Origin of the sequence: Neorhizobium sp. DAR64860/K0K1 (assembly GCF_050500205.1) — a bacterium.
Taxonomy (GTDB): domain Bacteria; phylum Pseudomonadota; class Alphaproteobacteria; order Rhizobiales; family Rhizobiaceae; genus Neorhizobium; species Neorhizobium soli.
Map to the genome: position 1 here is coordinate 681,981 of NZ_CP191459.1, position 220,369 is coordinate 902,349.

231 protein-coding genes, 1 tRNA gene, 1 other RNA gene and 1 riboswitch (1 of these 234 running past the window's edge) are annotated in these 220,369 nt (G+C 61.2%); of the genes, 128 read left to right on the plus strand and 105 right to left on the minus strand.

The features are described 5' to 3' along the window. Positions 1 to 17: 17 nt before the first annotated feature. Positions 18 to 578 (minus strand): histidine phosphatase family protein, encoded by a 561-nt coding sequence (locus ACQY1J_RS07820; RefSeq protein ID WP_174196150.1) that lies wholly within the window; start codon positions 576 to 578, stop codon positions 18 to 20. Between the two features lie 191 nt (positions 579 to 769). Between ACQY1J_RS07820 and ACQY1J_RS07825 the strand changes: the two genes are divergently transcribed. Then, positions 770 to 1,003 carry a hypothetical protein gene (locus ACQY1J_RS07825; RefSeq protein ID WP_430251112.1) on the plus strand — a complete coding sequence of 78 codons (234 nt, stop codon included), beginning with the start codon at positions 770 to 772 and terminating at the stop codon, positions 1,001 to 1,003. A gap of 125 nt (positions 1,004 to 1,128) precedes the next feature. On the opposite strand, the gene gap is transcribed toward ACQY1J_RS07825, so the two are convergent. Next, entirely contained in the window at positions 1,129 to 2,139 is a 1,011-nt protein-coding gene (gap, locus tag ACQY1J_RS07830) for a type I glyceraldehyde-3-phosphate dehydrogenase (RefSeq protein ID WP_430251113.1), read from the minus strand. Between the two features lie 74 nt (positions 2,140 to 2,213). Continuing rightward, complete coding sequence (tkt, locus tag ACQY1J_RS07835) at positions 2,214 to 4,190, minus strand: transketolase (protein WP_430251114.1); 1,977 nt, start codon at positions 4,188 to 4,190, stop codon at positions 2,214 to 2,216. A gap of 319 nt (positions 4,191 to 4,509) precedes the next feature. On the opposite strand from tkt, the gene ACQY1J_RS07840 reads away from it, so the two are divergent. The 3 genes from ACQY1J_RS07840 (at position 4,510) to ssrS (ending at position 5,422) form a co-directional block, all read left to right on the plus strand. Beyond that, positions 4,510 to 4,782, plus strand: a complete 273-nt coding sequence (locus ACQY1J_RS07840; RefSeq protein ID WP_062460818.1) for a DUF4164 domain-containing protein — start codon at positions 4,510 to 4,512, stop codon at positions 4,780 to 4,782. A 10-nt stretch (positions 4,783 to 4,792) separates the two neighbouring features. Continuing rightward, entirely contained in the window at positions 4,793 to 5,164 is a 372-nt protein-coding gene (locus ACQY1J_RS07845) for a cell division protein ZapA (protein WP_062460814.1), read from the plus strand. Positions 5,165 to 5,263: 99 nt separating this feature from the next. Beyond that, positions 5,264 to 5,422: non-coding RNA, 6S RNA (gene ssrS, locus ACQY1J_RS07850), on the plus strand. Positions 5,423 to 5,518: 96 nt separating this feature from the next. Here ssrS and ACQY1J_RS07855 read toward each other — a convergent pair. Continuing rightward, positions 5,519 to 5,797 carry a BON domain-containing protein gene (locus ACQY1J_RS07855; protein ID WP_062460811.1) on the minus strand — a complete coding sequence of 93 codons (279 nt, stop codon included), beginning with the start codon at positions 5,795 to 5,797 and terminating at the stop codon, positions 5,519 to 5,521. A gap of 223 nt (positions 5,798 to 6,020) precedes the next feature. On the opposite strand from ACQY1J_RS07855, the gene ACQY1J_RS07860 reads away from it, so the two are divergent. The 8 genes from ACQY1J_RS07860 (at position 6,021) to ACQY1J_RS07895 (ending at position 13,335) form a co-directional block, all read left to right on the plus strand. Beyond that, positions 6,021 to 7,520, plus strand: a complete 1,500-nt coding sequence (locus ACQY1J_RS07860) for a sensor histidine kinase (protein ID WP_174196153.1) — start codon at positions 6,021 to 6,023, stop codon at positions 7,518 to 7,520. Further along, positions 7,517 to 7,960: a response regulator gene (locus ACQY1J_RS07865; RefSeq protein ID WP_430251115.1), complete on the plus strand. Its 444-nt coding sequence runs from the start codon at positions 7,517 to 7,519 to the stop codon at positions 7,958 to 7,960. The genes ACQY1J_RS07860 and ACQY1J_RS07865 overlap by 4 nt, the downstream gene beginning before the upstream one ends. A 9-nt stretch (positions 7,961 to 7,969) precedes the next feature. Next, on the plus strand, positions 7,970 to 9,001 hold the full coding sequence (locus ACQY1J_RS07870) for a sensor histidine kinase (RefSeq protein WP_062460805.1): 1,032 nt from the start codon (positions 7,970 to 7,972) through the stop codon (positions 8,999 to 9,001). A gap of 255 nt (positions 9,002 to 9,256) precedes the next feature. Next, complete coding sequence (locus ACQY1J_RS07875; RefSeq protein WP_082476442.1) at positions 9,257 to 10,537, plus strand: hemolysin family protein; 1,281 nt, start codon at positions 9,257 to 9,259, stop codon at positions 10,535 to 10,537. A gap of 13 nt (positions 10,538 to 10,550) precedes the next feature. Then, complete coding sequence (locus ACQY1J_RS07880; RefSeq protein WP_430251116.1) at positions 10,551 to 11,153, plus strand: 5-formyltetrahydrofolate cyclo-ligase; 603 nt, start codon at positions 10,551 to 10,553, stop codon at positions 11,151 to 11,153. Positions 11,154 to 11,164: 11 nt separating this feature from the next. Further along, the gene (locus ACQY1J_RS07885; protein ID WP_062460799.1) at positions 11,165 to 11,989 is read left to right on the plus strand and encodes a TIGR00282 family metallophosphoesterase; all 825 of its coding nucleotides are present in this window, start codon (positions 11,165 to 11,167) and stop codon (positions 11,987 to 11,989) included. Position 11,990: 1 nt separating this feature from the next. Next, entirely contained in the window at positions 11,991 to 12,329 is a 339-nt protein-coding gene (locus ACQY1J_RS07890; protein WP_113165985.1) for a hypothetical protein, read from the plus strand. A 142-nt stretch (positions 12,330 to 12,471) separates the two neighbouring features. Continuing rightward, on the plus strand, positions 12,472 to 13,335 hold the full coding sequence (locus ACQY1J_RS07895; RefSeq protein WP_430251117.1) for an MBL fold metallo-hydrolase: 864 nt from the start codon (positions 12,472 to 12,474) through the stop codon (positions 13,333 to 13,335). A gap of 33 nt (positions 13,336 to 13,368) precedes the next feature. Here the strand turns inward: ACQY1J_RS07895 and ACQY1J_RS07900 are convergent, their stop codons facing one another. Beyond that, positions 13,369 to 13,881 carry a pyridoxamine 5'-phosphate oxidase family protein gene (locus ACQY1J_RS07900; protein WP_092659885.1) on the minus strand — a complete coding sequence of 171 codons (513 nt, stop codon included), beginning with the start codon at positions 13,879 to 13,881 and terminating at the stop codon, positions 13,369 to 13,371. Between the two features lie 141 nt (positions 13,882 to 14,022). Here ACQY1J_RS07900 and ACQY1J_RS07905 point away from each other — a divergent pair, with 141 nt between their 5' ends. After that, positions 14,023 to 14,769, plus strand: coding sequence for a YebC/PmpR family DNA-binding transcriptional regulator (locus ACQY1J_RS07905; RefSeq protein ID WP_062460788.1), 747 nt, complete (start codon positions 14,023 to 14,025; stop codon positions 14,767 to 14,769). 55 nt (positions 14,770 to 14,824) lie between these two features. Here the strand turns inward: ACQY1J_RS07905 and ACQY1J_RS07910 are convergent, their stop codons facing one another. Next, complete coding sequence (locus ACQY1J_RS07910; RefSeq protein ID WP_062461844.1) at positions 14,825 to 15,835, minus strand: LLM class flavin-dependent oxidoreductase; 1,011 nt, start codon at positions 15,833 to 15,835, stop codon at positions 14,825 to 14,827. Positions 15,836 to 15,964: 129 nt separating this feature from the next. Further along, entirely contained in the window at positions 15,965 to 16,816 is an 852-nt protein-coding gene (locus tag ACQY1J_RS07915; protein ID WP_430251118.1) for a hypothetical protein, read from the minus strand. 218 nt (positions 16,817 to 17,034) lie between these two features. Here ACQY1J_RS07915 and ruvC point away from each other — a divergent pair, with 218 nt between their 5' ends. The 6 genes from ruvC (at position 17,035) to ACQY1J_RS07945 (ending at position 20,814) form a co-directional block, all read left to right on the plus strand. Next, positions 17,035 to 17,544, plus strand: coding sequence for a crossover junction endodeoxyribonuclease RuvC (gene ruvC, locus ACQY1J_RS07920; protein ID WP_062460782.1), 510 nt, complete (start codon positions 17,035 to 17,037; stop codon positions 17,542 to 17,544). Positions 17,545 to 17,725: 181 nt separating this feature from the next. Continuing rightward, on the plus strand, positions 17,726 to 18,343 hold the full coding sequence (ruvA, locus tag ACQY1J_RS07925) for a Holliday junction branch migration protein RuvA (protein WP_062460779.1): 618 nt from the start codon (positions 17,726 to 17,728) through the stop codon (positions 18,341 to 18,343). 215 nt (positions 18,344 to 18,558) lie between these two features. Beyond that, entirely contained in the window at positions 18,559 to 19,599 is a 1,041-nt protein-coding gene (gene ruvB, locus ACQY1J_RS07930; RefSeq protein WP_430251119.1) for a Holliday junction branch migration DNA helicase RuvB, read from the plus strand. A gap of 31 nt (positions 19,600 to 19,630) precedes the next feature. Further along, positions 19,631 to 20,119: an NUDIX hydrolase gene (locus ACQY1J_RS07935; protein WP_430251888.1), complete on the plus strand. Its 489-nt coding sequence runs from the start codon at positions 19,631 to 19,633 to the stop codon at positions 20,117 to 20,119. A 55-nt stretch (positions 20,120 to 20,174) separates the two neighbouring features. Next, positions 20,175 to 20,396 carry a DUF2945 domain-containing protein gene (locus tag ACQY1J_RS07940; protein WP_062460771.1) on the plus strand — a complete coding sequence of 74 codons (222 nt, stop codon included), beginning with the start codon at positions 20,175 to 20,177 and terminating at the stop codon, positions 20,394 to 20,396. Continuing rightward, complete coding sequence (locus ACQY1J_RS07945; RefSeq protein ID WP_430251120.1) at positions 20,389 to 20,814, plus strand: hypothetical protein; 426 nt, start codon at positions 20,389 to 20,391, stop codon at positions 20,812 to 20,814. Before ACQY1J_RS07940 ends, ACQY1J_RS07945 begins: the two co-directional genes overlap by 8 nt. A 19-nt stretch (positions 20,815 to 20,833) precedes the next feature. Here ACQY1J_RS07945 and ACQY1J_RS07950 read toward each other — a convergent pair whose 3' ends face one another. Genes ACQY1J_RS07950 through ACQY1J_RS07960 form a run of 3 tightly spaced genes read right to left on the minus strand, consistent with a single transcriptional unit; the run spans position 20,834 to position 23,737 of the window. Further along, positions 20,834 to 21,703 (minus strand): NAD-dependent epimerase/dehydratase family protein, encoded by an 870-nt coding sequence (locus tag ACQY1J_RS07950; RefSeq protein WP_430251121.1) that lies wholly within the window; start codon positions 21,701 to 21,703, stop codon positions 20,834 to 20,836. After that, positions 21,700 to 22,509, minus strand: a complete 810-nt coding sequence (locus tag ACQY1J_RS07955; RefSeq protein WP_430251122.1) for a glycosyltransferase — start codon at positions 22,507 to 22,509, stop codon at positions 21,700 to 21,702. Before ACQY1J_RS07955 ends, ACQY1J_RS07950 begins: the two co-directional genes overlap by 4 nt. Positions 22,510 to 22,516: 7 nt before the next feature. Beyond that, complete coding sequence (locus tag ACQY1J_RS07960; RefSeq protein WP_113165977.1) at positions 22,517 to 23,737, minus strand: NAD-dependent epimerase/dehydratase family protein; 1,221 nt, start codon at positions 23,735 to 23,737, stop codon at positions 22,517 to 22,519. 122 nt (positions 23,738 to 23,859) lie between these two features. Between ACQY1J_RS07960 and ybgC the strand changes: the two genes are divergently transcribed. From ybgC to glmM, 10 genes are all read left to right on the plus strand, one after another. Next, positions 23,860 to 24,309: a tol-pal system-associated acyl-CoA thioesterase gene (gene ybgC, locus ACQY1J_RS07965; protein WP_062461839.1), complete on the plus strand. Its 450-nt coding sequence runs from the start codon at positions 23,860 to 23,862 to the stop codon at positions 24,307 to 24,309. 267 nt (positions 24,310 to 24,576) lie between these two features. Continuing rightward, positions 24,577 to 25,296, plus strand: a complete 720-nt coding sequence (gene tolQ / locus ACQY1J_RS07970; protein ID WP_062582426.1) for a protein TolQ — start codon at positions 24,577 to 24,579, stop codon at positions 25,294 to 25,296. 27 nt (positions 25,297 to 25,323) lie between these two features. Further along, the gene (tolR, locus tag ACQY1J_RS07975; protein WP_062460755.1) at positions 25,324 to 25,782 is read left to right on the plus strand and encodes a protein TolR; all 459 of its coding nucleotides are present in this window, start codon (positions 25,324 to 25,326) and stop codon (positions 25,780 to 25,782) included. Between the two features lie 9 nt (positions 25,783 to 25,791). Further along, on the plus strand, positions 25,792 to 26,973 hold the full coding sequence (locus ACQY1J_RS07980) for a hypothetical protein (RefSeq protein WP_430251123.1): 1,182 nt from the start codon (positions 25,792 to 25,794) through the stop codon (positions 26,971 to 26,973). Between the two features lie 11 nt (positions 26,974 to 26,984). Then, on the plus strand, positions 26,985 to 28,289 hold the full coding sequence (gene tolB / locus ACQY1J_RS07985; RefSeq protein WP_062460748.1) for a Tol-Pal system beta propeller repeat protein TolB: 1,305 nt from the start codon (positions 26,985 to 26,987) through the stop codon (positions 28,287 to 28,289). Positions 28,290 to 28,461: 172 nt separating this feature from the next. Then, positions 28,462 to 29,004, plus strand: coding sequence for a peptidoglycan-associated lipoprotein Pal (pal, locus tag ACQY1J_RS07990; protein WP_062460745.1), 543 nt, complete (start codon positions 28,462 to 28,464; stop codon positions 29,002 to 29,004). Positions 29,005 to 29,309: 305 nt separating this feature from the next. After that, a complete protein-coding gene (gene ybgF, locus ACQY1J_RS07995; RefSeq protein WP_430251124.1) occupies positions 29,310 to 30,332 on the plus strand; it encodes a tol-pal system protein YbgF in 1,023 nt (340 codons plus the stop codon). Positions 30,333 to 30,342: 10 nt separating this feature from the next. After that, a complete protein-coding gene (gene tilS, locus ACQY1J_RS08000) occupies positions 30,343 to 31,677 on the plus strand; it encodes a tRNA lysidine(34) synthetase TilS (protein WP_430251125.1) in 1,335 nt (444 codons plus the stop codon). 103 nt (positions 31,678 to 31,780) lie between these two features. Beyond that, a complete protein-coding gene (gene ftsH / locus ACQY1J_RS08005; protein WP_430251126.1) occupies positions 31,781 to 33,715 on the plus strand; it encodes an ATP-dependent zinc metalloprotease FtsH in 1,935 nt (644 codons plus the stop codon). A gap of 252 nt (positions 33,716 to 33,967) precedes the next feature. Beyond that, positions 33,968 to 35,323: a phosphoglucosamine mutase gene (glmM, locus tag ACQY1J_RS08010; protein WP_430251127.1), complete on the plus strand. Its 1,356-nt coding sequence runs from the start codon at positions 33,968 to 33,970 to the stop codon at positions 35,321 to 35,323. A 74-nt stretch (positions 35,324 to 35,397) separates the two neighbouring features. Here the strand turns inward: glmM and ACQY1J_RS08015 are convergent, their stop codons facing one another. Next, entirely contained in the window at positions 35,398 to 37,233 is a 1,836-nt protein-coding gene (locus ACQY1J_RS08015; RefSeq protein ID WP_430251128.1) for a glycoside hydrolase family 15 protein, read from the minus strand. Positions 37,234 to 37,386: 153 nt separating this feature from the next. Here ACQY1J_RS08015 and ACQY1J_RS08020 point away from each other — a divergent pair, with 153 nt between their 5' ends. After that, entirely contained in the window at positions 37,387 to 37,536 is a 150-nt protein-coding gene (locus ACQY1J_RS08020; RefSeq protein WP_162728259.1) for a hypothetical protein, read from the plus strand. A 246-nt stretch (positions 37,537 to 37,782) separates the two neighbouring features. Next, the gene (locus tag ACQY1J_RS08025) at positions 37,783 to 38,616 is read left to right on the plus strand and encodes an outer membrane protein (protein WP_062460728.1); all 834 of its coding nucleotides are present in this window, start codon (positions 37,783 to 37,785) and stop codon (positions 38,614 to 38,616) included. 202 nt (positions 38,617 to 38,818) lie between these two features. On the opposite strand, the gene ACQY1J_RS08030 is transcribed toward ACQY1J_RS08025, so the two are convergent. Next, a complete protein-coding gene (locus ACQY1J_RS08030) occupies positions 38,819 to 39,082 on the minus strand; it encodes a hypothetical protein (RefSeq protein ID WP_062583120.1) in 264 nt (87 codons plus the stop codon). A gap of 368 nt (positions 39,083 to 39,450) precedes the next feature. Between ACQY1J_RS08030 and ACQY1J_RS08035 the strand changes: the two genes are divergently transcribed. From ACQY1J_RS08035 to ACQY1J_RS08045, 3 genes are all read left to right on the plus strand, one after another. After that, a complete protein-coding gene (locus tag ACQY1J_RS08035) occupies positions 39,451 to 40,629 on the plus strand; it encodes a phosphoserine transaminase (RefSeq protein ID WP_430251129.1) in 1,179 nt (392 codons plus the stop codon). A 91-nt stretch (positions 40,630 to 40,720) separates the two neighbouring features. Next, positions 40,721 to 42,316 (plus strand): phosphoglycerate dehydrogenase, encoded by a 1,596-nt coding sequence (serA, locus tag ACQY1J_RS08040; protein ID WP_430251130.1) that lies wholly within the window; start codon positions 40,721 to 40,723, stop codon positions 42,314 to 42,316. A gap of 244 nt (positions 42,317 to 42,560) precedes the next feature. Next, positions 42,561 to 43,634, plus strand: coding sequence for a Tim44 domain-containing protein (locus ACQY1J_RS08045; RefSeq protein ID WP_062460715.1), 1,074 nt, complete (start codon positions 42,561 to 42,563; stop codon positions 43,632 to 43,634). Here ACQY1J_RS08045 and ACQY1J_RS08050 read toward each other — a convergent pair whose 3' ends face one another. Then, the gene (locus ACQY1J_RS08050; protein ID WP_062460710.1) at positions 43,635 to 44,075 is read right to left on the minus strand and encodes a DUF1810 domain-containing protein; all 441 of its coding nucleotides are present in this window, start codon (positions 44,073 to 44,075) and stop codon (positions 43,635 to 43,637) included. Between the two features lie 106 nt (positions 44,076 to 44,181). On the opposite strand from ACQY1J_RS08050, the gene ACQY1J_RS08055 reads away from it, so the two are divergent. From ACQY1J_RS08055 to ACQY1J_RS08065, 3 genes are all read left to right on the plus strand, one after another. After that, positions 44,182 to 45,315: a mechanosensitive ion channel family protein gene (locus tag ACQY1J_RS08055; protein WP_062582441.1), complete on the plus strand. Its 1,134-nt coding sequence runs from the start codon at positions 44,182 to 44,184 to the stop codon at positions 45,313 to 45,315. A 178-nt stretch (positions 45,316 to 45,493) separates the two neighbouring features. After that, complete coding sequence (gene mnmA / locus ACQY1J_RS08060) at positions 45,494 to 46,690, plus strand: tRNA 2-thiouridine(34) synthase MnmA (RefSeq protein ID WP_062460702.1); 1,197 nt, start codon at positions 45,494 to 45,496, stop codon at positions 46,688 to 46,690. Between the two features lie 156 nt (positions 46,691 to 46,846). Further along, a tRNA-Met gene (locus ACQY1J_RS08065) sits at positions 46,847 to 46,923 on the plus strand. Between the two features lie 141 nt (positions 46,924 to 47,064). Here ACQY1J_RS08065 and ACQY1J_RS08070 read toward each other — a convergent pair. The 6 genes from ACQY1J_RS08070 to ACQY1J_RS08095 all read right to left on the minus strand — a co-directional run bounded on the left by ACQY1J_RS08070 (position 47,065) and on the right by ACQY1J_RS08095 (position 52,910). Beyond that, a complete protein-coding gene (locus ACQY1J_RS08070) occupies positions 47,065 to 47,310 on the minus strand; it encodes a hypothetical protein (protein ID WP_430251131.1) in 246 nt (81 codons plus the stop codon). A gap of 130 nt (positions 47,311 to 47,440) precedes the next feature. Next, positions 47,441 to 48,490, minus strand: a complete 1,050-nt coding sequence (locus tag ACQY1J_RS08075; protein ID WP_209901748.1) for a sn-glycerol-3-phosphate import ATP-binding protein UgpC — start codon at positions 48,488 to 48,490, stop codon at positions 47,441 to 47,443. Continuing rightward, positions 48,490 to 49,338, minus strand: a complete 849-nt coding sequence (ugpE, locus tag ACQY1J_RS08080) for a sn-glycerol-3-phosphate ABC transporter permease UgpE (RefSeq protein WP_062460693.1) — start codon at positions 49,336 to 49,338, stop codon at positions 48,490 to 48,492. Before ugpE ends, ACQY1J_RS08075 begins: the two co-directional genes overlap by 1 nt. An 8-nt stretch (positions 49,339 to 49,346) precedes the next feature. Continuing rightward, positions 49,347 to 50,228, minus strand: coding sequence for a sn-glycerol-3-phosphate ABC transporter permease UgpA (ugpA, locus tag ACQY1J_RS08085; RefSeq protein WP_062460690.1), 882 nt, complete (start codon positions 50,226 to 50,228; stop codon positions 49,347 to 49,349). Between the two features lie 68 nt (positions 50,229 to 50,296). After that, complete coding sequence (gene ugpB / locus ACQY1J_RS08090) at positions 50,297 to 51,601, minus strand: sn-glycerol-3-phosphate ABC transporter substrate-binding protein UgpB (protein ID WP_062460687.1); 1,305 nt, start codon at positions 51,599 to 51,601, stop codon at positions 50,297 to 50,299. Positions 51,602 to 51,785: 184 nt separating this feature from the next. Beyond that, on the minus strand, positions 51,786 to 52,910 hold the full coding sequence (locus tag ACQY1J_RS08095) for a metallophosphoesterase (protein WP_430251132.1): 1,125 nt from the start codon (positions 52,908 to 52,910) through the stop codon (positions 51,786 to 51,788). Positions 52,911 to 53,318: 408 nt separating this feature from the next. Here ACQY1J_RS08095 and ACQY1J_RS08100 point away from each other — a divergent pair, with 408 nt between their 5' ends. Continuing rightward, complete coding sequence (locus ACQY1J_RS08100) at positions 53,319 to 54,764, plus strand: aldehyde dehydrogenase (protein ID WP_430251133.1); 1,446 nt, start codon at positions 53,319 to 53,321, stop codon at positions 54,762 to 54,764. A 50-nt stretch (positions 54,765 to 54,814) separates the two neighbouring features. Here ACQY1J_RS08100 and ACQY1J_RS08105 read toward each other — a convergent pair whose 3' ends face one another. From ACQY1J_RS08105 to ACQY1J_RS08115, 3 genes are all read right to left on the minus strand, one after another. After that, positions 54,815 to 55,810, minus strand: a complete 996-nt coding sequence (locus ACQY1J_RS08105) for an MDR family oxidoreductase (RefSeq protein WP_430251134.1) — start codon at positions 55,808 to 55,810, stop codon at positions 54,815 to 54,817. Positions 55,811 to 55,933: 123 nt separating this feature from the next. Beyond that, entirely contained in the window at positions 55,934 to 57,880 is a 1,947-nt protein-coding gene (locus ACQY1J_RS08110) for an AI-2E family transporter (RefSeq protein WP_430251135.1), read from the minus strand. Positions 57,881 to 58,075: 195 nt separating this feature from the next. Beyond that, entirely contained in the window at positions 58,076 to 58,540 is a 465-nt protein-coding gene (locus tag ACQY1J_RS08115; RefSeq protein WP_430251136.1) for a hypothetical protein, read from the minus strand. A gap of 407 nt (positions 58,541 to 58,947) precedes the next feature. Between ACQY1J_RS08115 and kdpF the strand changes: the two genes are divergently transcribed. The 10 genes from kdpF (at position 58,948) to ACQY1J_RS08165 (ending at position 69,390) form a co-directional block, all read left to right on the plus strand. Beyond that, entirely contained in the window at positions 58,948 to 59,037 is a 90-nt protein-coding gene (gene kdpF / locus ACQY1J_RS08120; protein WP_062460674.1) for a K(+)-transporting ATPase subunit F, read from the plus strand. 33 nt (positions 59,038 to 59,070) lie between these two features. Beyond that, positions 59,071 to 60,774, plus strand: a complete 1,704-nt coding sequence (gene kdpA / locus ACQY1J_RS08125; protein WP_325262978.1) for a potassium-transporting ATPase subunit KdpA — start codon at positions 59,071 to 59,073, stop codon at positions 60,772 to 60,774. 24 nt (positions 60,775 to 60,798) lie between these two features. After that, positions 60,799 to 60,939: a hypothetical protein gene (locus ACQY1J_RS08130; protein WP_430251137.1), complete on the plus strand. Its 141-nt coding sequence runs from the start codon at positions 60,799 to 60,801 to the stop codon at positions 60,937 to 60,939. Between the two features lie 41 nt (positions 60,940 to 60,980). Beyond that, positions 60,981 to 63,068, plus strand: a complete 2,088-nt coding sequence (gene kdpB, locus ACQY1J_RS08135; RefSeq protein ID WP_430251138.1) for a potassium-transporting ATPase subunit KdpB — start codon at positions 60,981 to 60,983, stop codon at positions 63,066 to 63,068. Between the two features lie 12 nt (positions 63,069 to 63,080). Further along, entirely contained in the window at positions 63,081 to 63,647 is a 567-nt protein-coding gene (gene kdpC, locus ACQY1J_RS08140) for a potassium-transporting ATPase subunit KdpC (RefSeq protein WP_430251139.1), read from the plus strand. Between the two features lie 55 nt (positions 63,648 to 63,702). Further along, on the plus strand, positions 63,703 to 66,405 hold the full coding sequence (locus ACQY1J_RS08145; RefSeq protein WP_430251140.1) for a DUF4118 domain-containing protein: 2,703 nt from the start codon (positions 63,703 to 63,705) through the stop codon (positions 66,403 to 66,405). Then, positions 66,402 to 67,091: a response regulator transcription factor gene (locus tag ACQY1J_RS08150; protein ID WP_430251141.1), complete on the plus strand. Its 690-nt coding sequence runs from the start codon at positions 66,402 to 66,404 to the stop codon at positions 67,089 to 67,091. The genes ACQY1J_RS08145 and ACQY1J_RS08150 overlap by 4 nt, the downstream gene beginning before the upstream one ends. A 75-nt stretch (positions 67,092 to 67,166) precedes the next feature. Next, entirely contained in the window at positions 67,167 to 67,838 is a 672-nt protein-coding gene (locus tag ACQY1J_RS08155) for a DUF2161 domain-containing phosphodiesterase (RefSeq protein WP_430251142.1), read from the plus strand. A gap of 207 nt (positions 67,839 to 68,045) precedes the next feature. Continuing rightward, complete coding sequence (locus ACQY1J_RS08160) at positions 68,046 to 68,864, plus strand: GGDEF domain-containing protein (RefSeq protein ID WP_430251143.1); 819 nt, start codon at positions 68,046 to 68,048, stop codon at positions 68,862 to 68,864. A gap of 100 nt (positions 68,865 to 68,964) precedes the next feature. Then, positions 68,965 to 69,390 (plus strand): plastocyanin/azurin family copper-binding protein, encoded by a 426-nt coding sequence (locus tag ACQY1J_RS08165; protein WP_062582465.1) that lies wholly within the window; start codon positions 68,965 to 68,967, stop codon positions 69,388 to 69,390. 108 nt (positions 69,391 to 69,498) lie between these two features. Here ACQY1J_RS08165 and hydA read toward each other — a convergent pair whose 3' ends face one another. The 5 genes from hydA to ACQY1J_RS08190 all read right to left on the minus strand — a co-directional run bounded on the left by hydA (position 69,499) and on the right by ACQY1J_RS08190 (position 74,523). Then, complete coding sequence (gene hydA / locus ACQY1J_RS08170; protein ID WP_430251144.1) at positions 69,499 to 70,917, minus strand: dihydropyrimidinase; 1,419 nt, start codon at positions 70,915 to 70,917, stop codon at positions 69,499 to 69,501. Between the two features lie 14 nt (positions 70,918 to 70,931). Further along, on the minus strand, positions 70,932 to 72,200 hold the full coding sequence (locus tag ACQY1J_RS08175; RefSeq protein WP_430251145.1) for a cysteine desulfurase-like protein: 1,269 nt from the start codon (positions 72,198 to 72,200) through the stop codon (positions 70,932 to 70,934). A gap of 26 nt (positions 72,201 to 72,226) precedes the next feature. Beyond that, positions 72,227 to 72,976, minus strand: a complete 750-nt coding sequence (locus tag ACQY1J_RS08180) for an amino acid ABC transporter ATP-binding protein (protein WP_430251146.1) — start codon at positions 72,974 to 72,976, stop codon at positions 72,227 to 72,229. Next, a complete protein-coding gene (locus ACQY1J_RS08185; protein WP_430251147.1) occupies positions 72,976 to 73,647 on the minus strand; it encodes an amino acid ABC transporter permease in 672 nt (223 codons plus the stop codon). The genes ACQY1J_RS08180 and ACQY1J_RS08185 overlap by 1 nt, the downstream gene beginning before the upstream one ends. 78 nt (positions 73,648 to 73,725) lie before the next feature. Further along, on the minus strand, positions 73,726 to 74,523 hold the full coding sequence (locus ACQY1J_RS08190; protein WP_062582473.1) for a transporter substrate-binding domain-containing protein: 798 nt from the start codon (positions 74,521 to 74,523) through the stop codon (positions 73,726 to 73,728). Between the two features lie 157 nt (positions 74,524 to 74,680). Here ACQY1J_RS08190 and ACQY1J_RS08195 point away from each other — a divergent pair, with 157 nt between their 5' ends. Both ACQY1J_RS08195 and ACQY1J_RS08200 read left to right on the plus strand, forming a co-directional pair. Next, the gene (locus ACQY1J_RS08195; protein ID WP_430251148.1) at positions 74,681 to 75,391 is read left to right on the plus strand and encodes a FadR/GntR family transcriptional regulator; all 711 of its coding nucleotides are present in this window, start codon (positions 74,681 to 74,683) and stop codon (positions 75,389 to 75,391) included. Between the two features lie 155 nt (positions 75,392 to 75,546). Further along, positions 75,547 to 76,848: a PQQ-dependent sugar dehydrogenase gene (locus ACQY1J_RS08200; RefSeq protein ID WP_430251149.1), complete on the plus strand. Its 1,302-nt coding sequence runs from the start codon at positions 75,547 to 75,549 to the stop codon at positions 76,846 to 76,848. A 99-nt stretch (positions 76,849 to 76,947) separates the two neighbouring features. Here the strand turns inward: ACQY1J_RS08200 and ACQY1J_RS08205 are convergent, their stop codons facing one another. Further along, positions 76,948 to 77,538 carry a TetR/AcrR family transcriptional regulator gene (locus ACQY1J_RS08205; RefSeq protein ID WP_430251150.1) on the minus strand — a complete coding sequence of 197 codons (591 nt, stop codon included), beginning with the start codon at positions 77,536 to 77,538 and terminating at the stop codon, positions 76,948 to 76,950. Positions 77,539 to 77,612: 74 nt separating this feature from the next. Between ACQY1J_RS08205 and bdcA the strand changes: the two genes are divergently transcribed. The 5 genes from bdcA (at position 77,613) to ACQY1J_RS08230 (ending at position 82,053) form a co-directional block, all read left to right on the plus strand. Beyond that, positions 77,613 to 78,326, plus strand: coding sequence for an SDR family oxidoreductase (gene bdcA / locus ACQY1J_RS08210; RefSeq protein ID WP_062460623.1), 714 nt, complete (start codon positions 77,613 to 77,615; stop codon positions 78,324 to 78,326). Between the two features lie 165 nt (positions 78,327 to 78,491). Continuing rightward, entirely contained in the window at positions 78,492 to 79,292 is an 801-nt protein-coding gene (locus tag ACQY1J_RS08215) for an alpha/beta hydrolase (RefSeq protein ID WP_062460619.1), read from the plus strand. A 9-nt stretch (positions 79,293 to 79,301) separates the two neighbouring features. Next, complete coding sequence (locus tag ACQY1J_RS08220) at positions 79,302 to 79,673, plus strand: hypothetical protein (protein ID WP_430251151.1); 372 nt, start codon at positions 79,302 to 79,304, stop codon at positions 79,671 to 79,673. 204 nt (positions 79,674 to 79,877) lie between these two features. Further along, entirely contained in the window at positions 79,878 to 80,834 is a 957-nt protein-coding gene (locus ACQY1J_RS08225; RefSeq protein WP_113109924.1) for an SDR family oxidoreductase, read from the plus strand. A gap of 55 nt (positions 80,835 to 80,889) precedes the next feature. Next, entirely contained in the window at positions 80,890 to 82,053 is a 1,164-nt protein-coding gene (locus ACQY1J_RS08230; RefSeq protein WP_062460610.1) for a zinc-dependent alcohol dehydrogenase, read from the plus strand. 121 nt (positions 82,054 to 82,174) lie between these two features. Here the strand turns inward: ACQY1J_RS08230 and ACQY1J_RS08235 are convergent, their stop codons facing one another. Together ACQY1J_RS08235 and ACQY1J_RS08240 are read right to left on the minus strand one after the other, a co-directional pair. Then, positions 82,175 to 82,552 (minus strand): PH domain-containing protein, encoded by a 378-nt coding sequence (locus ACQY1J_RS08235; RefSeq protein ID WP_062460606.1) that lies wholly within the window; start codon positions 82,550 to 82,552, stop codon positions 82,175 to 82,177. A gap of 32 nt (positions 82,553 to 82,584) precedes the next feature. Continuing rightward, entirely contained in the window at positions 82,585 to 83,028 is a 444-nt protein-coding gene (locus tag ACQY1J_RS08240) for a hypothetical protein (RefSeq protein ID WP_430251152.1), read from the minus strand. 160 nt (positions 83,029 to 83,188) lie between these two features. Between ACQY1J_RS08240 and msrA the strand changes: the two genes are divergently transcribed. Next, complete coding sequence (gene msrA, locus ACQY1J_RS08245) at positions 83,189 to 83,692, plus strand: peptide-methionine (S)-S-oxide reductase MsrA (protein WP_062460601.1); 504 nt, start codon at positions 83,189 to 83,191, stop codon at positions 83,690 to 83,692. Positions 83,693 to 83,787: 95 nt separating this feature from the next. Here msrA and ACQY1J_RS08250 read toward each other — a convergent pair whose 3' ends face one another. Continuing rightward, the gene (locus ACQY1J_RS08250; RefSeq protein ID WP_430251153.1) at positions 83,788 to 84,222 is read right to left on the minus strand and encodes a pyridoxamine 5'-phosphate oxidase family protein; all 435 of its coding nucleotides are present in this window, start codon (positions 84,220 to 84,222) and stop codon (positions 83,788 to 83,790) included. 199 nt (positions 84,223 to 84,421) lie between these two features. Between ACQY1J_RS08250 and ACQY1J_RS08255 the strand changes: the two genes are divergently transcribed. Further along, positions 84,422 to 84,931, plus strand: a complete 510-nt coding sequence (locus tag ACQY1J_RS08255; RefSeq protein ID WP_062460596.1) for a sigma-70 family RNA polymerase sigma factor — start codon at positions 84,422 to 84,424, stop codon at positions 84,929 to 84,931. 21 nt (positions 84,932 to 84,952) lie between these two features. Here ACQY1J_RS08255 and ACQY1J_RS08260 read toward each other — a convergent pair whose 3' ends face one another. From ACQY1J_RS08260 to coxB, 3 genes are read right to left on the minus strand one after another with little or no spacing between them, the layout of a single operon-like run. Beyond that, entirely contained in the window at positions 84,953 to 85,297 is a 345-nt protein-coding gene (locus ACQY1J_RS08260) for a hypothetical protein (RefSeq protein ID WP_062460593.1), read from the minus strand. After that, positions 85,298 to 87,805, minus strand: coding sequence for a cytochrome c oxidase subunit I (gene ctaD, locus ACQY1J_RS08265; RefSeq protein ID WP_430251154.1), 2,508 nt, complete (start codon positions 87,803 to 87,805; stop codon positions 85,298 to 85,300). Then, on the minus strand, positions 87,802 to 88,542 hold the full coding sequence (gene coxB / locus ACQY1J_RS08270) for a cytochrome c oxidase subunit II (RefSeq protein ID WP_430251890.1): 741 nt from the start codon (positions 88,540 to 88,542) through the stop codon (positions 87,802 to 87,804). The genes ctaD and coxB overlap by 4 nt, the downstream gene beginning before the upstream one ends. Here coxB and ACQY1J_RS08275 point away from each other — a divergent pair. Continuing rightward, positions 88,531 to 89,031 carry a DUF2231 domain-containing protein gene (locus ACQY1J_RS08275; RefSeq protein WP_174196264.1) on the plus strand — a complete coding sequence of 167 codons (501 nt, stop codon included), beginning with the start codon at positions 88,531 to 88,533 and terminating at the stop codon, positions 89,029 to 89,031. The two genes, coxB and ACQY1J_RS08275, sit on opposite strands and share 12 nt — an antisense overlap. On the opposite strand, the gene ACQY1J_RS08280 is transcribed toward ACQY1J_RS08275, so the two are convergent. Continuing rightward, positions 89,009 to 89,512 (minus strand): CopD family protein, encoded by a 504-nt coding sequence (locus ACQY1J_RS08280; RefSeq protein WP_180215467.1) that lies wholly within the window; start codon positions 89,510 to 89,512, stop codon positions 89,009 to 89,011. The genes ACQY1J_RS08275 and ACQY1J_RS08280 overlap by 23 nt on opposite strands. A gap of 131 nt (positions 89,513 to 89,643) precedes the next feature. Continuing rightward, on the minus strand, positions 89,644 to 90,279 hold the full coding sequence (locus ACQY1J_RS08285) for a hypothetical protein (protein ID WP_062582496.1): 636 nt from the start codon (positions 90,277 to 90,279) through the stop codon (positions 89,644 to 89,646). A 334-nt stretch (positions 90,280 to 90,613) separates the two neighbouring features. Here ACQY1J_RS08285 and ACQY1J_RS08290 point away from each other — a divergent pair, with 334 nt between their 5' ends. The 11 genes from ACQY1J_RS08290 to ACQY1J_RS08340 all read left to right on the plus strand — a co-directional run bounded on the left by ACQY1J_RS08290 (position 90,614) and on the right by ACQY1J_RS08340 (position 101,342). Then, positions 90,614 to 90,790 (plus strand): hypothetical protein, encoded by a 177-nt coding sequence (locus ACQY1J_RS08290; protein ID WP_165699875.1) that lies wholly within the window; start codon positions 90,614 to 90,616, stop codon positions 90,788 to 90,790. 206 nt (positions 90,791 to 90,996) lie between these two features. Beyond that, positions 90,997 to 91,776: a GntR family transcriptional regulator gene (locus tag ACQY1J_RS08295; RefSeq protein WP_430251155.1), complete on the plus strand. Its 780-nt coding sequence runs from the start codon at positions 90,997 to 90,999 to the stop codon at positions 91,774 to 91,776. Continuing rightward, complete coding sequence (locus ACQY1J_RS08300; protein WP_430251156.1) at positions 91,777 to 93,285, plus strand: ABC transporter substrate-binding protein; 1,509 nt, start codon at positions 91,777 to 91,779, stop codon at positions 93,283 to 93,285. Between the two features lie 67 nt (positions 93,286 to 93,352). Further along, on the plus strand, positions 93,353 to 94,279 hold the full coding sequence (locus ACQY1J_RS08305) for an ABC transporter permease (protein ID WP_430251157.1): 927 nt from the start codon (positions 93,353 to 93,355) through the stop codon (positions 94,277 to 94,279). Then, positions 94,279 to 95,142, plus strand: a complete 864-nt coding sequence (locus ACQY1J_RS08310) for an ABC transporter permease (RefSeq protein WP_430251158.1) — start codon at positions 94,279 to 94,281, stop codon at positions 95,140 to 95,142. The genes ACQY1J_RS08305 and ACQY1J_RS08310 overlap by 1 nt, the downstream gene beginning before the upstream one ends. A gap of 9 nt (positions 95,143 to 95,151) precedes the next feature. After that, positions 95,152 to 95,940, plus strand: coding sequence for an SDR family NAD(P)-dependent oxidoreductase (locus ACQY1J_RS08315; protein WP_113111316.1), 789 nt, complete (start codon positions 95,152 to 95,154; stop codon positions 95,938 to 95,940). A gap of 24 nt (positions 95,941 to 95,964) precedes the next feature. Beyond that, positions 95,965 to 96,888, plus strand: a complete 924-nt coding sequence (locus tag ACQY1J_RS08320) for a polysaccharide deacetylase family protein (RefSeq protein ID WP_430251159.1) — start codon at positions 95,965 to 95,967, stop codon at positions 96,886 to 96,888. Continuing rightward, a complete protein-coding gene (locus ACQY1J_RS08325; RefSeq protein WP_430251160.1) occupies positions 96,881 to 98,425 on the plus strand; it encodes a gamma-glutamyltransferase family protein in 1,545 nt (514 codons plus the stop codon). The genes ACQY1J_RS08320 and ACQY1J_RS08325 overlap by 8 nt, the downstream gene beginning before the upstream one ends. Further along, on the plus strand, positions 98,422 to 99,396 hold the full coding sequence (locus ACQY1J_RS08330; protein ID WP_430251161.1) for an ABC transporter ATP-binding protein: 975 nt from the start codon (positions 98,422 to 98,424) through the stop codon (positions 99,394 to 99,396). Before ACQY1J_RS08325 ends, ACQY1J_RS08330 begins: the two co-directional genes overlap by 4 nt. Further along, positions 99,393 to 100,385, plus strand: a complete 993-nt coding sequence (locus ACQY1J_RS08335) for an ABC transporter ATP-binding protein (RefSeq protein WP_192077507.1) — start codon at positions 99,393 to 99,395, stop codon at positions 100,383 to 100,385. The genes ACQY1J_RS08330 and ACQY1J_RS08335 overlap by 4 nt, the downstream gene beginning before the upstream one ends. Positions 100,386 to 100,544: 159 nt before the next feature. After that, positions 100,545 to 101,342 (plus strand): alpha/beta hydrolase, encoded by a 798-nt coding sequence (locus tag ACQY1J_RS08340; RefSeq protein ID WP_430251162.1) that lies wholly within the window; start codon positions 100,545 to 100,547, stop codon positions 101,340 to 101,342. 27 nt (positions 101,343 to 101,369) lie between these two features. Here ACQY1J_RS08340 and ACQY1J_RS08345 read toward each other — a convergent pair whose 3' ends face one another. After that, entirely contained in the window at positions 101,370 to 101,747 is a 378-nt protein-coding gene (locus tag ACQY1J_RS08345) for a GFA family protein (RefSeq protein WP_430251163.1), read from the minus strand. Between the two features lie 89 nt (positions 101,748 to 101,836). On the opposite strand from ACQY1J_RS08345, the gene ACQY1J_RS08350 reads away from it, so the two are divergent. Further along, positions 101,837 to 102,253: a nuclear transport factor 2 family protein gene (locus tag ACQY1J_RS08350; protein ID WP_430251164.1), complete on the plus strand. Its 417-nt coding sequence runs from the start codon at positions 101,837 to 101,839 to the stop codon at positions 102,251 to 102,253. Between the two features lie 50 nt (positions 102,254 to 102,303). On the opposite strand, the gene ACQY1J_RS08355 is transcribed toward ACQY1J_RS08350, so the two are convergent. The 7 genes from ACQY1J_RS08355 to ACQY1J_RS08385 all read right to left on the minus strand — a co-directional run bounded on the left by ACQY1J_RS08355 (position 102,304) and on the right by ACQY1J_RS08385 (position 107,965). After that, the gene (locus tag ACQY1J_RS08355; protein WP_244631414.1) at positions 102,304 to 103,395 is read right to left on the minus strand and encodes a sensor histidine kinase; all 1,092 of its coding nucleotides are present in this window, start codon (positions 103,393 to 103,395) and stop codon (positions 102,304 to 102,306) included. A 41-nt stretch (positions 103,396 to 103,436) separates the two neighbouring features. Next, the gene (locus tag ACQY1J_RS08360; protein WP_062455024.1) at positions 103,437 to 103,808 is read right to left on the minus strand and encodes a response regulator; all 372 of its coding nucleotides are present in this window, start codon (positions 103,806 to 103,808) and stop codon (positions 103,437 to 103,439) included. Further along, complete coding sequence (locus tag ACQY1J_RS08365) at positions 103,808 to 105,181, minus strand: PAS domain-containing sensor histidine kinase (RefSeq protein ID WP_162238002.1); 1,374 nt, start codon at positions 105,179 to 105,181, stop codon at positions 103,808 to 103,810. Before ACQY1J_RS08365 ends, ACQY1J_RS08360 begins: the two co-directional genes overlap by 1 nt. Positions 105,182 to 105,451: 270 nt before the next feature. Further along, positions 105,452 to 105,853, minus strand: coding sequence for a DUF2177 family protein (locus ACQY1J_RS08370; RefSeq protein WP_062455028.1), 402 nt, complete (start codon positions 105,851 to 105,853; stop codon positions 105,452 to 105,454). 111 nt (positions 105,854 to 105,964) lie between these two features. Beyond that, a complete protein-coding gene (locus ACQY1J_RS08375; RefSeq protein ID WP_062582513.1) occupies positions 105,965 to 106,489 on the minus strand; it encodes a GXWXG domain-containing protein in 525 nt (174 codons plus the stop codon). A 15-nt stretch (positions 106,490 to 106,504) separates the two neighbouring features. Beyond that, positions 106,505 to 106,687, minus strand: a complete 183-nt coding sequence (locus tag ACQY1J_RS08380; RefSeq protein ID WP_062582515.1) for a hypothetical protein — start codon at positions 106,685 to 106,687, stop codon at positions 106,505 to 106,507. A gap of 117 nt (positions 106,688 to 106,804) precedes the next feature. Beyond that, a complete protein-coding gene (locus ACQY1J_RS08385) occupies positions 106,805 to 107,965 on the minus strand; it encodes a flavin-containing monooxygenase (RefSeq protein WP_430251165.1) in 1,161 nt (386 codons plus the stop codon). A 142-nt stretch (positions 107,966 to 108,107) separates the two neighbouring features. Between ACQY1J_RS08385 and ACQY1J_RS08390 the strand changes: the two genes are divergently transcribed. Further along, positions 108,108 to 109,148 (plus strand): phosphatidylglycerol lysyltransferase domain-containing protein, encoded by a 1,041-nt coding sequence (locus ACQY1J_RS08390; protein ID WP_062582519.1) that lies wholly within the window; start codon positions 108,108 to 108,110, stop codon positions 109,146 to 109,148. 7 nt (positions 109,149 to 109,155) lie between these two features. Here the strand turns inward: ACQY1J_RS08390 and ACQY1J_RS08395 are convergent, their stop codons facing one another. Then, positions 109,156 to 109,965, minus strand: coding sequence for a formate/nitrite transporter family protein (locus ACQY1J_RS08395; protein ID WP_430251166.1), 810 nt, complete (start codon positions 109,963 to 109,965; stop codon positions 109,156 to 109,158). 113 nt (positions 109,966 to 110,078) lie between these two features. Beyond that, the gene (locus ACQY1J_RS08400; RefSeq protein ID WP_082476256.1) at positions 110,079 to 110,540 is read right to left on the minus strand and encodes a MarR family winged helix-turn-helix transcriptional regulator; all 462 of its coding nucleotides are present in this window, start codon (positions 110,538 to 110,540) and stop codon (positions 110,079 to 110,081) included. 127 nt (positions 110,541 to 110,667) lie between these two features. Here ACQY1J_RS08400 and ACQY1J_RS08405 point away from each other — a divergent pair, with 127 nt between their 5' ends. The 3 genes from ACQY1J_RS08405 to ACQY1J_RS08415 all read left to right on the plus strand — a co-directional run bounded on the left by ACQY1J_RS08405 (position 110,668) and on the right by ACQY1J_RS08415 (position 112,953). Beyond that, complete coding sequence (locus tag ACQY1J_RS08405) at positions 110,668 to 111,099, plus strand: organic hydroperoxide resistance protein (RefSeq protein WP_062582523.1); 432 nt, start codon at positions 110,668 to 110,670, stop codon at positions 111,097 to 111,099. 262 nt (positions 111,100 to 111,361) lie between these two features. Beyond that, entirely contained in the window at positions 111,362 to 112,414 is a 1,053-nt protein-coding gene (locus ACQY1J_RS08410) for an alpha/beta hydrolase (RefSeq protein WP_209901689.1), read from the plus strand. Between the two features lie 11 nt (positions 112,415 to 112,425). Then, a complete protein-coding gene (locus ACQY1J_RS08415; RefSeq protein ID WP_062455045.1) occupies positions 112,426 to 112,953 on the plus strand; it encodes a DUF4142 domain-containing protein in 528 nt (175 codons plus the stop codon). Positions 112,954 to 113,073: 120 nt separating this feature from the next. Here ACQY1J_RS08415 and ACQY1J_RS08420 read toward each other — a convergent pair whose 3' ends face one another. Then, positions 113,074 to 114,456: a sensor histidine kinase gene (locus ACQY1J_RS08420; protein ID WP_430251167.1), complete on the minus strand. Its 1,383-nt coding sequence runs from the start codon at positions 114,454 to 114,456 to the stop codon at positions 113,074 to 113,076. Next, positions 114,453 to 115,115, minus strand: coding sequence for a response regulator transcription factor (locus tag ACQY1J_RS08425; RefSeq protein WP_430251168.1), 663 nt, complete (start codon positions 115,113 to 115,115; stop codon positions 114,453 to 114,455). Before ACQY1J_RS08425 ends, ACQY1J_RS08420 begins: the two co-directional genes overlap by 4 nt. 136 nt (positions 115,116 to 115,251) lie before the next feature. On the opposite strand from ACQY1J_RS08425, the gene ACQY1J_RS08430 reads away from it, so the two are divergent. The 3 genes from ACQY1J_RS08430 (at position 115,252) to ACQY1J_RS08440 (ending at position 118,524) form a co-directional block, all read left to right on the plus strand. Next, entirely contained in the window at positions 115,252 to 115,830 is a 579-nt protein-coding gene (locus tag ACQY1J_RS08430; protein ID WP_430251169.1) for a hypothetical protein, read from the plus strand. Between the two features lie 157 nt (positions 115,831 to 115,987). Further along, positions 115,988 to 117,247 carry an MFS transporter gene (locus ACQY1J_RS08435; protein ID WP_430251170.1) on the plus strand — a complete coding sequence of 420 codons (1,260 nt, stop codon included), beginning with the start codon at positions 115,988 to 115,990 and terminating at the stop codon, positions 117,245 to 117,247. A 20-nt stretch (positions 117,248 to 117,267) separates the two neighbouring features. Beyond that, entirely contained in the window at positions 117,268 to 118,524 is a 1,257-nt protein-coding gene (locus tag ACQY1J_RS08440; protein ID WP_430251171.1) for an arsenic transporter, read from the plus strand. A gap of 29 nt (positions 118,525 to 118,553) precedes the next feature. On the opposite strand, the gene ACQY1J_RS08445 is transcribed toward ACQY1J_RS08440, so the two are convergent. Then, a complete protein-coding gene (locus ACQY1J_RS08445) occupies positions 118,554 to 119,438 on the minus strand; it encodes an SDR family oxidoreductase (RefSeq protein ID WP_430251172.1) in 885 nt (294 codons plus the stop codon). Between the two features lie 98 nt (positions 119,439 to 119,536). On the opposite strand from ACQY1J_RS08445, the gene ACQY1J_RS08450 reads away from it, so the two are divergent. Further along, positions 119,537 to 120,376, plus strand: a complete 840-nt coding sequence (locus tag ACQY1J_RS08450) for a helix-turn-helix transcriptional regulator (protein ID WP_430251173.1) — start codon at positions 119,537 to 119,539, stop codon at positions 120,374 to 120,376. 10 nt (positions 120,377 to 120,386) lie between these two features. Here ACQY1J_RS08450 and ACQY1J_RS08455 read toward each other — a convergent pair whose 3' ends face one another. Further along, positions 120,387 to 121,103 (minus strand): SDR family oxidoreductase, encoded by a 717-nt coding sequence (locus ACQY1J_RS08455; RefSeq protein ID WP_430251174.1) that lies wholly within the window; start codon positions 121,101 to 121,103, stop codon positions 120,387 to 120,389. A gap of 82 nt (positions 121,104 to 121,185) precedes the next feature. Continuing rightward, positions 121,186 to 121,404, minus strand: coding sequence for a hypothetical protein (locus ACQY1J_RS08460; protein ID WP_062455061.1), 219 nt, complete (start codon positions 121,402 to 121,404; stop codon positions 121,186 to 121,188). 216 nt (positions 121,405 to 121,620) lie between these two features. Between ACQY1J_RS08460 and ACQY1J_RS08465 the strand changes: the two genes are divergently transcribed. Beyond that, positions 121,621 to 122,103 (plus strand): pyridoxamine 5'-phosphate oxidase family protein, encoded by a 483-nt coding sequence (locus ACQY1J_RS08465; protein WP_062455064.1) that lies wholly within the window; start codon positions 121,621 to 121,623, stop codon positions 122,101 to 122,103. A 63-nt stretch (positions 122,104 to 122,166) separates the two neighbouring features. Here the strand turns inward: ACQY1J_RS08465 and ACQY1J_RS08470 are convergent, their stop codons facing one another. The 5 genes from ACQY1J_RS08470 to dinB form a co-directional block, all read right to left on the minus strand. Continuing rightward, the gene (locus ACQY1J_RS08470; RefSeq protein WP_430251175.1) at positions 122,167 to 122,409 is read right to left on the minus strand and encodes a hypothetical protein; all 243 of its coding nucleotides are present in this window, start codon (positions 122,407 to 122,409) and stop codon (positions 122,167 to 122,169) included. A 6-nt stretch (positions 122,410 to 122,415) separates the two neighbouring features. Continuing rightward, the gene (locus ACQY1J_RS08475) at positions 122,416 to 122,997 is read right to left on the minus strand and encodes a 2'-5' RNA ligase family protein (RefSeq protein ID WP_192086111.1); all 582 of its coding nucleotides are present in this window, start codon (positions 122,995 to 122,997) and stop codon (positions 122,416 to 122,418) included. Positions 122,998 to 123,069: 72 nt separating this feature from the next. Further along, positions 123,070 to 123,387, minus strand: coding sequence for a hypothetical protein (locus ACQY1J_RS08480; RefSeq protein ID WP_192086112.1), 318 nt, complete (start codon positions 123,385 to 123,387; stop codon positions 123,070 to 123,072). A gap of 28 nt (positions 123,388 to 123,415) precedes the next feature. Then, positions 123,416 to 124,165: a DNA polymerase III subunit epsilon gene (locus tag ACQY1J_RS08485; protein ID WP_430251176.1), complete on the minus strand. Its 750-nt coding sequence runs from the start codon at positions 124,163 to 124,165 to the stop codon at positions 123,416 to 123,418. 39 nt (positions 124,166 to 124,204) lie between these two features. Continuing rightward, positions 124,205 to 125,299 (minus strand): DNA polymerase IV, encoded by a 1,095-nt coding sequence (dinB, locus tag ACQY1J_RS08490; protein ID WP_113109842.1) that lies wholly within the window; start codon positions 125,297 to 125,299, stop codon positions 124,205 to 124,207. A gap of 150 nt (positions 125,300 to 125,449) precedes the next feature. Here dinB and ACQY1J_RS08495 point away from each other — a divergent pair, with 150 nt between their 5' ends. After that, positions 125,450 to 125,758, plus strand: a complete 309-nt coding sequence (locus tag ACQY1J_RS08495; RefSeq protein ID WP_062455075.1) for a hypothetical protein — start codon at positions 125,450 to 125,452, stop codon at positions 125,756 to 125,758. Between the two features lie 50 nt (positions 125,759 to 125,808). Here the strand turns inward: ACQY1J_RS08495 and ACQY1J_RS08500 are convergent, their stop codons facing one another. Continuing rightward, positions 125,809 to 127,218: an FAD/NAD(P)-binding protein gene (locus tag ACQY1J_RS08500; protein ID WP_430251177.1), complete on the minus strand. Its 1,410-nt coding sequence runs from the start codon at positions 127,216 to 127,218 to the stop codon at positions 125,809 to 125,811. A gap of 54 nt (positions 127,219 to 127,272) precedes the next feature. Here ACQY1J_RS08500 and ACQY1J_RS08505 point away from each other — a divergent pair, with 54 nt between their 5' ends. Beyond that, positions 127,273 to 127,650, plus strand: coding sequence for a hypothetical protein (locus ACQY1J_RS08505; protein WP_430251178.1), 378 nt, complete (start codon positions 127,273 to 127,275; stop codon positions 127,648 to 127,650). A gap of 124 nt (positions 127,651 to 127,774) precedes the next feature. On the opposite strand, the gene ACQY1J_RS08510 is transcribed toward ACQY1J_RS08505, so the two are convergent. Then, entirely contained in the window at positions 127,775 to 128,251 is a 477-nt protein-coding gene (locus ACQY1J_RS08510) for a DUF3597 domain-containing protein (protein ID WP_113109845.1), read from the minus strand. Positions 128,252 to 128,313: 62 nt separating this feature from the next. Next, on the minus strand, positions 128,314 to 128,718 hold the full coding sequence (locus ACQY1J_RS08515) for a hypothetical protein (protein WP_139283781.1): 405 nt from the start codon (positions 128,716 to 128,718) through the stop codon (positions 128,314 to 128,316). A gap of 174 nt (positions 128,719 to 128,892) precedes the next feature. Here ACQY1J_RS08515 and ACQY1J_RS08520 point away from each other — a divergent pair, with 174 nt between their 5' ends. Further along, a complete protein-coding gene (locus ACQY1J_RS08520) occupies positions 128,893 to 131,454 on the plus strand; it encodes a GcvT family protein (protein ID WP_430251179.1) in 2,562 nt (853 codons plus the stop codon). 75 nt (positions 131,455 to 131,529) lie between these two features. Here the strand turns inward: ACQY1J_RS08520 and ftsZ are convergent, their stop codons facing one another. Continuing rightward, entirely contained in the window at positions 131,530 to 132,525 is a 996-nt protein-coding gene (ftsZ, locus tag ACQY1J_RS08525; protein ID WP_062455086.1) for a cell division protein FtsZ, read from the minus strand. 293 nt (positions 132,526 to 132,818) lie between these two features. Further along, positions 132,819 to 133,013: riboswitch (cobalamin riboswitch) on the plus strand. Between the two features lie 130 nt (positions 133,014 to 133,143). On the opposite strand from ftsZ, the gene ACQY1J_RS08530 reads away from it, so the two are divergent. From ACQY1J_RS08530 to ACQY1J_RS08540, 3 genes are all read left to right on the plus strand, one after another. Continuing rightward, complete coding sequence (locus ACQY1J_RS08530; protein ID WP_184653847.1) at positions 133,144 to 134,151, plus strand: ABC transporter substrate-binding protein; 1,008 nt, start codon at positions 133,144 to 133,146, stop codon at positions 134,149 to 134,151. Positions 134,152 to 134,232: 81 nt separating this feature from the next. Next, the gene (locus ACQY1J_RS08535; protein WP_430251180.1) at positions 134,233 to 135,264 is read left to right on the plus strand and encodes a FecCD family ABC transporter permease; all 1,032 of its coding nucleotides are present in this window, start codon (positions 134,233 to 134,235) and stop codon (positions 135,262 to 135,264) included. Further along, the gene (locus ACQY1J_RS08540) at positions 135,261 to 136,046 is read left to right on the plus strand and encodes an ABC transporter ATP-binding protein (protein ID WP_430251181.1); all 786 of its coding nucleotides are present in this window, start codon (positions 135,261 to 135,263) and stop codon (positions 136,044 to 136,046) included. Before ACQY1J_RS08535 ends, ACQY1J_RS08540 begins: the two co-directional genes overlap by 4 nt. Before the next feature lie 6 nt (positions 136,047 to 136,052). Here the strand turns inward: ACQY1J_RS08540 and ACQY1J_RS08545 are convergent, their stop codons facing one another. The 8 genes from ACQY1J_RS08545 to ACQY1J_RS08580 are packed head-to-tail and all read right to left on the minus strand — an operon-like array spanning position 136,053 to position 143,925. After that, positions 136,053 to 136,919: a bifunctional 5,10-methylenetetrahydrofolate dehydrogenase/5,10-methenyltetrahydrofolate cyclohydrolase gene (locus tag ACQY1J_RS08545; RefSeq protein ID WP_430251182.1), complete on the minus strand. Its 867-nt coding sequence runs from the start codon at positions 136,917 to 136,919 to the stop codon at positions 136,053 to 136,055. Further along, the gene (locus ACQY1J_RS08550; protein ID WP_430251183.1) at positions 136,916 to 138,088 is read right to left on the minus strand and encodes a hypothetical protein; all 1,173 of its coding nucleotides are present in this window, start codon (positions 138,086 to 138,088) and stop codon (positions 136,916 to 136,918) included. Before ACQY1J_RS08550 ends, ACQY1J_RS08545 begins: the two co-directional genes overlap by 4 nt. A gap of 46 nt (positions 138,089 to 138,134) precedes the next feature. After that, on the minus strand, positions 138,135 to 139,019 hold the full coding sequence (locus tag ACQY1J_RS08555; RefSeq protein ID WP_430251184.1) for an ABC transporter permease: 885 nt from the start codon (positions 139,017 to 139,019) through the stop codon (positions 138,135 to 138,137). A gap of 5 nt (positions 139,020 to 139,024) precedes the next feature. Next, complete coding sequence (locus tag ACQY1J_RS08560; RefSeq protein WP_200933890.1) at positions 139,025 to 139,825, minus strand: ABC transporter ATP-binding protein; 801 nt, start codon at positions 139,823 to 139,825, stop codon at positions 139,025 to 139,027. A 21-nt stretch (positions 139,826 to 139,846) separates the two neighbouring features. Further along, positions 139,847 to 140,428, minus strand: coding sequence for an NAD(P)H-dependent oxidoreductase (locus tag ACQY1J_RS08565; protein WP_062582563.1), 582 nt, complete (start codon positions 140,426 to 140,428; stop codon positions 139,847 to 139,849). A gap of 16 nt (positions 140,429 to 140,444) precedes the next feature. Beyond that, on the minus strand, positions 140,445 to 141,836 hold the full coding sequence (locus tag ACQY1J_RS08570; protein WP_430251185.1) for an FAD-binding oxidoreductase: 1,392 nt from the start codon (positions 141,834 to 141,836) through the stop codon (positions 140,445 to 140,447). Further along, positions 141,833 to 143,128: an amidohydrolase family protein gene (locus tag ACQY1J_RS08575; RefSeq protein WP_430251186.1), complete on the minus strand. Its 1,296-nt coding sequence runs from the start codon at positions 143,126 to 143,128 to the stop codon at positions 141,833 to 141,835. The genes ACQY1J_RS08570 and ACQY1J_RS08575 overlap by 4 nt, the downstream gene beginning before the upstream one ends. Further along, positions 143,125 to 143,925, minus strand: coding sequence for a creatininase family protein (locus ACQY1J_RS08580; RefSeq protein ID WP_430251187.1), 801 nt, complete (start codon positions 143,923 to 143,925; stop codon positions 143,125 to 143,127). Before ACQY1J_RS08580 ends, ACQY1J_RS08575 begins: the two co-directional genes overlap by 4 nt. 131 nt (positions 143,926 to 144,056) lie before the next feature. Here ACQY1J_RS08580 and ACQY1J_RS08585 point away from each other — a divergent pair, with 131 nt between their 5' ends. The 3 genes from ACQY1J_RS08585 (at position 144,057) to ACQY1J_RS08595 (ending at position 146,396) form a co-directional block, all read left to right on the plus strand. Further along, positions 144,057 to 144,821, plus strand: a complete 765-nt coding sequence (locus ACQY1J_RS08585; RefSeq protein WP_430251188.1) for an IclR family transcriptional regulator — start codon at positions 144,057 to 144,059, stop codon at positions 144,819 to 144,821. Between the two features lie 9 nt (positions 144,822 to 144,830). Continuing rightward, positions 144,831 to 145,649: a bifunctional 5,10-methylenetetrahydrofolate dehydrogenase/5,10-methenyltetrahydrofolate cyclohydrolase gene (locus tag ACQY1J_RS08590; RefSeq protein ID WP_430251189.1), complete on the plus strand. Its 819-nt coding sequence runs from the start codon at positions 144,831 to 144,833 to the stop codon at positions 145,647 to 145,649. Between the two features lie 120 nt (positions 145,650 to 145,769). Further along, a complete protein-coding gene (locus ACQY1J_RS08595) occupies positions 145,770 to 146,396 on the plus strand; it encodes a nuclear transport factor 2 family protein (protein WP_430251190.1) in 627 nt (208 codons plus the stop codon). Between the two features lie 57 nt (positions 146,397 to 146,453). Here ACQY1J_RS08595 and ACQY1J_RS08600 read toward each other — a convergent pair whose 3' ends face one another. The 8 genes from ACQY1J_RS08600 to ACQY1J_RS08635 form a co-directional block, all read right to left on the minus strand. Then, on the minus strand, positions 146,454 to 147,221 hold the full coding sequence (locus ACQY1J_RS08600) for a 2-keto-4-pentenoate hydratase (protein ID WP_430251191.1): 768 nt from the start codon (positions 147,219 to 147,221) through the stop codon (positions 146,454 to 146,456). A gap of 206 nt (positions 147,222 to 147,427) precedes the next feature. Next, positions 147,428 to 147,757: a cupin domain-containing protein gene (locus ACQY1J_RS08605; protein WP_430251192.1), complete on the minus strand. Its 330-nt coding sequence runs from the start codon at positions 147,755 to 147,757 to the stop codon at positions 147,428 to 147,430. 9 nt (positions 147,758 to 147,766) lie between these two features. Beyond that, positions 147,767 to 148,474 carry a glycosyltransferase family 2 protein gene (locus ACQY1J_RS08610; RefSeq protein ID WP_430251193.1) on the minus strand — a complete coding sequence of 236 codons (708 nt, stop codon included), beginning with the start codon at positions 148,472 to 148,474 and terminating at the stop codon, positions 147,767 to 147,769. Next, positions 148,471 to 149,130 carry an HAD family hydrolase gene (locus tag ACQY1J_RS08615; RefSeq protein ID WP_430251194.1) on the minus strand — a complete coding sequence of 220 codons (660 nt, stop codon included), beginning with the start codon at positions 149,128 to 149,130 and terminating at the stop codon, positions 148,471 to 148,473. The genes ACQY1J_RS08610 and ACQY1J_RS08615 overlap by 4 nt, the downstream gene beginning before the upstream one ends. 25 nt (positions 149,131 to 149,155) lie before the next feature. Continuing rightward, the gene (locus ACQY1J_RS08620) at positions 149,156 to 149,812 is read right to left on the minus strand and encodes a hypothetical protein (protein ID WP_092660051.1); all 657 of its coding nucleotides are present in this window, start codon (positions 149,810 to 149,812) and stop codon (positions 149,156 to 149,158) included. After that, on the minus strand, positions 149,809 to 150,570 hold the full coding sequence (locus tag ACQY1J_RS08625; RefSeq protein WP_430251195.1) for a glycosyltransferase family 2 protein: 762 nt from the start codon (positions 150,568 to 150,570) through the stop codon (positions 149,809 to 149,811). The genes ACQY1J_RS08620 and ACQY1J_RS08625 overlap by 4 nt, the downstream gene beginning before the upstream one ends. A 133-nt stretch (positions 150,571 to 150,703) precedes the next feature. Then, positions 150,704 to 151,411: a hypothetical protein gene (locus ACQY1J_RS08630; RefSeq protein ID WP_062455117.1), complete on the minus strand. Its 708-nt coding sequence runs from the start codon at positions 151,409 to 151,411 to the stop codon at positions 150,704 to 150,706. Positions 151,412 to 151,524: 113 nt separating this feature from the next. Next, positions 151,525 to 151,914: a winged helix-turn-helix transcriptional regulator gene (locus tag ACQY1J_RS08635; RefSeq protein ID WP_062455119.1), complete on the minus strand. Its 390-nt coding sequence runs from the start codon at positions 151,912 to 151,914 to the stop codon at positions 151,525 to 151,527. A gap of 106 nt (positions 151,915 to 152,020) precedes the next feature. Between ACQY1J_RS08635 and ACQY1J_RS08640 the strand changes: the two genes are divergently transcribed. Further along, positions 152,021 to 153,034, plus strand: a complete 1,014-nt coding sequence (locus ACQY1J_RS08640; protein ID WP_430251196.1) for a zinc-binding alcohol dehydrogenase family protein — start codon at positions 152,021 to 152,023, stop codon at positions 153,032 to 153,034. A gap of 24 nt (positions 153,035 to 153,058) precedes the next feature. Here ACQY1J_RS08640 and ACQY1J_RS08645 read toward each other — a convergent pair whose 3' ends face one another. Together ACQY1J_RS08645 and ACQY1J_RS08650 are read right to left on the minus strand one after the other, a co-directional pair. After that, on the minus strand, positions 153,059 to 154,420 hold the full coding sequence (locus ACQY1J_RS08645) for an amidase (RefSeq protein WP_430251892.1): 1,362 nt from the start codon (positions 154,418 to 154,420) through the stop codon (positions 153,059 to 153,061). An 81-nt stretch (positions 154,421 to 154,501) separates the two neighbouring features. Beyond that, positions 154,502 to 154,684, minus strand: coding sequence for a DUF3008 family protein (locus ACQY1J_RS08650; protein WP_430251197.1), 183 nt, complete (start codon positions 154,682 to 154,684; stop codon positions 154,502 to 154,504). A gap of 134 nt (positions 154,685 to 154,818) precedes the next feature. Between ACQY1J_RS08650 and ACQY1J_RS08655 the strand changes: the two genes are divergently transcribed. From ACQY1J_RS08655 to treY, 5 genes are all read left to right on the plus strand, one after another. Then, on the plus strand, positions 154,819 to 155,055 hold the full coding sequence (locus ACQY1J_RS08655) for a hypothetical protein (RefSeq protein WP_162238003.1): 237 nt from the start codon (positions 154,819 to 154,821) through the stop codon (positions 155,053 to 155,055). A gap of 162 nt (positions 155,056 to 155,217) precedes the next feature. Then, positions 155,218 to 156,021, plus strand: a complete 804-nt coding sequence (locus ACQY1J_RS08660) for a nucleotidyltransferase family protein (protein ID WP_062457812.1) — start codon at positions 155,218 to 155,220, stop codon at positions 156,019 to 156,021. Between the two features lie 74 nt (positions 156,022 to 156,095). Next, positions 156,096 to 156,782: a metallophosphoesterase family protein gene (locus tag ACQY1J_RS08665; RefSeq protein WP_062457815.1), complete on the plus strand. Its 687-nt coding sequence runs from the start codon at positions 156,096 to 156,098 to the stop codon at positions 156,780 to 156,782. 129 nt (positions 156,783 to 156,911) lie between these two features. Continuing rightward, positions 156,912 to 158,723 carry a malto-oligosyltrehalose trehalohydrolase gene (treZ, locus tag ACQY1J_RS08670; RefSeq protein WP_430251198.1) on the plus strand — a complete coding sequence of 604 codons (1,812 nt, stop codon included), beginning with the start codon at positions 156,912 to 156,914 and terminating at the stop codon, positions 158,721 to 158,723. Further along, positions 158,720 to 161,257, plus strand: a complete 2,538-nt coding sequence (treY, locus tag ACQY1J_RS08675) for a malto-oligosyltrehalose synthase (RefSeq protein WP_430251199.1) — start codon at positions 158,720 to 158,722, stop codon at positions 161,255 to 161,257. The genes treZ and treY overlap by 4 nt, the downstream gene beginning before the upstream one ends. 329 nt (positions 161,258 to 161,586) lie before the next feature. On the opposite strand, the gene ACQY1J_RS08680 is transcribed toward treY, so the two are convergent. The 3 genes from ACQY1J_RS08680 to ACQY1J_RS08690 form a co-directional block, all read right to left on the minus strand. Further along, entirely contained in the window at positions 161,587 to 161,835 is a 249-nt protein-coding gene (locus ACQY1J_RS08680) for a hypothetical protein (protein ID WP_139283784.1), read from the minus strand. 99 nt (positions 161,836 to 161,934) lie between these two features. Beyond that, entirely contained in the window at positions 161,935 to 162,327 is a 393-nt protein-coding gene (locus ACQY1J_RS08685) for a DUF983 domain-containing protein (protein WP_062455132.1), read from the minus strand. A 128-nt stretch (positions 162,328 to 162,455) separates the two neighbouring features. Next, positions 162,456 to 162,746: a hypothetical protein gene (locus ACQY1J_RS08690; RefSeq protein ID WP_062455134.1), complete on the minus strand. Its 291-nt coding sequence runs from the start codon at positions 162,744 to 162,746 to the stop codon at positions 162,456 to 162,458. A gap of 245 nt (positions 162,747 to 162,991) precedes the next feature. Between ACQY1J_RS08690 and ACQY1J_RS08695 the strand changes: the two genes are divergently transcribed. Next, complete coding sequence (locus ACQY1J_RS08695; protein ID WP_062455136.1) at positions 162,992 to 163,234, plus strand: hypothetical protein; 243 nt, start codon at positions 162,992 to 162,994, stop codon at positions 163,232 to 163,234. Between the two features lie 78 nt (positions 163,235 to 163,312). On the opposite strand, the gene hutX is transcribed toward ACQY1J_RS08695, so the two are convergent. Together hutX and ACQY1J_RS08705 are read right to left on the minus strand one after the other, a co-directional pair. After that, positions 163,313 to 163,837, minus strand: a complete 525-nt coding sequence (gene hutX / locus ACQY1J_RS08700; RefSeq protein ID WP_062455138.1) for a heme utilization cystosolic carrier protein HutX — start codon at positions 163,835 to 163,837, stop codon at positions 163,313 to 163,315. Positions 163,838 to 163,845: 8 nt separating this feature from the next. Then, entirely contained in the window at positions 163,846 to 164,193 is a 348-nt protein-coding gene (locus ACQY1J_RS08705; protein ID WP_062582599.1) for an antibiotic biosynthesis monooxygenase family protein, read from the minus strand. Between the two features lie 161 nt (positions 164,194 to 164,354). On the opposite strand from ACQY1J_RS08705, the gene ACQY1J_RS08710 reads away from it, so the two are divergent. From ACQY1J_RS08710 to ACQY1J_RS08720, 3 genes are read left to right on the plus strand one after another with little or no spacing between them, the layout of a single operon-like run. Continuing rightward, positions 164,355 to 165,254 carry a heme/hemin ABC transporter substrate-binding protein gene (locus tag ACQY1J_RS08710; protein WP_430251200.1) on the plus strand — a complete coding sequence of 300 codons (900 nt, stop codon included), beginning with the start codon at positions 164,355 to 164,357 and terminating at the stop codon, positions 165,252 to 165,254. Next, a complete protein-coding gene (locus tag ACQY1J_RS08715; protein ID WP_082476258.1) occupies positions 165,254 to 166,342 on the plus strand; it encodes a FecCD family ABC transporter permease in 1,089 nt (362 codons plus the stop codon). The genes ACQY1J_RS08710 and ACQY1J_RS08715 overlap by 1 nt, the downstream gene beginning before the upstream one ends. 22 nt (positions 166,343 to 166,364) lie before the next feature. Next, entirely contained in the window at positions 166,365 to 167,147 is a 783-nt protein-coding gene (locus ACQY1J_RS08720) for a heme ABC transporter ATP-binding protein (RefSeq protein ID WP_430251201.1), read from the plus strand. A gap of 1 nt (position 167,148) precedes the next feature. Here the strand turns inward: ACQY1J_RS08720 and ACQY1J_RS08725 are convergent, their stop codons facing one another. After that, a complete protein-coding gene (locus ACQY1J_RS08725) occupies positions 167,149 to 167,505 on the minus strand; it encodes a YbaN family protein (protein WP_430251202.1) in 357 nt (118 codons plus the stop codon). Between the two features lie 194 nt (positions 167,506 to 167,699). Between ACQY1J_RS08725 and galE the strand changes: the two genes are divergently transcribed. From galE to ACQY1J_RS08750, 5 genes are all read left to right on the plus strand, one after another. After that, complete coding sequence (gene galE / locus ACQY1J_RS08730) at positions 167,700 to 168,689, plus strand: UDP-glucose 4-epimerase GalE (protein ID WP_174196307.1); 990 nt, start codon at positions 167,700 to 167,702, stop codon at positions 168,687 to 168,689. Between the two features lie 12 nt (positions 168,690 to 168,701). After that, entirely contained in the window at positions 168,702 to 169,097 is a 396-nt protein-coding gene (locus ACQY1J_RS08735) for a VOC family protein (RefSeq protein ID WP_430251203.1), read from the plus strand. An 11-nt stretch (positions 169,098 to 169,108) separates the two neighbouring features. Continuing rightward, positions 169,109 to 169,801 carry a uracil-DNA glycosylase gene (ung, locus tag ACQY1J_RS08740; protein ID WP_430251204.1) on the plus strand — a complete coding sequence of 231 codons (693 nt, stop codon included), beginning with the start codon at positions 169,109 to 169,111 and terminating at the stop codon, positions 169,799 to 169,801. A 143-nt stretch (positions 169,802 to 169,944) separates the two neighbouring features. Beyond that, positions 169,945 to 170,874 (plus strand): VOC family protein, encoded by a 930-nt coding sequence (locus ACQY1J_RS08745; protein WP_430251205.1) that lies wholly within the window; start codon positions 169,945 to 169,947, stop codon positions 170,872 to 170,874. Positions 170,875 to 170,885: 11 nt separating this feature from the next. Further along, the gene (locus tag ACQY1J_RS08750) at positions 170,886 to 171,509 is read left to right on the plus strand and encodes an alpha/beta hydrolase (protein WP_430251206.1); all 624 of its coding nucleotides are present in this window, start codon (positions 170,886 to 170,888) and stop codon (positions 171,507 to 171,509) included. 43 nt (positions 171,510 to 171,552) lie between these two features. Here ACQY1J_RS08750 and ACQY1J_RS08755 read toward each other — a convergent pair whose 3' ends face one another. Further along, positions 171,553 to 172,593, minus strand: a complete 1,041-nt coding sequence (locus tag ACQY1J_RS08755) for a phytanoyl-CoA dioxygenase family protein (RefSeq protein WP_430251207.1) — start codon at positions 172,591 to 172,593, stop codon at positions 171,553 to 171,555. A gap of 180 nt (positions 172,594 to 172,773) precedes the next feature. On the opposite strand from ACQY1J_RS08755, the gene ACQY1J_RS08760 reads away from it, so the two are divergent. Both ACQY1J_RS08760 and ACQY1J_RS08765 read left to right on the plus strand, forming a co-directional pair. Beyond that, positions 172,774 to 173,163, plus strand: a complete 390-nt coding sequence (locus tag ACQY1J_RS08760; RefSeq protein ID WP_430251208.1) for a RidA family protein — start codon at positions 172,774 to 172,776, stop codon at positions 173,161 to 173,163. 210 nt (positions 173,164 to 173,373) lie between these two features. Continuing rightward, complete coding sequence (locus tag ACQY1J_RS08765; protein ID WP_371816180.1) at positions 173,374 to 173,790, plus strand: L,D-transpeptidase; 417 nt, start codon at positions 173,374 to 173,376, stop codon at positions 173,788 to 173,790. A gap of 35 nt (positions 173,791 to 173,825) precedes the next feature. Here the strand turns inward: ACQY1J_RS08765 and ACQY1J_RS08770 are convergent, their stop codons facing one another. The 3 genes from ACQY1J_RS08770 to ACQY1J_RS08780 form a co-directional block, all read right to left on the minus strand. Continuing rightward, on the minus strand, positions 173,826 to 174,401 hold the full coding sequence (locus ACQY1J_RS08770) for a hypothetical protein (protein ID WP_062455153.1): 576 nt from the start codon (positions 174,399 to 174,401) through the stop codon (positions 173,826 to 173,828). A gap of 177 nt (positions 174,402 to 174,578) precedes the next feature. Then, positions 174,579 to 174,782 carry a hypothetical protein gene (locus tag ACQY1J_RS08775; protein ID WP_139283786.1) on the minus strand — a complete coding sequence of 68 codons (204 nt, stop codon included), beginning with the start codon at positions 174,780 to 174,782 and terminating at the stop codon, positions 174,579 to 174,581. 160 nt (positions 174,783 to 174,942) lie between these two features. Further along, on the minus strand, positions 174,943 to 175,290 hold the full coding sequence (locus tag ACQY1J_RS08780; RefSeq protein WP_092660075.1) for a hypothetical protein: 348 nt from the start codon (positions 175,288 to 175,290) through the stop codon (positions 174,943 to 174,945). Positions 175,291 to 175,510: 220 nt separating this feature from the next. Here ACQY1J_RS08780 and ACQY1J_RS08785 point away from each other — a divergent pair, with 220 nt between their 5' ends. Further along, positions 175,511 to 176,065, plus strand: coding sequence for a transglutaminase-like cysteine peptidase (locus tag ACQY1J_RS08785; protein ID WP_430251209.1), 555 nt, complete (start codon positions 175,511 to 175,513; stop codon positions 176,063 to 176,065). Positions 176,066 to 176,148: 83 nt separating this feature from the next. Here the strand turns inward: ACQY1J_RS08785 and ACQY1J_RS08790 are convergent, their stop codons facing one another. After that, positions 176,149 to 177,036: an EamA family transporter gene (locus ACQY1J_RS08790; RefSeq protein ID WP_192077459.1), complete on the minus strand. Its 888-nt coding sequence runs from the start codon at positions 177,034 to 177,036 to the stop codon at positions 176,149 to 176,151. A gap of 337 nt (positions 177,037 to 177,373) precedes the next feature. Here ACQY1J_RS08790 and ACQY1J_RS08795 point away from each other — a divergent pair, with 337 nt between their 5' ends. Both ACQY1J_RS08795 and ACQY1J_RS08800 read left to right on the plus strand, forming a co-directional pair. Further along, positions 177,374 to 178,669, plus strand: coding sequence for an adenylosuccinate synthase (locus ACQY1J_RS08795; protein WP_062455165.1), 1,296 nt, complete (start codon positions 177,374 to 177,376; stop codon positions 178,667 to 178,669). A 58-nt stretch (positions 178,670 to 178,727) separates the two neighbouring features. After that, positions 178,728 to 181,190 (plus strand): hypothetical protein, encoded by a 2,463-nt coding sequence (locus tag ACQY1J_RS08800; protein ID WP_430251210.1) that lies wholly within the window; start codon positions 178,728 to 178,730, stop codon positions 181,188 to 181,190. A gap of 150 nt (positions 181,191 to 181,340) precedes the next feature. On the opposite strand, the gene rpoH is transcribed toward ACQY1J_RS08800, so the two are convergent. Further along, positions 181,341 to 182,243: an RNA polymerase sigma factor RpoH gene (gene rpoH / locus ACQY1J_RS08805; protein WP_062455169.1), complete on the minus strand. Its 903-nt coding sequence runs from the start codon at positions 182,241 to 182,243 to the stop codon at positions 181,341 to 181,343. Positions 182,244 to 182,448: 205 nt separating this feature from the next. Then, positions 182,449 to 183,474 (minus strand): RluA family pseudouridine synthase, encoded by a 1,026-nt coding sequence (locus ACQY1J_RS08810; RefSeq protein WP_092660092.1) that lies wholly within the window; start codon positions 183,472 to 183,474, stop codon positions 182,449 to 182,451. A 45-nt stretch (positions 183,475 to 183,519) separates the two neighbouring features. Between ACQY1J_RS08810 and ACQY1J_RS08815 the strand changes: the two genes are divergently transcribed. Both ACQY1J_RS08815 and ACQY1J_RS08820 read left to right on the plus strand, forming a co-directional pair. Next, positions 183,520 to 183,909, plus strand: a complete 390-nt coding sequence (locus ACQY1J_RS08815) for a hypothetical protein (RefSeq protein WP_430251211.1) — start codon at positions 183,520 to 183,522, stop codon at positions 183,907 to 183,909. After that, positions 183,909 to 184,730 (plus strand): TrmH family RNA methyltransferase, encoded by an 822-nt coding sequence (locus ACQY1J_RS08820; protein ID WP_430251893.1) that lies wholly within the window; start codon positions 183,909 to 183,911, stop codon positions 184,728 to 184,730. The genes ACQY1J_RS08815 and ACQY1J_RS08820 overlap by 1 nt, the downstream gene beginning before the upstream one ends. A gap of 16 nt (positions 184,731 to 184,746) precedes the next feature. On the opposite strand, the gene ACQY1J_RS08825 is transcribed toward ACQY1J_RS08820, so the two are convergent. Beyond that, positions 184,747 to 185,997 (minus strand): hypothetical protein, encoded by a 1,251-nt coding sequence (locus tag ACQY1J_RS08825; protein ID WP_430251212.1) that lies wholly within the window; start codon positions 185,995 to 185,997, stop codon positions 184,747 to 184,749. Positions 185,998 to 186,097: 100 nt separating this feature from the next. After that, positions 186,098 to 186,634 (minus strand): DUF1134 domain-containing protein, encoded by a 537-nt coding sequence (locus tag ACQY1J_RS08830; protein WP_062457827.1) that lies wholly within the window; start codon positions 186,632 to 186,634, stop codon positions 186,098 to 186,100. Between the two features lie 255 nt (positions 186,635 to 186,889). Between ACQY1J_RS08830 and chpT the strand changes: the two genes are divergently transcribed. Next, positions 186,890 to 187,564 carry a histidine phosphotransferase ChpT gene (gene chpT / locus ACQY1J_RS08835; RefSeq protein ID WP_430251213.1) on the plus strand — a complete coding sequence of 225 codons (675 nt, stop codon included), beginning with the start codon at positions 186,890 to 186,892 and terminating at the stop codon, positions 187,562 to 187,564. A 153-nt stretch (positions 187,565 to 187,717) separates the two neighbouring features. Further along, complete coding sequence (locus ACQY1J_RS08840; protein ID WP_062455181.1) at positions 187,718 to 188,080, plus strand: response regulator; 363 nt, start codon at positions 187,718 to 187,720, stop codon at positions 188,078 to 188,080. A 418-nt stretch (positions 188,081 to 188,498) separates the two neighbouring features. Here the strand turns inward: ACQY1J_RS08840 and ctrA are convergent, their stop codons facing one another. After that, the gene (gene ctrA, locus ACQY1J_RS08845; RefSeq protein WP_062455185.1) at positions 188,499 to 189,200 is read right to left on the minus strand and encodes a response regulator transcription factor CtrA; all 702 of its coding nucleotides are present in this window, start codon (positions 189,198 to 189,200) and stop codon (positions 188,499 to 188,501) included. Positions 189,201 to 189,627: 427 nt separating this feature from the next. Here ctrA and ACQY1J_RS08850 point away from each other — a divergent pair, with 427 nt between their 5' ends. Together ACQY1J_RS08850 and ACQY1J_RS08855 are read left to right on the plus strand one after the other, a co-directional pair. After that, entirely contained in the window at positions 189,628 to 189,978 is a 351-nt protein-coding gene (locus tag ACQY1J_RS08850) for a hypothetical protein (protein WP_062455186.1), read from the plus strand. 154 nt (positions 189,979 to 190,132) lie between these two features. Further along, a complete protein-coding gene (locus ACQY1J_RS08855) occupies positions 190,133 to 190,591 on the plus strand; it encodes a paraquat-inducible protein A (RefSeq protein WP_430251214.1) in 459 nt (152 codons plus the stop codon). 88 nt (positions 190,592 to 190,679) lie between these two features. On the opposite strand, the gene ACQY1J_RS08860 is transcribed toward ACQY1J_RS08855, so the two are convergent. Continuing rightward, complete coding sequence (locus ACQY1J_RS08860) at positions 190,680 to 190,955, minus strand: DUF1153 domain-containing protein (RefSeq protein ID WP_062455190.1); 276 nt, start codon at positions 190,953 to 190,955, stop codon at positions 190,680 to 190,682. Positions 190,956 to 191,243: 288 nt separating this feature from the next. After that, positions 191,244 to 192,272 carry a DUF2793 domain-containing protein gene (locus ACQY1J_RS08865; RefSeq protein WP_430251215.1) on the minus strand — a complete coding sequence of 343 codons (1,029 nt, stop codon included), beginning with the start codon at positions 192,270 to 192,272 and terminating at the stop codon, positions 191,244 to 191,246. A 263-nt stretch (positions 192,273 to 192,535) separates the two neighbouring features. On the opposite strand from ACQY1J_RS08865, the gene ACQY1J_RS08870 reads away from it, so the two are divergent. The 4 genes from ACQY1J_RS08870 to ACQY1J_RS08885 are packed head-to-tail and all read left to right on the plus strand — an operon-like array spanning position 192,536 to position 197,628. After that, entirely contained in the window at positions 192,536 to 193,789 is a 1,254-nt protein-coding gene (locus ACQY1J_RS08870; RefSeq protein WP_062455194.1) for a sarcosine oxidase subunit beta family protein, read from the plus strand. 50 nt (positions 193,790 to 193,839) lie between these two features. Beyond that, positions 193,840 to 194,112: a sarcosine oxidase subunit delta gene (locus ACQY1J_RS08875; RefSeq protein WP_192077451.1), complete on the plus strand. Its 273-nt coding sequence runs from the start codon at positions 193,840 to 193,842 to the stop codon at positions 194,110 to 194,112. Then, entirely contained in the window at positions 194,109 to 197,066 is a 2,958-nt protein-coding gene (locus ACQY1J_RS08880; RefSeq protein ID WP_430251216.1) for a sarcosine oxidase subunit alpha family protein, read from the plus strand. The genes ACQY1J_RS08875 and ACQY1J_RS08880 overlap by 4 nt, the downstream gene beginning before the upstream one ends. A gap of 10 nt (positions 197,067 to 197,076) precedes the next feature. After that, positions 197,077 to 197,628, plus strand: a complete 552-nt coding sequence (locus ACQY1J_RS08885; protein ID WP_430251217.1) for a sarcosine oxidase subunit gamma — start codon at positions 197,077 to 197,079, stop codon at positions 197,626 to 197,628. A gap of 210 nt (positions 197,629 to 197,838) precedes the next feature. On the opposite strand, the gene ACQY1J_RS08890 is transcribed toward ACQY1J_RS08885, so the two are convergent. Continuing rightward, positions 197,839 to 198,105: a hypothetical protein gene (locus tag ACQY1J_RS08890; RefSeq protein WP_062582644.1), complete on the minus strand. Its 267-nt coding sequence runs from the start codon at positions 198,103 to 198,105 to the stop codon at positions 197,839 to 197,841. A gap of 206 nt (positions 198,106 to 198,311) precedes the next feature. On the opposite strand from ACQY1J_RS08890, the gene ACQY1J_RS08895 reads away from it, so the two are divergent. The 7 genes from ACQY1J_RS08895 (at position 198,312) to ACQY1J_RS08925 (ending at position 206,575) form a co-directional block, all read left to right on the plus strand. Beyond that, a complete protein-coding gene (locus ACQY1J_RS08895) occupies positions 198,312 to 200,738 on the plus strand; it encodes a GcvT family protein (RefSeq protein ID WP_430251218.1) in 2,427 nt (808 codons plus the stop codon). Positions 200,739 to 201,018: 280 nt separating this feature from the next. Further along, positions 201,019 to 201,921, plus strand: a complete 903-nt coding sequence (locus ACQY1J_RS08900; protein WP_062455207.1) for a branched-chain amino acid ABC transporter permease — start codon at positions 201,019 to 201,021, stop codon at positions 201,919 to 201,921. Between the two features lies 1 nt (position 201,922). Beyond that, on the plus strand, positions 201,923 to 203,311 hold the full coding sequence (gene livM / locus ACQY1J_RS08905; protein WP_113109884.1) for a high-affinity branched-chain amino acid ABC transporter permease LivM: 1,389 nt from the start codon (positions 201,923 to 201,925) through the stop codon (positions 203,309 to 203,311). Further along, positions 203,311 to 204,189, plus strand: coding sequence for an ABC transporter ATP-binding protein (locus ACQY1J_RS08910; protein WP_062455210.1), 879 nt, complete (start codon positions 203,311 to 203,313; stop codon positions 204,187 to 204,189). Before livM ends, ACQY1J_RS08910 begins: the two co-directional genes overlap by 1 nt. Next, positions 204,189 to 204,917 (plus strand): ABC transporter ATP-binding protein, encoded by a 729-nt coding sequence (locus ACQY1J_RS08915; protein ID WP_062455212.1) that lies wholly within the window; start codon positions 204,189 to 204,191, stop codon positions 204,915 to 204,917. The genes ACQY1J_RS08910 and ACQY1J_RS08915 overlap by 1 nt, the downstream gene beginning before the upstream one ends. Before the next feature lie 39 nt (positions 204,918 to 204,956). After that, positions 204,957 to 205,310, plus strand: coding sequence for a DUF6867 family protein (locus tag ACQY1J_RS08920; RefSeq protein ID WP_062455213.1), 354 nt, complete (start codon positions 204,957 to 204,959; stop codon positions 205,308 to 205,310). Positions 205,311 to 205,450: 140 nt separating this feature from the next. Beyond that, the gene (locus tag ACQY1J_RS08925) at positions 205,451 to 206,575 is read left to right on the plus strand and encodes a branched-chain amino acid ABC transporter substrate-binding protein (RefSeq protein ID WP_062455215.1); all 1,125 of its coding nucleotides are present in this window, start codon (positions 205,451 to 205,453) and stop codon (positions 206,573 to 206,575) included. A 124-nt stretch (positions 206,576 to 206,699) separates the two neighbouring features. Here ACQY1J_RS08925 and ACQY1J_RS08930 read toward each other — a convergent pair whose 3' ends face one another. The 4 genes from ACQY1J_RS08930 to ACQY1J_RS08945 form a co-directional block, all read right to left on the minus strand. Next, positions 206,700 to 207,929: a hypothetical protein gene (locus tag ACQY1J_RS08930; RefSeq protein WP_430251219.1), complete on the minus strand. Its 1,230-nt coding sequence runs from the start codon at positions 207,927 to 207,929 to the stop codon at positions 206,700 to 206,702. A gap of 108 nt (positions 207,930 to 208,037) precedes the next feature. Beyond that, entirely contained in the window at positions 208,038 to 208,973 is a 936-nt protein-coding gene (locus ACQY1J_RS08935; RefSeq protein WP_325265833.1) for a DNA-binding response regulator, read from the minus strand. Then, a complete protein-coding gene (locus ACQY1J_RS08940; RefSeq protein ID WP_430251220.1) occupies positions 208,966 to 212,370 on the minus strand; it encodes a hybrid sensor histidine kinase/response regulator in 3,405 nt (1,134 codons plus the stop codon). The genes ACQY1J_RS08935 and ACQY1J_RS08940 overlap by 8 nt, the downstream gene beginning before the upstream one ends. A 90-nt stretch (positions 212,371 to 212,460) precedes the next feature. Beyond that, a complete protein-coding gene (locus ACQY1J_RS08945) occupies positions 212,461 to 214,122 on the minus strand; it encodes an alpha-amylase family protein (RefSeq protein ID WP_092660124.1) in 1,662 nt (553 codons plus the stop codon). Between the two features lie 178 nt (positions 214,123 to 214,300). Here ACQY1J_RS08945 and ACQY1J_RS08950 point away from each other — a divergent pair, with 178 nt between their 5' ends. After that, complete coding sequence (locus ACQY1J_RS08950; RefSeq protein WP_256413792.1) at positions 214,301 to 214,429, plus strand: hypothetical protein; 129 nt, start codon at positions 214,301 to 214,303, stop codon at positions 214,427 to 214,429. A gap of 12 nt (positions 214,430 to 214,441) precedes the next feature. On the opposite strand, the gene ACQY1J_RS08955 is transcribed toward ACQY1J_RS08950, so the two are convergent. The 4 genes from ACQY1J_RS08955 to ACQY1J_RS08970 all read right to left on the minus strand — a co-directional run bounded on the left by ACQY1J_RS08955 (position 214,442) and on the right by ACQY1J_RS08970 (position 217,452). Next, positions 214,442 to 215,800: a sensor histidine kinase gene (locus ACQY1J_RS08955; RefSeq protein ID WP_430251221.1), complete on the minus strand. Its 1,359-nt coding sequence runs from the start codon at positions 215,798 to 215,800 to the stop codon at positions 214,442 to 214,444. Next, positions 215,797 to 216,462, minus strand: coding sequence for a response regulator transcription factor (locus tag ACQY1J_RS08960; protein WP_113164992.1), 666 nt, complete (start codon positions 216,460 to 216,462; stop codon positions 215,797 to 215,799). The genes ACQY1J_RS08955 and ACQY1J_RS08960 overlap by 4 nt, the downstream gene beginning before the upstream one ends. Before the next feature lie 4 nt (positions 216,463 to 216,466). Continuing rightward, complete coding sequence (locus tag ACQY1J_RS08965; protein ID WP_430251222.1) at positions 216,467 to 216,943, minus strand: PepSY domain-containing protein; 477 nt, start codon at positions 216,941 to 216,943, stop codon at positions 216,467 to 216,469. Between the two features lie 134 nt (positions 216,944 to 217,077). Beyond that, on the minus strand, positions 217,078 to 217,452 hold the full coding sequence (locus tag ACQY1J_RS08970; RefSeq protein ID WP_430251223.1) for a hypothetical protein: 375 nt from the start codon (positions 217,450 to 217,452) through the stop codon (positions 217,078 to 217,080). Between the two features lie 239 nt (positions 217,453 to 217,691). Between ACQY1J_RS08970 and urtA the strand changes: the two genes are divergently transcribed. After that, positions 217,692 to 218,984 (plus strand): urea ABC transporter substrate-binding protein, encoded by a 1,293-nt coding sequence (urtA, locus tag ACQY1J_RS08975; protein ID WP_113165718.1) that lies wholly within the window; start codon positions 217,692 to 217,694, stop codon positions 218,982 to 218,984. A 208-nt stretch (positions 218,985 to 219,192) separates the two neighbouring features. Next, positions 219,193 to 220,369, plus strand: partial view of an urea ABC transporter permease subunit UrtB gene (gene urtB / locus ACQY1J_RS08980; RefSeq protein WP_430251224.1) — the 5' portion only. It continues 431 nt past the right edge of the window; only the first 1,177 of its 1,608 coding nucleotides appear in the window; it begins with the start codon at positions 219,193 to 219,195; its stop codon lies beyond the right edge, outside the window.

The following is a 220,369-nucleotide window of genomic DNA, read 5'->3' on the forward strand; positions in this document are numbered from 1 at the left end:
ATTTCCCTTCGCTGCTATTACTCAGCGGCGACCCTGCCGATCACCGTCAGTGGATCGGCCGCACGTGCCGTGACGAACAGGAGTTCGCCGCTGGCAGGAACGATGTTGGTAAGCCCGGTTATGTTGACCTGGTGGGTGACCAGCACAACCGGCCGGCCGGGCGGCAAGCCCGTCATCCAGGCGCGCAGGGCCTGCGTCTGCGGCCTGCCATCTTCGGGACTGCCGAAAAACGAGTTGAGCAGCGGCTGCGGCTCGACCGGTCCAAGACCAAGACCTTTAGCGGTATCGAGGCAGCGGCACCACTGGCTGGAAAAGACCCGCGCCTGCGCCACGCCGTTCTCCCGGAAGAGCGTGCCGATACGGCCCGCCTGAGCGATGCCCTGCGCGGAGAGATTGCGCTGCGTGCTGCAGTCCCCGATCGCAAAATTCGCTGGATCGCCGGTTCCGGGTGCAATCGCGTGACGAAGCAGCACCAGAGCCGCGCCAGTGCGAAGCTCTGCCCAAGGATCGGATTGCGCCCTTGCATTGCTGGTCAGGGCAAGAGCGGAGGCGATCAGCAACTGGCGTCGCAGAAACATGGCGTATCTCCAGGTGGTGCTGGCGTTTGTCTGTCCAAAGCCAATACGTGCAATGATACTGCGTGGTTTCCACCCTCACGAAAAATAACATCCCTCGGATGGGGTATCTGCTGACGCCGGCAGTCATGATCGCAATTGGGTCGTGCCAGAAAGTGTGCTAAGCGCCGGCGAAACAATGACTGGAGCATACCATGAGCGAACCGACCGTAGCCGAAGCGACAAACCGCATTTATCAATCGCTTCAGGCCAACAATGCCGATCTCGACACGCATATCGCAACCCTCAAGGCAGCGCTGACCCAGGCTGGCCAGAAGGAAGCCGAGTTCGACCCGGCGCGGATCGTGCAGAACAATCGTCAGGGCCGCAAGCTGATGCAGGCCTATTTTCGCCAGCGCGGCGTGACGGTGAAGTTTACGGCGTCCTGAAGAATTGTTGCGCGGGCGACCTCTCCCGTCCACATCCTATAACGCAAAACCCCCTCCTTTAAGGGGAGGGGGTTAAAAGCCCGAGCATCAAGACCGGTCCTTGAGAAGCGGCATACGCGCTTTCTTTAGATCAGCTTGCCCATGGCAACAGCGGTATCCGACATGCGGTTGGAGAAGCCCCACTCGTTGTCGTACCAGGTCAGGATGCGCACGAACGTGCCTTCGAGAACCTTTGTCTGGTCGAGAGCGAAGATCGAGGAGTGGCTATCGTGGTTGAAGTCGCGGGAAACCAGCGGCTCGTCTGTGTAGCCGAGGATGCCCTTCAGCTTGCCGTCTGCGGCAGACTTGATGGCGTCGTTGATTTCGGCAACCGTTGTGGCGCGCTTGGCGACGAAGTTGAAGTCGACGACCGAGACGTTCGGGGTCGGAACGCGGATCGACGTGCCGTCGAGCTTGCCCTTCAGTTCCGGCAGAACGAGGCCAACGGCCTTGGCTGCACCGGTCGAAGTCGGGATCATCGACAGAGCCGCTGCACGGGCGCGGTAGAGGTCCTTGTGCATCGTGTCGAGGGTCGGCTGGTCGCCGGTGTAGGAATGGATCGTCGTCATGAAGCCGTGGTCGATGCCGACGGCGTCGTTCAGCACCTTCACGACCGGAACCAGGCAGTTCGTGGTGCAGGATGCGTTGGAGATGACCAGGTGGTCCTTGGTCAGCTGGTCGTCGTTGACGCCGAACACGACCGTGAGGTCAGCATTGTCGCCGGGAGCCGAGATGATGACGCGCTTGGCGCCGGCCGTCAGGTGGGCAGCGGCCTTGTCACGGGCGGTGAAGATGCCGGTGCATTCGAGCGCGATATCGACGCCCATTTCGGCGTGCGGCAGCTGGGCCGGGTCACGCACCGCGGTTACCTTGATCGGCTTGCCGCCGGCGACGATGATCGTGTCGCCTTCGACCTTGACGTCCGCCGGGAACTTGCCGTGGATCGAGTCGTAGCGCAGAAGGTGGGCATTGGTCTCGACCGGGCCGAGATCGTTGATCGCGACGACTTCGATGTCGGTGCGGCCGGATTCGACGATCGCGCGCAGGACGTTGCGGCCGATACGGCCAAAGCCGTTGATGGCAACCTTTACAGTCATAGAGTTCTCCCGAGAAATTAGTTTGGCAGTAGGACGGGGCGGGCGGTTTTACCGTCGCCCCGTCGTTTGAATGATCAGGCGAGCTTTGCATCGGCTGCGGCGACGATGGCGTCAGCCGTGATGCCGAAGTGCTTGAAGACATCCTTGGCAGGACCCGAAGCGCCAAAGCCATTCATGCCGACGAACGAGCCTTCAGGACCGATAAAGGCATCCCAGCCTTCGCGGACAGCTGCTTCAACCGCAATCTTGACCGGCGAGTTGCCGAGGATTTCGCGGCGATAGTCGTCCGGCTGTTCGAAGAACAGTTCGGTGCAGGGCACGGAAACGACGCGTGTGCTGATGCCCTTTTCCTCGAGTGTCTTTGCCGCCGCAATCGCCAGCTCGACTTCCGAACCGGAAGCAAAGATGGTGACCTTGGCATCAGCATTGCCCGAAAGCGTGTAGGCGCCGAGCGTGCAGAGGTTCTTTTCCGAATATTCGGTACGAGCCGGTGCAAGGTTCTGACGTGTGAGCGCGAGAGCCGACGGACGGTCCTTCGTTTCGAGCGCGATCTGCCAGCATTCGGCCGTTTCGGTCGCATCGGCCGGGCGGAACACCATCAGGTTCGGGATGGCGCGAAGGCTTGCCACCTGTTCGACCGGCTGGTGGGTCGGGCCATCTTCGCCAACGCCGATCGAGTCATGCGTCAGAACGTGGATGACGCGAATGCCCATCAGGGACGCGAGGCGGATCGGCGGACGGCAATAGTCCGAGAAGATCATGAAGCCGCCGCCGTAGGGGATCAGACCGCCATGCAGGGTGACGCCGTTCATGGCCGATGCCATGCCGTGTTCGCGGATGCCCCAGTGCATGTAGCGGCCGGAGAAGTCCGCCGGCGTGATCGAGACCATCTGGCTGGTCTTGGTGTTGTTCGACGGCGTCAGGTCGGCGGAGCCGCCGAGCGTTTCCGGCACGAAACCGTTGATGACTTCCAGAACGTCTTCCGACGCCTTGCGGGTCGCAACGGTCGGCTTGGTTTCAGCAAGCTTCTTCTTGAAGTCGTTGATGGCGGCATCGAAGCCTGCAGGCAGGTCACCGGCAAAGCGGCGGTCGAATTCGGCCTTGTGGGCAGACGCTGCAAGGCGGCCTTCCCAGGCCTTGACGGCTTCGACGGAGCGGATGCCGGCTGCGCGCCAGTCGGACAGCACGTCGTTCGGAATGACGAAGGGTTCGTATTCCCAGTTCAGTGCCTTGCGGGTGGCTGCAATTTCCTCGGCGCCGAGCGGCGAACCGTGAACCTTGTGGCTGCCGGCCTTGTTCGGCGAACCGAAGCCGATCGTGGTCTTGCAGGCGATAAAGGTCGGGCGGTCGGACTTGTGGGCCTGCTCGATCGCGTCTGCGATAGCGGCCTGATCGTGACCGTCGATCTCGATCGTGTTCCAGTGCACGGCCTTGAAGCGGGCGATCTGGTCTGTCGAGTCCGACAGCGACACGGCGCCGTCGATGGTGATCGAGTTGTTGTCCCAGAACAGGATCAGCTTGTTCAGCTTCAGGTGGCCGGCAAGCGCGATGGATTCATGGCTGATGCCTTCCATCAGGCAGCCGTCGCCGTTGATCACATAGGTGTAGTGATCCTGCAGGTCGGCGCCGAATTCTTCGCGCAGCTTGCGTTCGGCGATTGCCATGCCGACGGCGTTGCCGATGCCCTGGCCGAGAGGACCAGTGGTGGTCTCGATGCCGGTCGCATGGCCGTATTCCGGATGTCCGGCAGTCTTGGAGCCGAGCTGGCGGAACCCTTTCAGGTCGTCCACCGACATGTCAGGATAGCCGGTCAGATACAGGACCGAGTACAGCAGCATCGAGCCGTGGCCGGCCGACAGCACGAAGCGGTCGCGGTCGGGCCAATGCGGCTTGGTCGGGTCGAATTTCAGGTATTTGGTAAACAGGACCGTTGCGACGTCAGCCATGCCCATGGGCATGCCCGGGTGTCCGGAATTCGCCTTTTCGACGGCATCCATGGCAAGGAAACGGATCGCATTGGCCATCCGGTCGTGTTGTTCGCGAGAAATCATGGCTAATCCACTATCGTCCGAGTGTCGGTCAGGCCCTATGATCGGGCCTCGTCAGGAAGCGTCCGATCCATATCAGGTGGGGCGCGCAAGTCAACAAAAGGCGGGCCACCGGTGGCACATAATGATCGGGTTTAGCACAGTCTGCCTGCTATTTCGGCAGGGCCGCCGAGTGCCCTTGATCAGCGACGATCCACAGTTCGATGCGGTATCGTCTGCGTGTTTTATTGACCGGCTTTCAAGCGGTGAATAGTCTACGGCGCTTGTTGGCGAGGCGCTGCCGTACGATTCGGCGCCGATCGCGACCTCACGGGATATACGCATGCCGGCAGAAAAGACGGTGGATCTGGCGCTTTCGGAACTTCGGGCTGCGATAAGCGGGCTGGAGAATGCCGTCGATGTGCGCATCGAGCAGCAAAGAGACCAGGGCGAGATGGAAGGCGAGGTCAAGCGCGTGCATGCCGATCGATCGCGCCTGGCGCAGGAGCTGGATCAGTCGCAGTTTCGGGCCAATCGTCTCGAAGAGGTCAACCGCGAGGTTTCCCGCCGTCTGGTGACGGCGATGGAGACGATCCGCGCGGTTCTGGACCGGTAAGGAAAAAGAGATGGCCCAGGTAACGGTAACGATCGACGGCAAAGCCTATCGGATGGCTTGCGAAGAAGGTCAGGAACAGCACCTGACGGACCTCGCCGACCAATTCGACCGCTATGTCGGACATCTGAAGGGCCAGTTCGGCGAGATTGGTGATCTTCGCATCACGGTCATGGCCGGGATCATGATCATGGATGAGCTTTCCGAGCTGACCCGCAAGGTCGGTGCGCTCGAAGGCGAGGTGCAGTCGCTGAAATCCAACCGCGCCGGTGCCGCTGAAAACCAGAGCCGCAGCGACGAGCTTGTCGTCTCCGCCCTGAGCGAGCTTTCATCCAGACTGGAAGGCCTGACCGCGAAGCTCAACGGCCGTGTGCCGGCGAACTAAGACCGTCTCACGCCGGGGTTCAGCGTCGCTGAAAGCCTGCAGAAAAAAATGCCTCGCGATGCCACTGGCGCGCCATCGACTTCAGCCTTATATTGAAAATGCGTTCTGCGCTTCTCGACAGGAACCACAATCCCTGGGGCCATACTCGATCCAAAGGGAGCTGTCCCTGGCCAGGCCCGTGGGCTTGGACATATGGCGCCCACCTACGTTTGTAGGCACCCAGGATCGTAAAAATCCATCGGTCGCCGCGGATCGCACCTTACAGAATTCGGGCTCGATCATTCATAATGGTCGGGCCCAAAAACGAAAAACCCCGCTCAAGGCGGGGTTTTGCACGTCTAGTCGATGGGATGCTTACGAGCGCTTTTCGATCGAGCAGACCAGAACACGGGAGAGAACGCGCTCATAGCCAACGATTTCGCGAGCGATCCGCATAACGCGGGCATGGTCGCCACTGGAGCTGACAACGCCTTCAAGAACAATGAAGTCGCCGGTCACGTCGACAGTGAGGTTGCTGCTGTCGAAGTTGGGGAGGTAACTCAGTTCCGTTTCGATAGCGGTCTTTTCCATCATCATGCCGTGGTCATGGGCAAAGGCGAATGAAGCGGTAGGCTGAAGGCTGCTCAAGAACATTGTCGAAACTCCCAACATGAACGTCTGATGAATGAACTGTTGTCTTACGTTTATGTTCCGAATGTGTCCGCGCTTTTTCTAATTTCTTTTTCCAGTACACGAGTTCGTCAGATTGCCAGTCCGGTTTTCCCCTGATGTGGCATCAGGCGCCCCTGTCTGACGCTTGACAATGGCCGCGCCGTTTCCGAGTAAGTCTCCGTGTTTTCAATCGGCGGACTTCTTCATGCCCAACGCAAAAGCCACGTTCGCCCGCTCGTCGCTCCTGATGCTCGTCATCGGCGCGGCCATCTTGCTCGGCATCGTGATGTCTTCTTTCTTCCTGGCGCAGATGACCAGGACCTATTTCGATGACGTCACGAAGCTGAGAGCATTGCGGGCGACCACTGCCGATCTGCTTTTGCTTGTGCAAACCGCCGAGACCGGACAGCGCGGCTACCTGCTGGTGCAGGATCCGCTGTTCCTCGAGCCCTACCGGACATCCATCGGTGCGCTGCCGCTCCAGCTGCAGAAGGTGGAGCGGACGGCGGCCAATCAGGACATCGTCAGCGTTCCGCTGGACGAGATCCGCAGCCTGATCGCGCTAAAGACCAATGAGATGCAGGCGACGCTGTCGCTCGCAAGTTCGGGTCAGGTCGAGCAGGCAGTCGCCATCGTTCGCAACCAGTCGGGCCTCGAGGCCATGCAGAAATTGCGCGCCCTGCTTGGCGGCGTGATCGGCGAACTGGATGGACACCTGATTTCCGGCATTGGCGAGATTCGCGGAAGTTCCGAAAAGCTGCAGTGGTTTACCGTCGGCGGCGGTATCCTGATCATTCTCGTTCTCGGCGGCGCGATTGCCATCGTCTTCCAGCATGTCCGCCAGCTTCAGAAGGCCCGTGCCGAGGTGGAAACCTTGAATGCCGGGTTGGAGGAGCGGGTCAACGAGCGTACCGAAGACCTCATCCAGGCAAACCGCGAGATCCAGCGATACGCCTATATCGTCTCGCACGATCTGAGAGCGCCGCTTGTCAACATCATGGGCTTTACCAGCGAGCTGGATAGTTCGCTCAAATCGATCTCCGCCTACGTGCTGGCCGATGACGTCAAGCCGAGCGAACTTCAGGTGAGGGACGCCCGGCTTGCAGTCGAGGAAGATCTTCCAGAGGCAATCGGTTTTATCCGTTCGTCGACCAAGAAGATGGATGGCCTGATCAACGCCATCCTGAAGATCTCCCGCGACGGTCGGCGTGAGCTGAAGCCGGAGCGGATCGACCTGAGCGAACTCCTGGAGGCAACTGCCGCGAGTGTCTACCATCAGGTCAACGAGGGCGGCGGCGAAGTGGCGATTTCCACGTCGGCCGCAAAGACCCTCGTCACCGACCGGTTCTCGCTGGAGCAGGTTTTCGGTAACCTGTTCGACAATGCGGTCAAATACCAACATCCCGACCGGCCGCTGGCGCTGTCGATCACGTCAACGCCGCTCGGGCGAAGCTTCGTCCGGATCGAGGTTGCCGATAACGGGCGCGGCATTGCGCCGGAAGACCACGAACGGGTGTTCGAGCTGTTCCGCCGTTCCGGCGTGCAGAACCAGCCCGGCGAGGGCATCGGCCTTGCGCATGTGCGATCATTAGTCAGAAATTTAGGTGGCGAGATTACGATCACGTCAACCTTGGGCGGCGGTGCGACATTCATCATCCGTCTGCCCACCGATCTGTCCCAATATGTCAGGAGTCATGGGTCATGAATGCTGCCGGCAAAGAAGTTACCATCGTTATGGTCGAGGACGACGAGGGGCATGCGCGCCTCATCGAAAAGAATGTCCGTCGAGCAGGCGTCCACAACGAGATCGTCCCGTTCACAAACGGAAACGCGGCGCTCGATTATATTCTCGGCGCTGACCGCCTGGGAGCGGCCAATGCGGATCGGTATTTGCTGATCCTTCTCGACCTCAACCTCCCCGATATGTCGGGTATTGACATACTTGAGAAGGTGAAGTCCAACCCTCACTCGAAGCGACTGCCCGTGGTCATCCTGACCACGACCGACGACGAGCGAGAGATCCAGCGGTGCTACGATCTCGGTGCCAACGTTTATATAACGAAGCCAGTGGATTATGAGAGTTTCGCGCACGCCATCAGACAGCTCGGTCTGTTCTTTGCCGTGATGCAAATTCCCGGACAATGACGAGACGTGATGCAGCACACCATTCTCTACGTCGATGACGACCTTGCCCTTGCGCGGCTTGCCGTGCGCAATCTGGGTCGCTTCGGCTATCAGGTCGTCCATGCCGTGGATCTGTCCGCGGCAATGGAGACCGTTGAGAAGGGTGGCGTGCACGCAGTGGTTCTCGACCACTATCTCAGCACCGGTACCGGCCTCGAAATCCTTCACAGGCTGAACGAGATGGGGGCGGGGCTCCCGGTCATCTACGTCACCGGTTCGAGCGATGCGACGATCGCGATCGACGCATTGAAGAACGGTGCGTCCGACTATGTCATCAAGACGGTGGGCGACGAGTTCTGGCCGCTGATGCAGAGCGCGATCGGCCAGGGGATTGCGACCGCCGAGCTTCGCCGCGCCAAGGAGCGCGCCGATCAGGAGATCCGGCTTGGCAAGGAACGCGCCGAGGTGCTGTTGACGGAAGTCAACCACCGCGTCGCCAACAGCCTGGCGCTGGTCGCCGCGCTGATCCGTCTCCAGGTGTCGAGCAGCAAGAACGACGACGTCAAGGCGGCCCTGTCGGAGACGCAGGCGCGCATCTCCGCGATCGCCGGCATGCACCGCAGCCTCTACACGTCCGACGACGTGCGCCAGGTGGAGATGGACAAGTATCTCGGCACTCTGGTCAAGGAAGTGCAGGGTACGGTCAACGATCACCAGAGCGCGACGATCCTTTTGCAGGCCGACGAACTCTCGCTGAAGTCCGACCGGGCCGTCTCCGTCGGGATGATCGTGACCGAACTTCTCACCAATGCGCTGAAATATGCCTATCCGCCGGGCGCTGAGGGCGAGGTGCGTGTGCTTCTCAAGCGGCAGGATGATGACAAGGCGCTGCTTGCGGTTGAGGACGACGGCGTCGGCTGGAAGGAAGGCGACATGCCGAAGGGCACGGGTCTTGGCAGTCGAATCGTCAAGTCGATGGCGGCAACGCTTGGTGCTTCCATCCAATATGTGCCGCGCGAAAGCGGCACCCGCGCCGAACTGCTGATCGACCTGACGGCGTGATTTCTCCCTTTCCGACCGGACGCTCGCAAGTTCCACAGTGACGGCCATTGCATTGGACGCATGCTGACCCTATGATTTCCACCGCGAGCGAAGGTGCATAGCTCCGAGAACCCCCAAGGATTGCGGGCGGTTTTCCGAACTGTGCGCGAAGCAGCGCCGACGCGCCCATAGGGTGCGTTCGATAACGGTTCTCGTTGAAGTGGGCCGTGGCGTCAGTTTTGCAGGCAGGATATTGTTCCAGATTAAGAGCCCCTTTTGTTAACCGAAATATTCATCGTCGTTGCACTCACCATTCTCAATGGTGTCCTCGCAATGTCGGAACTTGCCGTCGTGTCATCGCGTCCCGTGCGCCTCCGGGTCATGGCAGAGCAGGGAAATCGTGGCGCAGCTGCCGCCATCAAGCTGGCTGAAGATCCAGGCCGCTTCCTTTCCTCCGTTCAGATCGGCATCACTCTTGTCGGCGTTCTCTCCGGTGCGTTTTCCGGTGCAACGCTCGGCACCCGTCTGACCAACTGGCTGTCCGAGCAGGGTATGCCGCAAAACTTCGCCGACTGGCTCGGCGTCGGCGGTGTCGTCGTGGTCATCACCTATATGTCGCTGATTGTCGGCGAACTCGTGCCGAAGCAGATCGCATTGCGGGCGCCTGAGCTCGTGGCCGCCAAAGTGGCGCCGGCGATGAAGATGGTTGCGACAATCGGTGCCCCGGTCGTGTGGTTTCTCGATATCTCGGGCCGGTTTCTTCTGGCCCTTCTCGGCCAGAGCGGGGAATCGAACGAGAAAGTCACCGACGAGGAAATCCGCACCGTGCTTGCCGAAGCGCATAGCGCGGGCGTGATCGAGACCGAGGAATCGGCGATGATCTCCGGCGTCATGCGACTGGCCGACCGTACCGCGCGCGGCCTCATGACGCCACGCCGCGATGTGGAGGTGCTCGATACCGAAGATGAGCCGGAAGAGCTTCGTGCGCAGCTGCGGGCGACGACACGCTCGCGTCTGCCTGTACGCAAGGGCTCGTCCGACGAGATCCAGGGCGTGCTCTTCGTCAAGGACGCCTATGAATTCATGGCCGGCGGCAGGGGCGGCGATCCCGCCTCGCTGATGCGTGAAGCGCCTGTCGTTTCCGACCTGACCGGCGCGCTCGACGTCATTCAGGCTTTGCGCAAGTCACCGGCACATATGGTTCTCGTCTATGACGAATACGGCCATTTTGAAGGTATCATCACCTCGGGCGACGTGCTCGAAGCCATCACCGGCGTGTTCCAGGAGGACGAGGTTGAAGAACCCGCCATCGTTGCGCGCGACGACGGATCCTACCTCGTTGCCGGCTGGATGGCGGTTGACGAGTTCTCCGCGCAGATGGGCGTGCCGATCGAGGATGACCCGGGTTACGAGACCGTTGCAGGCTTCGTTCTCGACGAGCTGAAGCATCTGCCGGAACTGGGCGAGAAGTTCACAACACGAGGCTGGACCTTCGAGGTGATCGATCTCGACGGACGTCGTATCGACAAGCTGCTGCTCAGCCGCGCACCAGACTGACGGCACGGGACCGATGAGCGAGGCTTTTTCCGACAATCGCATGCGCAAGACGGAACTGCGGCGCCAGAGCCTCGCCGCGAGAGACGCTCTGTCTGTTTCGGATAGGGTCGAAAAGAGCCAGGCGCTTGCCGTTCATGGCGCCGGGGCAATCGAGTTGCATGCCGGAGCGATCGTGTCGGGCTTTCTGCCGATCCGATCCGAGGTGGATCTCCATCCTCTGATGGCATTGCTGCGGGATCGCGGCGGGCGCATCTGCCTGCCCGTCGTCCTCGACAAGGAAACGATCGTGTTTCGCGAACTGACGCCTGAGACGGTGCTTGTACCCGGTACGTTCGGGACATCGGGTCCCGGGCCCGAGGCGGAAGAACTCGAGCCCGAGATCATGCTCGTGCCACTGGCCGCATTCGATGCGCGCGGCCACCGGATCGGCTATGGCGGCGGATATTATGACCGGGCCATTCACCGTTTGCGCGAAAAAGGCTTGAACCCGCGGTTGATCGGCATTGCATTCGACTGCCAGGAAGTGGCATCAGTGCCTGAAGAACCTCATGATATGAAGCTCGATGCCGTCTTGACCGAAAGCGGCTATCGGCCGTTCGCGGGTATGCCCGCGTAGATTGGACAAGCATGCGTCTTTTGTTTCTGGGTGACATGGTCGGCAAAACCGGCCGTACGGCGGTTTGGGACAAGTTGCCGGGGCTGGTGTCCGACCTGAAACTCGACTTCGTGATCGTCAACGGCGAGAATGCCGCTGGTGGCTTCGGCATTACCGAGGAGATCTTTCTCGAGACGATCAATGCCGGTGCCGACGTTGTCACCACCGGCAACCATGTCTGGGACCAGAAGGAAGCCGTCGGCTTTGCCGGTCGCCACGACCAGTTCCTGCGCCCGGCCAACTATCCGGCCGGCACGCCCGGCAAGGGATCTGGCATCTTCTACGGCCGCAACGGCGCGCGCATCCTCGTCGCCAACATCATGGGCCGGGTCTTCATGCATCCGGAACTCGACGATCCCTTCAAGTCCGCCGAGGCGATCCTTGCCGCGGCCCCGCTGAAGGAACAGGCGGATGCCATCATCTTCGACTTCCATGCGGAAGCCACCAGCGAAAAGCAGTGTTTCGGGCATTTCGTCGATGGTCGTGCGTCGCTCGTCGTCGGCACGCACACGCATGTGCCGACCGCCGACTGCCAGATCCTGAACGGCGGCACCGGCTACATGTCGGATGCCGGCATGTGCGGCGACTACGATTCGTCGCTCGGCATGGACAAGGAAGAGCCGCTCAACCGCTTCATCTCGAAAATGCCGAAGGGCCGTTTCGAGGCGGCAAACGGTCCCGCGACAATCTGCGGTCTCGGCATCGAGATTTCCGACACGACGGGACTGGCCGAGAAGATCGAGCCGCTCCGGATCGGGCCGCGGCTCGCGGAGACCATTCCGAGCTTCTGGCGGTAGAATGGTTCGGGCGCTGCTTCTGTTTGCGGTTATGATGCTTCCGGTTTTCGGGGCATCGGCACAGCAAAGCGTCCAGCCTTCAGCCGGAACGTGGGCTCAGAAGAAGTGCAGTTTCTACGCCAAGGCCTGGCACGACCTGCTTTCGATGTCCGCTGGCGGCGACGTTACTCGTGCTTTCATTGCGGGGAACGAGGGCTTCATTGCAGCCGGCTGCTCCAACGGTGCGGATGTGTGCCCGTCATCCAAGGGTGATATCGATCTTGCCAATCGCCTCACCATGGCCGCGATGAACTTCGGGACAGCGAGCTCGTTCCTGCCCTTCGTCTGCCGGACGCGTTGAGGCGGTAACCACTTAATGACATGATTGTGAGACGACCACGGCGCTTCGTCGCTGGACGCTTCGCCATGCTTGCCGCATCCTGAGCCCCGGAATGGCATGAACGCATCGGCTCGATTTTTCGCAACGCGGTTCGGGGTGTGGCATGAAGCTGCGAACGCTGGCATTCGGTTTTTCGGCTCTCATTCTATCCGCCATATCGGCGCTGGCGCAGGAGGGCGGGTTGCCGGTCAGCCAGTGCCAGGCGATTGCGCAGAACCTGCCGGGCGAGAAATTCCCCCATGTCCGCTATGCCAGCTTCAACCCTTCGGGTCCCGCGTTTGCGCCAGTCGTCAAACCGGTAAACCTGTCGGCGCGGGAAGAGGTGAAGATTACCTTCGTCGGCCACTCGACCTATTTCATCCAGAGCCCCGACGGTATCGGCATCGCCACCGATTACAGCGGCGTTCACCAGCCGTCACGGATGCCTGACGTAGTGACGATGAACAAGGCGCATTCCACCCACTATACGATGATGCCGGATCCTTCGATCGCCCACGTGATGCGCGGATGGAGCGATGTGCCGGGTGAAAAGGCCGAGCATCGGGAAATGGTCGGGGATGTCTATATCCGCAATGTCGTCTCGGATATCCGCAACTGGGGCGGTGGGATCGAGCCGGACGGCAATTCGATCTTCATCTTCGAGGTCGCCGGGCTCTGCATCGGGCATCTCGGCCATCTGCATTTCGAACTCAACGAGCAGCAGTACACGCAGATCGGCCGGCTCGATATTCTGATGGTGCCTGTTGATGGCGGTTTGACGATGGGGGCGGACAGTATGAGCCGCGTCGTTCAGCGGCTGCGGTCGTCACTGATCCTGCCGATGCACCGTTTCGGGCCGCCGCTCGAGCGGTTCCTGTCGATGTTCGACGGCAAGTTCGAGATCGCCTACGCGCCGAGCGAGACGATCACCGTGTCGATGCGCAGCCTTCCGAAGGAGCCGACGATCATGGTGCCGCAAGGGCTGTGACAGGGGCTGTTCAAGCCCCTGTCGGTCTTTTGATCAGGCGTGACGCGTGAAGGTCAGGCGCTTGTTGACGCCGACTTCCGGCATCTTCTCGTCATTCAGGTTCGCCTTGGCGATTTCCCAGCCGAACTTGAGCGTGCTGTCGGTCGACGCCCAGATTTCCGCATCATCGACACGGAAGGCCAGCATGGTGAGATGGGGATCGGACTTACCGTGTTCGTACCAGGCAGCCGTCACGGCGCTCCAGTATTCATCGATCTTGGCCTCGTCCTTGCGGACTTCCAGGATGCCCGACAGGCAGGCGTGGTAATCGTGATCCTTGCCGACCACGTTGAAGTGGGCGCGGGAGGCTGTGCCGAGCGCCTTCACCAGATCCGTATCGGTCCTGGTATAAAACCAGATCGTGTTGGCCTCGGAATCGACATTCGGCGCCATCGGCTGAAAATGCATGTGCGCACCTTCGATGCCGAGCATGCCCGCATGGATTCCGTTGATTTCGTCCCACATCTGACGTTCGGGGGCTTCGCGTGCTTCGGTAAGGCTCGCCATCTATAATTCTCCTTCTTTGTCGTGCGGTTGAAGAACGGAGGCGGGGCGGGGTTTGTTCCTCATCCGAAAGGCTCTTGAACGGCCTCCGCTTCGAAACTATAAGGCGGCACAATTCCAGATAATGATGCAGACAGGGGTGCCATGGCTGGCCATTCACAGTTCAAGAACATCATGCACCGCAAGGGCAAGCAGGACGGTATCCGTTCCAAGATGTTCTCCAAGCTTGCACGCGAAATCACCGTTGCGGCAAAATCCGGTCTACCCGACCCGGATATGAACGCGGCGCTGCGCCTTGCCGTTCAAAACGCCAAGGCTCAGTCGATGCCGAAGGACAATATCGACCGGGCCATCAAGAAGGCTTCGGGCGCCGACGCCGAGAACTACGACGCGGTGCGTTACGAGGGCTACGGTCCCGGCGGCACAGCCGTGATCGTCGAAGCGCTGACCGATAACCGCAATCGTACCGCCTCCAACGTTCGCTCGATCTTTACCAAGGCCGGCGGCGCTCTTGGCGAAACCGGTTCGGTGTCCTTCTCCTTCGACCATGTCGGCGAGATCACCTACAAGGCGTCGGTCGGAGATGCGGATACGGTCATGGAGGCTGCGATCGAAGCGGGTGCCGACGATGTGATTTCCGACGAGGAAGGCCACACGATCATCTGCGGGTTTGAGGCGCTCGGTGAAGTCTCAAAGGCGCTCGACGCCACGCTCGGTGGTGCCGAGACCGTCAAGTCGATCTGGAAGCCGCAGAACACGATCGAAGTCGACGAGGAACGTGCGCTGTCGCTGATGAAGCTGATCGGCAATCTCGAAGACGACGACGACGTGCAGAACGTCTATTCGAACTTCGAAGTCTCGGATGAGGTCATGGCCAAGCTGTCGGCCTGATCGCCTCTAGTCCTGAAATGAAGCGGGCCGGTCGTTGAGACCGGCCCGAATTCGTTTACGCAGCTCGCTGCAGCTGGCTATCCATCAGCGACAGCTGCGAAAACAATTCCACCGAGCGGAGACGCTTGTCGATATCGTGGATCGGCATCGAGATGATGAGCTCGTCGGCCTGGGTTTCGGCCAGGAACTCACCGAGCTTGCGTTCGATGGTTCGTGGCGAGCCGACCGCTGCGTAGCGCAACGTGTGCTCCACATTCATCTTCTCCATCGGCGTCCAGAAACCGTCCATCGTATCGAGCGGTTTCGGGAAAAGGCCGCGGACGTTCTTGCGCAGGTTGACAAACTGCTGCTGCGACGAGGTGAAGAGCCTGTTTGCTTCCTCATCCGTATCTGCTGCCACACCCATGACACCGGCCATCACATACGGTTTGTCGAGATCCGCCGAGGGCTGGAAGCGATCGCGGTAGATGGCGATCGCGTCGAGCAGCATATCTGGCGCAAAATGCGAGGCAAACGCGTAGGGGAGACCCAAAGCGGCCGCCACGTGGGCGCTGTAGGTCGAGGAGCCGAGCAGCCAGATCGGCACATTCGCCTCGGTTCCCGGCACGGCAAGGATTGCCTGGTTCGGGACGGGCGTTCCAAGCAGATGCTTGAGCTCGACGATATCCTGCGGGAAGTTTTCTGCGCCCGCATCGAGATTGCGTCTCAGCGCATTTGCCGTGCGCATGTCGGTTCCGGGCGCTCGGCCGAGGCCGAGATCGACACGGCCGGGGAGCAGCGCTTCTAGCGTGCCGAACTGTTCGGCAATCACAAGAGGAGAGTGGTTTGGCAGCATGATGCCGCCGGAGCCAACCCGGATGGTTTTGGTCGCGGCGCCGACATGGGCGATGACGAGCGCGGTGGCCGCGCTGGCAATGCCCGGCATGCCATGGTGTTCGGCAAGCCAGAGGCGGTTATAGCCATGCTGTTCGGCCTTGATCGCAAGCCTGCGGGACTGGTCGAGAGCCTGGCTGACGGAATACCCTTCGCCGATCAGCGAAAGGTCGAGAATGGAAAACGGGATCATCGGCATATCCTGAAATGGATAGGAAAACGTGTTCTCCCTATCTAGGCAGCCGGTCTTGCAAATACGACCCCGCCGGCGATGAAAGTCGCTAGGCGGGGTCGGTGGAGGTCCGACAGTGAGGTCGCTGCCTCAGGTCTTGATCAGGCGCAGGAAGGGCTTGCGACCTCCCGACGACGGGGGCGATCCTTCAGGCGGAAAGACTGGCGGCGCCGGCAAAATGGTCACGTCGGAGTAGCGTGCGGCAGCGCGATCGATCTCGCCGATGCTGCGGTTCAGGCTGTCGAGAACAAGCGGCGTGGTCAGGATTTCGGGGGCCTGGGCATCCTTTGCCTTGGCCATTTCGTCGAGTTCGCCACGGATAGCCTCGGCCTCGGCCGCCTGATTATCGGCGGATTCGGTCAGTTCCTCGACATTTTGGGCCAATGCATCGACGTAAAGGCCGATCGCACGCAGTTCGCGCTCGATCTCTTCGGTCTTGGCGCGGATTGCGCTCATGCCTGTAGCACTGGACGTGCCGGCCGACAGTTCCATCGTCTCGATCAGCTTCAACGCGGCAGCAACCGCTTCGCGCGGTCGGCGCATGTCGAGCTTGGTGTTGTGGGCGATCGTGCCGACATGACGGGTGATTGCCTGACGCTGCTTGGCGCTTCTCTCATGCGCGCTGGTCTTTGACTTCGCGCGGGTAATCCTGTCTGCCTGATCCTGGCGGGCCTGAGCCTGGCTGCGCAGGATGGCGGCCATGGCTTCGGTGTCGGCCCGCATCGTCTCGACACTCGAAACGACGGTGCCGATGGTCCGGTCGATTGTTGCGAGTCCACGATTGAAATCGCGGCGCATGCCCTCGAAACGCAGGGGCATGGGTTCATCAAGTGTGGTGCGGATATCACCGCTTGCAAAGCGGCGCAGACCGCCGTCCAGGATGTCGGCGGTTCTGCGAAGATCGCGCAGCTCGGTCTCATTCCGATCATAGTCCCGTATCATTCGGGCGCCTCCTCGTGATTCTTAAGAAACCCTTTGTGACGAACCAACGCCATTAGGAAAAGGTTGTTGCGGTTGGATCACCACTTCTGCCCAAAACGATGCGGTTATGGTTAACAAAATATGAACGCTTCCGACGGCTTCGGTCCGCATGTTGGCCTGCAGAGTCACTCCGCGTTTCGGCCTTGGCGCAGGATTCCCGGCGTGACACAACAGTTGCCATGACAAAACCGATTCGCATCATCGGCATCGATCCGGGGCTTCGCCGCACAGGGTGGGGTGTTATCGAGACACTGGGAAACTCGTTGCGCTTTGTGGCATCGGGGACGGTCGTGTCCGACGGTGACATCGACCTTGCCTCGCGCCTCTGCCAGCTGCACGATGGTCTGGCCGAAGTTGTGCATACCTACACGCCAGACGAGGCGGCGGTCGAGCAGACGTTCGTCAACAAGGATGCGGTGGCGACGTTGAAGCTTGGTCAGGCGCGTGGCGTCGTGATGCTGGTGCCGGCGCGTGCCGGGTTGCCTGTTTCCGAATATGCGCCAAACGCGGTCAAGAAAGCGGTCATCGGCGTTGGCCATGGCGAGAAGCAGCAGATCCACATGATGGTGAAGATCCTGATGCCGAAGGCGGAGTTCAAGGGTAACGATGCCGCCGACGCGCTGGCGATCGCCATCTGCCACGCCCATAACCGCGTTGCAAACCGCATGCGCCAAGCTTTGGCCGGCTGAAGCATCAGCCTCCTCTGTTCTTGACTTGTTCTGCCGCCCTCAGTAGGTATTTCGGCAGAGGCCGTACGCTCGCATCGGCTTCTGACGCGCGATGCAGCGCGCTATCGTGCCTGTTTCCCGATGCTCGGCATCATGATTTCCGGAACCCATTCTCCTTCATCCTCAGCGGCGGACCTAAAACATGATCGGCAAGCTCAAAGGCACTATCGACGAGATCGGCGAGGACTACGCGCTCGTTGACGTGCACGGCGTCTGCTACGAAGCCTTCTGTTCGGCCCGCACGCTGGCCCGCCTCAATGTGGGCGAAGCGGCAGTGCTGTTTATCGAGACCTATGTGCGCGAGGACCAGTTGAAACTGTTCGGCTTCCTGTCGGCACTGGAGCGCGAGTGGTTCAACCTCCTGCAGAGCGTGCAGGGCGTCGGCGCCAAGGTGGCGCTGGCCTTGCTTTCAACGCTGACACCGGGCGAACTGGCCAATGCGATTGCGCTGCAGGACAAGACCGCAGTTTCGCGGGCACCCGGCGTCGGCCCCAAGGTCGCCGTCCGCATTGTCACCGAACTCAAGAACAAGGCGCCCGCCTTTGCCGGCGAGGCATCCGCAAATATCGGCTTCAAGCAGGAACTGGGCGAGGGCGTGGCGTCTGCGCCCGTCAGCGATGCGGTCTCGGCGCTCACCAATCTTGGCTATTCCCGAGACCAGGCGGCCAATGCCGTCGCCGCAGCTTTGAAGGCAGCCGGTGAGGATGCCGACAGCGCCAAGCTGATCCGGCTGGGTCTGAAGGAACTGGCGAGGTCGTGATATCCGGGGTAAGCACTGGGATATCGATCGGGCCAGACGATTACGGGAAGTAACAGATTGGGTGCGTTCACGACCATGGCTCTTGAAGGTCAGATCACGATAGCGATCAAGGATCGCGACGTGGCGAGAGTTGCTGCTCCACATGGCCGGTGCCACTGCTCCATGACATCAGACACAAAGGCCGCATCCTGCGCGCCCGAGATGGAAATTCTTGCATGACCGACGAAAACCGCCTCATCTCGCCGGAAAAACGGGGCGAAGATTTCGATACGGCGCTGCGCCCGCAGTCGCTCGACGAGTTTACCGGGCAGGCAGAGGCTCGCGCCAACCTCAAGATCTTCATCGAGGCCGCCAAGAACCGGGGCGAGGCCCTGGATCACGTGCTGTTCGTCGGCCCGCCGGGTCTCGGCAAGACCACGCTTGCGCAGATCATGGCCAAGGAACTGGGCGTCAATTTCCGCTCGACCTCCGGTCCTGTGATTGCAAAGGCCGGCGATCTGGCGGCGCTTCTGACCAATCTCGAAGACCGAGACGTGCTGTTCATCGATGAAATCCACCGTCTCAACCCGGCGGTCGAGGAAATCCTCTATCCAGCGATGGAAGATTTTCAGCTCGATCTGATCATCGGCGAAGGGCCATCGGCACGGTCGGTGAAGATCGACCTGTCGAAATTCACGCTGGTTGCTGCCACCACCCGTATCGGGCTGTTGACGACGCCGCTGCGCGACCGGTTCGGCATTCCCGTGCGCTTGTCGTTCTACACGGTCGAGGAACTGGAAGGTATCGTCCGGCGTGGTGCGCGCCTGATGAACCTGCCGATGACCGATGGCGGCGCGCGCGAGATCGCACGGCGCGCCCGTGGCACGCCGCGTATCGCCGGACGGCTGTTGCGCCGTGTCCGCGATTTTGCCGAAGTGGCGCGTGCGGAAGCCGTGACCAAGGAGATCGCCGACGAGGCGCTGATCCGCCTCAATGTCGACCACGCCGGTTTCGACCAGCTCGACAAGCGCTATCTCAACATGATCGCCGTCAACTTCGGCGGCGGGCCCGTGGGTATCGAGACGATCGCGGCGGGACTTTCGGAGCCGCGCGACGCGATCGAGGACATTATCGAGCCCTACATGATCCAGCAGGGCTTTATCCAGCGCACGCCGCGGGGCAGGGTGCTGACGGCAGTCGCCTGGAAGCATCTCGGCCTGCAGCCGCCCAAGGATATGGACGCGGCCCAGTTCAGGATCAGTTTCGACGATGAGTAAAAGCGACGAACCCCAGGATTTGCGCATCCGGATGAAGTTCAAGCCGAAGCGCATTTTTCAGATGCGCATCGCGGGGCTTGGTTTCCGCGATGGCCATGTGCTGGTGCACCGCGCCGTGCATGAGACGTTCTGGACCTTTCCCGGCGGACGCGCGGAAGTGGGCGAAACCTCCGAGGAAACCCTGAAACGCGAGATGGTCGAGGAACTCGGGGTCGAGGTGAAGGTCGGACGGCTGCTGTGGGCGGTCGAGAACTTCTTCCGCTACGAAGACCGCGACTGGCACGAACTCGGCTTCTACTACCTGATGGAGCTGCCGGAGAGCTTTCCGTTTCATCCGACCGATATCGTCCACCGGATCGTCGACACGCACGAACTCGAGTTCAAGTGGGTGAAGGCGACGAGAGATTCGCTGAAGGCGCTGGATATCCCACCGTATTTCATCGCCGACGAAATCGAAGATCTGCCCACGAGCCCGAAACACGTGGTCTGGCGCGATGGCGATCTCGATCTGAAAGACTGATGTTGGAACATCCTTTGCTCGCTTGAGTTTTTTCAGGAGTAGAAGGAGATGATCCATGCAGAAGATCAGCGTCGGAAACGAAGTCGAATGGAAATGGGGAAAGTCGAAGGCCGAAGGTAAGGTCGCCGAGAAGTTCACCAAGGATGTCGAGCGCAAGATCAAGGGCAAGACGATCAAGCGCAAGGCAGATGCCGACAAGCCCGCCTTCCTCGTCAAGCAGGAAGACGGCGACAAGGTTTTGAAAAGCCAATCGGAGCTGAAGAAGACCGATGGCTGAAAGATCTTCGCACGACCATCAGCACGAGCAGTCTAAGACTCGCGCGCGCAGCCCGTCCAAACCATCGCAGCTTGACCACAAGCCGCCAGCCGACGTTGCGGCTGCGGCCGAGAAGGGCTTGAAGCTGCGCGCCGAATATCGCCGTGGCGGCACGACGGTCGGGATAGCACGCGCTCGCGATCTTCAGCATCGCAAGCATCTGTCGGAACAGACGGTGAAGCGGATGGTAAGCTACTTCAAGCGTCACAATGTCGACAAGCGCTCCGACAATTTCGGCGACGACGGCAACCCATCTGCTGGTTACATTGCCTGGCTTTTGTGGGGCGGCGACGCCGGCCAGAAATGGGCCGAAGAGCACATGAAGCAGATCGACAAGACGAAGCAAGAGGCCAAGACGCAACGCACCTCGTCCCACTAGGATCGTAGCGGGGATAAGATCAGGAGGAGGCGAGGCGGCGGATTGTTTGTGCAAGCAACGGTTTGCCACCGCCCCTCCAGCCAAGCGCCTCGATCTTTGCCGTCGGCATGACGCGCACTCGCGACAGATCAGCCTTCTCGGGCAAGCGGCGGCCATTGTCGACGTGACTGAGGATTTCGCTTCGATCGGTGAGTATGTCTGACACGTTGAAACTTTCGCCGGCGATCCTGGAGGCTTCGGCTTCCAGCATCAGACGAACGGCGGAGCCGACATCGCTGCCGTTTACTTCCGTTCCCGCACGCGGTTCAATGACGCCGCCGGAACGGTAGGTTTCAAACATCTGATCCCATTTGTTGGGTCTCAGATGTCCGTAGACACCGGTCAACCGCAGGCTTGCGGTCGAAAAGTGCGCGTCGCAAAGCCCGGCGACTGCCAATTCGCCTTTATGCTTGATTTCGCCGTAGAGACTTGTCGGTGACAGATCCGTGTCTTCGATCAGCGGCAACCCGTCAGGCAGGCCGTCATAGACAGCGCGGCTGGAGATGAGGACGGCGCGGCGGAGACCGGCTCGTTTGGCAGTCTCGAACAGTTTCATCGTGCCATTGAGGTTCATGCGGGCAAACCGCTTGGGATCGTCGCCTTCGCCGCCGCGATATTTGCCGGGGACATGGTCAAAGGCGGCGTGGACGAAGAAATCGGCACCGGTGAAGGCATCAATCTGGTCGAGATCGGGATCGAGCGAGAGGGGGACGAATTCGACGGGTTTTGAGAACAGGTCGGGTTTCGGTTGTGTCCGGCCGCCGACAATAACCTGATAGCCGGCGCCCAGCAGCGCCTCTACGACATAGCGGCCCACAAGCCCGGTCCCGCCCGAGACGAGAACCTTCATGGGAGGCGCGCCGGATTGGGCAGTGCGGATATGTCAGGTGAGCGGCCTTCGTAGAAGTCCCGCCAGAGATCGATCAGCGGCTTCAACTGCTGCGCCTTCGGGTGATCCTTCTCCCATGGCTTTTCATACTGGTAGTGGAGGATGCCGATGCTCTTCCAGTTCCAGAGATCGGGCATGGCGAACCACACATATTGCAGCATGTTCATGGTCACCGGCAGGCCGTGCCAGTCCGGAAAGAAGTGTTCCAGAAACGTCTGGTCGGTGCGGCGCCAGAAGACGTCGGGCACATCCAGCGCTGCCATCATGGCGTCGAAGGTCTGCAGCGAGGGTTTGGCTACGAAGACGCCGGAGTTCATCCGTTGGAAGTCGGCCATGCTCTCGTAGACGTTCGGTGCCGCGGAAAACTCCGGATAGGCGAACAGCTTGTCGATGTTCTTCAGCACCAGCGCGTCCGCATCGACGAAAACGACCTTGTCGTAGTCGGTCAGCTGCCACAGGCGCAGCTTGCAGAAATTGTCGAGCGGCGTGTGGAACTCCGGCTTGTTGCCTTTGGTAAAAGGCGCCGCGCCATGCAGGTTCTTTCGGGCGTGACGGTCGTTGAACGCGTCGGACAGCGGAAGGTGTGTGACTTCCACCATACGGCAGCCCAGGGCTTCGAGGGGGCCAAGGTCGGATGCTGAGACCGCCGCCGTATGCAGCACGACGATCTCGGCCGTGGTCCCGGTCAACCTGATCGACCGGGCCAATGCCGTCGCGCCCATCGCGTAATCGGCATTGGTGACGAGGGTGACGAAGGCGTTTTTCATTGCGCCATCACGAGACGGATTTCAGCCGCATGCCTTCCGGATCGTGCTCCACTTTGGCGGCGATATCGCGCGTCCAGGCGGAAACGGCGGGGACACGGCTGCGATCGACGCGGTAGGCGTATTTCTTCGCGACATCAACGATCTCGGCGAGCAGGCCTTCGCCGAGCGTGGTTGGCTGCAGGCCAAGGCTCAGGAACTTGTCGTTCTTCACGACGAGATCGTTTTCGGGGGCTTCCTTGCGCGGGTTGGGCAGCCAGGCAATCTGCGCGCCACTCATCTTGGAGATCATTTCGGCCAGATCGCGCACCCGGTGGGTTTCCGTCATCTGGTTAAAGATCTCGACCCGGTTGTTGCGGGCAGGCGGTGTGTTGAGCGCGATCTCGATGCAGCGCACCGAATCCTGAATATGGATGAAGGCGCGCGTCTGGCCGCCGGTTCCGTGTACCGTCAGCGGATAGCCGATCGCCGACTGGATCAGGAAGCGGTTGAGAACCGTGCCGTAATCGCCGTCGTAGTCGAACCGGTTGATCAGCTGCTCGTGGCGGCGGGTCTGCTCCGTGTGGGTTCCCCAGACGATGCCCTGGTGGAGATCGGTGATCCGCAGGCCGTCGTTCTTCGCGTAGAACGCAAACAGCTGCTGATCGAGGCATTTCGTCATGTGGTAGATCGAGCCGGGATTGCTTGGATAGAGGATCTCCTGGCTAACCGTGCGCCCATCCATCGTCTCGATGCCAACAGGAAGGTAGCCTTCCGGGATCGCCGCACCGACGGTCGAGTAGCCATAGACACCCATTGTGCCCAGGTGGATGAGATGCGCGTCGAGGTCGAGCTCGACCATGGCGTTCAACAGATTGTGCGTGGCGTTGACGTTGTTGTTGACAGTGTAGTTCTTGTGGCGGTCGCTCTTCATCGAATAGGGGGCTGCCCGCTGTTCGGCGAAGTGGATGATGGCGTCTGGACGGTTCGCCGCCAGCCAACCCTTCAGAAGCTCGTAATCCTTGGCAAGGTCGATCAGGTGAAAGTGGATGCGGCGGCCGGTCTCGGCGTGCCAGATGCGGGTCCGTTCCTGAATGCTGTCCATCGGCGTCAGCGACTGAACACCGAGTTCCGTATCGATCCAGCGGCGCGACAGGTTATCGAGAATATGCACCTCGTGGCCGGCATCGGACAGGTGAAGCGATGTCGGCCAGCCGACGAAACCATCGCCGCCAAGGACTGCAATCTTCATGAATGTTCTCTCCGTTCGCGGGTGCCCTATTTTATGCGGGCGGGAAGTATGACAGGACACCGAAAGTGGATCGGTATTCCGCCTTTATCCAGGGGATGAAGATGGAATTTCAAGGCAAGCTTATGACAGAGCAGAATTTTTTGTTATCCGGAGAACTGATCGAGGGCGGTCACAGCCTCGTCCAGCGGGTCTATTACGAGGACACGGACTTCTCCGGCCTCGTCTATCACGCCCGCTACCTGCACTTTCTCGAGCGCGGCCGAACCGATTATCTGCGTTGCCTCGGCTGCGAGCAGGGTGCGCTTCTGTCGGCGGATGAGGAGGGGCTGGTCTTCGTCGTGCACCGCATGGAGATCGATTTCAAGCAACCGGCCCGGATGGACGATATACTGACGATCCAGACGATCACCGAAAAGGCGGGTGGCGCCAAGATGGTTCTCACCCAGGAAATCCGCCGCGGCGAAACGCTGCTGATTGCGGCGAAGGTGGTTATCGCCGTCATCAACAGATACGGTCGTCCACGACGACTGCCGGAGGCGATCGCGGAGAAGTTTCTAACAGCGCCGATCTGAGCTTTAGACAATAGAGCCAAAGCGCTGATCAAGCTTGCGGCCGTAACACATTATTAACGATAATGTAGTCTTACTAACCCGTGAGGAATTTGTGCAACGCACGCCTTCCTTTGACCAAATTTGAAGGCGAGAAGCCAAGCTGAAAACTCAGGACATCTTGGGCGTTAGGCGGCGATCTCGGCGGACAGAAACATTCTCGCGAGAGCGCGCTTTGGAACCCGCCCGGTTGTGAAATGCCGGGCGTTTGGATTCGGGGATTGAAGACAGATGGAACAGGTAGCTCTGGAAGCTGCGACGCATGACGTGAGCCTTTGGGCGCTGTTCATGCAGGCCGGACTGATCGTCAAGATGGTGATGATCGGGCTGATGGGTGCCTCGGTCTGGACCTGGGCGATCGTCATCGACAAATATATGGCCTTTTCAAAGGCGCGGCGTCAGTTCGATCAGTTCGAACAGGTGTTCTGGTCGGGTCAGTCGCTCGAAGAACTCTACCGCACCCTTGGCGAGCGCCAGAATACAGGCCTTGCCGCCATCTTCGTCGCTGCCATGCGCGAGTGGAAAAAGAGCTTTGAACGCGGCGCCCGTTCGCCGATCGGTCTCCAGATGCGTATCGACCGCGCCATGGACGTGACGATGTCGCGTGAAGGCGAGGCCTACGAGGCACGTCTTGGGTCGCTCGCAACCATCGGTTCGGCCGGTCCGTTCATCGGTCTGTTCGGTACCGTCATCGGTATCATGACCTCCTTCCAGGCGATCGCCGGATCGAAGTCCACCAACCTTGCGGTCGTTGCACCGGGTATCGCCGAAGCGCTCTTGGCAACCGCCATCGGCCTTGTTGCCGCTATCCCGGCAGTTATCGCCTACAACCGTTTCATGGGCGAGGCTGGCAAGCTTTCATCGCGGATGGAAGGTTTTGCCGACGAATTCTCGGCCATCCTTTCGCGCCAGATCGACGAGAAGCTGCAGCCACGCCAGGCCGCTCAGTAATCAGGCACAACGCCAGGAGTAAGCACCATGGGCATGTCGGCCGGAGGAGCAAAGTCGGGAGGCGGTCGTCGCGGACGTCGCGGTGGGCGAAGCCGTAGCGGCGCGATCAGCGAAATCAACGTCACGCCGCTTGTCGACGTCATGCTCGTGCTTCTCATCATCTTCATGGTCGCCGCACCGATGATGACTGTCGGCGTGCCGATCGACCTGCCTGAAACCCAGGCCAAGGCGATGAATTCCGATACGCAGCCGATCACCGTTTCGGTCAATCCGGAAGGGCAGATCTTCCTGCAGGAAACCCCGATCACGATCGACGAAATCCTGCCGAAGCTGCAGGCAATCGCCACGACCGGCTATAACGAGCGCATCTATGTGCGTGGCGACACTGCCGCTGCCTATGGCGTGGTGATGAAGGTCATGGCCCGCATTTCGTCTGCCGGTTACAAGAACCTCGGCCTCGTTACCCTTCAGGAACAGGAGCAGTGATCCCACGCCATGAAGGGTAGTATCGGCACATCGCTGGTTCTCCATTCGGTGCTTCTCGGCTGGGCGCTTGTCTCGCTGAGTTCACCGATGCAGCTCAACGTCGCCGACGTCGAGGCGCTTCCGGTTGACATCGTCCCGGTGGAATCGATCACCCAGATGCAGCAGGGTGACAAGAAGGCGCCTCTCACCGAAAAGCCTTCGGTGAAGGAAACCAAGAACCAGAAGGTCGTCGAAAACGCCGAGAATGCCGGCGAGAGCGACATCGACCTGAAGTCCCCGCCGACACCGGCCAAGAAGCCCCTGAAGACCGAAGCCGCCGCCGCGCCAAAGCCGGTGGAGCGCCCGACGCCGACCCCGACGGACGAGGACAACCAGGTCAAGGATATCGTCAAGGAAGAGACGGCACCGAAGCCTCAGGACGTGGCAGCATTGCCGCAGCCGAAGCCGGAGCCGACCCCGCCGAAGCCCGAACCGACGCCGCCCAAGGCCGAGACACCGCCACCGACCCCAACTCCGACCGAAGCCAAGACCGAGGAAGCGCCGCTTCCCGACAGCGTTCCGCTGCCGGCCGCCAAGCCGAAGCAGGAACCGCCGAAGGAACAGGCAAAGCCCGTCGAAAAGCCGGTCGAGAAAAAGCCTGACCCGCCGAAGCCAACCGAGACCGCCAAGGCTGACACCAAGGCCACCGAAGCTTCCAAGCCGAACGACAAGAAGGAAGGCAAGAAGCAGGAGACTGCCAAGTCCTCGTCTTCCAAGGCCAGCGACTTCAATGCCGACCAGATTGCAGCGCTTCTCAACAAGCAGGACGCGTCGGGCGGCGGTGCCAAGCGTTCGACGTCGCCTGCCTCCACGGGCAGCACGAAGCCATCGACCGGTTCAAAGCTCAGCGTCAGCGAAATGGACGCGTTGCGCGGGCAGATCGGCAAGAACTGGTCCTATATCGCAGGCATCGAAGGTGCAGAAGGCGTGGTCATCCGCGTCCATATGCGGCTCGACCAGTCGGGCATGATCGTCGGCGAACCCGAAGTTTCCTCAAGCGGCGGTTCAGATACGGCCCGCCGGACGCTCGAATCCAGCGCGCGCCGCGCTGTCTTGCGTTCGTCGCCGTTCAAGAACCTGCCGGCAGACAAATACGATGCGTGGAGCGAAGTCATCGTGAACTTCAGCCCCAGCGATCTTGATATGCTTTGAAAGGCCAAACCATGATCAGACGTTCCTTCCTCGGGCTCATGATGGCGTCCGCCGGTGCCGCCGCGATCTCCAACCCCGCAAACGCGGTGGTCGAGATCAACATCAACAAGGGCAATGTTGAGCCGCTGCCGATCGCGATTACCGATTTCCTGTCCAACAACGAGCTTGGACCGCAGATTTCGCAGGTTATCGCCGCCGATCTTCAGCGTTCGGGATTGTTCGCGCCTGTCAACAAGCAGGCGTTCATCGAAAAAATCACCGATCCGGGCCGCGCGCCGCGTTTCGAAGACTGGAAGGCGATCAACGCCCAGGCGCTGGTCGTCGGTCGCGTCAGCCGTGAAGGCGACGGTCGTCTGCGCGCCGAATTCCGTCTCTGGGATACGTTTGCCGGCCAGCAGATGACCGGCCAGCAGTTCTTTACTCAGCCGGAAAACTGGCGTCGTCTGGCGCACATCATCGCCGACGCGATCTATAAGCAGATCACCGGCGAGCAGGGCTACTTTGACACCCGCGTCGTGTTCGTATCCGAAAGCGGTCCGAAGACTGCCCGTCAGCGTCAGTTGGCAATCATGGACCAGGACGGTTTCAACGTCCGCATGCTGACCGGCACCAAGGATCTCGTGCTGACGCCGCGCTTTTCGCCAAGCCGTCAGGAAGTCACCTACATGTCGTTCGAGGGCAACCAGCCGCGGGTCTACCTGCTGCAGCTGGAAACCGGACAGCGCGAAGTGGTGGGCAATTTCCCCGGCATGACGTTCTCGCCTCGCTTCTCGCCTGACGGTCAGAAGGTGATCATGAGCCTTCAGCAGGAAGGCAACGCGAATATTTACACGATGGACCTGCGTTCGCGCACGACGACGCGCCTGACGTCGACGGCTGCGATCGATACCGCGCCATCCTATTCGCCCGATGGTGCGCGCATCACGTTCGAAAGCGACCGCGGCGGCCGCCAGCAGATCTACGTGATGGGGGCCGACGGTTCGGGCCAGAGCCGCGTCTCGTTCGGCGATGGTTCCTATTCGACGCCGGTCTGGTCGCCGCGTGGCGATCTGATCGCGTTCACCAAGCAGTCGGGCGGAAAGTTCTCGATCGGCGTGATGCGTCCGGACGGTTCTGGCGAGCGCATTCTGACATCGGGCTTCCATAACGAGGGTCCGACCTGGGCACCGAACGGGCGTGTTCTGATGTTCTTCCGCCAGAACGCCGGCGCCGGTGGTCCGCAGTTGTATTCGATCGATCTCAGCGGCTATAACGAGCAGATGGTCAAGACACCGGCATTCGGGTCCGACCCGGCCTGGTCGCCGCTTCTTGAATAGGAGGCACGTTTGAGGCGCGGCAGATCTGCCGCGCTTGCGTTCCAACCGGCAGCGAACGACTGAAAAATAGGGCACCGGAAGGAATTCGTTAACCATAAGCGTTTGATCATGGTTAACCTAAATCCGTTAGAGTTCGGCAACTCTGAAATTAATTATCAAGGAGAGAACGGCCATGAGCCGCATTCATACCCCGGCGATGAGCCGTATGCAGACCCTCGCTCGCAACCCGGCCGTCATCGCTCTGACGCTGGCCCTCGCTCTCGCAGGCTGCGCCAACAAGAAGAACCTTCCGAACAACGCGGGTGACCTTGGCCTCAACGGCGGTGGTGCCGGCGGCTCGGCAACACCTGGCTCGAGCCAGGACTTCACGGTCAATGTCGGCGACCGGATCTTCTTCGATACGGACTCGACCTCGATCCGTGCAGATGCCCAGCAGACGCTCGATCGTCAGGCTCAGTGGCTGCAGCGTTACCCGAACTACGCGATCACCGTCGAAGGCCATGCCGACGAACGCGGTACACGCGAATACAACCTGGCACTCGGCGCCCGTCGCGCTTCGTCCACCAAGGAATATCTTGCTTCGCGCGGCATTCCTGCCAACCGCATCAAGACCATTTCCTTCGGCAAGGAACGTCCGGTCGCAGTTTGCGACGACATCTCCTGCTGGTCGCAGAACCGCCGCGCGGTTACCGTTCTCGGTGGCGCTGGCATGTAATGCCGGTGAGGGGCGGGGCCAGTCCCCGTTCCACACATGACATTTTGGTGAGAAAAGGTGGCCTTCGCGCCACCTTTTTTGTTTTTCCTTAGTTTGGCCCCGTTTCCCTTGATTTTGAACGTCGACTTGGTTGCTTTTTGACGGCAGTTCAGAAAAATCCGTATTGCGCCAATCCGGCGCAAGCTACAGCGCCGCGCACCGGGTTTCCGATGCGCACAGCGCGTTGTAGAACATAGGTTGCGCTTCGTTCTTTCCGAAAGCCATTCCGGCTTGAGGGCCGAAGCGCGGGAAGCAGGACGGACGACATGAAGAAAATTGTCTTGGCAGCGATGCTGGGGCTGGCGGCGATGGCGGGCCCTGCTGGGGCCTTCTCATTTCCGAAACTCTTCCAGGGCGAGCAAAGCGTTCCGCAACAGCCGCAGGCCGAACAACGGCCTGTGATCCTCGCGCAGGGCGGCGATGCCGTCCGGACGCAGCAGCTTCAGGAAGAGGTACGGCAGCTTAACGGCCGTATCGAGGAAATGAGTTATCAGCTCCTGCAGATGCAGGAACAACTGCGCAAAACGCAGGAAGATAACGAATTCCGTTTCCAGGACCTGGAAAAGAAGAAGAGAAGCGACTTGGGCGACACGGGCGGGCAACCGGCCGTGGCGTCCAACCGCCCTTCGTCTTCGGCTTCCTCCGGCGAAACCTCCCCGCCCGCCGCGCAAAGCGCCGACGACGTGGCTCGCATCATCGGTGAGCCATCCAGCCCATCCGCGACCACAGGCAACCGCGCCGCACCTGCGCCAACAACGCTTGGATCGATGAATCTCGACACGAGCGGAAATACTGTCGGTGCGTCCCGCAACGACAATGCCCGCAATTCGGCCGGTCTGCCCGGTGTCTCCTCCGGCTCGTCACGCAGCGGCACGTCCCAGGATCCGCAGCAGACGGCTTCGCTCGGCAGTGAGAGCGACAGCTACAAGATCGCCTACGACCACGTGCTTTCCGGCGACTATCCGCTCGCCGAAAAGGAATTCTCGGCCTACCTCACGAGCTACCCGAAGAGCGCGCGTGCCGCAGACGCCAATTTCTGGCTCGGCGAAGCGCAGTTCTCGCAGGCGAAATATGCCGATGCGGCAAAGACCTTTCTCAATGCGCATCAGACCTACGGCAAGTCCGCAAAGGCCCCTGAAATGCTGCTGAAGCTTGGCATGTCGCTTGCCGCTCTCGACAACAAGGATACGGCCTGCGCGACGCTTCGCGAGGTTCCCAAGCGCTATCCGAATGCGCAGCGCGCCGTGCTCGGCAAGGTGACGACCGAGCAGAAGCGGCTGTCCTGCTGATCCTGCGGCGGTGACAAAACCGGATCCATCCCCGCAGTCAGCGGTTCGTGAATTTCTCGCCGGTCTTTCAAGGCCGGCGAAACTGCTTGTGGGGATCTCCGGCGGCAGTGATTCGACCGGGCTTCTGCTCGCGCTTCAGGAGGCGCTGGCTACTGACCCGGAAGGCGGGATCGAACTTGCCGCTGCCACGATCGATCATGCGCTGCGAGCCGAATCAGGCGCGGAGGCCGGCGCGGTGGCATCTCTTTGCGCACGCAAGGGCATTCCCCACACGATCCGCCGCTGGGACGGCGACAAACCAACGACCGGCATTCCGGCTGCTGCACGAGAAGCTCGCTACCGGCTGCTGATGGAGATCGCTGACGAGATCGCAGCCACCGCCATCCTCACGGGCCATACGCTGGATGACCAGATCGAAACGGTGGCGATGCGCGCAGTGCGCAACGGCACGAAGGGCAAGCTGGGTCTGGCGGGCATGGCAGGTGCAGTCCTGCTCGACAGACGGCGCTGGCTGCTGCGACCGTTTCTGTCTGTGCGTCGCTCAGCGATCCGGGATTTTCTTGCAGCGGGAGGCGAGGGCTGGATCGACGACCCGAGCAACCTCGACAGCCATTACGAGAGGGTCAGAACTCGAAATGCTCTGACGGGCATCGAAACGGTGACGATGGACGAGATCGCTGCGGCCGGCGCTTCGCGAACGCGTCTGTCCCGCCATGCGGCGGAACTGGCCCGCGAGCAGCTGACCATCAGCCATGGGGTTCTGGCTTATCTTCCGGTCGAAGCATTGGGCGGCGATCCACTGGCTCGGGACCATCTGCTCGGACATCTCATCGCGCTCCTGGGCGGACGGGAACACGTTCCTTCGACCGAGACGATGACACGGGTCGCGGCATTTCTGGATGGCCGGCACCTCGGCCGAATGTCTGGAGGGCGGGTCATCCTCGATCTGCGTCGGGATGGGCTGTATCTTTACCGGGAAAGCCGCAATCTGAACCCTGTTCGCATCGCGGCGGGGGCGGTGAAGGTCTGCGATGGCCGATACCGCGTCCACAACCCAACCAATAGCGAAATCGTGATCGGGCCGACCATTCCCGATCGCACGCTGGCGGGCTGGCTTTTCCCGAATGCGCCCGGGTCGGTCGCGATGCGGGCCATGGCGGCAATGCCACAGGTGCAAACACTCGAAACTGGCCTGCTGCACGCGATTGACATGCACCCGGTCCTGGGGACGTTCGAACGCTTCCTGTCGCAGTTCGAGCTCGAGATTGCAGCCCAGTTCGCCGATTTGGTCGGATGCGACGATATACCCCCGCTTCCGGTTAAGCTTTCGCAGCGGAAAAGCTAGGCGTCCGTGCCGGTTCGCCTTGGCAATGCCAAAGCTCAACCCTATGTTAGGTTCCAAGAAGGGCGGTCGCCATGATGTGACCGTTGGCATACTGGGGAGTTCGATGAACCCAAATTTTCGCAATTTTGCCCTCTGGGCCATTATAGCCCTGCTGCTGATCGCTTTGTTCAGCATGTTCCAGACGGCGCCGTCGCAGACGTCCTCGCGCGAAATTCCGTATTCGCAGTTCCTGCGTGACGTGGATTCCGGCCGCGTTCGCGACGTCGTCGTGACCGGCAATCGTGTCCTCGGCACCTATACCGAGAACGGCACCAATTTCCAGACATACTCCCCGGTCATCGATGACAGCCTGATGGAGCGTCTTCAGTCGAAGAACGTCTCGATCATGGCTCGCCCCGAGACAGACGGATCGTCTGGCTTCCTGAGCTATATCGGCACGCTGTTGCCGATGCTGCTGATCCTCGGTGTCTGGCTGTTCTTCATGCGCCAGATGCAGGGTGGCTCACGCGGTGCGATGGGCTTCGGCAAGTCGAAGGCGAAGCTTTTGACCGAAGCGCATGGCCGCGTCACGTTTGAGGACGTTGCCGGCGTCGACGAAGCCAAGGCTGACCTCGAGGAAATCGTCGAATTCCTGCGCGATCCGCAGAAGTTCCAGCGTCTCGGCGGTCGTATCCCTCGCGGCGTGCTGCTTGTCGGCCCTCCGGGCACCGGTAAGACGCTGCTCGCCCGTTCGGTGGCAGGTGAAGCCAACGTGCCGTTCTTCACGATCTCCGGTTCGGACTTCGTGGAAATGTTCGTCGGCGTCGGTGCATCCCGTGTGCGCGACATGTTCGAGCAGGCCAAGAAAAATGCGCCCTGCATCATCTTCATCGACGAAATCGACGCCGTCGGCCGTCACCGTGGCGCAGGCCTCGGCGGTGGTAACGACGAACGCGAGCAGACGCTGAACCAGCTTCTGGTCGAGATGGACGGCTTTGAGGCGAACGAGGGTATCATCCTCATCGCCGCAACCAACCGTCCTGATGTTCTCGATCCCGCACTTCTGCGTCCAGGCCGTTTCGACCGTCAGGTCGTCGTGCCGAACCCTGACATCGTCGGTCGCGAACGCATCCTCAAGGTTCACGCGCGCAACGTGCCGCTTGCTCCCAACGTGGATCTCAAGGTTCTTGCCCGTGGTACGCCCGGTTTCTCCGGTGCCGACCTCATGAACCTTGTCAACGAATTTGCCCTGATGGCAGCGCGCCGCAACAAGCGTCTCGTCACCATGCAGGAATTCGAAGACGCCAAGGACAAGATCATGATGGGTGCCGAGCGTCGCTCGTCCGCCATGACCGAAGCCGAAAAGAAGCTTACCGCCTATCACGAAGCCGGTCATGCGATCACCGCCCTCAAGGTGGCCGTTGCCGATCCGCTGCACAAGGCGACCATTATTCCGCGCGGCCGTGCGCTCGGCATGGTCATGCAGTTGCCGGAAGGCGACCGCTATTCGATGAGCTACAAGTGGATGGTATCGCGCCTGACCATCATGATGGGTGGCCGCGTTGCTGAAGAACTGACGTTCGGCAAGGAAAACATCACGTCCGGTGCTTCCTCTGACATCGAGCAGGCGACCAAGCTTGCGCGTGCCATGGTCACCCAGTGGGGCTTTTCCGACATTCTCGGTCAGGTTGCCTATGGTGAAAACCAGCAGGAAGTCTTCCTCGGACATTCGGTTTCGCAGTCGAAGAACGTGTCCGAATCGACGGCCCAGAAGATCGATAGCGAAGTGCGCCGTCTGATCGACGAAGCCTATACGGAAGCGCGCCACATCCTGACTGAATACCACGATCAGTTCGTGGCCATCGCTGAGGGCCTTCTCGAGTACGAAACCCTTTCGGGTGACGAAATCAGAGCGCTGATTCTCGGCCAGAAGCCGTCGCGTGACCTTGGCGACGATTCGACGCCAAGCCGTGGTTCGGCTGTGCCGAGCGCCGGTGTAAAGAAGGACGAGCCGAAGGGCGATGCGCCCGAAGGCGGTCTTGAACCTCAGCCGCACTGATCTCTACTGCATCAAACCTATTAAAGCCGCTGCGGAAACTTCCGCGGCGGCTTTTGCTTATCGACCTTAGCGGGACTGGTTCGGTAACGGGATATAAGCGATTTTGACGGTAATTTAGGTGCCAACGCAGATGAACTGTGGCATGAGCCGATCTTGGACGGCAATGCCGCCGATCCGCTCGGGCATGTTGCACATATAGCCATAACCGGGCGAAGACCGCGCTTTTGAGAGCGCGTGTACCAGGGAGCTTACATGACACGCCGCTATTTTGGGACTGATGGCATCCGCGGGCATTCCAACGTCTATCCGATGACGCCAGATCTTGCGATGCGCGTCGGTATTGCCGTCGGAACGATTTTTCGCAACGGAACGCACCGCCACCGCGTGGTAATCGGCAAGGATACCCGTCTTTCCGGCTACATGCTGGAAAATGCCATGGTCGCGGGCTTTACCGCAGCCGGCCTCGACGTGTTTTTGCTTGGCCCGATCCCGACGCCCGCCGTCGCCATGCTGACGCGCTCGCTGCGTGCGGATGTCGGCGTGATGATTTCCGCTTCACACAACCCGTTCGAGGATAACGGCATCAAGCTGTTCGGCCCCGACGGCTACAAGCTTTCCGATGAGCTGGAAATGCGGATCGAGGATCTGCTCGACAGCGACCTCCATTCGCAGCTGGCAAAATCGGCCGATATCGGTCGCGCCAAGCGCGTCGAGGGCGATATCTACCGTTATATCGAACAGGCCAAGCGCACGCTCCCGCGTGACGTGACGCTGCACGGTCTTCGGGTCGCGATCGATTGCGCCAATGGTGCCGCCTACAAGGTCGCGCCGCTGGCTCTGTGGGAGCTCGGCGCCGAAGTGGTCACGATCGGCAACGAGCCGAACGGCACCAACATCAATCTCGATTGCGGCTCAACCAGCCCGGCGGCGCTGCAGCGCAAGGTCCACGAGACGCGCTCCGATATCGGCATTGCGCTCGACGGCGACGCGGACCGTGTCATCATCGTCGACGAGAATGGCGATATCATCGACGGCGACCAGCTGATGGCGGTTATCGGCGAAAGCTGGGCGGAAGACGACAAGCTGACCGGTGGCGGCATTGTCGCGACCGTCATGTCCAATCTCGGGCTCGAGCGCTTCATGGAGACCAAGGGCCTGACGCTTGCGCGCACCAAGGTCGGCGACCGGTATGTGGTCGAGCACATGCGCAATCACGATTTCAACGTGGGTGGCGAACAGTCCGGTCATATCGTGCTGTCGGATTTCGGCACCACCGGTGACGGTCTTGTCGCAGCCTTGCAGATCCTTGCCCGCGTAAAGCGGCTCGATCGACCGGTGAGCGAAGTCTGCCGCCGGTTTGAGCCGGTGCCGCAGCTGTTGAAAAACGTACGCTTCGCCGGTGGCAAGCCGCTGGAAAACGCCGTTGTGCGGCAGGCGATCGCGGATGCGGAAGCCGAGCTTGCCACCAAGGGCCAACTCGTCATCCGCCCATCGGGCACCGAGCCGCTGATCCGTGTCATGGCTGAAGGCGACGACCGGGCCCAGGTCGAGCGCATCGTCGGCGATCTCGTTACGGTGATTGCCAACGCCAGACCGGAAGCGGCCTGACGGATCGTTCGGATCTAGCCTCTCCCGGCTATGACGGGAGAGGGATGGGCCACGACCTTGTGGCCGTTCGCTGGTTACGGCCGCCACTGCCTGAACTTGCCGTCCAGTGCGCCGTCGAGGTAGAAGGCGGCGCTGATCAGGGCGAGGTGGGTGAAGGCCTGCGGGAAGTTGCCGAGGAACTCACCGCGCGGATCGAATTCTTCCGCATAGAGCTGCAGGTGATTGCCGAACAGGAGCAGCTTTTCCATGTTGATCTCGGCTTCCGCCAGGCGACCGGCGCGGGCGAGGCACTCCACATACCAGAATGAACAGGCGGCGAAGAAGCCTTCATCGCCGTCCAGGCCGTCCTTGCGCTTGTAGCGCATGACGAGCGCATCATCGGCAAGTTCGTTGCCGATTGCATCGAGCGTCGCCAGCCAGGCCGGGTCGGTGGCACTGATGAAGCGCACGAGCGGCATCATCAGCATGGACGCGTCGAGATCACTGCCGCCCTTGGCATGAACGAAGTGCCCGAGATCGGCATTCCAGAAGTTTGCCCAGATATCGTCGCTGATGGCATTGCGTGCCTCGACCCAGCGTCCGAACGGAGCTGTTAGCGACCGCTTCTGCGCGAGCCGGATGGCACGATCCACCGCGACCCAGCACATAAGCCGGGAATGCAGATGTTCCTGCGGCTCGCTGCGGATTTCCCAGATGCCGGCATCGGCGTCCTGCCAGATGTCGCATACGTGGTCGACGATACGCCGGACAGCATTCCAGTTGTCGTGGGAGATCGCCTCGCCGTATTTGTTGCTGATATAGACCGAATCGAGAAGCTCGCCGTAGATGTCGAGCTGGATTTGTTCGGCGGCATTGTTGCCGACGCGGATGGGTTTGGCGCCACCATAGCCCGAGAGGTGGTCGAGTTCCTGTTCGGTGTCGACGCGACTGCCATCGAGATTGTACATGATCTGTATTTGCCCACCTGGCGACCGGTCCGTCCTGTCGACGAGCCAATGGGAAAATGCGTTCGCTTCGTCCTGATAGCCAAGGCGCATCAGCGCGTAGATCGTGAAGGAGGCATCCCGGATCCAGGTCGCACGGTAATCCCAGTTTCGCGGGCCGCCCGGAGCTTCGGGCAAACCGAATGTGCCCGCTGCGGCGATGGAACCGTTCTTTTGCGAGGTCAAAAGCTTGAGCGCCAGTGCCGAGCGGGTGACGGAGGAGCGCCAGCGACCGGTATAGGTCGAGCGTTTTGCCCAGCCCTGCCAGTATTCTATGGCGTCCGCGATTGCAGCGCTGACAGCGTCCTTGTCCCAGACGTCGCTGTCGTTTCCGTCCAGAACAAAGTCGGCCGTCTCTCCGGCTTTCAATGAAAACGTGGCGCTGACACCGCCGTCTTCCTTTTCGAAGGTCACCGGGCCCGAGAGGCGAAGGGTGAAATCACCGCAGCGGAACGTTGACACGCCGCCGTCGACCGTGACCTCGGGCACCTTGCGCGCATAGTCGAAGCGCGGCCAGCAACGCAGCGAAAACGTCATCTCGCCGCGGGTGACTTCAACCCGGCGGATCAGGTTCTCCACCCCGTCCTCGGTTTTTGGCACCGGCATCAGATCGACCACTTCGGCGCTCTGGTGCTGTCCGAGCCAGCGGGTGAGGAGGACGTTGGTCTCGGGGATATACATCTGCAGACGACGGGCATCGTCGATGTCAGGCGAAAGCTCGAACGCGCCGCCCTTTTCCGGATCGAGGAGTGCGGCGAAGATGCTGGGACTGTCCAGATCCGGCCAGCAGAGAAAATCGATCGCACCATCGCGCGCAACCAGCGCCAGGGTTCTCAGATTGCCGACCGCACCATGTTCGGCGATCGGTCGCGGCACGTCGGCGTGGACCGCCAATGATTTCCCAGTATCGGTATTCAGTTGTGTCAAAACCTGACCCTTTCCTATGCAGAACGGACAACTCCGAAGCAGCAGATCGGTTCGCCGATAACGTCTTGGCTCGCCAAGAAGTTACCCCTGATTTTTTAGGGATCGAACTTCGAGATGGTGCGTTCTCTTTCCCGCAAGGACGGGATGGAAGAGATGCAGCACGTGAAAATCGAAGCTGTCCGCAGGGCAGCGGTCAAACTTGTCGCAAGGCATGAGCAGGAAAAACTGAGGACTGCGCTCGCCGACCATCTTCGATCCGTGGCCGAGCTGAAACGCAAAGCCAAAGCGGACCGGGAAGGCTGACCGACGCGAGTGGGCGGCGGGCGAGGGCGTCATTCACGAAAAATTCGCCGATAATTTTTTAGAATTCACTTATATAATGTGAACATGTCGTTAAGAGCAGTGTGCTGTTAACCGCAAATCTTCACGAATATAACCTTGCTGGGGTTATAGTTAATCAGCATTTAACCTTTTTTCTTCATTCTTCATTGTCAAAGAGGTGGCCGGGCGTCGTGCCTGCCATTGACGCGACAAGCTTGGAGATGAGCCATGAAGAAGTGCCTAGCAGCCACGATGGCGTTCTTGCTGACGACCACCGTTGCCTATTCCGCGGATGTCTATCAGCCGCAGCCGGAAGCCTTTCAGGATGCACCGGAAGTGACCGTTCAGGAGTCGACCGGGTGGTACCTGCGCGGCGACGTCGGTTATTCCTTCAACAAGCTGCGCGGCGCCAAGTTCTTTCAGGGCGGCAGCTCGGCAAGCGAAACGGATTTCCGGTCGACGGATATCGACGACAGCTTCACGTTCGGCGGTGGTGTCGGTTACCAGATCAACAACTACCTTCGCTCGGACGTGACTTTCGACTACCTGACGAAGAGCGATTTTGAAGGGTCGACGAGCGGCAGCTGCGGCGTGGCGGCGGACTGCATCTCCAAGGATCGTGCATCGATGAGGGCCTATAGCCTTCTCGCCAACGTTTATGTCGATCTCGGCACATACGCCTATTTCACGCCCTATGTCGGCGCCGGTATCGGTGCGACCTACGTGAAATGGGACAAGCTGCGCAACACGTCCTGCGCCACCGGAAACCCGGCGCTGTGCGATGATTCGGTTGAACACGGCGGCAAGGGCTCGTGGCGCGCGACCGGTGCCCTGATGGCTGGCGCGACCATCGACGTGACCTGCAACGTCAAGGCCGATGTCGGCTACCGCTTCCGCTATGTCGACGGCGGCGACATGTTCGGTTACGCCTCGAATGGTGGTCCGGGCCGCGACAAGGGCTTCTACAGCCACGAAGCACGCCTTGGCGCTCGCTACGTCTTCGGCGGCTGCGCGACACCCGTCGCCTACGAGCCGGAACCGGCTCCGCTGGTCTATAAGTAAGCTTTATCTCGACCTCGAGAAAAAAGGGTCGCCTTCCGGGCGGCCTTTTGTCGTTTGCCTGTCTCGGACGATGACCGGTTGCCTCTGCCCTTTCATCTCACTGGTACACTAAGAGCGTCACGAGGAGGCGCGCTAGAGCCAGATCGCGGCGTCAACTGTCTAGGCGACCAATCCAGGGCTTTCAGGGAAGTCTGATCGACGGTCAGTCATCGAACGGACCGTCGATCCTGTGTCTGTCGATTATGCGCAGGCTACGATCAGGTTCGATGACGTAAGTTTCGCTGATCCGTTCACCGAACTGGTTGCGAAATTCATGGGGTATCCTGCTTCCCACCGGTGCGTTTTTCAGCCGCGTGTGAGGCTGCCCTTTGTATGTGATGCTCCCGGGGATGGGGGAAAGGTCGACTTGTGATGTAGAGCAGGCCGTGAGGAGGCCTGCTGCAGCCAGTACAAAAAAGCGTTTCATGGTCTGCTCCTGGATTTGTAGGTAAGCTGTCAAACAGCCTGGGCGGAGAAAAGTTTCCCGATAGGCTGCGGGCTTCAGACTCATATTGCTGGAGACGCACTGACGTTGCAGGGCTGCAAGCCATATCGACACTATCGGCGCGATAGTCTTTTGGACTTTGCAAGGGTGATCAGTCGGGGAATCGGCATATCATACATATGCTAGCGGACCGATCCCGGTCTTGTGCTACTCCGGCTCCATCAGCGCGATCTTGCTAGCCGCACTCTCCAGAAACCCATTTCCACTTGCGCTTTTCTCATCTTTCCACTATCCACGGCGGCGGGACACTCCTCCCCAACGAGGAGCCAATTACCTGGAAGGGTATACATATGGCCACTGCCGCAAAGCCGGACCTGCGTCCGAATAACGCCCATTTTTCTTCTGGCCCTTGCTCGAAGCGCCCCGGTTGGTCGCTCGACGCTCTCTCCGATGCCCCGCTCGGTCGTTCGCACCGCGCCAAGGTTGGCAAGGACAAGCTCAAGCAGGCCATCGATCTCACCCGTGAAGTTCTGAACGTTCCGGCCGATTACCGTATCGGCATCGTTCCCGCATCCGACACCGGCGCCGTCGAAATGGCGATGTGGTCGCTGCTTGGCGAACGTGGCGTCGACATGGTCGCCTGGGAAAGCTTTGGCGCCGGCTGGGTCACCGACGTGGTCAAGCAGCTGAAGCTGAAGGATGTGCGCAAGATCGAGGCCGATTACGGCGTGCTTCCCGACCTTTCCACTATCGATTTCGACCGTGACGTGGTCTTTACCTGGAACGGCACGACGTCTGGCGTTCGCGTTCCCAATGCCGACTTCATCCCTGATGACCGCAAGGGCCTCACCATCTGCGACGCAACGTCGGCCGCATTTGCGCAGGACCTCGATTTCTCCAAGCTCGATGTCACCACCTTCTCCTGGCAGAAGGTGTTGGGCGGCGAGGGTGGCCACGGCATGATCATCCTGTCGCCGCGCGCTGTCGCCCGTCTTGAAAGCTACGTCCCGGCGTGGCCGCTTCCAAAAATCTTCCGCATGACCTCGGGCGGCAAGATTTCCGAGGGCATCTTCAAGGGTGAGACGATCAACACGCCGTCCATGCTCTGCGTCGAGGATTATATCGATGCGCTGCAATGGGCGAAGTCGCTCGGTGGCTTGAAGGCGCTGATTGCCCGTGCCGACGCGAATGCGAAGGTGATCTTCGATTTCGTGGCGGCCAACGACTGGATCGCCAATCTGGCGCAGGTCGATGAGACCCGCTCCAACACCTCGGTCTGCCTGAAGATCGCCGATGCCGATGTCGCCGCTCTCGACGCTGACGCACAGGCAGCCTTTGCCAAGGGCGTGACCTCAATCCTCGAAAAGGAAGGCGTCGCACTCGACGTCGGCGCTTACCGCGACGCACCGTCGGGCTTGCGCATCTGGGCTGGCGCTACCGTCGAAGAGGCGGACATGAAGGCGCTGATGCCGTGGCTCACCTATGCGTTCGAAACGCAGAAGGCCGCGCTGTCCAAGGCCGCTGCCTGATCGAATTCCGGTGCCGCCGCTCACCCGTCTAGGGACGCGGCACCGTTTCATCCGCATTTAGAGATTACACCCCTTATCAGGAGCCCAACCCATGGCACCTCGCGTTCTCGTATCCGACGAACTCTCCGAAACCGCCGTCCAGATCTTTCGCGATCGCGGCGTGGAAGTCGATTTTCAGCCGAAGCTCGGCAAGGACAAGGACAAGCTTGCCGAAATCATCGGCAACTACGATGGCCTCGCCATCCGTTCCGCCACAAAGGCGACCGAGAAGCTGATCGCTGCTGCGACCAATCTCAAGGTCATCGGCCGCGCCGGTATCGGCGTCGACAATGTCGACATTCCGGCTGCCTCCAAGCGCGGCATCATCGTCATGAACACGCCGTTCGGCAACTCGATCACGACGGCTGAACACGCGATCGCGCTGATGTTTGCCGTTGCCCGGCAGTTGCCGCAGGCCGATGCCTCGACGCAGGCCGGCAAGTGGGAAAAGTCGAAGTTCATGGGTGTCGAAATCACCGGCAAGACGCTTGGCGTCATCGGCGCCGGCAATATCGGCGGCATCGTCTGCAAGAAGGCAATCGGCATCGGTATGCACGTCATCGCCTATGACCCCTTCCTCTCGGCTGAGCGTGCGCTGGACATGGGCGTCGAGAAGGTCGAGCTGGATGATCTGCTGGCGCGCGCCGACTTCATCACCCTGCATGTTCCGATGACCGACAAAACCCGCGGCATTCTCGGCAAGGAAAACCTCGCCAAGACCAAGAAGGGCGTGCGGATCATCAACTGCGCCCGCGGCGGTCTGGTCGATGAAGCAGCGCTTGCTGAAGCCATCAAGTCCGGCCATGTCGCCGGTGCCGGTTTCGACGTGTTCGAAGTCGAGCCTGCGACGCAAAGCCCGCTGTTTGGCCTCGACAACGTCGTGTGCACGCCGCATCTGGGCGCCTCCACCACGGAAGCCCAGGAGAACGTTGCGCTGCAGGTGGCTGAACAGATGTCGGACTATCTGGTCAAGGGTGCCGTTTCCAACGCCATCAACATGCCCTCGATCACCGCTGAAGAAGCACCGATCCTGAAGCCGTTCATCCGTCTTGCCGATGTTCTCGGTGCCTTCGTTGGTCAGGTCACGGAAGATCCGATCAAGGAAATCGAGATCCTGTTTGATGGCGCAACGGCCGGAATGAACACCAAGGCGCTCACCTCCGCGCTTCTGGCTGGTTTGATCCGTAACCAGGTGGCAGACGCGAACATGGTTTCCGCGCCGATCATGATCAAGGAAAAAGGCATCGTCCTGTCCGAGGTCAAGCGCGACAAGACCGGTGTCTATGACGGCTACATCAAGCTGACGGTCACCACCGACAAGCAGAGCCGTTCCGTCGCCGGCACCGTGTTTTCCGACGGCAAGCCGCGGTTCATCCAGATCAAGGGCATCAACATGGACGCCGATGTCGGCGCCAACATGGTCTACATCTCCAATACCGACGTACCCGGCATGATCGGCTTCATGGGCACCACGCTCGGTGATGCCGGCGTCAACATCGCCAACTTCCATCTCGGCCGCGAGAAGGATGGCGGCGATGCGATCGCGCTGCTTTATGTCGATGGTCCTGTTTCGAACGACGTGCTCGCCCGCCTGACCGCCAACCCGGCGATCCGTCAGGCCCGCCAGCTGGTCTTCAACGTCGAATAAACCATCCTCCCGGATGACCAAGACAAAGCCCGGTGCCAGCGCGCCGGGCTTTTTCGTTGTGATCAAGCCGATGTGATCGGTCCATACGCTAAATCTCCCGCTGGTTGTATTTGCATCGCTTGGCTCCCGTTTCATCGTCCGATATCTACTTCGGCGGGAAAAGATGGTGGTGGCTCTAAAATTCGCGCCTGCCACTCTCTATATCTAGGATCACGACCGCATCGGGCGGCCAGAGGAGAAACCAATGTTATCCAAGCTTCGGCGTTTCCAGAAACTCTTCGCGATCTTCGCGGTCGGAATGGCAGTTTCGCTAACAGCCGTCGATATGGCGGAGGCGCGCCGCGCCGGCGGCGGTTCCAGCTTCGGCAGCCGCGGTACACGCACATTCGCACCGCCGCCGACCACGAACACGGCACCAGGCACGGCAACCGGCATCAATCGTTCGATGACGCCCAACACGCAGCAGAACGCAGCGTCTCCTGCTAACGGCGCAGGCGCCCAGGCGGCTCAGCCGCGTCGTGGCCTGTTCGGCGGCATGGCTGGTGGTCTTCTCGGCGGTCTGGCTCTCGGTGGCCTGTTCGGCATGATGATGGGCAACGGTTTTGGCGGTATGGCCGGCATGTTCGGCATGCTGTTGCAGATCGCGCTGATCGCGGGTCTTGCCATGCTGGCCTTCCGCTTCTTCGCCCGTCGTCGCCAGCAGCAGCACCCGGCGGGTCCTGCGGGCAACGCGCGCGATAACGGTTTCGGCGGTAACAGCCGTGACAACAATAACCATGCCTACCAGGCACCGCAGAACAACGGTGGCGGCTTCCAGATCCCTAAGATCGGTTCTGGCGGCGGTGCGATGGGTGGCTTCGGTGCCACGCAGGCTGCGTCTGCTCCGCGTCAGGCGGGTCCCGACACGGATGAAGTCGGTATCACCGGTCGCGATCTCGGCCTGTTTGAAAAGATGCTGACGGATGTCCAGGCTGCCTATGGCGCGGAAGACTACGCGAAGCTTCGCAATCTCACCACGCCGGAAGCCATGTCCTATCTGGCTGAAGAGCTTGGTGAAAACGCCACCAACGGCGTGAAGAACGAAGTCCGCGACGTGACCCTGTTGCAGGGCGACCTTTCGGAAGCCTGGCGCGAAAACGGCCAGGAATACGCAACGGTTGCGATGCGCTACTCGAGCGTCGACTTCCTGAGCGATCGCAACACCGGCGCTGTCGCCGAAGGGGATCCGAATGCCGTCACGGAAACGGTCGAGATCTGGACCTTCGTGCGCAAGCCGGCCAATGACTGGAAGGTCTCGGCCATCCAGTCGGCTGCCTGATCAGCCAATCCCCAGCAGCGCGATCGTCTTGTCGTCGCGCTGGCCGCCGAAGAACTTCTCAAGGGCTCGCTCGAAAGGCGAGCCCTTTTCTGTTGCGGCTTTATCGAACAGCGTCATCGAACTGCGAAACTTCATGTCGTCGGGGAACCCGAGGATGGTGCGCGCCGAAAGTCCTTCATGCGGAAGCATGGCGTGCGTGCATTCGAGGAGACGTGGTCCAAGCACCGGATGGTCGAGATAGGTCTGGGCTTCTTCCAGAGAGGTAAGTGCGAAGCGTTGTGACATGATTGAGGGACCAAGACCGGCGATCTGCGGGAAAATGTACCACATCCAGTGCGACTCTTTGCGGCCGTTTCGCAGTTCGCTCATGACCTGCGCGTAGACCGGATCTTGTGCATCCACGAATCGGGTCAGATCGGATTTTCCGTTATCGACAGTCATGCCGCGCTCCTCGCATCATCTCCCAACGGCCGCCATGAAGACACCGCAACTGTGAAATTTTTGCGGCAGGGGTGTTTCATGCTGCACTGCACCCTAAATCGGTTGGATGGATTTTTTGATTACAGAGTTTCGCCAATATACCGACTGGCTGCCGAACTGGATGGTGAGCGTCGGCCTTCTCGTGGGCGCGGTCCTGATTGGTCTGGCGATCCACCGTTTCGCGTTCGGTATCTTCAAGCGGCTGGTGGAAGACAAGGACCTGTTCTGGCGATCGCTGGTGTCGCGCGGGCGCCGGCCGATGCGTTTGACGGTTCTGACATTCACTGTATCGTTTGCATCATCTATCGCACCGCTTGCGGCTCGACCGGCCGAAATCATCCGGCATGTGCTGTTGCTGGGTTTCATCCTCGTGCTCGGCTGGGTCGCAAAGACGGCTTTGCATATTTGGATGACGGTCTATCTGCGCCGCTTCAAGCTGGATGCGGAAGACAACCTTCTTGCCCGCACCCACGTGACCCAGTCGCGGATTGCCGAGCGCATTGCCGGCGCGATGATCGTCATCGTCACGGTTGCCGCGATGCTGATGACCTTCCCGGCCGTCCAGCAATACGGCGTCAGCGTGCTCGCCTCCGCCGGTGTCGCCGGTATCGTGCTGGGTCTTGCCCTGCAGCCCATGCTTAAAAACATCTTTGCCGGCATCCAGCTTGCCATCACGCAGCCGATCCGCATCGACGATGCGCTGATCGTCGAAGGGGAGTGGGGCAATGTCGAGGAGATCACCTCGACTTATGTGGTGGTGAAGCTGTGGGACTGGCGGCGCATGATCCTGCCGCTCTCCTATTTCATCGAGAATCCGTTCCAGAACTGGACCCGCGAAGGCTCGGCCCTGATTGGCACCGTGATGATCTATCTCGACTATTCCGTTCCCGTCAGCGCCATCAGGCGCAGGGTCGAGGAAATCGCCAACGAGTCGAAGATCTGGGACAGGCGCGTGGTCAATGTTCAGGTGACGGATTTCAAGGAAAGCGTGATGGAGATCCGTATCCTGGTCTCCGCCAACAACGCGCCGAAGACGTTCGACATGCGTTGCGAGATGCGCGAGAAGATCATCGACTTCGTTCAGCGGGAATATCCGGCAGCGCTGCCTCGTCTAAGGGCCGAAGGTGCGAGCAACAGCAACGGGCACGCAAACGGCGCCGTCGCGGATACGGCCCTGCGTCACGCGAACTTCCAGTCCTGATGTTGCTGCTCTCTGACACTGAGGGCGCAGATGGGTTGAGTGCGCTTCTCTTGCGCGCCAGCTCATTCCTTTCTATATCCTCTTTCTGAAAGCCTTTGCGCGGACGATCCCGCACATCTGGTGCCACTCTGCCGGCGTGCTTGCTGCCGCGGCCTGAGAGACTTTAAGAGAGTACCCCGTGAATACGCTGGATTTTGACAAGAAGCCGGAAGATACGCGCGTCGTGGTCGCCATGTCGGGCGGCGTGGATTCGTCAGTCGTGGCAGGCCTTTTGAAGCGCGAAGGCTATGACGTGATCGGGATCACGCTTCAGCTCTATGATCACGGCGCGGCCGTGCACCGCGCAGGATCCTGCTGCGCCGGCCAGGACATCGATGACGCCCGCCGGGTCTGCGAAACGCTTGGCATTCCGCATTACGTTCTCGACTACGAGAAGCGTTTCCGCGAGACGGTGATCAATCCGTTTGCCGAAGCCTATGCGATGGGCGAAACGCCGGTGCCTTGCGTTGCCTGCAACCAGACGGTCAAATTTGCCGATCTTTTGGCGACCGCGCGCGAGCTTGGAGCCGATGCACTGGCAACCGGCCATTACATCCGTTCGGCGCCGAACCCCACGGCCGACAATCCGGGCCGGCGTGCGCTGTTCAGGCCGATCGATGCGGACCGCGACCAGAGCTGGTTCCTGTTTGCGACAACGCAGGAGCAGATCGACTATCTGCGCTTTCCGTTGGGTGGCATGGGCAAGGCGCAGGTGCGCGAGCTGGCCGAAGACATGGGGCTGGTGGTTGCCAAGAAGGCTGACAGCCAGGACATCTGTTTCGTTCCCGCCGGAAAATATGCCGATATCATCGCCAAGGTGAAGCCGAACTCGGCTTTGGTGGGCGATATCGTCCACATGGACGGCCGCGTGCTGGGCCGCCACGAGGGGATCGTCCATTACACGATCGGTCAGCGCAAGGGTCTGGGCGTTGCGACAGGCGAGCCGCTTTACGTGGTTTATCTGGACGCCCGCTCGCGCCGCGTCATCGTCGGGCCGAAGGAAGCGCTCGATACGCACCGGGTCTATCTGCGCGACGTCAACTGGATCGGTGACGGGACGCTGCAGGATGATGCGGGCAACGGCTTTGCGTGCTTTGCCAAGGTACGCTCGACGCGCCCGCCGTCACCTGCCACGCTGCATACGGATGAGCGCGGCGTCTATGTCGATCTGGCGATCGGCGAGCAGGGCGTGGCACCCGGTCAGGCCTGCGTTCTCTATTCCGCGGAAGGTGCCGATGCGCGCGTCCACGGCGGCGGCTTCGTCGAACGGTCCGAACGGGCGGCCGATGCCGAGGCATCGTTGCGGGCGCTTCTGGCGACCCCTGTAGCCGCTTGAAAGACCGGTTTTATTCGGCCTGGAGAATGAACGAGGGATCGGGAAAATAGCGGTTCAAATCTCGCCGTTTTTCTCCCATCCTGCGCTTGACACTTGAGTGACGCGGGTTCTATAAGCCGCACATCCAAACGGATCGAGACACTCGATCCACCCTGTGGCGGGGTAGCTCAGTTGGTGAGAGCGCAGGATTCATAACCCTGAGGTCGGCAGTTCAATTCTGCCCTCCGCTACCAAATTTCCCAGATTGTCCGATTGATATTCTGCTGCTTCAAGCTCGAGATATGCGAGCGTTCGCGCGGCTGAGTTCTTCAGCACGGTCTCGTGGTAAATCCTGCAGCTGGCCAGTTTTCACAGGTAGCGGCTGTTCTGCTCGATCACTTCGCGCGCGCGGCTAACGCCTTCGCCCGCTTCATCCTGGCGAGGCGTTTCTTTGCGAGGTTGCGGCGGTGCTTGCGAGCTCTGATCTTGAGCTTGGCCTCCCGGTTCTCCAGTCTTCGCTGCAGGCGGACCTGATCGCGGAAGTGCTTGTCGTACGCAAGCGCGCGCGCGCGAACTGCGAAGAACACGGCTGCAATCAGAAGGATCAGGAAACCCAGCAGTGTTACGAGAATGGTGACCATTATTGCGATGCGAACCTTTTTGCTCGCATGAGTAATAGCTCACTTTCCGATAGGGTCAATGTCGCGAAGTTGCAGGAGTGCGCAGGCGTCCGTCGAGAGCGCACTCCTGCGCATCTTTGCGCGTCCCGGATCAACCGGTACGTTCGATGCGCTTTCCGGCGCTGTCGAAAAGATGAAGGTGGTGGGGCGCTGTCGTCACGGGCAGTTTCTCGCCGATCGCGATGCGGGAGCGGCCGGGGACCCGGAAGACAAGAGGGCTTCCGTCCGACGTCGCACCATGGACGTAGCTTTCTGCTCCGACGAGTTCGACGGCGATGACCTCGACCTCGGCTCTGAAAGGCGAGGAAACCTCTCCCTCGGCAATCACGATGTCTTCCGGACGAATGCCGACGGTGGCGACAGTGGAGGGAAGGCCTTCGGCCACGCTCCAGCCGCCGGGCTTGCCAAGTGTCATCAGGTTCATCGAGGGCGATCCGATGAAGGTTGCGACGAAGGTGGTCGCGGGTTTCTCGTAGAGCTCGATCGGCGTTCCGACCTGCTCGATCCGGCCGGCGTTGAGGACGACGAGGCGGTCGGCGAGCGTCATCGCTTCCATCTGGTCGTGTGTCACGTAGATCGACGTCGTCGCGAGCGATCGCTGCAGCCGGCGGATCTCGACCCGCATCTGCACGCGCAGTTTCGCGTCGAGGTTCGACAGCGGCTCGTCGAACAGGAAGGCTGCGGGCTTGCGCACGATCGCGCGGCCCATGGCGACGCGCTGCCGCTGGCCGCCGGAAAGCTGCCGTGGCTTGCGGGCGAGGAACGGCTCGATTTCGAGTGCGCGCGCGGCCTCGGTGATGCGCCGTTCGATCTCGTCCTTCGAGGTTCCGCGGTTCTTCAGACCGTAGGCAAGGTTCTGCTTGACCGTCATGTGCGGATAGAGCGCGTAGTTCTGGAACACCATCGCGATATCGCGCTCGGCCGGTTCCATGTCATTGACGCGCTTGCCGTTGATGATGACGTCGCCACCGGTGATGCTTTCGAGCCCGGCGACCATGCGCAGCAGCGTGGACTTGCCGCAGCCGGATGGGCCGACCAGAACGATCATCTCGCCGTCTGCGATGTCCAGTGACACGCCCTTGATGGCGTCGATATTGCCGCCATAGACCTTGCGGACGTCTTTCAGTTCAATTGTTGCCATTACTTTTCGGTCTCCACCAAACCTTTGACGAACCAGCGCTGCATGAGCACCACGACGATGACGGGAGGGATGATTGCCAGGATCGCCGTGACCATGACGTAGTTCCAAGGAGTTGATGCATCAGTGAAATCGACCATGCGGCGCAGGCCGATGATGATCGTGTTCATCTCCGCACGGTCGGTGACGAGCAGCGGCCAGAGATACTGGGTCCAGCCGTAGATAAACAGGATGACGAACAGGGCCGCGATATTGGTCGTCGACAGCGGCAGCAGGATATCGCGCATGAAGCGGAACGGTCCTGCATTGTCGATCCGCGCCGCCTCGACCATTTCGCCGGGAATGGTGAGGAAGAACTGGCGAAACAGGAAGGTCGCCGTCGCCGATGCCATCAGCGGCAGGGTTAGGCCGGCATAGGTGTTGAGCAGGCCGAGATCGACGATCACCTTGTAGGTCGGCAGGATGCGCACTTCGACCGGCAGCATCAGGGTGATGAAGATCATCCAGAAGAAGCCCATTCGGAACGGAAAGCGAAAGAAGACGATCGCGAATGCCGACAGGAAGGAGATGATGATCTTGCCGACGGCAATTGCGACCGCCACCACGAAGCTGTTGAACAACAGCCGCTCCAGACTGACGCCGACGACGCGCTCGACACCGCCGGAAATGGACTCGCTGTAGTTCTCGACCATATGGCCGCCCGGCAGGAGCGACAGCGGTGGTCGGATGATCGCGCTCGACGTCGCCGTCGAGGCAATGAAAGTGTAGTAGATGGGGAAGGCGACGATGATGATCCCAAGGATCAGCATCAGATGCGCCATCAGGCGTGCGACAGGACGGTTCTCGATCATCTGATAATTTACCCGTAATGGACGCGTCGCTCGACGAAGCGGAACTGGAAGGCGGTCAGCGCGATGACGATGACCATCAGGATCACCGACTGGGCCGCAGACGAACCGAGGTTGAGGTTCACGAAGCCGTCGTTATAGACCTTGTAGACCAGCGTTTCGGTAGCCTTTGCCGGTCCGCCGCCGGTCACCGAATGGATGATGCCGAACGTGTCGAAGAAGGCGTAGACGGTGTTGACGACCAGAAGGAAGAAGGTGGTCGGGGCAAGCAGCGGGAAGACGATCGTCCAGAACCTGCGGCTGCCTCGCGCGCCATCGATCGCGGCGGCTTCGAGCAGGGATTTCGGGATTGCCTGCAGGCCGGCGACGAAGAACAGGAAATTGTAGCTGATCTGTTTCCAGGCGGCTGCCACCACGACGAGGGACATGGCTTGATCGCCGTTCAGCAGCGGGTCCCATGCAATGCCGTTGCGCCGCAGGATATAGGCAAACGTGCCCATGGCCGGGTTGAACATGAACAGCCACAGCATGCCGGCAACCGCCGGCGCCACCGCGTAAGGGATGATCATCATCGTGCGGTAGAAACCCTTGCCGCGCACGACGGTATCGGCAGCTGTCGCCAGCAGAAGCGCGACACCCATGGAAAGCAGCGCGGTTGCCACGCTGAAGACGACGGTGACGCGGAGCGCGTGAAGATAGCTCTCGTCGGCCAGGATGGCGGAAAAGTTGGCGAAGCCGACAAAGCTGCTCTGCAGCCCGAACGGATCTTCGCGCATGGCCGACTGGTAGAGCGCCTGGCTGGCCGGCCAGAAGAAGAACACGACGGTCAGGACAATCTGCGGCGCCACCAGAAAATAGGGCAGCACCTTGTTGGGAAATACGACGCTTTGCACGGGCAGGCTCCGTTGAAATGCTGCAGGCCGCCCGCGACAGTCGCCGGGGCGGCCCTAACGCTTACCGCTTACTTGCCGATGGCTTGCTGGATGGCGGCATTGCCCCGCTGGACAGCCTTGTCGAGAGCGGCCTTGGCATCCTGCTTACCGGCGAGCATCGATTCGAACTCTTCGTTCATGATGTCGCGGACCTGCGGCAGGTTGACGAGGCGAACGCCCTTGGAGTTCTCGGTCGGAGCCTTGCCCATCATCTGCAGCAAGGGCGTTTCGCGCGCCGGGTTCTTCTCGTAGAAGCCGGATTTCTTGGTATCCTCATAGGCTGCCATCGTGACCGGCATGTAGCCGGAGACCTGGTGCAGCCGCGACTGGATCTTGGTCTGCGACAGGAAGTTGAAGAAGGTCGCGACCCCCTTGTATTCGGCATCGCTCTTGCCGCCGAAGACCCAGAGGCTGGCGCCGCCGGGGATGGTGTTCTGCGGGCGTCCCGGACCTTCTGCATAGGGCAGCTGGCCGATGCCGTATTTCAGGCCGGACTTGACGATGTCGCCCAGACCGCCGGAGGATTCGGTCAGGATGGCGCATTCGCCTGATGTGAACAACTGCTTGGCTTCAGACGTGCGGCCGCCGTAACGGAACGTGCCGTCCTTGGCGAGATCAGCGATCGCCTGGAAATGCTTGACGAAGGGTTCGGCGTTGAAGGCAAGCTTGACGTCGGTGCCGCCAAGGCCGTTTTCATTGCTGCCATAGGAAAGGTTGTTCCAGGCCGCAAAGTTTTCCGTCTGGATCCATGTGAGCCATGTCGAGGTAAAGCCGCAGGGAGCAGCACCGCTGGTCTTGATCTTCTTGGCGGCGTCAAACACCTCGCCCCAGGTCTTCGGCGGGGTGTCGGGGTTGAGCCCGGCCTTCTCGAAGATATCCTTGTTATAATAGAGGATTGGCGAGGACGAATTGTAGGGGAAGGACAGCATCGTGCCGTCAGGCTTCGAATAGTAGGCAACGATCCCCGGCAGGTACTGGCTCTTGTCGAATTTGAAGCCGCCCTTTTCCAGAACGTCCGCAACCGGCACGATGGCACCCTGGGCGCCCATCATGACGCCGCTGCCGGCATCGAAGACCTGCATGATGGCCGGCGGCTGCTTGGCGCGGAAGGCGGCGATGCCGGCGTTCAGCGTTTCCGGGTAGGTGCCCTTGAAGACAGGCATGACCTTGAAGTCCGACTGGCTTTCGTTGAATTCCTTGGCGAGCTGGTCGACAACCTCATTGTTGGCGCCGGTCATGGCGTGCCACCACGAGATTTCCGTCGCGGCCATGGCGGTTGATCCCATCAGAAACGATGCGGTCGCCAGAATTGCCGAGCCTGTAATGACTTTCATGAAAATTCCTCCCTTGGCATGAATACCGGTCGAGATCCTCCAATCCCGATCGACGCACCGTGTCGATGACGGCGCATTGGCGGCGACTATGTGTTGGCGAGAGCGCCCGCGTCAACACCTGTCGTTCGCGGCGGGCCGATGGTTGTGGATAGAGAAAGCAGATGAAGCGGTGTCACTTCAGTCTTCAAAGCGGCTGACCGGCCCGAAGCGTGATCCGGGTCAGTTCGGAGGGAACACCGATCCGCAGCGCGAAACCGGGCCAAATGCCCGTGCCGTTGTTGACGTAGAGGGTCATCCCGCCGATCTGATAGCGGCCCGAAACAAAGCCGTTGTTGGCGCGTGCGACCACGCGATCAAGGCCGACAACCATGCCGCCATGGGTATGTCCCGACAGTTGGAGGGCGATCCCCGATGCGGCGGCTTTCTGTGCCAACCTGGGCTGATGGTCGAGAAGAATGATCGGCGCGTCGGCGGGGGCGCCCGCAATAGCCGTATCGAGGTCCGGGGCCGGCGCTCCGTGTCCGCGTGCCGAAAGGTCCGTGACACCGGCCAGCACGAGCCTGCCGTTCCCTCGCGTCAGCACAACGTGGGCATTCTGAAGCATCGTCATGTTCAAGGTTGCGAGGTGGCGCATCCAGTCCCGGTAATCGAAGAAGTATTCGTGGTTGCCAGGGATGGCATAGACCCCATCGCCCGCCCGCAGGTTTGCCAGCGAAGCGACGTCGCTGCGGCGGTGTGCGACGCTGCCGTCGATAAAGTCTCCCGTGATGACGATGAGGTCCGCATCGAGCGCGTTGGTTTTCGATACGACCGCCTCGGCCCATTTCGCTGGGAACAGCCGGCTGATGTGGAGATCGGTCAGCTGGACGAGGCGATAGCCCTCGAATTCCGGCGGCAGGTTTGCGATTTGAATCTCGATGTCGTTGAGTGGCGGCACACGGATTGCCTGGCTGACACCATAGGCGGAAAGGCAGAGCGCGACGCCACCCATGGCATAACGGAGCCCGGCGGGTACGGCGGGGAAGTGTCCGTTGAAGGGCATGATCAGGAGCGAGGCGACATCGAGCGCGATCTGGAAGACGGCCACGAAAACGATCGCGCCAAACAGGAGGTTGAACGCAATGATCAGCGGTCGCGGAAACTCCGGCGAAAAGACCGAGCCGGACGAGAGCCGGCTGAAGAAATGGTATTGCGAGGCGATCAGCAAAAGCACCGCCACTGCCACCTTCGCCGACCAGTGCCAGGGCAGCGGCTGAATGAAGCGGAGGACGACAATCAGCCAGGGCAGTCCAAAGATGAGATGAAACATTGGGTACTTTCAGTTGCGCATGTCGACCGCGGCGCCGGTTCCGCAATCCTACCTATCCCTCGTCGATAGGGTGCGAAAGAGCCGAGCGGGCCGTGTCTGCTCGAAGTAGCGCAGATCAGTCCCGTATCTTTCCGTTTGATGGCTTGAGGCAAGTGCCATGTTCGTGGCTGCGGCTGTTTGATCCTCCCTTGAGTCGCGGCTGGAGTTCGTTAACATGCCTGTTGGAGGAGGGGCTTCGCTTCTCGATGGAAACCGCGGAGACTGACGGTCAGACTGTGCGAAGTCATGCGCAGGCTGACTGTTTGTTCGCGCGATCGGTCGAGAAAGCGGACGTGTGATGCCGTTGTTTACGGCTGTGGCGCATCCCTCGAAGCTGGCTATCTGGTTTCTCGAAGAAAGGATGCGACCTTGGACATCAAACAGATCATCGGCGGCCAGTTGGCCGACGCCATTTCGGGCAAGACGTTCGAACGGATCAATCCCTATACGGGCAATGTCGCGAGCCAATCACCGGCGTCCGGCGTCGAGGACGCCAAGGCCGCGGTCGCGGCAGCCCAGGCCGCCTTTTCGGCATGGTCTACAACCGGTCCCGGTGCACGTCGCGCGCTTCTCAACAAGGCGGCCGATGTGCTTGCGTCCAAGGGTGGCGAGCTCACCGAGCTGATGACCGCCGAGACCGGCGCGACCGGCGGATGGGCCGGCTTCAACGCGCATCTTGCGGCAAACATGCTGCGCGAGGCGGCGGCCATGACGACCCAGATCCAGGGTGAGATCATCCCGTCGGACAAGCCCGGAAACCTGTCGATGGCGATGCGCCAACCGGTCGGCGTCTGCCTTGGCATCGCGCCGTGGAATGCACCGATCATTCTCGGCGTGCGGGCCATCGCCATGGCGCTTGCCTGCGGTAACACGGTCATCCTCAAGGCCTCCGAAGCATGCCCCGGACTGCATGTCGCGATCGGCAAGGTGTTTATCGAGGCCGGTTTCCCGGATGGAGTCGTCAACGTCATCACCAATGCACCCGAGGATGCCGCCGTCGTTGTCGAGGCGCTGGTTTCGGCACCCGAAGTCCGCCGCGTCAACTTTACCGGTTCCACCAAGGTCGGCCGCATCATCGGCGAACTCTGCGGCCGCCATCTGAAGCCGGCGCTTCTCGAACTGGGCGGCAAGGCACCGATGCTCGTGCTCGAGGACGCCGATATCGATGCGGCCGTCAACGGCGCGATCTTCGGCTCGTTCATCAATATGGGCCAGGTCTGCATGGCGACCGAAAAGCTGATCGTCCACGACAAGATCGCCGACGAATTCGTGGCTAAACTGTCCGAGCGCGCAGCCAAGCTTCCGGCGGGCGATCCCCGCGGTCACGTCGTGCTCGGTTCGCTGGTGACGATCGGTGCCGCGGAAAAGATGGAAGAGATCATTGCCGACGCGATCGCCAAGGGGGCCAGTCTCACCGCGGGCGGCAAGCGCACCGGCAGCGTCGTGGAGGCTACGGTGCTCGATCACGTCGAGCCCGGCATGCGCATCTATGACGAGGAGTGCTTCGGTCCGGTCAAGCCGATCATCCGGGTCAAGGACGAGGAGGAGGCGATCCGGATCGCCAACGATACGCAATACGGTCTCTCAGGTTCGGTCTACAGCCGCGATATCCAGCGCGCGCTCGCCGTCGCCGGAAGGGTCCAATCGGGGATCTGCCACATCAACGGCCCCTCCGTCGCGGATGAGGCGCAGATGCCGTTCGGCGGCGTCAAGGGCTCCGGCTATGGTCGCTTCGGCGGCAGGGCGGCAATCAACGAGTTCACGGATCTGCGCTGGATCACCATCGAGGATCCGCACCAGCACTATCCGTTCTAGCGCGAACGCGGCTGAAGAGGGAGGCCGGCCAATGCGGACGGCGCGCGGGGTTACCTCGTGACGTCGATCACGATCCGGCCGCGCACCTTGCCGGCGATGATCTCTTCTGCCAGTTGCGGCAGGTTGGACATCGGTTCCGTTCTGGTCATGGCGGCAAGCTTTCGGCTGTCGAGATCGCGGGCAAGGCGCGACCAGGCGGTGAGGCGCTGTTGGCGCGAGGCCATGACCGAATCGACCCCGATCAGGGTGACGGCGCGCAGGATATGGGGAAGGACCGTCGCTGGAAGGTCGGGTCCGCCGGCAAGGCCGCAGGCTGCGATTGCGCAGCCCCGCATGGTCTGCGACAGGGCGTTGGCAAGCGTCGTCGAGCCGACGCTGTCGATGCCGCCGGTCCAGCGCTCCGTTTGCAGCGGGCCGCCCTTTTCGGCAAGCGTCGCGCGATCGATGAAGCTTGTGGCACCGAGCGAGGCCAGATAGTCGTGGGTTTCGGGGCGACCGGTCGAGGCTGTGACGACGTAGCCGCGCGCCGCCAGAAGCGCGATCGCCACCGAGCCAACGCCACCGGCGGCGCCGGTCACGAGGACTTCGCCTGCGCCGGGTTTGATCGAGCCCCATTTTTCAAGCGCGTCAACGCAGAGTGCCGCGGTATAGCCCGCCGTGCCGATTGCCATCGCCTGTTCCATCGTGAAGGCGTCGGGCAGCGGGATCAGCCATTCCGGTTTGACCCGCTGGTAGCGGGCATAGGCGCCCCATTCCGTTTCTGACAGGCCCCAGCCGTTCACGACCACCTTGTCGCCCGGCTCCCAATCCGGGGAGCGTGATTCGACCACGGTTCCGGCAAGATCGATGCCGCCGACCATCGGCATCCGGCGGGCGATCCGGCCCTTGCCGGTGATGGCCAGACCGTCCTTGTAGTTGACCGTCGAATAGGCAATTTCGATGAGCACGTCGTTGTCAGGCAGATCGGCGAGGGAGATTTCCCGGAAGGCGCCTTTCGGCTTGCCGTCGACGGTATCGATCACCATGGCGGTAAATGTCTCGGTCATGTCCATGCCTCCCGGGCTCTTCAGGTCTTGACGAGTTGATCCTTGTCTATCCAGATCTCGATGCACTCAGGGGCGTCGGCATCGAGGACCCCACAGGTCAGGCCTGCCTGCGGGGTGCTCCGATCACGCGACGAGCGGCGTGGTCTTGCGCTCGCGAGGCCGGCCGATCCGCTTCGGCGCCTTGATCTCGACCGCTTGGGCGGTGGTCAGCGCGCCACGAACCGCATCGGAAATGGTGGTGACGACAAAGTCTGCATCGATGTCCTCTGTCGCAAGGGGGCTTTCCCGCTGACCGTCGACGCCGGTGATCATGATCCCCACCCGAACCGACGGCTTCTGTCGCTTGAACCGGCGCACGGCCTGGCGGGCGTGGGCTTTGGAGCCGCCATTGAGGAAAGCGATGAGGACCGTGTCGACGTCGGTCAGGTTCATCAGGCTTACCGTCTTGCCGCTCACGGCCGTGTGGTCGGCCTGAGACACGGTGGCGCCCTGAATGGCGAGAACCTGCGACAACATGGCGGCCGCGGCATCGTCGATCGCGCCTCTGCCGCCGAGGCAGAGAACGGATTTCCCTTCGCCGCTGGGCAGGTCGATTTCACCGGTGATCTGCTCTGTGACAGCGGCTTCCCCTTCGGCCGGATCGTCTTCCGCTTCTTCCTCGATCGCGATCTCCGCCAGATTGCCGATCAGCGTCTGGGTGGTTGAGGCAAACAGGGCGATCTGGGCCTCGCTCATCACGCCGCGCTGCCGGTCCAGTTCACCCAGCCTGAGTGCAGGCAATCCGACTTTTTCATAATAGTCGACGAGATACTCCTCCTCGAGAAAATCCTCCGCGTTGTCGGTCGCCTCGTTGGGATCGCCGGCAAGCAGTCTCTGGTAGAGTTTTTCCTGCGGTTGCAGAACCGGCTCGTTGCCGAGCAGCACGTCGAGAAAGCTGAACTGCGGAACGTAGCGACCGAGAACGACGAGACAGACGGTGAGGGGCGTCGACAGCATCAGTCCGACAGGCCCCCAGAGCCACGACCAGAAGATTGCCGAGACGATGATGGCGAGCGGCGAAAGGCCCGTATGGCTTCCATAGAGCCAGGGTTCGACGACGTTGTTGCTGACGAGTTCGGTGACGATAAACAGTGCGGCGACCCAGGCAACCAGCGACCATCCGGGGGCAATCGCCAGTGCCAGAAACAGCGGCAGGATCATGCCGATGACCGGACCGATGTAGGGGACAAAGCGCAGGACGAGCGTCAACAGTCCCCACAGGATGGCGTTCGGAATGCCGAGCAGCCAGAGGCCGATCGAGATCGGCAAGGCATACAGCGCGTTGACGACCAACTGCATCAGCAGATATTTGCCGACGCGTTTTCCCGCGTCCTGAAGAGCCGCCGTTGTCCTGTGGAGATCGCCGAGGCCGACAAGGCGTATGAACCGGTCGCGGAGTTCCTCCCGCTCAAGCAGCATGAAAATCACGAGGACGATAACCAGACCCGCGGTTGCAAAGGGACTGATGAGTGGCAGAATGAAATTGCCGAGCGTTTCGATCGGGTTGGCGCGGGTTACGATCTCGACAGGCATCGGATCGCGACGCTTGATCTGTGGCGGCGCGTCTTCCTTGCTCTCTTCCGCGTTGTCCTGCAGTTCCGAGCCGATGCGCTCGACGACCTTGCTAAGATGTTCGAACACGCCGTTGCCGGAGCCCGCCTGGCTGAGAGAGTGCACCTTAGCGACGATGTTGCGCTGATAGGTCGGAATATTGTCCGCCAGATTGGCGACCTGTCCGGCAACGATGAAACCGAAGGCTGCAATGACAAAAAACGCCGTGGCGACGGCGAGGAGGACGGCGGCGATCCTCGGGACGTAGCGCTTGCGCAGGAAACTGACGATGGGTGCGAGCGTGAAGGTGAGGAGGAGTGCGAGCGCAAGCGGCACAAACACTTCCTGGCCGACATAGAGGATCACCGCCACGCCGATGAGAATAAGGATCGTTCGGCCCGAAAGGGTCGGCGCGCTCAGCCCGACAGGCTTGTTCGCGATCCCCGCCGCTGCGATAGCCTCTTTACTCATGTCGCTCATAGCCGTCCCCGATTGAATGCGCTGCTGCCAGAAGCCAGGCATGACAGTGTAAATGCGCTTGGAACAAAACTTATCGAGCGGTGACGCAAAAATAATTCGCGACAGCCGCTTGCGGGTAACGCTGACGGGGAAAGTGGAAGCATTCAAGCCGAGCAAAACCGCAAGTCGTTGCGGCACGGTTTGTCCCAGAAACGATTAGCTGGACGCAAATCGCGAGAGCGAGACCTCGGCCGACCATTCGAGGTCGCTGGGGTTGTAGTGGACGTCCCGTTCGGAAAACGACAGCGGATTGAGGCCGTAGCACTCGGTCCAGCTGCCGCCCGGTTCGATGATCTTGTCGCTTCGAAGCGTTGCCCTGTAGATCAGGGAGCTATGGCCCGCCTGGCGCGCACTCAGCGTGAAAGATGTCGCGAGCAGCTGTCTGTCCGCGTTGTTGGTAAAGGTAACGGATACGGGCGCGCCGGGTGCCTTGCATGTCTCGCCGCCGGAGCTTGCGACCACGGCGACGGATTGATTGGTCGGCACTTTCGAGTTGATCTGTCCCGACATCAGCCAGAGGCCGATATAAAGCACAGCCAGAACGGCCACCGCCGCTAGCCCCGCCCGTCGCGAGTACAGGTAGAGAACCACGACGGCTGCTGCGCCTATTACCCAAATCATCGCGCACCTGTCTTTTCCGCAAGAGAAACTCAATCCCCCATAGATGTAAGGATTTGGAGGTGAAACCGCAACGTGAACGCCGCAACGGGCCGGCTCCAAGCGGCGGCCTGCACGCTCCCGGCACAGGGTCCCGCCCATAAATTCCTATGCGATTTATATTTCTTAGGCTTCCGAGCCATCTCGAATCCCTATGGGGATCGGCCGCATATAGGGTTGGAGACGGATCGTGATCGTCTCCAGCCAGAGAGAATGAGGCGTCAACAGACTGGCGCCTTTCCTGGCTTCATCCACGAACAACCAGGATTCCAGAACAATGATGGACCTTATTCTCGTCGCGGCGACTGTTGGCTTCTTCGGTCTCTGCTCGGTCTATACCCGTGCCTGCGACAGGCTTTGAGAGGGATGCCATGACCCTCGATTATATCCTCGGCGGCGGTGTGACCGTCTTCCTCGCCCTCTACCTCACCTATGCTCTCATTCGCCCCGAACGCTTCTGACCAAAGCTTCAGCTTGCCCGAAAGTCTCTTCCCATGACCTTCAACGGATGGCTACAGATCCTCGTCTATTGCGGGATCCTCCTTCTGCTCGTCAAACCGCTCGGGGCCTATATGACCCTTGTGTTTTCCGGCGGGCGCACCTTTCTCTCCCCCGTGTTCGGTCCGATCGAACGCGGGCTTTACGCGCTGGCCGGCACCAGCGAGCGTGAAGAGCAGCATTGGACCGCCTATGCGTTTTCCGTGCTGATGTTCAATCTCGCCGGTTTCCTGCTGCTCTACGGCATCCTGCGCCTCCAGGACGTTCTGCCGATGAACCCGGCAGGTCTCGCATCGCCCGGACCGGAATTGTCGTTCAACACCGCTGTCAGCTTTGTCGCCAACACCAACTGGCAGAGTTACGGCGGCGAAAGCACCATGTCCTATTTCAGCCAGATGACTGGGCTCGCGGTGCAGAACTTTGCCTCGGCTGCGACAGGCATGGCAATCGCCATCGGCCTCATTCGCGCGTTTTCGCGGGCATCGGGCAAGGCGATCGGCAATTTCTGGGTCGATACGACCCGTGCCACGCTCTACATCCTCCTGCCGCTCTGCGTCTTGCTGACGCTCATCTATGTCTCGCTCGGCGTTCCCCAGACGTTTTCGGCATACGTCAATGCCACGACGCTTGAAGGCGTCCAGCAGACGATCGCCGTCGGCCCTGTCGCGTCGCAGCTTGCCATCAAGATGCTCGGCACGAATGGCGGCGGTTTCTTCAACGCCAACTCGGCGCATCCTTTCGAAAACCCCGACAGCATTTCCAACATGATCCAGATGCTGTCGATCTTTGCGATCGGTGCCGCCTTTACCAACGTGTTCGGCCGGATGGTCGGCAATCAGCGCCAGGGCTGGGCGATCCTCGCCTCGATGGGCATCCTGTTTCTGGCAGGCGTCACCGTTGTCTACTGGGCAGAAGCGTCCGGAAACCCGATCATGCATACGCTCGGCCTTTCGGGCGGCAACATGGAGGGCAAGGAAGTCCGCTTCGGCGTTGTCATGTCGTCGCTGTTTGCGGTCATCACCACGGCGGCCTCCTGCGGCGCGGTCAATGCCATGCACGGCTCGTTCACGGCACTCGGCGGCCTTATCCCGCTCATCAACATGCAGCTCGGCGAAGTCATCGTCGGCGGTGTCGGCGCGGGCTTCTACGGCATCGTGCTGTTCATCATCGTCGCCGTGTTCGTGGCAGGCCTGATGGTTGGTCGTACGCCGGAATATCTGGGCAAGAAGATCGAGGGCAAGGACATGAAGATGGCGCTTCTGGCCATTCTCTGCCTGCCGCTCGCCATGCTGATCTTTACGGCTATCGCCAGCGTGCTGCCTTCGGCGGTCGCCTCTATCGGGACGGCTGGTCCGCACGGCTTCTCCGAGATCCTCTATGCCTATACCTCGGCCGCCGCCAATAACGGCTCCGCGTTCGGGGGACTGTCGGCCAACACGCCATGGTTCAACATCACGCTCGGCATCGGCATGCTGATGGGCCGCTTCCTGGTCATCATTCCGGCGCTGGCCATTGCAGGCTCGCTGGTCGCCAAGAAGACGGTTCCGGCATCGGCCGGCACGTTCCCCACCGACGGCCCGCTGTTTGTCGGTCTGCTTGTTGGCACGATCATGATCGTCGGTGGCCTGACCTTCCTGCCGTCACTGGCGCTCGGTCCTGTCGTCGAGCACCTGATGATGATCGCAGGCCAGACGTTCTGAGGTCACGCCATGGGTCACCGTCAGATGCACCCCAAAAAGTCTCCTCCCGTCACGCCAGAGCGTGGCGGGACGGTCCCCCGCTGGTGGTGCGGATCGAACGCCATTCTCGTGATGATGACGGCCCTTCTCGCCATCGTCGCAACACTAGAAATCCTTCGTGGCTGACCTTTTCCCGGTCGCCTCCCTTTCCAAGGCTGGAGCCTCATATGAGCCAGGCAAAATCCGATAGCGCACCAAGATCCGCAAGTATCCTGGACAAGCGCATCCTCGTTCCGGCACTCGGCGGTGCTTTCACCAAGCTGAACCCGAAAACCCTCGTTAAAAACCCGGTCATGTTCGTCGTGGCCACCGTGTCGGTGCTGACCACCGTTCTGTTCCTGCGCGATCTCGCCGCCGGCAGTGACGACCTGGGCTTCTCCCTGCAGCTCAACATCTGGCTCTGGTTCACCGTCCTGTTTGCCAATTTCGCGGAAGCCGTTGCCGAAGGACGTGGCAAGGCGCAGGCGGAATCGCTGCGCAAAGCCCGCACGGAAGTGCAGGCGAAACTCATCACCGGAAAAGAGCGGACCGACTACCAGATGGTTGCCGGCACCACCCTCAAGCTGAACGACATCGTTCTGGTTGAAGCCGGCGACATCATCCCCTCGGATGGGGAAGTGATCGAAGGCGTCGCCTCCGTCAACGAAGCCGCGATCACGGGTGAATCCGCTCCTGTCATCCGCGAATCCGGTGGCGACCGTTCGGCGGTGACCGGCGGCACGCAGGTCCTCTCCGACTGGATCCGCGTGCGCATCACGGCCGCCGCCGGCTCGACCTTTATCGACCGGATGATTTCGCTCGTCGAAGGCGCCGAACGCCAGAAGACCCCGAACGAGATCGCGCTCAACATCCTTCTCGCCGGCATGACGCTGATCTTCGTTCTGGCAACTGCGACCATTCCGGCGTTTGCCTCCTATGCGGGCGGCTCCATCCCCGTCATCGTGCTGGTCGCGCTGTTCGTGACACTGATCCCGACGACGATCGGCGCCCTGCTGTCTGCGATCGGCATTGCCGGCATGGACCGCCTGGTGCGCTTCAACGTGCTCGCCATGTCCGGCCGCGCAGTTGAGGCTGCCGGCGATGTGGATACGCTCCTCCTCGACAAGACCGGCACGATCACGCTCGGCAATCGCCAGGCCACGTCCTTCCGTCCGGTCAAAGGCGTATCGGAACAGGATCTTGCCGATGCAGCCCAGCTGGCCTCGCTGGCCGACGAAACGCCGGAAGGACGTTCCGTCGTGGTGCTTGCCAAGGAAAAATACGCGATCCGCAGTCGCGACATGGCGAGCCTGAAGGCAACCTTCGTCCCGTTCACCGCACAGACCCGCATGAGCGGTGTCGATCTGGACGGAGAGCAGATCCGCAAGGGTGCGGTCGATTCCATCCTTTCCTATATCCGCCAGAATGCCGTGGCCGGTGGGCCCGTCACGCAGGACGCCGTTCTGGTGGAATGCCAGGCGATCGCCGACGAGATCGCCAAGGCCGGCGGCACGCCGCTGGCCGTTGCCCGCGGCGGGAGGCTGCTCGGCGTCATCCAGCTCAAGGATATCGTCAAGGGCGGCATCCGCGAGCGGTTTGCCGAATTGCGCCGCATGGGCATCCGCACCGTGATGATCACCGGCGACAATCCGATGACTGCGGCAGCGATTGCGGCCGAGGCAGGGGTCGACGACTTCCTCGCCCAGGCAACGCCGGAAAACAAACTGTCGCTGATCCGCGAGGAGCAGGCCAAGGGCAAGCTGGTCGCCATGTGCGGCGACGGCACCAACGATGCGCCGGCGCTCGCCCAGGCCGATGTCGGCGTCGCCATGAACACCGGCACGGTTGCGGCGCGCGAAGCCGGCAACATGGTCGATCTCGACAGCGATCCGACCAAGCTCATCGAGATCGTCGAGATCGGCAAACAGTTGCTGATGACCCGGGGCGCGCTGACGACGTTTTCGATCGCAAACGACATCGCCAAGTACTTCGCGATCATCCCGGCCATGTTCCTGGCCTTCTATCCGCAGCTCGGCGTTCTCAACGTGATGGGACTGGCGACACCGCAAAGCGCGATCCTGTCGGCGATCATCTTCAACGCGCTGATCATCGTTGCCCTGATCCCGCTGTCGCTGCGCGGCGTCAAATACCGCTCCGTCGGTGCCGGTGCGCTGCTGTCGCGCAACCTTCTGATCTACGGCCTCGGCGGTATCATCCTTCCCTTCTTTGCCATCAAGGCGATCGACATGGTCATCACGACCATCGGTCTTGCCTAAGGAGCATTCATCATGTTGAAACAGATCCGTCCGGCAATCGTCATGATCGTTGCCGTCACCGTCTTCACCGGCCTCATCTATCCGTTTGCCATGACCGGCATCGCCCAGGCGATCTTCCCCGTCCAGGCGAATGGCAGCCTGATCGAACAGGATGGCAAGGTCGTCGGCTCCGCGCTGATCGGCCAGGCGTTCACCGGCGAGCAGTATTTCCATGGTCGCCCTTCGGCTGCAGGCGATGGCTATAACGCGGCCTCGTCGTCCGGTTCCAACCTCGGCCCGACCAGCCAGAAGCTGATCGACCGCGTGAAGGCCGACACGGAGGCTGCGAAAGCGACCAACCCGGGCGCGGATGTGCCGATCGACCTCGTCACCGCATCGGGCAGCGGTCTCGATCCGCATATCTCGCCGGAAGCGGCGCTGTTTCAGGTGCAGCGTGTTGCAAGGGCACGCAGCATGGATGAAGCCGCGGTTCGCGCCCTGGTCGAGCGTCATATCGAACAGCGAGAACTCGGCTTTCTGGGTGAGCCCGTGGTGAATGTGTTGGCGCTCAATATGGCGCTTGACGCCGAGAAGTCGTAGTTGAACGAGCGGCGGTCAGTTTGGCCGCCGCTCGTTTGCGGAACGAAAGACCTCCATGCCGGAAGCAAAACACGAAGGCGCTAGCAGACCATCTCCGGACGCTCTTCTCGAGTACGCCCGGCAGGAGGGGCGTGGCCGGCTGAAGATTTTTCTCGGGGCCGCACCCGGCGTCGGCAAGACCTATGAAATGTTGATGTCCGGCCGCAGCCGAAAGGCCGACGGCATCGATGTGGCGATCGGCGTGGTCGAAACCCATGGGCGCAAGGAAACCGAAGCTCTGGTCGAGGGCTTCGAAATGATCCCGCGCCGCGTGTTCGACTATCGCGGCCAGCAGCTCGACGAAATGGATCTCGATGCGATCCTTGCCAGGAAGCCCCGTCTGGTTCTGGTCGATGAACTGGCTCACACCAACGCCCCCGGCAGCCGCCATCCGAAGCGCTATCTCGACGTCCTCGAAATTCTCGCCAGCGGCATCGACGTCTTTTCGACGCTGAATATCCAGCATGTGGAGAGCCTGAACGACATCGTCGCGCAGATCACGCGTATCCGCGTCCGGGAAACGGTGCCGGACTCGGTGATCGACCGCGCCGACGATATCGAAATCATCGATATTACGCCGCAGGATCTGATCAAGCGTCTGCATGACGGCAAGGTCTATCTGCCGACGACCGCGCGCCGTGCGGTCGAGAATTATTTCTCTCCGGGCAACCTGACGGCGCTGCGCGAACTGGCGCTGCGTCGCACGGCGCAGCGGGTCGATGATCAGCTCCTCAATCACATGCAGGCGCATGCCATCGCGGGTCCCTGGGCTGCGGGCGAACGCATTCTCGTTTGCCTCGATCATGGCCGAAACGGTGCGGCACTGGTGCGCTACGCAAGACGGCAGGCAGACAGGCTGCGGGCACCCTTGACGGCGCTGCATCTGGAGACGCCCGGATCCGCCAATCTGGGCGAGGCCGACAAGGACCGGCTATCGGCTGCGATGCGGCTCGCCGAACAGCTCGGCGCCGAAACCGTGACACTGCCCGCCTCGCGGGTGTCGCGGGAGATCATCGCCTACGCCAATGCCAACAACTTCAATCACCTGATCATCGGCAAGTCCACCAAGCCGCGCTGGCGGGAGCTGTGGGATGGGTCGATCACGCATGATCTCATCCGCTATTCCGGTGCGATCAGCGTTCATGTGATGTCCGGCGGCAGCGAGGAGGCCGTCTCTCCAGGTGTGCGGACAGCGCTGCCGGCGAAGAAGCTCAATCCGAAACATTATATCCGCGCATCGCTGTTCATGACGGCGGCCGTTGCGATCGGCACGCTGCTCGACCAGGCGCTCGACGTGCAGAACCTGGCGCTTGTCTTTCTGATGGGCGTGCTCGCCTCGGCAATCCGGGGAGGGCTCGGGCCGGGTCTCTATGCGTCCTTCATCGGCGCTCTCGCCTTCAATTTCTTCTTTCTCGAGCCGCGCTTCACGTTCACGATCCGAGATCCGGAAAGCGTCGTTGCCCTTCTCTCGTTTCTCGGAACCGCCGTTGTGGCGAGCAATCTGGCCGCGTCGGTTCAAAGGCAGGCGATAGCCGCCCGGCAGAGAGCCCGCACGACCGAGGATCTCTACCTGTTCTCGAAAAAGCTCGCCGGCACGGGAACGCTTGACGACGTGCTCTGGGCCACCGCGTTCCAGATCGCCTCCATGCTGAAGGTTCGGGTCGTCATTCTGTTGCCCGAGAACGACACCCTTGCCGTCCGGGCCGGCTATCCGCCTGATGACACGCTTGTCGATGCCGACATCGCGGCGGCGAAGTGGACATGGGAACACAATCGTCCGGCCGGCCGCGCGGCCGATACGTTACCCGGCGCCAAGCGGTTGTACCTGCCGTTGCGCACCGGACGCGGGGCGATCGGCGTTGTCGGGCTCGACAACGACCGGCAGGGACCATTGCTCACCCCGGACCAGCAGCGTCTGTTCGATGCGCTGGCCGATCAGGCCGCACTCGCGATCGAGCGCATTCAACTCGTCGCTGACGTCGACAAGGCAAAGCTTGCCGCCGAGACGGACAAATTGCGCACCGCACTGCTGACCTCGCTTTCGCATGATCTGAAGACGCCGCTTTCAGCCGTGCTCGGATCGGCTAGCACGCTGAAGGATTTCGGGGCGAACCTGACCGATCACTCGCGAGACGAACTTCTGACCACCGTGATCGAGGAGTCGGAGCGTCTCAACCGGTTCATCGTCAACCTGCTCGACATGACGCGCATCGGATCAGGCGCCATGGAGCCAAACTTTGCGCTTCATTATGTCGGCGATATCGTCGGGACAGCCTTGAAGCGGGCACAGAAAATCACTGCGGATCACAAGCTGAAGGTAGCTATTCCATCCGAAATGCCGATGATCAGAAGCGATCCGGTCCTCCTGGAGCAGGCACTCTTCAATCTCATCGACAACGCGGCCAAATATGCGCCAGAGGGTACAACGATCGAGGTTCTGGGCTGGTCAGATGCGAAATACGTCACCCTTGCCGTTCTGGACGAGGGGCCGGGGATCCCCGATGCCGACCTGGAGCGGGTGTTCGACACGTTTTACCGGGTGCGCAAGATCGATCATGTCAAGGCCGGCACGGGCCTTGGACTGTCCATCAGCCGCGGTTTCATCGAAGCGATGGGTGGGCGTCTGACGGCGGGAAACAGACCAGCGGGTGAAGGAGCGATCTTTACGATCCGTATGCCAATTCCGGCCCAGCTGCAGATTGACGGAGACATGCGATGAACCAGGCCGCCACGAGAATTCTGGTTGTCGACGACGAGCCGCCGATCCGCAAGTTGTTGCGGGTCGGCCTTTCGACGCAGGATTTCGTCATCATCGAAGCACCGAACGCGAGGACCGCAATGGAACTCGTGGCCGCCGACCAGCCCGACCTCGTTCTCCTTGACCTCGGCTTGCCTGATATGGCCGGGCACGATCTTCTGGCGAAATGGCGCGCCGAGGGGCTAACGCTGCCGATCGTGATCCTGTCGAGCCGGACGGATGAGGAAGGGATCGTCAAGGCGCTGGAAATGGGGGCAGACGATTACCTTACCAAGCCGTTCAACATGAACGAACTGATTGCGCGGATCCGGGTTGCGTTGCGCCACCGGCTGCAGACCCAGGGCGAAAAGCCGATCTTCCAGACGGGTGACCTCAGTGTCGATCTCGTCCGGCGCGTGGTCAAGGTGAGGGGCGAGGAGGTAAAATTCTCGCGCAAGGAATACGACATCCTGCGTATTCTCGTGCAGCATGCGGGGCGCGTGCTGACCCACCGGTACCTGATCGATCAGGTCTGGGGGGAGGTCACCGACATCCAGTATCTGCGCATATACGTGCGCCAGATCCGCCAGAAGATCGAGGAAATGCCCGACCAGCCGAGGTATATCCTCACCGAAACGGGCGTCGGCTATCGGCTGGCGGAAAGCTGAAATCCGGCGGCGGGGTGATCTGGCGGGTTGATCGGTGTATGTCTGCAGCCTGATTCCCGACTGTGATGCGCATCCATGGAAACCTCCCTCTATCTACCCGTCAAAGCCTTCCTCGAAACTGCAGGCTATGTGGTGAAAGGCGAAGTCGGCGGCTGTGATCTCGTCGGCCTGAGCGAGGGCGATCCCACCGTCGTCGTCATCTGCGAGCTCAAGCTGAGCTTCAATCTGGAGCTTATTCTCCAGGCGGTCGACAGGGCGGCTATCGCGGACGAGGTCTGGATTGCGGCAAAGCTTTCGCTCAAGGGCAAGGGCCGCGAAACGGACAAGCGCTACCGCGACCTCTGCCGCCGGCTTGGCATCGGTATTCTCGGCGTTTCGGCCGCAGGAGATGTGAGCGTCATCGTCGGCTCCGTGTCGCCCATGCCGCGGACCAATCCGAAACGGCGTTCGAGGCTGATGCGCGAACACCAGAAGAGACGCGGCGATCCCGTGCTTGGCGGCAGTACGCGGGTTCCCGTCATGACTGCCTATCGCCAGCAGGCGCTTAGCTGCGCCGCCATGGTCTCCGACGGGCCGTCCCGCGTGCGCGATATCAGGGCGGTTGCCCCGGATGCCGGCAAGATCCTGCTTTCCAACGTGTATGGATGGTTCGAGCGGCTCGACAGAGGCGTCTACGGCCTCACCGACGCTGGCCGTGAAGCACTGCAGAGATGGCCTCAGACTGATCCCCGCCCTTCTGACGTTTGATTACGGGCAGGGGCTCCCACGACCACGCCAATGTTCCATGGCTGCATCAGTTTGATGAGGAAATGCGAGAATTATTTGCGACACTTAATCGCAAATTAACTTGTGTTCGGATTCACGAAGTCTCAATGCGTTTGTAGTTCAGTGTGGCGAGCTGAAAGCCGCCAGGCGCGTCCGCGTGGTCGCTTCGAACAGTATTGGAATTATCGCATGCTTGCTTTGATCGACCGCTACATCAAGCAGGCCTGTGCGTCGGACCGGTTCGAGACGCGACGCAAAGTCCTCGCATTCGCTTTGCTCATGACCGTTTGCGTCACCGTTGTTGCCGACATTCTCAACGTTGCGGCCCACTACACGCTTCATGGATTGGGATGGCTGCCGTATGACGTCGTGCCCGCCGCAACGGTTGGGGTTATCATCTCGACTGTCGTTGCATCGGCGCTGACATTTTCGATCGTCTATATCGTTGGTCTAGCAATTCATCACCTCACGATCTCCCGGGCGGCTTTCGAGCATTTGAGCCGAACGGACATGTTGTCGGGGCTGATGAATCGGCGAGCGTTCCTGGATGAGGTGACGCGCGCTCCCGCCGCATCTTCTCTCATCCTGTTCGATATCGATAAGTTCAAGGCGATCAACGACCGCTTTGGCCACGATATCGGGGACCAGGCCATCATTGCAGTTGCGCATCAGCTCGCCGAGATCTTTTCGCAAAGTCGTGCCGTTGCCCGGATCGGTGGTGAGGAGTTCGCAGTCCTCGTGTCAGCGCTTTCGCCGACGGAGCGTCTCTCGCTCGCGCACCGCTGCAGGGCCCTGATTGCTGCGCGGCCCATACAAGCGGGCAAAAGGCAGGTCGATATCACGGTGTCCGGTGGCGTTGCGGACCAGGAGGACTACCCTACGTTCGAGGCTCTCTACCAGGCCTCCGACAAGGCGCTGTTCGTTGCCAAGGCGTCCGGGCGCAATTGTGTCGTGCACAGCAAAGACATCGCGGTCATTCTCGACGCCCATAAGGTGGCCACGATGTAACGGCCTGCTCCGGTAGGCGGTGAGAACACGCTCCAATTCGTTCAGGCCGCTGTCAGCTTGCCGTCATACCCATCCGGTGATGACAACCGGAGGTAAACCCATGCTCACAATCCGAAACACCGCTATTGCACTTGCCCTTTTCGTTGCTGCAACGCCTGCACTGGCCGGCTCTATGGTCAAGGTTGTCGAGTCCGGCGAAGCGGGTGAGCCGATGACGTTGACAATGGATCAGACGACCGTTCCGGCAGGCGACACAACGTTTATGGTCCACAACGACGCGACGACCGAGGAGCACGAAATGGTGCTCGTCAAGTTGAAGTCGCCAGATCAGACACTCACCGTAGTCAAGGCCAAACATCGCGTCGATGAGAAGACGCTGAAAAGCCTTGGCGAAGTTGCCGATCTGAAGCCCGGTGCCGACGGCCAGTTGAAGGCCAAGCTCGTCCCCGGAACGTATATGCTCTTTTGCAACATCAAGGGCCATTACGAAGCCGGCATGCATGCGACCCTCACGGTGACGAAGTAATCACCGCTTGCTTGTGGGCTCCGCCGCCTCATAGCGGCGGCCAAGTCACGCTCGCATCGTCAGGCAGACGTGGTGGCCAGCGAAAGGCGTTGCAGCTTGTGCAACGCCTCAGGTTGAACCCCGGCTCGATGTCAGGGACGAGCGGTTTCGCGGGAGATAGCGGCCGCGGCTTCCGGGCCCGGTCAGCTCTCCGTCCTTGACGATGGTCCTGCCGCCCAGCAGCATCTGCACCGGCCAGCCGCGGATATCGAGCCCTTCATAGGGCGTATAATCAGCGCCGTGTTTCAGGAGATCGTTCGTCAAAGTGACGCGCTTGTCCGGATCCCACAGGGCGATGTCTGCATCGGCGCCGATCGCGATCGTACCCTTGCGGGGATAGAGACCGTAGAGTTTGGCGTGATTGGTCGAGGTCACCGCGACGAATGTGTTGATGTCGATGCGGCCCTTCATGACGCCTTCGGAAAACAGGATCGGCAGGCGGGTGGCGACGCCCGGTATGCCGTTCGGGATCCAGCGGAAGTTTCGCTTGCCCTTCTCGTTGAGCTTGCCTTCGGGATCGTCGAAGCGGAAAGGGCAGTGGTCGGAGGAGAACAGGTCGAAGACACCCTGTTCCAGTCCTTCCCAGCACGCATCCTGGCTGGCCTTGTCGCGCGGCGGCGGGGAGCAGACGAATTTGGCGCCCTCCATCTCCGTCTGGTCGAGATCATCGGCGGTCAGCATCAGATATTGCGGGCAGGTCTCGCCGGCGATCTTCTGGCCCCGCTGACGGGCGCGGCGGATCTCTTCCATCGCCTCGCGGTTGGAGACATGCACGATGACAACAGGCACATCGACGATTTCGGCCAGCGACAGCGCCCGGTGGGTGGCTTCCCGTTCGGCGGCGATCGGTCGGGTTGTGGCATGGAATTTCGGCGCGAACTTGCCTTCCTCCTCATGCCGTCCGACCAGGTAGCGGATCGCATCCTCGTTCTCGCAATGGACCATGACCAGCGCGCCGGTGCGCCGTGCGGTATCGAGCGTCGCCAGGATCTCGTCGTCGCGCAGCCGCAGACCCTCATAGGTCATGAACACCTTGAGCGAGGTGTAGCCGTCCTCGACGAGTGCCGGCAGTTCCTGGCCGAGGACTTCAGGGGTCGGATCGGTGATGACAAGATGGAAGGCGACGTCGACATGGCATTTGCCTTCGGCCTTGGCGTGATAGATCTTCAGCGCCTCGCGCAACGTCTGGCCCTTCTCCTGCATGCAGAAGGCCAGAACCGTGCTGTTGCCGCCGATCGCCGCCGACCGGGTGCCTGAATCGAAGTCGTCTGCCATGACGATGCCGTCGCCGGACGGCTGGTCGAGATGGACATGGCTGTCGATACCACCCGGCAGGACCAACAGTCCTGTCGCGTCGATCACCTCATCGGCTTCGGTAAGCTCTGCCGCAAGGGCAGCGATGCGGCCGTCCTTGATGCCCACATCGCTCACGAACGTGTCGCTCGCTGTGACCACCGTGCCGTGTCTGATGACCGTATCGAAGCGCATGATCCGTTCCTTCTTCAAGCGGCGGCGGCCGCGCGACCGGCGTCGGTTGCGAGGATCCGCTCGAGTGCTGCGGTAAAGCGATCGATCTCGTCCAGCGTGTTGTAATGGACCATCGACACGCGAACCATGCCGCCGTGGTCTGTCAGGTCGAGATATTCGGCAAGCCGGCGCGAGTGGAAATCGCCGAAGCGGATGGCGATCTTCTCGCTGTCCATTGCCTTGCAGACTTCGCCGGCGTCGCGGCCATCGAAGCGGAACGCGATCGTCGGGACCCTCGTGCTACCGCTGTTCGTCGTCTGGCCGACGATGCGGCAGTCGTTGCGCGAGCGGAGGTAAGCGAGAAGGCGTTCCGCCAAGAGGTTTTCCTGGGCCGTGATTGCCGCGAAAGCCGCTTCGATCTTCTGGCGCGCCGTGCCTGTCTCGCCGGCCTGTTCTCCAAGCGCCGTCAGGTAATCGACGATGCCGCAGGTGGAATAGGCAAGCTCGTAGTTCGGGTTGCCCGGCTCCAGCTTGCCCGGCACTTTGTCCTTGCCGTAAAAGTAATGATAGAGCGTGTCGAGCTCGGCCAGCAGATCGTATTTGCCATACATTAGCGCGTAGTGCGGCCCATAGGTCTTGTAGAGGCTGAAGACGTAGTAATCGACATCCAGCGCCTGCACGTCGACGGCGCGGTGCGGGGCATAGGCCACGGCATCGACGCAGATCTTTGCGCCGCGGGCATGCACAAAATCGGCGATCTCTCTGATCGGGTTGATCGATCCGAGGATGTTCGACACGTGCGTCACGCAGACCAGCTTGGTGCGATCGCTCATCAGCGGTGCAAGGTCGGCCAGATCGAGCGTCAGCGTGTCCTTGTTGAGCGGCCAGAACTTGAGCGTGATGCCGCGCTCCTGCAGCCGGTCCCAGGGGCCGATATTGGATTCGTGATCGCTGACCGTGACGATGATCTCGTCGCCGGGCGAGAGCTGGCTCTGCATGGCACGGGCAAGGTTTTGCAGCAGCTGAGTGGTGGAAGCGCCGAAGACGATTTCTTCCGGACGCGATGCGTTGACCAGATGCATGGCAGCAGTCCGCGACTCGTAGAGTGCGGCGGCCGCTGCCTGCGAGACCGCGTAGGAACCGCCGATCTGGACGTTCTTCTCGATCAGGAATGTGTTGATGCGCTCAACCGCACCTTTGAGGATCTGCGACCCTCCGGCGTTGTCGAACAGCGTCCAGCCGCGCGCGAGGCCGGGAAACTGGCTGCGCACGTAGTCGAGATCGAGTGGTGAAGTGGTGTTCATCCCTGTGGTCCTGCGTTTGTTGTTCTTCAATGATTGAGTACGGCGCGCAAGAAGCTGCGTGTCCGTTCTTCCCTAGGATTGTCGAAGATTTCGGCCGGCGTGCCCGCCTCGACAAGCCGTCCCGCATCCATGAAGATCACCCGGTCGGCGACCTGGCGGGCAAAGCCCATCTCATGGGTGACGATGATCATGGTGACGCCCGTGCCGGCGAGCTTGCGCATCACGTCCAGCACTTCGCCGACCATTTCGGGATCGAGCGAGGATGTCGGCTCGTCGAACAGCAGTACGCCGGGTTCCATGGCGAGCGCCCGGGCTATTGCTACGCGCTGCTGCTGGCCGCCGGAGAGCTGGCCGGGGAACTTTTCCGCCTGTTCGGAAATGCCGACCCGCGCCAGTAGTTCGCGGGCTTTGCGCTCGGCGTCTTCTGGCGATGCCTTCCTGACGCGCATCGGTGCCAGCATGACGTTTCTCAGCACCGTCATATGCGGGAAGAGATTGAACGACTGGAACACCATGCCCACCTCGGCGCGGACTTTCGCAAGCGCCGGTCCCGGCGCGACACGGATGCCGTCGACGGTGATCGTGCTGTTGGGCGAAAACGCTTCGAGGTGGTTGATGCAGCGGATCAGCGTCGATTTGCCCGAGCCGGAGGGGCCGATGATGCAGACGACTTCGCCTTCGGCCACATCGAGATCGATATCGTGCAGAACGGTGAATGTGCCATAGGCCTTGTTCAGGCGGCGGATCGAGATCAGGGGGCCGGTTGTCTTCGCCATCAGCGTTTCCCCCGGCTGTAATGCTTTTCAAGACGTCCGACGACGGCCACCATCGGCCAGAGCAGCGCGATATAGATGAGCGCGGCCCCGATCAGCGGCGTCGGGTTGGCGTTGAGCGCCTGTGCCTGGGTCGCCTGCTTGAGAAGATCCGGCATGGCGACGACGGAGGCAAGCGCCGTGTCCTTCATGACGTTGATGCAATTGTTGGTGAGCGGCGGAATGACGATGCGGATCGCCTGCGGCAGGATGATATCCATCATCGTGCTGCGGCCCGACAGGCCAAGGGCTGATGATGCCTCGAACTGTCCGCTCGGAATGGCCTCGATGCCGGCGCGAAAGATCTCGGCGGTATAGGCGGCGGAGACGAGCGACAGCGCGGTTACGGCCGACAGGAACGGCGACAGGCGGATGCCGACGAAGGGGAGGGCGTAGTAGACGACAATCAGCAGCACCAGCAGCGGTATCGAGCGGAAGATGTCGATATAGATGCGGATCAGGACCTGAAAGAATGACGGCGCATAGAGCCTTGCCACCGCCAGAAACAGTCCGCCTGCAAGGCCGACCAGAATGCTGGTAATGCCGATCTGCAGCGTCACGACCAAGCCCCAGAGCAGCTGCGGCAGACTGTTCAGGAAGACCGGTATGTTGAAGAATGTATTGAGAAGGTTCATGCCGGATCGGCTCCCTTGGCAAGCCGACGGAGCGTTTGGCGCTCCGCCGGATGCAATTCAAGCTTGCTCTGGTGAGCCTTACTTGGCCTTCGGCATGTCGAGGACGGCGACGGTCGAGGTCGTGTCTTCGGCCTTTGCACCGAACCATGTCTGGTGGAGCTTGGCGATAAAGCCTTCGCCCTTCAGTGTGGTGATGACGGCATTGACTTCGGTTGCCAGCGGATCGCCCTTGTTGAACATGATCGAGTATTTCTCGCCGGTCGGGATGCGCTCGACGACCTTCAGTTCCGGCTTGTCCTTGGCGTAGTAGAGCAGGGCCGGGATGTCGGAGATGTAGCCATCGACGCGGCCGGCAACGAGATCGAGCATGGCCGGCTGCAGGCCTTCGAAGCGGCGGATTTCGCCGAGCTTGTATTCGCCCTTGTGGCTGTCTGCCCACATGTCGCCGGTCGAGCCCGTATCGACGCCGACGACCTTGCCGCTCATGCCCTTGAGGCCGGTGATGCCGGAAGCGGCGGTGACTGTCAGCGACTGGTCGCTATCGTAATAGGGCTGAGCGAAGGACACCGACTGCAGGCGCTTCTCGGTGATGGTGATCGACGACACCGCCATGTTGATGCGGCCCGACTGTACCGCCGGGAACAGGCCGTTGAACGGCGTGTTGACGAATTCGACGGTCTTGCCGAGGCGCTTGGCGATTTCGTTGACGAGATCGATCTCGAAACCGGTCACCTTGCCGCTGGCGTCTTCGAATTCCCAGGGCACGTTGCCGATATTGGCGCCGACGGTAAGATCGGCAGCGTGAACGCCGATTGCGCCGAGCGCTGTAAACAGGCCGGCGAGAACTGTGGTTTTGATGCGTGACGCGTGTAGCATTGAGAGAACCCCTTGTTTTTATGATGAGACGCAATCTATGTTGGTCTAACTGGTCAGACCAGTCCGACCAAACAAGCACGGCACTTTGGGCTTTGCAAGATAGCTCGGGGAAAAATATATCTGACAGGCCGCAGGGGCCCAGCTGGAATAGGTTCGCATGCTCAACAAAACGCTCGTTCCGCAGTCGGTCGCCCGCGAAATCCAGACGATGATCCAGGCCGGCCAGCTGAAGGCGGGGGAAAAGATCCCGTCGCAACGGGAGTTCTCGCAGAAATTCGGGATCAGCCGGGCGTCGTTGCGCGAGGCGCTGCTGACCCTGGAAACGCTGGGCCTTTTGAAGACCGAAGCCGGTCGCGGCACGTTCGTGACGGCGGGTTCGAGCTCGGTCTCGGACGGCGCCATCAGCCAGTCCGGCCACATGGCGCCGTGGCGTTACTCGGACAGCTATTCGGTGTTCGACGTGTTCCAGACCCGCATCCTCTTAGAAGGGGAGATCGCGCGTCTGTCCGCGGGCCGCCTGTCGCAGGCGCAGCTCGAGAAGATGGAAATGGCAACGCAGACGATGGAGGATTGCTGGGCGCGCCAGGACCTGCTCGCAAACGTCGAGGCGGATCTCGATTTCCACGGCACCATCGTTTCGGCCTGCGCAAACACGATGCTGAAGGCACTCTACCAGACGGTGCGCGACCAGGTCACCGAGACCCAGCGGCAGCCGATCCCGATGACCGATCCCGAACGGATGCGACAATCGATCGCCGAGCACCGGCGCATCATTGCGGCCCTGAGATTGAACGACGCGGCGTTGGCGAGGAGCGAAATGGAAACGCATATCCGCAACACGGCACGCTGCGCGGGTCTTCAGCCATAGGCTGAAGGCGGCCGCATCCGGTGGCCGAAGGGTCACCCGGGCGGCAACCCGAGTGGTGGTGGATGCTCTGATAAATTGTGCCTTTGCCCTCTAGTGTCTGTTGCATAAAGGCTTTAGCGTTCTGCTTTTCGGATTCCTCAATGTCAGAGTTCCCCATGACTGAGCCTTCTCTGTTTGCCCGCGTCGTCGCCTTTATCGGCCAGGGCGCTGTTCTTATTCGTCATTCGGGGGATGGCCCGCGGCAGCCGGTGTTCGGCACGACGCCTGCCATTCCGGCCGCAAAGCCGCAGGGCAAGATCCCGACCTTGAAGATGCCGACAGCCAAGGGCTGGGAAGGCGATCACAAGCCGACGGCGGCGGCGGGCCTCAAGGTCAATGCCTTTGCGCGCGGGCTCGTGCATCCGCGCAACATGCATGTTCTGCCCAACGGCGATGTGCTTGTGGCGGAATCGATGGGCGAGCGTGGCAATCCGCGCAGTTTGTTCGACCATGCCATGTCGGCGACGATGCAGCGGGCGCGGGCTTCCGGCGACAGCCCTAACCGGGTGACGCTGCTGCGCGACGCCGATGGCGACGGGGTGGCCGAGCAAAGTTTCGCCTATATCGAAAACGTGCGCCAGCCCTACGGCATCGCGCTTGTCGGCGACACGCTCTATGTGGGCGCAAGTGACGCGCTTCTGGCCTATCCTTACGTGGCCGGCGCGACGAAGATTACCGCGCAGCCGAAGAAGCTGATGGATCTGGTGCCCGGCGGCCACTGGACGCGCAACCTGATCGTCAGCAAGGACGGCTCCAAGCTTTATGTCGCTGTGGGATCGCTCAGCAATATTGCCGACGAAGGCATGGGCGTGGAAGAAAACCGCGCCTGCATTCACGAATACGACCTTCAGACGGGCCAGTCGCGCATCTTTGCCGGTGGTCTTCGTAACCCTGTCGGCATGGCGTTCGAGCCTGAAGGCGGCATGCTGTGGACGGTTGTCAACGAACGCGACGGCCTGGGTGACGAGACGCCGCCGGATTATCTGACATCGGTTCGCGACGGCGGGTTCTACGGCTGGCCCTACTGCTACTGGAACCGGGTCGTGGACGACCGGGTTCCGCAGGACGCCGCCAAGGTGGCATCCGCGCAGCAGCCCGACTATGCGCTGGGCGGCCATACGGCGTCGCTCGGGCTCTGCTGGTTGCCGGCGGGCACGCTGCCCGGCTTTCCGGCGGGGATGGCCATCGGCCAGCACGGGTCGTGGAACCGGTCCAAGCTTTCCGGCTACAAGCTCGCCTTCGTCGCTTTTGAGAACGGCAAGCCCGTGGGAATGCCGCGCGAAATCCTCACCGACTTCCTGTCCAAGGACGAAAAGCACTCCTTCGGCCGCCCGGTCGGGGTGGCGCTCGCCGCCGACGGTGCCGTGCTGATGGCGGACGATGTGGGCGACGTCATCTGGCGCGTCACCGGCGCCTGATAGCGCGACATAGATCATTTGAGTTGATTGCTGCGTGCCACCCGATGGGTGCGCAGCAATCGCGTTCCGTCGCTGCAGGCCCGGCTGCAGCGGCGATGATCAATCCGCAAGCTCTTGCGCCAGGACCCGTCCGGCCAGGCGAGCAATGGCCAGGAGACGGTCCAGTTCCAATCCGTTGCGGGCCTTGGCGGAGAGGCCGGTCATTGTGGTCGAGACGAAATCGGTCACGCTTTCCGCCTTTTCCGGATGCCGCGCTGCGATAAAGCCGCGGATCACATCCTCCGCTGCTGCCTGCAATGCGCGGGTCGCCACACGTGCCTCCGGATCATCGCAATGGGTTCCCTCCAGAACGAGACAGCCAGCGGTAGCCGGGTCGGCCGCATAGCGCCGGCAGGCGTCTTCCAGCACGGCCGCAAGGCATTCGGCAACCGGGCGGTCGGGCCTCAGGATATCAGCAAGCGGAATCGCCGCCGTTAGCGAGTAGCGTTCAAGAACGCGCGCGTAGAGCCCGGCCTTGTTGCCGAAGGCGGCATAGAAGCTCGGCGGATTGATACCGAGTGCCTGCGTGACATCGGCAACCCCCACGGCATCATAGCCGCGCGCATGGAACAGCTTTTGCGCAATCTCCACACCTTGGTCGGCATCAAAACGACGTGGGCGACCGCGGGTACGCGGAATATCTGTAGTCATTATTACAAAATACCTTGACGATGAACCCTGATGATTTATGTAGCAGTCATTACTGTATTTCTCAAGGATCTCAGATGACGACTTTTCAGGGAAAATCCGTTCTGGTTCTCGGCGGTAGCCGGGGTATCGGCGCCGCCATCGTGCGGCGGTTTGCAAACGACGGTGCCAACGTGACCTTCACCTATGCCGGCTCTCGCGCGGCGGCGGATGAGCTGGCGGCAGAGACCAAGACTACGGCTGTTCAGACCGACAGCTCCAGCCGCGACGCGGTGATTGCCCGGGTGCGGGAAAGCGGCCCGCTGGACGTGCTGGTGGTCAATGCCGGGATCGCTGTCTTCGGCGATGCGCTTGAACAGGATCCGGACGCGATCGACCGGCTTTTCCAGATCAATATCCATGCGCCCTATCACGCCTCGGTCGAAGCGGCGCGGCAGATGCCGGACGGCGGGCGGATCATCGTCATCGGTTCCGTCAACGGTGACCGGATGCCTATTCCGGGCATGGCCTCCTATGCGGTGAGCAAATCTGCCCTGCAGGGACTGGCCCGCGGGCTGGCACGCGATTTCGGGCCGCGCGGCATCACCATCAACGTCGTCCAGCCGGGGCCGATCGATACGGATGCCAATCCGGAAAACGGACCGATGAAAGACCTGATGCACAGCTTCATGGCGATCAAGCGCCACGGTCGTCCGGAAGAGGTTGCCGGAATGGTCGCCTGGCTGGCCGGCCCGGAGGCGGGGTTCGTGACCGGGGCAATGCACACGATCGACGGGGCGTTCGGAGCGTAATCCCGGCATACCCCATCCGTGGCGACATCGCATAAGGCCAGTCGCACGACTGGCCTTACAGCTCTGGACTCAGCAATCTGCGATCTGCTTGCCCAAGTCTTTCAGCGCGTGGGAACAACGGCGCGGGTTTTCGGTTCCTCTCTCTCAGAAAAGAGAGGATTATCGATGACGCAGATCGTTTTCGTGCATGGCATGTTTCAAAATCCCAAAAGCTGGGACAACTGGGTTCGCTACTTCAGCGACAAAGGCTACGACTGCAGCGCCCCGGCATGGCCTCTTCACGATGGCGATCCGAAGGCATTGCGCGACAACCCGCCAGCCGGGCTCGGTGAGCTGAGCCTCGATGCCATCTATGCATCCATCAAATCGGCGGTCGCAGGCCTCGATAAGCCTGTCGTCATCGGTCACTCTGTCGGCGGCCTGATCGCGCAGAAGCTGCTCGCGGATGGCCACGTCTCGGGTGCAGTGGCGATCTCGTCGGTTGCGCCGAATGCCATGCTCGATTTCGACTGGGGCTTCATCAAGAACAGCGCCATCATCACCAATCCGCTGAAGGGTGATGAGCCGGTCTACATGGATGCAAAGACGTTTCATGGCTCCTTCGCCAACACGCTGTCGGAAGAGCAGGCGGCTGTCGAGTTCGAGAAGACGGCGACCCACGACAGCCGCAACGTTCTGCGCGACTGCATGGGTTCGTCCGGCAAGATCGACCTCAGCCGTCCGCATGAACCTTTGCTTCTGGTTGCCGGCGAGAAGGATGAGATCATTCCCGCCGATCTCAACGAGAAGAATTTCAAGGCCTACGAGAATACCGGCAGCGTGACCGACTTCCGCGAGTTCCCCAACCGTGGCCATTACATCTGCGGCGAACCCGGCTGGGAAGAGGTCGCCGCCTATATCGACGGCTGGCTTCAGCAGAACCGGTTCGACGTCGACAACCGTATCTATGCTCCAAGCGCGATCTGAGGGACAACCATGACCAATATCAAAGCACGCGGGTTCGAAAGCACCGCTCTTCTTAATGAACATCTCGACGAGTTGGACGACGTCGCCTATGGCGATCGCGGCGCATCGGCCGGGGCCATGTCCGGCAGCGAGGCCGAAATGGAACGGCTGCGTCGGGAAGTCGTCTATCTGCGCAACCGGATTGCCGAGATTGAAGGCGAGGGCCAGACCCGGCGTGCATCGCCGTCCTCCCAGACCCCAGAAAATTCGTGGGTGAAGTTGATCGGAACCGCCACGGCAACCTTCGTTCTTGGTCGGCTTGCACAACGGTTGCGGCTTGGACCAGTGGGGACGGCTGCCGTTCCGCTGATCGCCGGACAGCTTCTCAGCCGTATAAGTTGAACCACTGACATATTGCACCGGCGGCAGAGCTGCGGCCGGTGCATTCTTTGCATGGATTACGCCTGGTCTGGTGGCTGAACGAAGCCTCCCGTGAAGATAGACAGGCGAATGTGGGAACACTCCCCGTCCACCTTAGTTCTTGGGTTATAATCCAGGAACATTATCGTGCCGACATTCCCATCGTTCATTCTTTCCCGCCGACACATGCTTGCGTCCACCACAGCGGCGCTCGCCGCTTCGGCGTTGCCGGCATTTTCTCAAGATACGACTGTAAAGGCATCCAGTATGGAAGACCCGACGACCAAGTACCCGCAGCCTCCGTTTCAGGAGCAGACCCAGCCATTCCCAGGCTTGGCCGGCAAGATGACGCCGAAGCCGGATCACGGCGAGACCTCTTATAAGGGCTCGGGCAGGCTGGCTGGACGCAAAGCTCTGATCACCGGCGGCGATTCCGGGATGGGCCGTGCGGCTGCCATTGCCTATGCCCGCGAGGGTGCCGATGTCGCGATCAACTATCTGCCCGATGAAGAGCCGGATGCCAAAGAAGTCATCGCCCTGATCGAAAAGGAAGGTCGCAAGGGCATCGCGCTTCCCGGCGATCTGCGCGACGAGGCATTCTGCGTGAAGCTCGTCGAAGATGCCGCAAAGGCTCTGGGTGGTCTCGACATTTTGGTCAACAATGCGGGCCGTCAGCAGCAGGCCCAGTCGCTGTCGGATATCACCACCGAAGCCTTCGACGCGACGATGAAGACGAACATCTACGCGATGTTCTGGCTGACCAAGGCGGCGCTCAAGCATCTGCAGCCGGGATCGTCGATCATCCAGACGACGTCCGAACAGGCCTACGATCCGTCCGAGAACCTGGTCGACTATGCCATCACCAAGGCGGCCGGCATGAGCTTCACGAAGTCGATGGCCAAGCAGCTCGGCCCGAAAGGCATCCGCGTCAACGGCGTTGCGCCGGGCCCGGTCTGGACGCCGCTGCAGGTGTCGGGCGGTGCGACGATGGAAAAGCTGGTCGAGTTCGGTGGCGATACGCCGCTCGGCCGACCAGGTCAGCCTGCCGAGCTTGCGTCGATCTACGTCCAGCTTGCCGACAACGGCGCAAGCTTCTCGACGGGACAGATCTACGGTGCTGCCGGTGGCAGCGGGCAACCTTGAACATGAACATGCGCATGAACACCAACGCGAATGCAACACGACCGGAGGTTAGAACGTGAAAGCTCTTACATGGCACGGCAGCGGTGATATCCGCTGCGAAGAAGTAGACGATCCAATCATTCAGCATGACCGCGATGCGATCATCAAGGTCACGAGCTGCGCCATCTGCGGCTCGGATCTTCACCTTTATGGTGGTTTCGTTCCCGGCATGCACGCAGGCGACGTGATGGGCCATGAAACGATGGGTGAGGTGGTCGAAGTCGGCCGCGGAAACTCGAAGCTCAAGGTCGGCGACCGCGTGGTCGTGCCGTTCACGATTTCCTGCGGCGAGTGCCGTCAGTGCAAATGGGGTCAGTTCTCGCTTTGCGAACGATCCAACCCCAACGGCGCGATGCAGGCCAAGCAGATCGGCTATCCGACGGCCGGCCTGTTCGGCTTCTCGGAAATGTACGGCCAGATCCCGGGCGGCCAGGCCCAGTACCTGCGCATTCCCTACGCGGATGTCGGGCCGATCGTGGTGCCGGATGGATTGACCGATGAACAGGTCCTGTTCCTCTCCGACATCTTCCCGACAGGCTACATGGCGGCCGAAAACTGCGACATCAAGCAGGGCCAGACGGTTGCCGTGTTCGGATGTGGTCCGGTCGGCCTGTTTGCGATCAAGTCGGCGTTCTTGCTCGGTGCAGAGCGCGTGATTGCGATCGACACCGTGCCGGAGCGCTTAGCGCTTGCGCAACAGTCCGGTGCCGAGACGCTTGACTATGCGGATGAGGATCTGCAGCAGCGCATTCTCGACATGACGAACGGTCTTGGGCCGGATGCGGTCATCGAGGCGGTGGGTCTTGAGAGCCATGGCGCCGGTGGCGTGATGGAAACGCTTCAGACCAAGCTGTCGGCAACCGAGCGTCCTTACGCGCTCAACCAGGCAATCCTCGCCTGCCGGCCCGGTGGTACGGTCTCTCTTCCCGGCGTGTTTGTCGGTCCGGCCGTTCCGACGTCGCTGGGCGCCTTCATGGGCAAGGGCCTGACCCTCAAGACCGGTCAGACCCACGTTCAGCGTTATCTCGAGCCGCTGATGAAGCTGATCCAGGATGGCAAGATCGATCCGTCATTCCTGATCACGCACCGCATCGGACTTGAGGAAGGTCCGGAGGCCTACAAGACGTTCCGCGACAAGCAGGACGGCTGCGTCAAGGTCGTGATACGCCCGAACGGCTAATCAAATCGAATGGCCTGCGGCATCTGCCGCAGGCCATTGTCTTGTAAGCATGAAGAGGATGCGGCGAAGCACCGGGCACGTACCGTGCATTCAACCGCATTGTCGTTTTGATACCTTGATTTTAACGGAAGATGCCGGTCGCGAGCGCGCGCTGTATGCCGCGCACATCGGTGCCCTTTTTCAGCGTTTTCGCAATCGGGCTGTCGCTACCCGATACCCAGATTTTCAGCTCCGAATCCAGATCGAACGTTCCCGCAGTCTCGACCGAAAACCGGGTGATCGACCGGTAGGGAATAGACATGTAGTCGACCTTACTTCCCGTCATACCCTGGATGTCGACCATAATGATGCGATACTGGGTGAAGACGAAGAAATCGCGGATGAGCTTGAAGGCAAGTTGCGGCTGTTCTCCATCGATCAGCACGCCATCGAGGCGCTTGTTCAGGTCCGCCGGGTCGACTGTCGATCCATGGCCCAGAAATCCGTCAAAAAGGCCCATGATTGCAATCTCCCGGCAAAGGTTTTTGGTCTTTAGTCCTGAAGCGGCTTGATCGTCTCGATCACACCACCGGCGTCGATGACGCCGCGAGAGAGATCGGTTCGGCCACGCGCAATTTCAATGACGGTGTAGAGCATTTCGTCCCGGAACGCGCTGGCGAAGTCGGTGCTGACGCCTTCGGCAGGCGCTGCGTCAACTTCCTGGAAGTCAACTTCCTGGCTGGTCGCGACAATCCTTGCATCGCCGGCAGTCCTTGCCGCAACCGTGACTGCGCCCTGCATGGGAGCATTCTGCCACCGCGGATCGTCGCTACGGGCGGTCGGTTCGAGCCTGTAGATGTTGAGCGTTTCGCCGGGCGTGGTCGTCACCGAAGCGTCTCTGATCTGGGCCTGGCTTTCGACCGATTGCCCAACCCTTGTCTCGCTAATCGAGGTATCCGAGAATTTGTCACCGTGGATGTCGTCGATATCAGACATTGCGTTTTCTCCTGCAAGGTTCCCGAACTGACGGCGGGTTGCACAGTTCCACTGCTCTGCTCGTTTACCGACAAGTGTTGCGATCGGTCGTTCGAGCCGTCTGGTTAAATGCGGAAGGCGACACCATATATTGGCGAGACGGACGAACAGGAGATACATCATGACAACCGAACGCGCAGTTTTAGCAGGCGGCTGCTTTTGGGGAATGCAGGATCTGATCCGCAAGCTTCCCGGTGTCCAATCCACACGCGTGGGCTATACGGGCGGAAGTGTTGCAAACGCGACCTATCGCAATCACGAGGGCCACGCGGAGGCGATCGAGATCAATTTCGATCCGACCAAGACGACCTACCGCGACCTGCTGGAGTTCTTCTTCCAGATCCACGATCCAAGCACCCGCAATCGGCAGGGTAACGACGTCGGCTCGAGCTATCGCTCCGCGATCTTCTTCACCAGTGACGAACAGAAGAATGTTGCCGCTGACACGATCGCCGATGTGGATGCGTCCGGTATCTGGCCGGGCAAGGTCGTGACGGAAGTCGTGCCTGAGGCAGAATTCTGGGAGGCAGAGCCTGAGCATCAGGATTATCTGGTGCGAATCCCCAATGGCTATACCTGCCACTTCCCGCGGCCCAACTGGCGGCTGCCGAAGCGTGCAGCGTAACGGGTCGCCCGATAACATTATCCCGAAACGCACTTGGGCCCGGTGGAAACACCGGGCCCAAGTCGTAATGCCATCCCACGTAAGGACAGATCAGCTTACAGCGAGATCTTGCCTTCGTCGCTGCCGTCCCAATAGCGGATCGTCTTAGCCGTCACGCGGATCATCACGACACCGGGAGTGTCGATCCCTTCCGGGAAATACCGGTTGAGGTCCTTGGTCCAGTGATCCTTGAATGTCGCTTTGTCGGTGATGAGCGTTGCCGAGCCTTCAACGCCGACAAAGAGCGGCGAACCACCCAGCATGCCGACTGCGCCCGTATAGGTAAGGCCGACTGCGCTGTCGGCGCGGATTTCCGCAATCTTTCTCGACTGCTCGTAGGCGAAGAAATAGCTGTCGCCGTCGTACTCGACGTCGCCGTTGTTGCTCATCGGCCGCGAAGTGAGATTGCCTGATGATGTCGTGGTGGTCAGCATGGCAAAGTCCAGCTTTGCCATCTTCTTCGACAGGTCGTGCAGCGTAAGTTCGGACATGGTTGCTCCAGGTGTTGCTCGAATGGAGTAGGAACTGGCGGTTCTCTCGTTGGTTCCGGTGCGCCAGTCTCGGGCGCCATAGACCGGCATCCGGTCACCTACCTACGTACGTTAACGTACCCTTCCCGGATTGGGCGTCATCGAACGGAACGATGAGCGCAACTGCGACTTGAGTTACCTCTAGTAGGAGGAGACGAGAATGGATGCCGATCTCAGATTGCACCACGAAGTCGTAGCACTTATTCCAGCGCTGAGGCGCTTTGCGATGCGCTTCCATCGAAACGCGACCGATGCTGACGACCTTGTCCAGGAAACCTTGCTCCGGGGCCTTGCGGCGCTGCCTTCGTTCGCCACCGGGACCAACCTCAAATCATGGTTGTTCACGATCATGCGCAACACCCATCATACCGCCTTTCAGCGGGCAAAGCGCATGAGCATCGGAACCGAAAATCTCGAGCACCTCATGCCTGCAGCGTCTTCGCCCCAGGAGTGGGCCATCCGCAAGAGCGAGTTCGACCGGGCATTGATGGCGATGCCGGAGACGTACCGGGATGCCTACAAGCTGGTGATTGAGGACGGCCAGTCCTATGACGTTGCAGCCGATAAATGCAATGTCGCCGTCGGTACGGTGAAGAGCCGGATCAGCCGCGCAAGGCATTTCCTCGCCGCCCAGATGGGCGAGACTGTTTCCACCGTGGCATCGATCTGAATGCCAGATGACCGGATCGCGTCAGGCTGAACACAGTGTCAGCCAGACGACGCCGGTGAAGCAGAAGGCGGTCGAGAACAGGGCGGCGATCGATACGTAGATCGCAACGCCGTTGATGAAGCTGGAGGTCTCGGAAACCGGTGCCTTCAGGCGCGGTCGCAACTGGCGCAGCAGGATGACGACAACCGCCGCAACGCTGGCGACCATCATCGTTATCAACAGCAGCCGGAGCGGCGATGTCCAGGCTCCAAGGTTGCCACTCTGCCAGTCCAGGCTGCAGCCGGTCGCCTGAACCGCGTAGATCGTCAGGAATGCACCACTCCAGACCACGAACGCCGAGATAGCAAGCAGAAGCGGGTGGCGCATCTAGAGGCCTCCCTCGCCGATCAGGCTTTGCAGCGCCAGATAGAATGCCGCGGCACTGATGCCTGCTGCTGCCGTATAGTCATGCCAGAGCCTGCCAATCCGGAGATCAAGGGAGAGAATAGCCTTCCTGTTTCCGATGCTCGTCCAGAGAGCGTGGGCCGCAAACACCGCGCCGATGGTCCCGTGCAGGGCTGCATAGATGAAGATCACGAACACGGAGGCGATCGCGGCATGGCCTGACGGCGCGGGGAGGACCAGCAACGCGATGGCGAGGAACAGCCCGGTCGAGATCAGGTGTCCGAGCAGCGCCAGCGCGCTGCCCACCGTCACTGCCCCGTTGCGACGTGCGGCGAGACGACCTCCAACACAGCTCATGATCATTCCGCCGACGGCGAGCGCCAACAGCTTCACGTCGACGACAAAGCCGGCCGGCGGCCAGTTGGGGGCGGAAACCCACAGGAAAAGGCAGCCGAACAACAGGGATATGTAGAGCGTCGCATCGGCGACAAGCGTGAGAACCATCGCCAGATAGGATGGCGGCGTGCTCGCATGGAGGTGAACCGGCACGCTCAGGCCGTGGCCGATCGGAACGAGATCATTTTCCACTGGGAGAGGATCGCGGCGTGTCCAGAGCCAGAAACATACGATGACAGCGATCAGCGCGAACGGTATCGCCCAATAGAGCTTGAACAGCATCATCAGGAAGAATGCGCCAGTCGCGATCGCGGTCCAGAGCGGCAGGTATGTCTGGCGCGGAAGCATCACCACCTGGTCCGGCTCTCCCGTTACCGGATCCACGCCCAGCACTTCCATGCGATCATTGCGCGGCATGCCGAGATAACCGCGTCCAGCGGCCAGGTAGGGGCCGAGCGTATCGGGATCGAGCAGGTCTGCGCGTTTGTCGATTCTTGGAATGGACGCGAAGTTGTAGGACGGAGGGGGTGTCGGCATCGCCCATTCCAGCGTGCCGGCCTTCCACGGGTTTCGTCTGAACGGCCGACCGAACTTGAACAGAAGGATGAAGTCGAGCGCCACCAGCGCAAACCCCATCGCCATGATGAAGCTTCCCATCGACGAGATGAAATTCAGGGTCTCCCATCCGAACTCGGTTGGATATTCAAAGACACGCCGCGGCATGCCGAGAAGACCGGTCAGGTGCATGAAGAAGAAGGTGACGTTGAACCCGATGAAGATCATCCAGAACGCCGCATTCGACAGGTGTTGAACGGGTTGTTTTCCGGTCAGATGCGGAAGCCAGTAATAGGCCATGGCCAGCATCGGGAAGATAAAGCCGCCGACGAGAACGTAATGCAGGTGGGCAACGACGAAATGGGTATCGTGGGCCTGCCAGTCGAACGGCACCATGGCCAGCATAACCCCCGTCAGGCCCCCGATGACAAAGACGAAGAAGAACCCGAAAATATGCAGCATCGGAATGGAAAAGCGCGGGCGTCCATGCGCCATGGTGGCGAGCCAGGCGAAGATCTGGACCGCCGTCGGCACGGCGACCAGCGCACTCGCCGCCGAGAAGAAGGAGAGCGCCACATGCGGTATGCCGACCGTATACATGTGATGCACCCAGAGGCCGAAGGACAGAAAGGCCATCGAGACGATGGCCGCGACAATCACCCGGTAACCCGCAAGCGGCGTGCCTGAGAGTACGGGCAGAATGGTCGAGATCGCGCCTGCTGCTGGCAGAAATATGATGTAGACCTCCGGGTGACCGAACAGCCAGAAAAGGTGCTGCCACAAAAGCGGATCGCCGCCGCGCGTGGGGTCGAAGAACGGCAGGTCGAAGGCGCGCTCCACCTCGAGCAGGATCGAGCCGAGGATGAGCGGCGGAAACCCGACCAGCATCATGGTTGCGACCACGAGCATGTACCAGGCGAAGATCGGCATCCGGTCAAGCGACATGCCGGCCGCACGGATCTTCACGATCGTCACGATGATCTCGACCGCAGCGGAGAGGGCAGAGATCTCCACGAAAGTGATGCCGAGCAGCCAGACGTCGGAGTTGATGCCGGGAGAATAGACCGAAGACGACAGCGGCGTGTACATGAACCAGCCGCCGGAGGGCGCAACGCCGCCGATCAGCGCGCCGATCAGGATCATGCCGCCGAACAGGTAGCACCAGTAGCCGTAGGCCCCGAGACGGGGAAAGGCGAGGTCGCGGGTGCCGAGCAGTTTCGGCAAGAGGTAGATCGCCATGCCCTCGAAGAAGGGGATCGCGAACAGGAACATCATGATGGTGCCATGCATCGTGAACACCTGACCGTAGGTCTCGGCGTCCATGAACACGCTGTTGGCGGAGGCAAGCTGGGTGCGGATCAACATTGCCAGGATGCCGCCGATCGCAAAGAACACGAGAGCGGTCAGCATGAAACGGACGCCAACCACATTGTGGTTGACGGCAGCGAGACGACCCCAGCCGGGCTTTCCAGCCCATAAGCGGTCCAGCGCGCGATGCAGCGCAATCGGGTCGTGCCCGGGTGACGTGGGTTCGGTCATCGGGCGACTTCCCCGATGATTGCCTTTTCGAAGTCGTCAGCCGTGTGCGCCTGTACCTCGAAGCGCATGCCGGCGTGTCCGGTGCCGCAATATTCCGAGCAGACGCCGCCATATCGTCCGGGTTGGTCGGCGCGGATGCGCAGCCGGTTGGCATGGCCGGGAACGGCATCAATCTTGCCGCCAAGGCGGGGAACCCAGAAACTGTGAATGACGTCCTCGCTTTCGGCGATGATTTCGATGGTTCGGCCCGCTGGGATATGCAGGAGGCCTGATGCGGTCCGGCTGCCCGGCAGGGACGGGTAGGAGAACTGCCATTGCCACATGCTGCCGACAGCCCTGACCTCCAGCACGTCCTCTGTCTTCGCGCTGCCGCCGTTCAGCAGAAATTCGCCTTGAGAAAACGCATAGAAGGTCAGTGCGGTGAGGACGGGCAGCGGAAGAACGAGGCCGCCCCATATAATCCAGCCGCTCTGGGAGAGGCTGCGTCCAAAGCGCGGGCGAAACAGGGTGGCGGCAAAGAGCCCGACGACGAGGGTAAAGAGGACGACAGACCCCCACAGCATCACCCACCACAGCTGGGCAATCGAACCCGCGGATGGTCCGGCGGGGTCGAGCGCGGAGAGGTCGCCGGTGCAACCGCTGAGCGCTGCAGAAACAGAGGCCAGCGCGAGGACGCGGAACCAAGTGCGGACCTGATGGATTTGCCCTGCGAACGGAGGGACGTAATGAAAGACGATACCGAAACGACGAACCCGGTCGTGGCCGATGTCAGGGACAAGGATGCCAGCTCGGCAATTGCCGTCGCCGGGCACCCGCTGCATGCGATGAGCGTGCACTTCCCGATCGCCCTTGCCTTCATAACGCTTGCGGTCGATGCGCTGTTCTGGTGGTCCGCCGATCCGTTCTGGCTGCGGGCCGGTCTCTGGAGTTCCGGTGGCGTCTTTTTCTTCGGTCTCGCAGCCGGTGCTGTCGGCACGATCGAGCTTTTGTCGGTGCCGGGCATTCGCGGCCGCGTCGCCAGCTGGGCACATGCGATCGCCGCGGTGACGCTCATCGCCTGCGCCGGTCTCAACTGGGGTCTGCGGGTCACTGACGCCGGCGACGTGTTGCCGCATGGAATTCTTGTGTCTCTGCTCACCTGCATCATGACGGGCATGGCTGGATGGCATGGCGGCAAGCTGATTTTCGATCATGGTGTCGGCCTCATGGTATCGGCCAAGGACTGATGCGTTCGGCCAGCGTGCGCAGGCCGCCCGGGCGCATGAATTCGCCGGGCAATTCCAGTCCGATAAACGGTTTGGCGAGTGCGACGAAAACGATTGCTCCAACGACCGCGGTGGTGACGATGGTTGCCGCAACAAAGCGCCAGACGGGATACGTCTCTCCCTCCTTGAAAAGCCGGATGATGATCAGGCCGGTCAGGACATGCAAGATGGCGAGCAGGCCAACGAACAGCAGCTTGATCGAAAACCACCCGGCAAACGTCTGCTGTCCAAAAATCAGAGCCGTGCCGCTCGCCACCGCCACGAAAGCCGCGGGCGAAATGATAGCCACATAGGCGTAGCGTACGATCATCTGAAGACGGTAAAGCGCATCCTTATCCTTCACATGGGCACGTTGCACGTAGAGGCCCGGCAAGCTGATCAACCCGGCTGCCCAGATGGCAATCGTGGTGATGTGAACGAATTTCAGAAATGCGATGATCAATACCGGCCCAATGCATGACGGATGTGGTGCAAGCGTGCGTAAATGGAGCCGTGTACCCGTCTTTCCAGGACACGAATTTGTGAGGACCTCGTAGCGGCCGTCCGTGCGCGGCGAGATCGAAGGCTGTGGGACTATCCGAGCAACCCGTCGCGCCCGAATTCTTCCCAGCCCGACAGGCCCGCGCCCTCGTTGTCATCAGCCGTTTTTCCAGCCGTCGATTGGCGTTTGGCGGCGGTCTTCAGCGAGCGGGTCAGCTTCGTCTTGAGCGCGGCCCGCCGTCTGTTTTCCGCCGCCATCGCCTTGTCGTCCTCCCGCCACTCGTCGACGGTGCCACCGTCGAGGAGTTCTTCGACGAGGCGTGGATCGAAGACATGGAAGGTGATCTTCTTTGCGCGTCCCGCCAGCCGCACGGTGCGAGTTCCGGCGCTGGGCAAGCGGCCATCGGTGAGCCAGCGAAGTCTTTCGGTCGCGGAAATCGTCAGGATATCCTGGATTTCGCGCGGTATCACGGCGAGGCCTTCGATGCCGACGAGCGCTTGACTTACAACGCCCGACACAAAACGGAATTCGGTCTTCGACGTCTCGGGCATCGCAAGCACAAGGCTGCCTCCATCGAGATCCAGCAACTTGCGCGACGCCATAGGCAGGCGCGCGCGGATCTCCAGCAGGATGCCCTTGGCGCGGACCGCCGAGCCGAGCGTTGCCTTGGGAGGCAGGGGCCACTGTTTGAACAGTTCCGGCGCCTCATTCGTCTTTTGTTTTGGCATCAGGGATAAATGGTCCGCCGGGTCTCTAGCGTCAATGCCGTTGTTGGCTGAGACTTGGCCGATGCTGTGCGTTGTACGAAACACAGACGAAACGCTCTCATTTGGCTGTGTCGGCAAAGACTGTGCCTTCAACTTGTTAGGAACACATTCTCATGACATGGTTTGCGCATCGGCATTGCTGATGAGCGTCGGGCTATTCGATGTTCGCAACTGCCGCTTTCGCTTCCTACCTTTGACCACGGATGTACTGGCACCGGTGAATGAAGCGACGATGAGGAAGGTCGGTGCAATTTTGCCCGGCCTTTTTTCATTCTAAACATACCGAAAGACAATCATGAAAAAGACCGATGCGGCGCTGCTTCTCAAGAAGGCTGAGCGACAGATTGCAAATACCAGCGGCGGTGGTCATCTCGGTGGCACAAATCACGGCCAAGGCTATGATGCCAAGACGACCGGCGCGCACAGCCAAGGCCGCAAGGCGTCGCCCCGCGGCGGCTCTGCCAAGAAGTAAACGAGCTACCAGACCATTGATCAGACCCGTCGTTCACCACGGCGGGTTTTGTCGTTTTAGGGCTTGGGTATTCGGCGACCGCGCTTTTAAGCGCTGGTTTCAGCATTTTGGCACAATTACTTCGGTTTGCGTACCAAATTGGAAAATTATCGCTTTCCCAACGCAAACTGGGATGTCAGACTTTGCATCTGAGAGGGCAGATCGCAATGTTGGATACAGATGCATATGCATCTCCGGCGCCGCCGGAAGGCAAGGCGGGAGTGGCGGAACGGGCGTTGAGGAGCGCGATCGTCGGTTGCGTTCTGATGCCGGGAGAGCGTCTGTCGGAGACTTCGCTGACCACCGAATTCGCGCTCGGTCGCGGTGCCGTACGCGCCGCACTGGCGCGGCTGAAGGCGAGTGGGCTTGTATCCTCGACTGCCCGCAGCGGTTGGGAGGTCGCTCCGATTTCCGCGGCAGAGATCCGCGAACTGATAGCCGCACGCCGCCACCTTGATCCGATACTATGCTCGGCTGCTCTCGACGACGCCGCCAAACGGCGGCTGACCACGCTGTCCCAGATGCATATGGCGCTGCTGCAGCGGCCGGATGTGGGTGGCGATGTGCTTCCCACTATTCGTCGCTGCGAGCGGGACATGCTGGATCTCCTGGCCAGCGCCCTCGGCATGCCTATCGTCGCGGGTTTTCTTGCGGACCTCTGGGATCGCTCCAACAGGCTCGTGAACTTCTTCGAGCGGAGCGGGCGCGCAAAATTTTTGCCGACGAGGTTTTCGTCTTTCGCGGAGGCTCTCGTCGAGGGCCGCACCGCCGATGCAATCGCACATCTCGCGTCCGCCGACGCGGCGCTGGAAGCCTATCTGCTCGATCGCTTTCTCGAAACCGACGCGATGGTTGGCCGCAAGTCCGGCCGTCGCGCCGCGAACAAAGATAAACCGGGTCGCAATCAGCGACCTCAACCGCCCACTGGAAAAACAAGGACATTGTAGATGATGATAGTCAGTCGTTCGATGCGCGCCTCTCTGGCAGGCCTGCTTCTGGCCTGTTCGCCAATGGTCCTGTCCCAGGCAATGGCCAAGGATCAGCTGGTCGTTGATCTCGTCAACGAGCCTTCCTCCCTCGATCCGCACAAGCAGTGGAACCCGGACAGCTACTACGTCTACCGCAATATCTTCGACAACCTGGTTACCCGTGACGATGCAGGGGCCATTGCGCCGCAGATCGCCACCGAATGGAAATATTCTTCCGACAGCGAAATCGTCTTCACGATCCGCAGCGACGTCAAGTTCCACGACGGCACGCCGCTGACCGCCAAGGACGTGGCGTTCAGCGTCAACCGCATCATCGACAAGAAATTCGCCAGCCCGCAGCTCGGCCAGTTCAACAAGATCCTGTCGGCGGAAGCGACCGGCGAACACCAAGTGACGTTGAAGACGGATGGCGCCTATCCGGTGCTGCTTGCCCAGCTCGTCAAGCTGTCGATCGTGCCGCAGCACGTCGTCGAGGAAAAGGGCAGTGACGGCTTCAATGCCGCGCCTGTTGGTTCCGGCCCCTACAAGTTCGCCGCATGGCAGCGTGGCGTTTCGGTTTCGCTTGCCCGCAACGACGACTACTGGGGCGAAAAGGGCGTGTTCCCGACCGCCGAATTCCGCGCCGTGCCGGATGCCGCCACGCGCATTGCCAACCTCGAAGCGGGCGCCAGCGACCTCGTCGTCGGTCTCGATGCGGATCTTTCCGAGCAGCTCAAGAGCTCCGGCGCCGCCAAGCCGCTATCGGTTCTGACCGAGCGGATCGGCTATGTGAAGCTCAACCCGAACCTTCCGCCATTCAACGACAAGCGCGTGCGTGAAGCGGTCGCTCGCTCCATCGACAAGCAGGGGATCGTCGACGGTCTTCTGGGTGGCGTCGACAAGCCGCTCGACCAGATGGCGACATCGGCGCATTTTGGTTACGTGGAAGGCCTGAAAGGCTACCCTTATGATCTTGATGAGGCCAAGCGCCTGATCAAGGAAGCGGGTGCGGCCGGCAAGTCGGTCGCCTTTGCGACATCTCCGACATTCGACCAGCGCATCGTCCAGGCGGTGGCACAAATGATCAGCGATACCGGCCTGACCGTCAACATCGAGATGACGGATATGGCGACCTATCTAAAAAAGGCCCAGAGTGTGCCGGCCAGCCAGCCGCCAATTTCCTTCGGGCGCTGGTCCTGCGCCTGCCAGGATGTCGATGGCGTGCTGTTCTCGCTGCTGCATTCGTCCAGCGCGTGGGCTTCGATCGCCGACCCGAAGATCGACAAGCTCTTGGAAGACGCCCGCAACACGCTGGATGAGAAGAAACGCCTCGAAGCCTACAAGACGGTGAGCACCTACGTCGTTGAGGAGGTGCCGATGGTGCCGATCTATCAGGCGGCGATCATCTACGGCGCAGCGAAAAACCTCGAATGGCAGCCGACGGCAAACGAAAGCCTGTTTCTCAATCGGATGAAGTGGACCGACTGATTTTGGTTATGCGCCGGCCCCGGTTGCGGGGCCGTTTCGCCCGCAAATCACGAAGTGGACTGCAGTATTGCCGGCTTTCTTCCTCAAGCGCGCTTTCCAGGCCCTGATCGCCATCATTGGCGTGATGACCCTGATCTTCTTTCTGCAGCGGCTTGCGGGAGATCCCGTCCTACTGCTCGTGCCTGAAAATGCCACCAAGGCGGATATCGATGCGCTCAGGGCGTCGCTCGGCTTCGATCGGCCTCTGTCGGTCCAGTATCTCGAATATATGGGCGCGCTCCTGACCTTTGATTTCGGCCGCTCCTATGTCCAGAACGTGCCGGTCTGGACGCTGATCGCCAGCCGTCTTCCCTATACGCTGATGCTGGCCGGCGGCGCGCTCGTCGTCGCCTTCGGTGTCGGCATCCCGCTTGGGGTGGCGATGGCCGTGCGCCGCGGCTCGGCGGATGCCAAGGCGATGATGGGCGTTGTTCTGGCGGGACAGTCGATGCCAACGTTCTGGAGCGCCATCCTGATGATCATGGTGTTTGCGGTGTGGCTCGGCTGGTTGCCGCCATCCGGCGCCCGCGACTGGCCAAGCATCATCATGCCGTCGATCGCACTCGGTCTTCTCTCCATGGCGACCTTCGCCCGTGTTTCGCGCACCGCGGTTCTGGACGAACTGGAAAAGGATTACGTCCGCACCGGCCATGCCAAGGGCTTGCCGATGATCCGCATCGTCATGCGCCATCTGCTGCGGAACGCTGCGATCCCGGTGGTAACCGTTGCAGCTCTCGAAATCGCCAATCTTCTGGCGGGTGCCGTGATCGTCGAGACGGTGTTTGCCTGGCCGGGGCTCGGCCAGTTGACCGTTCAGGCCATCAACGCGCGCGATTTCATGCTGGTTCAGGGCGTCGTGCTGCTTGGCGCCATTACGGCCATCGTTCTCAACCTTGTCGCCGATCTGCTCTACAGCATCATCGATCCGCGTATCCGCATCGAAGGGAGCGCCTGATGGCAGTGACCACTCCCGCACCGCGCGCGATGTCCCGGTCACGGCGCATGCCGTGGACCGTGGTGCCCTTTGCCGCCATTCTGGTCGCGCTGGTTCTGATGGCGATCTTTGCGCCTCTCGTGGCGCCGCTCGATCCCAACGCCCAGAACCTTCTGGCGCGCTTGAAGGCACCGGGCTTTCAAAGCCGCGGCCTCGTCTATTATCTCGGCTCGGATGAACTCGGCCGCGATGTTCTCAGCCGGACGATCTATGGCGCACGGGTGTCGCTGCTGGTTGCCTTCGCATCGGTCATCCTGTCGGGCATTTTCGGAAGCGCGCTCGGCATGATCGCCGCCTTCTATCGCGGCTGGGTCGAAACCATCATCATGCGGCTGGTCGATATCGTGTTGTCGGTGCCTGCCATTCTTCTGGCGATCATCACGGTTGCGGTACTCGGCCCAAGCCTTTCCAACGTAGTCATCGTGCTGGCCCTGACGCGGTGGCCTCGCTATGCGCGCGTCGCCTACGGCCAGACGCTGTCGGTCGCGAACATGCCCTATGTCAGGCTCTCGCGGTTCATGGGCGCCGGGTGGTTCCGGCTGCTGTGGCGCCACATCCTTCCCAATATCGCCGGCGGCCTGATCGTCGTCGCGACGCTCGAGTTCGGCCTGATGGTGCTGTTCGAGGCCGGACTTTCGTTCCTCGGCCTCGGCGTGCAGCCGCCAACGGCGAGCTGGGGCGCAATGCTTTCCACCGGCCGCAACTATGTCGGGTCCGCCTGGTGGATCGCGACATTTCCGGGACTGGCGCTATTTCTGCTGGTTCTCTCGATCAATCTGATTGGCGATCATGCCCGCGACCGCCTCGATCCGCGTGGGCGATAGGAGTATTTCATGAATTTCGAAAATGAGTTCAAGGCCAAGAAGGTCATCGTCACAGGTGCCTGCGGCATTATCGGCGGATGGATCGTCGATGCGTTTGCGCGCGAAGGGGCCGAGGTCTGCCTGACCGACCGCGATGCCGAAAAGCTCGAGGCGAAACTGGCGACGCTGCCGGGAACCGGCCATGTGGCGATCGCCGCCGACCTCACCGATACCGGCTCGATGACCGCATTTGCGGAAGAAGTTTCGGGACGCTGGGGCGCGCCGGATATCCTCGTCAACAATGCCGGCATCTATCCGTCGGGATTTCTTCTCGATATTTCGATCGATGACTGGGACGACATCATGGGCGTCAATCTGCGCGCACCGTTCCTGCTGTCGCAGCTGTTTGCCAAGCAGATGATCAGCGCCGGCAAGCCGGGCTCGATCGTCAACATCTCGTCCGGTGCCGCGCGGAAGATGCGCACGACGGTGGTTCCCTACTGCACATCCAAGACGGCGCTCGACCGCCTGACCAAGGGTTTTGCGCTGGAACTCGCCGAATACGGGATCCGGGTCAATGCGGTGGAGCCGGGGTTCATTTCCGGCAGCGATGTCAGCGCGCTGGCGCAGGATCATATCGACACGGTGACGGCCTCCATACCGCTTGGCAGAACGTCGTCCGCGCAGGATGTCGCGTCAGCGGTTCTCTACGTCACGTCAGCGGGCGGGGCCTACATGACCGGCGCGACCTTGACCGTCGACGGCGGCAATTCGATCGGCTCCCAGGTCGTTTTCCAGGCAAAGAAAAAGGCGCTGTAACATGCGCGTTCCAAGCGAGGTCGGATGTCAAATCCCCTGCAGATAAAGTCCCCCTGGCCCGCCTATGAGTGGCCGCAGAGCAAACAGTCGGCAGTGCTGCTGTCGGTCGACGTGGATGCGCATGTGCCGTTCATGTGGGCGAACAAGGACCATGTGCCGGACCGGATGGGCACGCTCGAAATCCGCCGTTTCGGTCCGCGCACGGGGATCTACCGGCTGCTCGACCTGTTCGCGCGCTATGAGGCGAAGGCAAGTTTCTACGTGCCCGCGCTGACGGCCGAGACCAATCCCGAGATGCTTGCCGCCATTCTCGAAGGCGGCCACGAGATCGGCCTGCACGGCTATTTCCACGAGATCGTCTCGGAAGTCTCCGACGACGAGTTTACCGGCGCGCTCGAAGCCAGCATGGAACTGCTGACGCGGGAAACCGGGGTAAAGCCCGTCGGCTTCCGCTCGCCGGCCTGGGAAATGACGCCGCATATGCTGCGCGAACTGCGTCGGGTGGGCCTCGCCTACGATTCCTCGCTCTCGGGCTTTGATCATCCCTACGAGATCGACGGTGTGGTCGAGATCCCGGTGCAATGGGCGCTCGACGATGCGATCTTCTTCAAGTTCGAAGGGGGAGGCCGAGACAAGTGGCCCTATCAATCCGGCCGCGCCGTGCTGCAGGACTGGATCGCGGAATGGCAGGCGCTGCATCGCTTCGGCGGGTTGTTCACGCTGACGGTGCATGACTGGATTTCCGGCCGTGCCCAGCGCATCGCGCTTCTCGAGGAGCTGCTGGATACGATCACCGCCGACAAGGGCACCTGGATCGCGACGGCCGCCGAGATCGCTCACCACCACGCCACATCCGGCAATGCTGGCCGCTTTGCCGTTGATGGCAAGGCTCCCGAGGCGATCGGAACCCGCAGGTTCGGACAGGATATTGGACATAGCCATGGGTGAACACTGGAACGTCCAGAAGGGCGAGCGGCGCAGCGCTGGCGGGCTCGTCGCTTGCCAGAACTGGATGGCAGCGGAAAGCGGCGCCGATGTGCTGTCGCGCGGCGGCAATGCCATGGATGCGGCCGTCACGACTGCACTGACGCTCAGCGTCGTCGAGCCGTGGCTTTCGGGCGTCGGAGGAGGCGGGTTCCTGCTGCGGGCCGACGGACAGGACGGCCGGGTCGATACGCTCGATTTCAATGTCCGCTCGTCGCGCAACATCGATCCTGCCGATTATCCTGTCGTGGCGGGACGGGACGGAGACTGGTTCGACTGGCCGCAGGTGCGCGATGATCGCAACCTGATCGGCTACAGCTCCATCTGCCTTCCGGGTGCCATTGCAGGCCTTTCGGCGGCACTGGAACGGTTCGGCACGATCAGCTTTGCCGAGGCACTGCAGCCGGCGATCGACCATGCCCGCCGCGGTCTGGCGCTCGACTGGTTTACGGTGCTCTGTCTTGCCATAGATACGGAAGGCCTTGCGCGCTTCCCGGCATCGTCGCAGCTGTTTCTGAAGGATGGCCGTGCGCCGCGCGTGCAGGAAATCGGACCGGGCAGCACGATCCCGATGCCGCGCAAGGCCGCCATGCTGGAACGACTGGCAAAGGCCGGTGCCCGCGATTTCTACGAGGGCGAAATCGCAGCATCGATCGTCAGCGATCTCAACGCCGGCGGATCGCCGATCGACCTTGCCGAAATGCGCGACTACCAGCCGCGTTGGTCCGACCCGCTAAAGGTCGATTACCGCGGCATGACGATCAATGCGATGCCGGGTCTTTCCGGCGGTCCGACGCTTGTCGAGGCTCTATCCGAGCTTGACTTGACCCTGCCGCAGGACGGCCCGCTGTCCGGCGGGACGGCGCTTGCGTTTGGCCGCGCCATTCGTCGCGCCTCGGAGCATCGCTTGCGCACGCTCGGCCACGGGAGCAGCGGAGAAAGCTGCACCACGCATATCAGCGTTGTCGATCGCGACGGCACGATGGTCTCGCTTACCAATACGCTTCTGTCGCGCTTCGGCTCGAAAGTGGTTCTGCCCTCAAGCGACCTCCTGATGAACAACGGCATGATGTGGTTCGATCCACGCTCGGGCCAGCCCAATTCGATCGCGGCCAATGCAAGGCCGCTGGCCAATATGTGCCCGATTATCGCAACGAAGGGCGGGCGGCCGAAGCTTGCTCTCGGGGCTGCCGGCGGACGCCAGATCATGCCGGCCGTGGCGCAGATCCTCTCCTATGTCGCAGCCTTCGGCATGTCGCTGGAAGAGGCGATGCACGCGCCGCGGATCGATGCGAGCGGCGTCACGCTGCGGGTCAACGAAAAGGCGAAACCCGATGTCGCATCACGGCTCGGCGAGGAGTTTCCGGTCGAGATCATCGCCGATACGCTCTACCCGGTGAATTTCTCCATTCCGTCAGCGGTTCTTCGCGACGGCGCAGAGAATATCGGGATGGCGCATCCGAACCATCCGCTTGCGGCCGTCGGGGCGGAGCGCACATGACGGGACCCGTTCTTGTGGTTGATGACCTCAGGGTTTCGATCGGCGCGCAGCCGGTGGTCGATGGCGTCAGTTTCCACGTCGACCAGGGCGAGATTCTGTCCGTCGTCGGCGAGTCCGGTTGCGGAAAGTCGATGACGGCGTTTTCCGTGATGGGCCTGCTGCCAAAGGTAGCCCGCGTCGATGGCGGCCGCGTCCTGTTCGGTGGGGAAAACCTGCTGACGGTGCCGGAAGCCAAGCGCCGGCAGCTGCGCGGCAATGATCTTGCGATGATCTTCCAGGAACCGGTCGCGTCGCTCAACCCGCTGATGAAGATCGGCCGGCAGATCGAGGAAAGCCTCGTCGTGCATCGCGGGCTCGACGCCAAGGCGGCTCATCGTGCGGCGATCGCCATGCTGGAAGAGGTGGGTATTCCCGAGCCGGAGATCCGCTCCGGCCAATATCCGTTCGAGCTTTCGGGCGGCATGTGCCAGCGCGCGATGATCGCCATGGCGCTGATCTGCAAACCCAAACTGCTGATCGCCGACGAGCCGACCACGGCGCTTGATGTCACCATCCAGGCGCAGATCCTCGACCTGATGAAAAGGCTGCGCGACGAGACCGGAACCGCCATCCTTTTGATCACCCACGATATGGGCGTGGTTGCCGATATGGCGGACCGGGTTGCGGTGATGTATGCCGGGCGGGTCATCGAGGAGGCGCCGGTTGATACGATTTTCGCGCGTCAGGAACACCCCTATACGCGGCTGCTGCTATCGACCATTCCGCGGCTGGACGGAAAGCCGAAGGCGATGCTGCCGACGATCGAGGGGCTTGTGCCCGACATCGGCCAGTGGCCGGTCGGCTGCCGCTTCAGCCCGCGCTGTCCGCTGGCCGACCAGCACTGTCTCGACGAAATCCCGCCGCTTGCGCCTCGCCGTGACGAGGGCAGTGCCGCCTGCTGGCATTCGGAACGGGTGGGAGAAATGCTATGACTGAACCGCTTCTGTCGCTGTCCGGCCTCAAGGTGCATTTTCCCATCCGCGGCGGCCTGCTCGGACGTCCGACCGGGTTCGTCAAGGCCGTCGACGGCATCGATCTCGACATCGCCCATGGCGAAAGCGTCGCTCTGGTGGGCGAGTCCGGCTGCGGGAAGTCCACGCTTGGCGCGGCCATTCTGGGCATGACCAAACCGTCGGCAGGCAGCATCCTGTTCGAGGGCAAGCCTATCGTTCATGGCGAGACCGCCTCGAGGCGCGCCCTGTCCCGCGAGGTGCAGATCGTTTTCCAGGATCCGGTTTCCGCTCTCAATCCGAAAATGTCGATCGGCGAGAGCATCGGCGAGCCGCTGGCGATCCACGGTGTCGGCAATGCTGCAGAGAGGGCCGAGCGCGTTGCCGAGCTTCTCGCTCTCGTTGGACTGCATCCGCAGCATGCGGAGCGCAAGCCGAACGCGTTTTCGGGCGGGCAGCGACAGCGGATCGTGATCGCGAGGGCCTTGGCGCTCAACCCCAAACTGCTCATCCTCGACGAGCCTGTGTCCGCCCTCGATGTGTCGATCCGCTCGCAGATCCTCAACCTGCTTCTCGATCTTCAGAGGCGGTTCGGTCTGTCCTACCTGTTCATAAGCCACGACCTCTCCGTCGTCCGGCATTTTGCCGACAGGGTTGCGGTGATGTATCTCGGGCATCTGATCGAAACGGGCCGGACGGACGATGTGTTTGCGCGCCCGGTGCATCCCTATACGGAAGCCCTTTTGTCGGCGGTGCCGCTTCCAGATCCTGTAGCGCAGCGAAAGCGGCAGAGGATCGTGCTGAAGGGGGATCTTCCGAGCCCTGCCAACCCGCCCAAAGGCTGCAAGTTCGTGACCCGCTGTCCTCTGGCCGTCGATATCTGCCATGTGACGCACCCGCCGCTGGTCTCGACCGGGCCGGGCAGGGAGGCCGCCTGCCATGTCCGCGCCGGAACCGTTGCCGCGGTCTGATCGCATGGCGTTGTTTCGGCGCCGCCGATGGTGCCAACTGTCCCAAAGTCGATCGGGTCACTACACGAAAGTGTAATCGCCGAGGGGCAATCGTTGCCGCGGGTTTCCGGAACGATTTGGAATGGCTGTGGTTTCGGGTGGGATCAATCAGGAATACCCATGCCGCGCCTGAACTTCGCCGTCCCGTTCACATCTGCTTCCATCTTCTTGATGACGCTTCTGTGCAGCCCGGCTCATGCCGTGGATGCCTCGGGAACGCGCGCTGACCTGCGCGCGCCAAAACCGGTTGCAGGGCCGATCGAGGCGGGCATCCCTCTTGTCGATCAGGCGAAAGGAGCCGTTGCCATCAAAACCTCTCAAACGAAACCGCGTCGTCTGGTGATTTTCCTGCACGGCATCAGAGGCTCCGGTTCGGTCATGGCGGCCATCGGCAGTTCCTGGCAGTCAAGCCTGACGGACACGCGGTTCGTCGCGCCGGATGCGCCGTTTGCGCATCGGTCCGGCGGTCGTCAGTGGTTTGCGGTCGACGATCAGGTGCTGCGGCCGGACCGTATTGAGGGCGCGAGAAAGGCTTTCGACAAGCTGATGGCCGGCATCGTCGAACGCGAAGGTTTCAAAGGTGATCTGGAAAGTGTCGCCTTTGTCGGCGTGTCTCAGGGTGCAATCATGGCGCTGGACGCCGTGTCCTCCGGGCGCTGGAAGGTCGGCGCAGTCGTCAGTATCGCCGGCCTGTTGCCGCTGCCGCCCAAGGCCTCGGCCTCGAAGATACCGGTTCTTCTGATGCATGGCGAGGCGGATCAGACGATCCCGTCCGTGGCATCCGTTGCCGCCGCCGGCCAGCTGCGGGGCGCGGGTTACGACGTTACTTTGAAACTCTATCCCCAGGTCGGACACACGATCTCGTCCGAAGAGGCGAGGCAAGCCGTGCTTTTTCTGCGCGACCGGTTTGATCGCTAGCAACAAGCACGGGGCACCGTTCGGGTGCTAAGGTCGGTCCTCGTCAAACTGCTCCGCGTCCGGCAGCGCGGCAAGCCATGGCTCCCGTCGTTTGATCCAGAGTTCGTAGGTCGGCACTATACCCGAAGGCGCGTCGCGCAGGCTTCCGAGCTTGACCTCGGCCTCGTGCTCATCGCAGACGAAAAGCCGTGAACCGCACGACGGACAGAAGCGCCGTCCCCCATGTTCGGCCGTCGTTCCTTCACTCAAGAAAGCATGAGCAGGCCAGATGCCGAAATAGGTGAAAGCCGATCCGCTCTCCTGACGGCAGTCGGTACAGTGACAGAGCCCAACCCGCGTGGGTTCGCCCGCCACACTGAATGTCACCTTGCCGCAGAGGCAACCACCCATTCGCACGACCGTCATGACGACCTCCTCCGGAATGCGCTTCGTCTTTGTCCGGAACATCATCTTCCGGTGCTGGTTCCAATTGCAAGATTTAAGAAGGAACCGATATGACCCAACTGACCGACAATTTCATCGCTGCCCTTCATCGTCTGGAAAAGTCCAGCGACGTCGATACTATCGCCCGCCTGTTCCGCGACGATGCTGTCCTGTCCAACCCGTTGTCGATCCATGATTCAGCCGAGTCGGGAGCCGCACAGACGTTCTGGACGGCCTATCGCGCCGCGTTTTCGACGATCGAGTCCGAATTCATCAACGTCGTCGAAACCGATGGCGTCGCCATACTCGAATGGCGCAGTGACGCGGTTGTCGAGGGGCAGTCCGTGGCCTATTCAGGCGTCAGCGTTCTCGAAAGCGATGGCGAAGAGATCAAGTCGTTCCGGGCCTATTTCGATCCTCGCGAGCTTGTCGCCAAAGTCGATACCCGTGCGGTGGATGCAACGCCGAGCGACGTTGAGCCCGCCTGACTTTATGTCGAGATCGTCATCGCTGCCAAATCCCGTCTGCCGAAGCCCCGTCAGACCAGGGCGGCAGCGTTCTCCCGGGCGCTGTTCAGGCGCCCGGTCTGGATCTTGCCATGAAGCTCGAACCGCACGCCGTCGAAGTTGTAGAGGGTCTTGCCTTCGCCTTCAAAATACGCGGGCACGATCTTGTTGGTCAGCCGTGATCCAAATCCCGTCCTGGCCGGAGCCATTACGGGTGGGCCCCCGGTTTCCTGCCAGACCAAATGGAACGTCCCATCCGCAGTGACTTCCCACGAAATTCCGATCCGCCCGGTCTCTGTGGATAAGGCGCCGTATTTCACGGCGTTTGTCGCAAGTTCGTACACCGCGAGCGAGAGTCCGATCGCCTGCTGCGATGCCACGTAGAGGTCCGGCCCGGAGATCACCGCACGATCGGGCCGATCGAGATGCGCTGCGAGGGCTGCCTCGACGATCCCCCGGACGGGGGTGTTGTCGGCAGAATCGTGCAGAAGTTCCTGCGCGCTCCCAAGCGCGGCGATCCGGTCCGAGACGGTGGCCCTTGCTTGGTCGAGGCTGCTTGCCTGACGCAGCGTCGACGAAACGACCGCAGCTGTTACTGCAAGCGTATTCTTGACGCGGTGTACCAGCTCGCGCTGCAATGCGCGCTGGTTCCTGCGGGCGAGCACTCCCGGCGTTGCGTCGAGGGCGATGTTGATCATGCCCTTGATCTCGCCCTTCTCGTATAGCGGGCTGTAGGAAAAGGTCCAGAAGGTCTCTTCGTCGTATCCGTTGCGCCGCATCGTCAGAGGAAGTTCCTCGGCCCAGGTTCCGTCGCCCGACAGCGCCTGGTTGACGAAAGGCTCGATATCCGGCCAGATTTCCGACCAGACCTGTTTGGCAGGCTGACCGAGGGCGCCGGCTTCCTTTGCGCCCAGAAGCGGTGCGTAGGCATCGTTATAGAGGATGTTGAGTTGCTCCCCCCAGAACACGCAGATCGCATGCTTTTGGCCCAGCATCATTTCGATGACAGAGGTCAGCGCTTCGGACCATGACGAAATCGGTCCCAGCGATGTTGGCGACCAGTCGTATTCAGCCGTCAGCCTCGCCATCCGGCCGTTGCCAATATTGGACAGAGGTCTTGTCATCTCGTGGTTCTTTCGCGGTGGGCGATCTCGATGTACCTCATTCAGATCGTTGAAGATAATCCCAATTCGAAGAGCGCGACGCTGAGCTGGCGTTCCGAGATCGGTTTCGACAGGAAGCGTGCTCCCTGCGGCAAACTACCCTGATCGGGCGAGAAACGTCCAGAGATGACGATGATTCTGCATTCCGGCCACCGCGAAGCCGTCAGGTTTGCGAGTTTGATGCCGTTCATCGATCCCGGCATGTCGATATCCGTCAGCATCGCCTTGACCGGAATGCCGGCCTCCAGAAGCGCAAGCGCCTGATCGGCATTGGCGGCTTCGACCACATCGAAGCCGCTGTCGCTGAGGACGTCCGCCAGATCCATGCGGATCAGACCGTCGTCTTCGACCACGAGGATGGGATGATGTTTCATCAATGTTCCTGCTGGAAACCCTGGAGGTCTGCGTCAATCCGGAAGGTGAGACCTGAAGGCTGGAATGTGAAGGCGACGGTACTGTCTGCGGTCCCGTTAAGCCCGGCATTGATCAGACGCAAACCGGAACCGGGGCCTTCGGGTTGTTGCACCGGCGGCCCGCCTGTCTCGGTCCAGATAAGTTCGAAGCGATCCGATTTCGGGCCGGCGATCTTCCACTGGATATTGACCCGCCCGTCCGGAAGCGAAAGGGCTCCGTATTTGACTGCATTCGTCGCCAGTTCGTGCAGGATCAACGAGAGAGAGAGGGAAGGGCGCGAGCCGACCTTGATATTCGTGCCTGTAACGGTGATGCGGGGATTTGCAGGGTCGTCATGAAGGGACGTCATCTTGTCGACGAGCTGCGTGACAGTCGAGGCGCCCATACCGCCTAGCAGAATGGTATCGTGGGCGGCGCTAAGGACGGCGATCCGGTCCGATAGGCGGACCCTGGCGCTGGCGAGGTCTGTCGAATTTCTAAGCGTCTGCGATGCGATCGCCTGCACCATTGCAAGCTGGTTTTTCAGGCGGTGCCCCAGTTCATGCGACAGCTGTGCCTGTTTTTCCTCCTCCGCTCGAAGCTCCGTGACATCGATTGCCTGAACGAGAATGCCGATGACCTTGCCGTCATCCTCCACCATGGGCTGATAGGCGAGATCGATGACCCGGTCCTGCTTTTCGCCGGCGGTTCCTCTGTTCAATTCGATCCGAAGGTTTTTCGCAACGAAGGGTTCGCCCGTCTGGTAAACTCTGTCGAGGATGTCGATGTAACCCTGGCGGACCACTTCCGACACGGCCTCGGCGACCGTCTTGCCGATGATGTCGCGGCCGCTGCCGATCATCGAGTAGTAGACTTCGTTGGCGTATTCAAAGACGTGATTGGGTCCGGTCAGCATGGCGATACCGCCGGGGCTGAGTTCGAAGACTTGCTCGAAGCGCTCCCGCAGGGTCCGTTCGGCGTTTCGTGCCGCCACGGTCGATGTCTGCTCGGTGCAGGCGCAGAACATTCCCAGCACCGTTCCCCAGGGGTCTCGGACCGGCGTGTAGGAAAAGGCGAAATGCGTTTCTTCGGGAACGCCGTTGCGATGCATGACGAACTCGATATCGTCCATCGACGTACCTTGTCCGGCATAGGCTGCAGAAATGATCGGCTCCACCTGATCCCAGATGTCGTGCCACAGTTCGCCGAAGGGTTTTCCGAATGCGGCCGGGTGCCGCTTGCCGCACATTTCGGCGTAGCCGTCGTTGTAGAGCGTCGTCTGTGAAGGGCCCCACACGATCAGCATCGGTTGCAGCGACCCGAGCATGACGTTCACCAGAGTCCGCAACTCCACGGCCCAGCGATCCTTCGGGCCGATATCTGAGGATTCCCAGTCATATACGTCGAATAGATTTCGACACTCTGGATTGGTTTCCAGCGTCAATTCCTTACCGTCCTTCATCAGCGCGCGCACAGGAACGCGGTTACCGGTCGTTTGTTCCAGGTGCTAGAAGAGTGTTCTACCGCCGCCCATAAATCATAACTTTCCCCTGCTTCCAATGGCTGGGAAGCAGGGAGCGACGACGGAGCTGCTTCGTACGGGGGCGGACAGAGCGGATCGAACTCAGCTCATGGAGCGGGCGGCGATGTAACCGCAGGCGCTGGCGATGCCCGTCAGGACTGTTCCCCAGATCATGTCGATGATGACAAGCGAAGCCGGCCAGTTTTTCAGTGTCGAGAGATTGGTGATGTCATAGGTGCCGTAGGCGGCCAGACCGAGCAATGCGCCACATCCGATCGCAACCCACAAGGACCCTCCATCGAGACCCGGCTTTACCGCCAGGATGACGATCGCAACCGCGAAGAAGAGGTAGAAGATCGCAGCGATCCCGAGATTGGGAGAGGGAAGCATGAGGTCGCCGAGTTTTTCCCGGTACATCTTGCCGGCAACAAGGCCGAGCCACACAGCGTCGATTGCGAGAAAGGAAACAAGAGTGGCCACATAGGCAATGGCGAGAGATTTCATGAGGCGTTCCACATCAGGGTTGAAGTGCAGAGATAACCCTGTGTTGTTCACCTTGTTCCGCCCGACCAATGTGGTTGTGATCGCAGGCGGCGAGGACCGTTTGCGCAGCGGTCAATCGACGACTTTCTCGAGACGGAAATAATACCGGCGTGGGTCGCCTTCGACGATCATCTTGCCCGCGATCTCTGTATCGGAGATCCGCCGGAACATGTCGGTAATCGGTTGCTGGTCGTAGACCATCGCAGCAGTCAACACGTCGCGATCCATCCTGTTTTCCAGGGATGCGGTGGTGGATTTTGCGCGCACGCGCGGGCGTATGTGGGAAAAGAGGTTCACCGCGCTCGAGGTGCGGCCGAACCTTGCAAGCCGGATCGCCCACCGGATGGGAAACACTTTCGGGTCGACTGCAACCAGCCTGCCCGGTGCGCCCTCAAACAGCAGCGCATCAGCCCGCCCGTCCGGATGGAAGCGCTTTCCGAACCAGCGCAGGTTTTCAAGGACGCCATCGAGCGGATGGCCGGACGGGTGGCCGCGGCCTCTCCACAAGCCGACCATGTCCTGAGGCCTGACCGGCTCAAGGGACGCGAACCACTCGGCGCTTTCATCCTGCAATGCCTGCGCTGGGCTTTTTGTCATTATGTTCGCGGGTCCTCAGCCGCCGCCCGGCGAAACGCTCTCGTCATCCGTATCCGGCAACGAGCCCGTACCAGGCGTCTTGCTCTCATCCATCAATTCAGGCTTGGCGTGCGGACCGGCGGCAGGGCTATCCGATGTCGCCGGCGCTTTCTTGCCAGTTTCTTCGACGGCTTCCTGAGCGTTCTTGTTATCGTCCATGATGTCTCCCATTCGGCTGCTACAAGACTGTAGAGGCTCAGTCAGGAATGGGTGGGCACGGCAAAATGTTCCATGGGGGCCGTTGTCCGCCGCATCACCGGTTGGCAAAACTCTGTGTCAACGGCCTGAGCGCGCGTCCGTGTCCAAGCGCGATCGCATCGCGGCGGCCATCTCGACTGCTTCTTCTCTGGCATTGTGAAAATAGCTGATAAGGCCCGGCGTCATACCGATGAACCAGAGGCCTGGAATATCAGGGCCGCTCGGGGATGGGACGTGACCGTTCTCGATGGCCAGCTCGCCAAGAAGCGATTGATGGTGCGCGCCGTAACCGGTCGCGTAGATGATCACATCCGGGGCTGTCACCACGCCGTTCTTGTGCAGAACGGTGCCGGCTTGCGTGAATTCGACAACTTCGCCGACAACCTTGATGCGGCCTTCACGTACGGCCTTGATAGCGCCGTCATCCACCGGGATCGCCACATGATCGCGGGCAAGCCGCGTTGCGGCCTTGTGCGATGATCTGGGAAACCCGAGCTTGGTCAGATCCCCGAAGGCCAAGCGTTCCGTTAGCGAGATCGCGATATCGACCACAGGCGTGGGAAGACGTGCCAGCCATGGCGAGAATTTATGGACGGCCACGCCGAACAAACGCTTGGGAAGAACCGATGAACCGGTGCGAACGGAAAACCAGCAGTCGGCCAGACCGACCTTCGCCAGGTGATTGGCAATGTCGAACCCCGAATTGCCGGCGCCGACGATCAGCACCCGCTTTCCCCGGTACTGCTTCGCATCCCCGAAGTCGCAAGCGTGTATGCTTTGTCCGCCGAAGTTTTCCGCACCCTTGAACAGAGGTTGCCACGGATCGCCATCGCGTCCTGTGGCGACCACGACGTTGCGGCACAAAACCGGACCGGCGGATGTTGCAAGGTGGAAGACGCCGTCGCGTCTGCTCAACGCCTCAACCGAAACGCCGTGTTCAATATCAAGGGCGTTGTCACGGGCAAACTGCGCCAGATGCTCGGCCACCACGTCGCGTTTTGGAAAAGCCGAGGTTCCGCTCGGGTATTGCAGCCCCGGCATGTGGGAAATGTCGCGATGCGTGTTGAGAGAGAGCTGCGGATGGCGCTTGCGCCAGGTCGATCCGACCTGCTCTTCACGGGCAATGATTCGGGCGCGGATGCTGCGCCTTCCCAGCTCATAGGCGGCGATCATTCCAGAAAGCCCGGCACCAATGACCACGACATCTTCGATTTGGAAAGGCTCAGCGGGCAGATTCATGGCCAGACAATGCTGAAAAACATGCGCTGCTGCAACACCCAATCCTGAAACAGCGGGGAGATGCCCTCCCAGTTTAGAATATCTCTATGTACCGTAAGACGCGCGTGCCAAAAGTGCGGACATCGACTTTGAGGAAAATCGTATGGCAGGCCTCCGCGGGTACATCGACTCGGTTCTTGACCGTGGCCTTCCGCATCTCGCGTCCGCTCAGTTGTCAGATGAACGCAGGATGGAGCTTTGCCGGCAACACGGCGACTTCTCGCTAGCGTATTCGACGGCGGTTCAGAAGAACCTCAGCCACTTCGGCGACGACAAGGGATATATCGCCTACGCGACGAAGATGGGGCACATGTTTGCCTTGGGCGATCCTGTCGCCGACAAGGCCGATCGTGCCCGGTACGTGTCCGATTTCGTCGCAGCGGCCGAACGTCCCTGTTTCGTGCAGATCGGCCGGCAGACGGCAGAGACACTGTCTCGGCTCGGCTACCGGATCAATCAGATGGGCGTCGATACCCGTCTCGTGCTCAACGAGCATTCGTTTGCCGGAAAGAAGAACGAGACGGTCCGCTATTCGGAGCGGTGGCTGCTGAAGAACGGTTACCGGATTGTCGAGTGTGACGGCAGTCTCGCCAGGCCCGACCAGATCAAGGCCGTTTCCGAAGAATGGCGCGCTGGCCGTATCGTCCGTCGGCGGGAAATGTGTTTCCTGAACAGGCCGTTCAAAGCCGAGCTGTCGGCGCATATGCGCCGGTTCCTGATCCTCGATCCGCAAGGCGAAACCATTGCCGTGCTCGATTTCGATCCGATTTTCGATGCGGGGCAGGTGACGGGATACACGTCCACTTTCAAGCGGAAGAAGACGGGGACGACCCCGCATGCCGAGATCGGTCTGACGAAGTTCGCGACGGACCGCTTCAGGGAAGAGGGCAGGTCGCTGGTGACGCTTGGGCTTTCGCCCCTTGCGGCGATCACGACAAGCGGGTTTGCGGAAAGCGCGTTCTGGCGCGGCAGGTTCGAATATGCCTACAAGTCGCCGGCCATCAACAAGAGGATCTTCAACCTGCAGGGACAGGCGGCATTCAAGCGCCGGTTCCATGGCGCCGAAGAGCCGACCTACATCGCCTTCAAGCGTCGCAGCCCTCTGGAAATGCTTGCTCTTTTGAGACTGCTCAAGACCCTCTGAGCCGAGGTCACTTCTTAGCCGGCTTTCCGTAAGCCGCAGAATAGGCGAGGGCCACGAAGGCTCCGCCGATCACATTCCCGATCGTTGCCGGCAGCAAGTTGCCGAAGATGTCGCTGATGCCCAACAGCGCCGTCGAGGGTTCAAGCATGCCCTGGACGAGAGTGGCATAGGTCAGCAGATACATGTTGGCGATGGAGTGTTCGAAGCCTGCCGCGACGAACGCTGCGACCGGCAGAAGCAGACCGAAAATCTTCTGCGTGACCGTATGGCCCGCATAGGCCAGCCAGACACCGAGACAGACAAGCGTGTTGGCAAGGATGCCGCTTGCAAGCGTTGTTGCGAACCCCTTGGCAGTCTTCGTTTCAGCAAGCTCGAATGCCGCGCGACCGACCGCTCCGTCGCCGGCCTCATGCAAGCCGGCGAAAACCGCGACGACAGCAAGCGCAATCGAACCGGCGAAGTTGGCCAGATAGACAGTCGTCAACGCCCCCGCCGCCCGGCCAGCGGGGATCCGTCCGGCAACCACCGGACCGATCATCAGTGTGTTGCCGGTGAACAATTCTGCGCCGGCGACCATCACCAGTGCGAGACCGAGCGAAAACACCGTGCCGGCGAGGATCTGCGCGACGCCGAAGGGAAGGCTGTCGGCGCCAGCCAGTGCCACCGTCGCAAACAGTCCACCGAAGCCGATGTAAATGCCGGCAAGCATGCCGAGAATGATCATCTTACTGAGGGGAAGGCCGGCTTTGTCCTCGCAGGCAGAAAAGACCGTCTCGCAAAGGTCGGGCGGTGGCGGCAGTGAATTGGTGTCCGACATGACATCCTCCTGTCGATCGTGTCCGGCGAGGACGTAAATGAGACAGACGACGAATCCGGGAAGGGCACGATCCCGTGAGCCTGTTTTGAGGAGGGTGTCGTGGGACTGCGTCCTTAGAGGTCCGACGTGGTTCCACTCAGTTTCGCGCTGAGAGCGTTTATGGTCGCCAAGGTCGCGTTGACTTGAGGCTGATCCATGCCGACGGCATCAACGATGCACTGCGTCACGGCGTCCGACTTCTCCTGTAGGGCGCGGCCTTTTTCCGTCAGGTAGATATCGACGCGGCGCTCGTCGTCGTCCCTGCGCATCTTTGTCACGAGACCCATCAGCGAAAGCCGCTTGATCAATGGCGTGGTCGTGCCGGAATCGACGCCGAGCCTTTGCGAGATCTCGCCCACGGAAAGGCTGCCCTCGCTCCACAGAAGCTTCATCGTGAGAAACTGCGGATAGGTCAGCCCCGTCGGCGCCAGCGCAGTCCGGTAGACCCGGTTGAAGGCCTGTTCGGCTCTATAGACGGCGAAGCACAGCATTTGGTCGAGTTCAACCGATGCCGGTTTTTCAGGGATATCTGTCATTCGCGCAATCTATATTGTGCGCAAGGTAATTGCAAGCAATTGACAGGCGCTGCAGAGCGCGATATCAATGGCGTGCAATTGAGTTGCGAATTAAGAAAATTCATCCGCCCCAACCCAGGAGAAGACTATGTCTGTCGACGCGAAGTACAAGACCAGCGCAACTGCATCCGGCGGTGGCCGTGACGGCAAGACGGCGCTTTCCGACGGGACGCTGGAACTGCAGCTGGTCGTGCCGAAGGAACTCGGTGGCCCCGGTGGTGATGGCGCCAATCCGGAGAAGCTGTTTGCGCTTGGATATTCGGCCTGCTTCCTCGGCGCCCTGCGCGTCGGCGCTACGCAGCTGAAGACCAAGGTTCCGGATGGTTCGACCGTTGATGCAACCGTCGGCATTGGCCCGCGCTCGGAAGGCGGCTTTGGCATCACCGCTGCCCTGGATGTTTATCTGCCGGGTATGTCGGAAGCCGACGCACAGAAGCTCGTCGAGGTAACCCACGACATCTGCCCGTATTCCAACGCGATCAAGGCAAGCGTCGACGTCGATTTTACGATCCGCACCTGATCGAAAACGGAAGTCGTTCGATTGGGAAAATGTGATGGACGGCTCTGGAATAACGCCGCCCAATAGTAATTCTGTCTGACAACTATCGCAGGCGGCCGGCAACGGTCGCCTGTCGGTTTTGGCCGCTACTCGCCGTCGCCGCACCCCGCAAGCGGTGTCCGCCGAAAATCAGCATCTTTAGATTAGCATCTGAAAAAACAGCATTATCTGGAACATAAGGCCATCGTCCCGGTTAGCTAGCCATCTAAACCGGAGACCCAACATGAAGTCCTCAATGTTTGCGAAAGCACTTCCTCTCGCACTGGTAATGGCCGCCCCGCTTGCCGTCCCGTCGTTTGCGCAGGAGATGGCAAAACCCACCACAGATATGCAGGCCGTGCTCGACAAGCTTGGTGCGCTAGACGCCAAGCCGTTTTCGAGCTTGAGCGTTCCGGAAGCCCGCACACAGGCAAGCCCTGCCGATGCTGCGAAGGCTGTCCAGTGGGAAAAGCGCCTGTCGTCCAATCCCGAAGCGCAGGTGACCACCAAGGACATCACCATTCCGACGGCTGAAGGCGGTATCGCCGCGCGCGTCTACATGCCGGCCGGCAAGGGTCCGTTCCCCGTCGTCGTCTACTATCACGGCGGTGGCTGGGTGGTTGCCGACCTCAACGTCTATGACGGCGCACCGCGTGCCCTTTCGCTCGGCGCCAAAGCCATCGTCGTCTCCGTCGAGTACCGTCATGCGCCGGAGCACAAGTTCCCGGCTGCTCATAACGATGCCTGGACGGCGTATAAGTGGGTTGTCGAGAACATTCACGACATGAACGGCAACTCCGACAAGATCGCGGTTGCGGGCGAAAGCGCCGGCGGCAACCTGGCGGCCAACGTCGCCCTGATGGCCAAGGAGATGAAGGCGAAGCAGCCGGTTCACCAGCTTCTCGTCTACCCGGTCGCCGGCAACGACATGGAAACGGCGTCCTACAAGGAAAACGCCAATGCCAAGCCGCTCGGCAAGGCCGATATGGAATGGTTCGTCAAGAACACGGTCACGTCCATGGATGAGACCAAGGACCCGCGCATCAACCTCAACGGTCGCTCCGACCTTGCAGGCGTTGCTCCGGCAACCGTGATCCTCGCCCAGATCGATCCGCTGCGGTCCGACGGTGAGACCTATGCGTCCAAGCTCAAGGACGCCGGCGTTGCGGTAAATACCAAGACCTATAACGGCGTGACACACGAGTTCTTCGGCATGGGCAAGGTGGTTCCGGAAGCCAAGCAGGCACTGGATCTCGCTGTCGCCGATCTCACCGCAGCCTTCGACAAAGCCAAGTAAGGAGAGCCCCTATGAACAAGATGATTTCAGCCTCGCTCGTATCGCTCTCGCTTCTGATGTCCTCGGCAAGCTTTGCGGCACAGCCCGCCAGCGCCGACAAGGCCGCTGCCGCGTTCAACGTCGACAAGGCTTCCTTTGTCAAAGCCGTCACCAGCTCCAACGCCTTCGAGATCGAGTCCAGCAAGCTTGCCGAACAAAAGGCCAAGGATGCCGACGTGAAGAAGTTCGCGTCAGAGATGATCAAGGATCATACGATGGCGGGCGAAGAACTCAAAAAGGCGGCCAAGCTCGGAGACGAGGCACCGGTTATGTCGCCAAAGCACGCGGCCATGCTTGAAATGCTGAAGGGTGCATCTGACCAGGACTTCGAGCCGCTCTATATCGACATGCAGGCAACAGCGCATATGGAAGCGGTCAGCTTGTTTGCGACCTATGCCAAGGGCGGTGACGATGCGGCGGTCAAGGAGTTCGCGGCCAAGACTCTGCCGAAACTTGAAATGCACAAGATGCACGTGACGAAGCTCGTCGCGGCTCACTGAGGCGGGCAGCATCTGGAGCCTGCGTCCCAGCAGGCCGGGTGAATGTCGAGACGTTTAAAACAATGGCCGCTCCGGAAACGGGGCGGCCATTGTTGTTCCAGGGGTTGTGGAGAGGACGGTTCAAGCTGGAACGGGTGACGATCCTGCGGCCGTTTTCGGCAATGTGATGGTTTGGCGCAGTCCCTTATCGTCTTGATTGCGAAGCGCAATCTTTCCGCCATAGAGCTGTGCGAGTTCATTGGCGATCGTCAGGCCGAACCCATCTCCAGCGACCGTCTCATCCATCCGCACACCCGGCAGAAATGCCTTCTCGATCGTATCGTCGGAGATGCCGGGGCCATCGTCTTCGAGCGTGATGACGATCGAGCGTCCGTCCGTGCGGGCATCGATCGCGACAAGGCTGCCAGCCCATTTGAACGCGTTGTCGAGGAGATTGCCGACGATCTCGTCGAAATCCTCGGCCGCACAGGCAACCGAAATTTGCGGCTCGATCGTGCATTGCACCGAGATGCCCCGGTCAGCGTGGATGCGCGACATGACAAGCACGAGATCGTCTATGCGGGGGTTCACTTGTGTTGCCGAAACGGTGCCGCTGGAGGCAGTCTTGCGGGCACGGGCGAGATGATGGCGGATGCGCTGGTCGATCCTGTCGACCAGATCGCGCATCTCGCTGGTGGGATCGTTGGCGCCGTTCAAGGCTAATTGCAGGCTTGCAACGGGGGTCTTCAGGCCGTGCGCGAGGTTTGCGAAATGCAGGCGTGTTTCGGCGAGCCTCTCGGCATTCTTGTCCACGAGGCGGTTGATCTCGCGGGATGCGGGCTGCAACTCCTCGACGTCCTGATCCGGCAAACGCGGCAGCGCGCCTTCGGAAATGGATGCGATGTCTGACGTCAGTTGTCTCAGCGGTCGAAGCCCGTAGCGGACCTGCAGCAGGATGCCGCCGACGAGAACGCCACCCAAAAGAAGCATCGCAGGAACCAGCCACAGCAATGCCCGCCGGGCGGGTGCGCTCAGGGCGGATTGCGGCGCCGATGCGATGATCTCGACTGTCCGATCTCCGACCATGGTTTCCAGCGTGCGCAGATACAGTGTCTCGTCGCGGAAGGCGACACGATCGGCCGGATGTGGCTTGGGCTCCGCCGCGTGGCGCCAGTCGAAGGGGCGGGGCGGGCTTTCCAGGGTTTCCTCGGCCAGCGAGCGGGAGGTTATGCGGGTCCGATCGTCGGACACCTGCCAGTACCATCCGGAGCGCGGACGATCGAATGGCGGGCCGTCGAGGTCTGCAGAGAGGACGACGTCTCCGGCACTGTCGGTGGTCAGCGCATTTCGCAATCCCTCGATCTGGGTGTCGAGCCGCTGATCGATCTGCTCTCGCACGACGCCCGCCACGATCAGGTAGAGGATGACGGATGCGACGATCACCGTCGCCGTCACGAAGATGATGGAAAAGCCCGCCAGCCGCCGGGCGATCGATGCCTGGCCGGATAGGTTCAGCCCGCTCATGTCGCGGCCGTTAGCATGTAGCCGCGGCCGCGAACCGTTTCGATCAGTTCCGCGCCGATCTTGCGGCGCAGTCGCGCGACGATCACCTCTATCGAATTGGAATCGACCTCGGCATCGCCTTCATAGACGCGCTCGATCAGCTCGCGCCGATCGACGATGACGTCCTTGCGCAGGATGAGGCAGGAGAGCACGCGCCATTCCAGCGCGGTCAGTTTCAGCGACAGGCCGTTGAACTCGAACGTGCCGAGCTGGGCGTCGAACTCCAACGGACCGCAAAGAATCTTGGAGGACGCATGGCCCGTGGCGCGGCGGACGAGGGCGCGCATGCGCAGCACCAGTTCCTCGATCTTGAACGGCTTCGTGAGGAAATCGTCGGCGCCCGCCTTGAAGCTCTCGACCTTGTCCGGCCATCCGTCGCGCGCGGTGAGGATCAGGACGGGGAGGGTGCGCCCTGCAGCCCGCCACGATTTCAGAACCGACACGCCATCGATCTTCGGCAGGCCCAGATCGAGAATGGCCACGTCGTAGAGTTCGGTCAGTCCTGCGTGCTCGGCATCCTCGCCGTTCTTTGCAATGTCCACGACAAAACTTTCGGCCCGCAGGCTGGCTGCGATGCGTTTGGAAAGATCGGTGTCGTCTTCGACCAGAAGTACGCGCATGTGCAACCCGTTTGCCGTGGTGGAGAGACGCTGTCCTATGGCGGCAAGGCTTAACTCAAACTGAACCACAAGGTTCAGGCTGTTATCGGTCGTCGGCTGATAAATCTCTCCTGGCATACCAAAACAGGAGAAGACCATGTCAATTTCGGACAACAACACGACCGTCGATCAGAAGGATGGTTCGGCCGACAAGCCGCATGCACCCAAGCCCCCGCACAAGACCGGCAACGGGCGCATGGCAACCTTCGGCGTCACGGCCTTGGCGATCCTTGCCATCGGGGCCGCAGCCGGAGCCGGCGCAATGAAGCTGACCGGGCCCAGCGTCGAGCTTGCGCCCATGAACCCGGTCGCCATCTCCGCCGTCAAGGAGGACAGCCTGGTGACGGTTAAGGGGACGGTAGCCGAGGTATTCGGCAACAAGTTCGTCGTTCAGGACGACAGCGGACGGGCACTGGTTGAAACCGGGCCATCGGGTGACGACGGCAAGCTTGTCGATCTCAACGAAGCCGTCAGCGTCCAGGGTCGCTTCGACAACGGCTTCCTGCACGCGACCTATATCGTTCGCCAGGACGGCAGCATGGAAGCGCTCGGCCCGGCCGGCGGCCCTCCGCGTCACGGACCAGCTGGTGGCCCTCCGCCTCATGGCCCGGCCGGCGTTCCTCCGTATGACGGTCCGCGCGGTGATATGCCGACACCCCCTGCGCCAAAAGGGTAAAGTTCTGGTTGCGAAACCTGGTGGCGGAGCCCTGACGGCAGGGTTGTAACAGGAAAGCGTTGCCCGATCTTCTTTCGGGCACGCTGGAACCCCGAGTCCGCCACCGGCGTTGGACGCCACAATTTTCAAGCATGTAGCATGATGAAGCGAGGCTGGCATGCGATCCAACCTACAGACAGGCCTGACTGATCGATCCCTGGTGGCACTTGCCGTCCTCAACTTCTTTCTCGCCGACGCCCGCGACGGGCTTGGACCGTTTCTCGACGGGTTTCTGGCCACCCACGGGTGGTCGCCGATGACGCTCGGCTTCATCGCCACGCTTGGCGGTGTACTCGGAATGATCGCGACACCGCTGTTCGGCGCATGGGTGGACGCCTCCAAGCGTAAACGCACGCTCATCATCATCCCGGTGATCCTGGTGACGGCGGCAGCCTTGTGGACGCTTGCCAGCCCCGGAAACGCATCGGTGTTCGGCGGTCAGTCGGCAACCGCCATCGTTGGCGCCGTCGTCGGTCCGGCGCTGATGGGGCTGACGCTTGGCCTTGTCGGCGAAAAGGCGTTTTCCCGTCAGGTGTCGCGAAACGAGTTCTGGAACCATCTTGGCAACGTCGTCTCGCTCGCCGGCATCTATTTAGCGACGGTCTACTTCGGCGTCAGCGGTGTCATCGGATTGATGATCGTTACGGCGGTCGCCGCCATTCTGGCAGCGCTTGCGATCGACCCGGAGCGGATCAATCACAACGCGGCGCGCGGTCTGGCGCATGACGATGGAGCGCCCGGTCCCTCCGGCTATTCCGTCCTAGTGGGCAGCAAGGGGCTGATCCTGCTTGCCGTGACGCTGATGATCTTCCACTTCGGCAACGCGCCGATCAGCCGCCTCATTGCCCAGGACTTCTCGATCCATCTCGGGACGCCGTTCCAAACGACGGCGGTGACGACCGGCGTGTCGCAGCTGTCGATGATCGTCATGGCTTTAGCGGCGCCTTTCCTGATCCGGCGGTTCGGGCTGGCGACGGTCTTCCTCATCGCGCTGCTTGCATTGCCGATCCGCGGTGCGATTGCGGGCTCCTTCAGCAATTTCGCTGTAATCTATCCGGTGCAGATCCTCGATGGAGTTGGCGCAGGCCTGATCGGTATCGCCACCCCGATTGCTGCGGAACGGATCCTTGCGGGGACCGGTCGTTTCAATGTCGGACTGGCTGCGGTCATGACCGTTCAGGGCATCGGCGCATCGCTGAGCAACGTCGTCGCCGGCTGGCTGACGGATGTCGGCGGCTATGCGCTCGCCTACTGGGTGCATGGCGGCGTTGCAGCGCTTGCCGTTGCCGCCTTTCTCGCCGGGCGCAAGAGCATTGCCCCTTCCCAAAAAGGTGCGAACAAGGCAGGAGACGATCGCGAGATCCCTGTCGCACCATAATCGTTTCGGTTGGACCATCCATGAACGCATTGACCATGACCTGGAGCATCGCCGGCCTGACAGCGCTCGGCGTCATTACCCGGCCGTTTGCCTGGCCGGAAGCGATATGGGCCGTGCTTGGCGCATCGCTGCTTCTGGCGTTCGGCCTGATCGCCCCCTGGGATGCCTGGGCCGGTGTTGCCAAGGGTCTCGACGTCTACTTGTTCCTGATCGGCATGATGCTCTTATCGGAACTTGCCAGACGGGAAGGGCTGTTCGACTGGCTGGCATCGATTGCGACCGCCTATGCAAAAGGCTCGCCGAAGCGATTGTTCGTCCTGATCTATGGGGTCGGCATCGTCGTCACCGCGTTCCTTTCGAACGATGCGACCGCGGTCGTGCTGACGCCTGCCGTTTATGCGGCGTGCCGCACGGCAAAGGTGAAGGATCCGATGCCCTATCTTCTCATCTGCGCCTTCATCGCCAATGCCGCAAGCTTCGTGCTGCCCATCTCCAACCCGGCCAATCTGGTGATCTTCGGCGGCGGAACGATGCCGCCTCTGTCGCGCTGGCTCGCCACGTTCGGTCTTCCCTCGATCGTCTCAATCGTCGTGACGTTTATCGCGCTCTATTGGACGCAGCGCTCGACCATCGCGGCCGACAGTGTGTCCCCCGTGGTTGAAAGCGTGCCGCTGTCGCATAGCGCAAGGCTGACGGGGATTGCCTTGTGCGCGACGGCGGTCCTGCTGCTCGGCGCATCGGCACTGCATTTCGATCTCGGGTTGCCCACCTTTGTGGCCGGCTGCATCGCGACGGCGGCTGTTCTCGCGATCACCCGACAGAGCCCTGTCGAAACGCTGAAGGGCGTGTCCTGGAGCGTGCTGCCGCTCGTCGCCGGCCTGTTCGTCGTGGTCGAAGCCCTGAACCGGACGGGCTTGATCGATGCCTTGGCGCATCAGCTGACCCAGAATGCCTCGCTTTATCCCGCCCAGACGGCGGCGATCGCCGGCACGATCGTGGCGCTCGGCTCCAATCTCGTCAACAATCTGCCGGCCGGCCTTGTTGCCGGAAGCGCCGTGGAACTGGCGCATGTGTCCGACAAGATCGCCGGCGCGGTGCTGATCGGCGTCGATCTCGGCCCCAACCTCTCGGTCACCGGGTCGCTCGCGACCATTCTGTGGCTGACGGCGCTGAAGCGCGAAGGGTTGCACATCGGCGCCCTGAGCTTTCTCAAGCTGGGCGCCGTCGTCATGCTTCCGGCGCTCGCCCTGTCGCTTGCAGTCCTTCTCATCCAATGAGGCGCTGGCGCGCTTTGCGGGCTAGTCCATCAATAGACCATCGCATCGAGGTCGGAGATCAGCGTTGGGCCGGTCGGGTGCCAGTCGAGCTTTGCTTGTGTCTTTGCGCTCGACGCCCTCATGTCCAGACCGACGAACCGTGCCATCGCGCCAAAATGCTCCGAAGCCTCGTCGGCTGAGATGGAAACAACAGGGACATTCAAGCCGCGACCCAGCGCTTCCGCGATAAGGCGCATCTCCACGCCTTCTTCGCCGACCGCGTGATAGCGCGCACCGGGTTCCGCTTTCTCGATGGCAAGGCGGTAGAGGCGCGCAACATCGCCAAGGTGACCGGCCGACCAGCGGTTCGTTCCGTCCCCCACGTGAGCTGAAACACCTTTTGCTCTTGCAATGTCGAGGAGTGGCGAGATGAGGCCCTGCTTGAACGTATTGTGGACCTGCGGCAGACGGAGCACGGAAACATTGATCCCGGCGGCCAGAAGCCGGTTCCCAGCCTGTTCGGAGGCAATGCGCGGATTGGGATGATCCGTATCGAAGACGTCTTCGACAGCGAGCTCGCCTTTGCCGCGCGCACCCATCGCGATGCTCGAGGTGATCAGCAGCGGACGGTTGGAGCTGGAAAGGGCTGCCCCCAGCGCTTCGATGACCCGCCGGTCCTTTTCGCAGTTCTCGGCGAAGCGTTCGAAGTTGTGGTCGAACGCCGTATGGATGACGGCATCCGCATTCCGGGCGCCGCGTTCTATGCTTTCGACGTCTTCGAGCGTCGCCAGATGCGGTTCGACCCCTGATGCGATCAGTTTCTGTGCGCCGTCCTGCGAGCGGGTCATGCCGATGACTTCGTGGCCCGCGTCGAGAAGTTCAGGAACCAGCGCGGAGCCGATGAAGCCCGTGGCTCCGGTGAGAAATACACGCATTGTCATTCTCCAGTTGCTTTGACACCGGGACTATCTGCGCTCTTGTTATTCCGTTAAAGTAGTGACCGTATCAGGGTATAATTGCTAACAGGGTATCGATGCCGGACATCACGCCGAATTCATTGGCAGCGTTTCTGAAAGATCGCCGCACGAGGCTCGACCCTGGTGCCTTCGGGTTTTCGGGAAGACGGCGGACGCCGGGGCTTCGCCGCGAAGAGGTTGCTCAACGCGCTAATATCAGTCCTACCTGGTACACTTGGCTCGAGCAGGGCCGCGGCGGCGCGCCCTCGGCGGACGTGCTGAACCGGATCGCTTCCGGGTTGATGCTGACGGAGCCGGAACGCGAACACCTTTTCATGCTCGGTCTCGGACGGCCGCCGGAGGTTCGCTACAAGTCCACGGAGGGAATTACGCCCAGGCTCCAGCGTTTGCTGGATACGCTCGATGCGAGCCCCGCTTTCGTCAAGACCGCGACATGGGACGTGGTGGCGTGGAATGCGGCGGCGGCCGTGGTTCTGACCGACTACGGGAAACTGCCCGAAGGCCAGCGAAACCTCCTGCGACAGATTTTCTCGAGCCCGTCGCTCCGCGCCAAGCAACATGACTGGGAAGGGCTCGCCCGGTTTGTCGTCGGCGCCTTTCGCGCCGATGCCGCACGGGCCGGTGCGATGTCGGAGGTTTCGGATCTCGTCGACGAGCTCTCGAAGTCCAGTCCGGAATTTGCGGCATTCTGGGGTGAAAACGACGTAAGGCTCCAGAGCGACGGCCTGAAGCGGATCGAACATCCGGATCTCGGCACGGTCGAGCTGGAATATTCCGCATTCTCCGTCGACGGTCGGCCGGATCTCGGCATGATGGTCTACAATCCGGTCGATCCGGCTATGGCCGCAAGAATCCGGCGGCGCGTCGCGGAGCGCGCGGCGTCAGCTAAACCCTGACCGCTCTATCTCACCAGGGAATGCTGCTTCCATCATAGGCGACGAAGGAGCCGGAATGCTCCGGGGCGAGGCTGTTCAGCGTTGAGAGGATCGACGCTGCCGCCTGTTCCGGGCTGACCGTGTTGTGACCGCGTGAATAGGGGTCTGATAGACCCGTGCGAACCGTCCCCGGATGAATGGCGGTGACGACCGCTGCCGGATGGGTGCGGCCATATTCGATTGAAACGGTGCGGACAATCTGGTTGAGCGCCGCCTTGGCGGATCTGTAGGACACCCAGCCTCCGAGGCGGTTGTCGCCGATCGATCCGACACGGGCCGACAGGAATGCGGCGATCGAGCGGGTTTCGCGATCAAACAGTGGGAGAAAGTGTTTCGCGACAAGGGCGGGGCCGACGGCGTTGGTGCGGAACTGGGCCATCATCGTTTCGGGATCGAGCTGCCGCAGAGACTTTTCCGGGCCGCGGCCATCGGTCGTCAGGATGCCGGTGGCGCAAATGAGGAGGTGGATCGGCTTTGCCGAGATCGAGCCTGCGGCGTCCGCCACGCTCGTCTCGTCGGCGAAGTCCAGACCGTCGCGGCTGCGGGAAAAGGCGATCAGTTCGCCGAGATGGGGCTCGTTCTGCAGACACTCGCAGATCGCGGAACCGATACCGCCGCTTGCCCCGATCACTGCCGCCCGGAACCCGTTCGGCAGCGATGCGAGAAGACTGGTTTCAGTGCCGGCCATGTCAGACATATCCGAGATACGCGCGTGTTGGTCGCTTCTTCATCGCACTATGCCCGAACTCCACGGTATTGGGTAGGCGTCGTCAGTCGGAGTTGATGGTCGGCAGATGGGTTTCAACTTCTCGAAGGCGCGCGGCTTCGAGCGGTTCGATCTGCGTCTTCCAGAACTCGTCTGCCTCGGCCGGTTCGTCATCCCACTTGCGGACGTCGGCGATGTTGTCATCGAGCTTCGCGCGGCGTGTGCCGCCGAGTTCGAGATACTTCATCGCGAGTTTCTTGGTCGAGGTTTCCTGATCGGTCATGAACCGGTTCCTTCCCGTTTCGTCAGTGTCTGCCAAGTCGCCTCAACCTCGTTCAAGCGCCGTTGCAGGCGCTCACGAGATCGGACCTTGAGTTAGATTAACGGCGCCCCGGTCATCCTGTTCCTGCCGCTGCACGTTTCCGGTGCAAGATATCCGCGGGTCTGGAACAGAAGCCAAGCTCGCCAGTTGACCCGCGTCATCAAAAGGAGAAATCGCATGGCTCACATCGAAGACGAACACGAGAAGGTCTGGGACCTTGCGGAGAAGATCGGATTTTGCATGCTCACGACCCAGTCGGGTACGGATCTGCGGGCTCGGCCGATGGCGGCCTATGCCGAGCGTCTTGAGAATGCGTTCTACTTTCTGACGGATGTGGCAAGCCACAAGGACGAGGAAATCGCGCGCTACCCGAACGTTTGCCTGGCGTTTGCCGATTCCAAGGGCCAGAAATACGTGTCCATTTCGGCGACGGCAGAAGTGCAGAACGATCGCGAGAAGATCCGCGACCTCTGGGCGACACCGGCAAAGGCCTGGTGGGACAGCCCCGAGGATCCTTCGATCCGCGTCCTGAAGATCACGCCGTCAGCAGCGGAATACTGGGATAGCCCTGGCACAGTCATCAGCTACATCAAGATGGCGGCAGCCGCCGTTTCCAGTTCGAAGCCCGACATGGGCGACAATGCCAAGGTTCAGATGTAACCTTCATGGCGGACGGGCAACCGTCCGCCATTCTTCTGCGGCCCGAATAGACGGGCTGGCGTCTCAGTTGAAATCGCCGATCGTTCCGGTTTGAAAGATAATCACCGGTTCGCGTTCCTCCCCGACAGCTGGCGATGCCTCGCGCTTCCAGACAACCGCTCCGGCATGTCGATCGCCGAGTTCGCGGGCCTCATCGATCGCAGCCGTCTCGTCTTGTGCTTCCCTTACCGCGAACGCCGGAACGGTCTGCCCTCTCTCATCGAGATCGAAGGCGAGGACGAAGATAGATTTGAACGCTCCGGGCATCAGTTTTCATTCCTTGATATGGCTTTGGACGCCGGCACACTCGCTCTGATCGCGACCGAAAACAACGGCGTCTCGATCTTCCGCAAATATCGCGGAGGATTCATGCTGCCAGGGTCCATTGAGGTATTTCCACAGATCAACACCTGTAATCTCGATGGTGTGAGGCTGAAACGTCGCGCGGAGCTGCTGATACAGCCGGTCGGCCCGGTCCTTCGATACCTTGTTCTGGATCGTGATATGCGGCTGCCATTTCTGCATATCCTGCGGACCGAGCCATGGTAGGAAGGCCTCCTTCAACTGGGCTCGCACATCCTGAAGCGCGGCACTGTCGATCGTGAAGGCGACGCCCGCACCGAGATGGCGGACGCCGCTGACCTCGGCTTTGATCGATGACCCAGCCTCGGCGACCCGTTTGAGGTGCTCGACGATCCGCTCCGTATATTCGCCGGGTAGCCGATGAAACATCGTCAGATGCGCATCGAGGAAATTCCGGTCCGGCGGGAAATGGGTTTTCCGCAACAGATCGAAAGGCGCTCTGTCGCCTTCCGCAATACGGGCTGTCAGGATCAGCGGCTGAAGCGTCTTCACTGGGATTGAACCTTCCGGGCCAGGTTTCGAACGGGTCTTTGAAGCCGAGATCTGGGATCCGGGCCCGCGATATCAATCCTTCAGTTTCGCGAACCAGTCCGCATAGGGCGTGTTCTTGGCCATATGCCGGTTGAGATCGGGCTCGCCGTCATCCCACCAGACAGGGCCGCGTTCGCCAAGCTGAACCTTGGCATCGTCGACCCGCCGGCGCGCTTCGGCCATCGCGTCGGGTTTGCCTTTCGCATCGCGGACGGCCCGGCGTGCCGACATCAGGTCCGAGACCAGGCGTTGACGCGTCTCCGCGTCCAGCGCCGGGTTGCTTCGACGCCAGAGCCTGCCGCGGACGACGAAGTATTTGCCGTCGGGTGTGTCAGGATACGTCTCGCTCATCGTCCAACCCCGGTTTTCGCCATACCGATTACAGGAGCGTCCCCTGTGGCGGGTCAACGGCGGCGGGCTGTGGTTGTTCACCGCGGCGCGTCAGTTCGGTGCGGGCGCTGAAGCGGATATCGATATCCCGGTCTTCCGCGAGGTCCCGAAGCGCATCTTCGCTGATTCGGTCCCAGGTCTTGCCGCGATCCGCGCCTGACGGCACGCGCGGCAGCAGACCCGGCTCGCTGCTCCAGGCCAGGAGTTCTTCGAGTGATGCCTCGTTGAGGAGGTCGCGCAGGTGGTGCGCCGTGACATAGGCATCAGGCATGGCGCGATGCGCCGGCAGGCCGATCTCGTGGACCAGACCTTCGGGCATGCGCAGGTAGCGCAGCATCTGGTTGGAGAACCGCGGCAGTTCGGGCCAGACCCGCAGGCTGCATTTCCAGGTGCAGATCCAGGGCAGGCCGCCCGTTAGCCGCGGTGTACAGTATCGCTGTTCGAAAGCTGCGCGGTGTGCCGCAAGCGCTTCGATCCGGTGCGGGGGACGCAGGACAGTCGGTGCGATGTCTTTCCAGAACGGCGCGTCTGCGACATGGCTGTCGAGGATATGATGGATCGCGATCGTGTCGGGCGACATCGGCCGGCCGGGATTGACCAGAAGCGCACCGCGGTCCTCGTTAATCTGCCATCTTCCGTCTGCCCCTTGGGTGACATCCTGCCAGCCGATCTCGCAGACGTCGTTCGGTCCGTTGCCGCCGGTCTCGAGGTCGATGACGCGGATGGTGGGATTGCTCATGTCGAAGTCCTTACCCGGCGCTCTTTGTGTGCTTGTCGATTATAAATCGAGACCGAGCTGCGGTTGTTCCACGTCATCCGGCCCGGCGCCGACCAACGAAGAGAGGGATACGCCCAGCAGCCTTACCGAACGCCGGAAAGGGTAGACGGTAGCCAGGAGCCCGGATGCCGCCGCCAGCACTTCCGCGACGCTTGCATAGGGGAGGGACGCCGTGCGGCTGCGTGTCGCCTGGGTGAAGTCGGAATATTTGATCTTCACGGTGACGGTCTTGCCCGAAATGCGATGCGCTTCGCAGTGGCGCCAGACCTTTTCGGCAAGTGGCTTCAGTTCGGCGGTCGCAAGGTCGAGGGCGTCGATATCCTCAACAAATGTATCCTCGGCGCCGACGGATTTGCGGATCCGGTCGGGACGCACCTGGCGCTCGTCGATGCCGCGGGCGATGCCGTAGAAATAGGGTCCGGATTTGCCGAAGCTCTCGGCGAGAAACTGCAGCGACTTCGACTTGAGGTCAGCGCCGGTCTCGATGCCGTATTTCTTCATCCGCTCGGCAGTCGCCGGCCCAACGCCGTGGAATTTCTTGACCGGAAGCGATTCCACGAAGCCCGGGCCGTTCTTTGGCGTGATCACGGCCTGGCCGTTCGGCTTGTTGAGGTCGCTTGCCATCTTGGCGAGGAACTTGTTGTAGGAGATGCCGGCCGATGCGTTGAGGCCCGTCACCTGCTTGATCTTGGCACGAATCTCCAGCGCGATCTCGGTGGCGATCTCCATGCCCTTGAGGTTCTCGGTAACGTCGAGATAGGCTTCGTCGAGCGACAGGGGTTCGATCAGCGGCGTGTATTCCGCAAAGATCTCGCGGATTTGCCGGGACACCGACTTGTAGACCTCGAAGCGCGGCGGCACGAAGATCAGATCCGGGCATTTGCGCTTGGCAGTGACGGAGGGCATGGCGGAGTGAACGCCGAAGGCGCGTGCTTCGTAGCTTGCGGCCGCCACAACGCCGCGCGCCGCGGATCCGCCGACAGCCAAAGGCTTGCCGCGCAGGTCAGGATTGTCGCGCTGCTCGACGGAGGCATAGAACGCATCCATGTCGACATGGATGATCTTGCGGGTGGATATGGAGGCCGTGACATTCATGCGAGTTTGCTGGATGAGATAGAAACAAAAAGAGAACATAGCAGTCTTGCGACAAATATCCAAGCTCTCTGCCCAGCTTCCTGTGCATGAGGGAAACAAGCGGGCTTTGAAGGCGTTTGCTTCTGGTGATCATCAACAGGAGACAGTTTCATGGCTGACGACAGCACGACAACCATTCGAGCGACTTTCGACACCCGTGCGGCCGCAGACCTTGCGGTCGAACATCTGGTGCAGCAGCACGGTATCTCGCGTCCGGATATCTTCATCCAGTCCGTCGGTGCCGACAACACGGTCGGATCCGCTCCGTCGGGTGGCGATGCGTCGCATGATGGCGGAGAGCGCACCGATGGCCCGCTGGAGGGCGAGATCGAGGTTTCCGCCGATATCACCGAGAGCAAGATGGCGGCGGTGCAGAAGAGTTTTGGCGAAGCAGGCGCGATACGCGTGACCGGCCGCTGATTTAGTGAACCGAGGGGCCGGCTCTCAGCCGGCTCCATATGGCGGTGAGCTCAGAGGTTTGCTGCAATCGAATCGGCGACGAGCAGCGCATGTTCCGCAACCTGCGGAAAGCCCATCAACTCGCCAAAATGTCCGCGTGCCAGCGGTCCGGCGATGAAAAGCTTTGGTTCGGACTTGCCATCCGCGTCTATCGCGTTGGACTGCTCGTTGCAGGAAAGACCAAGCCCCGTCGGATCGAGGTGCAGAAAGCCTTGATCGCGGAGTTGCCGCAGCCATTGCTGGCTCTGCAGCACGTTGCCGTGGGCGGGGCCGGTCGTGACCGCGACGGCATCGAACTGGTGGACTTCGACACCATTCTTCCCGCGCCGCTTGATGGTGACATCGATGATGTCTCCGTCGGTGCTGACGTCGACGATGCCTGCGGCGAGGATGTCGAGCCTGCCGGCTGCCGCTTCCGCGTCGAGCACGTCTTCCACCTGCGGCGCAATCCGGAAGCGGTGGACGTCCCAATAGGGACGCAGGTGTCGCACGATCCGGCGGCGTGCCTCGAGCGGCAGATGCTTCCAGATGCCGCCGCCTTGCGAGCGCAACTGGTCGAGAACCGCATGCCAGGTCTGACCATCTGCCTGTGCATCCCTGATCGCGGCCCGCACGCGGTGTAGGATCTCGGATGCGCTAGTGGCGGGATGGTCGAGAAAGTCGCCGAACGGTTCCTGCGCGAAGGTGGCGTGTCCGCGCGAGCGGAGGCCACGGCGCGAGAGGGCGGTAATGCTGCCGCTATGCCCGCAACGCTTCAACGAAGCGATGACATCTGCGGAGGTCAGCCCGTTGCCGACGACGAGGACCCGATCGTCGGCCCGGATCGGCGCCAATGCGTTCGGCGCTGTCGGGTCCGCGACATAGCGCGGATGCTCGGCCAGTCGTCTCAAGGAGCGTGGGGCAACGGGAGCAGGGTGGGTGGCAGCGATCACCAGGATATCGGCAACCAGCGTCTGCCCGGTGGTATCGGTGACATGCCATTGGTCGTGCCGCTTTTCGACGCCGTTCACCGCGGCGCAGATATGGCGGACGGCTCCTGATGCCAAAAGAGGTTGAAGGTTGGACAGGACATAGTTTCCGAAGATGCCCCGGCGCGGAAACACGTTGCCATCGGCGCGAAATGCCGCCTCATCGTCCGCAACGGAGCCGGTCGTTTCCATCCATCTCGAAAAATGCTCGGGATCGCCAGGAAGTATGCTCATTCGCGTTGCCGGGACGTTGATCCGGTGCACCGGGTCCCGCGTATCGTACGCGAGGCCCCTGCCGATTTCGGCACGCGGCTCGAAAATGGTGATGTCGACGGCGTCCGAGTGGCCCGTCGCGAGATGGAAAGCGACCGCTGCCCCGGTCACGCCGCCGCCGATAATGGCGATTGAAGATCGTGTTTGTTCAGGCCGTTCAGACGTCTTCGATGCTGTCACTGTCAGTCACTTCGGTTAGACGCGGTCGCTCTCTTAAATTCGCACGGCACGTCGTTGAATCAAAAATCGATAGGCGCTGCGCTTGCAAAAACGGGCTTTTTCCAATGCATCGGAAACGGAGCACGTTTATCCCTTCGCGCGGCAAAATTTAGTCCAGGGTTCTCGCAGGCAATATTGTTCACGACTCCCTCTGACGCGACATTACACATGAAAGATCGGGAAGGAATGGAGAGCGTGATGAATGGTGGCGGCTTTTCGATATTTGGGATCGATCTGTTCGGATCGACAAGGCAGTTGGCCGGTGACCGAAAAGAAGAAGCCGCGGCATTGCCACGGCTCGAGACGCAGAAGGTCGAGGAGACTGATGCCGATCGACTGACGGATACCGACCAGCAGGACATTTTTCTCTGGAGTACGTCTCTCGCATACTGAGACATGACGCGGAAGCCGGTCTCAGCCGGGCCTTCGTCATGTCTCAACCGTCCGGATGACGGGAATCGCAAGCAGTTTTCATCAGATAGAAGTTCGGGCGCCCGCAGTGGAGCGCCCGAAACCATTAATCGAGAAGTTCGGCAGGCACCTTGCCGCCGTTTTCGGACAGCTTCTTCAGCAGCGCCTTGTGCAGCCACATGTTCATCGTGGCGGAATCGCTCTGGTCGCCGGTGTAGCCGAGTTCTTCGGCCAGTTCCTTGCGCTCCGAAAGGCTCGCGTCCATGCCGAGCGCCTTCATCAGGTCGACGATCGAATGCTTCCAGTCGAGCTTCTGGCCGCTCTTCTTGACGGCTGCGTCGAGGACCGGTGCGATATCGACGGTCTGCATCGTGGCAGAGGTCGAGCCTGGAGTTGCGACTGGCGGTGCGCCTGCAGTCTTCGGCGCAGCCTGGGCTGTTCCGCCGACCGGCGGGGCTGTGGTCGCAGCAGGTTCTGGCGTTGCCATGGACGTCGGTGTCGGCTCGGCGCCTGTTGGCGAAGCCGGTGCAGCCGCGGCAGGATGGCCGAAGATGGCGTCCTTGATCTTGCTGAATATGCTCATGGATAGTTCCTCCGTTGGTTTATGCCATACATGGTACGAGATCACGTCGATGACGGATCACTTTAGTTCTGCGGGACAACGACGCGATCGCCGCGTGAGCCGCGGTCTGAACGGTCCGGTCCGCCACGACCGCTGGAACGGTCACGGCCATCGCGACCACCCCGATCATTGCGGCCGTCGCGGTCGTTGCGGATGTAGCCGGGGCGCTCCGGGCGGTCGCCGCGGTTCCAGTCACGGTGCGGGCGATCGTTGTCGCGGTCGGGCCGGCGTCCGTCGTGACGGCCGTGGTGGCGATCGCGGTCGCGGTTATGCCGGTAACGGTAGTTCGGACCGTCGTAACGGTTGAACCGGTCGTATCGATCGGAACTGCGGTACTCGGTGTAGGTGCCGCCTTCACTGACGCAGCCCGCCAGCATCAGGCAGGCAAGACCGACAGCGGTCACCGCCTTCAATGCTCTGAATTTCATGTGATTGCCCCTGTTACCATTTTATCGAGTGCTAAACAGGAGAAGGGGCCAAGAAGTTCCTCATATACCTCTTCGGGCGTGCGTGGCGCTGCAACAGTTTTTGATGTCGTAATCTGAGGTGACCTGTCGCGTCTGTCCCTCTAGTATCGCGGCTTCACTCGGTTGGGGCATGCAATGGCAGAATTTCCGCAAAAGGCTAAGGTCGTCATCATCGGGCTCGGTGGCATCGTCGGTGCGTCCATCGCCCACCACCTCGTCGAGCGCGGCTGGGACGATATCGTCGGCATCGACAAGTCTGGGGTCCCGACCGATATCGGGTCGACCGCGCATGCCTCGGACTTCTGCTACACGACCAGCCATGACTACCTGTCGGTCTGGACCACCCAGTATTCGGTGGATTTCTACGAGAAGATGGGGCACTACGCCCGCATCGGCGGTCTCGAAGTCGCGCGCACCGGCGACGATGCCTGGATGGAAGAGATCAAGCGCAAGCTGACCTCTGCCAAGGCCTTCGGCACCCGGGCGCATTACGTCTCGCCGTCCGAGATCAAGGCGATGTTCCCGCTGATCGAAGAGGATCAGGTGCAGGGCGGTCTGTTCGATCCGGATGCAGGCCTTGTCATTCCGCGCTCGCAGACTGTCGCCGGCAAGCTGGTGGACGCCGCCGAAAAAGCCGGAAAGCTCAAGGTATTCGGCAATACGGCGGCGCAGTCTCTGATTATCGAGGGCGGCCGCATCAAGGGCGTCGTCACCCACCGCGGCACGATCATGGCCGACCATGTCGTCGTCTGCGCCGGCATCTGGGGCCGGCTGATTGCCGAGATGGCGGGCGAGGATCTGCCGGTCATGCCGGTCGATCATCCGCTGACCTTCTTCGGGCCCTATAACGAGTTCGAAGGCACCGGCAAGGAAATCGGCTATCCGCTTTTGCGCGACCAGGGCAATTCGGCCTATATGCGCGACACCGGCGATCCGAAAACGACCGAGGGCGGGCAGATCGAGTGGGGTTACTACGAGACCACCCATCCGCGCCTCTGTCATCCCCGCGACATTCTTGAAAAGCACGAAGCGCGCCTGTCGCCGTCGCAGCGCGATCTCGACATGGAACAGATCATCGAGCCGCTGGAAAAGGCGATCGAGCTGACGCCGATCCTCGGCGAACTCGGCTATAACGAAGGGCATTCGTTCAACGGCCTCTTGCAGGTGTCGGCCGGCGGCGGTGCCTCCTGCGGCGAAAGCCAGAAGGTGCGCGGGCTCTGGTACTGCGTTGCCATCTGGGTCAAGGACGGCCCGGCCTATGGCAAGCTGATCGCCGACTGGATGACCGACGGTCGCACCGAGATCGACCACAACTCGATCGATTACGCGCGCTTCTATCCGCATCAGCTGACGGAAGAGTTCATCGAGGGCCGCACCTTCGAGGCTGCCCAGAAGATCTATTTCCCGGCCGTCCACCCGCGCGAACCCTATGCGACCGGTCGCGGCGCCAAGCGCTCGCCGTTCCACGACCGCGAAAAGGAACTCGGCGGCTACTTCATGGAGCTGGGGGGGTGGGAGCGTGCCCACGGTTACGCCGCCAACGAGCATCTTCTGGAGAAATACGGCGACCGGGTGCCGAAGCGCGAAAACGAGTGGGACAGCCGCCACTTCTGGCGCGTGTCGAACGCCGAGCATCTGGCGATGAGCGAGGATTGCGGCATCGTCAACCTCTCGCATTTCCACATGGTTGATATAGAGGGGCCCGATCATGTCGAGCTGCTCGAATGGCTGTGTGCGGCCAAGATCGGCGGCGACGGCAATATCGGTAAGGGCATCTACACCCACTTCCTCGACGACGAGGGCATGGTGCGGGCCGATTTCACCGTCTTCCGCCTGGCTGATCGCGGCCGTCTCGTCAACGGCGCCGATGCCGGGCCGCGGGACCTGCTCTACATGAAGCGTGTCGCGCAGGATCGTGGCCTCAACGTCACCATTACCGATGTCTCGGAACAGTTCATCACCATCGGCATCTGGGGCCCGAACGCTCGCGAAAACCTCAAGAAGGTCGTGGCCGACCCTGAAGGTCTCGATGTCGAGAACTTCGCCTTCGCCGCGATCAAGCCGATCGAGATCGCCGGCAAGCATGTCACGGCGTTCCGCATCTCCTATGTGGGCGAGCAGGGCTGGGAACTGCACATGAAATACGAGGACGGCGTTGCCGTCTGGGATGCGCTGCGTGCCACCGGCGTGATGGCCTTCGGCGTCGAGACCTATGCCAACTCACGCCGCATGGAAAAGAGCCTGCGCCTGCAGAACGGCGATCTCCTGACCCAGTACAACCTGATCGAAGCGGATCTTGCCCGTCCAAAGGTCAAGGAAGCCGATTTTTGCGGCAAGGCGAAGCATCTCGAATACAAGGCCCGCGACCATCAGCCGGCGATGCTCTGCACGCTCGTGATGACCGACAATGTCGATGCGTCCGGTGTCGCCCGCTATCCGGTCGGCTCGCTGCCGGTCATGGATCCGGACACGGGCGAGGTTCTGATCGATGAACTCGGACGGCGTTCCTATACGACGTCGATCGCCTACGGCCCGACGATCGGCAAGAATATCGCGCTCGCCTATCTGCCCTGGTCGCATTGCCAGGTCGGCCGGAAACTGACGGTGGATTATTTCAACGAGGCCTTCCCGGTGGAAGTCGCAGCGGTCGGTTACAAGCCGCTCTACGACCCTGAAAATCTCAAGCCGAGAAGCTGATCGGCTTCGGGTCTGACAAACAAAAAACGCTCCGCGGATGTCCACGGAGCGTTTTTTTATTGGCTGAGACTGATCTTAGTACTGCGCAGTCGGGGACGAAGAGCCCTGCTGGTTGCCGTTGAGGCCGGTTGCGACGACCGACACGCGGAACTTGCCGTCGAGGTTCTTGTCGAAGATCGCGCCGACGACGATGTCGGCCTCGGCTTCGACTTCGTCACGGATGCGGCTCGCAGCTTCATCGACTTCGAACAGTGTCATGTCGGTACCGCCTGAGATCGAGATGAGCACGCCCTTGGCGCCCTTCATCGAGATGTCGTCGAGCAGCGGATTGGCGATGGCGGCTTCGGCGGCGATCAGCGCGCGGCCATCGCCGGAAGCTTCGCCGGTTCCCATCATCGCACGACCCATGCCCTTCATCACCGATTTCACGTCGGCGAAGTCGAGGTTGATCAGGCCTTCCTTGACGATCAGGTCGGTGATGCAGCTGACGCCCGAAAACAGCACGCGGTCCGCGATCATGAAGGCGTCGGCGAAGCTGGTCTTGGCGTCGGCAATGCGAAACAGGTTCTGGTTCGGAATGACGATGACCGTATCGGCGGCTTCACGCAGGGCTTCGATACCCTCGTTGGCCGTCTTCATGCGGCGGTGCCCTTCAAACGAGAAGGGTTTTGTGACGACCGCAACCGTCAGGATGCCGGCAGAGCGTGCTGCGCGTGCAATCGCGGGGGCCGCACCCGTTCCGGTGCCGCCGCCCATGCCGGCGGTGACGAAACACATGTGCGAGCCGGCGAGATGATCCATGATCTCGTCGATCGATTCTTCGGCCGCCGCGCGGCCGATATCCGGCAGCGAGCCAGCACCGAGACCTTCGGTCACCTGCGCACCCAGCTGGATTCGGCGCGACGCCTTGGATGTTGCCAGAACCTGGGCATCCGTATTGGCGGCGATGAATTCCACGCCGTGGAGATTTTCCGTGATCATGTTGTTGATCGCGTTACCGCCACCGCCTCCGACACCGATCACGGTTATCTGCGGTTTCAATTCGGTCAAGCCGCTCTTAATATCCGTCATCTTCGTCTCCTTCAGCTCCTTCCGGTCGTCCCATACCAGAAGGACGGCGAATCGCCCCGCAGGCTATCTGTCCGCAAGGTCATAGACCAGAGCGCTGTCAGGCCAAAGAGGCAGGAGTAGGGTGAGGGCGATGTCATCGCAATTTAATGTACAGCATCCCTGAATTGAGCGCCTCACGAAGGTCGCGACCAATCCAAAATAGACCGTTGCGTAAATTGGTATGTTATACTATTACACTCGGCAACGGCAGAGATCGCACCGGGATCGCTCTGGACAAGCACCGGCGTGTTCCCTATCAGTTGGGGCGCTACGGTTCTGCAATCGCAGATGAAAAGGGAATGCGGTGAGGCTTTCGGGCCAAGTCCGCGACTGCCCTCGCAACTGTAAGCGGCGAGCCAGCCATCGATACCACTGATCATCCGATCGGGAAGGCGATGGAAGGCGTTCGAGCCGCAAGTCAGGAGACCTGCCGTGGCATGGACAACCAACACCGGACGAGGGGTTCCGGCAGGGAGATGATTATGACGCAAGCAATGCGCTCGTGCGCCATTTTGACGTCGAGCCGCGATGCGGCTTCAGGTCGTCCTGCCCTTTTTTCCGATCATTAAAGGACAGGACATGAAATCAGGGCTTATCGCCGCCTTAGTTGCGGCACTTCCCACATTCGCCTTTGCCGCACCGACCAGCTACCCGCTGACGATCGAGAATTGCGGTCGCTCCGTCACGTTCGAGAACGCGCCCCAGAAGATCGTTTCGATCGGTCAGGGCATGACCGAAGTGCTTTATTCGCTCGGGTTGGCCGACAAGGTGGCGGGCACTGCCGTCTGGGTCGGGCCGGTGCTTTCGCCCTATGCAGAGGTGGATGCGAAGATCAAACGGCTTGCCGACAACGACCCGAGCTTTGAATCGGTCGTCGGTCTCGAACCGGATCTGGTTGCTGCCGAGTTCGAGTGGCATGTCGGGCCGATGGGGTCCGTCGGCAAGCGCGAGCAGTTTTCCGATCTCGGCATCAACACCTATGTCTCGCCCGCCGATTGCGTCGCCAAGACCAATGTCGATGGCGGGGACGGCGTTCGCAACGAACTGTTCAAGATGGACCTGATCTACCGCGAGATTACCGAGCTCTCGAAGATCTTCGACGTCGAGGACAAGGGCACGGCCCTGATCGCAGACCTGAAACAGCGCGAAGCAGCAGCCGTCGCATCGATCAAGGGCGTTGAGCTAAAGAACCTGCCGATCGTCTTCTGGTATTCCAGCAAAGAGACCAAGGGCGACGCCTTTATCGCGGGCAAGAACAGCGCACCGGCTTATATCCTTGAGACGATCGGCGCCCGCAATGTGGTGACGACGGAAGAAGAATGGCCGCTGGTCGGCTGGGAAACGATTGCTGAGGCCAACCCCTCCGTCATCGTCGTAGCCACCATGGACCGTCGCCGCTATGCCGCGGATGATCCTGCCGTGAAGATCAAGTTCCTCGAGACTGATCCCGTCGTCAGCCAGCTGGATGCGGTGAGAAAGAAGCGTTTCGTGATGATGGACGCCCAGTCGATGAACCCGACGATCCGCACGATCGAGGGCATCGAGACGCTCGCCCGGGGCATCCAGTCCTTCGGCCTTGCGAATTAGGGTGCGGCGGGAGATGATATCTTTCCCTGTTTCCGCCATCGTCGATGAGGCGAATTTGCCCGACCTGCCCAGGCGCCCCAAGTGACGCGATCCCGTATCGGACGTTGGGCGCTAGGTGCCGCAGGCGTGTTCCTGGTGCTCTTAGCGCTCCTCGTCGCCATCGTTGCCGGGGTGGCGATCGGTGAGATGACCATTCCCATGGAGACGACGATTGCGGCGGTGACGAACCGGCTCGGCTTTACGGCCGTGGCCTTGCCGCGCATCCAGGAAGCGGTGATCTGGGATTATCGCCTGTCGCGGTCGCTGGTCGCGGCATTCTGCGGCGCCGGACTGGCGCTATCGGGGGCGATTCTGCAGTCTCTGCTGCGGAACTCGCTGGCCGAACCCTATGTTCTCGGCATTTCGGCTGGAGCCTCGACCGGTGCGGTCAGCGTCATGCTGCTCGGGTTCGGGGCGGGCGCGATCTCGCTTTCGGCCGGTGCCTTTGCCGGCGCGCTGATAGCCTTTGTCTTCGTGGTGATGTTGTCGAGCGGACGGCAGACGGCGGACCGGACGATTCTTGCGGGCGTTGCCGCCTCGCAATTGTTCAACGCGCTCACCTCCTACATCGTCTCGACGTCTGCCAATGCCGAACAGGCGCGCAGCGTGATGTTCTGGCTACTCGGCAGCCTTGCCGGCGTCCGCTGGCCGGAGGTGACGCTCGCCGCATCGGTCGTGACGGTCGGGCTCATCGTCTGCATCTGGCATGCGCGGGCGCTCGATGCGTTTACATTCGGTGAGGATGCGGCGCGTTCGCTCGGCATCGCGGTGCGGCGGGTCCGCGTGGTTCTGCTGCTTGTCACGGCGCTGATGACGGCGACGATCGTCAGCATGGTGGGCGCGATCGGCTTTGTCGGGCTGGTCATTCCGCATGCGGCACGGTTCATCGTCGGCCCCGGCCATATCCGGCTTCTGCCTGCCTGTGCGCTGATCGGTGCGTTGTTCATGGTGCTCGCCGATATCGTCTCGCGCATCGTCATCGCACCGCAGATCCTGCCGATCGGGGTGGTGACGGCGCTGGTCGGTGTTCCCTTCTTTTGCGTCATTCTCTATCGGGCACGGAGGGTCGCATGACATCCGATCCCGTATCCGCCCCGGTCCTGGCCGCAACTGCCGTGAGCTGGCTTGCCGGACGCAAGGTCATCCTCGATGGCGTCACGGTTTCGGTCGATGAGGGCCGGACGCTCGGGCTGATCGGGCCTAATGGTTCCGGCAAGTCGTCACTGATCCGACTGCTGGCGGGTCTGAGGGCGCCCGCCGCCGGCAAGGTCACGCTGGATGGCAAGCCGATGAGCGGTTTCGCGCGGCGCGAGCTCGCCCGCCGGGTTTCGGTGGTCGAACAGCATTCCGCAACCGAGGCGAATGTCACGGTCATCGATGTCGTCCGGCTTGGACGCACGCCATACCGGTCGGCTCTGTCGCCGTGGACGCAAGAGGACGACCGGATCGTGACCGAGGCGCTGGTCCGCGTCGGACTGGATGATCGCCGCGAGCAGTTCTGGCATACGCTGTCGGGGGGAGAGCGTCAGCGCGTGCAGCTGGCCCGGGCGCTGGCGCAGTCGCCGTCGGTGCTGATCCTCGACGAACCCACCAACCATCTCGATATCCAGCACCAGATCGACATCCTGCGGCTTGTCTCGGAGCTGCCGCTGACGACGGTCGTCGCGATCCATGATCTCAACCTCGCCGCCCGGTTCTGCGATGTGATCGCCGTGCTTTCCGAAGGACGCCTTGTCGCCTGTGGTTCGCCCACCGATATTCTGACCGAGCAGATGATCGCGGACGTGTTCGGCGTTGCCGCCCATGTCTCGACATCGCCGCATCACGGCCGGCTGCATATCCAGTTCCTGATGTGAACCAGTCTAGGCGGCGGCGATCTGCAGCAGGTTGCGCAACAGCATCGCACGGGTGAGCGCTCCGACCGAACCCTGCGGCGGCGTTACCCAGCCTGCGACATCAGCGACATCGGCGGCCACATCCGAGATCATCGAGCCGTCAGTGCCGTAGCTGATGCCGACGCCGACGACGGCGGCACCGGGCTTGACCATGTCTGCGGTGACGAAACCGGGCTGGCCAAGCGCGGCGATGACGATATCGGCGCGCCTGACGTCCTCGGCGATATCCCGCGATCCGCTATGCAGCAGGGTCACCGTCGCATCGGTTCCCCGAGCTGAAAGCAGCATGGCAAGCGGGCGCCCGACGAGCTGGCCGCGGCCGATGATGGCCACCCGGCGGCCGGCAAGCGGAACGGCATTGCCCTGCAAAAGCGCGAGGATGGCGGCTGGCGTGCAGGGCAGGAGGCCCGGCTTTCCCGCCAGAAGGAGGCCGAGGTTTTGCGGATGCAGGCCGTCGATATCCTTGGCCGGCGACACGGCGGTCATCACCTTCGTCTCGTCGATGTCAGGCGGCAGCGGCAGTTGCACCATCTGCCCGTAAATGGCGGGGTCGGCATTGACGGCGGCAATCCGTTCGAGCAGGGCTTCGGTGGTCGTATCCGAGGGAAGGCGCAGGTCGATCGCTTCGATACCGACTTCGGCGCAGTCTGCGTGCTTGCGACCGATATAGGTGGCGCTGGCCGGATCGTCTCCCACCAGCACCGTCACCATCTTCGGCGCAATGCCGCGCGCGCGAAGACCGGCAACCTCGGCTGTCATCTCGCGCCGAAGCCGGGCGGCAAGGGCTTCGCCATCCAGCAGTGTTGCGGTCATTCTCGGCAGGGTCACGCTCATTTCAGACCGATCGAGGGATCGATGAAGCGGTTGGTGACGACCTGATCCGGCTTCACATCCGGATCGGCGCGCTCGTCGAAACGGGGCTTCACCAGTTTCAGCATCTCGGCGACACGGTCCATGTCGAAATCGCCGATCGTCGCGTTGGGGCCGTTGCCGATAATGCCGGTGTCGACCATCGTCTTTGCGGCATAGGCCATCAGTTCCGGCGCGGTCTTCCACCAGCTTGCCGCGTGCCCGGCAGTGTTGAAGTCGACGATCACCTTGTTCGCCTCGGCCGGATCCTTGGCATAGTCGGCGGTCGCCTGCTGCAGAAGCGGAACGAGCTTTGCCAGGCACGGCGCCAGCTCTTCCATCCTCGCTGTCGCGACGGACAGCATGCCGGTGTAGTTGCGATAGCCGAGGTCGTTGATGTTGAGGTAGCCGATCGGCTTGCCCCAGTTGTTGCCGTGCTCGAACTTGTAGACTTCGCTGGTGACAAAGCCCTGGTTCAGCCATGTGCCGTTGTTGGTGACGAAATTCTCGCCGTCACCGCGATAGCCCTCGACGAACACGTCTGCGGGAATGCCCTGCTCGACGAGATAGAGACCGAAGGTGCGCTTAGTGGTCGAGACGTAGATCTTGCCCTTGCCGCTTTCCGAGAAGGTCTTGAGATCGGCGATCGACTTGAAGCCGTCAGGATAGGTAGCCTTGTCCCACAGGAGAACCGTCGGGGCGATATCGAGCGGTGCCATGACGCCGACCACGGGGAAGCGCTTGGAGAAGATAAAGGCGTTGTCCAGTTCCTGATAGCCGAGATGCGGTGTGACGCCGGCCTTGGAATTGCCCATGTAGAGCGCCGAATAGGCGGTCTCGCCATCGCCCATGCCAAGCCCGCCGCCACCTTCGAGGATGGTGAGGTCAATGCCGCTCGACCCCAACGGGCCGGTATATTGGCCTGACGTCATCTCCCCACCCGAGCCGATCAGCTGATAGAGAGGACCTTGCTCGGCCTGCGCCAGCCAGTCCTTCTGGATGATGAACGGGCTGGGGCAGACATCGGCGAGCGGCGTCGTATAGCGGCTCTTGGCGAACTCGCCGGCAGTCGCACCGTTTGCTGTAGACAAAGCCGTTGCGAACATGGCGATCGCCATGGCGGTGGTCAGCTTGGCAGTCAGTTTTTTTGTCATGTTCGTTCCCCTGATTGCTTTTTTCTAGGTCAGTTCAGCGGCGGTGTCAGCGTTGCCTGTCGCTCAATTCGTGCCAATGCGCAAACAGCCGGTTCCCGAGCCAGTTGAAGGACAAGTAGACGGTGATCGACAGGGCAGAGGCGACGATCAGTGCGGCATACATCTGCTCGTATTTGAAATCGATCTTGGCATTCATCAGCAGCTGGCCGAGGCCTCCCTTGCCGGACAGGAAAAACAGTTCCGAGACGATCGCGGCGATGACGGCGAGACTGCCGGAAATCCGCAGGCCTGCAAACAGCGTCGGCGCTGCAGACGGCAGCGCGGCCTTGCGCAGCATCACCCACCAGGAGGCATTCTGCAGCTTGAAAAGTTCGAGAATGTTGCGGTCGACGCTTTTGAGGCCGAGCAGCAGCGTCGTTGGAATGGCGAAGAAGGTGAAGAGCGCGACGATCAGCACCTTGGGCAGAAAGCCGAAGCCGAGGGCGCTCTGGATCAGCGGAATGATCGCCATGATCGGGATCGACTGCAGCGCCACGAGATAGGGGAAGACGGCTTTTTCCAGCGCATAGACGCGGAACATGACGATGCCGAGCATGATGCCGACGGGAATCGACACCGCAAGTCCCGTGATGGCGATGGAGATCGTGGTCAGCGCCCGCATCAGCAGCTCAGAGCGGAAGGCTGCAATGCCGAATGCCTGGCTCCACAGGCCCTCCGCACTCGGCATCAGGAACTGGCGATGCGCTGGAAGGTCGGCCCGGATCAGGGCGTAGGCTGCGACGATCAGGATGCCGAGGATGAGAGGCGGTGCGAAGCTTAAGACGAGGCGGCGGCCGACGCTTGGTGCCGGTGCAAGCGGGACGGGGCTGTAGCGCTCGACCTGCGCCTTCAGCGGCGTCGATTTGTAAGCGGCGACAATAGGATCCGACATGGCGCTCAGGCCTCTATGGCATGGCGAAGGGCACGCGATACCGCTCCGCACAGTTTCGAGAATTCCGGCTCGTAACGCAGGTCCGGCTGGCGCGGGAAGGGAAAGCCGATGTCGAGCGTATCGATGATGCGGCCGGGCCGGCGCGACATCACCACGACCTTGCTCGACATGTAGACGGCCTCGGGAATGGAGTGGGTGACGAAGATGCCGGTGAAACCTTCGCGGCAATGAAGGTCGATCACCTCGTCGTTCAGCCGTTCGCGGGTGATCTCGTCGAGCGCGCCGAACGGTTCGTCGAACATGAAGACATTGGGATTGAGCGCCAAGGACCGCGCCAGCGAGGCGCGCATCCGCATGCCGCCGGAAAGCCTTCGCGGAAAATGGGCCTCGAAGCCGGAAAGGCCGACGAGCTCGATCTTTTCCTTGGCGATTTCGCGGCGCTTCGCGGCCGGGTAACCGCGCAGCTCCATCAGCAGTTCGACATTCCCCTGCACTCGCCGCCATGGCAGCAGGGTCGCATCCTGGAACGTATAGCCGAGCTGCTGCCGATCGACCCAGACATCGCCGGAACTGTGGCTCGACAGGCCGCTCGCGATCCGCAGCAGCGTCGATTTTCCGCAGCCGGACGGGCCGACGATCGACACGAACTCGCCATGTCCGATGGCAAGGTCGACATCGGAGAGCGCTTCCGTTCCATCCGGGAACGTCATCGAGACCTTTTCGAACACCACGGCATTGCCGCCGGGCAGGGGCGGGTGGGGACGTGCACCAATATCGGCGGCGTTGACTGTCGGCGATCCCGTCATGACAAATCCCCTTTTCTCATCTCAAAACCGCAGCATGGACGTGCGGACCTGCTCGATGAAGGCCTCCGTGCGCTCATTGGTGACGTTGTTGATATCGTAGAGCGCGTGATATTTCACCTTGACCCGCGGATTGCAGACGACGCGCAGGAAGCGGGTGGCGTTGCGGCGTGGTGGATCGCCGAGAACCATCGCACGCCAGCGTTTCGAGCCGTAGGTGGTGACGGTCGCGAGCTTGCGGATATTGGTGAGGCCCGGCGAAAGCTGCCCGTCCTGCAGCTTGAACGACACGTCGGGCAGAAACACCCGGTCGAAATAGCCCTTGAGGATCGCCGGCCAGCCGAAATTCCACACGGGATGGCAGAGAACCAGCGCATCGCAGGACATCAGCCGGTCGACATAGGGCGCGACGCGGCTGCGATTGATAGAAAGGTCGTGATAGTCTCGCCGATCTTCCGCCGACAGAACCGGATCGAACCCTTCGGCATAAAGATCCAGGTCGTCCACCGTATGCCCGGCCTCGAGCAGGCTCGCGACGACCGTATCGTGCAGGCGCGAGGCGAGGCTTTCCTTCAGCGGGTGGGCGTAAATGACATGTACCTTCATCGGTCCAAAATTCTCGTTATCGGTTGAAAAGGAAGATGCGGCCGGGAGCGGGGACCCAGTCAGGATGCGTCCAGGCGATCATCTTGCCGGGGTTGAGAAGGCCCTTCGGATCCGTCTGGCGCTTGAATTCGAGCTGGGCCGGATCGGTACGTTTCATGCCGCCTTCCTCGAGCGTTACCCGATGCGGGTTGAACACGGTGACGCCCAGCCTCACCTCGAGGATCTCGATCACCTCTTCGAGCCGCTCAGCGCTTTCGTAGCGCAGCAGCGGCATGGCGACCGCGGCGACCTTGCCGGAAAACCGGGTGAATTCGAAATGCAGGATCAGCTCGTCGCCGAATGTCTCGGCGATGCGGTCGATCGCGCCGTAGAGATCGTCCTGCGGCAGCATCATCTGCAGGTAGGTGATCGACGGATCGATCTTGATTGCGCGAAGCGTCGTGTGGTTCCAGGCGAGCTCATAGGCCGGCGGCAGGCGCATGCCGTCACCATCGCGGTCGGCGCGGAAGCGGATGGCGGCGCCGGCGTCTTCCTCGACTGCGGTCACCAGCGTCTCAAGATCCTGCCTTGCGACCATGACCGCGATAAGGGCTTCGCCGGATTTCAGGAACGGTGCGTGCCGGGTGAAATACCGATCGGGAATGGCGCTTTCGAAGGTCGAGAGCATGCGGAGCGTGATCGCGTCATCTTCACCCAGACGAAAGGCGAGCCGGGTCGCGGATGCAAAGTCGGGTGTGCCGATCAGCACGTCGACCCAGTCTCCGGCCGGATCGACCGGGATCTCGATTTCGGTAGTGACGCCGTTGACGCCGTAGGCGTGTGCCGCCTTGGCAATGTCGTCGCCGACAAGGTCGATGACGCGGGGCTCTGCCTCCATCGTCACGAGACGCAGGCGGCGGATATTGGCGGGATTGCGCAGGCCGCCCCAGCGGATGGCGCCGACACCGCTCGATCCGCCGGCGATGAAACCGCCGAGCGTCGCAGTTGCCGTGGTGGACGGAAACAGGCGGATTTCCAGGCCCTTTTCACGCGCCGCCTGTTCAAGATCCGCCATGACGGCGCCGGCTTGGGCAACGAGATGATCGTTGCCGATGCGAACGACCCCGTTCATGTGTTTCATATGGAGGACGACGCCGCCCTGTAGCGGCATGGACTGGCCGTAGTTGCCGGTGCCGGCGCCTCTCACGGTAACCGGCACGTTGCAGCGGTGGCAGATCGAAAGGATCTCGATCACCTCGGCTTCGCTGCGGGGAGCAACCACCAGATCGCCGCAGACGTCTTGCAAAAGATCCTTCAGGACCGGGCTGTACCAGTAGAAATCCCGGCTTTTCTGCTGCACCGTGCGCGGATTGTCGTCGATGTCGAACCGGGCGAGGGCTGCCCGGCAGGCTTCCAGCTCTGCACTCACGCGCGCCTCCGTTCGATACCTGCCGCTTCGGCAGTCTCGATGCCCAAGGGTTTGCCGTTGCGCAAAACAGTGCGGGCGGTGTTCGTGCGGGAGAAGAGGTCGGTCCAGCCGGTCGCTTCGAAAATGATGGCATCCGCCGGTCCGCCGGCGCGGATCATGCCGGCGTTCTCGAGACCCACGGCGGCCGCCGGTCCAGAATGGCAGGCGGTGGCCCAGCCGGCGGGATCGCCTTCGAGCTGGCCGAGGAACTGCGCCTGGCGCATCACATCCAGCATGTCGAAATCGCCGTAGGGGTAGAATGCGTCCTGCACATTGTCCGACGCGAAGGCGACGTTGACGCCGGCGGCGCGCAGTTCGGTGACCGGGGCAAGGCCGCGCAGACGCGGCGTGCGGCCGGGTTTGCGGTCCTGCAGGAAGCCGTTGGTGAGCGGCAGCGCGACGACATGGATGCCGGCTTCGGCAATGCCGGCGATCAGGGCCTGCGCTTCGGGTTCGTGCTTTTGGGCAAGCGCGCAACAATGTCCGGCGACGATGCGCCCGGCAAACTTGTGCCGCAGGGCCGTTTCGACGACGAGCGAAAGGCCGTCAGCGGATGCGTCCGTCGTTTCGTCCACGTGAAGATCGAGGTCGAGCCCGTGTCTTGCTGCTGCCAGAAACAGCCTGTCGATCCGCTCCGGCGTGGCGCTGCCCGGTCCGATAAAGGCGCCGAGCACGCCGTCGCGCTTCGCGATTTGCGCGCAGCGTCGATCGAAACCGTCCTGCTCCACCCGAAACAATGCCATCAGGGCGACCGCCTGCAGGGTCAGACGGTGCTTCCAGGCGGACTGGATTTTGCCAAAGGCGATCCAGGCGGGGCTGGCATCCGGTTCCTCAAACGTATCGAGATGGGTGCGCAGCGCGACCGTGCCATGCTGTTCGGCCCTAGTGAGTGCGCGGTCCATACGCTGCACGATATCCTCGACGGTCCGGTTGGGCGCATCGGCCATCGCCAGTTCGACAGCTCCGGCAAGGCCGTTGTCGGAAAACCCGGTTCGCTCTGAAGTGAAAGCCTTGTCGAGATGGACGTGCATGTCGATGAAGCCGGGCAAAGCGAGGCGTCCCTGCGCATCCCACTCGCGCTCGCTTGAGGTGGGCGCATGAAAAAGACCGTCGCGGATCGTCACGTCGAAGGTGACGAGGCCGCTGCGGCTGTCTGCTGCGTGGTGAGGAAGGCCATCGATGAGCGCTGCAGGTGCGCGAAGATTGCGGATGGTGAGCGGAGCGTCGCCGAAGGGCGGTATCACGGCGCTCATATCGGCTGTGTCCCGGTGGCTGCTATGACCGGATACGCCGCGACCTCGTCCAGAAGCTTGGCGTAACGGGTTGCCGCATGGGCAACGATGGCGGCGCCGATCTCAGGCGTTGCGGACGCGGCATCGCCGGCGACTCCTGCCGGGTGCAGATCCTCCGCGACCCAGCCGACGCTGATCGGGCCGAGCAGGCGAAGGACGTCGTTGTTCTCGGCGACGGCTGCCGAGGCCGGCACGAAACTGCGGGCTTCGTTCATGTCGACCAGATCCGGCCGGAAATGCAGCATGGCCGCGGTTTCGACCAGTCCGCCATGGATGCCGTCGCGCTGTTCGAGCGCCGAGACGAGGCCCGGCGGAAAGCCCATCGAGATCCATCCTGCCGACACCACGAACAGCTCCGTTTCCAGCCGCAGGCTTCTCGCGGCGATCTGGAGAACCGGAACGTTGCCGCCATGGGCATTCAGAAACACCAGCTTGCGGAAGCCGGCGCGGGCAACGCTGTGGCCGATCTGGGTGAGGGTTGCCAGAAGCGTTGCGGCATCGAGCGTCAGCGTTCCGGGAAAGGACAGGTGCTCGTCGGATTTCGCGTAGGCTATGGTCGGAAGGATGTAGACGGCTGCATTCTCGACACGCTGTGCCGCCTCGATCGCCATGCGTTCGGCAAGGATGCTGTCGGTCGCAAGCGGCAGGTGCGGGCCGTGCTGCTCCGTTGCGCCGACAGGCAGGACCGCGACAGCGCGACCTTTGTCGATGGCTGCGAAATCGGTGGTCCTGAGGTCTTGCCAAAACTGAAACGACATGGTCTGTTCGCTTATCGAGCAATTGTTCGCTAAATCGTAACGGAAGTCGCCAGTTCGTCAAGGTGAAAAATGTTGCGGTGCGGAAAAGATAGGCAGATCGGGGCTGGCGCTCTGATCTGGAAGGAGCGCCGGTGCTGGATGAAAACGACAAGGAAGTCTCGCTGACCTTCGCCAAGGGGCTGGCCGTCCTGCTTGCCTTCGACGCAAAGGATCGCGCCATCACGATCAGCGAGATTGCCGACAAGGTCCAGCTCAACCGCGCCGTTGCACGGCGGCTGGTGCGGACGCTGGAGCAGCTTGGCTATCTCGCCTGCGATCGCGGCCGCTATGAGCTGACCCCCCATGTGCTGCGGCTGAGCCAGGGTTTTATCGAGGGCCGGGGCATTCCGCAGATCATCCAGCCGGTGCTGCGCAATGCGGCGCAGGAAGTCGGCGAGTCCGTGTCTTATGCGATGCTGGACGAGACGGATGCCGTTTATGTCGCCCACGCGTTCCTACCGTCGAAATTCACGCTCAACCGGGTCACGACCGGCACGCGGGTGCCGTTGCTGCCGACAGCTTCGGGACGGGCGATCCTCGCATTCCTCGATACCGTCCGGCTGGATGCGATCCTCGACAGTGCCGCCTACTCTGCCCATACCGACCAGACCGAGACCCACCGGGATCGTCTGGAGGACGCCCTGAAACAGATCCGCGAGCGCGGCTATGCGCTGACCGACAGCGAATATGTCAGCGGTGTCGCATCACTCGCGGCCCCCGTGTTTCACCCCGGCATCGGCGAGGTTGTCGGTGCCGTGTCGATTATCTTCGAGCATGGGCAGTATGACGATGCGGCGCTTTCCGAAATGGCGGCACGGCTGAAGGTCTGCGCCGGGCAGATAGCCTCCACACTCTAGGAAAGTTCCATGCTTGAGATCGTCACAGGGTTCGAAATTGCAGCCGGGATCAATTCCGAAACACGCCGGCGTATATCGGCAATTGGCCGGACGGTTCGCTGCGTCGTGCTGCTCGATGACAGCAATGCCGGAATGGCCGCCTATGCGCGTCGGCAGCAGGTCAGCGCGCAGGAGGTCGGGATAGATCTGCAGCTCGAAGCCTATCCGTCGGATGTCGAGAGGCTGTTTGCGCGATTGGAAGAGTTGGCAGCGCTGGATGACATCGATGCGGTCGCGACCCTCTACCCGTTGCCAGCCGGCATGGATGCCCGCACAGCCGCGCTTCTGATCGGGCCGGACAAGGACGTGGACGGACTGCACCCCCTTAATGCCGGTGACCTGGCGCTCGGCGCCGTGACCCGTCCGCCGGCGACGGCGAAGGCTTGTTTCCTGATGGCGCAGGCGCTGGCCGGTTCGCTCAGGGGACGCGAGATCGTGCTGGTCGGGGCGTCGCGCATCGTCGGGCGACCGCTCGCCAACCTGCTGCTTGACGCTGAGGCGACCGTCACGATTGCGCATGCGGCGACACGGGATCTGGCGGCTCATACGCGCCGCGCCGATATCGTTGTCACCGCGGCAGGCGTTGCCGGGCTAATTGGGGCGGAGCATCTGAAGGATGCCGCGATCGTTCTCGATGTCTCGATCAATCGCGGTCCGGCCGGACTTGTCGGCGATGTCGATCTCGACGCGATCGCCGATCGCAACGTCACGGTGACACATGTGCCCGATGGCATCGGACCGGTCACAACGGCCTGCCTGATGCGCAATGTCGCGGATGCGACGCTCTGAGTGACATGACGGAAATCAGGCTGATGTTGTCATGAGTATATTGCGCTGCACCAGAATTTGCGCTTTTCTACTCATATCCGAACACAAGTTCGATAAACGAACGAAATTGGGGAACTCACAATGATCTTCCGTCTGCGCAGCTTTGTGCTCAAAACGCTTTCCGCTGCTCTCCTTGTCGCCTCCGTCGGCTCGGCTCAAGCCGCGGACATCCGTCCCGGCGTCACTTTTGCGGGCACGCCGTCCACCGATCCCGCGCGTGCCGCCATGGAGAACCTGGTCTTCGACCTCGCATCCGCCTGGGCGTCCTGCAACGCGGACCTGCTGAAGAATGCCGTCACCGAGGACGTCGCTTTCTCCTATCCGACCAGCAGCATCACCGGCCGTGACAAGATGCTCGCCGACCTCGACACGTTCTGCAAGGCGGCCAAGGATACGAGCATCTACCTTCCGGAGGACGCGTTCTTTATCGATACGACGACCGGCCGCATCGCGGTCGAGCTGCAGTTCCGCACGTTCCAGCGCGGCAACCGGCAGGTCGTCAACGATGTCTGGATCGCCCATGTCAAGGACGGCAAGATTTCGGTGATCAAGGAATATTTGGACGGTCGGGTGAAGGATCTGCAGGCGCTCGGCGTGCTTCAGCTGGAGGAAAGCCCGAAGACGCTAACGCCATGGCCGGCGCGCACCGAACAGTGGAAGGGTTGCTTCCCGATCGTCAAGGCGGCACCGGTCAACACCTGCCCCTGATCCTCATGTCGTGAAGGCAGCACGCGAGCCTTGGGGTCGCGTGCTGCAGATTTCCGGTTAAGCCGTGAGCAGGACGCTCATTTGATAACCGCCTTCGAGTTCTACCACGACGCGTCCGGCGCCGGGCAGCGGCATTGCGCCCGAGAGCGCACCTGTCGTCACCGCCATGCCTGACGTGAGTGATGTGGCCGGGCGTGCGGCGTCATTGGCATAGGCAACCAGCCAGGCGAGCACGTCTCCGACTGGATGGGCCACTGGTCCGTCATAGACCGGGCTGCTGTCGTGGGTGACCTTGAGGACAAGCCCACCAACCGTGTCGATCAGCGTCTTCGGAACCTTCGGGCCGAGCGCATAGCCGCCATTGCCGATGCGATCGGCGAGGTAGAGCGGGAAGGAAACGCTGCCACCTTCCTCGACTGCGGTGACAAGCAGTTCCGAGCCGAGATAGGCATCCGCCACCGCGTCCAGCACTTCCGCCCTCGTATAGGCTTCGGATCTCACCGGTAGATCCGCGCCGAGCTTGACGGCGATCTCGACTTCGAACCGTGTGCCGGGGGAATAGGGAAGCTTCGCTTCGCTGGTCGTTTCCACGTAAGGGAACAGCGGCGCGATCACCGGCTGCTTGTCCGTCGACATCGCGACCTTGATCATCTTCGCGCTGGCGCCGATCCTCTGTGCCACGGCGTTCTGTGCCGCCATGCCGGCGCTCAGATCCTGGGGCAGGGCAAAGCTTGCGGACGGCGCCTTGCGGCCTTCCTTGCGCAGCGTGATCAGGCTCTCGGCCAGCGTTTCTGGATTAAACGCCTGGGTTGAGAGTTCGGCCATGAATGTCTCCGATCGAATGATTTGCGGCTGAGCTTTTTTGGGCTCTCGCCAGCGTTTCGCTGTGGTTCAGCTCGATGGAGATCGTCGCGAACGCAGAGCCGTCCGTCAAGGCTTTGCGGGCAATATCCCGGCCCGGCGCGCATGGATCCGTTCAATAGGTCGACTTAACCCACTGATTTCGTTTGCTGAGAGGTAGGGATTCTGCGTCAGTCGACGAGATACTTGTCGTTCTTCGCGCTCGGTATCTTCACCACCGTCAGCGTCGCATCGGTCAGCGCTTCGAACGCGTTGACCGTGCCGGGCTCGATGACGATCAGGCTGCCTTCGCCCCATTCCCTGTCCAGCATGCGGACACGGCCGGAGACGACGAGCGTGATTTCCCGGGCGATCTTGTGGTAGTGGCGGGCATCGCGATCGCCCGCCTTGTAGCTCTTGACGCCCACTTCGAACGCTTCGGTCTTGACGACGCTCGGATCGAAATCGCCGACGAACCAGCCGCCGATCATGTCGTCGAGATTATAGGAAGCTTCGCTCATCTTATGCCCTCAGATCGACAGTTCGCTCAGCTGGCGGTCGGATTTGATCGGATGATAGTCCTTCGCGTCGATCGGGTAGACGCCGATCTTCTTGTCCTCGAGGACGAGCTCGTTATAGACCGGGCAGACATAGAACATGTCGTTGTGCCGGGCGTCCTTGCGGATCGCGGCCTTGGCTGCCTTGACGAAATCGGACCCTTTGCGGAAGTAGTAAAAGCCCGCCGTCGCATTGTCGCTGATCGGGTGCTTTTCGGCCGCCTCAACGACCATCTGGCGCTCGTCGAGCCGGACGAACGAATAGCGCGGGTGGACCGACCGGAAGGTGACGGTGCCGCCATCGAGCTCGCGCCGGTTGAAATCGGCGATGATGGTTTCCATCGGCACGGTCAGGAATTCGTCGCCGTTGAGGATCAGAAGCGGGGTGTCGTTGTCGATGCTGCCGGCGGCAAGAAGGGCTGTGCAGGCAGCACCCTGGGTCTTGTCCTTGACGGCAACGATCTCGGCCGTCGGATCGATCAGCCGGACGACGTCGTCGAGATGATAGCGGCGCAGTTCCTTTTCCTGCATCGCGATGATCACCCGGTGGCCGGTGATCCGCGCGCATTGCTCGAGAAGACGCTGCACCAGCGGCATGCCGTCCACCTCGACCAGCGGGGTCGGGAAGCTGTCTGCGGAAAGGATGCGGGGCTCGCCCGCCATCAGGATCAGGATGTTCATGCGACCACCTGCCGTGCCGGAAGCTCGAACGATGCCTGCAGCTTGTCGATCGACTTGCAGATCGACTGGTAGTTCACCTCGGAGACGTCGTTGACGACCATGACATGGGCACCGGAGGCACGCGCTGCCCGGATCCCGTGGTCGTTGTCCTCGACGATCAGGCACTCTTCAGGCGAAAGGCCGAGGATGCCGATGGCCTTCAGGTAGATTTCAGGGCTGGGCTTGCCGACGCTCACGTCTTCGTTGCTGAGCTGGAATTCGAGATAATCCTCGAGGCCGGCCTTTGCCATCATCAGGTTGACGGTGCTGCGGATGGAGTTCGAGGCGACGCCAAGCCGATAGCCTTCGCCGCGCAGGCGCGCGAGCGCGTACTGCTGGCGAAACACCGGCTTGCACTTGGTGTGGATCAGCTCGGTCGTATAGCGCTGCTTCATCTCGTTGACGAAGCCGTGCAGGGATTCCGGAAGACCGCGGGTGGCGGTCAGCATCTGCAGCTTGGTGCGGGTCGGCAGGCCGTCGAACGTGGTCAGGTGCTCGTGCAGCGGAATGGTGAAGCCGAACAGTTCCAGCGCGCGGTTGAGCGCTTCGTAATGCCATTCGCGGGCATCGATCAGCACGCCATCCATGTCGAAAATTACAGCCTTAATCATCGTCATCAAACCTCGTGCGCCAGACTTTGCGCTATACGCGCAGCAGTTCCTTGGCTTTCTCGGGAAAATCGGTGCAGATCATCAGCCCTTCGCGATCGCGCAGGCCGGACGAGACCAGCCAGTGCAGGAAAGGTTCGTATTCGTCTTGCCGGCGATGCAGGTCGGGCGCGACCAGCGCGACCAGCTTGCCGTCATCCAGCAGTTTTTCGACCAGCGGCGCTTCGTACCAGCGGCCGGGCAGAAAGTTGTCCAGCCAGACGCCGGTGATGCCGGGTTCGCTGTAAAGCGAAGGGACGCGCTCGTATTCGCTCAGTCGGGTAAACGAGGTCATGCCGCGCTTCACGCCCTGGATCAGGTCCGGAACCGAGCTGTCGAACAGGAAATAGTTGTCGTAGCCTTCGGCGGTGAGCACCTCGGCCAGCATATCATGCAGCCCGTCGGCCTTGATATTGAGTGCCAGCGTCGGAGACCCGTGCTGTCTGGCGAGGCTCAGAAGATAAGCGAAGGAGATTTCGGTGCCGTTTGGAATGTCGTGCGAGATGACCAGCCGCGGCTTGCCGCCAACGAGGCAGTCGCGCACATCGGTCTCGGTGCCGTAGCCGAGCGAGAACGACCGGACGAAGGCCTCGACCGTGTTCTTTTCCTCGGGGGATTTCCAGTATCCCCGATGGCTGAGGATCTGGATCATGCCGGTTCCTTGATCGACTGAGTCACGCTCAGAGACAGCGGCAGATTGCGGAAGCTCTCAAGATCTTCGGGAACGCCGAGGCCGTGCATGCCCTTGTCGACGGAGCCGATCGAGTAGGCGCCGATCTTCATGCCGTCCTCGATCATGAAATTGTAGACGGGAGCCACGTAGAACTCACCGTTGACGCGGAAGTCGCGCTCGATCATCCGGTCGGCATGGGCGACGAAATCCGATCCCTTGCCGAAATTGTAGATCCCGACGGTGGCGTGGTTGGAGATCACCTGTTTTTCGACGACGTTGTCGATAAAGCCGTTGTCGCCGAAGGAGACAAAGCTCCACTTCGGATCGTCCGCCGACATGGTCATGATCAGGCCATCGAGACCGTCTGCGGCGGCAAGGTAGGCGTTGATGTCCACATCGACATACTGATCGCAGTTGGCGATCATCATCGGGTTGCCGTTGTCGATCGCGTCGCGCGCCAGAAGCACGGTGCAGGCGGCGCCCTCGGTGACGGTTTCGACCAGATAGATATCGCAACCCGGCGCCCACTGGCGCAGATGCGCGTCGAGACCGTAGTCCCTCACATGCGATGCCTGGCAGATGAAGATGAAGTGATGCTCGACATCAGGCTTTAGGTTCTCGATCACGAGGCGGATCATCGCGACGTCATGCACGGGCAGAAGTGGTTTTGGAAGCGTGTAGCCGGCTTTTGCAAAGCGGCTTCCATGACCTGCCATCGGCACGACGATATTGAGCATCTGCGGCGGTATCCAAAATAAAAGTTTGCAGTTGATCCAGTGCCTGAAACCTTAAGGCTTGAAGCTGGTGCCAAGCTGTCAAACGGGTCAATTTCCAGCGTCCGCGCGCCGACCGCGGGCAAGGTCGAAACGCCTATTCGGCCTGGATTTCGCCGAGCTGCATGCCCATCGACGGGGACGGCGTGGTCAGTCGCGGCCGGTTGAAGATCTTGTAGAGCGGGTTGTCGCATTCCGGATTGGCAAACAGCGTGTTGGAATCGAAGTAGCCGTCTTCGATAAAGCGCAGGTTTGCGTGCATGGTGCGCAGGAAATAATACATCAGATGCAGGTGAGCGCGGCCCGAAAGCTGGTTCATGATCATGGCATTGTAGAAATGTGAAATCGCGCTCTTGCCGATCACATGCACGGCGTCGCCGACGCGCCAGTGGTCACGCCAGTAGGATTTGTATTCCTTGAAAGGGAAGTAGATGCTGTCGCGGCTGATATCGACATTCCAGTCCGTGATCTTCTTCCTGAACTGCAGGTCGAAGCGGATCACGGCGAGCGCATCGTATTCGTCTTGGGCGAAGACGTGCTTGAGGCCTTCCTTGTAGGTCTCGATCTGCGAGCTGCCCTGCGCATCCAGCTTGATCAGCTCGCACGGTCCAAGCTTATCCTGAAGCTCGGCCAGGGCCGGGCTGTCATAGGTGGCGAGGTAGATTTTCGCATCGGGATTGCTTTCACGCACCGGCGCGACAATGTTCTCGATGATCGAGTCGATGTTCTTGCGCGCATCCATCGGCAGGCCGAAACGGTCCTTCTCGATGTAATTGTTGCCCCGGATCAGTACGGAAAGTCTCAACGTTGCCCCCTATGGAAACGATTATCGAAGTCGCTGATCAACGTCTTGCCCCCGCCGATCCTGTCTCTCTGCGATAGTCCCCGTAGCTGGTGCGGAGCAGGTCAGGCCCTCTTTCAGGCCGGAATCGACGCCGCCTGCACATCGGTCGCGGTCTGTTTCGGCTTGCCGTAGAGCCCGATATTCTCGTCGCCCCAGGCCTTTAACGCGGTCAGGATCGGTTTGATGGTGAGGCCGAGCGGCGAGAGGCTGTATTCCACCTTGGGCGGCACCTGCGCATAGACCTTGCGAGTGATCAACCCGTCCGCCTCCAGCTCGCGTAGCTGGTTGGTCAGCATGCGCTGGGTCACGGCGGGAATCTGGCGGCGGATTTCGTTGAAGCGCAGCGTGCCGTCCAGCAGATGAAACAGGATGACGGACTTCCACTTGCCGTCGATCAGGCCGATCGCCGCTTCCACCGAGCAGCCGGGGCTGCAGTCGAACCTGGTATGGTGGGCCTTGGCCATCACGGTATCCTTTTTGACACTATAGGCTGTTTTTGTGCGTATTGGCTTTGGATGATCATAGCGCCATATGAGGCTTATATCAATTCTGCCCGCAAAGGAGAACGCCATGAAAGCCATAGCCTACAGGACCGCCGGATCGCTCGATCGGGACGACGCGCTTGAAAATGTCGAACTGGACCGGCCAAAGGCGACGGGGCGGGATATTCTCGTTGCGGTGAAAGCGATTTCGGTCAATCCGGTCGATTACAAGATCCGCAAGAACGTCTCGGCTGAAGACGGCCAGTGGAAGGTGCTGGGCTGGGATGTGGCGGGCGAGGTGGTCGAAGTCGGCGATGACGTGTCCGCCTTCAAGCCGGGCGACGAAGTGTTCTATTCGGGTTCGCTGATCCGGCAAGGTGCCAACAGCGAGTTCCATCTGGTCGATGAGCGGATCGTCGGCCACAAGCCGAAGTCGATCTCGAATGCTCAGGCGGCCGCCTTGCCGCTGACGGCGATTACCGCCTGGGAAATGCTGTTCGACCGGCTCGATATCGAAAAGCCGGTTCCAGGTGCAGCCAATGCGATCGTCATCATCGGTGGTGCTGGCGGTGTCGGATCGATCGCCATCCAGCTTGTCCGGGCTCTGACCGACCTCACCGTGATTGCGACGGCGTCACGGCCGGAGACCCAGGCCTGGGTCAAGGAACTGGGCGCCCATCACGTCATCGATCATTCCAAGCCGATCGCCGAACAGGTGAAGGCGCTCGGGATCGGCGCGCCCGGTTTCGTTTTCTCGACGACCGAAACGCCACGTCATACGAAAGAGATCATCGAACTGATCGCGCCGCAGGGTCGGTTCGGGCTGATCGATGATCCGGAAACCTTCGACATCACCGGTTTCAAGCGCAAGGCTCTTTCCGTGCATTGGGAGCTGATGTTCACCCGGTCGATCTATGAAACGGCCGACATGGACGAGCAGGGAGAGCTTCTGAACCAAGTCGCCGCACTGATCGATGCCGGCCGGATCCGCACCACCGTCACCGATGTGATGAGCCCGATCAATGCGGAAAACCTGAAGAAGGCGCATGCCACGCTGGAAAGCGGCAAGGCCCGCGGCAAGATCGTGCTCGAAGGGTTCTGAGGCCTGCGAAACAATGATCCGGGGTCAGCCCCGGATCACCTCTTCCGCTCCCATCGCGGCGGCGAGGAGCATCTCGTCGTCGTGAGCAACCGCCGACAGGAGGAATCCGACCGGCATGCCGGCTTCGCCGGTTCCGCAGGGGATCGACACGCCGCACCAGTCGAGGAAATTGCCGTAGCCGGTATTGCGGAGCGTCCTGCCGTTGGCCGCGAAAAACGCCTCGTCGTCGGCCTTCAATGGCGCAATGGCTGGTGCTACATGGGCGACGGAGGGGAAGGCGACGAGGCGATCGGCGATCAGTGCCTCGGTCTCTGCCGTCATCCGGGCGCGAGCATCGATGATTGCGAGATAGTCGGCGGTCGTGGTCTTTTCGCCAAGTCTGGTGCGGGCAACGACGCGCGGGTCCATTCCGCCAGCATCCGCACCCGCCAGTCGTTCTCGATGGAGCGCAAAGGCTTCCGCCGTCACCATCGGTCCGTATTTCGCCATCAGTTGCGGCAGTTCGTCGAAGGACGGGAAGGCGAGGCGGGTGATGCGGGCACCGCCTGCTGCCAGCCTCTCGATCGCTGCCTCGAACGCCTCGACCACACCCGGCTCGGCGCCGTCGAACACGCCATTGGTGGGGATGACGATATCGAGCGGCTGCGTGGGCTTTCGTGGTGTCAGCGGTGTGCCAAGACCCCGCATTGCCGCGTCGATCCACACGGCGTCCTGTACGGTATTGCAAAGCGGTCCCAGCGAATCGAGGCTTCTCGCCAGCGGGAAGACGCCGTCCATGGCATATCGGCCACGGGTTGCCTTGTAGCCGACGACGCCGTTGAAGGCAGCCGGGATGCGGACCGAGCCGCCCGTGTCGGTCCCCATGGCAACCGGCACGAGGCCAGCGGCCACGGCCACGCCAGCACCTGACGAGGATCCGCCCGGCACGCGGGGCATGTCTGTCGAGCGCGGGTTTTCCGGCGTTCCGTAGGTCGGATTGATGCCGATGCCCGAAAATGCGAATTCGCTCATGTTGGTGCGGCCCATCGCGACCATGCCGGCCTGTTTCAGGAGATCGACGACCGCTGCATCCTTGGTCGCCGCCGGATCTTTGGCCATCACGCTCGAGCCTGCCGTGGTCGAAAGGCCTTCGATGTCGAATAAGTCCTTCCAGGCGATCGGGATACCATCAAGAATGCCGAGCGAGCGGTTTTCGCGCAGGCGCTTTGACGCAGCCTGTGCTTCGGAAAGCGCACGGTCCCGCAGAAGCGTCACGAACACGGCCTTGTCGGAATAGGATTCAATCGCCGACAGGACCGATTCGGTCACTTCAACCGCATCGACCTTGCCAAGCTGCAAAAGCGTCGAAAGCTCGGCAATCGACATTGATCCGAAAGACTTGGTCACAGTGCTCATCCTTTATCCGTTCACCTGGGATCAGAGGTGTAACGGATTCGTGCAAAAGGAGAAGACATTGCCGCTCCAGCTTCAGGAAGCGTGTTCCGGCTTTCCCTTGCGTTTCGTGGAGGCCAGGTCGTCGAGCTGCTTTTCGCTCATCGACTTCTCCATGCTTTTGGAAGCACCCTTCAGTTCCGATTTCTTGGTCTCGCCGCGCTTTGCGGAAAGCGCGGCGCCTGCTGCCTTTTGCTGCGCACTTGATTTTGCCGGCATGTCGTCCTCCTTCGTTTCCGTTCAAAACTTGGCAAACCGTGTCCCGGTTCCCGACAGCACGGAACCTCTGCAGCGTCTCGGCGGTTTCCCCACCGGCTCGCCACATTGCTGGCCTGACGACGTCAAAGGAGACCATGATGGAAAACGAAAAGCACGAAGACGACAAGGCGCGCGAACCGGTTCGTGACGAATTGAGCGAGCAGATGGAAACGACCAACCCGGCAGCCGTGCGCGAAGCCGCGCGTCGCGGCGAAATCGACCGTTTCATGGTCAAGACCGATCTTGAAGACATCGACCAGCGCGAAGACGGCGACCAGCCGGACGGACGCCCAAGCCCGATGGCCAATGCGGACAACCAGGAAAAGCCGTGAGGCTGAGCCTGACGCTCAGGCGGGAAACAGCGGGAAAACGCGCTGTTCCCGCTACCCACTGACATTCGGAGAAAACCGATGAATGCCGATGTAGAAAAGCGCCATGGGCTCGCCCCCGCACCGACGGCGGCGCGAGAAACGCCGCCCCATCCGCTCCAGGCAATGCCCGATCTCGAGGTCAAGGCGGCGCCGTTTCTGGCCGATGCCGATGCGGAGGCCTTCGTTGCCGTGGCGCTGGAGGATCTGGTCGATTGCCACATCCCGTTCCTTCTGGCAGGCACGTTCGCGCTCAGCGCCTATACCGGCATTACCCGTCAGACCAAGGATCTAGATATCTTCTGCAAGGCCGGTGACTACGCCCGGATCCTCTCGCATTTCAAGCAGAAGGGATATGAGATCGAGGTCGAAGACGACCGCTGGCTGGGCAAGGTGAAGAAGGGCAAGCACTTCTTCGACGTGATTTTTGCAGCCTCCAACGGCACGATGCCGATCAGCGACAGCTGGTTCGAGAATGCCAGACAGATCGAGATGAACGGCCACAAGGTCCGTATTATCGCCCCGACGGAGCTGATCTGGTCGAAATGCTTTGTCCAGCTTCGTCACCGCTACGACGGCGGCGACATCGTCCACACGATCCTGCGCGCCCATGACCAGATCGACTGGGAGCGGCTGCTCAACCATATGGAAGTGCATTGGGAAGTGCTGCTGATCCACCTTCTCAACTTCCGCTGGATCTACCCGACCGAGCGCGACAAGGTTCCTGATTGGCTGCTCGACGAGCTTCTCGACCGCCTGAAGGCGCAGCGCGAACTGCCCCTGCCGCAGATGAAGGTCTGCCGTGGCCGCATGTTCAGCCGCATCGATTTCGAGATCGATGTCAAGGAATGGGGTTTCGCCGACGTCGGTGGCGAAGGAGAACTGCGCGCGGGCGTCGATGAAAAAACTTTGGAAGGAGGCCCGGTATGAGCAAGTCTGACAAGGCTGCCGAAAAACAGAAAAGCGATCGCAAGAAGCCTGAGGGCCTGCAGCGCATTGCCGCCATGGGCGATCTTCATGTCAAGGAACACGGCTCGGAATCCTACAAAGACCTGTTTGCCGAGATCTCGCAGGAGGCGGACATTCTGGTCCTGACCGGGGACCTGACAGACCTCGGCAAGGTCAAGGAAGCCGAACTGCTTGCCGCCGATCTGCGCTCATGCTCGATCCCGATGGTCGCCGTACTTGGCAACCATGATTATGAATGTGGCTGCGTCGAGGAAGTCACCCACATCCTGAAGGACGCTGGCGTTCACCTTCTCGAAGGTCAGGCAGTCGAAATCAACGGCGTCGGTTTCGCCGGAGCCAAGGGTTTTGCCGGCGGCTTCGGGCGTCACATGCTGGGTTCGTTCGGCGAGCCGGCGATCAAGGCGATGGTGGCCGAAAGCGTCGAGGAAACGATGCGGCTCGAAAACGCGCTGCGTCAGGTTCGCTCCGAACGCGCCATGGTCGTGCTCCACTACGCTCCGATCCGCGAGACGGTGGAAGGCGAACCGGAGGAAATCTTCCCCTTCCTCGGCTCGTCGCGTCTGGCCGAAACGATCGACCGCTTCCCGGTCAAGGCTGTTGTCCACGGCCATGCCCACCGCGGCCGCTACGAAGGCAGGACGCCGGGCGGCGCGCCGGTCTATAACGTTGCTTCGCATATCGAAAAGCCGACAGGTCGGCCTTATGCGCTGCTCGATCTCTGAGCGCTTTCCAGGCTGAAAAACATCAGCCTGCGAAAATCACTGATCGTGAAAGGTTTGCCTGTTCCATGATGGAACTGTCACGCCTTTCACTCGTTTGCCGGTCGCTCTCAACCTGATGAAAGGGACCCCATGTCGGACGTCAATGCCGTCGCCGAACTCCGAAGCTTTCCGAAAACCTGGGGAGCGGAATATGTCGCTGCTGGCGAGGTAAGGTTCCGTCTCTGGGCTCCGGGCCAGGAAACGGTCGTGCTCCGTCTCAACGGCAAGGATGCCGAGATGAGCCGCAGCGACGACGGATGGTTCGAGGTCCTGGCAACCGGCGTCGAACCAGGCGCGGAATACAACTACGTGCTGGCCAATGGTACCGTTGTCGCCGATCCCGCATCCCGTGCCCAGAAGTCCGAGGTCAACGGCGCTTCGCTTGTCATCGATCCGACCAGTTACGACTGGCAGACACCGGAGTGGACCGGTCGCCCCTGGGAAGAAACCGTCGTTTACGAGATGCATGTCGGCACCTTCACCCCTGACGGCACGTTCCGCGCCGCGATTGAGAAGCTGCCCTATCTCGCCGAACTCGGCATCACCATGGTCGAGATCCTGCCGATTGCGCAGTTCGGCGGCAACCGTGGCTGGGGTTACGACGGCGTTCTTCTTTATGCGCCGCATGCCGCTTATGGCTCACCAGATGATGTCAAAGCCTTCGTAGATGCCGCTCACGCGCATGGCATCTCCATCGTGCTTGACCTCGTGCTCAATCATTTCGGCCCCGAGGGCAATTATCTGCCGCTTCTGGCGCCCGACTTCTTCCACAAGGAGCGTCAGACACCGTGGGGTGCGGCCATCGCCTATGACGTCGATGCGACCCGCCGCTACATCGTTGAGGCCGCGCTCTACTGGCTGCATGAATACAATTTCGACGGTCTTCGCTTCGATGCGATCGACCAGATCGAGGATATTTCCGACAGCCACGTGCTGAACGAGATCGCCGAGCGCATCCGCGCCGAGATTACCGACCGGCCGATCCACCTGACGACCGAGGACGCCCGCAACATCATAGACCTGCATCCGCGCGACGAAGACGGCAACGCACCTCTGTTTACCGCGGAGTGGAACGACGACTTTCACAATGCCGTCCATGTTTTCGCGACCGGCGAAACGCACGCCTATTACGAAGATTTCGCCAAGCAGCCGGAAAAGCTCGTCGCCCGGGTTCTGGCCGAAGGGTTTGCCTATCAGGGCGAAGTCTCGCCGCATGCCGGCGAAAAGCGCGGCGTGAAAAGCGCAAGCCAGCCGCCCGTCGCTTTTGTGGATTTCATTCAGAACCACGACCAGGTCGGCAACCGCGCCGAGGGCGAACGTCTGATCGAGCTTGCCGGTGCCGATCGCACCAAGGTCCTTTACGCCTCGCTTCTGTTCTCGCCGCATATTCCGCTTCTATTCATGGGCGAGGAATATGGTGAGACGAATCCGTTCCTGTTCTTCACCGATTTCCACGGCGACCTTGCCAAGGCCGTGCGCGAGGGCCGCGCGAAGGAATTCCAGGGCCATGCCGGCCACGAGGGCGATGTCGTCCCCGATCCGAATGCCAAGACGACCTTCGACGCCTCCAAGCTCGACTGGAAGAAGCACGATAGCCGCGATGGCAAGGAGTGGCTTGCGCTGACGAAGCAACTGCTTTCCCTTCGCCAGCAGCACATCGTGCCGATGCTTGCAACGGCCACCGGCAACTCGGGCAAGGTTCTGAAGACCGGCGAGGGCTTCCTGGCCGTTAGCTGGACTTTCCCGAAAGGAACGTTGTCGATCGCGCTCAACATCGGCGAAAAGGCGCAGCCGCTTCCCGATCTGCCGGGTGAGACGCTCTTTGCCTGGCCGTCCGAAACGCCGGATCTGCCCCAGAACTCTATCATCGTCCGCCTCGCGCCCGCCGGAGACAACAAGTGAAAATCCCCACATCGACCTACCGTATCCAGTTTCGCAACGGCATGACCTTCGATCGCGCGAGCGAGCTCGTGCCTTACATGAAGCGCCTCGGCATCAGCCACCTCTACGCGTCGCCGATCTTCACGGCCACGTCGGAGTCAACCCATGGCTATGACGTGACCGACGCTAACGAGATCGAACCCTCGATCGGTGGTCGCGAAGGCTTCGATCGCATGGTGAAAACGTTGAAGGACGCAGGTCTTGGCCTGATCCTCGATATCGTGCCCAACCACATGGCCGCATCGCTTGAAAACACGTGGTGGCGCGATGTTATTGAAAATGGCCAGAACAGTCGGTTCGCAAAGCATTTCGACATCAACTGGTCGCGCCCGCTGACGCTGCCTTTCCTCGGCGACTCGTTCGAGACCGCACTTTCCAATGGCGATATCTCGGTGAAGCCCGACCCGAAGACCGGCAAGCCGGCTTTTGCCTATTACGACAGCTACTATCCGCTCGCGCCGGAAACTTATCAGGGCCGCGAGACCGAGGTGACCAAGCTCACCGACAAGGCATCACTTGTCGAACTGCACGAGCGCCAGCCGTACCGGCTGATGTCGTGGCGGGAAGCGCCGCGCGATCTCTCCTACCGCCGCTTCTTCGAGATCACCGGCCTTGCCGGCGTCCGCGTCGAAGACAAACAGGTATTCGACGACACCCACCGCCTGATCCTCGAACTGGTTCACTCCGGCGCCGTCGACGGTCTGCGCGTGGACCACGTGGACGGTCTCGCCGATCCAAAGGCCTATATCGAGCTCCTGCGCCAGGAAGCCGGTCCCGATTGCTACATCACCGTTGAGAAGATCCTCGGCGAAGGTGAGCACATCCCTGCAGACTGGCCGATCTCAGGCACGACGGGTTACGAGTTCATCGCCTCGCTGTCCGACGCTCTTGTGGACGGTGCAAAGATCGCCGGTCTGCGCAAAGCCTATGACGACGTTGTCGGCAAGCCGGTCGACATGGCGGCCGAACTGCGCGCTGCCAAGCTTCTGATGGCCGACAAGAACTTCGAGGGCGAGTTCACGACGCTGCTGAAACTTGCCGTCGCGATCGCCAACACGGATGGCATCAGCGTGGACGAGAAAACCACGAGGTCTGCACTGCGCGAACTGCTGGTCGCATTCCCGGTCTACCGGACCTACGGGACGGAAACAGGTCTGCCGCCGGAAGGCCACGAGATGCTGAAGAGCGTCGTCGACAAGGTCAAACAGGGACCGAATGCGCCGGATCAGGCAGGCCTCGATCTGATCACCCGCATCCTCGGCAACGACGTCTCCGAGAAGGCCTCTCATGATGCGGCGAATTTCCGCACCCGCTTCCAGCAGCTGACCGGCCCGCTGATGGCAAAGTCCGTCGAGGACACGCTGTTCTTCCGTCAGCATATGGCGCTTGCACTCAACGAAGTCGGCGCCGAACCGCTGCCGCGCGATTTCTCGATCGAGCGTTTCCACCACGACATGGAAACAAGGCTGCAGCGTCAGCCGGATGCGCTGTCTGGGACATCCACGCACGACACCAAGCGCGGCGAAGATGCCCGTGCCCGTCTCTACGTGCTGACCGAGGCGCCGGAACTCTGGGCGGAGTGCGTTGCCCGCTGGCGCAAGATGAACGCGACGAAGGTCGTCTCGCTGGATGATGGCCCGGCACCGGAGCCTGCAGTCGAATGGATGCTCTATCAGGCGCTCGCAGGCGTCTGGCCGACGATGCTGCAGCCGAAGGACGAGAGCGGCCTCGAGGCACTCGAGGAGCGTTTCCTTGCCTATGTCGAGAAGTCGATCAAGGAAGCCAAGCTGTGCACCAACTGGGGTGACAGCAACGAGGCGTACGAGAAAGCTGTGCTCGACTACGCCCGTTACATGCTGTCGCCGGAAAACCAGGAATTCCTGGCGGACTTCTCCTCGGCGCTCCAGCCCTTCATCCGGGCCGGTCTGGTCAACAGCCTGACCCAGACGATCGTCAAGCTGACGGCACCGGGCGTGCCTGACATCTATCAGGGCAGTGAAGCCCTCGATTTCAGCCTTGTCGACCCCGACAACCGTCGCGAACCGGATTTCGCCATGCTGCAGGACCTCCCTGCGGAGAACGACAATCCGGACTCCTCGACAGAGGACGGATGGTTGAGCGGACGGCTGAAACAGCACCTGATCCAGCGTTTGCTGCACCAGCGTGGCGACGCGCCGGACCTGTTCCGCAAGGGCGACTACGTGCCGCTCAAGGCGACCGGAAACCGGGCTGAAAACATCCTGGCCTTCGCCCGCACCGATGGCGATCAAGCCGTGATCGTGATCGTACCGCGGCTGGTCTTCGGCGCGCTCAACGGCGACGTCTATCCGTCACGGGGCGAGCGCTGGGCGGAGACGGAAGTGGAGCTGCCTACACAGCTCGCCAACCGTCGCTACCGCGATCTCTCCACCGGCAAGGACGTCGAGGCCAAGGACAGCATCGCCGTCAACCTCGCCTTTGCCGATCATCCGTTTGCACTGCTGACTGCCGAATAGGCGAGCCCTCATCTAATCGCACTGCTCGCCGAAGTGACGGCGGGCAGTGACCCACCCAGGCGGGACGTCACAAACACGAAAAAGGCGCCGGTTCGATCAGAACCGGCGCCTTTTTGTTTCTCCACCTGAACTCGAAGTTCAGTGGAAAAGGGCAATCAAATCAAGCGAATCCAACGAGGTTCAGAACCGCGATTACGATGACGACTGCGCCTACCAACCATACGATGCTATTCATGATAGTGTCTCCTTTTGCTGTTGGGAGGTGAACGGTGAGGCGTAAAAAAGGTTCCTGAAAACGTGATCTCTGCGTCGACAGATGTGAGTCCGCCTCAGGCGCCGGGTGCTGCACTGCCATCGCCCCGTCGCAACCGCTTCAGCTGGTTGACGACGCGCAGGGAATTGTTGGCTCGGAGGGCCGATCCGTCGGAGCTTGTGGACAGGATGCGAAGCATGTCTTCTGCCTCATCCACCGAAATGGTGCCTCTTGCGGCAAGGCCGTCGATCATCAGCAGCATTGCGCCCTCAAGCGCCAGCGACCGCCGCTGTGCTTCCGTCTCAGTCTCTTGCATTTCCGGCATGACAGGCTCCTTGCTTGTCATGTCGAATGGTTGGCGCGGGAAATTGTTCCGGTACTCGCGCGACGAGCGGCGGTCGGAGACCACCCGGTCGCACCAGAATCAGACGTCGTTTGGGCTTCCTTGCAATCTGCCCTCCCGCGCCCGGTAGATATATTGGCTGGCGACGAGCCAGCCTTTCAGCGGTCGCAGCGGCAGGATGCAGGTCAGAAGCAGGAAGGGGAGAGAGATGAGAAGATGCACCCAGAACGGCGGCGAAAACACCGTCTCGATCCACACTGCGAGTGCCACCGAGGGCACGCAGGCAAAGCAGATGACGAAGAAGGCCGGACCGTCTGCGGGATCCGCAAAGGCGTAATCAAGCCCGCACGCTTCGCATCGCGGCCTGATCGTCAGAAAGCCCTTGAAGAGATGGCCCTGGCCGCAGCGCGGGCAGCGCCCTCGCACGCCCGTTGCGTAAGGCGAAAGCGGCGCCCAGTTCCCGTCGTCTGCCATGTTGCCTCCCAATCATGCCATGTCGATCTACCCGACACGGAATAAGTGCAACGGCTGCAACCCACAAGAGGGGCGCGTGAGGCGCGTCAATCTGCCTCGCCCGACGAAAGTCGATCGCAGGGCGCCATCTAGTCGGAGAAGGACTCTGAAATCACGTGCCGATCGATGATGCGCAGGCTGCGGTCCGGCTCGATCACATAGGTCTCGCTCACCCGGTCCCCGAACTGGTCGATGAACTCATGCGGAAACGTGCTGCCGATGGGGGATTTGGTCAGCTTCGAACGCGGCTGGCCGCCATAGGTGATGCTCCCCTTGATTGGGGCAATGTCAGATCCGCCGCCACTGGCGCCGGCGGTCGTGCAACTGCTGAGCGCCAGGGCAAGTCCCAGAAGGCCGGCAGAGAAGGCGACGATTTTCATGACATTATCCTCATTGGTTAGCACACGCTGCACCCACCTCTATCCAACTTAGGGTCCAGAGCGCTTTTGGCTAGATTGAACCATTCTGCCTGTGCGCTCATGCCGTCGGCAGCGGGCGAGAGGGAACCGCGGGCGCCATTTCTTCTCGACGCAACGGTGTCAGTGGGGCATTCTTGTAAACGGACAACCTCCTGAAAGCTCACAGATCGAGCTCGATTCCAATCAACGATCGAAGGGATGAAACAATGGCGCCACGGACGATACCCGCAGAACTCGATGCTGCCTTAACGGCGTTGCCTCTGAGGACCGGCATCTATGTGCCGGAAGATCTTCTGGAAGACTGGTTTGCGCCAGGGACGGGCATGAGCCCTGTCAGTGCCGAGGCGTTGTCGCAGGCCGAAACCTACGGCCGAAAACTCGAGTGCGAGTTCAAATATTACCCGGAAAGATTGGAAGGCGTGTTCTGGAAATGGGTGCCGGCTCTTTAAGGAGCCTGTTGTCCGCTGATCCGCGCTGCTGCGCAAATCGTGTAGGTTCGGAAATTATCCAATCCGAACCTACATCACTTACAGGCTCGCGTAACGATCGCGCAAAGCCTCGAATTTCACCAGCTGATCCGCCATCAGTTCACGGCCAGCGTCGCGCTTGACGAACACCTTGAACATGGCGGCGCCCTTCTGGTTCATGAACCAGACCGAGCAGGAACGGCGACCATGGAACGCACGGTCGACGAAGGTGATAGAGGCGCAGTTGTCCTTGCGGATGTGGCCACCGATCGGGCTGTCGCCGTGGATGTTGAACCAGCCGTGGCTTTCCGATCCGGCCGGAAGGATGCCGTCGATCTCGGCCACCACGTCCTCCGTGTGAACGAGAAACAGCACGACGCCCCAGGTGGTCAGCTCCGACCAGATTTCGTCGAAGCGTTCCTTGCCGGCAATGACGGCCGACCCCTCCGGCAGGACTGCCAGGATTTCTGCCGCCGTCACACCGGCGCCTGCTGCAATCGATTCAACGACGCCGTCGGGCTTTTCTGAGAGGGCTTTGAGCGCGCGTTCGCGGCGGTCGGGCGCGATCTCCGAGTGGGTGTCCATTGCGGACCTCAGGCTGCGTCGGCGGCGCGGACGCCGTTCTTGTCTTCACTGATGATGACTTCGAAACCTTCGAACTGCGGGCCGGAGAGGTATTCCACCTTGCCGCGGTTCTGGCCGGCATTGGCATGGGCTGCACGGAACTGTTCGGACTTTGTCCAGGCCTGAAAATGCTCAACGGTTTCCCAGATCGTGTGGGAGGCATAGAGCGTGTGATCGTCGGCCTTCGGTCCCTTCAGCATGTGAAACTCGACGTAGCCTGGCACTTCGGCAAGCCGGCCCTGGCGGCTTTTCCACATGTCTTCAAATGCTTGCTCGAAGCCCGGCACGACGCGGAAACGGTTCATGGCGATGTACATGGAATCAATCCTCACATAAGTTTCACTTCGCACTCAAGTTATCTCTTGATGCCTGTCTTGAAAACCGGAAAAAACTTGTCTAGTCAACTCAAGTTATAGGGCGGCTGGGGCGGATCGCATCGCAACAGAGTTTGCCCTCTGGTATCACAAGGGCGGGTCTCATGGTTTTCTCTCTCCGGGTTTCCTCACCAAGGTTTGCACATCTGCTTGCGCTTGCCGTCGTCTCTTCCGCGGTCGCATTCGGTGGCGCGGCGGCATCGGACAGGGGCAATCCGGACGCCCGGCGCATCGTTTCGATCGGCGGCACGATCACCGAAATCCTCTACGATCTGGGCGCCGAGGACCGTATTGTAGCGCGAGATTCCACCAGTTCCTATCCTGCCGCCGCAAATTCCAAGCCTGACGTCGGCTATATCAGGGCACTCTCTGCCGAAGGCATTCTGGGCCAGAAACCGGATCTCATTCTGATGGAAGAGGGGTCCGGCCCGCCGCCGGTGCTGGAGATCCTCAAGGCCAGCGAGATCCCTGTCGTGGTGATCCCGACACCGCCGGATGCGGCCAAGATCGGCCAGAAAATTCGCGACGTGGGTGCCGCCGTCGGCCTTGGCGACAAGGCGGGTGTGCTCGCCGCAAACACCGAGGACGGCCTGAAGGCACTTGCTGCCGATGTGGCGAAAATCTCAGGCGAAAAGAAGAAGGTGCTGTTCGTTCTGTCGGTCGCCAACGGGCGGCTGATGGCGGGTGGTGCCGATACGGAAGCCGGCGCGATCATCGAAATGGCGGGTGGCGTCAATGCTGCCCCCTCGATCAAGGGCTATAAGCCGCTGTCCGACGAGGCGGTGATTGCCGCGGCTCCTGACGTGATCCTCTCCATGTCACGCGGCGACCATTCGACCACGCCGGATGAGACGTTCGCGCTGCCGTCGATGCAGACGACGCCGGCCGCCGCGTCCAAGTCGCTAATCTCGATGGATGGCCTGCTGCTGCTGGGCTTTGGTCCGCGCACGCCTGAGGCCGGTCGTGCGCTTGCCGAAAAACTCTACCCGGATGCGATGCACTGATGATGAAGGCGCTGGCCATGCCGTTTCGCAACACGGGCGAGGGCGATCGCACGTCGCAGGGCGTGCTGGTCATCGTCCTTCTCGTGGTGCTCCTGATCGCCGCCTGCCTTCTTTCGCTCGGCGTCGGCCCGACCGGCGTCGGCCTTCGCGATCTCTTCGCCTACCTGACGGGCAACGGTGACAGCCTCACCACCCAGGAACGGGTCATCCTCGAAGCCGTCCGCCTGCCGCGCACGGCGCTCGGCCTTCTGGTCGGCGCGGGGCTCGCTGTCTCAGGTGCAATGATGCAGGGCCTGTTTCGCAATCCGCTTGCCGATCCCGGCATCGTCGGCGTCACATCAGGTGCAGGCCTTGCGGCGGTGCTGGCGATCGTGCTCGGCGGCACGGTGCTTGCCCCGGTCTCGATGCTGCTCGGAAACCAATTCCTGCCGCTGATGGCGTTTTTCGGCGGCCTGATCAACACCTGGATGCTCTATGTCATCGCCACCCGCGACGGGCGAACCTCGACCACGGCGCTGATCCTCTGCGGCATCGCGATCGGTGCCCTGTCGGGCGCTTTCATGGGCCTTCTGATCGTCATGGCCGATGACCGGCAGTTGCGCGACATCACGTTCTGGAGCCTCGGTTCGCTCGGCGGTGCCACCTACGGGCGGGTGCTGTCGATCCTTCCGTTCATCGTCTTTGTGATGGCGATCATCCCCTTCGTCGCGCGCGGTCTCGATGCGCTTGTGCTCGGCGATGCGGCGGCCTTCCACATGGGCGTGCCGGTGCAGCGGCTGAAGCGGATCGTCATCGTCGCGGTTGCCGCGGCCTGCGGCTCGACGGTCGCCGTTGCCGGATCGATCGGTTTCGTCGGGATCGTGGTGCCGCATCTGTTGCGCCTTGCGATGGGGCCGTCGCACCGGTTTCTGTTGCCGGGCTCGGCACTCGGCGGCGGCGCACTTCTGCTGATCGCCGATGCCGTGGCCCGCACCGTTGCCGCCCCCGCGGAACTGCCGATCGGGGTGATCACCGCGCTGTTCGGTGCGCCGGTCTTCCTGTTCCTGCTGATCGGACGCAACGGCATCGGGATGAGAGATTTGCCATGAGGGGCATACGAGGAGGACGGGCATGATCAGGGCAGAAAACGTCACCGTCAACCGCGCCGGTCGCAAGCTGATCGATCAAGTCAGCCTGACGCTGGAGCCCGGCCGTTTCAGCGTGGTGATCGGCCCGAACGGTGCCGGAAAATCGACGCTGATGAAGGTCCTGTCCGGCGAGATGGTCCCGGATAGCGGTCATGTTTCCTACTACGGTGCCGATGTGGCGGCCTGCAAGCCGGTCGATCTGGCGAGGCGCCGAGCGGTGCTACCGCAGGCGACGCAGCTGGCCTTTCCCTTCTCGGCGCTGGAGATCGCCCGCATGGGTGCGGTTGCCAACGGTTCGCTCAATCCGGGAGAGGAAGCGCGCAAGGCTCTGGCACGGGTGGGCCTGCGCGGTTTCGAAAGCCGGCCCTATCCGTCGATGTCCGGCGGCGAGCAGCAGCGCGTCCAGTTTGCCCGCGCGCTGGCGCAGGTGCCAAGGGCGGTGGTCGACGGCGTGCCGTGCGCGCTGTTTCTCGACGAGCCGACCGCCAGTCTCGATCTGGGCCACCAGATCTCGGTGCTGGAAACCGCCCGCGATTTTGCGGCTGCCGGTGGCATGGTTATCGCCATCCTGCACGACCTCAACCTTGCTGCGGAATTTGCCGACCATTTGGTGGTTCTGAACCACGGCTGCGTGGTGGCGGAAGGGCCCTGCCATGACACTGTGAGCGACGAGATGATCGCTTCCGTCTATGGCATTGCCGGCGCCGTCGGTCGCGTGCCTGCAGCGCATGTGCCTTACGTTCTGCCGCAGTCGCGGCACCGCTAGGTCAGGCGTCCGGCCGCGTCAGCATGAAGATCGCCGGGCCGATCATCAGCGCTGCGACCAGAATGGCGAGCCAGGCTGCCGGGTGCGAGCCGAACCAGAAGCCGGTATAGCTGACGGCCATCAGCGAGATCGCGGTGATCTTTGCCCTTCGCGAAATGGCGCCGCGCTTGCGCCAGTTTCGGAGCGGCGGGCCCAGTGTCTTGTGGTTCATCAGCCACGCCTCGAGCTTCGGCGAGGACCGCGCAAAGCAGGCGACGGCCAGCAGCAGGAACGGCGTCGTCGGCAGGATCGGCAGGAAGGCGCCGATCACGCCGAGACCCACGAACAGCCAGCCGAGACTGAGAAAGATGTAACGCATCAAAGGACCTACGGGAATCTGCTGACAAGGATAGACAAGTTCGCGGCGCCCGTCTTCATGTAAAGAATCAACTGCACGGGGATGCTGTCTGGTGTTCTGCCATGGGGAGCGGGACCCCTGATATGGCCTCTACCCTTCCCATTTGAAACCCTGTGGGTATAGTGCCGCCGATTTCGAAGAGAGCAGGAGCGATGATGTCGAAGAAAAAGGTGCTTGTCGTTGGTGGGGCAGGGTATATCGGGTCCCATACGTGCCTCGTGCTGGCCGATAGAGGTTACGAGCCCGTCGTGTTCGACAATCTCTCCAACGGTCATGCGGAATTCGTGCGTTGGGGCGAGCTGGAACAGGGCGATATCCGCGACCGTGCAAGGCTCGACGAAGTGCTGGCCAAGCACAAACCGGACGCCATCCTGCATTTCGCCGCGCTGATCGAAGTGGGTGAATCCGTCAAGAACCCGGTCGGCTTCTACGACAACAACGTCATCGGTGCGCTGACGCTTCTGTCGGCCGCCATCGATGCCGGCGTGAAGGCCTTCGTATTCTCCTCGACCTGCGCAACCTACGGTCTTCCAGACCGGGTGCCGATGGACGAGACGCACAAGCAGGCGCCGATCAATCCTTACGGCCGCACCAAATTCATCATCGAGCAGGCGCTGAAGGACTACGGCACCTACAAGGACCTGAAATCGGTCATGCTGCGCTATTTCAACGCCGCCGGCGCCGATTTTGAAGGCCGGATCGGCGAATGGCATACGCCCGAAACCCATGCGATCCCGCTTGCCATCGAGGCAGCGCTTGGCCGTCGCCAGGGCTTCAAGGTGTTCGGCGACGATTACGACACGCGTGACGGCACCTGCGTGCGCGATTATATCCACGTTCTCGATCTGGCCGACGCGCATGTCCGCGCCGTCGACTACCTGCTCGCCGGCGGCGATACGGTCGAGCTCAATCTCGGCACCGGCACCGGCACCACGGTCAAGGAACTGCTGGACGCCATTTCCGACGTGTCGGGCAAGCCGTTCCCGGTCGAATATGTCGGGCGCCGCGAAGGCGATTCCACCTCGCTCGTCGCCAACAACGACAAGGCCAAGGCCGTGCTCGGTTGGGAGCCGCAATATTCCCTGGAAGACATCATCCGCTCCGCCTGGGACTGGCATTCCAAGTCCAACCACATCCTGCAATAGGGAGCGCCCCTGATGGCAAAGATGGTGCATTCGATGATCCGCGTGCTCGACGAAGCGCGGTCCGTCGAGTTCTACGACAGAGCGTTCGGCCTGAAGGTTGCCGATCGCCGGGTGTTCGCAGGTTTCACGCTGATCTACCTCTCCAATGCGGAAACCGGTTTCGAGCTGGAACTGACGGTCAATGCCGACCGTTCTGAACCCTACAATCTCGGCGACGGTTACGGCCATCTGGCCGTGACGGTCGAGGATGTAGAGGCGGAGCACAAGCGCTTCTCCGATCTCGGCCTGACCGTGGGCAAGCTTGCGGAGATGCCGCATGATGGCCGGCCGTTTGCGAAATTCTTCTTCGTCACCGATCCGGATGGCTACAAGACCGAAGTCATCCAGCGCGGCGGACGTTTCACCTAAAGGACACCTGCATGGCGGACGGCGATATCAAGCTCGAGGAAACCTGGAAATTCGCGCTCGAAACCGAGTTCGAAGATCCGTATATGGCTGATCTCAAGAGCTTCCTGGTGTCCGAGAAGAAGGCGGGAAAGCTCATCTTCCCAAAGGGTTCGGAGTATTTCCGTGCACTTGACCTGACGCCGCTCGACGAGGTGAAGGTGGTGATCCTCGGACAGGACCCGTATCACGGCGAAGGCCAGGCGCATGGCCTGTGTTTCTCCGTCCGGCCCGGTGTTCGTATCCCGCCGTCGCTTGTGAACATCTACAAGGAAATGGAAGCGGATCTCGGCATCGCCCCGGCAAAGCACGGTTTTCTCGAACACTGGGCCGAGCAGGGCGTGCTGCTGTTAAACAGCGTGCTGACCGTGGAAGAGGGCAAGGCCGCGGCGCATCAGGGCAAGGGCTGGGAGCGCTTTACCGATGCGGTCATCCGCACCGTCAACGAGGAATGCGACGGCGTCGTTTTCATTCTCTGGGGGGCCTACGCCCAGAAGAAGGCAGCCTTCGTCGACGAGGAGCGGCATCTCGTCATCAAGTCCGCTCACCCGTCGCCGCTGTCGGCCCATAACGGGTTTCTCGGCTCGAAGCCGTTTTCCAAGGCAAACGAATATTTGCAGTCGATCGGCAAGGATCCCGTCGACTGGGAGCTGCCGGAAACCTCCTGAGCGGTGAACGCTTCGGTCACCTCGTCAACGAAAAATGAACAATCCGTTCGGATGTGATCCCCTATCCAATTCGCATCCGATCACCAATTATCACCCCAGACAACGGCTCGCTCCCGAGCCGACAAATTGAAAAGGGGTTTGTCATGATTAACCAGATCAAGGGCCTCCACCACGTCACGTCGATGGCGGCCAGCGCGTCCACAAACAACAAGTTCTTCACCGATACGCTCGGCCTGCGCCGGGTCAAGAAGACCGTCAACTTCGACGCACCTGACGTCTATCATCTCTATTACGGCGACGAAATCGGCACGCCCGGCTCGGTCATGACCTATTTCCCGTTCCCGCATATCGCCAGGGGCCGTCCCGGCTCTGGCGAGGTGGGCACGACCGTGTTCTCCGTACCGCAGGGCTCGCTCGGTTACTGGACGGATCGTCTGACGAAAGCCGGTGCCGATGGGCTGAAGGCCGATGAAGCCTTCGGCGAAAAGCGCCTGCAGTTTGCAGGTCCAGACGGCGACGGTTTTGCACTCGTCGAAGTCAAGGATGACGACCGCGCTCAGTGGACCGGCAATGGCGTCGGTGCTGACGAGGCGATCCGCGGCTTTCACTCCGCTTCGCTCAGACTGCGCGACGACGGTGCCAATGCTGAGCTTTTGAAGTTCATGGGCTATGAACAGGTTGATGCGAGAGACGGTGTCACCCGCTTCGGCATGCCTGGCGGCAACGGCGCCGACTTCATCGACGTCGAGACGATGCCGAACATTGCAGGCGCCCGTCTCGGGGCTGGCTCCGTGCATCACCTGGCGTTTGCGGTCGAGAACCGTGAAAAGCAGCTCGAAGTCCGCAAGGCGCTGATGGATACGGGTTACCAGGTCACGCCGGTGATCGACCGCGATTACTTCTGGGCCATCTACTTCCGCACCCCCGGCGGCGTGCTGTTCGAGATCGCGACCAATGAACCCGGATTCGATCGCGACGAGGATACCGCGCATCTGGGCGAGGCCCTGAAGCTGCCGACCCAGCACGAGCATATGCGCTCGGCGCTCGAAGGGCATCTGGAGCCGCTGGCTTAAGGAGAGATACGATGAGTTTCGACAGTTATGAGCACCGGGCGCGGCCCGGTGCTCCCGGAGCGCCGATCCTGTTCACCTTTCACGGCACGGGCGGCGACGAGAACCAGTTCTTCGATTTTGCGAGCCGGCTCGTTCCGGGCGCGACGATCATCTCTCCGCGCGGCGACGTCGCCGAGCATGGGGCGGCGCGCTTTTTCCGACGCAAGGCAGAAGGGGTCTACGATCTCGACGATCTCGCCCGCGCGACCAGGCGGATGACGGAATTCGTGGAGGCCAATCGCGACCGCTACGACTCCTCGACCGTGCTTGGCCTCGGGTTTTCGAACGGCGCCAACATTCTCGCCAATGTGATGATCGAAAGGCCCGGCCTGTTCGAGGCGGGCGTGCTGATGCATCCGCTCATCCCGTTCACGCCGCCTGCGCGAACCACGGGCGAGAAGGCGCATGTGCTGATCACCGCCGGTGAGCGGGACCCGATCTGCCCGGTGCCGCAGACGCAGGCACTTGCCGACTATCTCCGCGCGGCCGGTGATGACGTCACGCTGGAATGGCATGCCAGCGGCCACGAGATCCGCCCGAACGAGATCGAGGCGATCAAGACGTTCCTCGCGCCATACGGCGCCCGCGGCGAATAATCGAGATCGCCAAGCCCGCAGATCTGCGGGCTTGGCAAAACCGTCAGATATGCGGCTCGGAATAGGCCGTGCACTCGCCGACATCCTGCCATGTCGGCTTTCTGCCGGCGCGCTTTGCCTTGCGGTCGGAATGGCCAAGATAGAGATCGAGGCGCCGGTCGTGCAGGCCGGGAACCACGCTCAGCGGTGAGAAGGGCAGCGGCGAGAACGGATTGGTGCGGTGATAGGCATGCAGTTCCACCCGCATCGTGTGCTTGAAGCTGACCGCGCGCGAATGGAACGCATAGGTATCGGCCACAACAAGCGTATTGGCCGGCACCGTCACCTTCTTCGGCTCGAAATCGCCAAGCGTTGTCAGTTCTTCCGGCGTAATCCGAAATGATCCCTCCGCGTGGTGGGCACGGCTGTCCCGGCTGGCGATCAGGCTTTGCCGGTACTCCCATTCGATCCGCTTTTCGGTCAGCTTGTGGCTGCCCGGCACGAATACGAAGGGGCCATCGTCTGCCTCTACATCATCCAGGAACAGCCAGGCCTTGGAGGTCGAGTGAAACGTGTCCGCGTGCAGCGCGGTCTGCGGATCGGCCTTGGCCAGCGCCGGTTCGGCAATGACAGTCTGGATAAAGTGGATCGGATCGCCGCCGGCACCGCCGACATAGCGCAGGAGGCCGGCGATCGACTGGTTGTGGCTGAAGCGAGCCAGATCCGGCAGGCGCTTCAGCGCTGTCGGGCCGATCGGAATCATCCGCGTCACCGCCTGTCCCTGCCGCATCTCGCGTGCCGGCAGAGGCTCGCTCTTGAGGAAATCGCGGATGCGCAGGAAGACGTCCTGCGGCAATGCGTTTTGCCGGATCACGAACCCGTCGCGATCAAACGCGCTGCGTTCCTCCGGTCTGACCTGTGACCCCAGGATGCGGCGACGGTAGTCTGCCATCCAAGCGGCTATCCGCACCCGCTCCCGATGCAGGCCAAGCTCGTTCAGGTGCGGATGGCCGATCAGCGGGTTTTTGCGAAACGACTTGTCGCTGCCAAGAATGCCAAGCGCCAGCCGCGGATAGCGCCACCATTGAATTGTCTGCTGCGCCATACCCAACCCCGTATCTTCGTCGCTGCGATCATACCATCAGGCATTGAGGCCGCAAGGGATCAGGTCGCCTGCTCTTTGCCCCGTCCCAGGCTCGTTTTCAGGGGAGGGTTGGCTTGCAGCGTCGGCCGTTGAGAGGTCTAGTGCGCCATTGCCATGCTTTGAAGAGAGTAGCATTCCTCGATGAAGACGACATTCAATCCGCCATCCGTCCGTCAGCCGTTCGGCGCCTACAATCACGGTCTGCTCTTGCCGCCAGGAGCCAGTCTGCTGGTCACCTCAGGCCAGCTCGGCATTGGCCTCGACGATGCAATCCCGGCCGATGTTACCGCCCAGGCAGAACTCTGCTTTAAGGCGATTGGCGCGATCCTTGACGAGGCCAAGATGACCTATGCCGACGTCATCCGCATTTCCGGCTTCGTGACGAGGCGCGAGGACTTCCAGGCCTACATGGCGGTGCGCGATCGTTTCACGCTCGACCCAAAGCCAGTCTCGACGCTGATCATCGTCGGCGGATTCACCCGCGCGGAATTTCTGGTCGAGGTCGAGGTGACGGCTGCGAAGGTATTTTAGGGCGGATCTCGCTTTGCCACGATACTATCAGGATCAAATGGTAATAGTCTTGTCAGTTGATGCCTTATTTTCGAAATTTACTGTGCCGATTAAACAAAATTCGAAATAATCAACGACGGCCACGCTAGCCTATATTGAAACGTTTCTCGCAAAGTGATGATGTCTTTTCATGGTAAGGGGCTTTCCGGGGGGCATTTCATGCGCCACTACATGGTTGGAGCTGCACTGTTTTCGTGTGCGCTTGTCTTTGCGTCGTCCGCACTGTCCGCCGGCCTGGTCGCCAGCGTCAGCCTGTCGTCCCAGACGATGACGGTGAGCGAAGACGGTGTTGATGTCTACCGGTGGCCGGTATCGACCGCTCGGAAAGGCTACAGCACGCCGCTCGGCAGCTGGAGCGCAAAATGGCTCTCGAGGAGCCACAGGTCGCGCAAGTACGACAACGCGCCAATGCCGTTCGCCGTGTTCTACAATGGCGGCTATGCCGTGCATGCGACGTTCGATACCAAGCGCCTCGGTCGACCAGCCTCCCATGGCTGTATCAGGCTGCATCCGGAAAATGCCGCAACCTTTTTCGCGCTGACGAGCCGGTATGGAACCGCTAACACCCGCATCGTTGTCGGCTATTAGGCCGTGTGCAGCTTAGCCTGCACGGGAACCAAGGTTCAGTATCCGCAACGGCGCAGTTGCGCCTCGTATCTGGCTGCCATGGCGGCAGATTTCTTTGCGGTCTGGCGAACCCCGCCGCCGAACTGGCCGCGCTCATACCCGCCGTGGCCGGTATAGTAGGCGAGGTAGAGGTTGTAGGTATCGCTGAGGGGGATGTTGTTCCGGATATGGCTCTGGTGGTGATACCAGCCGACAAAGCGGATGGCATCGCCGAAGTCACTGCGGCTGGCGGCCCAGCGACCCGTCGATTTGCGGTAACCGTCCCAGGTTCCGTCCAGCGCCTGTGCGTAGCCATAGGCCGAAGAGATACGGCCCCACGGGATGATGCCGAGCACATATTTGCGCGGCGGGCGGGCGCGGGCGCGGAAACTCGACTCGACGTAGATCGTCGCCATGAGGATCGGGACCGGCACGCCGTATTCGCGGCTTGCCGCGCGCGCCTGGCGGGCCCAGTTGTTGAAAAGCCCGTCTCTCTGCTCGAAAATCGCGCAGGCATCTCCGATCCGGCTCGGCGCGGAGGCGCAAGCCGTGAGGGACATCATCAGAAGGGCGATGTAAAACGCATTACGCATCGCGCGTTCTTTCAGGCTTGGACTTAAGGCTCTATCTCTGAGGTTTCAGATTGGAACAATGCCACTAAAACTTAACGAAAAGTTTAACGGCCCGGAAAGCAGCCAAAAGGCTCCACGTGCTCGCCTCGGCGCGATGGTTTGCGATCGTCGACATTGAAGGGGTTGCGGAGACGAGGACTAATCGTCGAGGTATCTTTCGCGGTCCTCGACCGTCGCTTTTTTCGAGAAGGCTGACTGGATCAGCGCTGCGGGCAAAAGCACTATAAACGCGACCACGGTGGCGACACCGTAGGCGAGGGCTGCCAGCGCCCATAAAATGCGGTTGATCATCGGCTTCATCCAGGTTGCCCGATCGGTTGCCTCGGCCTGCACACATAGCACGAAGATCTCTCCAATTCATGAGTATGTTTTCACATACACGAACTGCGCAGAGAAGTTTTATAGCGCAGTAACAGGGGCGTTCGCGGAAGCCCCGATAACGACAGAAAAAGGCCGCTCAATGGAGCGGCCTTGATCATGTCTGCGATATGCCAGAGGGCGATCAGCAAGTTGGATTGGTTTCCATGGTCATCATGGCTCCACCGGCGGTACCAGTGTTGGTGCTGGCGCCCGGATTGGAGTTGTTGCCGGAAGCCACGCCCGGATCCTTCATCGTGCCTGCCTGGCAGTTGGTCGATGGCGTTGTGCCGGATGTGCTGTTGGTCGAGGACGAATCCACGCCCGGCAGCGACGTTGTCGGCGCGGTCTGTTCGACACCGGACATCGGCATCGACTTGCCGGTGCTTCCGGATCCGTCATTGCCGCCCGAACCGGAGCCGCTGGTCTGTGCAAAAGCCGAGGTTGCGAGACCGAGCGAAAGGGCTGCGACGGTGATTAGTTTAATGCTCATGGGAATGTTTCCTTCTTGTTGTCCTCACAGTTACCAAACCGCCCCAGGTGCAGTTGGTTCCTATTGCGCGCCAATTCCTTTTGTGTGCCAGCGCGGGAAAAAATGGATTTCAATAAAATTGCATCTATTCGTTTAAGCGCGCCGCAAACCTGCCTGCGTATGGTCGTCCCATAACGAAACGAGATGGCAACAGAGCCATCCGCCAAACAGGGTACGGGCCATGATCAAGAAGCTCATCATTTCCGCGATCGTACTGACCGCGCTGGTTGCAGGCAAGGAAGCCAATGCTGCAGGTCCGGGCTCGTTTGCCCGCTCGCTCTCAGGCGTTTCCGCTCTCCACATGCAGGTCGCCCAGAACCGTACCCATGGCGCTGAAGGCTCCAACACGATTTCCGAATTTACCATCGACCAGGCCCACGAACTGAAGCGCGTCAACGACGCGGTCGACGGCACGCTTGCAGCCGTCGACGGCTATCTCGACACGTTCACCGGCGACCTCGCGGTCGATCAGGATCTCTGCCTCGATTGCGCCGATCTCAAGCGCGACCGTCTCGTTTCCATCGGCTGGGATAGCCGCAACCTGACGATCGGCTACGCTCTCAACGACGAGGGCCGGATCGAACGGGTCCTGGTTGTTGCAACGCCGCGCGGCGACATCGTGCTGTCGCATGGCGGCCTGACGGTCGACAGGACTGCCCAGACGATGACCGAGACCACGAAGGCTAGCGATGCTCTGCCTGCGCCAGCTGTAACTGCCGACCATTACGATATCTAAAGCTCACTGACCCTGCTGGCCGGTGGCGTCGACGTGCCCTGACGCTGCCGGCCCTTTTTTTCCAAGTTGTCGCCCGCCCGCGTCTATCGCTGTGCGGGCTTTCCCCATTCTGCGATGGCTATGCCGCCAAGCGCCAGAACCAGCGCCACGATGTGGAATGCCTGCAGGTTTTCGTTAAGCACGATCACCGAAAGCAGGGTGCCAAAAACCGGCACCAGATTGATGAACAGGCCGGCCCGGTTGGCACCGATCTCCTCGACGCCGCGGATATAGAGCACCTGCGCGATCAGCGATGCGAAGACGGCGGTGTAGACTGCGATGATCCAGCCGTTGGCGTCCGGCCAGATCATTCGGTCAGCCGAATATTCCCACGCGGCGGCGGGAATGCTGCCGAGCAGGGCGAACAGCGCCGGGATTGCCATCAGGCTGCGCCAGCTGATGGCCGGGCGAAAGCGCAGCGCCACCGTATAGACCGCATAGGCGACGATCGCGATCATCATGACCGCATCGCCGAAATTAACGCTGAGCGTGACGATGGTCGACAGGTCGCCATGGGCTGCCGTCAAAAGCCCGCCCATCAGGGTCAGCGCGAAGCCGACGATCTGCAGCCAAGATACTTTCATCCGGAACAGCACGAAATTGAACAGGAAGATCAGCACCGGAATAAGCGTCTGCTCGACGGTGACGTTGATCGCCGTGGTGTAATTGACCGCGGTGTAGAGCGCCGCATTGAAGACGACGTAGCCGACGAGGCCGAGAAAGGCGAGAAGCGGCAGGTTCGACCGGATCACCGGCCAATCGCGGCGAAGATCGGGTATGGAGATCGCGAAAATGATGACGGTCGCAAACGCCCATCGCCAGAAGGTCAGGAGCATCGGGCTGATATGACCGATGGCAAGCTTGCCCGCGACCGCATTGCCGCCCCAGCACAGCGTCGCGACGATCAGGAAGATATAGGCTCTGCGGTACACGATAATCTCCTCCGCGTGCCGTATCGACGGCCCGTCCTTGCCCTATCGTCTTTCGTCGGCGCCGGCCTTGGCCGGAACGCTTGGCGTGGGCCATAGCGTGGGAATTTGCAAATTGTCACGCAAAAACCGTCCAGCATTCACAAACAGGTCGCTTTCCTCGGGCCAAGGCATTATAGATGCGCGCGTTTGCAGGGGCGGGTCCGGCGCGGTTTCGGACGAGCGCCCTTGTGGGAGAGAACTCTATCTGGCGCTCGCAACGCCGCTGTCTCAGAGCAGCGGTGCTGTCGCGGCGCCGTGGCGTGCTTGAAGGGCAGGCCCGAAACGCAGGAAAGCAAAGATGACGAATGTAGTCGTGGTTGGTTCGCAGTGGGGTGACGAGGGCAAGGGCAAGATCGTCGACTGGCTCTCTGAACGGGCGGATATCGTCGTTCGGTTCCAGGGCGGCCACAATGCCGGCCATACGCTCGTCATCGACGGTGTCAGCTACAAGCTGTCGCTGCTGCCCTCCGGTATCGTCCGCGGCAAGCTTTCGGTTATCGGCAACGGCGTCGTCGTCGATCCGCACGCGCTGGTCGCTGAAATCGCAAAGCTCGACGGGCAGGGCGTCAAGGTCACCCCGGACGTGCTGCGCATCGCCGACAACGCGACGCTGATCCTGTCGCTGCACCGCGAGCTTGACGGCCTGCGCGAAGATGCGGCATCCAACACCGGCACCAAGATCGGCACCACCCGCCGCGGCATCGGCCCGGCCTATGAAGACAAGGTCGGCCGTCGTGCGATCCGCGTCATGGATCTTGCCGACCTCGATACGCTGTCGGCCAAGGTCGATCGCATCCTCACCCATCACAACGCGCTGCGCCGCGGTCTGGGCGAGCCGGAAGTCAGCCATGAGACGATCATGCAGGAACTGACGTCCGTCGCCGAACAGGTTCTGCCGTTCCGCGAAACCGTCTGGGAACTGCTGGACAAGGAGCGCCGCAAGGGTTCGCGCATCCTGTTCGAAGGCGCTCAAGGCTCGCTGCTCGACATCGACCACGGCACCTATCCTTTCGTGACCTCGTCCAACACGGTCGCCGGTCAGGCTGCTGCCGGTTCCGGCATGGGCCCGGGCTCGCTGGGCTACATCCTCGGCATCACCAAGGCCTACACGACGCGCGTCGGCGAAGGCCCGTTCCCGACCGAACTCCATGACGAAATTGGTCAGTTCCTCGGTGAAAAGGGCCATGAGTTCGGCACCGTCACGGGTCGCAAGCGTCGCTGTGGCTGGTTCGACGCGGCTCTGGTTCGCCAGTCGGTCGCGACCAACGGCATCACCGGGATCGCGCTGACTAAACTCGACGTTCTCGACGGTCTGGAAGAACTGAAGATCTGCGTCGGCTACATGCTCGACGGCCAGCGGATCGACCATCTTCCCGCAAGCCAGGCGGCGCAGGCTCGGGTCGAGCCGATCTACGTGACGCTGGAAGGCTGGAAGGAATCCACCGTTGGTGCAAGGTCCTGGGCGGACCTGCCGGCACAGGCGATCAAATACGTTCGTCAGGTTGAGGAATTGATTGGCGCGCCAGTTGCGCTACTTTCCACAAGTCCGGAACGCGACGACACCATACTTGTGACGGACCCGTTTGAAGATTAATGTCAACTATTGATTATCCATTCAGCCGGCTTGAGCCCGGCGACAATGAGAAGTGCTGATGGCAGATTTTGTAGCGGTGATCCGCCGCGCTGTTGATGGTCTGGCGACAAACTCGCCTGAAGCCCGCGCGAAAGTGTATGAAAAAGCGCGTGGTGCCGTTCAACGGCAGCTCGAGAACATGAAGCCGCGGCCGCCGGAAGAAATGCTTCGGCGGCAGATGGACAAGCTCGAAACGGCGATCGTCGAAGTCGAGAGCGAGCACGCGGAGGCGCTGGCGCCGTTCGAGAACGAGGCTGGTTTCGCCGACGACGAATTTGCTGCCGGCCAGCCTGCGCCCGCTGAAGAGACGGTGTTGCCGGCTCCAGCGGAGCCCAAGCAGGAACCGGCACCCGCTCCGGGCGAAGAGCCCGAACAGGCAGCACCGCTCGCCGCTACTGAGCCGGCTGGCTATTCGTATGACGAGCCGCCGCGCTATGAGGAACGGCACGAGCCTGTTGCTCCTGTTGCAGCCGAAGAACGCGAACCTGACGTTGCCCATTACGAACCGGCTGTAGAGCCGGAGACGTATGAGGCACGCACGGCCTACGAAGAGCGTCCGCTTTACGAAGAGCCTGCGCCGTCCGAGGAGCAGGACACTGTTCATCAAGGTGGATGGCCGGTCGGCGATGTCGCTGCCGTCGGTGAACGCGATGAGCAGGTCCACAACGAACCTGTGGCCGATGACGGCCGGGCACATTCCGTCGAAGCGCCGATCGAGCAGTATCCCGGGACTGTCGACGAGCCTGTTGCAAACGAGCGGGATGATGATCTTCCCTACTCGGCTGCCCGTCAGGACGATGACGTCGCCCACGTCCAGTGGCCACCGCAGACCAGTGCGGAGCCAGCGCGCACGGAACATGCGCCGCTCTTCGAAGAGCCCACCTGGCATGAGCCGGCGCATTCCGAAAACACCGCCGCAGCCGCCTGGGACGACGTTCCGGAACTGGTGCCGGCCGGTCCCGTCGAACCGGTCCATCAGCACCAGCCGCAGGCCGATCTACACAGTGGTGATCGCGTCGACGCGCATTTCGACCAGGAAACCCATGTTTCTGCCGATGCAGTTCGCATGCCATCGGTCGCTGAGCTCCCAAGTTTCGGCCAGACCGGGACGGAGACCGGGCGCAAAGACGACAGCGACGATTTCTTCGCAGGCTACCAGCTTGACGCAAAAGCGGACGAGCAGGCACAAAAGCCTGCCGGCAAGGATCACGAGAAGGATCCCTGGAGTGATCTGGATGACCTGATCGGGTACAGCAAGGGCGCGGCAATTGCCGGCACCGGCACCGGCGCCGGCGCTGCCGCCTCGAACCCGAGACAGGCCCAGTCGGATGACAATCTCGAAGACCTGATGCCGACCCCGGCTAAGCCATACCGGGTGACGACGACGCGCAAGCGCAATTACGGTGGCCTCGCACTCGGACTGGTCGGCCTTCTGCTGCTGGGTGGCGCTGGTTATGCCGCCTGGATGAACCGCGACGCGCTGAGCGAGATGGTCGAAGGCTTCATGCCGTCTTCCTCGACGGACACGGCGGTCTCGACCGCTGAAACGCCCGCGACCTCGCAACCGGCCTCCGGGAACGCAACTACGGCTCCGGCAACAGCGCCGGCCAACCCGACGCCTTCGACGCAGCAGGCAAATGGCCAGCCCGCCGGTCAGACGAGCCCGCCGCCAGCCGCGGACGGTTCGACCGCCAGCCCGAAATTCACCCAGCGTCTGATGCCGGATGGCACAGAGGTGGATGAAGGTCCGGGTTCGGCCGGAAGCCTTGCCCAGAACGCCGAAGGGCAGTCGGTGGCGCAGCTCAACGCCCCGCCGACCACGCCGCCTGCGGCGCCTGGTGCTGCCGCGACGGCTGCAACCGCGCCCGGCGCACCTGCAGCGCCTGCCCCCGACGCCAACCCGGCAGCGACCCCTGCGGTCTCCGGCGAAAAGATGTTCCTCTATGAAGAGCGTCTTGGCCAGACCGCGCCGACCGCGATCGACGGAAGCGTTTCCTGGTCTCTGCAGCGCGAACCGGGTTCCAACGGCGGTCCGCCTCAGGCTGAAGTCCAGGCCCGCATCACCATACCCGGTCGTGGTCTGACCGCGCTTGTGACGTTCAAGCGCAACTCGGATCCGTCGCTGCCCGCGAGCCATCTGATCGAGATCGTCTTTGCCGTCCCGCCGGACTTCGAGGGCGGTGCCATCGACAGCGTCCAGCGCATTGCGATGAAGACATCCGAGCAGGATCGCGGCAACGCCCTGATCGCGGTTCCGGCCAAGATCACCGACGACTTCCACATGATCGCGCTCAACGATTTCCCGGATGCCCGCAACACCAATATGGAGCTGCTGCGCACCCGCAACTGGATCGACATCCCGGTCGCCTATCGCAACGGACGCCGCGCGCTGTTCACGCTCCAGAAGGGGCCTGAAGGCGAAAAAGCGTTCAACGAGGCCATCCGCGAATGGGGCCAGGCCGGCGGCCAGACGGGCCAGTAAGCGACCGGTCGCAGGACATAGATCATAGGAGAAGGGTCGCGAAAGCGGCCCTTTTCCATTTCCAGCCTCCCGTTGCGAACTCCCATGGCTCCGGCCAAAGAAAAAGGCCGCAAAATGCGGCCTTCGATCTGCGGATACTGGTGTCTCTCGTTACGCGTCGACGACGCGCAGGGCCTGAGCCTGTGCGAGCGCTTCCTTGCGCACCGCATCCTGCACCTTTTCGAAGGCGCGGACCTCGATCTGGCGAACGCGTTCGCGGCTGATGTCGAACTCGGTGGACAGTTCTTCGAGCGTCACCGGGTCTTCCGACAGACGGCGGGCTTCGAAGATGCGGCGCTCGCGTTCGTTCAGCACGGCAAGTGCCTTGCCGAGCATGCGGCGGCGCGTGTCGAGCTCGTCCTGCTGGATCAGGACCGCTTCCTGGCTCTCATGATCGTCGACCAGCCAATCCTGCCACTGGCCGGCTTCGCCTTCAGCCGCCCGGATCGGGGCGTTGAGCGAAGCGTCGCCGGAGAGGCGGCGGTTCATCGAGATCACTTCTTCCTCGGATACGTTCAGCTTGGTGGCGATCTCGGTCACCTGGTGCGGCTTCAGATCGCCTTCCTCGATCGCCTGGATCTTGCCCTTGAGGCGGCGCAGGTTGAAGAACAGCCGCTTCTGGTTGGCGGTCGTGCCCATCTTGACCAGCGACCAGGAGCGCAGGATGTACTCCTGGATCGAGGCCTTGATCCACCACATTGCATAGGTCGCCAGACGGAAGCCGCGTTCCGGGTCGAATTTCTTGACGGCCTGCATCAGACCGACATTGCCTTCCGACACGACTTCGCCGATCGGCAGGCCGTAGCCGCGATAGCCCATGGCGATCTTTGCGACGAGACGCAGGTGGCTCGTCACCATCTTGTGTGCGGCAGCGCGGTCGCCATGCTCAGCGTAACGCTTCGCGAGCATGTATTCCTGCTGCGGCTCCAGCATCGGGAATTTGCGGATTTCATCGAGATAGCGATTTAGACCGGCTTCGCCGGCGGTAATCGAAGGCAGATTGTTACGGGCCATGAAGCACCCCTTTCCGATCGTTGTCGGTTCCCGGCAGATTTCATCTGCCCTTACGGCGAACCGATTATGGCGCGGATCGTTCCCGACCCCGCACCAATGCAAGTGTCAGATAAGTGTGGCGGAACAGCGATTCAAGCGTTCACACCAACGTTATGACATTACAATTGCGTAATGATCGGCCGGACTTCCGGCGACGGTCAGGCCGTCATTGCCGCAGGGCTTCGATCAACTGTTCCAGGTCGTCGGGGATCGGAGCCTCGAATTCCATCACCTCGCCGGTGCGGGGATGTTCGAACACAAGCAGATAGGCGTGCAGCGCCTGGCGCGGGAAGGCGCTGACGACGGTGCGGGCGGGCTCGGGGATCTTGTTGACCTTGGTCTTGAAGCCGCCGGCATAATCGAGGTCGCCGATCAGCGGATGGCCGATATGAGCCATGTGGACTCGGATCTGGTGCGTGCGGCCGGTTTCCAGACGGCATTCGATCAGGGCCGCCAGCGAGGTTGCCTCGGGCGTCTCGTGAAAACGCTCGATCACCTCATAATGGGTCACCGCCTCGCGCGCGTCCACGGCATTCTCGCGGGTGACGGCGCGCTTGGTGCGGTCGCCACCGGCGCGGCCGAGCGGTGCGTCGATCGTGCCCTTCAAACCTTTCGGGCGGCCCCAGACGACGGCCATATAGGCACGTTCCAGCGGACCCGAACGGCCATGGTCGGCGAACTGGTCGGCGAGGTGGCGATGCGCCAGATCGTTCTTGGCGGCGACCATGACGCCCGACGTATCCTTGTCGAGGCGGTGGACGATGCCCGGCCGCTTGACGCCGCCGATGCCCGACAGGGTGTCGCCGCAATGGTGGATCAGCGCGTTGACGAGGGTCCCGGTCCAGTTGCCGGCGCCCGGATGCACGACGAGACCCGGCGGTTTGGCGATGACGATCAGGTCCTCGTCCTCATAGAGAACATCGAGCGGAATATCCTCGCCCTTGGGTTCGGGATCCTCCGGTTCCGGCAATGTGATCTCGATTTGATCGCCGGGGGACACTTTCTTCTTCGGCTCGGTGCAGGCCTTGCCGTTCAGCAGTACGACACCCTGTTCGATCAGCGCCTTGATGCGGTTTCTGGAGAATTCGCCGTCCAGAACCTGTGTCAGCCACGCATCCAGCCGTCCTTCTGCTGCCTCATCGGCAGTCAGGACTTTCCTCGGGGCTTCGGCTTGTTTAAAGGGGTCGTTCATTCCGGTTTCCGTCAATTCGCAATCTTGCACGCATAAGGACAATTCATGCCCCAACCAGAAGTCGAGGAAAAGGAAGAGCCGCTTGATCCGGCGATGGAGAGAATCCGCCGGAAGATGGTGCTTCTGCAGCTCGTTTCGGGCGGGATCCTGTTTGTCTGCTTTATGGCGGTCCTCGCCGCGATTGTCTACAAGATCTCCCAGCGTCCCGCAGACGGCCCGGAAACGGTCGCCACGTCGGGAAGTTTCACCGTCCCGTCCGACCAGCCGCTGAAGGCCACCGCCGCACTGCCGACCGGTTTCCAAATCGACAATGTGTCGATGTCGGGCAGCCAGCTCGTCTTCCTCGGCCAGTTGAACGGTGCCCGCAAGGTGTTCGTGTTCGACATCGTGCTCGGCCGGATCGTCGCCGACGTGACGATCGCCACCGGTCCGTGATGGAGACAATCCGCATCGAGGATGCGGACGACCCGCGGATCGCCGAATTTCAGGCGGTCCGCGATCGCGACCTGACGGGGAGGGGCGGACGGTTTATCGCCGAGGGCACGGTCGTGCTGCGCATGCTGGCGCAGGCCCACAGGGCCAAGTCCGGCTTCGTCGCGGAGAAGCTGCTGCTTCTGGAAAATCGGGTGTCCGGGCTGGAAGACATCCTTGGCCGTTTCCCTGACGATGTCCCGGTCTATGTCGCATCCTCTGCCGTTCTCGACCGGATCGTTGGCTTCCACCTCCACCGCGGCGTGCTGGCGATCGGTCGCAGGGCTGATGAGCCGTCGCTTGCGGACCTCCTGCAGAACCTGCCGGAAAAGACATTGGTCGTTGCGGCCTTCGGCATTTCCAACCACGACAATATCGGCTCGATCTTCCGCAATGCGGCCGCCTTCGGCGCCGATGCGGTGCTGCTGGACGCCGCCTGCTGCGATCCGCTCTATCGAAAGTCGCTGCGGGTTTCTGTCGGCTCCGTGCTCTCGGTGCCCTATGCCCGCACCGGGACGATGACGGAGCTTCTGGACGCCCTGATGTCGCGCGACTTCGCGATCTGGGGCTTGTCGCCTGCCGGACACGCCGAAATCCGCGACGTACCGGCGCATCCGAAGATGGCACTGATCACCGGAACCGAGGGCGACGGACTGCCGGCGCATATCCTCTCCGCAGTCAAGACCGCGCGCATTGCCCAGATGCCGGGACTGGACAGTCTCAACGCCGCAACCGCGACCGGCATCGCGCTCTACGAGATCGCCATGCGGCAGGGCCGGCTCTAGGGATTTCAGGTGTCGTTCAGGACGACGACTGCTCGTTCAGTTTCGCCATGGCCTTCTTGGCCTTGGCAGCCAGGCTTTCGCGATCGCTGTTGCCGGATTTTCCAGATAGGATCGTGTTGATCGGCGAGGCTTTGCCTTCGCGCGCGGCCGTGAGCGCCACAAGACTTGCAGCGATGGTTGCAAGCTCCTGCCGAAGCGCTGCATCGTTAGCGCCATCGCGGCTCTTTAAAAGCCGTTCCGACACCGCGGTCGCCCGGTTGCGGGCATCGTCTGCGAGATCGATCATGGCCGGCGTCATCATCGCAGCTGTCATCATGGTGGGCTCTGGGTCCATGCCCGTCGGGCGGGCGACGGCTAACACACCCTCCTCGAGGAGATGCGCCGCTTGGATGTCTTCGGGACCGGGCGTGTTGATCTTGCCTGAATTCGACTTCGCTTTTGATCCGGCTGGCGCCCCGGTTTTGCGCAGGGCGCGGCTCGCGTCGCGGGCTTCCGCATTGGCCGTTTTCAGTTTTTCGCGTAGTCTTTCGATTTCCTGCTGACGGCGGTCCAGCGCCTCTGCCCTGTCGGCACCCTCGGCGATCTCCCGGTCCAGCCTTTCCTGCAGCGCTATCCGGCGTTGCTCTTCCAACTTGACCTTGCCCTCGGCTTCCTTGGCGCGGGTGGTCATGTCGCGGATTTCCGTGCGCAGCGTCTCGCGTTCGTCGCGAAGATTGCCGATCCGGGCCTTGAGGCCTTCCATCTCGGCGGCATGAGACGAGAGGTCGATGCGGAAATTGTCCGTATCGGCAATCAGCCGTGCAACGTGCTGCTGGCGTTCGCCGATCTCGACATCGCGCATCCTGAGGTCGTCGTGGGACTGTTCCAGCGCCACCTTCAGCTCCTGGATATAGCTGTCTTCCTGGCGAAGACGCGAGCGGGTGGCGGCGGCCTCGACATCCAGCGTGTCGGCCTGCATCTTCAAATCCTGCCGGTCGTCTTCAAGCGTGCGGATAGTCGCGTTCAGGGCCTCGATATCGAGCATCAGGCGGGTGTTTTTCTCGCGCGCCTGGCTCAGTTCCTGAGAGGTCCGGGCGTTTTCCGCTGCATAGACGGCACGTGCCATATCACGCTGGGCACGCACTTCCTCAGGGCTGATCGGCAGTGTCGCGCGGATGCGGTTTTCCGTGTAGCGCACGATCCGCCTGTGGATCGCCGGCGAAATCAGGATGGCAAGCAGCGCCGCGCTGAGGAAACCCAGGCCAAACAGGAGTGCGTATTGGATCACGGAAAGCCGTTCTTTGTGTCTGGAGCGGACAGGCTCTTTTTAAGCACGGGCGCCTGCACCCGGCAAGTGGGCACGCCCGGTGGAGGTGTCAGCCTGCCGCTCAGAAGGGGTTCCAGGTGGCTTCGCGGGTCATCTTCAGATAGCCGACATTGATGCCGAGACGGGCGCCAAGGCCGGTGCGGATCGGCACCAGGATCACGTTGTTGTTGCGCAGGACAGTCATCCCGACGCCGGCGACAACGAAGGCCGAGCCGGAAACGCCGCCGAAGCGGGCATAGAGCGAATCGACCGTCGGCAGGTCATAGACCAGCATCATGGCGCGGGTGCCCTGGCCGCCGTAATCGATGCCGAGCGATGGGCCCTGCCAGTAGGTCGGATGCTGTCCGGCGTTTTTCGTGTATAGCTGGCCTTCGCCATAGGTCAGGCCGGCGATGAAGGCGCCGGAGCCTTCCTGGCCGAGAATGTAACCGTTGGGCAGGCCGTATTTCGAGAAAGCGTTTTCCACCACCTTGGCGAGACCGCCGCTGGTGGAGCCGAAAAAGCCGTGGCCGGCATCGACAATTTCCTGCATCGAATACTGCGAAGCATTCTGCTGGGCGGATGCCCTTTCGATTGTGACACAGAAAGCGGTTGCCATGACCACGAAAGCGGTGGCAAAGCGAGCGAAGGCGGAAAGGTTCTGGCGGCGCATATTGAAGTCCGTTTGTTAAATCTTCCGTTATCAAGCGTCATGCTTAAGCCGCCTCTATCTTGGCGGCATGACGTTAACAATCGGTTTACCACAAATGGTGTCATTATGGCGGCACCTATACACATTGACCGTCGACAATCCCCGCGCAATGTTGCTGTGGCACATGCGCGAGGGAATATTTTCATCCAGCCGGAGACACGCATGCCTAAAAATCCCAATCTAACCCTCGGCGGTCCGGATCTGGCAGCTCTCCTCTGCAGCCGGGTCTGCCACGATATCATCTCGCCGGTCGGAGCCATCAACAATGGCCTGGAGCTTCTCGATGAGGGAGCCGCCGACGCGGATGCGCTCGACCTGATCCGTACATCGGCCATGAACGCCTCGGTGCGTCTGAAATTCGCGCGGCTTGCTTTCGGCGCCTCCGGCTCTGTTGGTGCCTCGATCGATACGGGCGAGGCCGAAAAGGCTGCCAAGGAGTTCGCGGTCGCCGAAAAGAAGACGGAAGTCTCCTGGAACGGCCCGCGCGCCATCATCCCGAAGAACCGGGTCAAGCTGCTCCTCAACCTCTTCACTGTCGCTTACGGCGGCATTCCGCGCGGCGGCTCTCTCGATGTGACACTCGAAAACCCGGAATTCGACGCGAAGTTCATCATCACCATCAAAGGCCGGATGATGCGCGTGCCGGCGAAATTCGTCGAAGTGCTGTCGGGTGCCATGGAAGAGGCGGTCGATGCCCACACGATCCAGCCCTATTACACGGTTCTGCTGGCCGACGAATGCGGCATGGATTTGAAATACGTGGTGTCTGAAGACAAGATCACATTCATCGCGGAAACCGTCCCTACCGAAGTGCCGGCCGTTTCCGAAGAGGTCTGAGACCCGATCAAGCGCTCTGACATGTGAAAAGCGCGGGTTGCCCTGAGGCGGCCCGCGCTTTTCGCGCTGCGCCTGACGCGTAACTCTTTCTTAGCTTCATTCGGGTCATGGTGGATGTTGCCTAGGGACGGGCACAGCATCAGGGGAAACACGATGCAGCGAATGATGATTGCAGACAGTTCGGACATCGTGCGCAAAGTGGGCAAGCGCATTCTCTCGGAGATCGGCTTCCTGGTTTCCGAAGCGGGCACTGCGCAGGAAGCACTGACCGGCTGCCGTGCAACCTTGCCGAACTTCCTGATCGTCGATGCAGGCCTCGACGACGCGCTCGGTCTGATCGCTTCCGTCCGGGCAATGGACCGCGGCAAGGACGTCAAGATCTTCTACTGCGTCATCGAGACGGACCTGAAGAAGATGATGGCCGGCAAACGCGCCGGCGCCAGCGATTTTCTCCTCAAACCTTTCGACCGCAAGATCCTGACATCGGTGTTCGGCGGCTTTGCTGTTGCGGCTTGATAGTTTCAGCGTTTGCGGCGTGCGCTGAGTGAAGCCGCGTCTCGGAGGTGTCCTGTGAGCGAAGAAGAACTTCTCGTTCTCTAGCCTGTACCCAGTCTCATCGCGACGCTACTTCAAAGCGAGAGAGCGAAGGGGAGCCCTCTGACGGAAGACGAGGTCCTCGAAATCACCGACACGTGTGAGGTCATCGCAGTTTCTCGTGATGTTGCTCAGAAAATGGACGAGCAGCGCGGCTACCTCGACATCGATCCTGAGAACTGCTGGGTTGAGTGGCAACAAGCTCGAACCGTGTTTATGGAAACTTGATCCGGACACCGCGCTGAATTCGTCAATCCTCAGCGCTTTCGGCAATCTCAAACGCAAAAACACCCGCTTGCGCGGGTGCTCTTCAATCCGGGATAGGGAAAAGTTTTCAGGCTCAGGCGGTTTCTGCGAGCTCGACATTGTCAGGTTCGCGCAGCACGTAGCCACGGCCCCAGACAGTCTCGATGTAGTTCGCGCCACCGGCCGCATTTGCGAGCTTCTTGCGCAGCTTGCAGATGAAGACGTCGATGATCTTCAGTTCCGGCTCGTCCATACCGCCATAAAGGTGGTTGAGGAACATTTCCTTGGTGAGCGTGGTCCCCTTGCGGAGCGAAAGAAGCTCCAGCATCTGGTATTCCTTGCCCGTCAGGTGCACACGCTGGCCGCCGACTTCGACGGTCTTGGCGTCGAGGTTCACGATCAGTTCGCCGGTGATGATGATCGACTGGGCATGGCCCTTCGAACGGCGAACGATGGCGTGGATACGTGCAACCAGTTCGTCCTTGTGGAACGGCTTGGTCATGTAGTCGTCTGCGCCGAAACCAAGGCCTCGTACCTTGTCTTCGATGCCCGCCATGCCCGACAGAATCAGGATTGGCGTCTTGACCTTTGACAATCTCAGAGTGCGAAGCACTTCATAACCCGACATGTCGGGGAGATTGAGGTCAAGAAGAATGATATCGTAGTCATACAACTTACCAAGGTCGACGCCTTCTTCGCCAAGGTCGGTCGTATAGCAGTTGAAGCTTTCCGATTTCAGCATCAGCTCGATCGACTGGGCCGTCGCGCTGTCATCTTCGATGAGTAGAACCCGCATAATTTTCCCCTTTACCGCCGCGTAAGGTTACCGATGCCCCCTTACTCGATACGGATCCAGACTGAGCCTGATTTGGAAGCTGCCAGAAACTGGTTAACAAATTATGAGCGGTCCTGGCAAGGTGCATCATTTTGTTAAGCAAAATTAGTAGCAGCCTGTTTTACTTTAAGGATTGGCCATCGCCAGCTTGATTCAGCGGAGGAGGAAACCCCGCTAAGTGATTCAAACGACTCCGACATTGTCGTGACCGAAAACCGGCCTTGGCATTTACCGACCCTTAAATGATCAGGCTTATTGTTAATGATGCCTGTAAATGAAAGGTTAACGCGGCGCCAAATTTGTTAACGCCTCGGAAATTTTTTGAGCCTCGCACTGTATTGAACAGGGGTTTACCGGCCTGGGTCTCGCTATCCACGGAGTATTGCGTATGAAATCGCGTGACAATCTTGTTCGCCTGAAGAACTTTCAGGTTAACGAAAAGCGTCGTCAACTGCAGCAGTTGCAGACGATGATGGCCGAATTCGAAAGAATGGCGAAGGAACTGGAGCACCAGATCACCGTCGAGGAGAAGAAATCGGGAATTTCCGACCCGAATCACTTCGCCTATCCAACTTTTGCCAAGGCTGCCCGCCAGCGGGCCGACAATCTGCAAGTCTCGATCCGGGAACTTCGGATCCAGCAGGATGCCGCCGAGCTTGCGCTGGAAGAGGCGGAAGCCGAATTTGCAAAGGCGTCGGCGCTCGAAGAGCGCGACACCGGTATGCGCGCCCGCGCCTGATGCCTTACGGCTGGTTGCCAGCCGAGCGCATCACACGATAGCGAGAGGACTTTGACGAGGGGACCGCGGACCGGTGCCCCCGTTTTTGCTTTTTCGACTTTTTCCACGGAGCGGCAGGGCAGACGTGTGGCCCAAGCTTTGCTATGGGTGCCGGATGAGAAGGCTTATCTGGTTTTCGCTTTATGCGGCCGCTTGCGTTTTTCTGGTCCTGGGACTTTCCCTGCCGATCATTCGCTTCGAGCGGCTGTATTTCTTTCGCGAGACGCCGTCGCTGGTCGAACTCGTTTCTGCTCTATGGGGGCAGGGCGATGTCGCGCTTGCGCTCATCGTCGGACTGTTCTCGATCGTCTTCCCGGTTGCAAAGCTTATGGCGCTCGGCGCGCAAGCCTTTCGCGGCAATCGTCAGCCGGGATTTTTTGCGCGCGTGATGCCGCATCTTGCAAAATGGTCGATGATGGATGTGATGCTGGTGGCACTCGTGGTGTTTGCGGCCAAGACATCCGGCCTCGCGCAGGCAGTAGCGCAACCCGGCCTGTGGTTCTATGCGGCTTCGGCGATCATCGCCGGCATATTGCCGCAACTGGCGCGGCGAGAACCGTCCTTGTCCCGGTAAGTTTCAAACCAGGGCAAATAAAAAGTGCCGCTGCGGTGAGGCAACGGCACTTCGATTTTACCGATGAACAGTGGTCTGCTGACTTCGCCTAATGGCGGTACTGCTGAATGCGGGTGGTCCGAAGACCGGCCAGGCCGTGGTCGTTGATAGACGCTTGCCAGGACAGGAATTCTTCGACGGTGAGCGTATAACGCTCGCAGGCTTCTTCCAAGCTCAACAGGCCGCCGCGAACCGCGGCGACAACCTCTGCCTTACGACGGATAACCCAGCGGCGCGTATTGGCCGGCGGAAGATCCGCAATCGTAAGCGGGCTGCCATCGGGACCGATGACATATTTAACTCGGGGACGTATCATTTCGGTCATTGGACTCTCTACACAACGCAAGACCACAAACGAGAGCCTACCGGGGCAGTTTTAACATTTGACTAAACGAGACGCGCCATTTGTGGCCAAACCCGCATTGGTCGCAATTCACTTGATTCGAGCCGACAAAAACCTTTTAAAACAAGGCATTGTTAGAGTTGTCTTAAGTGATGAATTTCTTGTTTTATTTCATGGCTGCTCCGGAAGAGGACACATTGTGGCCACCGCGCGGGTAAAATGGCCGATCTTTGCAACTGGAATTGCGATAATCGGCCACGTCGATTTTGGTCAGAGCAGGGTCAGCGAGAGCTCCGTCTTGCCGGCACCCAGTGTCACCTGTGCGGTGCCGGAGTGCTGAAGCGTCAGGCTATCGCCTGCGCTCAGCGAAAACACGCCGCTTGCGCCTTGCGACTGCGCGCCACCCGTTATGCCGTTGAGTGTCATCAGTGTCTCCGTACCGTTGCGCAGCAGCACCGCCCCATGCCCAGACGATGTGGTGGCGACGAGATTGAGGGTGACGAGGTAGATGCCCGCGGCAGGAATCGTGATCGCGTTGCCGCCACCCGCGGCCGCAGCCCCAAGCACGAAACTGCCCTGGTTGAGGGCGTAGGTGGTGAAGCCGCTCTGCTGACCCGATGTCGGTGTGAACGTGGTGCCTGTGCGATAGGCGCGCGCTGCCGGCTGGTTGGGTCGGCTGACACGACCTGTCGGGCTGATGGCGAGACCCGTGCGCCAGGTGGTGCCGTCGCTGATCTTGATGGAGAATTCGGTGTTTCCGGCAAGCCCCATTTCTGCGAACCCGGTCCAGTTGGACTGGAACAGCAGCGATGCGGTGTCGGTTGCGGCCGCCTTGTTGACCTTGATCTGGTGGCCGTTGCCGGCGTGGTTGAAGAGGCTTGCAGGAGACGACAGCGACAATCGGTTGGTGGCATCGGCGACAGCGTTTATGCCGAGCAGGCTCAGGGTGCCCTGATCCGGCAGCGGAACATCCCGCCAGGTAGCGCCGTCGAAGACCCGCAGGCGAGAAGTTTCCGCAAACCATGCCCGCCATCCCGTCTTCACGGTCAGGAAGGTCCAGGCGCCGTCCTGCCAGGCGGCGACGCACCCGGTCTTGCCCGTCCATTCACCGGTTGCGCCAGCGCCGACCAGATGGCGATTGCCCTCGGCCGGCGTCGTCGGCGGAGCCGACAGTTCGGAGAGGATTGTCAGATGCACCAGCGTGTCCAGAACAAGCAGCGCCTCGTTGTGAGTGATGTGTTTTTGCGCCTGCGACGGCAGGATGAAGGGCATGTCGAGTTGGGTGGTCGTATCGGGCATGTCGCGCTCCCAAAGGTTGGCTTGTGTTGGTCGCGTGGATTTTACGGCCGTGCCTGCGCGTAAGGATGTAACCCGTGTTAAGTGACTGAAATATAATACGTGCCTGCGCCAAAATCGGCGCCCGCAACGTCCGGCGTGGCGGGACGGCAACGGTGTGGGGGCTTGTCTCGCCATGGCTGGAAACAGGCGTTCCGATGTCCCGATTGCCCTTGTTTCTTCGTCCGCATGTGCGAATGTGGGCGCAACGAGCACGGGAACACGGCATGCGATATTCCGCCTTATCGATCATCAAGCAGGCGCTTTCGGGCAATCGTCGCTGGACGCCGGCATGGCGCGAGCCGGAGCCGAAACCGCATTACGATGTGATCATCGTCGGCGGTGGCGGGCATGGTCTGGCGACGGCCTACTACCTTGCCAAGGAATTCGGCATCACCAATGTCGCTGTGATCGAGAAGGGCTATATCGGGTCGGGCAATGTCGGCCGCAACACCACGATCATCCGGTCCAACTATCTGCTGGAAGGCAACAATCCGTTCTACGAGATGTCCTTGAAGCTGTGGGAAGGGCTGGAGCGGGACTTCAACTACAATGCCATGGTGTCGCAGCGCGGCGTGCTGAACCTGTTCCATTCCGACGGCCAGCGCGACGAGTATGCCCGTCGCGGCAATGCCATGCGGCTTCACGGCGTCGATGCGGATCTGCTGGACCGCGAACAGGTGCGCAGGCTCGCACCCTATCTCAATTTCGACCACGGCCGCTTTCCCGTCATGGGCGGTCTGCTGCAAAAGCGCGGCGGCACGGTGCGTCACGATGCGGTCGCCTGGGGCTATGCGCGCGGTGCAGATGCGAGAGGCGTCGACATCATCCAGCATTGCGAGGTGACCGGCATTCGTCGCGGACCGGGCGGCGAAGTCGAGGGTGTCGAGACGACGAAAGGCTTTATTGGCTGCAACCGGCTGGCGCTGGCCGCTGCCGGCAACACGACGACGGTCGGGCGGATGGCGGATCTGGCGCTGCCGATCGAGACGCATGTGCTGCAGGCCTTCGTGTCGGAGGGACTGAAGCCAGTCATCGACAACGTCATCACCTATGGCGCGGGACATTTCTACATCTCGCAGTCGGACAAGGGCGGTCTCGTGTTCGGTGCCAATATCGACTACTATTCCTCCTATGCGCAGCGCGGCAATCTTGCGACCGTCGAGGAGACGATGCAGGAAGGCGTGTCGCTGATCCCCGGACTGTCGCGCGCCAAGGCGCTGCGGGCCTGGGGTGGCGTCATGGACATGTCGATGGACGGATCACCGATCATTGACCGCACGCCGATCGACAATCTCTATCTCAATGCCGGCTGGTGCTATGGCGGCTTCAAGGCCACGCCGGCTTCTGGCTTCTGCTTCGCGCATCTGATTGCCAAGAACGAAACCCATCACGTCTCGCGCTTCATGCGGCTCGACCGGTTCGAGCGGGGCTATGTGCTCGACGAGGGCGGCAAAGGCCCGCAACCGAACATGCACTGAGCCGTATCCGCACCGAGACGAAGACCGAGAACAAAGACCGAGATCAAGACATGGCAAGCCTGATTACCTGCCCCCATTGCGGAACGCGGCCGAAGGAAGAGTTTTCGGTGCGCGGTGCCGTGATTGCCCGCCCGTCGGCGTCCGAAAAGGACGAGGCCTGGCACCGCTATGTCTATGTCCGCGACAATCCCAAAGGCAGATATCAGGAGTACTGGCATCACGCGGCCGGCTGCCGCCGCTGGCTGGTGGTCGATCGCGACAATCTCACGCATGAGGTTTTCGGGGTGACGGATGCGCAAGCGTCGAGGGAGGGGAGCCGATGAGCGCCTATCGCCTCGATGCCGGTGGTCTCGTCAACCGGGCCAATCCCCTGACATTCACATTCGACGGCAAGAGCTATACCGGGTTCGACGGCGATACGCTCGCCTCGGCGCTGATTGCCAACGACCAGATGCTGATGGGCCGCAGCTTCAAGTATCACCGCCCGCGTGGCCCGGTGACGGCCGGTTCCGCCGAGCCCAACGCATTGGTGACGATCGGCAGCGGTGCCCGGTCCGAGCCGAACGTGCGCGCAACGGTCGCCGAGCTCTACAATGGCCTCACCGCCGTCAGTCAGAACCGCTGGCCGTCGCTCGCCTTCGATATGGGAGCGGTCAACGGCCTGCTGTCGCCCTTTCTCGGCGCCGGCTTCTACTACAAGACATTCATGTGGCCGGCGATCTTCTGGGAAAAGCTTTACGAGCCTGTCATCCGTCGTGCCGCCGGGCTCGGCAAGCTGACCATGGAGGCGGATCCGGATCGCTACGAGAAAGCTTGGGCGCATTGCGATCTGCTGGTCGTCGGCGCAGGGCCTGCCGGCCTGATGGCGGCACTTTCTGCCGCCCGCGCCGGTGCGCGTGTGCTGATTGCCGATGAAAGTGCCCGCTTTGGGGGCTCGCTGCTATCCGAAAACGTCGTGATCGGCGGGCAGGCGGCGAGCGACTACGCCGCCGGTCTGGTCGAGGAGCTCGCGTCCTTTCCGAACGTGACGATGATGCCGCGCACCACCGCGTTCGGCTGGTATGACGACATGGTGTTCGGCGCCGTCGAGCGGGTGCAGAAGCACGTGCAGACGCCGTCGCCGGATCTGCCGGTCGAGTGTGTCTGGCGCATCGTCGCCAAACGGGCGATCCTTGCCTCCGGTGCCGAAGAACGGCCTCTCGTATTCGGCGGCAACGACCGCCCGGGCGTGATGACTGCGAATGCGGCGCGCACCTATCTCAACCGCTATGGCGTCGCTGTCGGCTCCAAGGTGGCCGTGTTTACCAATGGTGGGTCCGGTTATCGCACGGCGGCCGATCTTTCCGCCCGGGGCGTCGAGGTAGCCGCGATCATCGATGCGCGCGCCGCCTCAACCGATCCGGCGCCCTACGGCGTTCGCGTCATCCATGGCGGCGCCGTCGTCGCCACCAAGGGCCGCAACCGCATCGACGCGCTGGTCGCAGAGCGGGCCGGTTTCGAGGAAGAGATCGCCTGCGATGCGCTGGCCATGGCCGGCGGCTGGTCGCCGATCGTGCATCTGATGTGCCAGCGCGGTGCCAAGCCCGTGTGGTCGGACGCGGCGCAGGCCTTTCTGGCGCCGGATGTGGGCGCAAGCTTCGTCGCTGCCGGCTCGGCTGCCGGTGCCGACAGCATCGCCGCCTGCCTTCGCGACGGGGCATCGAAGGCAGCTGCGTTTTCGACCGAACTCGGCTTTGCCGCCTATGAAGCAAACATTCCCGAGGTGGAAGGCGAATACGATCCTGATTTCGCGCCGCTCTGGTATGTGCCGGGGGCCAAGGACAAGGCCTTTGTCGACTTCCAGAACGACGTGCATGTGGGCGATCTCGGCCTCGCCCAGCGCGAGGGGTTCAGGCACATCGAGCACACCAAGCGCTACACCACGTCAGGCATGGCGACCGACCAGGGCAAGCTCGGCAATGTCGCGACGATCGGCATCGTCGCTGCCATGCGCGGCGTGTCGCCGGCCGAAATCGGCACCACGACCTTCCGGCCGTTCTACACGCCGGTCTCGATGGGCGCGCTCGCCGGCACATCGCGGGCCGAGCACGCGGCGCCGGTCAGGACCTCGCCTTTGCATGGCTGGGCCAAGAAGAATGGCGCGACCTTCGTCGAGAGCGGCCTCTGGTACCGCTCCTCCTGGTTTGCGCGCGACGGAGAAAAAACCTGGCGCGACAGCGTTGACCGCGAAGTGCGCAATGTGCGCGAAAACGCCGGTCTCTGCGATGTCTCGACGCTCGGCAAGATCGAGATTTTTGGCACAGGTGCTGCTGAATTCCTGAACCGGGTCTATTCCAACGCCTTCCTGAAGCTGCCGGTCGGCAAGGTGCGTTACGGCCTGATGCTGCGCGAGGATGGGATGGTGTTCGACGACGGCACGACCAGCCGCCTGTCGGAAAACCACTATGTGATGACCACCACGACGGCTTACGCGACAGAGGTGATGGCGCATCTGGAATTTGTAAGCCAGACCTTCTGGCCTCATCTCGACGTGCGCTTCGTGTCCTCCTCCGACCAGTGGGCGCAGATGTCGCTGGCCGGACCGAAGGCACGGATCATCCTTGCCCGGATCGTGGAAGACGACATTTCCGATGCGGCAATACCGTTTCTCGGTGCGAAGGTCGTCACGCTCAAGGGCGGGCTGAAGGCGCGCCTGTTCCGCATCTCGTTTTCGGGCGAACTCGCCTACGAACTGGCGGTACCCGCAGGCTATGGCGAAGCCGTGGCCGATGCGATCATGCAAGCGGGCCGCGAGGACGGGATCTGCGCCTACGGCGTCGAGGCGCTCAACGTCCTGCGCATCGAAAAAGGCTTTGTCACCCATGCCGAACTGGAAGGCCGCACGACACCCGACGATCTCGGTTACGGGAAGATGATGGCGATGACCAAGCCGGATTTCATCGGCAAGCGCCTCTCGACCCGTTTCGGCCTCACCGCCGCCGATCGCCTTCAACTCGTCGGCCTGAAGCCTGTGGAAACCGACAAGGAGTTCATGGCGGGCGCCCATCTGTTGAAAGATGGCGCGGCCGCGACGCTTGCGGGCGACCAGGGGTTCGTATCATCAGCCTGCTATTCGCCGACGCTCGGACACACGATCGGTCTCGGCCTTCTCAAATCCGGCCGCGAGCGGATCGGCGAGAAGATCACTGTCTGGGATGGACTTCGCGGCACCGAAGTCGCGGCGGAAGTCTGCCTGCCGGTCTTTGTCGATCCACAAAACACAAAACAACATCTTTGAGGGCATGACGATGGCTTTGACACTTCTCCACCGCCATGCGCTCGAAGATCACATCCTGGGCTTCGAGACGAGCGCCAACCCCAACCACCTGTCCGTCGCGCGGCGGCCGGTTTTCTTTTCGGTGCTTGCCCATGCGGGCCAGGAGCAGGCCGTGGGCCTAGCACTCGAGGCTGCCCCGGATATCGCGCCGCGCTTCTGCGGCCCGGCGGAATGGCTGGCGGTGTCGCTCACCGCAGGCTCAGAGACCGTTGCCGGTCACTTATCCGAAATCTCCGGCGCCTCCGTCGTTGATCAGAGCGACGGCAAGGTGCTGATGGCGATTTCGGGACCCAGCGTGCGGCAGATCCTTGCAAAATGCGTCGGCGTCGATCTGCATCCGCAGGCGTTTGCGCAGGGGCATTCCGCAAACATGCTGTTCGGCCACGTCGCAGTGAACCTGGCGCGCACCGGCCCCGACGCCTTCGAAATCATCACGCCCCGGTCGTTCGCCGGCTCGGTCTACGAGGACCTGATGGAAATGGGCCGCGAATTCGCCCTGACGGCATCGTTTTCGGGCGGGTGACGGTGGTGGGCGGTTGCCCAAACTCCCCTCATCCTCGCCCTTGTGGCGGGGATCCAGCGACACGACGTCTGTCGGGTCAAAGACTCCTTCAGCTCAAGGACTTGAGCTGACTGGATCCCCGCCACAAGGGCGAGGATGAGGGAGGATAGGGTGTCGCTCTCGTCAAATGAGCTTCTTCAAGGTTGTCAGCGGTCTGAGCATCGAAGCGCCTCAGTGCTTCTCGCGAACGAAGCTCCAGAGACCCTTTTCTTCGGATGCTGCCATGACGAGGTCCGGCCGCTTTTCGAGCGCCGGGACGAGACTGGAAAGGCCTTCGACGCGGTTCAGGAGGTCGACGAATTCGGGGGCGAGGTCCTCGGCGAAATCGCGGCAGAAGCCCTGGATCACGCCGAACTCGATTGTCTTGCGCGGTGTCGCATCGCGCATCGTGGTCAATACGCTGCCTACCAGTTCGTCGAAGCTCAGCACGTTTGTCATTGCGCTATTCCCTGTCGGTTGGCGTTCATGAAAGGGCATACGCAAGGATTGAAAAATAAGTTTCACGCTCTTGCTCGAACATGGCGCGAAACGAACAGCGACTATGTCGGAAACGACAAATCCGGGTTCGCAGAACAGCCTATTGGCAATTCTCAGGAGGTTCTAGGCTCACCCCAAACAGGCATCAAGTTATGGGAACGGGATCCATGAAAAGCCATGCTCGAGTTGTCGTCATCGGTGGCGGTGTCGTCGGATGTTCGGTCCTCTACCATCTGACCAAGCTCGGCTGGAGCGATGTCGTGTTGCTCGAGCGTTCGGAACTTACCTCCGGCTCCACCTGGCACGCGGCGGGGGGCATGCATACGATCAACGGCGATCCGAACGTCGCCAAGCTGCAGAAATACACGGTCGAACTCTACAAGGAGATCGAGGCCTATTCCGGCCAGGATATCGGCCTGCACATGACCTCCGGACTGATGCTGGCGGCGACGTCGGAGCGGTTCGACTGGTTCAAGTCGCTGCTCGCCAAGAGCAAATACGCGAATGGTGAGGCACGGCTCGTCTCGGTCGAGGAGGCGCATGCGATGATGCCGTTGCTCGACCCGACGCAGTTCGTGGGCGCCGTGTTCGATCCGCATGAGGGCCATCTCGACCCCTACGGCACAACCCATGCCTATGCGAAATCGGCCAAGAAGAACGGTGCCGAGATCTATCTGCATACCAAGGTCGAGGATCTGGTGCAGCTTCCCGACGGAACCTGGCGGGTGATCACGGACAAGGGCGAGATCCGCTGCGAACATGTGGTGAATGCGGCCGGTCTCTGGGCCCGCGAAGTGGGGCGCATGGTCGGGCTGGAGCTGCCAGTGCTGGCCATGGAGCACATGTATCTGATCACCGAGGACATGCCTGAGGTCATCGACTTCAACAAGACGTCCGGCCGCGAACTGATGCACTGCGTCGATTTCGACGGCGAGATCTACATTCGCCAGGAACGCAACGGCATGCTGATGGGCACCTATGAAAAGGACTGCCGGCCGTGGTCGCCAATCGAGACGCCCTGGACGTTCGGCCATGAACTCTTGGCCGAGGACCTTGAGCGCATCACGAACGAGCTGGAGGTTGGCTTCCGGCATTTCCCGGCCTTCAACAATGCCGGCATCAAGACGATCATCAACGGGCCCTTCACCTTTTCGCCAGACGGCAACCCGCTTGTCGGGCCCGTGCGCGGCATGACGAATTTCTGGTCGGCCTGCGCTGTCATGGCCGGGTTCAGCCAGGGCGGCGGCGTCGGGCTCGCGCTTGCCAACTGGATCGTCGAGGGCGATCCCGGCTTCGACGTGTTCGCCATGGATGTAACCCGTTACGGCGACTATGCGTCGCTTGCCTATACCAATGCGAAAGTGCGCGAAAACTATTCCCGCCGCTTCTCGATCCGCTATCCCAACGAGGAACTGCCGGCTGCCAGGCCGCTGCTGACGACGCCGGTCTACGACGCGCTGAAGGCGAGGGGTGCGGTGTTCGGCGCGTCCTACGGGTTGGAAACGCCGCTGTGGTTTGCGCCAGAGGGCGTCAAGGATGCGTTTTCCTGGCGTCGTTCCACCGATTTCGAGCATGTCGGCCGCGAGGCAAAGGCGGTGCGCGACAGTGTCGGGCTGATGGAGACATCCGGGTTCGCCAAATATTCGATCGGGGGCGAGGGCGCGCATGCCTGGCTCGATCATATTCTCGCGGGCAAGGTTCCAGCCGTCGGCCGCATGGCGCTTTCGCCGATGCTGAACGAGGCCGGCAAACTGATCGGCGATTTCACGCTCGCCAATCTCGGCGACGATGCGTTCCTGCTGATCGGCTCCGGGATTGCCGAAGACTATCATATGCGATGGTTCGAGACGCATCTGCCGGACGATGATTCGGTTTCGTTCGATTGCCTCAATCTCGGTCTCGTCGGCCTGTCGATTGCTGGCCCCCGGTCACGCGATGTGCTGCAGAAGCTTACCCATCTCGACCTTTCGGATCAGGCTCTGCCGTTCATGGGCATCGTCGAGATCGATCTCGGCATGGCGCCGGTCATCCTCGGCCGTGTCAGCTATACCGGCGATCTCGGCTTCGAGCTTTGGATGAAGCCGGAATATCAGCGCTATCTGTTCGATCTCATCATGGAGGCCGGTGCGGAGTTCGGGATCACCCTGTTCGGCCTCCGCGCCTTGAATGCGCTACGCGTCGAAAAATCCTTCGGCAGCTGGTCTCGCGAATACCGGCCGCTTTACGGTCCCGTGGAAGCGGGGCTCGGTCGCTTCATCGCCTATGGCAAGGAGGCCGATTTCATCGGCAAGGCCGCGGCGATCGAGGAAAAGGCGGAGGGCGGCGCGCTGCGTCTCGTCACCTTCGTCGTCGATGCAAAAGATGCGGACGTGCTCGGCGACGAGCCGATCTCGCTTGACGGCCAGGTCTGCGGCTGGGTGACATCGGGTGGTTACGCCCACGCCGCCGGCATGTCGGTTGCCATGGGCTATGTGCCGAAGGAGGTCTCCCAAACGGAGGAGGGGTGGCAGATCGAGGTGCTCGGTCAAATGCTGGACGCGAAGCTGCAGCTGCATCCCATCTTCGATGCCAACGGGTCGCGCATGCGGTCCTGACCGTCGAAAGCTGAAAAAGCGGATAAGCCAAGACCGAAGCAGACCAGAGGTTATTTCTCTATAGTTTTTGCCATTCGTGTGGAAATCGTGCCGTTTTTTCAACAATGCCAAGCGGATTTGCGTCACGTGCTGCAAAAGCCACTGAAATTATGTCTGCCTCTTTCTTTTGCACTTCACATTTCGATTGAAACCGGTAGGAATCAAAAAAATTGAAGATCCTATCAGGGACATTCAAGCGAAAGATGCGGCCGCCAAGGATCGCATCCGCAGGGGAAAATATATGGAATATTTTATCCAGCAGCTCATAAACGGGCTGACTCTCGGATCCATCTATGGGCTCGTGGCAATCGGCTATACGATGGTTTACGGCATCATCGGCATGATCAACTTTGCCCATGGTGACATCTTCATGCTCGGCGGCTTTGCCGCCCTGATCGTGTTCCTGCTTGCCACATCCTTCTTCGCCGGCATTCCGGTGGCGCTGCTGCTTTTGCTGATGTTGCTCGTCGGCATGCTTATGACAGGCCTTTGGAACTGGACGATCGAGCGGATCGCCTACCGGCCGCTGCGCGGCTCGTTCCGCCTGGCGCCGCTGATCACCGCGATCGGCATGTCGATCTTCCTGTCGAACTTCATCCAGGTGACGCAGGGTCCGCGCAACAAGCCGATCCCGCCGCTGGTCACCGACACCTATCATTTCGGTGCGATCACGGTGTCGCTGAAGCAGATCCTGATCGTCGTGATCACCTCGATCCTGCTGTTCGCGTTCTGGTACATTGTCAACAAGACGCCGCTCGGCCGTGCCCAGCGCGCCACCGAACAGGATCGCAAGATGGCGGCTCTGCTCGGCGTCGATGTCGACAAGACGATCTCGATCACCTTCATCATGGGCGCGGCTCTCGCCGCCGTCGCCGGTGCCATGTACCTGATGTATTACGGTGTCGCCTCGTTCAACGACGGTTTCATTCCGGGTGTGAAGGCATTTACCGCAGCCGTTCTCGGCGGCATCGGCTCGCTGCCGGGCGCTGTTCTCGGCGGGTTGCTGATCGGCCTCATCGAGAGCCTGTGGTCGGCATATTTCTCGATCGCCTACAAGGATGTCGCGACCTTTGCGATCCTCGCCTTCGTGCTGATCTTCAAGCCGACCGGCATCCTCGGTCGTCCTGAAGTGGAGAAGGTGTAACATGGCGACCGTATCGGAAACCGTTCCCAACAACGTCATGGCCAAGGCGATCAAGGAAGGCATCTTTGCAGGCGTCATCGCCTTCCTGATGTTCCTCCTGTTCGTCGGCATCGAGACCTATCAGGACATCAACAACCAGCTCGTCTGGCGCACCCGCTGGGGCCTGCTTGCAGTGTTCGTGGCAGTCGCTGCCGTCGGTCGCTTCCTGACCGTCGCCTTTATCAAGCCCCATCTCGACCGTCGCAAACTTGCCAAGGCCAAAGCCGGCATTCTCGAGATTTCGGAAGAGAAGAGCTTCTTCCATCGCCACTTCCTCAAGTTCGCGCTGGTCTTCCTGCTCATCTATCCATTCCTGTCGCTGCTGATCGTCGGCAAGCAGGGCTCGCTGAAATATGTCGACAACTTCGGCATCCAGATCCTTATCTACGTGATGCTCGCCTGGGGCCTCAATATCGTCGTCGGTCTCGCCGGTCTGCTCGATCTTGGCTATGTCGCCTTCTATGCGGTCGGCGCCTATTCCTACGCGCTTCTGTCATCGTATTTCGGCTTCTCGTTCTGGCTGCTGCTGCCGATGTCCGGCATTCTCGCCGCGCTCTGGGGCGTCATCCTCGGCTTCCCGGTGTTGAGATTGCGGGGTGACTACCTTGCCATCGTGACGCTCGCCTTCGGGGAAATCATCCGGCTTGTTCTGATCAACTGGACTGATGTCACCAAGGGCACGTTCGGTATCTCGGGCATCGCCAAGGCGTCGTTCTTCGGCATCTGGTCGTTCGATACGGGCTCCCCGAACAATTTCGTCAAGGCCTGGGGACTGTCGGCTTCGTCGGTCTATTACAAGATCTTCCTGTTCTACATCATCCTCGCGCTCTGCATGCTGACGGCCTACGTCACCATTCGCCTGCGTCGCATGCCGATCGGTCGTGCATGGGAAGCGTTGCGCGAAGATGAAATCGCCTGCCGTTCGCTCGGCATCAACACCGTCACCACCAAGCTCACGGCGTTTGCCACGGGCGCGATGTTCGGCGGTTTTGCAGGCTCGTTCTTTGCGACCCGCCAGGGCTTCGTCTCTCCGGAAAGCTTCGTCTTCCTGGAATCGGCGGTCATCCTGGCCATCGTGGTTCTCGGCGGCATGGGTTCGCTGACCGGTATCGCGATCGCCGCTGTCATCATGGTCGGCGGCACCGAAATCCTGCGCGAGATGTCGTTCCTGAAGATCATCTTCGGCCCCGACTTCACCCCGGAACTCTACCGCATGCTGCTGTTCGGGCTGGCGATGATCATCGTCATGCTGTTCAAGCCGCGTGGCTTCGTGGGCTCGCGTGAGCCGACAGCCTTCCTGAAGGAGCGCAAGGCCATCTCCGGCAGCTTCACCAAGGAAGGCCACGGCTGATGGCGACGGATATGACGACTATGACGAAAGACACGATCCTGAGGGTCGAGCATCTGTCGATGCGGTTTGGTGGCCTGATGGCGATCGACGACTTCTCGTTCGAAGCCAAGCGCGGCGAAATCACCGCGCTGATCGGCCCGAACGGCGCCGGAAAGACGACGGTGTTCAACTGCATCACCGGCTTTTACAAGCCGACGATGGGCATGCTGACCCTGCATCGCAGCAACGGCCGGGAGTTCCTTCTGGAACGCCTTCGCGATTTCGAGATCAACAAGGTCGCGGGCGTTGCCCGTACCTTCCAGAACATCCGGCTGTTTTCCGGCCTGACGGTTCTCGAAAACCTGCTGGTCGCGCAGCACAACGTGTTGATGAAGGCTTCGGGTTACACGATCCTCGGCCTCTTGGGTCTGCCGACCTATAAGAACGCTGCCAAGGCCGCGATCGAAAAGGCCGAATACTGGCTGGACAAGGCGGATCTGACAGACCGCGCCGACGACCCGGCCGGCGATCTTTCCTATGGTGCCCAGCGCCGGCTGGAAATTGCCCGCGCCATGTGCACAGGGCCGGAACTTCTGTGCCTGGACGAGCCCGCCGCCGGCCTCAACCCGAAGGAATCGCTGACGCTCAACGCGCTGTTGCGCGGCATCCGCGACGAAGGCACGTCGCTGCTCCTGATCGAGCACGACATGTCCGTCGTCATGGAGATTTCGGATCACGTCGTGGTTCTGGAATACGGCCAGAAGATTTCCGACGGAACGCCTGATCACGTGAAGAACGACCCGAGGGTGATCGCAGCCTATCTCGGCGTCGAGGATGATGAAGTTGAAGAAATCGAGGAAAAGCTCGACAAGGGCATTATTGAAGAGGGGTCCGTCTGATGGCCGGTGAACCCCTTCTGAAAGTCCAGGGCGTCGAAACCTACTACGGCAACATCCGGGCCCTCGACGGCGTCAATGTCGAAGTCAACAAGGGCGAGATTGTCAGTCTGATCGGCGCCAACGGTGCCGGCAAGTCGACGCTGATGATGACGATCTGCGGCAGCCCGCAGGCCCGCAAGGGTCAGGTCATCTTCGACGGCGAAGACATCACGCAGGTGCCGACGCATCTGATTGCGCGCCGCCGTATTGCCCAGTCGCCGGAAGGCCGCCGCATCTTTCCGCGCATGACCGTGCACGAAAACCTGCAGATGGGCGCCGGTCTCGACAACCTCAAGTATTTCAAAGAGGACGTCGAAAAGATCTTCACCCTGTTTCCGCGCCTCAAGGAACGCCAGGCCCAACGCGGCGGCACGCTGTCGGGCGGCGAGCAGCAGATGCTGTCGATCGGCCGTGCACTGATGGCGCGTCCGAAACTCCTTCTTCTGGACGAGCCGTCGCTCGGCCTCGCACCACTGATCGTCAAGGGCATTTTCGAGGCGATCAAGAAGCTGAACAAGGAAGAGGGGCTCACCGTGTTCCTCGTCGAGCAGAACGCGTTTGCGGCACTCAAACTGTCCGATCGCGCCTATGTGATGGTCAATGGCAAGGTGACGATGTCCGGCTCCGGCAAGGAACTGCTCGCAAATCCCGAAGTCCGCGCCGCCTATCTCGAGGGGGGCCGGCATTGAGCACCATGATCATCATTCCGGCGACCGGGGGACACTGAGATGCAGGGCCTGTTTTTCGAAACCGATACTGGCGTGCGTTATTTCCTGCGCGCACTCGTCATGGTCCTCGGCTTCTGGACGGCGTGGCGCGCCGGCAAGGCGGTCGCAGAAGGCTGGAACGGCTATGGCCATGTCATCGCCTACACGCTGCTGCTGGCCGTCGCGATGCAGTTCATGCATTACGCGCTGTTCCAGGGACCGTTCATCAGCCCGTTCCATTACATCATTGATGTGGTGCTGCTGATGGCGTTTTCCATCTCCGGATTCCGCATTCGCCGCACCCGTCAGATGGTTCAGAACTACTACTGGCTCTATCAGCCTGTCTCCGCTTTCTCATGGAAGAAGAAAGATTGACAGTCGCTCATTTCTGACTTCAGATTGGGTTGGGTCAAATAAGAATACACCAGAGGGTGGAACATTTCTCCGGCGCAATGATGGTGGGTATTGCGTCCGGGTCCCAAAAAACCGCTCACCTAAAAACTGGGAGTAAATCAATGAAGAAGTCTCTTCTTTCCGCCGTCGCGCTGACGGCGATGGTCGCATTCAGCGGCAACGCCTGGGCCGATATCATCATCGGCGTTGGCGGCCCGCTGACCGGCCCGAATGCTGCATTCGGCGCGCAGCTGCAGAAGGGTGCTGAACAGGCTATCGCCGATATCAATGCCGCCGGCGGCATCAACGGCGAAAAGCTGGTCATCGCGCTCGGCGACGACGTTTCCGATCCGAAGCAGGGCATTTCCGTTGCCAACAAGTTCGCGTCCGATGGCGTGAAGTATGTGGTCGGTCACTTCAACTCGGGCGTTTCGATCCCGGCTTCGCAGGAAGTCTATGCCGAAAACGGCATGCTCGAAGTCACCCCTGCAGCAACCAACCCTGTCTTCACCGAGCGCGGTCTGTGGAACACGTTCCGCACCTGCGGCCGTGACGACCAGCAGGGCGGCGTCGCCGGCAAGTATCTCGCCGAGAAGTTCGCCGATGCAAAAATCGCGATCATCGACGACAAGACACCTTACGGCCAGGGTCTCGCTGAAGAAACCATGAAAGCCTACAACGCGGCCGGCAAGAAGCAGGTCATCCGCGAAGGCGTCAACGTCGGCGACAAGGATTTCTCGGCGCTGATTTCCAAGATGAAGGAAGCCGGCGTTTCGATCATCTACTGGGGTGGTCTCCACACGGAAGCCGGCCTGATCATCCGTCAGGCGAAGGATGCTGGCCTCAAGGCAACGCTCGTATCGGGTGACGGTATCGTCTCCAACGAACTGGCCTCGATCGCTGGCGATGCAGTCGAAGGCACGCTGAACACGTTCGGTCCCGATCCGACACTGCGTCCGGAGAACAAGGAACTGGTTGCCAAGTTCAAGGCTGCCGGCTTCAACCCTGAAGCCTACACGCTCTATTCCTACGCAGCCGTTCAGGTCATCGCCGAAGGCATCAAGCTTGCTGGCAGCCCTGACGACGCAGAAGTCGTTGCCAAGGCTCTCAAGGAAAAGGGTCCGTTCAAGACCGTTCTCGGCGACATGGCTTTCGACGCCAAGGGCGACCCGAAGCTCCCAGGCTACGTCATGTACGAGTGGAAGAAGGGTCCGGACGGCAAGTACAGCTACTTCCCGCAGGGCTGAGCCTTCAAGGCTTGAACCATCATTCGACAGGAAGCCCGGCCATTGGCCGGGCTTTTTGCATTGATGCCTGCAGGGTTCAGATATCGAGCTCTAAGTTTCCCGAGCTCAAACCCTGAAAATCCCATCAGAAACTTTCGGGGGTGAAACTGGCAAACCGCGCAGCGGGAAGAGGGCCGGCGGTCATCAGTGTGAAATCGAAATTCGACTTTGCTTCCGATCCCAGAACGTATTGACGGTGCACGCGCAGGAAATCGCGCTTGATCCTGTTGTAGCGCTCGGGCGCCATCATCCGCTTGACCCTGATGAAGGCAAGCGTCGCCTGGGGTGCATCTTCATGTCCTGCAAGCGCCACGACGCGGCTCTTGTAGAAATGAATGCTGTCGGTGAGGCACTGAACCTCCAGCCAGAAGATCCCGGGCGTCCGCGCAATGCGGCCGACACATTCGCGCAATGTCGTAGCGGGCCGCAGCAGCGAGCATTGCAGGATCGCGCCACCGAGCGTCACGAAGCTCACCTTGCGTTCGCTCCGAGCGGGGCCTCGCCTGAACGCATCAGGACTTTCCGCAAGCAGCATGCCGGTCACGTGGGTCGCGACAGCCGATCCCATGCTGTGCGAGGTGATGAGATATTCGTCCGCGTCCTCCTCTAAGGCTTCGCGGACACCCTCAATGCAGCTCGCCAGCCAGGCGTTGACATCGGGCCTGTCGAGATTGCCCATCGCGTCGGCCATTTCCCAGTCGGCAAACAGGTGCAGCGTGTGAAACCGCGCCATGAAGGGCAGGAGGGCGTAGCGGAACAGCGCAAGACCAAGCGGTATGCTCCACAACAGATGCAACATATTGAGCCCGAGCAGTGCGGGCAGGGCAGCGATCACGGCGGTGAGCCCAAGCGCTACCGCCACCAGCAGGAATGGAAACAGGAAAAACAGGCCGAACCGCCATGCATGCCTGAGATAGCCGGCCATGCCGCCCTGGGTGACGATGCGCAAGGCGCTTCCATAACCGTTGAGAATACGGCGCAGCAGCGGCTTGCCGTTCAGGCTGTCCACCAGCGCGCAATGGTCGAAGATGTAGAACCGGCTTTGCGTGCCGCCGTCGGCTGGATCCGGGGCGCTACAGGCGATGTCGAAATACGCAGTCTTTGCGGTCCGCTGCAGATCGCCCGCCTGGAGATCCAGGTTCCATGTCTTAGCGCTCTGGGCCGCCGCGCGCACATAGCGGGCATGGTGCATGCCGGCATCGAGCGGCTCGAAGCCCGGGAAATGCAGGACGACGCGTTTCCTCACCCGTTCCGCCGTCGGGGAGTTATCTGCGTCGTGGGGCGTCTGTGCCGTCAAAGGCGATTGAGTAGTCATGACTGCGGAGTTCCGGATGCAGCTTGTCTAAGCAGTTGAGGGTGCGCGCGGATCTATCCCTTGGCATCGCCGACTGCAAGTGTCTGGCCCCGGTCGGTCCGTTTGCGTCTAGTCCGGCCGGTCGCCTGTGTGCAGGACGTTCGCCGCCATAACCGCTGCCGAGGCGCGGTTTTCGACGCCGAGCTTGATGTAGATCTGCTCGAGATGCTTGTTCACGGTGCGGGCCGACAGACCGAGGATATCGCCGATATCCTTGTTCGCCTTGCCCTTGGCGATCCATAAGAGCACTTCCGACTCCCGTTGCGTCAGCGGAAAGTGCTGGCGCAGGATTTCGTCGTCCGGCCGCTTGATGACGGCGGCCGACAGTCGGAACAGGAACTCGTCGGCGCCGATCGCACCAAGAAACGCAAACTGCAGGCTGGTCTGCAGGTTTTCCGACAGCGAGAAGGCGGCGTTTCGGGCAAAGCCTGCCGTATCGCGCTCTGCCATCCAGGCGCCGATGCGGCCCGCGACGATCGCAATTCCATCGTCGCTTTCCGTTGCTGCATTCATCAGCCGCGTTGCTTGCGGCGTCGACCAGCGGATCGAACCGTCGTTTCTGACCGCAAGCAGATGCCGGCCGGCGGCATCGAGCGCGACGCGGGCGCTCTGGGCGGAGCGGGCGTTGGAAAGATGCACCCGTATTCTTGCCCGCAGCTCGTCGATATTGATCGGCTTGCTCAGATAGTCGACGCCGCCGCTGTCGAGCGCGTTGACGACATGCTCGGTCTCGGTCAGGCCCGTCATGAAGATCACGGGCACCTGAGCTGCAGCATGCGCCTTCAGTTTGCGGCAGGTCTCGAACCCGTCCATGCCGGGCATCACGGCGTCGAGCAGGATCAGATCGGGCGTGATGCGCTCGACGATTGAGAGGGCTGCCTGTCCCGACGTGGCGATCAGCACCGAAAAGCCGGATTGCTCCAGCGCTTCAGTCAGAAAACCGAGCGTGTCGGGACTGTCGTCCACCAGGAGGACGATATCGCGCGGTGTCGTCGCGTCAGCCATCGTTGTTTTCCCGTTCTTCCAGTTCCTGTGTCTCCATGCGTTCCAGGTATTTCATGTAACCGGCCATGTCGAAGGCCTTTACATAGGTTCCGAGCTCTTCCGCGAACGGGCGGTGGGATTGATCGGTCGCCAGATCCGCGAGCTTGGCTTCGATGCCGCGCACGTAACCGATTTCGCCGAGCCGCAGGAGATCCTGAAGATGGCCCGTCCCGGGGCTGATGACCGGCTGCTTGACCAGCGCCGAAAGCGCCAGTGCCGGTGCTTCGTCCTCGTAGACCCATTTGAGGGAGAGATGCGAGGCAAGCTTGTCGGCAAGGCGGCGCAGGTTGACGGGCTTGGACAGCGTATCGTCATGCCCTTCGCCGCCGGCATCTGCGGTGGTGCCATCGCCGATATTGGCCGAGAGCATGATCATGGGCGCCGTCTGGCCTTCCTCGCGCAACCGCGACACGAGCTGCCAGCCGCTCATGCCGGGCATGGAGATGTCGACCAGAAACAGGTCCGGCCGAACACCCTCGATCAGCGTCAGGCATTCCGGCCCGTCGACGGCAGTCAGGATGACGAAGTCCATAGGCGCCAGCACCTCGCGCATCAGGTCGCGGTGATCCTGGTTGTCGTCCACCACGACGATGGTGCGGCGCGGACCGCTGTAGGAGACGATCTTGCGCTCGGCCTCCGGTGTCGTGTTCGGCCGTTCGATGGCCGACAGCATGAGCCGCACCTTGAAGATGGAGCCTTCACCCTTCGTGCTGGCAACCGAGATTTCACCGCCGAGCGTGTTGGTCAGAAGCTGGGTAATGGTGAGGCCCAGCCCAAGTCCCGGCATCGGCCGTATGCTTTCCGCTTCGCCGCGCTGGAACGGCTCATAGATACGGCCGAGATCCTTCTCCGCAATGCCGCGGCCCGTATCGGTCACGGTGAAGGTGGCGACCTGGCTGCGATAGGCGATCTCGAAACGAACCGTACCTTCGTCGGTAAATTTGACCGCGTTGGAGAGGATGTTGACGAGAATCTGGCGAAGCCGCTTTTCGTCGGTGCGCACATATTGCGGAAGCGTGCGGGCGCGCACGTGTTCGAAGGCGAGACCCTTGGCCTGCGCCTGGAGGCTGAACATCTCGACGATCTGGTCGAGGAAATCCTGGATGTTGATCTCGTTCGAATAGACCTGCAGCCGCCCGGCTTCGATCTTGGAAATGTCGAGTAGCCCGTCGATCAGGCCGGAAAGATGGTCCGCGGACCGCTTGATCACCTTGATCGCCGATTGCCGCGGGGCAGGGATGGTGTCGTCGCGTTCCAGGATCTGGGCATAGCCCAAAACGGCGTTGAGCGGCGTGCGCAGCTCGTGGCTGAGGCCAACGACATACCGGCTCTTGGCACGATTGGCGGCTTCGGCGGTTTCCTTGGCGTCCTGCAGCGCCGCGTCGGTCTTCTTGTGCGCCGAGATTTCCTTGAGCAGAAGCGTGTTCTGCCGCGAGGATTCCTCCTCGGCCACCATTCGGCTGTCATGCGCCAGCACGTAGAACCAGGAGAAGATGCCGGTGATGATGGCAAACACGAAGAAGACGATGAGGATCGTGCCGTAGATGACATCCGCATTGGCAGGCGCTGCCTGGCCTACCTGATAGGCGATAAGCGACAAGATGGCCCCGATTGCCGAGATCGAGATCACCGCCGTCATCCCGTAGCGGCCGAGCCGGGTCGTCAGCTTTGCAATGACGCGTTCGGTGAGGAAGGTGCGTGCCACCGTGCCGATCTGCGTGTTCAGCCGCGCATGCGGCTTGCACATGTCGTGGCAGCGGCTGTCCAGCGAACAGCAGAGCGAGCATATCGGTGCCGCATAGGCCGGGCACCAGGCCATGTCCTCGTGCTCGAACGGGTGTTCGCAGATCGAGCAGGTGATCGAACCCAGCGTCTTCCAGCTCTGGCGCGGTTTTCGGGCGAGATAGTATTTGCCCTTTGTGGCAAACGCGATCACCGGCGACACCACGAAGGCGCTGAGCGTCAGATAGGTGGCGAGCGACGCCATCAGCGGGCCGAACAGGCCGAAATGGGCGGTCAGCGCAATGCCTGTCGCACCGAACATGGCGCCGAGACCGACCGGATTGACGTCATAGAGATGGGCGCGCTTGAACTCGATGCCGGGCGGCGACAGACCGAGCGGCTTGTTGATGAAGAGATCCGCCGAAATCGTGCAGAGCCAGCTCATCGCGACGATCGAGAAAATGCCGAGCGTTTCCTCGAGCAGCCGGTAGATGCCAAGCTCCATCAGAAGCAGCGCGATGATGACGTTGAACACCAGCCAGACGACGCGGCCGGGATGGCTGTGGGTCAGGCGCGAGAAAAAGTTCGACCAGGCAAGCGACCCCGCATAGGCGTTCATCACGTTGATCTTCAGCTGCGACACGACCACGAAAGCCGCCATCAGCATCAGCGCCGCGGTCTCGTTGGGGATCATGTAGCCGAAGGCGGCGAGATACATATGGGCGGGATCGGCCGCGTCCTCGACCGGCACAGCGCTCGAGAGCGTCAGCACTGCGAGGAAGGAGCCCGCGAGAAGTTTTGGCACGCCGACCAGAACCCAGCCGGGTCCAGCCAGAAACACCGCGAACCGGTGGCGCCATTTGCGCTGCCCTTCCGGCGGCAGGAAGCGCAGGAAATCGACCTGCTCGCCGATCTGCGGCATCAGCGCCAGGATGACGGCCGACGCTGCCCCGAATTCCACCAGATCGAACGGCGCCGAACCGCCGATTTCGCCGTTCGAATGGCCACTGCCGGCAAAGGCGCGCCAGAGGTCGAATTTCTGCCAGTCCATGAAGGCAATGAAGACAAAGGGCAGAATGTTGAGGATGATCCAGAACGGTTGGGTCAGAAGCTGGAAGCGCGAGATCAACTGCACGCCGTAGATGACCAGCGGGATCACCACCGCGGCCGAGATGATATAGCCGATCCAAGGCGGAATGCCGAAGGCGAGATCTAGCGCGCCGGTCATGATCGACGCCTCGATCGCAAACAGCATGAAGGTGAAGCTCGCATAGATCAGCGAGGTGATGGTGGAGCCGATATAGCCAAACGAGGCGCCGCGGGTGAGGAGATCGATATCGACCCCGTGGCGGATCGCATAGCGGCTGATCGGCAATCCCACGACCAGCATGACGAGAGCGGCCACCAGAATGGCGAAAAACGCGTTGGTCGTGCCGTAGGAGAGCGTAATCGCCCCGCCGATCGCCTCCAGTGCCAGAAACGAGATCGCGCCGATCGCCGTCTGCGAAATCCGGCTCGACGAAAACCGCCTAGCGCTCTTTGCGGTAAACCGCAGCGCATAGTCTTCCAGCGTCTGGTTTGCGACCCAGCGATTGTACTCACGGCGAACCGGTATGATGCGTTGGCGTGCTGCCATGCCTAAAAACGATCGCCTTTATCGGGGAGACTGATATTTAGGCAGTTTCGACTTTGGTGCAGCGTTTTGCAAGGGCGGTTTTACCGCCGCTCACACCTCGCTGCGCTTCAGCAGGTAATCCAGCCCACCGGCGCGATACCAGCGATAGCCATAGGGCTCGATCACGATGTGATGCTTGCCTTTGTCGTCCGCTGTGCTGTCCGAGTCGTCGGCGATATCGATCAGGTTGCGCCCCGCATCCTCGAGGCCCACGTCGAAGGTGATCTCCACCGGCCGGTCGTGGAAATTGTGGAGGATCACCAGCGCATTGTCGCGCCAGTCGTATCGCATGGCGAGCACACCGTCATCGCCGGTATCGAGGCATTCGAACGTGCCCCAGCCGATCTCAGGCGCTTCCTTGCGCATGCGGATCATCCGCTCCGTCCAGTTGAGCATGGAATCGGGATCGCGACGCTGGATGGCGACGTTGACGTGGTCGAAGCCGTAAGGGCCCTCGTGGATGACAGGCAGGATCGGTTTGTCGCTCTTGGTGAAGCCGCCCTGAGGCTCGTTCGACCACTGCATCGGCGTGCGGGCGCAGTTGCGCTCCGGCAGCGACAGGTCGTCGCCCATGCCGATTTCGTCGCCGTAGCGCAGAACCGGCGTGCCGGGTAGGGAATACATCAGGCTGTAGGCGAGTTTCAGCCGGCGCGGATCGCCACCCAGCATCGGCGCCAGACGGCGGCGAATACCGCGGTCGTAGAGCTGCATGTCCTTGTCCGGACCCATCTTGTCGAACACCGTCTGGCGCTGCTTGTCGGTCAGGCGGCCGAGGTCGAGTTCGTCGTGGTTGCGCAGGAAAATGCCCCACTGGCCGGTCGCCGGGCGTTCCTTGGTGTCGTTCATCGCCTTTGCCAGTGGCCGCACGTCGGCGCTGGCCATCGCGTAAAACAGCGACTGGTTGACGTGGAAGTTGAACATCATCTGCATCCGGTCGCCGTCGTCGCCGAAATATTGCAAGTTCTCCTTGGGAACGACATTCGCTTCGGCGAGAATGATGCTGTCACCCTGGCGCCATTGCAGGAACTCGCGGAAGGACCGCAGCATGTCGAACTGCTCCTTCGGCTTTTTGATGTCGGCGCCCTTTTCGGCAATCACGAAGGGCACGGCATCCATGCGGAAGCCTGAGACACCAAGCTGCAGCCAGAAGCCCATGATCTTCAGGATCTCGGCCTGCACATGCGGGTTGGCGGTGTTGAGATCCGGCTGGAATTCGTAGAAGCGGTGGAAATAGTACTCGCCGGAGGCCTTGTCGCGCGTCCAGGTCGTCTTCTGGATGCCCGGAAACACCATGCCCTCATCGGCATTGGCCGGTTTCGTCTTCGACCAGACATACCAGTCGCGGTAGCGCGAATTCTTGTCGGCACGGGCTTCCTTGAACCAGGGATGTTCGTCCGATGTGTGGTTGACGACGAGATCGATCAGGACACGGATGCCGCGTTGCTTGGCACTGTGGGTGAACTCGACGAAATCGCCGAGCGTGCCGTAGCGCGGATCGACATTGTAATAGTCGGAGACATCATATCCGTCGTCGCGACCGGGAGACGCCTGGAACGGCATCAGCCAGATCGCGGTCACCCCAAGGCCGGCGAGGTAATCCAGGCGCCGCTGCACCCCTTGAAAATCGCCGACCCCGTCACCGTTGGAATCCATGAAGGTTTCGACATTGAGGCAATAGAAGACGGCATTTTTGTACCAGAGGTCGTTGATCACGGGATGCTCCACGGCTTCGTTCGATCCGAGGCAATCGCGTCAGCCGCAAAATTGTTCCCGCCCGATTGTGAGTTTGCGATCAAGGCTCGCAAAATGCCCCGTCGGCCCCGTGTAATAACGCTTGCTATTTTACCCGGATCAGAGGCTATGCTTCATCATCAACATGAGGAGATAGGTCATGGCCAAGGGTCAGGTACGCGGCAACAAGGAAACGCGCAAACCCAAGAAGGACAAGGCCGCTCCAGCGGCTGCGCCGACTTTGGGTTCGCAGGTCAAGTCGGCCGAAAGCAACACCAAAAAGAAGTAATCCGCTCCGTCGTCATGCCGCGATCTCCTTGGTCGCCGGCAGACACAGGACGGCTTCAAGACCTCCCATATGCGACCGGGAGAGGCTCAGCTTCCCGCCGTAAGCATTTGCAATGTCGCCGGAAATCGCCAGGCCAAGGCCTGTTCCGGCGCCATCGCTGTCTTCCTCCTGCTGGCCGCGGACACCGCGCTTCAGCATGGAGGCGTAACGCTCCGGCGTGACGCCCGGGCCATCGTCCGCGATACGCAGCAACACCATCCCGCCATCGCCTCTCGATGCCGTCAGCTCGATGCGCCGTCTTGCAAAACGGACAGCGTTGTCGAGAATGTTGCCGATCGCTTCGGCTGCGTCGGCCGGGTCCGCCTGGACCGTGAGCGCCGGATCGATATCGAGCTCCCAGTCGATCCCGCGGTTTTCTGTGACGGGCGACAGCACGCTCACAAGCTTTCCCGAAATGCCGAGAAGCGATGTCGTCGCCATCTGTTCGACGCCCATTCGTGCGGCCTGCAACTGCCGGTCGGCGCGCTGGCGCACCAGCTCGATCTGCTGCAGGGCCGTTTCGCGACGGGCGCCCGGCAAATCTTCGACGAGATGGGACAGAACGGTCAGAGGCGTCTTCAGGCCATGTGCAAGATCGCTTGCCCGGGCGCGCGCCCTCTCGACGGCATTTTCCCGCTCCGACAGAAGAAGGTTGATCTCGTTGACGAGCGGCGTGACTTCGCTTGGCCCCTGCGCACCGATGCTCGGCAGGCGACCCGCCCGGATATCGGCTACATCTTGGCGCAGGCGGGAAAGCGGCCTCAGACCGACGAGGCTCTGGAGGAGTGCGGCAAGGAAAAGCAGGGCACCGATGGCGATCAGCATCATGACCAGGGGCCGGTGATAGGTGGCGAGCGCTTCTTCCATGTCGTTCTTGGAGAAGGCGGTGTAGAGGGTGAAGCGCTGCAGGGCATCGCCTTCGCCGATCGACATCTCCCTGACCGTGATCAGGATCGGGCCACCATCGGGTCCCTCGGTCTGGTAGAAGCCGCAATAGAGATCGGGAGAAAACAACTGCCGCGAAAGTTCCTGGTCCCAAAGCGAGCGCGAGCGCAGCGGAGGTTTCCCGTTGGCTGGCGATATCTGCCAGTAGAGGCCACCGGCCGGGATCTGGAAGCGTGCATCGGACGGCTCGCTGGCCAGGGAGAGACCGTTCTGCTGAATGGTCAGCCGGGCGCCGAGCGCGTCCGAGACGGCCGTCATCTCCGCGGAATACTGGTCGGCGACATAATCCTCGAACAGGTGGCCGAGCACGAACCAGGCCAGCCACAGGGCCACGCCGATCGATATGAGGGCACCGATTGCCAGACGAAAACGCAGGGAGCGGATCACGGGCGTTTCTCCGGCAGAACGTATCCAAAGCCGCGGCGGGTCTCTATCGCATCGCTGTCGGTTTTCTTGCGCAAGCGGGCCACCATCGCCTCGACGGCGTTCTTGGCGGCGTCGTCGTCGCGGCCCTGAACCTGGCTTGCAAGCTCCGCTGGCGTCAGGACGGCACCGGGACGGTCGATGAACAGCGAGATCATGCGGTATTCCAGAGGGCTCAGATCCAGTTCGCGTCCGTCGAACGTCACGCGGCGGGCCTGCTCGTCCAGCGTGAAGCGGTCGGCCGATTTGACGCGGGCCTGAACCTTGCCGGTTCGGCGAAGCAGCGCCTTCAGCCGGGCGAGCAGCTCCTCGCTGCGAAACGGTTTCGGCAGGTAGTCGTCGGCGCCCGCGTCGAAGCCATCGACGCGTTCCATCCAGGACCCGCGCGCCGTCAGTACGAGGACGGGCGTATCGACGCCGCTTGCCCGCCAGCGCTTGAGAATTGAAAGCCCGTCCATCCCCGGCAGGCCGAGATCGAGGATGATGGCTGCATGGTCGCCTGTCTCTCCCCGTTCCCAAATGTCTGGTCCGTTCGACAGAGTTTCGACGAAATAGCCCTCGCGACTGAGCTTCTCGACAACGAGCGCTGCGATCTGGGGATCGTCTTCGGCAAGCAGGATCTTCATGATATCAACCGCCTCCCAGAAGCGAGCCGCTTCTCGCATCGACCCGCAGGGTGCGGATGGCACCGTTGTTGTCGCGCAGTTTCAGTTGATAGACGTCGCGCGACTGCGAGCGGCTGAGACGGATGTCAATGATGCGACCATACCTGGTGGCGTCGATCTTTCTCAGCATCGTCTTTAGCGGCATGATCTGACCGCTGCGAACCGCGTCGCGGGCCCGATCGGAATCGTTTGCGCCATAGCCGGCACCCGATGTGTCATGGCTTCCCGCACCGTCCTTGCCGTGGTCATCACCGCCATCGTCGTCGCCGCCGTGGTTATCGCCATCATCGCCACCGCCGTCATTGCCCGAACCGGACGATCCGCCACCATCGCTGCCGCCGTCGCCATCCTTGGCGAATGCGGGCGCAACGGGCGTGACGATCGCCGACCCGAGTGTGGCCGCGAGCAGCGCAGCAAGATAGATACGACGGGTCACGCCCATTGATACTCCGGATAGGACTGTGTGGCAGCGCTTTTGAGCCGCGAAACACTACTCTGCCATGATGGCGATGTTGCTGCAAACGGCCGCACCCCCGCCGGCATCCGGCGGGGGTGCGGACTGTGGTCGGACAAAGCCTATTTGTGGCCGCCGCGCGTGCCGCCCTTGTGGTCGTTCTTGTTGTGGTTTGCAGAGTCATCGCTGCTCTTGCCGCCGCGCTTTCCGCCCTTGTCGTCGTTCTTGTCGTGGGTCGCGGCGTCATCGCTGCTCTTGCCGCCACGCTTGCCACCCTTGTCGTCGTTCTTGTCATGGGTTGCCGCGTCGTCGCGGCTCTTTCCGCCACGCTTGCCGCCCTTGTCGTCATTGGCATCATGGTTCGGACCATCGTCCGCACCCTGGCGGGCAAACGCTGCGGATGTGCCGGCAAAGGGAACGGCTGCCTGGACCAGTGGCACCGAAGCGGTGAGGGCGAGTGCGGCGGCGAAGGTCGTCAGAGCAAGTTTCGTTTTCATGGCATGTTTCCTCTCGTATTTGGTTGACGAGTGCAGAATGCCATGGGGGCCCTGACAGGCCACTGAGTGCCGCTGTCAGCAAACTGTCAGACTGGCGTGCCTTTGCCTCCAACGGGCCGGTTCACCCCTCCCGATACGTCATTCGACGTATACGTTTTTGCGGTGCAGCAGCCGATAGTCCGGTTAAGCAACGGTTAAATCTCCGGTTGCTTGAACGAACAAGAAGAGGGGTTCGACCAATGACATTCAGGGTGAAACTTACCGGCGCGCTGCTTGCCGCTGCCATGTCCGCCACGGCGCTTTCGGGCGCATTCGCTGCCGACGATACGATCAAGATCGGCGTTCTGCATTCGCTGTCCGGTACGATGGCGATTTCCGAGACGACGCTGAAAGACGCCATGCTGATGATGGTGGAAGAGCAGAACAAGAAGGGCGGCGTTTTGGGCAAGAAGCTCGAAGCCGTCGTCGTCGATCCGGCCTCCGACTGGCCGCTGTTTGCCGAAAAGGCCCGCCAGCTGATTTCGCAGGACAAGGTTGCAGCCGTCTTCGGTTGCTGGACCTCGTCGTCGCGCAAGTCGGTTCTTCCGGTCTTCGAAGAACTGAACTCGATCCTGTTCTACCCGGTCCAGTACGAGGGTGAAGAATCCTCGCGCAACATCTTCTACACCGGTGCCGCTCCGAACCAGCAGGCCATTCCTGCGGTCGATTATCTTGCCAAGGAAGAAGGCGTCCAGCGCTGGGTTCTCGCCGGCACCGACTATGTCTATCCGCAGACGACCAACAAGATCCTCAAGGCCTATCTGATGTCGAAGGGCGTCGCCGAGGCCGACATCATGGTCAACTACACGCCGTTCGGTCATTCCGACTGGCAGACCATCGTCTCCGACATCAAGAAGTTCGGCTCTGCCGGCAAGAAGACCGCCGTCGTTTCCACCATCAACGGTGATGCCAACGTGCCGTTCTACAAGGAACTCGGCAACCAGGGCATCAAGGCCGAAGACATTCCGGTCGTGGCCTTCTCGGTCGGCGAAGAAGAACTCGCCGGTCTCGACACCAAGCCGCTGGTCGGCCATCTCGCCGCCTGGAACTATTTCCAGTCCGTCGATGCCGAGGTCAATGCGTCCTTCATCAAGGAATGGCACGCCTTTACCAAGAACGACAAGCGCGTGACCAACGATCCGATGGAAGCCGCCTATATCGGTTTCCAGGCCTGGGTTAAGGCCGTCGAATCCGCCGGCACGACCGATACGAACGCGGTTCTGGACTCGATCATCGGCGTTTCGGTGCCGAACCTGTCGGGTGGCTATTCCACCGTCATGCCGAACCACCACATCACCAAGCCAGTGCTGATCGGTGAAATCCAGGCCGATGGCCAGTTCGAAATCGTCCAGGAAACCCCTGCCGTCGTCGGTGACGAATGGTCGGATTACCTGCCGGACTCCAAGAACCTGATCTCCGATTGGCGCAAGCCGATGTCCTGCGGCAACTTCAACGTTGCAACCGGCAAGTGCGGCGGCAAGGGCGGCAGCTGATCCAGTCTCGGCCATAGTTAAGGTTGCCCCTCACCCTAACCCTCTCCCCGCAAGCGGGGCGAGGGGACTTGGGCACGCGAGAGCGTGACCGGGGGGCGGTGAGGGCGTGACGATCATCCTTTTCCCCGCTGGCGGGGAGAAGGTGCCGGCAGGCGGATGAGGGGCGATCGAGCCCTCCGCCCCACGCGGCCATCCGGGGGACAAAGATATGCCTATCCGTTTTTTCACGCTGATTTTTCTGATCTTTTCGTTTGCAGCGCCCGCCCTTTCGCAAGGGGCTGATCCGAAGCCGCTGTTTAACCAGCTCGCCGATGCCGATTTCGGCCAGGCTGAATCGATCGTCGCACAGATCGCCACCAGCGGCGATATCCGCGTTGTGCCGGCGCTCGAGGCTTTTGCCGAGGGTGATCTCTATTTCCGCAAGGCCGACAAGGCCGTGTTCGTGGCCAAACCCGCCGGTTCGCAGCTGGATCTGATTGATCCGGTGACGGCGGAAAGCGCTGGCCAGGTCGCGAAGGGTGCCGTCACCAAGATCCGCGTCAACAATACGCTGCGGCGCGCCATTCGTGCAGCGCTTGGCGGCCTGACGCTGATGAGCCCGGATCGCGGTGTCCGTCTTGCCGCAGCCGATGCGATCCTTTTGTCGCCGAGTGCGGAGGCGCTCGATCTGGTCGAGGCTGCCATTGCCAAGGAAACCGACCGCGACGTCAAATTCCGCATGGAAGAGGCGCGCGCCGTCTCGGTGCTCTCCTCCGACCGCTCGCTCGACGAAAAGCGTGCCGCGATCCAGACCATGGGCAATCTTGGCGGGCGAAGCGCGCTCGGCATCCTCAGTTCGGTCTCGTCAACGATCGATCCGAGCCTGAAGGGCGATCTCGATGCGGCGATCAAAGCCATCCAGAACGAGCAGCAGCTGTGGGATCTGGCCCAGAACGTCTGGTACGGCGTGTCGCTCGGTTCCGTGCTGCTCTTGGCCGCCATCGGGCTTGCCATCACCTTCGGCGTGATGGGCATCATCAACATGGCGCATGGCGAAATGGTCATGCTCGGCGCCTATTCCACCTATGTGGTGCAGGAGGTGATCCGCAGTCACGCGCCCGGCCTGTTCGACTGGTCGCTGACGATTGCGCTGCCGGTCGCCTTTCTCGTGACCGGTGCCGTTGGCTTCGTCGTGGAGCGCGGCATCATCCGCTTTCTCTATGGCCGGCCGCTGGAAACCCTGCTCGCCACCTGGGGCGTGTCGCTGATCCTGCAGCAGACGATCCGCTCCATCTTCGGCCCCACCAACAAGGAAGTCGGCAATCCGTCCTGGATGTCCGGTTCGTTTCCGCTCGGCGGCATGACGATCACCTGGAACCGCATGTGGATCGTGATCTTCTCGCTGT

Bases quoted from the DNA above. Each gene is read 5' to 3' on its own strand.
- ACQY1J_RS08940 (WP_430251220.1), bottom strand. From the start codon at position 212,370: ATGGCAGCACGCCAACGCATCATACCGGTTCGCCGTGAGTACAATCGC.
- ACQY1J_RS08685 (WP_062455132.1), bottom strand. From the start codon at position 162,327: ATGGCAGACGACGGGAACTGGGCGCCGCTTTCGCCTTACGCAACGGGC.
- ACQY1J_RS07960 (WP_113165977.1), bottom strand. From the start codon at position 23,737: ATGAAGATTGCAGTCCTTGGCGGCGATGGTTTCGTCGGCTGGCCGACA.
- ACQY1J_RS08115 (WP_430251136.1), bottom strand. From the start codon at position 58,540: ATGATTTGGGTAATAGGCGCAGCAGCCGTCGTGGTTCTCTACCTGTAC.
- ACQY1J_RS08050 (WP_062460710.1), bottom strand. From the start codon at position 44,075: ATGACTGTCGATAACGGAAAATCCGATCTGACCCGATTCGTGGATGCA.
- kdpB (WP_430251138.1), top strand. From the start codon at position 60,981: ATGAGCCAGGCAAAATCCGATAGCGCACCAAGATCCGCAAGTATCCTG.
- ACQY1J_RS08310 (WP_430251158.1), top strand. From the start codon at position 94,279: ATGGCAGTGACCACTCCCGCACCGCGCGCGATGTCCCGGTCACGGCGC.
- ACQY1J_RS08275 (WP_174196264.1), top strand. From the start codon at position 88,531: ATGAAAGACGATACCGAAACGACGAACCCGGTCGTGGCCGATGTCAGG.
- ACQY1J_RS08665 (WP_062457815.1), top strand. From the start codon at position 156,096: ATGGGCGATCTTCATGTCAAGGAACACGGCTCGGAATCCTACAAAGAC.
- ACQY1J_RS07825 (WP_430251112.1), top strand. From the start codon at position 770: ATGAGCGAACCGACCGTAGCCGAAGCGACAAACCGCATTTATCAATCG.
- ACQY1J_RS08325 (WP_430251160.1), top strand. From the start codon at position 96,881: ATGGGTGAACACTGGAACGTCCAGAAGGGCGAGCGGCGCAGCGCTGGC.
- livM (WP_113109884.1), top strand. From the start codon at position 201,923: ATGGCGACCGTATCGGAAACCGTTCCCAACAACGTCATGGCCAAGGCG.
- ACQY1J_RS08390 (WP_062582519.1), top strand. From the start codon at position 108,108: ATGGCAGGCCTCCGCGGGTACATCGACTCGGTTCTTGACCGTGGCCTT.
- ACQY1J_RS08870 (WP_062455194.1), top strand. From the start codon at position 192,536: ATGCGATATTCCGCCTTATCGATCATCAAGCAGGCGCTTTCGGGCAAT.
- ACQY1J_RS08785 (WP_430251209.1), top strand. From the start codon at position 175,511: ATGATCAAGAAGCTCATCATTTCCGCGATCGTACTGACCGCGCTGGTT.
- ACQY1J_RS08875 (WP_192077451.1), top strand. From the start codon at position 193,840: ATGGCAAGCCTGATTACCTGCCCCCATTGCGGAACGCGGCCGAAGGAA.
- ACQY1J_RS08595 (WP_430251190.1), top strand. From the start codon at position 145,770: ATGATCTTCCGTCTGCGCAGCTTTGTGCTCAAAACGCTTTCCGCTGCT.
- ACQY1J_RS08810 (WP_092660092.1), bottom strand. From the start codon at position 183,474: ATGAACGACCCCTTTAAACAAGCCGAAGCCCCGAGGAAAGTCCTGACT.
- ACQY1J_RS08850 (WP_062455186.1), top strand. From the start codon at position 189,628: ATGAAATCGCGTGACAATCTTGTTCGCCTGAAGAACTTTCAGGTTAAC.
- rpoH (WP_062455169.1), bottom strand. From the start codon at position 182,243: ATGGCCCGTAACAATCTGCCTTCGATTACCGCCGGCGAAGCCGGTCTA.
- gap (WP_430251113.1), bottom strand. From the start codon at position 2,139: ATGACTGTAAAGGTTGCCATCAACGGCTTTGGCCGTATCGGCCGCAAC.
- kdpA (WP_325262978.1), top strand. From the start codon at position 59,071: ATGACCTTCAACGGATGGCTACAGATCCTCGTCTATTGCGGGATCCTC.
- ACQY1J_RS08370 (WP_062455028.1), bottom strand. From the start codon at position 105,853: ATGAAATCTCTCGCCATTGCCTATGTGGCCACTCTTGTTTCCTTTCTC.
- ACQY1J_RS08045 (WP_062460715.1), top strand. From the start codon at position 42,561: ATGTTATCCAAGCTTCGGCGTTTCCAGAAACTCTTCGCGATCTTCGCG.
- ACQY1J_RS08415 (WP_062455045.1), top strand. From the start codon at position 112,426: ATGAACAAGATGATTTCAGCCTCGCTCGTATCGCTCTCGCTTCTGATG.
- ACQY1J_RS08255 (WP_062460596.1), top strand. From the start codon at position 84,422: ATGGATGCCGATCTCAGATTGCACCACGAAGTCGTAGCACTTATTCCA.
- ACQY1J_RS07860 (WP_174196153.1), top strand. From the start codon at position 6,021: ATGCCCAACGCAAAAGCCACGTTCGCCCGCTCGTCGCTCCTGATGCTC.
- ACQY1J_RS08865 (WP_430251215.1), bottom strand. From the start codon at position 192,272: ATGCCCGATACGACCACCCAACTCGACATGCCCTTCATCCTGCCGTCG.
- ACQY1J_RS08300 (WP_430251156.1), top strand. From the start codon at position 91,777: ATGATGATAGTCAGTCGTTCGATGCGCGCCTCTCTGGCAGGCCTGCTT.
- ACQY1J_RS08195 (WP_430251148.1), top strand. From the start codon at position 74,681: ATGCTCAACAAAACGCTCGTTCCGCAGTCGGTCGCCCGCGAAATCCAG.
- ACQY1J_RS08950 (WP_256413792.1), top strand. From the start codon at position 214,301: ATGGCCAAGGGTCAGGTACGCGGCAACAAGGAAACGCGCAAACCCAAG.
- ACQY1J_RS08470 (WP_430251175.1), bottom strand. From the start codon at position 122,409: ATGCCCGGAGCGTTCAAATCTATCTTCGTCCTCGCCTTCGATCTCGAT.
- ACQY1J_RS08030 (WP_062583120.1), bottom strand. From the start codon at position 39,082: ATGAAACGCTTTTTTGTACTGGCTGCAGCAGGCCTCCTCACGGCCTGC.
- ACQY1J_RS07955 (WP_430251122.1), bottom strand. From the start codon at position 22,509: ATGAAAAACGCCTTCGTCACCCTCGTCACCAATGCCGATTACGCGATG.
- ybgC (WP_062461839.1), top strand. From the start codon at position 23,860: ATGACAGAGCAGAATTTTTTGTTATCCGGAGAACTGATCGAGGGCGGT.
- ACQY1J_RS08635 (WP_062455119.1), bottom strand. From the start codon at position 151,914: ATGGCCAAGGCCCACCATACCAGGTTCGACTGCAGCCCCGGCTGCTCG.
- ACQY1J_RS08295 (WP_430251155.1), top strand. From the start codon at position 90,997: ATGTTGGATACAGATGCATATGCATCTCCGGCGCCGCCGGAAGGCAAG.
- ACQY1J_RS08035 (WP_430251129.1), top strand. From the start codon at position 39,451: ATGGCCACTGCCGCAAAGCCGGACCTGCGTCCGAATAACGCCCATTTT.
- ACQY1J_RS08770 (WP_062455153.1), bottom strand. From the start codon at position 174,401: ATGCGTAATGCGTTTTACATCGCCCTTCTGATGATGTCCCTCACGGCT.
- ACQY1J_RS08755 (WP_430251207.1), bottom strand. From the start codon at position 172,593: ATGGCGCAGCAGACAATTCAATGGTGGCGCTATCCGCGGCTGGCGCTT.
- ACQY1J_RS08185 (WP_430251147.1), bottom strand. From the start codon at position 73,647: ATGAACCTTCTCAATACATTCTTCAACATACCGGTCTTCCTGAACAGT.
- ACQY1J_RS08915 (WP_062455212.1), top strand. From the start codon at position 204,189: ATGGCCGGTGAACCCCTTCTGAAAGTCCAGGGCGTCGAAACCTACTAC.
- ACQY1J_RS08560 (WP_200933890.1), bottom strand. From the start codon at position 139,825: ATGACGGGATCGCCGACAGTCAACGCCGCCGATATTGGTGCACGTCCC.
- ACQY1J_RS08720 (WP_430251201.1), top strand. From the start codon at position 166,365: ATGATCAGGGCAGAAAACGTCACCGTCAACCGCGCCGGTCGCAAGCTG.
- ACQY1J_RS08860 (WP_062455190.1), bottom strand. From the start codon at position 190,955: ATGACCGAAATGATACGTCCCCGAGTTAAATATGTCATCGGTCCCGAT.
- ACQY1J_RS08330 (WP_430251161.1), top strand. From the start codon at position 98,422: ATGACGGGACCCGTTCTTGTGGTTGATGACCTCAGGGTTTCGATCGGC.
- ung (WP_430251204.1), top strand. From the start codon at position 169,109: ATGGCGGACGGCGATATCAAGCTCGAGGAAACCTGGAAATTCGCGCTC.
- ACQY1J_RS08660 (WP_062457812.1), top strand. From the start codon at position 155,218: ATGCCCGATCTCGAGGTCAAGGCGGCGCCGTTTCTGGCCGATGCCGAT.
- ACQY1J_RS08190 (WP_062582473.1), bottom strand. From the start codon at position 74,523: ATGCTACACGCGTCACGCATCAAAACCACAGTTCTCGCCGGCCTGTTT.
- ACQY1J_RS08605 (WP_430251192.1), bottom strand. From the start codon at position 147,757: ATGAGCGAAGCTTCCTATAATCTCGACGACATGATCGGCGGCTGGTTC.
- urtA (WP_113165718.1), top strand. From the start codon at position 217,692: ATGACATTCAGGGTGAAACTTACCGGCGCGCTGCTTGCCGCTGCCATG.
- ACQY1J_RS08460 (WP_062455061.1), bottom strand. From the start codon at position 121,404: ATGACCGATCAGGAAACCTCGACCAAGAAACTCGCGATGAAGTATCTC.
- tolQ (WP_062582426.1), top strand. From the start codon at position 24,577: ATGGAACAGGTAGCTCTGGAAGCTGCGACGCATGACGTGAGCCTTTGG.
- ACQY1J_RS08205 (WP_430251150.1), bottom strand. From the start codon at position 77,538: ATGACTACAGATATTCCGCGTACCCGCGGTCGCCCACGTCGTTTTGAT.
- ACQY1J_RS08655 (WP_162238003.1), top strand. From the start codon at position 154,819: ATGATGGAAAACGAAAAGCACGAAGACGACAAGGCGCGCGAACCGGTT.
- treZ (WP_430251198.1), top strand. From the start codon at position 156,912: ATGTCGGACGTCAATGCCGTCGCCGAACTCCGAAGCTTTCCGAAAACC.
- ACQY1J_RS08855 (WP_430251214.1), top strand. From the start codon at position 190,133: ATGAGAAGGCTTATCTGGTTTTCGCTTTATGCGGCCGCTTGCGTTTTT.
- ACQY1J_RS08105 (WP_430251134.1), bottom strand. From the start codon at position 55,810: ATGACCGAGACATTTACCGCCATGGTGATCGATACCGTCGACGGCAAG.
- ACQY1J_RS08765 (WP_371816180.1), top strand. From the start codon at position 173,374: ATGGTTGGAGCTGCACTGTTTTCGTGTGCGCTTGTCTTTGCGTCGTCC.
- msrA (WP_062460601.1), top strand. From the start codon at position 83,189: ATGACAACCGAACGCGCAGTTTTAGCAGGCGGCTGCTTTTGGGGAATG.
- ACQY1J_RS08545 (WP_430251182.1), bottom strand. From the start codon at position 136,919: ATGAGCGTGACCCTGCCGAGAATGACCGCAACACTGCTGGATGGCGAA.
- ACQY1J_RS08070 (WP_430251131.1), bottom strand. From the start codon at position 47,310: ATGGTCACCATTCTCGTAACACTGCTGGGTTTCCTGATCCTTCTGATT.
- ACQY1J_RS07840 (WP_062460818.1), top strand. From the start codon at position 4,510: ATGCCGGCAGAAAAGACGGTGGATCTGGCGCTTTCGGAACTTCGGGCT.
- tkt (WP_430251114.1), bottom strand. From the start codon at position 4,190: ATGATTTCTCGCGAACAACACGACCGGATGGCCAATGCGATCCGTTTC.
- ruvA (WP_062460779.1), top strand. From the start codon at position 17,726: ATGATCGGCAAGCTCAAAGGCACTATCGACGAGATCGGCGAGGACTAC.
- ACQY1J_RS08095 (WP_430251132.1), bottom strand. From the start codon at position 52,910: ATGTTTCATCTCATCTTTGGACTGCCCTGGCTGATTGTCGTCCTCCGC.
- ACQY1J_RS08130 (WP_430251137.1), top strand. From the start codon at position 60,799: ATGCACCCCAAAAAGTCTCCTCCCGTCACGCCAGAGCGTGGCGGGACG.
- ACQY1J_RS08110 (WP_430251135.1), bottom strand. From the start codon at position 57,880: ATGAGCGACATGAGTAAAGAGGCTATCGCAGCGGCGGGGATCGCGAAC.
- ugpE (WP_062460693.1), bottom strand. From the start codon at position 49,338: ATGATCGAGAACCGTCCTGTCGCACGCCTGATGGCGCATCTGATGCTG.
- ctrA (WP_062455185.1), bottom strand. From the start codon at position 189,200: ATGCGGGTTCTACTCATCGAAGATGACAGCGCGACGGCCCAGTCGATC.
- ACQY1J_RS08220 (WP_430251151.1), top strand. From the start codon at position 79,302: ATGACCAATATCAAAGCACGCGGGTTCGAAAGCACCGCTCTTCTTAAT.
- ACQY1J_RS07905 (WP_062460788.1), top strand. From the start codon at position 14,023: ATGGCTGGCCATTCACAGTTCAAGAACATCATGCACCGCAAGGGCAAG.
- ACQY1J_RS08385 (WP_430251165.1), bottom strand. From the start codon at position 107,965: ATGAATCTGCCCGCTGAGCCTTTCCAAATCGAAGATGTCGTGGTCATT.
- ACQY1J_RS07895 (WP_430251117.1), top strand. From the start codon at position 12,472: ATGAAGCTGCGAACGCTGGCATTCGGTTTTTCGGCTCTCATTCTATCC.
- ACQY1J_RS08395 (WP_430251166.1), bottom strand. From the start codon at position 109,965: ATGTCGGACACCAATTCACTGCCGCCACCGCCCGACCTTTGCGAGACG.
- ACQY1J_RS08885 (WP_430251217.1), top strand. From the start codon at position 197,077: ATGGCTTTGACACTTCTCCACCGCCATGCGCTCGAAGATCACATCCTG.
- ACQY1J_RS08910 (WP_062455210.1), top strand. From the start codon at position 203,311: ATGGCGACGGATATGACGACTATGACGAAAGACACGATCCTGAGGGTC.
- ACQY1J_RS07890 (WP_113165985.1), top strand. From the start codon at position 11,991: ATGGTTCGGGCGCTGCTTCTGTTTGCGGTTATGATGCTTCCGGTTTTC.
- ACQY1J_RS08735 (WP_430251203.1), top strand. From the start codon at position 168,702: ATGGCAAAGATGGTGCATTCGATGATCCGCGTGCTCGACGAAGCGCGG.
- ACQY1J_RS08320 (WP_430251159.1), top strand. From the start codon at position 95,965: ATGTCAAATCCCCTGCAGATAAAGTCCCCCTGGCCCGCCTATGAGTGG.
- ACQY1J_RS08175 (WP_430251145.1), bottom strand. From the start codon at position 72,200: ATGAACACCACTTCACCACTCGATCTCGACTACGTGCGCAGCCAGTTT.
- ACQY1J_RS08155 (WP_430251142.1), top strand. From the start codon at position 67,167: ATGGAAACCTCCCTCTATCTACCCGTCAAAGCCTTCCTCGAAACTGCA.
- ACQY1J_RS08935 (WP_325265833.1), bottom strand. From the start codon at position 208,973: ATGGCTGACGCGACGACACCGCGCGATATCGTCCTCCTGGTGGACGAC.
- ACQY1J_RS08965 (WP_430251222.1), bottom strand. From the start codon at position 216,943: ATGGGCGTGACCCGTCGTATCTATCTTGCTGCGCTGCTCGCGGCCACA.
- ftsZ (WP_062455086.1), bottom strand. From the start codon at position 132,525: ATGACGGATATTAAGAGCGGCTTGACCGAATTGAAACCGCAGATAACC.
- ACQY1J_RS08650 (WP_430251197.1), bottom strand. From the start codon at position 154,684: ATGCCGGCAAAATCAAGTGCGCAGCAAAAGGCAGCAGGCGCCGCGCTT.
- ACQY1J_RS08800 (WP_430251210.1), top strand. From the start codon at position 178,728: ATGGCAGATTTTGTAGCGGTGATCCGCCGCGCTGTTGATGGTCTGGCG.
- ftsH (WP_430251126.1), top strand. From the start codon at position 31,781: ATGAACCCAAATTTTCGCAATTTTGCCCTCTGGGCCATTATAGCCCTG.
- ACQY1J_RS08520 (WP_430251179.1), top strand. From the start codon at position 128,893: ATGGCAGAATTTCCGCAAAAGGCTAAGGTCGTCATCATCGGGCTCGGT.
- ACQY1J_RS08890 (WP_062582644.1), bottom strand. From the start codon at position 198,105: ATGACAAACGTGCTGAGCTTCGACGAACTGGTAGGCAGCGTATTGACC.
- ACQY1J_RS08150 (WP_430251141.1), top strand. From the start codon at position 66,402: ATGAACCAGGCCGCCACGAGAATTCTGGTTGTCGACGACGAGCCGCCG.
- bdcA (WP_062460623.1), top strand. From the start codon at position 77,613: ATGACGACTTTTCAGGGAAAATCCGTTCTGGTTCTCGGCGGTAGCCGG.
- ACQY1J_RS08970 (WP_430251223.1), bottom strand. From the start codon at position 217,452: ATGAAAACGAAACTTGCTCTGACGACCTTCGCCGCCGCACTCGCCCTC.
- ACQY1J_RS08690 (WP_062455134.1), bottom strand. From the start codon at position 162,746: ATGAAAATCGTCGCCTTCTCTGCCGGCCTTCTGGGACTTGCCCTGGCG.
- ACQY1J_RS08440 (WP_430251171.1), top strand. From the start codon at position 117,268: ATGAACGCATTGACCATGACCTGGAGCATCGCCGGCCTGACAGCGCTC.
- hydA (WP_430251144.1), bottom strand. From the start codon at position 70,917: ATGCGCTTCGATACGGTCATCAGACACGGCACGGTGGTCACAGCGAGC.
- ACQY1J_RS08315 (WP_113111316.1), top strand. From the start codon at position 95,152: ATGAATTTCGAAAATGAGTTCAAGGCCAAGAAGGTCATCGTCACAGGT.
- ACQY1J_RS08160 (WP_430251143.1), top strand. From the start codon at position 68,046: ATGCTTGCTTTGATCGACCGCTACATCAAGCAGGCCTGTGCGTCGGAC.
- ACQY1J_RS08565 (WP_062582563.1), bottom strand. From the start codon at position 140,428: ATGAAGGTACATGTCATTTACGCCCACCCGCTGAAGGAAAGCCTCGCC.
- ACQY1J_RS08840 (WP_062455181.1), top strand. From the start codon at position 187,718: ATGCAGCGAATGATGATTGCAGACAGTTCGGACATCGTGCGCAAAGTG.
- ACQY1J_RS08925 (WP_062455215.1), top strand. From the start codon at position 205,451: ATGAAGAAGTCTCTTCTTTCCGCCGTCGCGCTGACGGCGATGGTCGCA.
- ACQY1J_RS07915 (WP_430251118.1), bottom strand. From the start codon at position 16,816: ATGATACGGGACTATGATCGGAATGAGACCGAGCTGCGCGATCTTCGC.
- ACQY1J_RS08260 (WP_062460593.1), bottom strand. From the start codon at position 85,297: ATGCGCCACCCGCTTCTGCTTGCTATCTCGGCGTTCGTGGTCTGGAGT.
- ACQY1J_RS08600 (WP_430251191.1), bottom strand. From the start codon at position 147,221: ATGGCCGAACTCTCAACCCAGGCGTTTAATCCAGAAACGCTGGCCGAG.
- ACQY1J_RS07945 (WP_430251120.1), top strand. From the start codon at position 20,389: ATGGCTGAAAGATCTTCGCACGACCATCAGCACGAGCAGTCTAAGACT.
- ACQY1J_RS07880 (WP_430251116.1), top strand. From the start codon at position 10,551: ATGAGCGAGGCTTTTTCCGACAATCGCATGCGCAAGACGGAACTGCGG.
- ACQY1J_RS08495 (WP_062455075.1), top strand. From the start codon at position 125,450: ATGGCTGACGACAGCACGACAACCATTCGAGCGACTTTCGACACCCGT.
- ACQY1J_RS08410 (WP_209901689.1), top strand. From the start codon at position 111,362: ATGAAGTCCTCAATGTTTGCGAAAGCACTTCCTCTCGCACTGGTAATG.
- glmM (WP_430251127.1), top strand. From the start codon at position 33,968: ATGACACGCCGCTATTTTGGGACTGATGGCATCCGCGGGCATTCCAAC.
- ACQY1J_RS08715 (WP_082476258.1), top strand. From the start codon at position 165,254: ATGATGAAGGCGCTGGCCATGCCGTTTCGCAACACGGGCGAGGGCGAT.
- dinB (WP_113109842.1), bottom strand. From the start codon at position 125,299: ATGAATGTCACGGCCTCCATATCCACCCGCAAGATCATCCATGTCGAC.
- ACQY1J_RS07855 (WP_062460811.1), bottom strand. From the start codon at position 5,797: ATGTTCTTGAGCAGCCTTCAGCCTACCGCTTCATTCGCCTTTGCCCAT.
- ACQY1J_RS08420 (WP_430251167.1), bottom strand. From the start codon at position 114,456: ATGAGCGGGCTGAACCTATCCGGCCAGGCATCGATCGCCCGGCGGCTG.
- ACQY1J_RS07885 (WP_062460799.1), top strand. From the start codon at position 11,165: ATGCGTCTTTTGTTTCTGGGTGACATGGTCGGCAAAACCGGCCGTACG.
- ACQY1J_RS08215 (WP_062460619.1), top strand. From the start codon at position 78,492: ATGACGCAGATCGTTTTCGTGCATGGCATGTTTCAAAATCCCAAAAGC.
- ACQY1J_RS08620 (WP_092660051.1), bottom strand. From the start codon at position 149,812: ATGATCCAGATCCTCAGCCATCGGGGATACTGGAAATCCCCCGAGGAA.
- ACQY1J_RS08020 (WP_162728259.1), top strand. From the start codon at position 37,387: ATGCAGCACGTGAAAATCGAAGCTGTCCGCAGGGCAGCGGTCAAACTT.
- ACQY1J_RS08355 (WP_244631414.1), bottom strand. From the start codon at position 103,395: ATGACAAGACCTCTGTCCAATATTGGCAACGGCCGGATGGCGAGGCTG.
- ctaD (WP_430251154.1), bottom strand. From the start codon at position 87,805: ATGACCGAACCCACGTCACCCGGGCACGACCCGATTGCGCTGCATCGC.
- ACQY1J_RS08335 (WP_192077507.1), top strand. From the start codon at position 99,393: ATGACTGAACCGCTTCTGTCGCTGTCCGGCCTCAAGGTGCATTTTCCC.
- ACQY1J_RS08750 (WP_430251206.1), top strand. From the start codon at position 170,886: ATGAGTTTCGACAGTTATGAGCACCGGGCGCGGCCCGGTGCTCCCGGA.
- ACQY1J_RS08485 (WP_430251176.1), bottom strand. From the start codon at position 124,165: ATGAGCAATCCCACCATCCGCGTCATCGACCTCGAGACCGGCGGCAAC.
- ACQY1J_RS07935 (WP_430251888.1), top strand. From the start codon at position 19,631: ATGAAGTTCAAGCCGAAGCGCATTTTTCAGATGCGCATCGCGGGGCTT.
- hutX (WP_062455138.1), bottom strand. From the start codon at position 163,837: ATGGACACCCACTCGGAGATCGCGCCCGACCGCCGCGAACGCGCGCTC.
- ruvC (WP_062460782.1), top strand. From the start codon at position 17,035: ATGACAAAACCGATTCGCATCATCGGCATCGATCCGGGGCTTCGCCGC.
- ACQY1J_RS08550 (WP_430251183.1), bottom strand. From the start codon at position 138,088: ATGACAAAAAAACTGACTGCCAAGCTGACCACCGCCATGGCGATCGCC.
- ACQY1J_RS08055 (WP_062582441.1), top strand. From the start codon at position 44,182: ATGGATTTTTTGATTACAGAGTTTCGCCAATATACCGACTGGCTGCCG.
- ACQY1J_RS08920 (WP_062455213.1), top strand. From the start codon at position 204,957: ATGCAGGGCCTGTTTTTCGAAACCGATACTGGCGTGCGTTATTTCCTG.
- ACQY1J_RS08710 (WP_430251200.1), top strand. From the start codon at position 164,355: ATGGTTTTCTCTCTCCGGGTTTCCTCACCAAGGTTTGCACATCTGCTT.
- ACQY1J_RS08025 (WP_062460728.1), top strand. From the start codon at position 37,783: ATGAAGAAGTGCCTAGCAGCCACGATGGCGTTCTTGCTGACGACCACC.
- ACQY1J_RS08820 (WP_430251893.1), top strand. From the start codon at position 183,909: ATGGAGACAATCCGCATCGAGGATGCGGACGACCCGCGGATCGCCGAA.
- ACQY1J_RS08725 (WP_430251202.1), bottom strand. From the start codon at position 167,505: ATGCGTTACATCTTTCTCAGTCTCGGCTGGCTGTTCGTGGGTCTCGGC.
- ACQY1J_RS08680 (WP_139283784.1), bottom strand. From the start codon at position 161,835: ATGCCGGAAATGCAAGAGACTGAGACGGAAGCACAGCGGCGGTCGCTG.
- tolB (WP_062460748.1), top strand. From the start codon at position 26,985: ATGATCAGACGTTCCTTCCTCGGGCTCATGATGGCGTCCGCCGGTGCC.
- ACQY1J_RS08235 (WP_062460606.1), bottom strand. From the start codon at position 82,552: ATGGGCCTTTTTGACGGATTTCTGGGCCATGGATCGACAGTCGACCCG.
- ACQY1J_RS08180 (WP_430251146.1), bottom strand. From the start codon at position 72,976: ATGGCGAAGACAACCGGCCCCCTGATCTCGATCCGCCGCCTGAACAAG.
- ACQY1J_RS08240 (WP_430251152.1), bottom strand. From the start codon at position 83,028: ATGTCTGATATCGACGACATCCACGGTGACAAATTCTCGGATACCTCG.
- ACQY1J_RS08075 (WP_209901748.1), bottom strand. From the start codon at position 48,490: ATGGCAACAATTGAACTGAAAGACGTCCGCAAGGTCTATGGCGGCAAT.
- ACQY1J_RS07940 (WP_062460771.1), top strand. From the start codon at position 20,175: ATGCAGAAGATCAGCGTCGGAAACGAAGTCGAATGGAAATGGGGAAAG.
- chpT (WP_430251213.1), top strand. From the start codon at position 186,890: ATGCCTAAAAATCCCAATCTAACCCTCGGCGGTCCGGATCTGGCAGCT.
- ACQY1J_RS08575 (WP_430251186.1), bottom strand. From the start codon at position 143,128: ATGAGCGCCGTGATACCGCCCTTCGGCGACGCTCCGCTCACCATCCGC.
- ACQY1J_RS08830 (WP_062457827.1), bottom strand. From the start codon at position 186,634: ATGGCAACCGCTTTCTGTGTCACAATCGAAAGGGCATCCGCCCAGCAG.
- ybgF (WP_430251124.1), top strand. From the start codon at position 29,310: ATGAAGAAAATTGTCTTGGCAGCGATGCTGGGGCTGGCGGCGATGGCG.
- ACQY1J_RS08615 (WP_430251194.1), bottom strand. From the start codon at position 149,130: ATGACGATGATTAAGGCTGTAATTTTCGACATGGATGGCGTGCTGATC.
- ACQY1J_RS08705 (WP_062582599.1), bottom strand. From the start codon at position 164,193: ATGTACATCGCCATGAACCGTTTCCGCGTCGTGCCGGGCTTCGAGCAA.
- ACQY1J_RS08815 (WP_430251211.1), top strand. From the start codon at position 183,520: ATGCCCCAACCAGAAGTCGAGGAAAAGGAAGAGCCGCTTGATCCGGCG.
- ACQY1J_RS08380 (WP_062582515.1), bottom strand. From the start codon at position 106,687: ATGGACGATAACAAGAACGCTCAGGAAGCCGTCGAAGAAACTGGCAAG.
- ACQY1J_RS07820 (WP_174196150.1), bottom strand. From the start codon at position 578: ATGTTTCTGCGACGCCAGTTGCTGATCGCCTCCGCTCTTGCCCTGACC.
- ACQY1J_RS08780 (WP_092660075.1), bottom strand. From the start codon at position 175,290: ATGAGCATTAAACTAATCACCGTCGCAGCCCTTTCGCTCGGTCTCGCA.
- ACQY1J_RS08555 (WP_430251184.1), bottom strand. From the start codon at position 139,019: ATGTCGGATCCTATTGTCGCCGCTTACAAATCGACGCCGCTGAAGGCG.
- ACQY1J_RS07910 (WP_062461844.1), bottom strand. From the start codon at position 15,835: ATGATCCCGTTTTCCATTCTCGACCTTTCGCTGATCGGCGAAGGGTAT.
- ACQY1J_RS07950 (WP_430251121.1), bottom strand. From the start codon at position 21,703: ATGAAGGTTCTCGTCTCGGGCGGGACCGGGCTTGTGGGCCGCTATGTC.
- ACQY1J_RS08540 (WP_430251181.1), top strand. From the start codon at position 135,261: ATGACATCCGATCCCGTATCCGCCCCGGTCCTGGCCGCAACTGCCGTG.
- ruvB (WP_430251119.1), top strand. From the start codon at position 18,559: ATGACCGACGAAAACCGCCTCATCTCGCCGGAAAAACGGGGCGAAGAT.
- pal (WP_062460745.1), top strand. From the start codon at position 28,462: ATGAGCCGCATTCATACCCCGGCGATGAGCCGTATGCAGACCCTCGCT.
- ACQY1J_RS08445 (WP_430251172.1), bottom strand. From the start codon at position 119,438: ATGCGTGTATTTCTCACCGGAGCCACGGGCTTCATCGGCTCCGCGCTG.
- ACQY1J_RS08900 (WP_062455207.1), top strand. From the start codon at position 201,019: ATGGAATATTTTATCCAGCAGCTCATAAACGGGCTGACTCTCGGATCC.
- galE (WP_174196307.1), top strand. From the start codon at position 167,700: ATGTCGAAGAAAAAGGTGCTTGTCGTTGGTGGGGCAGGGTATATCGGG.
- serA (WP_430251130.1), top strand. From the start codon at position 40,721: ATGGCACCTCGCGTTCTCGTATCCGACGAACTCTCCGAAACCGCCGTC.
- ACQY1J_RS08450 (WP_430251173.1), top strand. From the start codon at position 119,537: ATGCCGGACATCACGCCGAATTCATTGGCAGCGTTTCTGAAAGATCGC.
- ACQY1J_RS08145 (WP_430251140.1), top strand. From the start codon at position 63,703: ATGCCGGAAGCAAAACACGAAGGCGCTAGCAGACCATCTCCGGACGCT.
- ACQY1J_RS08625 (WP_430251195.1), bottom strand. From the start codon at position 150,570: ATGCTCAATATCGTCGTGCCGATGGCAGGTCATGGAAGCCGCTTTGCA.
- ACQY1J_RS08510 (WP_113109845.1), bottom strand. From the start codon at position 128,251: ATGAGCATATTCAGCAAGATCAAGGACGCCATCTTCGGCCATCCTGCC.
- ACQY1J_RS08290 (WP_165699875.1), top strand. From the start codon at position 90,614: ATGAAAAAGACCGATGCGGCGCTGCTTCTCAAGAAGGCTGAGCGACAG.
- ACQY1J_RS08480 (WP_192086112.1), bottom strand. From the start codon at position 123,387: ATGAGCGAGACGTATCCTGACACACCCGACGGCAAATACTTCGTCGTC.
- ACQY1J_RS08960 (WP_113164992.1), bottom strand. From the start codon at position 216,462: ATGAAGATCCTGCTTGCCGAAGACGATCCCCAGATCGCAGCGCTCGTT.
- ACQY1J_RS08165 (WP_062582465.1), top strand. From the start codon at position 68,965: ATGCTCACAATCCGAAACACCGCTATTGCACTTGCCCTTTTCGTTGCT.
- ACQY1J_RS08340 (WP_430251162.1), top strand. From the start codon at position 100,545: ATGCCGCGCCTGAACTTCGCCGTCCCGTTCACATCTGCTTCCATCTTC.
- ACQY1J_RS08455 (WP_430251174.1), bottom strand. From the start codon at position 121,103: ATGGCCGGCACTGAAACCAGTCTTCTCGCATCGCTGCCGAACGGGTTC.
- ACQY1J_RS08285 (WP_062582496.1), bottom strand. From the start codon at position 90,279: ATGCCAAAACAAAAGACGAATGAGGCGCCGGAACTGTTCAAACAGTGG.
- ACQY1J_RS07870 (WP_062460805.1), top strand. From the start codon at position 7,970: ATGCAGCACACCATTCTCTACGTCGATGACGACCTTGCCCTTGCGCGG.
- ACQY1J_RS08895 (WP_430251218.1), top strand. From the start codon at position 198,312: ATGAAAAGCCATGCTCGAGTTGTCGTCATCGGTGGCGGTGTCGTCGGA.
- ACQY1J_RS08880 (WP_430251216.1), top strand. From the start codon at position 194,109: ATGAGCGCCTATCGCCTCGATGCCGGTGGTCTCGTCAACCGGGCCAAT.
- ACQY1J_RS07980 (WP_430251123.1), top strand. From the start codon at position 25,792: ATGAAGGGTAGTATCGGCACATCGCTGGTTCTCCATTCGGTGCTTCTC.
- ACQY1J_RS08435 (WP_430251170.1), top strand. From the start codon at position 115,988: ATGCGATCCAACCTACAGACAGGCCTGACTGATCGATCCCTGGTGGCA.
- ACQY1J_RS08425 (WP_430251168.1), bottom strand. From the start codon at position 115,115: ATGCGCGTACTTCTGGTCGAAGACGACACCGATCTTTCCAAACGCATC.
- ACQY1J_RS08430 (WP_430251169.1), top strand. From the start codon at position 115,252: ATGTCAATTTCGGACAACAACACGACCGTCGATCAGAAGGATGGTTCG.
- ACQY1J_RS08610 (WP_430251193.1), bottom strand. From the start codon at position 148,474: ATGAACATCCTGATCCTGATGGCGGGCGAGCCCCGCATCCTTTCCGCA.
- ACQY1J_RS08225 (WP_113109924.1), top strand. From the start codon at position 79,878: ATGCTTGCGTCCACCACAGCGGCGCTCGCCGCTTCGGCGTTGCCGGCA.
- ACQY1J_RS08400 (WP_082476256.1), bottom strand. From the start codon at position 110,540: ATGACAGATATCCCTGAAAAACCGGCATCGGTTGAACTCGACCAAATG.
- ACQY1J_RS07845 (WP_062460814.1), top strand. From the start codon at position 4,793: ATGGCCCAGGTAACGGTAACGATCGACGGCAAAGCCTATCGGATGGCT.
- ACQY1J_RS07865 (WP_430251115.1), top strand. From the start codon at position 7,517: ATGAATGCTGCCGGCAAAGAAGTTACCATCGTTATGGTCGAGGACGAC.
- ACQY1J_RS08695 (WP_062455136.1), top strand. From the start codon at position 162,992: ATGGCGCCACGGACGATACCCGCAGAACTCGATGCTGCCTTAACGGCG.
- tolR (WP_062460755.1), top strand. From the start codon at position 25,324: ATGGGCATGTCGGCCGGAGGAGCAAAGTCGGGAGGCGGTCGTCGCGGA.
- ugpB (WP_062460687.1), bottom strand. From the start codon at position 51,601: ATGAAAGTCATTACAGGCTCGGCAATTCTGGCGACCGCATCGTTTCTG.
- ACQY1J_RS08350 (WP_430251164.1), top strand. From the start codon at position 101,837: ATGACCCAACTGACCGACAATTTCATCGCTGCCCTTCATCGTCTGGAA.
- ACQY1J_RS08795 (WP_062455165.1), top strand. From the start codon at position 177,374: ATGACGAATGTAGTCGTGGTTGGTTCGCAGTGGGGTGACGAGGGCAAG.
- kdpF (WP_062460674.1), top strand. From the start codon at position 58,948: ATGACCCTCGATTATATCCTCGGCGGCGGTGTGACCGTCTTCCTCGCC.
- ACQY1J_RS08930 (WP_430251219.1), bottom strand. From the start codon at position 207,929: ATGACTACTCAATCGCCTTTGACGGCACAGACGCCCCACGACGCAGAT.
- ACQY1J_RS08640 (WP_430251196.1), top strand. From the start codon at position 152,021: ATGAAAGCCATAGCCTACAGGACCGCCGGATCGCTCGATCGGGACGAC.
- ACQY1J_RS08580 (WP_430251187.1), bottom strand. From the start codon at position 143,925: ATGTCGTTTCAGTTTTGGCAAGACCTCAGGACCACCGATTTCGCAGCC.
- ACQY1J_RS08375 (WP_062582513.1), bottom strand. From the start codon at position 106,489: ATGACAAAAAGCCCAGCGCAGGCATTGCAGGATGAAAGCGCCGAGTGG.
- ACQY1J_RS08360 (WP_062455024.1), bottom strand. From the start codon at position 103,808: ATGAAACATCATCCCATCCTCGTGGTCGAAGACGACGGTCTGATCCGC.
- ACQY1J_RS08515 (WP_139283781.1), bottom strand. From the start codon at position 128,718: ATGAAATTCAGAGCATTGAAGGCGGTGACCGCTGTCGGTCTTGCCTGC.
- ACQY1J_RS07900 (WP_092659885.1), bottom strand. From the start codon at position 13,881: ATGGCGAGCCTTACCGAAGCACGCGAAGCCCCCGAACGTCAGATGTGG.
- ACQY1J_RS08250 (WP_430251153.1), bottom strand. From the start codon at position 84,222: ATGTCCGAACTTACGCTGCACGACCTGTCGAAGAAGATGGCAAAGCTG.
- ACQY1J_RS08590 (WP_430251189.1), top strand. From the start codon at position 144,831: ATGCTTGAGATCGTCACAGGGTTCGAAATTGCAGCCGGGATCAATTCC.
- ACQY1J_RS08345 (WP_430251163.1), bottom strand. From the start codon at position 101,747: ATGACGGTCGTGCGAATGGGTGGTTGCCTCTGCGGCAAGGTGACATTC.
- ACQY1J_RS08200 (WP_430251149.1), top strand. From the start codon at position 75,547: ATGACTGAGCCTTCTCTGTTTGCCCGCGTCGTCGCCTTTATCGGCCAG.
- kdpC (WP_430251139.1), top strand. From the start codon at position 63,081: ATGTTGAAACAGATCCGTCCGGCAATCGTCATGATCGTTGCCGTCACC.
- ACQY1J_RS08405 (WP_062582523.1), top strand. From the start codon at position 110,668: ATGTCTGTCGACGCGAAGTACAAGACCAGCGCAACTGCATCCGGCGGT.
- ACQY1J_RS08530 (WP_184653847.1), top strand. From the start codon at position 133,144: ATGAAATCAGGGCTTATCGCCGCCTTAGTTGCGGCACTTCCCACATTC.
- ACQY1J_RS08745 (WP_430251205.1), top strand. From the start codon at position 169,945: ATGATTAACCAGATCAAGGGCCTCCACCACGTCACGTCGATGGCGGCC.
- ACQY1J_RS08465 (WP_062455064.1), top strand. From the start codon at position 121,621: ATGGCTCACATCGAAGACGAACACGAGAAGGTCTGGGACCTTGCGGAG.
- ACQY1J_RS08760 (WP_430251208.1), top strand. From the start codon at position 172,774: ATGAAGACGACATTCAATCCGCCATCCGTCCGTCAGCCGTTCGGCGCC.